We start from the raw sequence: 230,686 nt of genomic DNA on the forward strand, positions 1-230,686 counted from the left end.
GGGGGCACACCCGCTACGCCGGTCATCTGGCCGTCTTCATTCACCGCGAAAATTTCCCGGTTGGCCCACACGTCTACGCTGTCATAACTTATATAAAAAGGTATATCCCCGAACATCTGGATTCCACGGTTGTTGCAGTAAGTACGTAAGCGCTTCCATTGTTTGTTGAAGATGAACTGCACCCATTTGATTTTCTCCAGCGCGTCTGCGTTCTCCTGCGCCACCTGTTCAAGCGCTGTCTGGTCTCTTTGCTTGAGCTCCTGGGGCCATTGAAACCAGGCGCCTCCCCCCTGCTGTTCTTTTAGTACCACATATAGGGCAAAGTCATTCAACCAACTTGCTTCTACCCCCACATACTCTGTGAATTGCTGTTCCAGCGTAGGGAATTCACCTGACTTAAACGTCTGCCAGGCCTTCTCCAGCAAAGCCTCTTTTACGCGCAGGGCCTCTACATAATCAACGTTACCGGTTTGCGGTAAATGATACTGTTCCAATTCTTCTTCGGGCAGCAAGCCTTCCTTGGCCAATACCACCGGACTGATGAGCAAGGGGTTACCGGCCCGACTGGAGATAGAACTGTATGGCGAGTAGCCTTGGCCCGCCTCAATAGGGTTAAGCGGTAGCAATTGCCAGTATTTCTGGTTACTGGCCTGCAAGAAATCTGCGAATTTGCGGGCCTCGGGGCCCATGTCCCCAATCCCGAACGCCGAAGGCAACGAGGTGATGTGCAACAGAATTCCCGCGCCGCGCTCGTTCTGCGCCTGAAGTTTGAGCAGGGCCAGCGGGAAACTCCCGAACAGGTCGGCTACTTTAAGTTCATGCGCGTAATTTCCCGTGCTCCGGAGCAAGGCGTCTTGCCAGTCTTTGGGGGCGGCTTCAGGTATGATGACTTTGGTGTCTTTCCAGTCAATGTCCTGCACACTTCCCACGCCTTGTTTTTTGGCCAGGGCGGCCAGGTGCAACGGCACGGCCACAACGTACCAGGTGTGCAGGTGCTTCCGCACGAAGGCCAGCACGTGCTCCTTGCATTCGCCTTCCACTTCCAGGGGTAAATACTCGCCTTTGGCGAAAAGATCAGCGTTGTTTTTGCGTTCCGTGAAGAGCGAGCGGGTGAGCCAGAGTTTGATTCGGGCATCCTGCCGGTTTTCCCAGAGATTCTCCCAAAGGGCGTCCTGTTTATTTAGGTCATAGTCATTGAGCTCTTCCAGCCAGGCATGCCGCTTTTCATAATCCACTGGCCGACGGTTGTCTGGGTCTACCAGGCTCAAATCCCAGAGTTCGGTGCCCTGGTATACATCGGGTACGCCCGGGGCGGTGAATTTCAGGAGCACCTGGCTTAGGGCGTTGACCATGCCAAAGTCCAGCGTTTTAGCCCTGAATTTCTCAAAACTGCTCCAGAACGGCCGGTTTTTATCCAGCAATTTCACGGCGAAGGCTTTGGTAGCTTCTTCATAGCCCTCATGAGGCGTGGTCCAGTTGGAGTTGACTTTGGCCTCGCGGAGGGCCTTTTGCAAATACTCCTGCACCCGGTTCTCAAAGTCATCTTCGTCTTGACCCGGCATAGGAAACGCGCCCAGCAAGGTCTGGTAAATGAGGTATTCGTCGTTAGGGCTGGGAGCGTTGTTTTGTTTCAGGTCCTGATTTAGCTGGCGCCATTCCTGGACGGCGGCAGCCCATTCCTGGGGTAGCTCGGTGAGAACGTTGAGGTGGGCCCGCACGTCTTCGCCGCGTTTGGTGTCATGCGTAGAGGTGCCGTTCATGGCCAGAGGCCATTTCTGTTGTCTGTCCTGCATGGCCTGGTGGAACTCCTGGGCACTCATCCCGAAGGCTTCCGGGGCATCGCCTACCTCATTGTGTCCAATAAACCGGTTGTAGGTGTACATAAGCGTATCTTCCACCCCTTTGGCCATAAGCGGACCGGTGAACTGCATGAGGCGCTGGTAGAAATAGAGAGCCCGGTCCTGGTAAGTATCGTCTTCCCCTTCAGGCGCGGCAGCCAGAACAGCCTTTTCTAAAAGCTCCACTGCTCCTTCCAGCTCTGGGGTATTGTTTCTAATCTTATCAAAAATCTGTTGCAACGCCTCTGCTTCGGCACCGTCCAGCGGCATCTGGTTCCCATAATACCGGTAGACCGGGCATTGCACCAGGAACGCAGCAATAGCGGCTTTAAGGGTTTCTGGACCTACCACCGCCAGCATTTCTTCCTCTACCAAACGTTGCTTCAAAAACAGTTGATAGAGATTTTCCAGCTCGCCGCCCATATGCTGCTGCAGAATGAGGGTTTTCTTTTCCTGGATCTGTTCCCGCACCTCGGCGCCCTCGCCCACCAATTGTTGATAGAGTTGGTTAAATTCTTTCTCGGCGGGTTTATAGGTAAAGAGGTTATTGACCAAGGCCAGGAAATCATACCCGCTACTGCCCTCAATGGGCCAATGCTCTGGCAACTCCTCCCCGGGCTCCAGGATTTTTTCAACCACCAGATAGGCCTCTTCTCCGGTGAGCGTGCGCAATTGTTGCAGGTATCCGGCAGGGTCATACAAGCCGTCTACGTGGTCTACGCGCAGCCCCTGAAACACGCCTTCTTCCTGTAGTTGCTTAATGTATTGGTGGTAGGTGGAGAAGACCTCCGGATCTTGGATGTTCAGACAGATAAGTCCGTTCACGGTAAAGAACCGCCGGAAATTAATCTGGTAGTCGGTTTCCTGCCAATGACAGAGTTGGTACACCTGTTCCTGGGCAAGCTGAAGCAACCGCTCTTTTTGGGAATTCACTTCCTCTAAAACTGCTTCTACGGCCTTCTTTCCCTCGCCCTCTTTCATCAGGGAGGTCAACTGTTGCCTGAATTCGTCCCACTGCAACGCAAAGGCCTGTGGTTCTTCCTGATGATGCACCTGGTTCAGTTGTTTTAACATCAATGAAACCGGCTGGTTGTCTGGAGCCACCTCTTGCAGCAGGGTTTGATAACTCTTTGGACACAACGGATAGGCACTATCATAGTAGGTTAGCACCAGGCGTTGTTGCGTCTCATGGAAGGCCACCTTTACCTCACCATTCTGTACCGCTTCTTCCAATTTCGTCCCTAAGAAAGGAACCATGACACGCCCGTTGTACAGGTTGCTGGTCCAGGCGATGTCAAAGAATTTATAGTATTGGCTTACCGGTCCTTTCTCCAGCACGTCCATCAGCCAGGGGTTATTGGGATGGAAGGCCATGTGGTTGGGTACAATGTCTTGCAGCCAGCCAATCCCGTTTTCCTTTAAATTCCCGCTCAGGGTTCTCAATTCTTCTTCGGTGCCAATTTCTGGGTTTATTTGGTGCGGGTTAACCCCGTCATACCCGTGCGTGCTACCCGGGGTGGCTTCAAAAATAGGCGAGGCATAAATGGTGCTTACCCCCAGTTTCTGCAGATAAGGGATGATGCGTTCAAAGTCCTGGAAAGTGAAATGCTGGTGAAACTGTAAGCGGTAGGTGCTAACGGGATTATACATTTTATAAGGGAGGGTATAGTTAAAGAGAGGAAGGCTTCACGCTCTCTTAGCATCTTTAAAACATGAATTGAATTTTGCGTTTTAAGCCCGTTTTACGGAAAACAGGTCAAAAGCAGTTATATAGAGGCGTAAAAAACTGGAAGTAATTTTTGGCCTTTACCCTCTCTATTATTTGAACAGAAAAGACTTAGGAATAGAAAGCCCAAAACCCAAGGAGATAAAAATACAACCGGCTGTTTTAAGCCCGTTTTTCAAAAAACAGGCTTAAAACAGCCAGCCAGGAAAAGTCTATGATACACAGCGCTTTAAACTAGGAAGCTGGTGCCTGATACACTAAAAGACTTTCCGGATGTAGGGTAACTTTTGCCCCACCTGCCACTAACGCTTCAGCGGCCTGCTTTCCTCCCCATTCTGGGGACGCGGAATCCAGAACTAACTGCCATTCCTTGGCTCCAAGGGGAAGGAGGAGCGTTTGCTGGTCTGGAGAAAAATTCATGAGGCAAACCACTTGATTGTCTTCGTGCCAACGCCGGAGCACCAGCGTTTTATGCGCCTCGTTTTCCTCTACAGACACCTGTTCCCTATTTAAATGCTTTAAGGCTGGCAGTTCACGGCGCAGGCGCAGGAGCGTTTGGTAATACCTCAACATGGTTTGGTGCGGCTCCTGGTCCAGCAATTCCCATTGCAGTTTGGACTGTTGGAAGGTTTTCTCCGACATGGGATCCGGGGCTTCGCCCTGGGCATGGAAGGCGGCAAACTCTTCTTTGCGGCCTTTGCGCACCGCCTCTGCCAAGCCTGGGTCTGTATGGCTCACAAAATACTGGAACGGGTTAGCCTCACTGTACTCTTCGCCCATCCAAAGCATAGGTAGGAACGGACTGAAAATAACCGCCGCCGCTGCCAGCTTCTGCATCTCAAAGTTTACCAGATGGCCCAGGCGTTCGCCCAACATGCGGTTGCCCACCTGGTCATGGTTCTGATTGAAGACAATAAACTGCTGGCCTGGGTTGTGCTCTGCCTTTATCCCGAAACACTTTTTACGGTGCGGGGAATATTGCCCGTCATAGACGTAAGCATCTCGGTAGGCCTTGGCCAAATCACAGATACCGGTGAAGTCGGCATAATAACCGGTATTCTCGCCTGTCATGGTCACCCTGAGCGCATGGTGGAATTCATCTACCCACTGGGCATCCATTCCATAGCCTTGTTCCTGCAGCTGGTTAATAAAGCGGGTATCATTCAGGTCCAGTTCCACTATCATGTGGTGGGTGCGGCCGGTGCTTTCCATCAGGTGGTTTACCTGCTCCTTCATTTCCCTTAGAATGTGTACCGGGCTGAAGTCTTTGATGGCATGGACGGCGTCTAACCTAACGGCATCAATATGGAAATCCCGGAACCACATGAGCAGGTTTTCTATAAAGTACCGCCGCACGTCATCGCTCCAGGCATCATCAAAGTTGAGGGCCGGACCCCAGGGCGTGCTGTATTTGTCAGTGAAGTAATGCCCGTAAACGCCCAGGTAATTTCCCTCGGGGCCCAGGTGGTTGTAGACCACGTCCAGCACTACGGCCAGCCCTTTCTGGTGGCACACGTTCACCAGGTGCTGCAGCCCTTTGGGCCCGCCGTAAGAATCTTGCACGGCAAACGGGAACACACCGTCATAGCCCCAGTTGCGCTTACCGGGGAATTGCGCCACCGGCATGATCTCAATGGCCGTTACCCCTAAGTCCAACAGGTAATCCAGCTTTTTTTCCAGGCCGGCAAAGGTGCCTTCTGGGGTAAAGGTGCCTACGTGCAGTTCATATAGCACATAGTCTTTTAAAGGCAGGTTCTGCCAGGCGTCATCGTCCCACTGGAACTTCCTTACATCTATTGCCTGCGACGGACCATGCACCCCCACTGGCTGAGACCGCGAAGCTGGGTCTGGGTATTCCTGGTCTTCGTCTATCCGGAAGGTATAGGTATCATAGGGTTTAACCTGGTCTGTCACCTCGTGCCAATACCCCAATTCGCCTTTACGCAAGGGAATAGTGGTGTTGCCGTCATTGAGCATCAATTCCACCTGGTTGGCTTTGGGGGCCCACACCAAAACCTCCGCCTGGCCCCCAGAAGAAAAGCCGATCCCTAAAGGGCGTTTAGAAAAGTCAGTGTTACTCATCATGATTCATTTGAGCGCCGTGAACAAGATTCTTCAACACCAACACAGATCTACCTTCCACGTGAAAGGACTCACCGGCGGCATACGTGGTACTTTGGTCCCCTACCAGATTCCGGAAAGTATCTACCACCACTATCCATTGGGCGCCATATTTCTCTGGGGGCATCTGGAAAATAAGCGAGTCATGATAGGCATTGAAGATCACGTAAAACGAATCATCAATGATTACTTCGCCTTTAGGGCCCAGGGTATGCACGCCGCGGCCGTTCAGGTAAATGGCCAGTGATTTGGCATGGTCTTCGTCCCAGTGCTCTTCAGACATTTCTATGCCATTGGGCAAAAACCAGGCAATGTCTTCTAACCCTAACCCTTTAATAGGCCTCCCCTGGAACCAGCGCCGCCGCCTGAATACCGGGTGATTCTTGCGCAGATGGATCAGGTTTTTGCTGAACTCCATCAGGTCTTTGTCGGCCCCGGCCCAATTCACCCAAGAGATTTCATTGTCCTGGCAATAGGCGTTGTTGTTTCCTTGCTGGGTTCGGCTCATTTCATCACCGGCCACCAGCATGGGTACGCCTTGCGACAGAAAAAGCGTCACCAGGAAATTGCGTTTTTGCCGATTGCGTAAGTCTATGATCCACTGGTCCTCAGTGGGGCCCTCCGCCCCGCAGTTCCAGGAACGGTTGTGGTCATCGCCGTCATTATTGTCCTCGCCGTTGGCCAGGTTGTGCTTCTCATTATATGACACCAGGTCATGCAAGGTGAAGCCGTCATGGGCGGTTATAAAGTTAATGCTGGCCGTGGGCCGACGATAATCATCCATGTACAGGTCTGAGGAACCGGTGAACCGGTTGGCAAACTCCGCCAGCATGCTTTCCTCGCCGCGCCAGAAATCACGCATGCAGTCACGGTACTTGCCATTCCACTCGCTCCAGCCCGGAGGAAAATTTCCTACCTGGTAACCGCCGTCACCCACGTCCCAGGGCTCCGCGATCAGTTTGACCTGAGAGATTACAGGGTCTTGATAGATGATGTCAAAGAAGGCACTGAGGCGGTCCACGTCATGCAATTCCCGGGCCAGCGCAGAGGCCAGGTCAAACCGGAAACCGTCTACGTGCATCTCCAGAATCCAGTACCGGAGGCTGTCCATGATCAGGCGCAACACACTGGGCATATTGGCATGTAAAGTATTGCCGGTGCCGGTATAGTCCATGTAGTAGCGCTTGTCTTCTTCCATGAGCCGGTAATAAGAGGCGTTGTCTATGCCTTTAAAAGATAGCGTGGGTCCTTTCTCGTTGCCCTCGCCGGTATGGTTGTACACCACGTCCAGGATCACCTCAATGCCGGCCTTATGAAGCTCCTTCACCATTTCCTTGAACTCCTTCACCTGCTCTCCTAGCACCCCCGAACTGGAGTACCGCACGTCTGGGGCGAAGAACCCAATGGTGTTATAACCCCAGTAATTGGTTAGGCCTTTGTCTTGCAGCGTCCAGTCATTGATAAAGTGATGCACGGGCAACAACTCAATGGCCGTTACGCCCAAATCCTTTAAATATTGAATGGTGACCGGGTGCCCAATGGCCGCATATTTCCCTCTTATCTCCTCCGGGATTTCCGGGTGCAGCTGGGTAAAGCCTTTTACATGTGCCTCATAGATAATGGATTTGTAATAGGGAATCTTAGGGGCTTTGTCGCCTTCCCAGTCAAAGTGCGGGTCTATCACCACAGATTTAGGAATATAGGGCGCGCTATCCTGGGTATTGAAACTTAGGTCTTGCTCCGGATCATCAAAATTGTACGCATACAGCGAATCATGCCAATTCACCGTCCCTGAAATAGCTTTGGCGTAGGGGTCGATCAATAATTTGTGATGGTTAAACCGATGACCTTCTTTTGGTTCAAACGGACCATGTACCCTAAACCCGTACAGTTGCCCGGGCTTCAGTTCAGGAATGTAGGCGTGCCAGACCTCATAAGACCGTTCCCGCATTTTAATTAGGCTGGACTCCTGCGGTGCGTCCTGGGAATCAAAAAGGCACAGGTCCACGCCCGTGGCGTTTTGGGCGTATAAGGCGAAATTCACGCCATTGCCGTCCCAGGTGGCCCCTAAGGGAAAAGGACTTCCCGGATACGAAATAATGCTCATAGTATTGTTGTGTGGTATAGAAGGAGGCTTCAGGAAAAGGCTAGTCTTTTTCCTCGCGTACCGTGTACGCAATTTTACCGGGGAGGGCTATGGGAGAAGGAGGAGATTATGGAAAAAATATAGAAAAGAAAGGTTATTAGAAGGTCTTTTGCTTTTGAGAAGGCGTTTGCACTTTCTATCCAATGGATGTTACTTGTGCACGCCTTTCCGCCTGTTGCTGGCGTATTGTCAGTTGTCGCCTTAAGTCCTTATGCTTTCTTGTTTCATCTCTTCCCTCCGAGCGCTCACGGCCGCGGGGCCCCGTCTTTCCCCCTAGCACTGCCCTTGCGGCCGGGTTGCAGTTCTCCCTTAGTGAAGCCACTGCAGGGCCACAAGCGAGGCGCTCGAAGTAAAGACTGGAAGGGAGGGAATGCGTGGTGGGTATTTGTTGGAAAGCATTTTAGGCACGTTTTTCCAAAAACAGGCTCAAAACGTACTACTGCCCACTATACCCAGCACCACTTACTAAATGCAGACTCCCCCCTTGAGGGGGGCGACGGGGGTGTTTACACCAGAGTATCATCTTACCTGGTTCAAGTTTTCAACTTGGACCCACCATTTGGGAAGTTTCCAACTTCCCTGCCCGTTTTTCCTAAAACAGGCCAAAACACCTTTTCCTTCCTTTACATACTTACAAAAAAAGCCGGTGCAACCAAAGGCGCACCGGCTTTTAACACAACATTCCTTACTACTAGAAGATAAACTTAGTACTCAGGAAATTGGAGTTCCCGTCACTGACAATCTGGTTAAAGAGTTGCTTGTTGTTCTCATTGAACTTGGTTGCCACCAAAGACCTGATGGAGAACGCCCGAAGGGCATCTACCACAGATAAAGTCCCTTCGGCGCTGTCTTTGCGGCCCGTGAAAGGGAACACGTCTGGCCCGCGCTGGCATTGGCAATTGATGTTCACGCGGCTCACCTGGTTGACCAATGGGTCTATTAAAAGGGAGATTTCCTCATGGTCCTGGCTGAAGATGCTTACTTGCTGGCCGTGGGTAGAGTCAATCAGATATTGGATGGGTTCTTCCAGGTCATCAAAAGGAACCACAGGAATAACCGGCCCAAACTGCTCCTCGCGGTACAGTTTCATCTCTGAGGTAACTGGGTATACAATGGCTGGGTAAACAAACGACTCAAAGGAGGTTCCTCCCCCTTCATTTACCACGCTGGCGCCGTATTGGATGGCATCATCAATGCACTCCTTGAGGTAGGCGGGCTTGTGGGGTTCTGGCAAAGGTGTTAGGGCCACGCCTTTTTCCCAGGGCATGCCATATTTGAGTTTGCCCACGGCTTCAGTGAGTTGCTCTAAGAAGGCCTCCACTTTGCTGCGGTGCACAAAAATCACCTTTAGGGCCGTGCAACGCTGGCCATTGAAAGACAAGGCACCCAAAACCGTTTCCTCCACAGACAGTTTCAGGTCGGCGTTTTGGGTAATGATGGCGGCGTTCTTGGCGTCCAGTCCCAGAATGGCGCGCAGGCGGTTCACTTTGGGGTGCAGTTTCTTCAGTTCGTCGGCAACCTTGCTGGAGCCAATGAGGGTAAGCACGTTAATTTTGCCAGATTGCATGAGGGCCGGCACAATGGCATGACCTCTACCATAAATGGTATTCACCACACCCTCGGGGAAACTGTCTCTAAACGCCTCCAGTAATGGGTAGAACAACAGGGTACCATGCTTGGGTGGCTTGAAGAGGATGGTATTGCCCATGATCAGGGCCGGGATCAAGGTGGTGAAGGTCTCGTTCAACGGGTAATTGAAGGGACCCATGCACAACACCACCCCTAGCGGCGAACGGCGCACCTGCGCAATAATACCCTGTTCAATCTCAAATTTGGAAGACTGCCGATCAATGTTCTTGAGGGCGTCAATAGTAGCATAAATGTATTCAACGGTGCGGTCAAACTCTTTCACTGAATCTGCGAACGATTTCCCTATCTCCCACATAATCAGTTTCACCACAGTGTCTTTCTGCGCGATCATCTTGCGGGTGAAATTCTCCACGCATTTAATGCGAGCATCTACGCCCATGGTAGGCCAGGCGCCTCTACCGTTATTATAGGCCTCAGTGGCTGCCTCCAATGCCTCCAGGGCTTCCTTCTCGGTACAGACCGGGTAAGAGCCTATGAGCTTTCGTTGGAAGGAACCATCGGCTTGGCTCAACGCCACTGGAGAGTAGACGGAGTGGTTCGCCCCTTCCCAAACTTTCATAAATCCGTTGGAAAGGTATTCTTTCTGGTGGAGTTCCTGTGCCAAGGAATACTCTGCTGGAACCTGGTCTTCTGAGACAAATATTGCCTTCAGGGCCTCTTGCGTGACCGTTTTTGTTTCTTTTACTTCCATAGGTGATAGCTACTTATTAAATCATATTTTAAGCTGGAATAACCGCTTGCCTTCAAAGCGTTAGCGAGGTAGTAGCGCGTACTTTACTATAATTAACATAGTAGTATTGCGGCGGTAATTTATGCCAAAAAAATCTTAATAGCCTAATATTGTTAAGCATTTTTCAAGATTTTACTACTTATTTATTATTTTTAATAATATAAACTAATAATTGTTAGCAATAATAAAACAAGAATCTCCAAGGGAAATGGGTCTAAAACCTATACTCTCCTTTAAGGTTAAATAGGTTAAGGAAGTAAAACCTTTTGTAAATATGGGAGAGTTGGACAGTTGTTGATTCTCACCTATCACGTTAAAACACCTAATAGCATAAATGGACAAATTCAGGTTTTTAGCTCCCTCCCATTTTTTACAGTCCAAGCAAAATCCTCCAAGTCATTCTGGTTTATTCTCCAAAAATTAGGAGAAGATGATATAGAAACGGCGCTTGTCTGGTACGTCAATTATTAAGAAAGTACCGCCAAACAGGGGTCTTTAAAACAATACTTCTAACAATCCAGTAGAAAATAGGGCCTAAATGCGAAAAGAATGAAAAGCCCATAAAAAAAATATATTTGCCAACCTTTAACTGTTTATACGGTTTTCTTATTGGATTTTCACTGTTTGAGCGTAGAAACTACAATTTTCTTTTACCTATATCTTCATTTCTATAGATTACGCTTTTAACCGTATACTTTAGGAAACTTCTAATTATAAGTTGAAGGAGTTGGCGCTTTTCATTTTCATGGTCTTTTGGCTAACTTCGCCGCGAGGCGTCACAACCTAACTAACCACACCTAAATAAGTAGTATGTCTGAATTTGCTGAACTAATTCTGGAGGGCAAATCGTACCAGTTCCCAATTGTAACGGGCACTGAGAACGAGAAAGCCATTGATATTAATGCTCTACGCGCGCAAACCGGTTACATTACCCTTGATTCCGGCTACAAGAATACTGGTGCCACTGAAAGTGCCATCACGTTTCTGGACGGCGAAGAAGGTATCTTAAGGTACCGCGGATACCCTATTGAGCAATTAGCCGAAAAATCCAGCTTTATTGAGGTGGCTTATCTTTTAATCTACGGCAAATTACCCTCCCAGACAGAACTAGACAGCTTCGCCAACCAGATCAAGGTTCACACCCTGGTGAACGAAGACATGCGCAAGATTTTGGATGGTTTCCCATACACCGCGCACCCAATGGGTATTTTGTCGGCGCTGGTAAGCTCCCTTACCGCCTTCTACCCAGAGTCTTTGAACCCTAACCAGACCAAAGAGGAAGTAGACCTTTCTATTATCAGGTTAATGGCCAAGCTTTCTACCATTGCTGCCTGGTCTTACAAAAACTCGGTAGGTCACCCGGTGAACTACCCTAAAAACAAGCTGGACTATTGCTCTAACTTCCTGCACATGATGTTCGCGTTCCCCACTGAGGAATACGAACTGAACCCTGTAGTAGTAGATGCCCTGAATAAATTGCTGATCCTGCACGCTGACCACGAGCAAAACTGCTCTACTTCAACCGTGCGTCTGGTAGGTTCAGCTAATGCCAGCCTTTACTCTTCAGTATCTGCCGGTATCAGTGCCCTTTGGGGGCCGTTGCACGGTGGTGCCAACCAAGCGGTGATTGAAATGCTGGAAGCCATCAAAGCCGACGGCGGAGATTCCAAGAAATACATTGAGAAGGCAAAAGACAAAAACGATCCGTTCCGTCTGATGGGCTTCGGGCACCGTGTGTACAAGAACTTTGACCCACGCGCTACCATCATCAAGAAAACCGCCGATGAGGTCTTAACCGCCCTGGGTATCAATGATCCTATCCTGAACATTGCCATGGAACTGGAGGCCGCCGCCTTGACAGATCCTTACTTTGTGGAGCGTAAACTCTACCCTAACGTAGACTTCTACTCTGGTATCATCTACCGCGCCATTGGTATCCCTACTGAGATGTTCACGGTGATGTTTGCCTTAGGCCGTCTGCCAGGCTGGATTGCCCAGTGGAAAGAGATGCGCGAGGCGAAGGAGCCAATTGGTCGTCCGCGCCAAATCTATACCGGTGCCACTGAGCGGAACTATACTGCCATTAACGAGCGGTAAGATTCACCCTATTATGAGAAACAGAAAAGTCCGGCCTAGGTGCCGGACTTTTCTGTTTTAGGCCTGTTTTCTGAAAAGTAGCCTCAAAACGGAAACCGCTATTGGGTCTTTTCTTTTTTGGTTACTATGGGGTCCTTTGACAAGGCTTTACCTTTGTTAAAGGATTTCCAGCCGCGCCAGGTCCCCGTGGAGTCATAGTATTGCCAGTCGCCGTGCCATTGATATTTCAGGTACCCGTTTTCCTCAAAGAGATAGGCCGTTCCCTGGTGTGACACCTTCCCATTGGGGTGGTAAAAAGTGGTCAGGACTTTCTTTTTGGCGGGCTTGTAGCGTTCCATCCGTTCCAGTTTCCCATCCTGGGAATAGGTTTTCCAGGTACCCCGCTCCTTCCCGTGGCTAAAGCGGCCTACATACATGAGCTGCTCTGGTTTATGGGAATAATATTCCCGCCATTTTCCGTGCCGGTCTCCCTTTTTACCTACCTGGTTCCATTTCCAGGGCCATACCACGGCCATGCTCTGAAAAGACAGGAACACCATAACCAGCAGTAGCCCTGCCTTCAATACTCTTCTCATATATTTTTCTTTTAGAACTGGCGCTTCTTCCCAGAAGAGAATGCTTTCTCCAGGCTCTTTCTACTAGTTTAAGATATTGCCCTCCAGACCATAGTAAACGAGGGAAGAACCTAAATTTAAAAGACAAAGTCAAGGTGCCAAGTTATCAATTCATTCGTTAGATTAGGTTTAGAATCACTGCCCCAACCGCGTGAGTACAGGGCAGCCCACCACACCCTAAAACCATTCCGCGTGAAAACACCTGCCACCTCCCGTAAACGCACCGCCAAGCCAGCCGGTGCAGCTATAGCCAAATCCAGCAAGGCTTTTGTTTTGGATACGTCAGTCATCCTGTATGACCACAGCGCGGTAGAGCATTTTGGCGAACATGATGTGGCTATTCCTATTACGGTGCTGGAGGAGCTGGACAACTTTAAAAAAGGCAATGACATCAAGAACTTTGAGGCCCGCGAATTCATCAGGTTCATAGATAACCTATCCACCGAACACATGCTGCAGACCTGGATTCCCTTGCCCGGCAGCAACAAGGGAAGGTTTAAGGTTTTGATGGGCAACGGCGCGCCTTTGGATGCCGAGAAAATTTTCAATGATGACAAAGCCGATCACAAGATTCTGAATGCCACACTTTCGCTACAGCACGAAATGCCGGACCATAAAGTGGTTCTGGTCACCAAAGACATTAACCTACGCCTGAAAGCCCGGGCCCTGAACCTTGCCGCCGAAGACTATGAAACCGGCAAAATCCATAACGTTTCTAACCTGTACCGGGGCAATGACCTGGTGGAGGATATTCCGCAGACCGTTATCACGCAACTATATGACCAGGGCGTTTGCCCCGTAGACGAAGCCTTACCCAACCCGCCTTTAGACAACCATTACTTTATTCTGCGCAGCACAAAATCATCTGCCTTAGCCTATTATAACCCACAAGATAGAGCGCTGGAGCGGGTAGATAAGTTAACGGCCGTGGGCGTGAAACCCCGAAATGCAGAACAGACTTTCGCACTTCATGCCATCCTGCACCCAGACATTAAATTGGTTTCTATACAAGGCGTGGCCGGAACAGGAAAGACTTTGCTGGCTTTGGCCGGGGCCCTGGAACAGCGCGAGGTGTACCGGCAGATTTACCTTGCCCGCCCCATTGTTCCCTTAAGTAACCGCGACCTGGGCTTTCTGCCCGGCGATGCCAACTCCAAGATTGCGCCCTACATGGAGCCCCTTTGGGACAACCTTAAATTCATCCAGAACCAATACCCGGAGCACAGCCGCGAAAGCAACCGCATCAAGGAAATGGTAGACGATGAACGCTTGGTCATTACCCCGCTCGCCTACATAAGGGGACGAAGCCTTTCTAACATTATCTTTATTGTAGACGAGGCCCAGAACCTGACCCCGCACGAAATCAAAACCATAATTTCCCGGGCGGGTGAAAACACCAAAATCATTTTCACCGGGGATATTTACCAGATTGACACCCCTTACCTGGACTCCCAAAGCAATGGCCTCTCCTACTTGATTGACAAAGTTAAAAACCACCCGCTCTACGCCCACGTGACCCTCCAGCGCGGCGAACGCTCAGAACTTGCCAATCTGGCGAATGACCTTCTTTAATTGCTGATTGTTAATTGCTGATTGTTTTAAAGTTTAAATAAAGAAACCCGTTTTGAGCCTGTTTTTGGAAAAACAGGCTCAAAACGGGTTTCTTGTTTCCTGCCATTGGTAAGTGCTCCTTTGAAAAAGCAATCAACAATTAACAACCAACAATTAATTAAAGCTTTACCAGGTAACGCACTTTTAAGATGTTAAGGTGGTGGCGCTCATGGCCAGCAATAATAAAAGCGAGACTGGCCACGGTAACGGGTTGGCCGTTGGCGTTTCCCCGGCGGCTGAAGGCGGCTTCCGGGAGGGTTTCTAACAAGGAAATAGTGGCAGCCCTGATCGCCTGATGCTCTGCCAGAAGCCCGGCCAGGGTCCTTTCCTCAAAGTAGGCATTGCGCACGTAGTCATTTTCATCAAAACCGGGCAAAGGGGCTTGCTCGCCCCGGGCGATGCAGAGGGCACGGTAAGCCATAATGCGTTCCGTGTCGTTCATGTGGCCCAGCAATTGTTTAATGCTCCATTTACCGGGTTCATAGGAGAAATCGGCTTCATTGGCGCTGACGCGGCCAAAAAGCTGGTTCACCTCCTGTTGCTGTTTTTGAAGCAGGTCCAGCACTTCGGCCTGTTCAGGAATGGTCTGGATGTAAGACGTATAATATTCGGCGTAATCTCCGGGTAGGGGTCTTGGTATTATCACAGTAGCGGCTAGGGTTAAAGTTGGTGGAACAAGCGAATCAATTATTTTTATCTGCCTCCATACGCACAATTACTGCCCCTGGACGGTTTCAAAGATTTCTTTTACGTTTTCCTTCTCTTTTTTAACCGCTTCTTTTTTGGTTAAGATATCTCGCCGAAGCTTGTCCTGCTTTTCCAGGTAAGGACGTAACTGCTCACTGGGGGTAAACGTGATCTGTTGGACGGAAGAATTTTCATCGTCTAATTTTATGTCCTGAATATCGCAGCGCAACGCTTCCAGTTCCCGAAGAATGGCTTTGAACTTGCTGCGGGTGCCATTGAACCGGTAAGTGTATGTATCGGCTTCCCGCAACCCATACCGGGTATAGGCCCCGGCCAGAAAAGAGGCCTTTTCCTGCGGGGTCTTAAAGGCGTTGGTCTTCATGGTACCTACGTACACCTTCTGATTGGCCTCATTTACGTCTTTCTCCCATTTAAAGGAATAGGCATCGTTCACTTTATCGGCTAGCCGCTCTGAGTACATGAGTTTGAATTCATGGCAGTAAAAGCAATTCTTCTGCTCCCAGCTCTCTAAAGAGAGCAGAATCTTGTCATAAGTCTTTTTATTATAGGTGGTTACCAGAGAGTCTAGGTACAGGAGCAACTTGGCTTCAGTCTGATGGAATTTATCAATATAGATGGCCTCTTTGGGGTTGTCCTTCACCCATTGCCTTCCTTTAGAGTCTTCCACCAACCCAATTACGTAAGGTTCTATGAGAACTTTCTGGGCGTTGACCTGCAAAAAACCAAGGAGAAGAAACAATGAGAGTAAAATCCTTTTCATGCGCAACGGTTTCAGTCTAAGGTTTATAAATAGGCCGTTAAATATAGAAATTTATAATATTCTATCGGGCAGGATGCCTCCGTTTCTGGCCTGATTTTTAAAAACCAGGCAAAAACCAGCCAGAATTTATCCAGATGCGGCGCCTAACCGTATATGCAGCAAAAATCTTCTGACTTTAACGCTATCAATATGAGCTCACTTGCAGACAAAGGATTAAGCATTTCTAAAAACGCTTTTTTTAAATACATGCTTTCTAAGGCCACCGGCCTAATGGGGAAACCCGTGAAAATTGGCTTGCTGTTGACCACCGCGTATGAGAAACTGAAAGACTCTAACAGCAATGAAAGCGGCGTGGACCAGATCAAGGATATCATGTTCCGGTTCATACGTTTGGTAAAAGCCTATTTCAACGGCACCTATCGTGACATCAACACTAAGTCCATGCTGTTAGGTGTGGCGGTGCTGTTGTACGTGGCCACGCCCCTAGACCTTATCCCAGATTTTATTCCTATCCTGGGCTTCGCCGATGACCTGAGCCTGATGGCCTGGTTTATCTCAGCCTTCCAGGAAGAGCTGCAGAAGTTCCAGTTATGGGAAGACAGCACCGAGGCCGTGGGCCACTCCTAAATTTCTTCTAGTTTCCTAGCCAGAACGGGCGTCCTGTTTTGAGGTTGTTTTTGCAAAAACGGCCCCAAAACAGGACGCTTCTTTTATATCCATTACTACGGGTGCGTTTAAGTCTGCCCTACTCTCCCTTTCAATTAGTGTTCCTAGCGGCTGTTTACTATTTTTGAGCTGACTCAATTAACAACTAACGTATGTTCAATCGCAAGCAATTTTGCCTTTGGGTACTGTTAGCGCTGGGTTCTTTCACTGCCACTGCCGATGAAGGTATGTGGCTGCCTATGTTGCTCAAGCAACTCAACGAGGCAGACATGCAGAAGAGAGGAATGCGCCTAACTGCCGAAGACATTTACAGTATCAACAAATCAAGCCTGAAAGACGCCATTGTGCAGTTTGGCGGCGGCTGTACCGGAGAGATCATCTCTAACCAGGGACTTCTGCTTACCAACCACCACTGCGGCTACGGCCAGATTCAGTCACATAGCTCGGTAGAGAATGACTATCTTACCAACGGTTTCTGGGCCATGACCCGCGCCGAGGAAAAACCTAACCCGGGCCTCACCGCCACGTTCATTGTGCGCATGGAAGACGTGACCAAACAGATTCTGGGCGACGTTCCTGCCAACCTTCCCGAGGCAGAGCGTGAGAAACAAGTGCAGGCCAACATCAAGAAAGTACAGGCCGCCACAACGGCTGGTACGCACTATGATGCCATCATCCGGCCGTTCTTCTATGGCAAGGAGTACTACATGTATGTAACTGAAACTTTCAAAGACATTAGAATGGTGGGCGCTCCGCCCGAAAGCATTGGTAAATTTGGGGGCGACACAGATAACTGGATGTGGCCCCGCCATACCGGTGACTTCTCGCTGTTCCGGATTTACGCCGGTCCAGACAACAAGCCCGCCGAGTATTCGCCTAACAACAAGCCCTACACACCAAAACACCACTTGCCAATTTCCCTGTCAGGCATTAACCCGGGTGATTTTACCATGGTGTTCGGTTTCCCAGGCAGAACCACAGAATATCTCCCTTCCCAAGCAGTGCGGGAGATCATGGAAATTTCTGACCCGGCCAAGGTGAAAATCAGAACTATGAAACTGGGCCTTCTGGACCAGGACATGAAAGCTGATCCTAAGGTACGCATCCAGTACGCAGCCAAATATGCCAGCGTGAGCAATGCCCATAAGAAATGGATAGGTGAAATGCGCGGTTTGAAAAAGCTGGACGCCATCACCAAAAAACAGGAGCAGGAACGGCAGTTCGCCGCTTGGGTAGCCCAGGAAACCGGCCGGAAGGCTGAATACGGTCAGGTGCTGCCCCAGTTTGAGCAGAACTACGCCCAACTAGCCAAAGGACCCACCCTGGCCCGTGATTATTTCAATGAGGCCGTGTTAGGCGTGGAGTTACTAAATTATGCCCAAGCCTATGCCAACCTGTCTAATACCATCCAGAAGGCAGACCCGGCCTCTTTAGACGCCGCTACCTTTCAGAAAGAGGTAGACAAACTAAGCAAGGGAGCTACCGGTTTCTTCAAGAACTACAACCTGCCAACTGACCAAAAACTGTTTGTTAACCTGTTGCAGCTGTACGTGAAAGACCTGGATGCGCAATATGTACCTTCCATCCTGCAGACCGTAGCAAAAAACTATAAAGGAAACTGGGATGCGTACGCCAATTACGTGTATAGCGCGTCTAACCTTTCATCACTGGACAAAGTGCAGGACCTATTGAAACTTCCAGCAGGGAAACTACAGGCCAAATTACTGGCAGACCCCGCCGTGCAGTTGATCAATGCCTTCTCCAGCATCTACCGCACCAATGTCTTGCCTACGTACACCGCGTTAACAGACCAGAACACGCTCCTGAACCGTACGTACCTGCAAGGCCTGCGCGAGATGCAGAAAGACCGCAAGTTCTACCCAGATGCCAACTCCACCCTGCGCGTTTCTTTTGGCCAGGTGGATACTTACAAACCCGCCGATGGCGTGACGTATGACTATTACACTACCCTGGAAGGCATCATGGAGAAGGAAGACCCCACCATCCCGGACTATAAGGTACCAGCTAAACTGAAGGAACTGTACCTGAAAAAAGACTACGGTCCGTATGGTGTGAACGGGAAGATGCCAGTGGCTTTCATTGCCTCTAACCACACCACCGGCGGTAACTCAGGTTCACCGGTGATCAACTCCCGTGGGGAACTTATAGGAACCAACTTTGACCGTAACTGGGAAGGCACTATGTCTGACATTATGTATGACCCTGACCGGGTCCGCAACATCAGCCTGGATGCCCGTTACTTCCTGTTTATTGTTGACAAGTTTGCCGGTGCTGGTCACCTGGTAAAGGAAATGACCTTGGTGAACAATGGTCCGCAGCAACCTGCACCTTCAGACGTAACCGTTAAAACGGAAACCAAAGTGAAGAAGGACAAGAAGAAAACCAAGATCAAGGAGAAAGTTGACTAAGCTAGTTTAGCCCTCTTTTAGCAAAAATAGCCCGGAAACGCTCCGGGCTATTTTTATTTCTGCCAAAGGCCATTCTCTACGGCCGCTTTAAAATACTGCAACCTATTATTGATGTCTGCCTGCAAAAGCCACTTAAGAAATGGCTGAAAAACCCATCTTCCTACGGTACCAAATTTGGGCTGAAAATTATACCTGAAGTAAACCGTTGTATACCTGTCATCTACTTGTTTAAAACGCCAACTACCCGAAAACTTTTGAAAGACCCATGGTCCTTTGGTCATTTCCATAGCTACTTGTTTTGGAGGATGAAAGCTGATATACCGCACTGTCATTCCAATGCCTTTCCTGCTTTCACAATAGGCCTCTACTCCTTTTCCGGCTACAGTTTCTTCGTGTTCTAATCTGGCAACCCGCAGATATTTGTCCCATTGCAGACGCATATCATAATCCTGTGACCACCAGAATAATTGTACTGCCGGGGCCTGAATTACCACAGATCCTTCCAGGGTGGACATACTCTATTCTTTCTCTTTTTTGCCGCGCACCATCTGCTCAATGGTATCCCACATTTCCTGTGGTACTTGGTCCAGGTAATTGAACTCACCGCCACCGTAAAGCCACTCGCCCCCGTCAATGGTCACTACTTCCCCATTAATGTAGGCTGAATAATCTGAGATAAGGTACGCGGCCAGGTTAGCCAATTCCTGGTGTTGGCCGTAGCGCTTCACCGGTATCCGGTTCAAAGGATCTAGTTTTTTGGCCAGCGCCTCTGGGAACAAACGGCTCCAGGCGCCCTCCGTGGGGAATGGTCCTGGCGCAATGGCGTTAGACCGGATACCGTATTTGGCCCACTCAGCAGCCAGGGACCGGGTCATGGCCAGTACCCCCGCTTTGGCGGTTGCCGAGGGCACCACGTAGCCAGAGCCAGTCCAGGCGTAGGTAGTGACAATGTTAAGGATAGTGCCAGGCTGTTCGTTTTCAATCCAGTGCTTGCCCAGGGTAAGAGTACAGTTGTAGCTGCCTTTGAGCACAATGTCTACAATCACATCAAAAGCCTTAGGCGATAAGCGCTCTGTGGGGCTGATGAAATTGCCGGCCGCATTGTTCAACAAAGCATGTACGGCGCCGAACTTGTCTAGGGTGGCTTTGAGCATGGCCTCTACCTCCAGGGGCTTGCGCACGTCACAGGCCACGGGCAAAACCTGGCCACCGGTTTTCTCTTCCATTTCCCTTGCAGACTGCTCCAGCACATCCATTTTACGGCTAGTGATGACCAGGTTTGCGCCCAGAGCCAGAAAATACAGGCCCATAGATTTTCCCAGCCCGGTTCCACCGCCGGTAATAATGATTGTTTTCCCTTTCAGCGCATTGTCACGCAACATTGGTTCAGTATAGGAGGCCATAGTCAATTCAGTTAAGGAGAAGGAAAGTTAACAGTTCTGGATTAGGTTGTATGCTTTAGCGCAAAGTCTTTTACTGGATTTATCAGAAACAGGATCTAACAAAATTGAGCAAGGAATCCCCCCGTTAGAAATGGTCCCGCAAAAGCTTTTTAGCGGCAATTATCCCACTCAGACACACGCCGGGAATGCCCTGCCCCGGGTAGACGGTGTCACCGCAGAGGTAGGCTTTCTGACCATCTAAGCGGGCATCTTTCATTTGCCAGGGTTTTATGCGTTGGTACTGGGGGTAGCCGCCTACCTGGCCCCACTCCCTCCCGGTCCACTCTATCCAGGCCCCAGGGGTAGCGGCTTGCACAAAATGCACGGCTTCCTCCTTAAAAAATCCCTGCTCCGCCAGAAACCGCACCACCCATTTCTCCAACTCTCGTTTCTGCGAAATCCAGGTAGTGTGGGGATGGTGCACGTGCGTGCTCACGGCTGCCACGCATTTCCCCTTGGGGCCCCTAACCTCATCCTCTGGGTGGCTAAGGCTCACAAATATACTGTCGCTTCCTATAAACGGAACCCCTCCTGGTACATGCAATTGGTGGTGCAAAACTTCTGGCGTAGCGGGTGTTCTCTCAAAGACAATCCCCCAGGTTACCGCGCCATTCACCTCTTGTGCGGACAACAGATAGGACTTTAGTTTTTGCTGTATTTTCCAGTCCTGAAAAAGAGAATGCACATTGTTTAATGGTACGTTAAACAACACGTACTCCGCTTGTATTACCCCTTTATCAGTGGTGACTTCATATCCTCCTTGAGGCAACCGCCCTACTTTCTGCACTACTCTTCCGTACAACATTTGCCCTTGGCGTTGCTCCAGGTACTGCACTATGCTTTCCGCCAATTGTCTGAGCCCGCCGGGTAGGTAGTAGTTGCCATACAGGGTGTAACACAGGGCGGTGGCCCCGAACAAGACGTTTACTTCTGAATGGATATTCTGGGCCGTGATCAGCAGTTGCTGGTCCACAAACTGCACAAACCGTTCGTTTTCCAATAACCCATGCCGGGACAGCAAATCCCGCATGGTATTAAAAGCCAGTGGAACTAAACCAATCTGCTCCAACCGCACCGATTTGGCCGCCTCCCAGACATCAGAAACGTTACTAAACGGAAAACTCACTTGTTTCAGGGAGGTACGCCAGACTTTCCGGCTGATGGCGTAGCAGGTTTCCCAGAACGCCCTTTGGCCTTTTGGCCCGAAAACCCGTTCCGCCTCTGTGATCCAATTCTCCAGATCTGGATACCGGGTAATGACCGTCCCATCTGTCAGTCGTATCTGCATGGGGGTCTCTAACCGAAGGGCCGGGAGTTGGATGCCCGTTTGGTCCAGGAGATAACGCAGGGGCATGTCCGGGTCTAGTCCAACCAACGTGGTGGCGCCGGTTTCAAACCAATAGCCTTTGCGTTTGTAGGAAGAAGCGCAGCCGCCTGGGTATTTGTTCTGCTCTATAACGGCTACCTGCAGACCTTTTTGGGCCAAGAGCGCAGCCGCCGTAAGTCCGCCAAACCCAGCGCCAATAATAGCAACCTGTACCTTCTTTATCTCCATGTAAAAGCAGAAACCAATTCCGGCGGGTTTTGTTGCGTCGCTGCCCGCTAGCTGCGTTCTTTGTGCCATGGCAACAAAAACAATTAGCGTGATGGGCTGTGGCTGGCTGGGATTACCCTTAGCCGAAAAGCTGGTAAACATGGGCTACCAGGTGAAGGGCTCCACCACCACCACTCCCAGTAAAATAGCCGTACTCCAGGAAAAAGGCATCCAGCCGTTTTTGCTGTCTTTTCCGGAAAACATGCTCCAAACAGATTTGCAGGAGTTCTTAACCGCAGATGTCTTAGTTTTCAACCTTCCGCCCTCCAAATCTTCTTCAGGGGCAAACACTTATGAGGAGCTACTTACCACCGTGCTGGAAGCCCGGCCCGCTACTTTACAAGCCATTGTTTTCGTTTCCTCCACCTCAGTTTACCCAGACCTAAACCGCGAAGTCTATGAAAAGGACGCCGTGGCCTCACCGGAGGCTTCTTCCCTCATGCTGCGTTGCGAATATCGAGTGCAACATTCACCTGAGGTAAGTTCCACAATTATTCGCTTCGGCGGATTAATGGGCGGTTCCCGACACCCGGGCCGGTTTCTGGCAGGCAAAACCGAAGTACCCAATCCTACGGGGCCCGTGAACATGATTCACCTTACTGATTGCGTAAACCTATTATCTGACATTATCCGGCTAGAAAAATGGGGCTATATCTTTAACGCCAGCGCCCCGAAGCATCCCTCCAGAGAAGAATTTTATACCATGGCGGCCCACCAAGCAGGGTTGGTTCCCCCTGTTTTCTCCCATCAAGGAGAGAGTAGCTTCAAAATCATCAACAGCGATCTTCTCCAAAAAGAACTTAACTTCTCTTTCCAATTCCCAGACCCGATTCAGTGCCTGGCTTCTCCTGAGTTTTAAAGCGCGGTTAGCCTCACACCAAACCCGACTGCCATTTTTTGCCTATTTTTGTGCTGTAAAGGCTAAAATAGATGCAGGAAACAATAGTAGTGATTGGGGGCGGAGCGGCCGGATTTTTTGGGGCCATCACCTGCGCTGAAGCGAATCCTGCTTTGCGCGTAATATTGCTGGAGAAAACCACCAAGCTCCTTTCTAAAGTTAGGGTTTCGGGTGGCGGAAGATGCAATGTGACCCACGCCTGTTTCCAGCCTTCTGTTTTTGCACAACAATACCCCAGAGGCCAAAAAGTCCTCAAAAAGCTACTGCCCCTGTTTAGTGCCCAGGATACCGTCCATTGGTTTGAAAAGCGCGGTGTACAACTAAAAACCGAACCTGATGGCCGGATGTTCCCGCAGTCCAACACCTCAGAAACAATCGTGGACTGCCTCCTGCAGACGGCTCGTCAGGCGGGGGTAGACATTAGGACCGGCGTAGGCGTCAATGCCCTTCATGTAACTGAAAAGTCACCCAAATTCTCTCTGGACTTAAGCAGCGGAGAAACAGTTACGGCTTCCAAAGTATTAGTGGCCACCGGGGGAAATGCCAAACCCGAGAGCTACCAATGGCTCCAGCAACTGGGTCATACCATAGAAGCACCCTTACCCTCCCTTTTCACGCTGAACGTCCCCAATTCCCCCTTCAAAGATCTCATGGGCGTAGCCGTACCAAAGGCCAAAATCAAATTAACCGGCCAAAAACTTGAAACCGAAGGACCTTTGCTCATCACCCATTGGGGTTTAAGTGGCCCGGCGGTGTTACGCTTCTCTGCATGGGGCGCCAAACTTATGTACAGCCTGCATTACACCGGCTCAGCCCTGGTCAATTGGGTCCCAGATGAAACCGAGGACCAAGTCCGTGCCCAGCTTCTCCAACAACGGCAAGCTTCCCCCCGCAAGACTGTCTTCGCTAACCCTCTCTTCCAACTTCCTACCCGCCTTTGGCAGCGCCTCTGCGAACTAGCCGAAGTCCCGGAAACCGTCATTTGGGCAGACCTGCCCGGTAAAGCTCAAAACAAACTAATTGAACTGTTGGTTAGAACTCCCTTCGCGGTGAAAGGCAAGACTACTTTTAAGGAAGAGTTTGTCACCTGCGGCGGCATTAAACTGGAAGAATTGCACCTAGAGCGAATGGAAAGCCGCCTGCATCCCGGATTGTTTTTCGCCGGGGAAGTAGTGGACATTGACGGGATCACAGGAGGCTTTAATTTCCAGGCCGCCTGGACTGGGGGGTATTTGGCTGGGAAGGCCATGGCGGAAGGATGGTAATGCTAAGGGGTATTAACTTGCAGTTGGCTTAGACTTCCTATTTTTAAAATCCTTTTCCCGCCTGCTGCTGGCGTGGTGAGCGCTTTCGCCTTAAGTCCTTATACTGTAATGTTGCATGGTTTCCCTCCGAGCGCTCACGGCCGCGGGGCCCCGTCTTTCCCCCTCGCACTGCCCTTGCGGCCGAGTTGCCTTCTTCCCTTAGTATAGCTATTGCAGGGCCACAAGCGAGGCGCTCGAAGTAAAGACTGGAACTGGGAAATGCGTAACGACGGAGATTTGGGTAGAGGTTGATGGCGTTTGGGGCACGTTTTTGGAAAAACAGGCTCAAAACGCACTACTGCCCGACAATCCTTTATACCGCTTACTAATCGCTGACTCCCCCCTTGAGGATTGCCCAAACGAGAATTTGAGGCAGCGAGCGAAGCTCTGAAGAGGGGTGTTAACACAGGGGAGCACACATATTGATACAACTGGCACAGACACTCGTAGGAGCTGCGCGCACTACGAGGTCTTCTGAGCCACCGCCTCCCTAACTTAACCAGACTTTCTTCTTCCGCCCCCGGGCGATGCACGCCTTGCAACGGACCTACCAGCGATAGGACCATGTGCCCTAGACCTTGCGGAGGACCGCCACCGCGTAGCCCGAAGCATGGGCAGGGGCAAGCAATGACCTTGCAATTAGTAAAGGCCTCAGCTCCCTACGAAGCAGAAGGCTTTCACCCGGTGGTACCTTCCTGAAGCCCCGCCTGTCTGAGCGGCAGCGAGTTCGGGGCTTCTTGATTCTTTTGGTTAGGTTGAGCATCAAGGAGAAAAGTGACACACGCGGGCAGGACGCCACCTCCGCCTTGAGGCTTGGCAGGAAAGGAAATGGACATTAACAGCTAAATGTCAAATGGAAAGGCAGGCTGGATCGTTGGCCCCTGAGAACATCAACAACGGCGAATTTAAAACTTTACTTTCCTTGAGGTAGGTACAAAAAATAAACGCAGCATTCTTAGTGCTGCGTTTATTTTAAAACAGATACTAAACCCTTTATTAACTTTTAAGCTCTGTCCCTATCTTATACGGGGGCTTTAAAAGAGGGTTATCCTTTTTGAAAATATTTTAGTAATCTCTTCTTTTTCTCTCCCGGAAGCTTCCGCCGCCACCGCTGCTGCGGCCACCACGATCACCTCCGCCAAAGCGGCTTCCGCCAGTGCTGCCACCACGGTCACGGTCTCCACCGTAGCTACCGCCACGGTTTCCGCCGCCATAGCCGCCTCTGTCACCGCCACGGTCACGGTCTCCGCCGTAGCCGCCTCTGCTGCCACCACGATCACCGCCTCGGTCTCTGTCGCCACCGCGGTTATTGAACGGACCATCATAGAATTTCTTTCTAGGGCGGTCTTCCAGTTCCTGCAGTTCACGTCCACCTTCGGCAGGGTCCATGTTCTTCTTCTCAGCCTTCTGGAATTTCACGGTCATACCGTTGATTTCCGTTACAGAAAGGCGCTCCAAGATTTCAGGGGTATATTCGGTGGGTACTTCAATAAAGCTAAACCGGTCATATAAATCAATATCGCCTACCTTATTACCAGGAATGCTGGTGCTGTTGGTCAGGATATCAACTAAGTCTTTGGGGTGCAGGCGATCCTTCTTGCCTAAAGTCACGAACAGACGGTCAAAACCAGGTTTAGGGCCTCCTTTGGCCTCACCGGCCTCGGCGCTCTTCTCCTTGTTTTTAGTGTCTTTCATCACCATTTTCAGAAGGGCGGCGGCAATGTCCATAGTAGTCAAGTCCTGGTCAACCAGGCGCTCAATCTTGAGGATATGCTTGGCTAGTCCGCCTTTGGCGATGACTTCTTTCACCTGGTCTAAAACCAAAGTTGTACGCACCTCGGCTACATCTTCATAGGTAGGTACGTTCTGACGGATGATTTTGGCTTTGGTGAAGCGCTCAATGTCACGCAGTTTATAAAGGTCACGGCCAGCTACAAAAGAGAAAGCTTTACCAGACTTACCGGCACGACCAGTACGGCCAATACGGTGAACGTAGCTTTCGTCATCCTGCGGAAGGTCATAGTTGATCACCGCTTCTACGTTGTCAACGTCAATACCACGGGCTGCTACGTCGGTGGCCACCAGAATCTCCAGGGTACCGGCTTTGAACTTGCCCATCACGTTGTTACGCTGGTTCTGGTTCAAGTCACCGTGCAACCCGTCTGCGAAATAGCCGCGGGCCTGTAGGTGTCCTACCAGCTCGTCTACCATGCGTTTGGTGTTACAGAAGATGATCACCACCTTGAAGTTGTACATGTCAATCAGGCGGGTGGTCACCTCCATTTTACCGCCGCTACGTACCTCAAAGTACACCTGCTCTATGTTGGTCACGGTCAGCTGCTGCTGGGTCACCTTCACTATTTCAGGGTTGGTTTGGTACTTGCGTGTCAGCTCCATGATGGGCTTGCTCATAGTAGCGGAGAAGAATACCGTCTGGCGGTCTTCAGGCATATGGCTCAGGACAAACTCAATGTCTTCTCTGAAACCCATGTCCAACATCTCATCAGCCTCATCAAGGATAATGGTTTTGGTGGTTTCCAGTTTCAGGGTGCCTCTTTCAATGTGGTCCATTACGCGGCCGGGTGTCCCGATCACGATCTGTACCCCTTGTCTAAGGGCGCGTAACTGGCGCTCATAAGGCTGGCCGCCATAGATAGGCACTACGCTGATGCCTTTTTTGTATTTAACTAGTTTCTGTATCTCCTCTGATACCTGAATAGCCAACTCACGGGTTGGACAAAGGATAAGCGCCTGTACCTCGCGGTTGTTAGGATCAATCCCTTCAATGGTTGGGATTGAGAAGGCGGCGGTTTTACCTGTACCGGTTTGGGCTTGCCCGATAACGTCGCGGCCTTCCAACAAAACAGGAATGGCGGCAGTCTGGATAGGAGAAGCTTCTTCGTAACCTAAGTCCACGATAGCGCGCTGGATTTCTTCCGACAACGGAAGCTCCTGGAATTTAATTCTTTCCATTAATTTTTGATAGTGTTTTATAAATGCAATACACCTGCCCTAGGGTATTCGTCATTTATCAAGATTTCGTTGCGGGAACCCGCACAGAGGTTTGCTTGAGAAGTGCCTTATTGCCAAAAAATGAGACCAAACGGAGTCTCGGCGTGTATTGTGGGGCAAAGGTACGCAAATTTATAGCACGTTCCTAATATTCTCAGGATTTGCCGTTCTTACTGCTATAGGTAAGTGCCTAAACGGGAACTACTTTGCTAAAAAAATGGCTAATAGGGGCAAACGTTAATTAAATATTAAAACTGAGTCTAAGAACTGGGCTCCTCGTATAAACACGTATAGATAGAAGTAAACACGTATAAAACGATTGAATCAGACAGCAGAACAATCTCTTTCCCCTTCCCCCATGGGAATTTCCTTTTAGGGTCAGCCGGCTTTCCATTCCTGAGCGCTTAGTGCTGACAGGATCAAAGAATGGAAGGCATACGGGGAGACCCAGAGGCCTGATGCGGGTGTTGGCAGGATTTTTTTTTTGGTCTGATGATTCATTTTACCACCATTTCCAGAAACCAGCGTGATTTTAACCTTATTGCCATTGGATCGCTGGCCTTTAAAATGTATTCCCGGTTCTTATTGGATCGTTCGGTTCAAAATTGCACCCAGACAACGCTAAACGTGGTCTCCGTCTCTAAATTACCCGTGCAGGATCCGCATAAGAACAACTTTTACATCGCCTTGATTTCTGACCTGGATACTCCAGACCTGTACCCATTATGTGACTATTTAATGAAGGCCAGGATTAACTTCGGGTATACCGTGGGTGAGGTCATGGCCTTGAACGACTCCCCTACTTACCTTAAGCGAATTCATAAGCTCAGGAATTCCTTTGACGTACTTGTGGAACTGGAGAATTTTTTGGTAGTAGACGGCAAAGACTTAACCAACCAGGAAAAGCATGCCTTTTTAAGTACCAATTTCACCCTGCAATTGCTTTGCATGCTCAAGCAGGTTTGCCAAACTGAATTCTCCACCGGACCCAAAACCAGTACCATTGCCTCCCAGCCTTACCCCTTTGCACAAAGAACTTCCTATACCAGTAGATTGCCCTTTTTATAACCCGTACCAAATTACTGACTGCCCCTATTACTTAGGAAAACCTAAGGGCAAAGCGTTTTAAGCCTGTTTTGACAAAAACAGGCTTAAAACGCTTTATGGCTTCCTATGGCCTGCCAATGCAAAACATGTTCCTGCGGGAAATACCAATAGCCTAGGCTTTCTGTAGAGGAAGACGTAGTTTTTGCCTATTTTCGTAAAAACGCCTTTAAAAGAGCCTCCAAACAGAAGAAGCGTTTTAGTATTTCTTTGAACGGTTCCAGATTCCTAACTCCCAATTCTTAATTCTCCAAAGTGCCTGCGTCCTTTAAAATATACTCCTCCTCTGCCGGCTCCGGCAAAACTTACCAGCTCACCAAAGAATACCTGAAGCTGGCCCTGCAGACCGATGATGTTTCTTACTACAAGAACATTCTGGCCATCACCTTTACCAATGATGCCGCCCAGGAAATGAAAACCCGCATCTTGGGAGCCTTGCGTAGTTTCAATGACCCTAACCAGCCAGAGAAAGAGAAAGCCAAGAGTGACCAATTACTGCTTAACATATTAGAAGAGATTCAGGCAGAGTATGAACAACCCCATTTAACCGAGGCAACTCTACGCGGCCGGGCGGCGCGGGTGTTTGACCATCTGCTGTTCCATTACTCAGAGTTTGCCGTGAGCACCATTGACTCCTTCGTGAACAAGGTAGTGAGCGCCTTTACCACAGAGCTTAAACTGCCACATAACTTTGAGGTAGACATGGATGCCCAAACGCTGTTAAGTACGGCCGTGAGTTTGCTCCTGAATAAAGTAAACACCCAGGAAGACAACCGGCTGCTGGCCGAAACCCTACAGCAATACGCCCTGGAGAAAGCCGAAGAAGGCAAAAGCTGGAACAACCTACCCGAGGAGTTAGCCGAATTTGCCCGCCATCTGTTGAATGAGCAGACCTATGAACACCTGCTTGACATAGGCACCCTTACCCTCCAGGATTTCAAGAAGATACGGAGTGATTTATTTACCCAGAAACAGGGCATTGAAAAGCAGATTCAGGGGTTGGCCAAAGAGGCCTTTGACTTGATACAGACGCATAACATCCAGCCCGAGGAGATGTATTACGGAGACCGGGGCATCTATTCCTACTTTAGGAAATGGAACGCGGCTTTTGATATCACCACCTCAAATAGCAACGCCACCAAAACCGTAAACGAAGACAAATGGACCAGCGGCAAGGCCAGCACCGGCGCCAAAGTAAGCCTGGACCAGATCAAAGATAAACTGGCAGACCTCTACCGCGGGATTGAGGAACTGAAGGAGCGCGAGACCCAAAACCACATCCTTATCTCTTCCATGCTGCCCCACCTCTACAAGCTGAGCGTGCTGAGTGAGTTGGAGCGGTGCATTCAGGAAATAAAGCTGGACAAAAACCTGGTGCACATTTCTGAATTCAATAAGCGTATCACAGAGATTGTCTTGCAGGAGCCAATTCCCTTCATTTATGAGCGCCTGGGCGAACGCTACCAGCACATCTTGATAGACGAGTTCCAGGATACCTCGGTCCTGCAGTGGAACAATCTATTGCCCTTGGTGGAGAATGCTTTAAGTGGAGGGGGCTTTAACATGGTGGTAGGTGACGCCAAGCAAGCCATTTACGGCTGGCGCGGCGGCGAGATGGAGCAGATCCTGCACCTGCACCGCAGGCAGACGCACCATTTGTATGAAAACTCCCGCTTTGAGGAGAATGTAGCCCCGCGCTATGACACCCTTAAATGGACTATCTCCCCAGATAGGCTGGGCACCAACTACCGGAGTGCCCCCGAGATCATCACCTTTAACAATGAGCTGTTCTGGTTTGTAAGCCAGTCTAATCCGCAGTTTCCGCTTTTGCAAGCCATTTATGACGAAGGCTTTAAGCAGGAACTTCCCCCCGGTAAAAAGGCAGGGCAGGCGCATTTGCAGGTGCTCTTCACCAAAAATGAGGTACCGCCGGTGCAAATGGATTTAGAGGCCTGCCTACCCACCGAAGACATTTATGAAGGCTATTCCGCCGAGGACCTGCTCACCTACCAGGAGAGCACCCTGCAACTGGTTTTGCAGATGGTGAAACAGGCGGAAGCCGATGGCTACGCTCCCCGGGACATTGCCATCCTCAGCCGCACCAACCGCAACAGCAAGCTGGTCGCCAACTTCCTCAAGCAGAAGAAATATGACATCATCTCGCAGGACTCTTTGTCCCTGCAGTTTGCCGAGGTGATCAATTTAATTATCTCTTTCTTCCGGTTGCTAAACCAGCCCGGCAATGGGCTGGCCCGGTCGCAGGCGCTGTATCTGGTCTATAAGGTGGTGCACCAGGAATTGCCAGATAACATAACCACCAACAAAATTGCCTGGTTGGCCACCAACCCCAGCATTGACCCCTTCTTCCAGTTTCTGCAGGAACAGGGCTTTGACATTGCGTACCGCGATGCCGGTAACCTGTCTATTTATGAACTCACCGAGAAGCTGATCAGAGTTTTTGATTTGTTGGGCAAGAACAATGAGTGCGAGTACCTGTTCCGGTTTCTGGACCTGGTGCTGGAATACACGCTCAAGAACAGCAACAACCTCAACAACTTCCTGGAGTACTGGGACCTGCACAAAGAACACCTGAGCATAAACACGCCCAAAGACCGTAACGCCATTACCATAACCAGTATACATAAAGCCAAAGGCCTGGACTACCCCGTTGTGATTGTGCCCTTCTGTGACTGGAGCCTGGAACCGCAGACCTCTTCCCTCCTTTGGGGAACGCTCCCGGCTAGCGTGGCCGGCGACAGCAAACTGCGCACGGCCGTGGTCACACTCAATAAAAAGCTGGAACAGACTGCTTTACAAGATCAGTACGCCCAAAAGTTGGAAAAGACCTTCATAGAGAACCTGAACATGCTCTACGTGGCCCTCACACGGCCGGTAGACAGGCTTTACCTTATTGCCAAGGCCCAGGATTTTACTAAAGGCGGCAACCAGAAAAACGTAAGCTATTGGCTGCACAAATTCCTGCAAAGCAAAGACCTATGGCAAGACGGGCAGTCCTGCTACCAGCTTTCCAGGGGAGCCCAACAGGCAGTGCACCATGTTGCTATCTCAGAAGACGTGTATGTACTGGATAAATTCACCTCCGCTGACTGGGCCCAAAATCTGAAACTGAAACAGCACGCCAACAACGTCTTTGATTTTGAGACCCAGCAGGAACACCGCCGCTGGAACCGCAAATTGCATGTAGCGCTGGCTCTCATCACCTATGCAGACGAAGCCCCCAAAGCCCTTCGGCAACTAGTCCGCCAGGGCATTATCTCGCAGCGCGAGCTCCCTACCCTCACCCAAATGGTGGACCACGTGCTGCATCACCCCCAAATGCAACGCTACTTCAGCCGCACCATGACCGTGGAGAACGAGCGCGAAGTATTGGACGTACGCACCAACCGCTATAAACCAGACCGCATCGTGTTCGGAGAAACCGGCGACGTGACCTTGATTGACTATAAACTTCCCCCTTCCAAGCAGGAATACATAGACAACCTGAATTCTTATGCCGCCCTCTTCAGGGAATTGGTATTCAGTAAAATTACCTGCGTGGTCTATTATTTTGAAGAAGACCGCGTCGAGGAATGGGAGTATGTGGGGCAAGTGATAGAGTAAGATTGATTTAAATTAAATGGTTTTTTATTTAATAATGGATTTTAATAAAACTTAATTTTTAATGTATAAATACTTGTTTTTTAATTTTTACTTGTTCCATAAATTCCTAAATAAGTATATGGTTTTCAATAAAAGCCATCACGTCTTTACTGAAGTAATTTATTCTATAAGCTTTATAGAGTTAGTTAATATATGTGGAGTACTGCATACATTTAAAATATTTAGTTTAACAGGAAATAGTTACAGAGACTTTTTCCTCGGTTATATATTAATTCTTTTAGTAAATAATTTTTATTTTAAGTCAGGTAAAAGATTTGTAAGAATTATAAAAGATCTTGAGAATCAATCTCGAGGAGACCGTTATGAATTTATAGTCCTATTTGGTTCCTTTCTAACTTTAATATTTTGGACCATCTATTTCACACTTAACTAATAAGTTTTTATGATAATTTTTTTTGATGCAGAATTAAGCCTTTGATAAAACTGGCACATTCACCACTTTCACCCGCCCACAACACTTTCTTCCCCTTTCCTCGTACTCTATCTACCAACAAGAAAGAGACCATGGATAAAATAGTCACCAACCCCGATGTAGTGTTAATTGGGGCCGGCATCATGAGCGCCACCCTGGGCGTGATGCTGAAGCAGCTGCAACCAGACCTTACCATTGAAATATATGAACGCCTGGGCGAGGTAGCCTCAGAAAGCACCGATGCCTGGAACAATGCCGGTACGGGCCACTCGGCGTTCTGTGAACTCAACTACACCCCAGAGAAACCAGACGGTTCTATAGATATTTCCAAAGCCAACGTGATTGCCGAATGGTTTGAGCAGTCTCGTCAGTTCTGGTCCTTTCTGGTAGAACGCGGCATTATTGATGATCCAAGGGTCTTCATCAGAAGTGTGCCGCATATGAGTTTTGTCTGGGGCGAAAAAAACGTGGACTTCCTGCGCAAGCGATTCGAGGCCATGACCACTTCGCCCCTTTTCCAGGGTATGCAGTACTCAGAGGAAATAGCGCAGCTTACCCGCTGGATGCCCTTGATCATGCAAGGCCGTGATACCTCCCAGCCCATGGCGGCCACCCGCATGGAAGCCGGTACCGATGTCAATTTTGGCTGCCTGACCCGGCATATGTTCAAACACCTGAAGGAAATGGGGGGCGTTACCTTGTTTTTAAACCATGAGGTACGCTCCTTCCGGAGAAAAGAAGACGGCCTGTGGCGCGTACGCGTGAAAGACGTGAATACCAAGCAGAAACGCAGGGCCAGAACCAAGTTTGTGTTCATTGGCGCCGGCGGCGGCTCTTTGCCTCTACTTCTGGAATCTGGTATTCCGGAAGGCGAAGGCTTTGGGGGCTTCCCGGTGAGTGGGCAATGGCTGAAATGCACCAACCCAGACGTGATTGCCAAACACCAGGCCAAGGTGTACGGAAAGGCCGCAGTGGGCTCTCCACCCATGTCTGTGCCCCACTTAGATACCCGGGTGATCAACGGCAAAAGAGCCTTGCTTTTTGGCCCGTATGCCGGGTTTACCACCAAATTTCTAAAAAAAGGGTCCTTCTTTGATTTGCCCCTGTCTATAAAGGTCAATAACCTGAGGCCTATGTTGGCCGCGGGCTATACCAATATTCCTTTGACCAAGTATTTGATCAGTCAGGTGCTGCAGTCAGATGAAGACCGTATTGCGGCGCTCAGGGAATACGTGCCCACCGCGCGGCCCGAAGACTGGGAACTGGAGATTGCCGGCCAGCGCGTGCAGGTAATCAAGAAAGATGAAGAGAAAGGCGGGGTGCTGGAATTCGGGACGGAGGTGGTAAGCGCCTCTGACGGTTCCCTGGCTGCCCTTTTGGGAGCTTCGCCAGGGGCTTCCACGGCCGTATCCATTATGGTGGACCTTATTTTCAAATGCTTCCCGCAAAAGGCGAATTCCCCGGAATGGCAATCTAAAATCAAAGAAATGATTCCTACGTTTGGGCACTCCCTCAAAGACGAGCCCCAACTCACGGATGAAATGCGCACCTATACCAGCCGCGTATTACAGCTGGAGGAAGTTCATGCGCCGCAGGGCAAATAAACATTTCTAAAGCATAGGACCGCCCGCCGTTTTGGGCCTGTTTTCCAAAAAATAGGCCCAAAACGGCGGGCGGTCTTTTTTATTCTTTGTTAGGCACCACCACTAGTTCCAGAGAATCCAGGTCTAAAGCGGCCAAATGTCCAAACCTGCCCGTATACACGCAACCGGCATCAATAGAAAGAACTGTAAAGTCTGGGCTAGCCACTTTGGTCGCCATCTGGTCCAGGGAAACGGGGGTATGGCCGTGAATGATCTTGCGATTACCCAGCAGGGCTTTGTCTGGCTCAAAGGAACGGGTCCAGAGCATGGCCTCCGTATCTGCAAAGGGATCTGGCGCCTGGAAGTTGAACCCGGCATGCACCAGCAGGTAATCATCCAGGGCAATAAAGAACTTCAGGTCTTCCATCCAGGTAAAGTATTCTTCTGGCACCTGTTGGGGAGTTGTTACCTTAAAACTTTCCAGGGTTTCTTTGCCGCCATTAAAAAGCCAGGTAGAAAGGTAGGCCGGGTCTGTACGGGACTGCAACAGCATTTCCTCATGGTTACCCCGTAAGGCTTTTAAAGAAAAACCCTCTTTCTGAAGCTCCATAATGTAATCCAGCACGCCTTTTGAATCGGGCCCCCGGTCAATGTAGTCGCCTAGCAGGTACAGCGTGTCTGTAGGCTTTAGCTGAAGCTCTTTCTCCAATAGGTATTTAAAGGTCTTCAGGCACCCATGTATATCAGACACAGCGTAGCGGCTCATTTGGAAGGGTTAAAGTGGTAAGCTAAAATGTACGTACGGGATTGGCAGATTTGGGTCTTTCCAGCGCCGCCCTGTTTTGAGCCTCTTTTTGAAAAAACGGGCTTAAAACATATTTCACCAGCCAAGGGGTTAGGTTACGTGTTCCCGGCAGAATGCCGTAACTTGCTTCTTGATTCTTGTTCCCAGAAACGCTTCCCATGCAATCTTTCCTTCGGCAAGCCGCTGACCATATTTACCAAACCTACACAGACCAACTAAGCGAGTTGTGCATTGTGCTGCCTACCCGCCGGGCCACGCTCTATTTCAAGAACGCCTTGGCCGAGGCCGCGCCCACCGGTATCTGGTCGCCGCAGATTTACTCCATGGAGGAGTTTGTCTGCAACATGGCCAACGTGGAAGTATTGGAGCCTCTGCACCTGCAACTGGATTTGTATGACATCATGCTACAGTTTGACCCCAAGCTGGATTTTGATCAGTTTGTAGGCTGGAGCGCTACCCTGCTGGAAGATTTCTCGCGCATGGACATGGAGCTGGTAGACCCTTCCGCGGTGTTCGAGTACGTGAGTGAGGCCAAGGCTCTGGAGCGCTGGGACCCGGGCAAACCTGGCAGCAGCACCCCCACTGATAACGTCAAGCAATATTTCCAACTCTGGACCAATCTGGAGCGCACCTACCACGCCCTGCGCCAAAAACTGCAGAAAGACAAACAGGCTTACACGGGCATGGCCTTTAGAATGGTGTCTGAGCGCATTAAAGACATAGCCAAAAGTGAAAAAGGCTGTTTCCGGTACGTGTTCATTGGACTGAACGCCCTTTCCCGCGCCGAGCAGCACATTATCCAAACGTTATTATCAGCGGGCAAGGCCGAGGTCTTTTTTGATTCCGATGACTTCTATATGAGTCCCGATTCAGATAAACGGGCCGGCCACTTTCTTAAACGCTACAAAGCCAAATGGCCGCTTCCGGAGTGGAACTGGCAACAGAACCTGCTATTATCAGATACCAAAGAAATCAACGCCATTGGCGTGGCCAACGCCAGTATGCAAGGCAAGATAGCGGGCCAATTGCTGCGCGAGATCCGGGAGAAAGACCCCACGGCCGAGATTGCCATTGTGCTCCCGGACGAGACCCTGCTCCTGCCTGTTCTGCACTCCATCTCAGATGAGGTCTCTGATTATAACGTGACCATGGGGCTTTCCTTTAAAGGCACTCCCCTGTTCAACTTGATTGATTTACTTTTTGACGTGCACCTTACGGGCGTGGTTCAGCCCACCGATACTGGGTATCGCGTAAACCGCTACCATCACCTGGCCGTCACAAAATTGCTGCAGCATCCCTTCCTGCGGCGCTATGAGCAGTACCTGAACAGCCTGGCCGAGCGCGAGACTGACCTGGACCTTTTCCAGCACGTGTTGGACGAGATGGTGGCCCGTAACAGCGTGTTACTCACCGCCGAGGAAATCATACGGCTAGGCCGCGAGCACCCTATGTTCATTACCCTCTTCAGGACCTGGAATGACTGCACTGACCTTATTGACACCCTTTACCAACTGGTAGACGCCCTGGGCCGCATTTACCGGGTGGAAACCGAGAACCCCATTGAGACCGAGTACCTCTACATTCTCTACACCATTGTTAAGCGCCTGGACTCGCTCTTTGACTGCCGCGAACATAAAATCTCGGTGCGTAGTTTCAAGAAGTTCCTGTATGAACAAATAGGCAACACCAAGCTCCCCTTCAGCGGGGAACCTATCTCGCCTACCCAGGTCATGGGGATGCTGGAGACGCGCGCCCTGGACTTTGAGAATCTCATCATCCTGAGCGTAAATGAGAACGTTCTGCCTCAGCCCAAAAAGCAAAACTCGCTGTTTCCGTATGATGTATTGCGCACCTTCGGGCTGCCTACCTACGCTGAACAAGAAAGCATTACCTCTTATTACTTCTACCGTTTGTTGCAGCGCGCCAAGCGCGTAAACCTGCTCTACGTGCTTCCCTCAGACACCTACGGCTCGGGTGAGAAGTCAAGGTTTATTTTGCAGCTACAGCATGACCTGGCGCCCCGCAACCCCAACATCACCTTCAGGGAGCTGACGGCAGTAGTGGAGCAGTTGGACACCAAGGAATACGAACCAGACATCATTATCCAGAAGGACGAAGAGGTGCTGGGCAAGCTGAAAAATGAATTGCGGCGTGGCCTCTATCCCTCTCACTTGAACCAGTTTGTGAACTGCACCCTGCAGTATTATTTCAGTCGCATTGCCAAGCTGCAGGAGGTGGAAGAGATTGATGAACTGGTGGGCGCAGATACCTTCGGGACTATTGTGCACCAGGTGCTGGAAGACTATTTCAGGCCGTTTGCCGAAGAGGCGCGCCCCATTGAGAAAGCCGATGTAGACGTGATGCTAGCTGGCCTGGAAGAAAAGGTAAAGATGGAATTCAAGCGGGGCACCTTGGGTAATTTGCCCGAGCAAGGCATGAACCTGATTTTGTATAAAGTGGCTGTGCAACTGCTCACCCGCTACCTTGAAGGTCTCCAAAACTCAGAGGAGTTGCCCCTGTACATTCTCTCCCTGGAAGACACCTTGCAAACCGAACTGGAAGTAGTGCTCCCTTCCGGCGAAAAAGTACCCGTACAGATTTCCGGCAAAGCCGACCGCATTGACCTGAGTGGCCGTACCCTGCGGGTAATTGACTACAAAACCGGAAAAGTGGTAGCCGGCAACCTCAAAGTAAACCCCGAGGACCTGGAAACCACCCTCCTCCACGACCGGAACCTGGACAAGGTGCGCCAGCTCTGGTTGTACCGCTATATCCTAGCCAAGGAAATCCAGAAAGGCAGCCTACTGGAAAGCAAGGTCTTAAACCTGCCTAAGGCGCAGTATGAATATGAGGCAGGCATTATTTCCTTCCGGAACCTAAGCGCAGGCGTCCTTACCTCAGAACTGCCTTTTGTAGATGCCGCCGGTGAGCCCGCCGATTTCATGCAAACCACGGAAAAGTTGCTTAAGGAATTAGTCCTCCGCATGCTGGACCCCGCAGAACCCATCCGGAAAACCAATGACCTGGAAACCTGCCAATACTGCGCCTACAAAAGCATCTGCGCAAGAGGATAGGTTTTAGCTTCAGTGGGAAGTCACTAAAACATTAATACCATTGAATTAAAGGCATTGGAGATACAAGAATGAAACCAAGGTAAATTCTTTAGAGGACTGGTATCCCTGTTTTAAGCCTGTTTTTCGCAAAACAGCCTCAAAACACAACAGCGTGATTCCCTCTCCCTGGAGGGAGAGGGTTAGGGTGAGGGTGAGGGGGCTCCGTTTGCTATTCGCAAAGGCAAGCTGGTTTACTAAACCCTTCCCTCTAAGCCCACATACATAATAAACTTTGAATTTATCCCAACAAATAAGCACTTCCCTACCCATGTAGAAGAAGTGCTTATTTGTTTCTAAAACTGGAATCTCCAGCGGCTTGTTATCTATTTTACCACCAACACTCCATTAGCCACCAAGACAATGTCTTTTTTAGGTTGGGTAATGGCGGCTATTTCCTCTTTGCTTTTGTTTGCGTCTTGAGCCAGGTGCTTTAAATCTTCTACACTGGTCTCTTTCACTTTGGCGGTACCGTCAATTACCACCGTTTTTCCTACAATGTCTTGAGGCATAAAAAAGCCGTAATCTTTGAAGTTCACCATAATGGGCTCCCCGTTGGCGCGGGCCAATTTCATGAAACAACCTTTCTTTTTGCAGACCTCCACCACGGTTCCTTCCACTTTACCGGTAAAGACAGAATCGCTAGCCAACTTGGCGGTCATTTCAGTAAGCGGAATGGCTTTCTTGGCATTTACTTTTTTCCCGTAGGTAACTCCAGCCTTCGCCGCAGGAATATTGGTTTGCGCGTAGGAAAGGGAAATACAGAAAAAAGCTAGCAGAAGTAAAGAGAATCTTTTCATAAGGTTAATTCTTGTGGTACAGTTATTTCCAAGCCAGACATTAGTTCTAAAGGCTTAGGGAACGAAGATAGGTCGATTTTTTACGTAAAAGCAATTTTACTAAGGGTTTAACTTCCAGTTTATTGAAGCCAACCGATAAAACAGAAATCTCGTTTTCCTGTGTTTTTCAAAAAACAGGCTTAAAACGCTACACTGTTTGGTTGGAAGGCAAAACCCGGTGCAACACCTTTTTACTGGAGAAATAAAGCGCCAGCCCGAAGGGCACAAAACAGAGAAGCCAGGCCAGAATTCCCACTAAGTTAGCCACCCATACCTGTTGCAAAGCCAGAAGCCAATCTGCCTGAAACATTTGGGTGAGTTTGGTCAAGGAAAAGGGAATAGGCGTTACCGGGAAGATAAACTGCCCCAGGTCTACAAACGGCACGTAGAGCGCTAGTTGAAAAGGCTGCATCAGGTATCCCAATAAAATAGTGAAGGCCACATTCAGGCGTAATCTAAGCGCCCAGAAACTACACAAAATGGTGGTTAAGCCAATGAAAGGAATCAACCCGAAGCCAATGCCCAGGGATATAGTAAGGGCCAGTTGGTGTGGTGTAAAGCCTTGTTTGGCCATCGCCATGATGGGGTTCCATAGCTTTTGGCGTACAAATTTTCCTATCCTTCCATTTACTCGTAAAAAAACGTCCATTCCTATTCTAACTAATATTGGCACACTTTTGCCGTATGTTGGTAACGCAAAAAGCGGCCCATCTATCTCATTTGTGGCAAATAAATTCTGCTTTTCTTGCTGGCAGCCTCCTCCATTCTTAAAAGGCTGACTACCCTTAACATCTGGCTACTTAAGCGGCCAAATCTACTGGTTAATACCTGAATGGAGGGGAAGTAACCACCTGACTGGCTATTTAATTTCTTACCATCTACTCCCTATGCACTTACTAGACAGGCAACTCATTTGCTAACCCTATTACTAATGCGAATATTTTTAGACTTTAGGCACTTAATCCCTACCTTTAACTGTTGTCTGGGCTTAAACACCTCTTTGTCTTATGGAATTTACGCTTCCCCTCCTGTCCTTTTTAGTTGGTGCCATCCTGGTGTATTTCTTTCTGCTGGCAAAGGTGGCAGCCCTCAAGAATACCATGCAGCAGCAGGAAGTAGGAAAAGCCTTCGCTGAAAAACAGCAGGAAGCGGCCCAGGCCGAAGCGGCAAAACTACAAGAGCGCCTTCGGCAGGAAACGACCAAAGTAATGGAACTGCACGCAGAGGTGACCCGCGCCGAAAACGACATTTACCACTTAAAGCAAAAACTAACCGACGAGCGGGCCGAGCTTTCGCATCTGCGCGAAACCTTTATGCAGCAATTCACCCAGGTCTCCAATCAGGTACTTGTCAACAACGCCGAGCATTTCCGGAAAACCTCCGCTGAAAATCTGGAGCAGGTTCTTTCCCCCTTAAAGGAGCGCATTAAGGAGTTTGAGAACAAAGTGGAGCAGACCTATGAGAAAACCCTCAAAGATTCTACCTCTCTAAAAGAACAGATCACCTTCATGGCCGGCCTGAACCAGCAGATGAGCCAGGACGCGCTTAACCTTACCAAGGCCTTACGGGGCGAAAAGAAAGCCCAGGGCAATTGGGGCGAATATCTGTTGGAAAACCTGTTGGAAAAATCCGGTTTGGAAAAAGATGTGCATTACCGCCGCGAACAGGTCATGCAGCATGATGAGAATAAAATCTTTAGGCCAGACGTGATCATCGACCTCCCGGATAACAAACACCTCATCATTGACTCTAAGGTAAGTTTGGTGGCCTATGACGCCTACTGTAACTGCGAAGATGAAGCCCAGCAACTGTTGTACCTTAAAAGCCACGTGCAATCCCTCCGCACGCACTTTACAGATCTGGGCCGGAAAAATTACCAGCACCTACATGGGGTCAACTCCCCGGATTTCGTGCTCATGTACATTCCCATTGAACCGGCGTTTCACCTGGCCATTCAGGAGGACCGTGATTTGTTCTTAGAAGCCCTGGACCGCAACATTGTCTTTGTGACTACCTCTACCCTGCTGGCAACCCTGCGTACCGTGGCCAGCGTCTGGAAGCAGGAAAGCCAGAAACGCAACGTGCTGCGTATAGCCGAGGAAAGCGGGAAGCTCTATGACAAATTCGCCAATTTCCTGGAAGACCTGAAAGACATAGGCGTGAACCTGGACCGAAGCCAGCAGAAATACCGCGCCGCCATGAACAAACTCACTGAAGGCAACGGGAACCTGCTCAAAAGAGTGGAGTTACTTAAGAAGCTTGGGGCCCGCACCAGCAAAACCATGGAAACCCAGTGGCTTCACGTCACCCCCACTTTGCTTGAAGGCCAGGAAGAAAACCAGCCTCTCCCTCAAGAAACCTTGGAAGAAAAATAGCCCTTTTCTGTTTCGGGCCTGTTTTTCAGAAAACAGGCCCGAAACAGAAAAGGGCTCAGGGTATGCACTTTAATCTTTTTGGTTAGTCTACAGTATTTGCTCCTTTACATCTAACCTTTTAGGAAAAGCGAGTCTTTTTTTATTCTTCCTTACAGAAAGGAAACTCAATTTTACTGAAGGTCCTGGCTCTTCAGCTTTTCCAGGTTAGCCTGAATCATCTCCCATTCCTTCAGCTTTTCCTGGTCTGTGCTTTTGGGTGGCCGGGCCGTTTTATAGAAGCCCAGAATGTTCGCTTTAAGGGCCGGGCTTAGGGCTTCAAACTTTTTCTTTTCCAGCTTCTCCAGCAACTCTGCGTAGGTTTTGTCGGCTTTTTCGTAACTACCTTTCTCGGTGGGGTCGCCGGTGTCCAGGTCGGTATTTTTAAAGGGTTCAAGGTTGTTAGACAGGCTCCCTAATTGTTGGGAATATTTCTCAGAAGTAACGTTGAAACTCTCCATGAAAATCCTTTCGGCCTCTGGGGTGGGCGGCTTAAAGGCCAGGGCTTTGTTAGGTCCTATTTTGGGCAATACCCGTAAAAGCCAACTCAAAATCCGTTGGAAAAGATTGGGCTTATTATACTCCCGGCCCCACTTTTTATGGTATTCCGTATTGCTGATTTTGTATTGAAAGGCCCGCTTGGTGGCGCCCGGCTTGGCGGCTTTTATTTCTGAGGCCTTTAGGTTCCAGGCGGCTTTGGTCAGGCTGGGGATTAAATTGCTCACCGACCTTCTGAATGTGCCAATGGTCAACTCCAGGCTCACAAAGAGGCTCTTCAGTTCCAGGCCATAGGTTTTCTTAAAGGCCCGTTCCAACACCTCTTTGCTCACCTCAAACCCAATAAAATCATGGTAAGCCTCGGGGGCATAATTGCCGCGGGCCACTTGAAGCACGTCAAACCCGAACTCCATTTTCACGTGAGCGGCAGGGTTTTCCTCATAGGTCACTTCCGGCCCAAACTCAGCCTTAAGCTCTGGATATACCAAAGGAACCGCCCGGTTAGTACCAATGGGGTGCCCATAGTTATCGGCGTAGTAATGGGCCAGGGCTCCTAAGGCGAAGGCATATTCCTCTAATGTACCGGCTTCCTGCAGAAGTGAATTGATAAAGTCACCGCTCCGCACATAATGGGTAAGGTCAGTGAAAAAGGTATTCCCGAAAGGGTAATAGCCCATGTCCTGGATAATGGCGCCGCCATAGGCAAAGGCATGGGCTTTGGTGAGTTGCTCTTCCGTGGCTTGCGGAAATTTCCTTTTCAGGGCGGGCACCAAAGCCGGTTTCCAGCACACGTCTATAATAGCCTGGTGCGAAAGGACCCCATACCCTGTAACAGGACGAGAAAGTAACAAAAGAAAACCCAGTAATGGGGCCAGAAGAAAAACACGGGTTTTGTTCAACATAGAGTTTGGCAGCGGGTTGCTTGCAAATTGGGGGCTGGCATAATACCTAAAAAGAAGGGCGGACTACCTGGCCCGCCCTTCTTTTTAGGTATTAGTAATTGGCTTCTACGCCAGGTAAATCAATTAGAATAAAGGAACTGTCAGCTGAGGCTTTAATGCGCAGGGCATCTACATCCGCGGAGCGCACCTGGTCATTTTCCTGGACCTGAATTCCGTTAACAAACAGCTCCCCGGAGGTAAGGTAGATCAAGCCTTTTCTTATAGGAAACGTTTTGAAGTCAATTTCTTTTCCGTCTTTGAGGTTGCAGTAGTACACCGTGGAGTTAGAATTCATGTAGACCACGTCTTCCAGCACTTTCTGGCCGGTCACCAAAGGTATTAACTCATTTTTGCCGCCCAGGAAATCAACTGTTCTTTGCTCGTAACTTGGGGCCAGGCCTTTCTTATTAGGCAAGAACCAAAGCTGGTACAGATGAAGGTCTTTGTCTGAATTATTGCGTTCGGCATGCCGTACTCCGGTTCCCGTGGTCATGCGTTGCACCTCCCCGGCCTTGATCAAGGTATTATTACCCAGACTATCCGTATGCGTCACCTCTCCCTCCAGCACAATGGTGATGATTTCCATCTCATTGTGTGGATGCTCCGGAAAACCACTGTTCCCCTTGATATAGTCATCATTGAATACCCGCAGAGGGCCCCAATGTAGATTTTCCATATCATAATAATCGGCGAAGGAGAACAGAAAGTAAGAGTCTAACCAGCCATGGGAGGCCCGGTGTCTATCTGCGGCAGAAATAACTTTGATCATAGGAAAGGGATTGTTGTTCAAGGAATAGTACGTACTCCTGCCGCTGGGGTTTATACCGTCTTTCCTATATAGAAAGTCCGCCTGTTTTGGGCCTGTTTTTTAAAAAACAGGCCCAAAACAGGCGGACTGAAAAAGGGAATGGCTTCCTTAATTACTTTTCATCTTTTTCATTTCCTGCTGCAGGTCCAGCACCAGGGCCGTTAACTTGTCCAGGGAAATCTCAGCCATAGGAAACGTAGTACTGATATAGGCTTTCGCTTCCCACAGCTCCACAATGTCTTCAAAACCTACTTCATAGGGCTCATAACTTGGGTTATCTGAATGAAGGCGTAAAGACTCCTGTTTTTGCTGGTAAATGCGCTTGAACACAATCCCTTCCTGAAGGCTTACCACAATACATGGCGTCCCGTCTTTCACGTCTTGCCAGCGTTCTACGTACCGCCCCACAATCACAGTCCCGGAAGGAATAGGTAGCATGGAATCTCCCTTGATCTCAAAGGCCCGGTAGGTGCCTGGCGCCTGGATCATGGGTAGCCTGAACTTAGGCAACTCTTCCATAAATTCCGGATCGGCATACCCGTTAAGGTAACCCGCGCTGGCTTTATAAGGGACTAATTCAATATTTTCCCTGTCCTGGTTATCTACCGTAATAGACAACACTTTCACATTGGGCTGACGGTTTGCACCGCCGGCTTTCTGGGCATTGGGTAGGTTTGGGTTTATAAGCTCATCAACTGAAAGCCCGAAAACCTGGGCCATCTTCATAAGGGTAGCCAGTTTAGGCTCTGCTCTTCCCTCTTCATAGGCCCCAATGAGAGAGCGCTTTATCTCCAGCTTCTCCGCCAGCTGTACCTGGGTTAAATTCTGTTGTTTTCTTAAGTATTTAAGGTTAGTGCTAAGCATACTTGGGGTATTAGAAAATTCACTTAGTAAAAGTACTAATTATTTAGCAAATAACTAAATCTTTTGGCATTTCCCCTTTATTTAATATTTAAGGCCTTTTTTCCTCCCTTTCCCCAAATAGCACTCTGTTCCTCCTGAGAGCGTGAAACCGTCATTTTTATATATTTCAAGATTTCTATATAACAGTTTCTATATCAAAAAAATATATTTTTTAATATTTGCATGCGACTTGGATTTTTCTTTACATTTGGACAATTCTCTGTTGGGGCACTCCCAGGAAAATTGAACTTTACCTATCAAATTATACTTATGACCTTACTTTACTAACTTTAAGTATCTATGAAATCATCTACTTTCAAGAAAGCAGTATCGTTCTTTGCCTTGGCCTCAGCTTTCACTATGGCAGGTTGCCAGAAAGACGGAGTATTAGAGGAAACCGCCACTGCCCCGGTTACCCCAGCCTCCTCAGCCACCCTGGTGGAAGGCAAGTATATTGTTGTTCTGAAGAACGGTGGTCCCGAAGAATTAAGGGGACGGCTGCTGAAGAAACTAGGGATTAGCGGTGAGCGCATGAGCGACCTTGCGGGTGGCTTTACCGGCAAACTCTCCAGAGAAGAAGTTCAGCGCCTTCTGCGCGATGGAGACGTGGCCTTTGTGGAGCAGGAACAAGCCGTTATGTTGGGCAAGCCTACTAAGGCCCCTAAAGGTGGCGGATCTACAGATACCTCCACCGGCGGCACCACAGATACTTCTACTGGCGGTACTACCACAGATACCTCTACAGGTTCAACTACTACAGAAACTTCCTCTGGCACTACTACTACTGCCACCACTTCTTATCCTAACTCTACTCAGGTAATTCCCTGGAACATAGCCCGCGTAGGTTACGGTGATGGTACCGGTAAGACTGTTTGGGTAATTGATTCTGGCGTACAAACCAACCACCCAGACCTGAATGTAGATGTAGCGCGCAGCAAATCTTTCATTACCGGAGACGCTTCTATTGAAGATGGATATGGCCATGGAACCGCGGTAGCCGGTATAATTGGCGCCAAAAACAACGGCGAAGGCATTATTGGAGTAGCCGCAAACGCTTCTATCGTAGCCCTTCGGGTATTTGACAATACTGGTTACGGCACGCTTACCCGCATTTACTCTGCCTTGAACCACGTGTACCAATATGGCAAGCCTGGTGATGTAGTGAACATGAGCCTTGGGGTTTCTGCCTCTTCTATGCTGGATGACCTGGTGAAGAAAGTAGCCGCCCGTGGTATCTACGTAGCCGTAGCCGCCGGTAATAGCTCAGCTGACTGCTCTACTATTTCTCCTGCCCGTGTTATAGCGCCCAACGTGTATGTGGTGTCAAACATGACTTCCTTGTCAGCGTTCAGCCCTTATTCTAACTTCGGCCAGTCTGTAAACGTAGCTGCCCCTGGTACCGATGTGCAAATGACCTGGAAAGGAAGTGGCTACACCTATGGCAACGGTACTTCCTACGCTGCCCCGCACGTAGCTGGTATCCTGGCCCTTACCGGAAAAGTAAACAGCCAAGGTCTGGTGTCTGGTGACCCAGATGGCAAGCCAGATCCAATCGCTTTGAAATAACCTAAACAGGTTTAGTCATAATAAAAAGGCTCCCCTCAAATGAGGGGAGCCTTTTATGTTTTAAGGATATTTTAATTGCTGGAAGCTCCTACAACTTTCATTATTCCAACTTTTTGTTTCCAGGGTGTTTTTAAGAAAATAGGCTTAAACCACACTGCAGAATTCTACTTATAAATAGGATTATAATTAGCGGTATTTTAATTAGAGGCAGTCTCCTTATTGTACCTACCAATGGAAAGCCGAATCTTAAGGTAATCAATCTGGCCATCCAGAGTGTCATAGATAGGTTTCATGGCGGCCGTCTGCCCCGTTTTGAGAATGGCTTCCTTTACGCGCGCATATTCCCAGTCAGAAAGGTAGGGTTTCAGATCTACCTCATAGCCCTGCTGGTACAAGGTAGCTAGGTGCGAATAGATGGTGGCCAACTGCACCTGCCGGTTAACGGATATTTCTTCCGGAGACATTCCCTGCCGTAACATTTCATAGGTCACCAAATGCGTGGTGCCTTTCAACCTAACCTGTTGCTGGGTAGCTTGCTGGGAAAGGAAACCCAGGATGGAGTTGATAAAGATTTCGCCATACTGCTCATACTTTGCCTGCGCCACCCCAGAAATAGCCAGAAAGGCTGGCTTGTTGGTAGGTCTTAGCTCGGCAATTTCCTGGAGGGTATTGTCATTGAAAACTAGGTAAGGCGCAATATTCCTTTCGGTGGCCAGGTCTTTGCGGAGCTGGCGCAAATGGTCAAACAACGCCACGGCACCCGCACTGCGTGATTTCCCTTTGGCTCTTCTTTCTTTTTCCTCTTTGGGGTCAATTGCTTGGAATTTCACCAACTCCACGGTGCGCCCTTTGAACAACACTTCCTCGCTGGCATTGTTCAGTTTCAGGGCGCCGTGCTCGTCATAAGCCACTTCCAGGAAACCGCGGTTGATTAATTGGTGAATGTACCGCTGCCATTCCTGCGCCGGCACATCACGACCGGCACCAAAGGTCTTGAGTTTATCATACCCTCTGGACAGACTTTGCTGGTTCCTGGAACCGCGCAGAATATCCACCACCTGGGCAGAGGCAATGGTTTCTTTGGTACGCGCTACCGCCGATAATATTTTCTGGGCCAGTTCGGTTCCGTTGAAAGAAGTTGGCGGATTGTCACAGATATCGCAGCTGCCACAGTTGCCTGGGTATTCCTCCCCAAAATAGTGCATTAGGGTTTTGCGCCGGCAGCTGGTGCTTTCGGCGTATTGCTGCATGCGGTCCAGTTTGGCTAAAGACAAGGCCTGTTCCTTAGAGTTCTCGCCCTGCGTAATGATATCCCGTAGAGTCATCACATCTGCCAGGCTATGGAAAAGCAAGGCCTCGGCGGCGGCTCCATCGCGTCCTCCACGCCCTATTTCCTGGTAATAACTCTCCAGGTTTTTAGGCAGGTTGTAATGGATCACCCAGCGCACGTTAGATTTGTCAATCCCCATCCCGAAGGCAATGGTGGCGCACATAATCTGCACGTTATCCTGCAGAAAACGCTCTTGTACCCGGTCCCGGTCTTTCGCCGACAGGCCCGCATGGTAATAATCGGCGTTGTAGCCCTTTTCTTTCAGTTTGTTCGCCAGGGTCTCAGTGGCCTTGCGGCTTAGGCAATAGATTATCCCCGGCTGGAAAGGGCGTTCCTCAATAAAATCAAGGATAGCTTCCATGCGTTTCTGGCCGGGTTGCACCTGTAAGTAAATATTAGGCCGGTCAAAAGAGGAACTGAAGACCTTGGGGTCCTGCAGATACAGTTGGGTCAGGATATCGCGCTGGGTCAATTTATCGGCGGTAGCCGTAAGGGCAATTACCGGAACCTCTGGGAATTGAAGCTTCAGGTTTTTGAGTTGCAGGTATTCAGGCCTGAAATCATGGCCCCAGGCCGAGATACAGTGGGCCTCGTCAATGGCGAACAGGTTAATCTGCAGCCGCTTGAGAAAAGAGAAGAAGCCGGCAGAAAGCAATTTCTCAGGGGAGACATAGAGCATCTTTAACCGACCGTCAAAGCACTGCTGCTCAATTAACTGCTGCTCTTTGGTGGATTGGGAACTGTTGAGGTACCCGGCATTCACACCGTTCCCCAAAAGGGCTTCCACCTGGTCTTTCATCAAGGCAATAAGAGGAGACACTACCACGCTTAAGCCGGGCATTACAAGGCCAGGTACTTGATAGCAGATGGATTTTCCGCCCCCGGTAGGCATAAGCACCACCGTGTCACGCTTGGCTAATACGTTGGCAATGATATCTTCCTGACCGGGTCTGAACTGATCATACCCAAAATATAACTTCAGAACCTCCCTCGCTTCCCTTACTTCCATTTTTAAGCAGTTTTTACAAAAATACGCCAAAAACGCATCTTTTCCTTTCTATCCTATAAGCCTATAAACAAGAATAGCCCGGAAAAAGCTTCCGGGCTATTCTATTACGTTTACTTTGCTTGGTTATCCTACTACCGTGTCTATGATAGAGGTAACAATGGAAAGCACCAAGCTGAAAAGAATGGCTGTCAGAAGACCCGAGATCTCAAACCCATCCAATAAAAAGTCGGCGAGGTATAGAATGATGGCATTGATCACCAGTAAAAACAAACCCAGCGTTAAAAATGTGATAGGAATGGTGAGTAAAACCAGAATTGGCCGCACCACGGCATTTAACAAGGCCAGGACAAGGGCCAAAATAATAGCGGTGCCGATGCCATCCAGGTGAACCCCCGGAAAGAACTTGGCTAACCCAAAGGCTACTAGCCCCGTGATAATGATTTTAAGGATGAATCCCATAGTTTTAGGTGGTGTAGGTTACAAAGAAGCTTCTAATCTTTTCTGTGATACGGCCATCCAGTTACATAGTTTATAAAGCAACCGCGCCCCTACATTTCCATTCCACTCACTTTCACCGGGCGCTACTTCGCACAGGTCAAACCCAATGATTTCCCTCCCCGACTTAACTAAGGCTTTGATGAGGTAAACCGCTTCCTCAAACTCAAATCCACCTGGCACCGGCGTACCTGTTCCCGGGCAAAGTTTAGGGTCCAGACCATCTATGTCAAAGCTGATGTACACTTTCTGGGGCAGCTGCGCGATGATCTTCTTGCACTGCTTTTTCCAGGAAGCGCCTTCATACTGCTTAGTTTTGATCTTGCTGTCATAGAAGGTGGTGATTCTTCCGTTAGACTGGTCTACCAACTCGGCTTCTGCCTGGCACAGATCCCTGATACCCACTTGTACTAGTTTTTTCACCTGGGGTATCTTAAGGGCGTTAAACATAATAGACGCGTGTGAGTACGTGAAGCCTTCATAGGCGTCTCGAAGATCAGCGTGCGCATCTATCTGCAGAATACCGTATTCCTCATGTTTTTCCGCTAAGGCGTGCATAAAACCCAGCGGGGTGCTGTGGTCTCCGCCCAATACGCCTACTAGCTTTCCTTCCTCCAGGTATTTAAGAGTTTCCTTTTTAGACCATTGCAACAGTTCCTCTCCTTTTTTATTTACCTCCTGCAAAGTAGAAGCAAATTTATCTGTGGGTCCCTGGCTGCCTTGTTCCAACCAACCAATATATTCTTCGGTTTTGGCGCGCAGCCGTTGGCTTTCCTGGGCCCAATCGGCTGGAATAGTAGGCATGTGAATCCCCAAATGCCAGGCATCGGCTAATTCGGGGTCAAACAAGTCTAATTGTGGTGAGGCATCGCGTACGGCGGCGGGGCCTTCAGCGGTACCGGCATTATAAGAAACCGTTACTTCCCAGGGGATGGGGAAGATGACAATCTCAGATTCTTTCTCTGTGAAAGGAAGGCCAAACAAACCGCTTCCTAATTCCCCTACCCCGTTTTGGTCAAAGGCGGTAATCTTGGCGTGCTTAGAGTCGCACATGGTGGGCATGTTCATGTTCATAGTCTTAGGCGTTAGCAGAAAGCATTTCTTTTACAAAGTTAGGCAGGGCGAAGGCGGCCACATGCATGTCTTCATTATAGTAGCGCAACCCTTGGTTTTGGGAGAAGGATGCCGCTGCTTCCTGGTTGAAGTTTTTTGGGTGTACGTTTCCTTTGGAGCTGAAGGAGAAACTCCAGGTACCTGTAGGGTAGGTAGGGATGGCCGCCAGATAACAATGCACTTTCTCCTGCCCAAAAATAGATTTATACGTTTCGTAAATTTCCTTGAACACTTTAGCGTTGAACCTAGGCGATTCGCTTTGGGTGATCATAACGCCCTCAGAGGTGAGGCAACGGTGCACCTGGGCATAGAACTCAGCGGTAAAGAGTCCTTCGCCGGGACCCACCGGGTCAGCGGAATCTACAATAATGAGGTCAAAGGCCTCATCTGGGCAGTCCTGGATGTATTTGATTCCGTCTTCTACCAACAGGTTCAATTTAGGGTTCCCGAAGGCGCTGGCAATTTCAGGCAGGTGGAGTTTGCTAGCCTCAATCACCAGTTCATCTATTTCCACCAGTACCACTTCCTGGATACTTTCATGGCGCAGCAACTCGCGTACGGTGCCCCCGTCCCCACCGCCAATCACCAAGGCGCGCTTCACGTTGCCATGACTGAACACGGGCACGTGGGTGATCATCTCGTGGTACACGTACTCATCTTTCTGGGTACACATCACCATACCGTCCAGGGTGAGCATGTTGCCGTAGGCCAGAGTTTCAAACACCTCTACTTTCTGGTAAGGTGACTGCTTTTTGTAAAGTTGGTTTCCCGTGTGCTTTAAAGAAAGGGCAATGTTCTCGTCCCTTTCGGTGAACCAGACATCACGCGTGATAGTAGGCAAAGAGGCAACCGACTGGCCGGTATCCCGGGCTTCTACGGTAAAATCTGTGCGTAGCAACAGGCTTTGTTGTCCGCGCAGCAATTCCATAGAAGAGCCGTGACTGGCCTTAAAGGCTTCCTGAAGGTAGTTATAGGAAACCCAGGGGTTCACAGAATCTCCGCAGGTGAACAAATCTACCGCGGCATAGCCGTACTCTGGCCACGTGTGGATGGCCAGGTGGCTTTCCTGAATTACCACTACCCCGGAAACGCCATAAGGCGAAAAGTGATGGAAGGTGCTGTTGATCACCGTGGCCCCTGCCGTTTCTGCAGCCGCTACCATGCTGTTCTCAATGTGTACCACATCATTCATCAATTCTGGTGAACAGTTATAAAACTCTACCAGAATATGCCTTCCTAAAGCGTCCATAGGTAATTGGTTAGTTGTATCTTTTATTTCAGACGCGCAAAACAACAAAAAAGATACTGCAATGAAAAGGTATGCCGGATTTGCGTTTTAAGCCTGTTTTTCTGAAAACAGGCTTAAAACAGAAAAACGTGGGTTGGTGTTTTGGGGCAGTTTTTCTAAAAACAGGCTCAAAACGCCAGAATACCTATTTTTCTTAATGCAAAAGAGCCGCTTATTGCGGCTCTTTTGCATTAAGAAAAATCCTGATCAGGCTCTCCTTACTTTGTTAGAAAGTTATAAGACCTGATAATCTCCAGAATCTTTATAAAGGTATTGGTGTCAAAGAAAAGCAACAGCGGTAATTCTACCAATTGGTTGTAATTGTTGGTGAATTGGGTGATCACCGTGAATACCAGGGGCTGGAAAAGCGGGTGCTCTGTGAAAATCCCTTTCAAGGACTCTGCAATATCATGTTTAGGGGCCACAGGCGGAGAGCCGTAGATGTTGGCTTTTAAGATATTGGCCAGCTGGGTGACTAAGGCTCCGGTAATGATGTTGCTCACTTCCAACAACAGGGATTCCTGCATTTCAGAAAGCGGTTCATTGCCTTCTACCTTCATGCCCAGGCAAACATCAGAAAGCTGCTGCACATGTTTTTCTGAGAAAAGCATGAGCGTAGAGCCGTTCAGATCGCCTTTGATGTCTGACTGGATGATGGTATGTGAATTCTCATATGCCCGTACAATCTTCAGGAGTTCTTTGGCTTCCATTAACTGCAGATCAGGTACTTTCAGCAGTACCCGGTCTTTGGCAATGGCGGCAAACGAGTCTGCCGCACGGGCCAACCCAATGTTAAGGATCTCTTTAATGATATCCCGCTCTAGTTCGTTAACTTGAAGCTCCATGAATCAGGCATTAAAAATTAAATTTTCCATCTCCGCTTACTTTCTGGCAATAAAGTAACGGGTAATGGCGGCCACATCCAGCACCAGGCACACCTTGCCTGAACCCAGAAGGGTTACCCCCGCATAAATTTCAATCGTGTTCACCGGTTTGCTTAAGGTCTTGATCACAATGTCTTGCTGCCGTAACAGCTTATCAACAATGAGCCCCAGCTTGCGGTTGTTGTAAGTTACAATGATAATGTTTTGCTGGTACCCTTCCAGCTTAGATTTGTTACCCCTGTATTCACTTATATCAGAGTTGAACAGCTCTTTCAGGTACACCACCGTAATGGTTTCTCCATTAATATCGGCTACCAACAGGTCTCCCACCTCATGCAGCTCACTGGACGGAAGCGCGATAACAGAGTCTGTGTGCATAAGCGGAATGGCGTAGAAATTTTCTTCCACCTGGCACAGCAACGCTCCTTTTACCGCAATAGAAGTAGGCAAAAATAAAGTGAAGGTAGTGCCCTCGCCTTTCTTGGAGTCTACCTTTATCCGGCCGCCAATAGAGTCAATGGCATTTTTCACCACGTCCAGTCCCACGCCTCTGCCCGACACTTCAGTCACTTCTTTGGCCAGGGAAAAACCTGGTTCAAAGAGGTAAGATAAGACTTCCGTATCACGCAGGTCTTCTACGGCATCTGCCGATAAAAAACCTTTCTGGACAATGGCTTTTCTTACTTCCTGCTGGTCAATTCCTTTTCCATCATCGGTCAGTTTCAGGATAACCGTATCACGGTCGTTCTGCGCTGATAAGATAATATTTCCCTGCGGCGACTTTTTCTGCTTTTTTCTAACCTCAGCTTTTTCAATACCATGTGAAATGGCGTTGCGCATAAGGTGCAGCAAAGAGTCTGTGATAATCTGCAGGATATTACGGTCAATCTGAATATCCTGCCCAGAAATCTCCAGGTTTATTTCTTTTTTCTCGGCAACGGCTATGTCCCGCACAATCCTGGGGAACTTGTTGTATAGGGAACCCACGTTTACCAAACGGGCATCCATAACGCTGTATTGCAACTCCTCCGTAATGCGGTAGAGGTGCGCGCTTACATTTTTAAGATCGTCATGGTCCAGTTCCTTGCTGATAGAGAAAATACGGTCCCGGTCAATGATCAACTCTCCTACCAGGTTCAGCAAGTGATCCAGCTTCTTGATCTGGATATAAATCAGGTCTGAAAGCGAGAGGTTCTTAGTGGTATAATACTTCTGCACTTTGGAGAGCTCAGAAGTATTATCAGTCAGGGAGTTGACGATAATATCCAGGTTGCGCAGTAAAGCTGGACTTGGCTCTACTTCTTTGGTGCCGTCAATGTTGGTGATCATTTCCCCCAACATATCTATCCCGTCAAATAGCACCGTCACCACCTCGTCACTAAAGACCAGTTCCTTGTTCCGGATCATCCCAAACGCCGTCTCCAGCTTATGGGACACGTCTGCAATGGTTTCGTACCCAATGGCCTTGGCGTTGGCTTTCAGGTTATGCAACAACCTGAAAATCTCGGCCAAAACTTGTTCGTCTTCGGGGCTTTTTTCTAAGTCACTGATGTGCCGGCTAAGCGCATCATAGTATTCCAGTGCCTCTGCGATGAAGATCTCTTTGTACTCCTGTTCTCTTCCCTTCATCCTATGGCTATCCTTTGGAGCATATGGCTTCTGTGGCGATCAGCCACAAACCGGTTTATAATAGAATTAATTTGGCCAAGAGCAAATTCCCCGTTTACCGCGCCACTTTCCACGGCGGCCTTAGCCATGCCGTAAATAGAGGAAGTGGCCTCATCCTGGGCAATGACAATACCGCCCTGCCTGATAATTTCCTTGGCTCCCAAGGTTCCATCCTGGCCCATTCCGGTCATAATCACTCCTAGTACCTGTTCCCGAGCGCATTTAGCGGCAGAAATCATGAGTTCATTCACGGATGGCGAGTCTAAGGTTTCTGATTTTTCCACCTCCAGAGAAAGCAGATTCGGCCAGAAAGGATGAGGGATAACCCGCATATTGTTTCCGCCCGGGGCGATGACAATGGTTTGGGAAGCCAACACCTTTCCCTGAACACCCTCTTCCACCTTCCATTTGGTCAATTTCTGTAACCGCTGGGCAAGACGCTTGGTGAATTTTTCGGGCATATGTACCGCTACCAAAATAACGGCCGGCTGCTGGAGGGTTAAGTCTTTGATAAGGTATTCTATAGCTGTAGAGCCTCCGGTGGAAGCCCCCAACACGATTACGCTTAAAGGACCCTCCGGCACTAACCCAGAAATTAAATCACTGGCAGGTTGACGCCAAGAGTAGGATGCAGTTGCCTTACCACTAATTTCCTCAACGGGCTTGACCATGGTATGCAGGCCAGCCAATTCACGTAGCTTATTTAACAAACCTGTTTTACAAGCCTCCTTTGTTTGGAAAGCCTCCTTTTCTCCAGGCCCCTTTTGACGGAAAGATTGTATCCCTTCCGGATGGGAATAAATGGAACGGGTTATTTTGGGAGAACCCATCAATAACAAAGAGGATCCTTCTCCATATAAAGGCGTAAAAGCAGGCAACTTTCCGCTCATGGTTAACCCTGCCTGCGTCACAATTAAATCAGGGTAAGAAGCGACTGCTTTCAATAGCAGTTCTTCTTTAGTTTGGGCGGTCTCCACCACTTCCAGAAAAGGCACGGCATCTATCATGCCGGAAAGCACCAATCTGGAGCGCACGGAAGTGTCACCCACTAAAACCCTGATTTTATTTTGCTGCGTTTGCTGCACTTGTAACGATAGTCCGGTAGTGAGGGTACTTGATTAATCTTCTTTGAACGCCTGTTGTAAGGCTTCCAAAACTTTATCTTCTGAGAAAGGCTTGATAATATACTGCAGCGCCCCATACTCAGCGGCCTCGTTCATGATCACTTCCTGGCCAACGGCACTTACAATCACTACCTTAATATCGGGGTTATCTTGTTTGATACCTTTCAATACATCTAAACCGGTATTGTCTGGCAATATCACGTCTAAGGTAACCAGGTCCGGAATTTTCTCTTTCGCCATTTGAATAGCGGTTTTTCCGTCTGGGGCTTCGCCTACCACGTCATACCCCGCATCTAGCAGCATGTTTTTCAACATAGTGCGCATGTAGAAGGAATCATCTACAATCAGTATTCTTTTTTTATCTGTAATTTCCATAAGATATGTTTAGGCTATGAGCACTATGATTTTAATTCAAGCACTTCTTCTGAAGTAAGGATTTTATAGATGTCCAGTACAATGATCAGGCGTTCTTCATACTTGCCAATTCCTTCAATGAAGTTCTCATTGATGTTGACGTCCTGAATGAAAGAAGGCGCCTTATCTATGCTGGAGACCGGTAAGGAAAGTGATTGCGGCACCTCCCTTACAATGAATCCCATGGTATAGTCCTTGGCTTCAATGACCAGCGTATACGTATGCGCTTTGGCCGGGCCCTGGGCAGGAGCTATTCTAAAACGCTCCTCCAGGTCCATGATGGCTATAATATCCCCTCTAATATTAGAGACTCCTTTTATAAAGGATGGGGTTTTTGGCATGCGGGTGATTTCAGGGGTAATGGTTACCTCCTTCACCTGGTCAATGCGCACCCCGTACTCCTCGTTGCCTAGTTTAAAGACAATAAGGTGTACTTTAACCTCTAAAGCGGTCTCTTTCTTATCACGTATATTCTGTGATTCCATTACTCCTGACCTCTGGTTTTAGTATTCTTTTTCACGGTTGCCTTTTTGGTCTGGTCTTCTTCCGTGAAGTCATCACCGGTAAAGGCGCGTCTTCTGTTTTGAGGGACAGCTGTCAATTTACGGGCATTCCGGTTAGGAAATACAAGGTTGCCGTTCACAAGTTTAAAGGCAGAAATACTCACCTGCAGGTCATCGGCAATGTCATTCAGGCGCTGGCTGGAAGAGGTAAGCTCTTGCATGGAAGCCGACAGTTGCTTGGCGGTTCCTGCTACCTGCTGCGTACCAGAGGCTGTTTGCTCGGCAATGGCTACCACTTCTTCCACATACTTCACAACGTCACCAATGGAGGTTTTCTGCACTTCCGTAGACACCAATATATCCTGGGCACTCCGGAGCGTCTCACCACTGGAGGTAGCAATGTTCTTGAAGGCGCCGGATGCCTCAAACGTGGCATTCTTTCCTTTCAATACACGGCCTTCCATGGTCGCGATCGCCGCGGCGGCTGAGGAGGTATCTTTCTTTACATCATCTACCAGGGTAGCAATCTCACTCGCAGATTTCCGGGAGCCTTCGGCCAGTTTCCGGATTTCTTCGGCTACTACCGCAAACCCGCGGCCTGCCTCTCCTGCTCTGGCTGCCTCAATGGCCGCATTCAATGCAAGTAAGTTGGTTTGGGCGGCAATGTCAGTGATTACCCCGAGTGATTTGGAAATCTCCTGGCTGCGGGTGCTTAGTACTTCAATGGTTTTAGCGGTCAGGGCGGCAGAAGAAGAAATCTCCTCCATGTTGCGCACCACCTCGGCCACTGTTTTAAGACCCAACTGGGAAGTTTCCTCTCCCATTACCGCTGACCGGTTCACCACATCTGCTTTGTTAGCCGTTTCCTTGGTAGCCTTCATGATTTCTTCAATCAGTTTGAAGGCCTGGTCTGTTTTCAAAGCTTGGTTTTGGGCACCTTCTGCCATTTGTTGCATGGCCAAGGCTACATCTACCGTTACCCGGTTCATCTCCAACCCTTTAGCTGCCATCTCTTCAGATGAGCTACCTACAATCAGGGAAGAATCATTGATTTCACCAAGCAGGGCATTCAGGTTTTCAACGGCCAGGTTCAAAGCATTGGACATGGCCAAGATATCACCAGCAGTATGGATTTCCACTTTTTGAGTAAGATCACCCTCGGAGATGGAACGCACTACTCTAGATACTTCCAGTACCGGTGTTACAATAGACTCTAAGAGGTCATTCAAAGTATCAACCAGTTCTTTCCAGCTTCCAGACACACCATGCACGGTGGCACGCTCAGTCAGTTTTCCTTCCACCCCGGCTACTCTGGCCACCCGGCTAACTTCACCCGCTAAGCGGTTCAAGTCTTCCACCATGCTGTTGATGGTGTCTGCCAGGTCAGCTAATTCGCCTTTGGCTTGTAGGGTCAGTTTCTGGGTTAAGTCTCCTTTAGATACTGCGGTTACTACTTTCACAATACCACGTACCTGCGTGGTCAGGTTAGACGCCATTACGTTCACATTGTCCGTGAGATCTTTCCAAACCCCGGCTACGTTCGGCACTTTGGCTTGTCCGCCTAGTCTACCTTCAGTACCCACTTCTAACGCCACACGGGTAACCTCACCGGCGAAGATATTCAGTGAGTCCACCATCTGGTTCAGGTTGTCCTTCAACTCAGCCAGCTCACCGCGAACGTTCACCGTGATCTTCTGAGTCAAGTCACCTTTCGCCACCGCAGTCGCTACGTTGGCAATGTCCCGCACCTGCAGCGTCAGGTTAGACGCCATGGTGTTTACATTATCTGTCAATGCTTTCCAAACCCCGCCTACGTTAGGCACGGTGGCTTGGCCACCTAACTTACCTTCAGTACCCACTTCAAGGGCCACGCGGGTAACCTCACCAGCGAAGATGTTCAGGGAATCAACCATCTGGTTCAGGATGTCCTTCAATTGAAGAATCTCTCCTTTCACGTTTACGGTCATTTTCTGGCTCAAGTCCCCTTTCGCTACGGCCGTTGCTACGTTGGCAATATCCCGTACCTGAGAGGTAAGGTTAGAAGCCATGGAGTTCACATTGTCAGTCAATGCTTTCCAGGTTCCAGCAACGTTAGGCACAGAAGCCTGACCACCTAATTTTCCTTCGGTTCCCACTTCAAGGGCCACCCGGGTTACTTCCCCGGCGAAGATGTTGAGGGAGTCCACCATCTGGTTTAAGATGTTCTTCAGCTCCAGGAGTTCTCCTTTTACATCTACCGTGATCTTCTGGGTTAAATCACCTTTCGCTACCGCGGTCGCCACGTTTGCGATGTCCCGCACTTGCAGCGTCAGGTTAGACGCCATGGAGTTCACGTTGTCGGTCAATTCTTTCCAGGTACCGCGTACTTTTGGCACAGACGCTTGGCCGCCCAATTTACCTTCGGTTCCTACTTCCCTAGCCACACGGGTCACCTCATCTGCGAAGATGTTGAGGCTGTCCACCATCTGGTTCAGGTTATTCTTCAATTCGGCGAGTTCGCCTTTTACATCTACTGTGATCTTCTGGCTCAAGTCACCACGGGCAACCGCCGTGGCCACATTCGCGATATCACGCACCTGAGAGGTAAGGTTACCGGCCATGTAGTTCACATTCTCAGTCAGGTCTTTCCAAACCCCACCTACGTTAGGTACATTGGCCTGGCCACCTAAGATACCCTCGGTACCCACTTCACGGGCAACCCGGGTTACCTCACCAGCAAAGATGTTCAATGAATCCACCATTTGGTTGATGTTCTCTTTCAATTGGAGCATTTCTCCCCGAACATCTACCGTAATTTTCTGGCTTAGGTCACCACGGGCAACTGCCGTGGCTACGTTAGCGATATCCCTCACCTGGCTGGTCAAGTTACCGGCCATGTAGTTTACATTATCAGTTAAGGCTTTCCAGGTACCGGCCACGTTTGGCACAGAGGCCTGGCCGCCTAATTTACCTTCAGTACCTACCTCAAGAGCCACCCGGGTTACCTCACTAGCGAACGAGCTTAGCTGGTCAACCATGGTATTGATCACGTCCTTGATCTGCAGGATCTCTCCGCGCACATCCACGGTGATCTTTTGGGTCAAGTCGCCATTGGCGATAGCGGTCGCCACCTTTGACACGTCACGAAGCTGCACCGTCAGGTTGCCCGCCATCGCGTTCACGTTATCGGTCAGGTCTTTCCAGGTGCCGGCCACGCCTTTTACCTCGGCTTGGCCACCTAGTTTACCTTCGGTACCCACTTCACGGGCTACCCTGGTTACCTCGCTAGCGAACGAGCTCAGCTGGTCAACCATGGTATTGATCACGTCCTTGATTTGCAGGATCTCGCCCCGCACGTCAACCGTGATCTTCTGGGTCAGGTCACCGTTGGCAATGGCGGTCGCCACCTTTGACACGTCACGAAGCTGCACCGTCAGGTTGCCCGCCATCGCGTTCACGTTGTCGGTCAGGTCTTTCCAGGTGCCGGCCACGCCTTTTACTTCGGCTTGGCCGCCCAGTTTACCTTCGGTACCTACTTCCAAGGCCACCCTTGTTACCTCACCGGCGAATACGTTCAGGGAGTCCACCATTTGGTTGAGGTTGTCCTTCAACTCAGCAAGTTCTCCTTTTACATTCACCGTGATTTTCTGGCTCAGGTCACCCAAGGCCACCGCAGTGGCTACGTTGGCGATGTCCCGCACTTGCAGCGTCAGGTTTGACGCCATGTAGTTCACATTGTCCGTCAGGTCTTTCCAAACCCCGCCCACATTTGGTACGGATGCCTGGCCACCTAACTTACCTTCGGTTCCTACCTCTCTTGCCACCCGGGTTACCTCGCCGGCGAAGATATTGAGGCTGTCCACCATCTGGTTTAGGTTGTCCTTCAGTTGAAGGAGTTCCCCGTTAACATTTACTGTAATTTTCTGGCTTAAGTCGCCACGGGCAACGGCCGTAGCTACGTTAGCAATATCACGTACCTGGCTGGTCAAGTTACCGGCCATGTAGTTCACATTATCAGTCAGGTCTTTCCAAACCCCGCCTACATTCGGAACTGATGCTTGTCCGCCCAATTTCCCTTCGGTACCAACCTCCAACGCCACGCGGGTTACCTCCCCCGCGAAGATATTTAGGCTGTCCACCATTTGGTTCAGGTTGTCTTTCAACTGAAGGAGCTCGCCGTTCACGTTCACCGTGATCTTCTGGCTGAGGTCCCCTCTTGCCACGGCCGTGGCTACGTTGGCAATGTCCCGCACCTGCAGCGTCAGGTTAGACGCCATGGAGTTTACGTTATCAGTCAGTTCTTTCCAGATACCGGCTACCTTTGGCACGTTGGCCTGGCCACCCAGTAATCCTTCAGTTCCTACCTCACGTGCTACCCGGGTTACCTCATCTGCGAAGATGTTAAGGCTGTCCACCATCTGGTTGAGGTTGTCCTTCAGTTCGGCTAGCTCTCCTTTTACATTAACGGTGATCTTCTGGGTCAAATCGCCTTTCGCTACTGCGGTCGCCACATTGGCAATGTCACGGAGCTGAGAGGTCAAGTTAGAGGCCATGGTGTTCACGTTGTCCGTGAGGTCTTTCCATACCCCGCCTACGTTCGGCACTTTTGCCTGACCACCTAGTTTACCTTCGGTACCCACTTCACGGGCTACCCGGGTAACCTCATCCCCGAAGATGTTCAATGAGTCCACCATCTGGTTGATGTTTTCCTTCATCTGGAGCATCTCCCCTTTCAGGTCCACGGTTACTTTCTGGTCCAGGTTACCCTGGGCCACCGCGGTGGTTACTTTTGCAATGTCCCGTACTTGAGAAGTCAGGTTAGAGGCCATCGCGTTTACGTTATCGGTTAGTTCTTTCCAGATACCGGCTACGTTAGGTACAGAGGCCTGTCCGCCCAGTTTCCCTTCGGTACCCACTTCAAGGGCCACTCGGGTTACCTCACCGGCAAACAGGTTCAGGTTATCAATAGTACGGTTAATGGTTTCGGCCATGACCTTGAAGTCACCAGACACAGGAATCTGGAACGTCTCATCCAGGTTACCCCTAGAGATGTTCTTCAATACCTTGCCTACCTCCAATACCGGAACGGCGATGGAGTCTACCAGGCCGTTGATATTGTTGATCATGTCTTTCCAGAAACCAGAGGCGTTCTCGGCAGAGGCCCGGGCTTTCAGGTTCCCCTCTACCCCGGCTACTTTAGAGATACGGGACACCTCGCCACCTACCCCACCAATCATCTCCACCATGGAGTTGTAGGCTTCGGCTATCTCTGAGAAAATATCATTATTCTGTTTGGTCAGACGCACCGAGACGTCCCCTTTCTTAAAGGCGTCTAAGGCATATAACACCCGATTCAATTGCTCATTGATATAGTCAGAGCCCTGGATCAGGATGTTCTCGCGGGGGGTATTGCTTTTGCGTGCCTGGTCATTAGCGCCCACCACTAGCGTCTTCTCCCCGTTCTCGTCTGCTCTCACAAGTTCTTTCGCTACTCCTCTGGTTTTAGGTCCTGTGGCTTTCACCGCTATCTCTTTCCCATTTTCCATCGCCTCACTCTCAGGAGCCACCTCAACAGATTTCCGAACCGCCTCTGCTATCGTCGCAGAAACGGGCTGTTCCTCTGGCGCCGCCTCCGTAACTGGAGGGGTGGTGCTTGTTGGTTGCTCAGCAGGCGTCTCTGCCTCTGTTTTCCCAATCAGCTTATCCTTGTTGAGTTTTAAGTTTTTACCTAAAGCCATCTTATTCTTTGATTGAAGAGCGTTATTATATTTAAAAGCCTATATCTGGCCCAAATAGATTATTTCAAGGGTTTGCAAATCAAACCACCATGCAATTTACAAAAAAATACCCTATATATTCTAGCGTTCTGGCTACCCCAAGGAGATAAATTCTTTTGCCAGGGCCAAGTAGTCTTTAGCCCCATGGGAAGAGGCGTCATATTCTAAAACACTTTGCCCAAAAGACGGGGCCTCGGCCAATTTCACGTTTAACCTAACCCGCTGTTGGAAGATGTATTCCTCCAGGTTTTCCTTCAGATATTCCTCAATTTCCGTGCTCAGCTTCCGGCGTTTGTCATACATCACCACCACTATACCCTTTACTTTGAGAGCAGGGTTCCAAGTAGTCTTGATTTGCTGAACCGTGTTTAAGATTTGGCCTAGTCCCTGCAGGGTGAGCACTTCCATTTGCAGCGGAATAAGCACCTCTTGGGACGCTACCAGGGCGTTTACCGTTAACAGAGAAAGAGAAGGCGGGCAGTCTATCAGGATATAGTCAAAATCTGGCAGGTCTTCCATTAGACGTTTCAGAAACTGCTCCCGCTCCGGTTGGTTTACCAGGGAAATCTCTATATCCACCAATTCATTGGAACCAGGCGCCACAAAAAGGCCGTCTCGTTCCTGTATACAATCTCCCAATTTCTGGCTTCCGGAAAAGACATCGGCTAAGGTGGCGGCGGGTTCGGTAATCCCTAAAGAATAGGAAAGGTTGGCTTGCGGATCTAGATCAAGTAACAAAACGCGTTTACCCAGTTTTTGGAGGGCGCTTCCTAAATTTATGGTAGTGGTGGTTTTACCCGTGCCTCCTTTTTGATTGATCACCGATACGATGGTTGCTGCCATAGGTTACGTAAAATGGAATAAATATTTTGCTGGTTTCCAGCGCTGCTAAACTACACAATTTTTCACCGGTCTATTAGCTGTTTTAAGCCCGTTTTGCGGAAAATAGGCCTAAAACAGGAAAGGTCTATCCCTCAAAAGCCAGGTGCAGTTTGCAGGTACCAGCCCGCAGGCCCGACCAGGAAAAACCCGGAAAGTGCAGCCACATGAGATTTCCCTGTTGGAAAGATAGAGGGATATGGGTTAACTGGGATGCCAACGCACTAATGGACGGATTGTGGGCAATGACCAGTAAGGTGTCAACCTCTTCCTCCACTTGCTGAAGGAGGTGGTGGAGGTCTGTCTCAGAGTTATCATAGATGGCCCGCTCCAGTTGTATAGGTACCCGTTGCTCCAGGCTGCTCAGTACGGCCTGGGCCGTCATTTGTGTGCGGGTGGCGGTGCTGCAGAGTACCAGTTCCGGCACCAGGTGGTGGCGCTTGAGCCAGAGGCCGGCTTCTCCAGCCTGCCGTTCCCCAAACAGGGTTAGCTCCCGGTCATGGTCTAGTTGGCCCGGCGTTTTGTCTGCCGTGGAGGCATGCCGCATCAATAGAAGATTCTTCATTGGCTAATACTACAAAAAAAACCTTTTTATTCCCCTAAGGTATATCCATTTATGTGTATTGACCAACCAGCTTAGCAGGCAGCCGTTGCGTTGTCTCAAAAAATTATTTCATCTTTGAAAAATTTTCGGGCGCTGCCCTCCCACTTTCCAGTATGATAAAAAACTTAGTAATTGTGGAGTCACCGGCTAAGGCCAAGACCATTGAAGGGTACCTGGGGAAGGATTTTATTGTAAAGTCCAGCTTCGGGCACGTGCGTGATCTCCCCAAAGACAACAATGCCATAGATATACAAAATGGGTTCAAACCTACCTATGTTGTCAACGCCGACAAACGGGAGGTGGTGTCTCAATTGAAAAAACTGGCCAAGGAAGCGGAAGTGGTATGGCTGGCCTCTGATGAGGACCGGGAGGGAGAAGCTATTTCCTGGCACCTCGCTGAGGCCCTGAACCTGAATGAGGCCAAGACGCGCCGCATTGTGTTCAGGGAGATCACCAAGAACGCCATCTTGAATGCCATTGAGAACCCGCGCACCATTGATGTGAACCTGGTCAACGCCCAACAGGCCCGCCGCGTGCTGGACCGCCTGGTAGGCTTTGAGTTAAGCCCGGTGCTTTGGAAAAAAATAAAAACCGGCTTATCTGCCGGACGGGTACAATCTGTGGCTGTTCGCCTGGTTGTGGAGCGGGAACGCGAAATTGAACGCCATAAAGCTGTGGCCGCCTTTAAAATAGTGGCCCAGTTTGACGCCGGCGGAAAGCGCATGGAAGCCGAACTGAACACCCGGTTTAAAACCCAGGCCGAGGCCGAGGACTTTCTACAGCGTTGCATTGGCGCTGCTTTTGCCATTGAGAGCCTGGAGAAAAAACCTACCAAACGCAGTCCCGCGCCGCCCTTCACTACTTCTACCCTGCAACAGGAAGCCAGCCGCAAGCTCTCTTTCTCGGTGGCGCAGACCATGCAGGTAGCCCAACGGTTGTATGAGGCTGGTAAGATCTCCTATATGCGTACCGACTCTGTGAACCTTTCACAGGAAGCCCAAACCGCCGCAGCCACTGAGATTGCCCGCACCTTTGGAGACAACTTTGTAAAAACCAGACAATATAAAACCAAGTCTAAGCAAGCCCAGGAAGCCCACGAATCAATCAGGCCTACGGACTTTGCCGCTGTGCAGGTGAGCTCAGACCGCAATGAGCAGCGACTGTATGACCTGATCAGGAAACGGGCCATTGCCTCGCAGATGGCAGACGCTGAGATTGAGAAAACCACCGCCACTATTACCATCAGCGGGCAGCCGGAGCGTTTGGTCGCCACCGGCGAAGTAATCCGTTTTGAGGGCTTCCTGAAAGTGTACACCGAATCTACTGATGACGAGGAACTAGCCGATGATGACGTAAAAGGCATGTTGCCTCCATTGCAGGAAGGCCAGTCGCTCACCCTGCAGCGCATGCAGGCCACCGAGCGTTACAGCCGCCCCGCCCCGCGTTATACAGAAGCCAGTTTGGTAAAGAAACTGGAAGAGATGGGCATTGGTCGTCCTTCTACCTTTGCCCCTACTATTAGCACCATCCAGAAACGGGGCTACGTGGAAAAAGACAATCGAGAAGGAAAAGAGCGGGCCTACACAGTACTTACCCTGGAGAAAGACCAAATCTCTTCGCAGAAGAAAACTGAGATGGCCGGCGCCGAGAAAGCTAAGCTTTTTCCCACGGATATTGCCATGGTGGTGACCGACTTTCTGGTCTCGCATTTTGAAAGCGTGATTGACTATTCTTTCACCGCTAAAGTAGAGGAAGAATTTGACGAGATTGCCTCTGGTAAAAAGCAGTGGGACAAAATGTTAGACACCTTCTACGGAAGCTTTCATAAAACCATTGAAGACAGTGCCTCTGTAGAGCGCTCCACCGTTAGCGGTGCCCGCGAATTAGGTATTGACCCTGTCACCGGAAAGAAGGTAATTACCAAGCTCGGGCGTTTTGGTCCCTACGTGCAGTTGGGTGAGGAAGAGGAAGGCTCTGAGGTAAAACCAGCTTACGCCAGCCTACGCAAGGGTACCTTCATTGAGTCCATTACGCTAGAGCAGGCCTTGGAATTATTCAAGTTGCCCCGCGTGGTGGGAGAATATGAAGGCAAGGATATGAAAGCCGCCATTGGGCGGTTCGGGCCCTATATTCAACACAACAGCAAGTTCTATTCCCTGCCCAAAGACCTGGACCCACTGTTGGTCACTGATACCGAAGCCGTGGCACTCATTGAAGCCAAACGGAAAGCTGACGCCGAGAAACTGATTAAGTCTTTCCCGGAAGACCCGGAAGTGACGGTATTAAACGGACGCTTTGGCCCCTACATTTGCGTAGGGAAAAAGAACGTGAAAATCCCGAAAGGCCAGGAACCCGCCGAGTTGACTTTGGAACAATGCCTGGAACTGGCCGCCGCCACCCCAGACAAACCGGCCCGCGGAGGCTTCAAAAAGAAAGCCGCCACCTCAGCAGATGCCCCGGCTGCTAAAAAGGCACCCGCCAAAAAAGCAACGGCTAAAAAACCGGCTGCAAAGAAGGCAACTGGTACTACTACTAAGAAACCTGCCGCCAAGAAAAAGGCCAGCTAAGGAATTAGAGGTTAGATAGTAGTAGTTGACTTTGCTCACTAAGACTTATTTCTGGGAGTCCGTTTTAAGCCTGTTTTTTGAAAAATAGGCCTAAAACGGACTCTCTCCTTTTAGGTCTTTTTCTAAATCTCAAGGCTAACCATTGGTTGGAATCTCGCGTCTATCTTCTAAAATCAATCTACTAACGGCTAGTATCTAAAATCCATAAAATGAAACAGAAAATAGTGGTTTTAACCGGGGCGGGCATCAGTGCCGAAAGTGGGCTGGCTACTTTCAGGGACGCTAACGGGCTGTGGGAAGGGCATGATGTGATGGCCGTGGCCTCGCCGGAAGGCTGGGAAAAAGACCCGAAATTAGTGCTGGAATTCTACAACCAACGCCGCAAAAGTGCGCAAGGCGTAGAGCCTAATGCCGCGCACAAGGCCCTGGTAGCCCTGGAAGAAAAATTTGAGGTAATCATCATTACCCAGAACGTGGATGATCTGCATGAACGGGCCGGTTCCAGCCAGATTATGCACTTGCACGGAAAACTCTTTGAAAGCCGTAGCACCCAGGATGAATCGCTTATTTACCCCATGGAAGGTTGGGAACTGAACCTAGGCGACCTCTGTGAGAAAGGTTCTCAACTGCGGCCCAACATCGTGTGGTTTGGAGAGCCAGTGCCCTTAATAGAAAAAGCCGCTGAAGAAACTATGTCCGCAGATTACCTACTGGTTATTGGAACCTCGCTGCAAGTGTACCCAGCGGCTGGCCTTCTATCCTATGCCCCTCATGACACGCCGGTATATCTTATAGATCCTAATGCCCCCAGCGTGGCCTCAAGGCGTAACCTGAAAATCATTCAGGAAAAAGCCACCATAGGCGTACCTGCCCTGGTGAAAGAGCTATTGGAGAAGTAAACCCGTTTTGGGCCTGTTTTTAGAAAAACAGGCCCAAAACATACCCTATTACCCAGGTAATTCCCATTCAACATCCGGGTTATACCAAAGCTCCTCCCCTTTAATTTCCAGACCAGAGGCAATATTATTATGATACAACTGCCCGGTGCCCAACCCCTGCGGAAGCGGGTTTTGAAATTTCTGTGAAAACTGCGCAATGGCGTTCAAGCCAATATTAGACTCCAGCGCCGAAGTCAGCCACCACTCCATCCCCAAGCCTTCTGCCACCTGAATCCACTCCCTGGTTTCTTTCAAGCCTCCCACCAAGGTTGGTTTAATGATTATATAACGGGGCTGGAGGGTGGCCAGCATTTGCTGCTTTTCCTCCTTAGTCGCTACCCTGATCAATTCCTCATCCAGCGCAATGGCAATAGGTGACCTCTGGCAAAGGGCCGCCATTTCCTGCCATTGGTTTTGTTTAATGGGTTGCTCAATGGAATGGATGGTAAACCTGGCCAATTGGTCTAGTTTTTCTAGGGCCTGACTAGGCAAGAAAGCGCCGTTGGCATCCAACCGTAATTCCAGTTCCTGTGGGCTGGCCACTGCTCTTATCTCTTCCAGAATCTTCAGTTCTTGGGCAAAATCTAGTCCGCCAATTTTCATCTTGAGGCAGGTAAACCCCTGGTGCAGCTTTTTTTCAATCTGGTCCCGCATAAAGGCGCGGTCGCCCATCCAAATAAGGCCATTAATCTTGATCCCTTTTTCTCCTCGGCTAAAGGCCGAAGGAAACAATTCTCGCTGACCGCCCCTATTTAAATCCAGCCAGGCAGTTTCAAAGGCAAACCTGAGAGAAGGCCAGGGTGGTAACTGGACCAGGAATTGGTCATAGGTTTCCAGATCACCAGGTTCCAATTGCAGGGAATTAAACCGTTGGCAAACCTCCTCCACCGTGTTCTGGAAATTTGACGCATAGTCCAGGCTGAGGCCGGGCAAGGGCGAGGCTTCTCCCCAACCCTGTTGCAGCGGACGGTCAGTGAGGTGCAGGCGCAGGTAATGAGCCAGATGCGTTTGGATGGCTCCCCTGGACGTGCGGGCATCAAACCTGAACTGGAGTTGTCTGGAAAAGGGTGTCAGGACGAAGGGCATAAAAACAAGGTTTCTAGCAAGTGAAGGTACAACCTTTCAGGATGAATTTAGTTTAGAAGGTACAAATACCTGTATTCCTATGCCACAGGCTACCATGACCGGCCAACCAGATCTTCTAACCCGTTTTAAAAGTGTGAGGGCCCAAACAGAGCAGATCTGCGCGCCCCTTACTCCTGAAGATACCGTGATGCAACCCATGGTAGACGTGAGTCCGCCTAAGTGGCACCTGGGCCATACCACCTGGTTTTTTGAGACGTTTGTGCTTGTGCCGCACTGGCCCGGTTATACCGTTTACCATCCGCAGTACGCCTTCCTGTTCAATTCCTACTACAACAGCTTGGGCAGCCGGGTGGTCCGTTCAGAAAGGGGTACCTTGTCCAGGCCACCGCTGGAAGATATCCTGGCTTACCGCCGGCATGTGAACCACCATATGGAAGAAGCCCTGGCCACCCCCGGCTTCGCCGAAAACCCGACCCTGGCCCCTTTGCTGGAACTGGGCTTTCAGCATGAGCAGCAGCACCAGGAACTGTTAGTGTGTGACATCAAATATATCTTAAGCTGCAACCCCTTATTGCCCGCCTACCACGTTAAGCCTGTTTCCGTTTTAAGGCAGTTTTCTAAAAATCAGGCCCAAAACGAATGGTGCCCCGTGCCCGAAGGCCTGTATACCATTGGGCACCAGGGCAAAGGGTTTTGCTTTGACAATGAACTCCAGGCCCACCAGGTGTTCCTGGCTGGTTTTTCGGCGCGCCGCCATTTGGTGACCAATAAGGAGTTTCTGGGGTTTATAGAGGCCGGTGGTTACTCAGATTTCAGGTTTTGGCTGGACGAAGGCTGGCAACTGGCCCAACAGCAACATTGGCAGGCACCATTGTATTGGATGCAGCAAGACAGCGATTGGTGGCATTTTACCCTGCACGGGCTGGAGAAAATAGACCTGAACGCTCCTGTCACCCACATCAGTTTCTATGAGGCCCAGGCTTATGCCAATTGGTCGGGGCATCGGCTGCTTACGGAGTTTGAGTGGGAAGCCCTGGCCCAGCGCTATGCCAACCCTGCTGCCCAGGGTAACTTCCTGGAAAGCGGGCAATACCAACCTGTGCCGGATACGACGTCAGAGAACGCAGAAACTATTCCGCAATTGTTAGGCAATGCCTGGGAATGGACCTATAGCGGGTATTTCCCGTATCCTGGGTTTGAAACCGCGCCTGGGGCCCTGGGCGAATACAACGGCAAATTCATGGTGAACCAAATGGTGTTGCGCGGCGGTTCCTGCGCTACCCCGCAAAGCCACATCAGGCCAACTTACCGTAATTTCTTTCACGCAGACAAACGCTGGCAGTTCACGGGCATCCGACTGGCCAAAAAATAACGAACCCTACCATTTTCTATGATTCACCACCCTACCACCAGCCAGGTGCACAACCTGCTTCCCGTAAAACAGTCAGATGCAGACAGCCTGGCGCAGAATGTTGCCCAGGGCCTAAGCCAATCGCCTAAAGCGTTGTCCTCCAGGTTTTTCTATGACGCCAAAGGCAGTCAGCTTTTCCAGCAGATCATGGCCTTGCCCGAGTATTACCTCACCCAGCTGGAATACCAGATTTTCCAACAGCAACGCAAGGAAATCCTGTACGCCTTCGGGACCCAGACGCCTTTCCAGTTGATTGACCTGGGGGCCGGCGACGCCTATAAAACCAAACTGCTGCTCCAGGAATTAGTAGAACAGGAAGCCCGCTTCACTTTTATCCCCCTGGATATTTCCCAGGAACCACTCCACCAGCTAGTGGATGAATTGGGGCAGCTTTACCCCCACCTGCCCGTGACCGGCCTGGCTGCCGAATATTTCCAAGGCCTGCATTGGCTCAATGAGCATGGCAAAGACCGCAAGCTGGTGCTATTCCTGGGTTCTAACATTGGCAATTTCAGTCCGGTAGACGCAGAAAACTTTCTACTCAAACTTAGAAGCAGTCTGGGTCCCCAGGACCGCCTGCTGCTAGGCCTGGACCTACGCAAAGACCCCAGAAAAATACGGCAAGCGTATGATGACGCCTCTGGGGTGACGGCCGCCTTCAACCTGAACCTTCTCACCCGCATCAACCATGAGTTACAGGCCAATTTTGACGTAGACCAGTTTGAGCATTTCGCGGAGTATAATCCCATCACCGGCACCATGCGCAGTTACCTTGTGAGCCGCCAGAACCAGGAGGTGCACTTGAAGGCCCTTAACAAAACCTTTTACTTTGAGGCCTGGGAAGCCATTCACACAGAGAACTCCCAGAAATATTCCCTGCGTGAGATCCAGGAAATGGCCAGGCATTGCCACCTAGCCGTAGAGGACGTGTTCACAGATGCCAGCCATGGCTTCGCCGATGTGCTTTTACGGCCGATTGGGTAGTACAATGCTGTTTTGGGGCTGTTTTTTGAAAAACAGGCCCGAAACAGCGTAGGCTTTGTTTACCAATTTGTACCTTCAGGTCTGTTGTTTGTAGCCACTTAACCCAGCTAATTCCATGGACCTGATTCCGTTGCACTTGGGCGTGTCCCACTTTTCTTCTCCTGAGGTAGCCGTGGAGGCCCTGCAGGAGGCCATGAAACAGCAAAACACGTTTTACGGGCCTAATGAGGGAATACCTGAGTTGCGGAATGGCCTGTCCCAGCGCTATCTTGAAGATGAGGGTGTCCCGGTGCCGCCGGAACAGATTCTGATAACCCACGGCGCCAAACACGCCATTCATCTGTACCTGAAAAGCCTTCTGCATTTAGATGATGAGGTGGTGGCCCTGGCCCCCTATTGGTTTGCCTTTCCGGAACTGATTAGGCAGAGCGGCGGGAAACTGACCACCATTCCGGCCAATCCAGACCAAGGGTATGCCCTGGACATAGAGGTTCTCCGGAAAAAAATCACCCCCAATACCAAACTGCTCATCCTTACCAACCCCGGAAACCCCACCGGCAAAGTCTATTCCGCGCTGGAACAGGAAGAAGTAGCCGCGCTGCTGGAGGAGTTTCCCAACCTGCATTTGCTTTCAGATGAAATCTATGACGGACTGGTCTACACCGGAGACAACCAAAGTTTCTTACGCTTTGAGCATCTGCGCGATAGGGTTGCCGTGGTAAACGGTTTCTCTAAGTCCTTTGCCATGTCTGGCTGGCGTATTGGGTACCTGGTAGCGCCTTTCCCCGTGCTGCACACCGCCACTGATCTGCAGCTCAAATGGATATCTGGGGTCTCGCCCTTTACCCAGGCAGGGGCCGCCGCCGCCATCCAGCACCGCCATAGTATCTGGGAAAAATTCAGGGCCGAACTGGACCTCAAGCGGCAGTACGTGGTGAAAGAACTTGAGAAAATGCCGCGGCTAAAATTCTTCAACCCGGAGGCCGGCTACTATGTCACGTTACAGGTAGAGGGCTGCCTGGCGCCCCAAAATCCCGCCTCGCCGTTTAAATTGGCGGAGGAATGGGCTGCCGCGTTAAAAGACCAGGTAGGTCTGGAAGTGCTGCCTTCTACCAACATGGGCATGCCCGCCGCGGTAAGAATGTCCTTTGCCTTGCCTGACGAAGCCCTGGAATATGCCCTGCACCGGCTAAAGGCCTTCGTTTCTTGATAAAGTCAGTTTTACGTTTCAAGCCTGTTTTTTCAAAAACGGCCCTAAAACGCCAATTACACTCTTCTCTTTCTCCTTCTCTGGTTTAGGGAAATTAGCCGTACCTTTGCGGCCAATTCTTTAAAAACCGCCCTTGTGATTTTCTCCGCTGCTTACCGTGAACAATATAAAAGTACCTTTTGGCTGGCCTATCCGGTTGTCTTAAGCCAGTTAGGGCACATTTTGGTGAGCGTGGCAGATAGCGTCATGGCAGGCCGGTTGGGAACGCTACAGTTGGCAGCAGCTTCTTTGGGAAATAGCATCTTCACCATTATTCTGGTCTTTGGGTTAGGCATCTCCTTCAGCATCACGCCCCTGGTAGCCCGCGCTGATGGCCGGAAAAACCACACCCGTATTGCGCTTATTTTGCTCAATGGCCTTTTCATGAACACGGTTATAGGCGTTCTGCTGTTCCTCCTGTTCTATGGCATTGCCCCCTTCATCCAGCACCTCAACCAACCAGAAGAGGTAGTAACGTTGGCCTTGCCCTATGTAAAGATCCTGTTCCTTTCCATGGTGCCGCTCATGGTGTTCCAGGCGTTTAAGCAGTTTGCCGAAGGCTTGTCGCTTACCAAACAATCCATGTTCATCTCCATATTCGCTAACGTGCTCAATGTAGGGTTGAACTACCTGTTGATTTATGGCAAGCTGGGGTTCCCGGCGTTGGGCCTGAACGGGGCGGCTTGGGCAACGCTAATTTCAAGGGTGGTGATGGCACTCATGATGGCGGCCTTTATTTTTTATTCGCAGCGCTTTGCCCGCTACCGGCATTTCCTGCGGCGGCAGAGCTTGTCTCTCACCCACATGCTCAAGTTGTTTAAACTTGGTTTCCCCATTTCTCTCCAGATGATTTTTGAAATGGGGGCATTCGGTTTTTCAGCTATCATGATTGGGTGGTTGGGTGCCCGCGACTTGGCCGCGCACCAAATTGCCTTGAACGTGGCCTCTGTCACCTATATGATGGCCAGCGGTATTTCGGCGGCCGCCACCATCAGGGTGGGCCGGTTGCGCGGCGTGGGTGATCTGCAGGGCGTGCACCTGGCGGGGTACAGCAGCCTGATCATGGGTGCCCTTTTTATGGCGGCTTCCGCTACGCTGATCATCCTGGCCAAAGACCTTATTCCCTTATTCTACGTGCAGGACGTGGCGGTGCATAAATTGGCCGCCCAACTACTTATCATTGCGGCCATCTTCCAGTTGTCTGATGGGGTGCAGGTGGTGGGCTTGGGGGCTTTGCGGGGGCTGGAAGACGTGCGGGTGCCCAGCATGATCTCCCTATTCTCCTACTGGTTTATTGCCTTGCCTACCGGTTATGCGCTTGGCTTCTGGGCCGGATTAGGCGCCTTGGGTATTTGGCTAGGCCTTTTTACCGGCTTGACCATTGCGGCCCTCCTGCTGTTTTTCAGGTTTAAGAGATTCAGTCCGGCTTAAAAGTCAAAAATTAGGGGCTTCAGGAAACTACAACTCAACCCAGATGCGTTGGGGGAAAAGCTATGACATTTTCTTTTATCCCCCTCTGGATTGGTGCGCTGTTTTTGGCCTCTTTCCCAGACAATGCCCCTTCTGCCAATTCCCGTGCTACTGAGATTCCCTGGTCTCTGCAAAAACGGCTGTCGTGGAATGACTTTTCAGGAAGCCCCGCGGAGGACAACCCGCACCACGCCCTTACCTCTACCAACATGGAAATGAAGGTGAAGTGCGAAAACAACCAGCTTAAATTCAAGGTGGAGGCGGTGTTCAATACCAAAGATTCCTGGACCCGAAACAAAACTTCAGCTTTGCTGCTGGCGCATGAGCAACTGCATTTTGACCTGACCGAGCTTCATGCCCGCCAACTCAGGAAACGGCTTTCACAGCTTTCTAATGGCTGTGGAAGCGGGGCCGCTGAGATGAACAAATATGCCAGCGAAGCCTTCGATAATTGGCACAAAGAGCAGGATTTGTATGACAAGGAAAGCCGCCACGGCCTGGACAAAGACCAGCAAATGGAATGGATAGCCTCCGTAGAAACCAGACTCAAGGCTTTGGAGAGCTTCAAGTAAACTATCTTACCAGACGAGAATACTTCCTGTTTAATAAGCAATTATAATTTCTTCTCCCCCTCTGTTAAAAAAGAAGCGGGGAAGCGTTTTGGGCCTACTTTTTGAAAAGTAAGCCCAAAACGCTTCCCCGCTTTTCAGTTATAAAGTATTACAGTTTCTCTAAATCTGTAATGGCTGGCCCGGCAATCACCTTCCCGAAGGGGTCAAAGCGGGACCCGTGGCAAGGGCAGTCCCAGGAATTTTCTACGTGGTTCCAGTTTACAATACAGCCCAGGTGGGTGCAGACCGCAGAGCATTCATGGCGTTTGCCTTCAGAGTCACAGTACACGGCTACTTTGCTAACCCCTTTCTGCACCACTGTTCCCGAGCCAGGCGCCAGCGTAGTTTCTTCCTTATCACCAGGCTTGACATAATCTGCGTATTGGCCCGCCACGTTCAGGTTTTCTTTCAGGAACTCCTTGGCCGTATCAGTAGAGAAAGTTACCCGACTTGGGTCATAGAGTTTCTCCCAGGGGTTGGTACGCCCGCAAATAAGATCGGTGATGAGCATGCCAGCAATGGTGCCATGGGTCATGCCGTGGCCAGAATCGCCGGTGGCGATGTACACATTCTTCTCATCATTGGGGTTGCGGCCAATGTACCCCATATAATCTACCGGTTCCATGACTTGGCCAGACCACTGGAAAACCACGTCTTTCACGTCCGGGAATTTCTTGCGGGTCCATTCCTCCAGGCAGGTAAACCGTTCGGCTTCATTGCCCTGGCTCTGTCCGGTTTTATGGTCTTCGCCGCCCACTACCAATATCTCAGTGTCCAGCCCTTCTTCCCCGGCCACCGAGGCCAGGCGCACATAATGGTAGGGGTCTGAATCATCCCAATACAGCGCCGTGGGTATGTTTTCTTTGGGAATGCGCATGCCAATTACGTAGGTGCGGTAAGGCGCCTGTTTGGTGTGCATGGTCACAAAGTCATTGACGGGCGTATTGGTGCAGACTACCAGGTGGTTGGAGGTAACAGAGAAATTATCATTGGTAGTAACCCGGTTTACGGGACCCGTAGCAAATTCCTTTACGTGACTGTTGGTATAAATCTCGCCGCCTTTATCTAAAATATACCGGCTCAAAACGGCCAGGTACTTGGTTGGGTGAAACTGTCCCTGGTCGGGGAACATGAGACAAGGCCGGTCGCTTACGGAGGGCGCAGGCACCTGTTTTAACTTCACCACCTGGGTAATGCCTAAGGAATGGCAAGCCTCCAATTCTTCGTCTAACTGGTCTTCCGTGTCAGTAGCTCCTAAAAAGAGGTAGCCGGGCAACCGGGTGAAATCACATTTGATATGCTCGTCTTTGATGATCTGCTCTATTTTATTCAGGGCATCGCGGTGGCTTTCATAGGCCAGCTTGGCCTGGGCCTTGCCAAAGACTTTGATCAATTTAGAAAAGCGGTCATCCAGGGCCCAGGAAATATGGGCAGTGGTACGGCTGGTCTCGCCGCCACAGATCTCCCCGGCATCCAGTACCACCACCTTTTTGCCTTCCTTTGCCAGAAGGTAAGCCGTGGTGAGGCCGGCAATCCCGGCGCCCACCACGCAGACATCGGTGGTTACGTTGCTGGTCAGGCTGGAGGTGGCGGGCATGTCTATCCCTGATTGCCATATGGCCAAAGTTGTTCCTGTATTATTTTTCATAGTGTAACGGGTTGTAGGCGTGAAGGCAGCCTGGAAAATATGCTGCTTTAAGGGGTACGCGCCTACGGGCAGGAGGTTTCTGGCTACCCTTTTCGGCTTGCCCCACGTGGCTGAAACCCTTACCTTAGAAACCAAAAACGAATGGAAAACATCATCAGTTGGGACCAGTTCACGGCCGTAGACCTGCGGGTTGGCACCATCATACAGGCAGAACCATTCCCTGAAGCCCGTAAACCGGCCTATAAACTTTGGGTGGACCTGGGAGACCTGGGAATTAAAAAATCAAGCGCACAAATAACCCACCGCTATGCGTTAGAAGAACTGATAGGCCGGCAAGTGCTTTGCGTGGCCAACTTCGCGCCCAAGCAGATTGGCCCCTGGCGTTCAGAGGTGCTGGTGACCGGTTTTGAAGATGAGGAAGGAAATATTGTGCTGGCGCAGCCGCAGGCCAAAGTGCCCAACGGCAAAAGGCTTATTTAGCCTTGGCGGTGTCTGGGCGAACGGCCGTGGTAACTGGGGTGACCGCGGTAGAATCCAGGGACTCCTTTTGGGTAAGCTTGGCTTCCCGAAGGCTTAAGCTATCCAGCACATTGTCATATATCTTGTCTAACAGCGCGGGATGTACCAGGTAATAGTCATAACTGTGCTTAAAGGCACTGTCTGAAACCTGGTGGCGTTTTAGGATAAGGGAGTGGGCTTGTTTGTTAGCCACCCTGGACGAGTCAAAGTTTCTGATGGTACGCCCAATGCTGGCCTCCGTAAGGTGCACGTCTATCAGAATACGGGTCATCTTGTCTTCAGGCACCAGGTCTGCTGGTTTATTTTCCTCTTCAGTGGGGGTACAGGCCCAGAAAGCCAGGGGCAGAAAAAAGAGGCACAAACGTTTTTTCACGTGGTTGTTCGTAAGTTTCGGTAATTTTAAACGCTGCACAAACCCCAGGAAGGCATGAGAGACTTGGTGAAGAAGCTACGAAAATACGAAATACAGATAAGAAAGGCAATTGACGGCCAGATGCAGGGCGATTTCAAATCTGTTTTCAAAAGCTCTGGCCTGGAGTTTGATGACGTGCGTGCCTATCAGTACGGCGATGACGTGCGCTCCATTGACTGGAACGTAAGCGCCAAAGGCCATGGCACCTTTGTAAAAACTTACCGCGAAGAAAAAGAGCAGAACGTTTTCCTGCTGCTGGACGTGAGCGGATCACAGTGCCTGGGGCAGCCGGGCGCGCAGAAAATGGATCTGGGGAAAGAGATTGGCGGTATTCTGGCTTTATCGGCGTTGCAGCAAGGCAGCCAATTGGGCATGATCTGCTTTTCAGACGGCAAAGAGCAGTACCTGAAACCCGGTAAAGGCAACGTACACGCTTATTCCCTTATCAAAACGCTGTCTCGGCTAGAGCCCCAATCCACTAAGACCAATATTGGCGCGGGCATTAAGTTAGCCTTAAATGTGGTTAAGCGGAAGAGCATCATCATCCTGATCTCAGACTTCATAGACCTCCATTATGAACGGGAACTCATCATGCTGGCCAAAAAGCACGACCTTATTGTCTTACAGCTTATGGACAAACGCGAGACAGGTTTCCCAAAACTGGGCATCATTCCCTTATTAGATAAGGAGAGCGGCAAAACCATGTGGATCAATACTTCATCCCAGGCCTTCAGGGAACGATACCTTCTCCCCTACGCCCAGAACCAGGAGAAACTGATCAAGATCTGTCGGCAGTACCAGGCAGATTTCCTGCCTATCTATGTGGAGCAGGATTACGTGCCCCAATTGGTGAATCTGTTCAGGGCCCGAAATAAAAGCATGAAGCGTGGCGCCTAAAATGGCATATAGAAATCTTAGCGGTATTATCGTTTTGACCCCGTTTTTCTAAAAACAGGCTTAAAACAGAAAATTAAAATCTAGTTAACTACCCGCATTACTATAGGGTCTTTCGGGTGAAACCCATAGGGGAAAATAAAAAATCAGGATTTGATCAGGTTCATACAAAGAGGAGGAATACTTGCCTTGTGGTTTCTACCACTGCTTACCTGGGCACAGCTACCTTCTATTAAAGTGCAAGGATATTTTCTGCAGGACTCCGTGCAGTTAGGCCAGTCTGTGAAATACATTTTAGTGTCCCGGCATGCCCCGCAGGCCGAGGTCGTATTTCCTGACTCTACTTACACCTTTGCCCCCTTTGAACTGGTCCGGAAGGAGTTTTTCCCTACCCGCACGCAGCGCGGCCTCAGCATAGACAGTACCGTCTACACCTTGCGCACGTTCCATCTGCAACCCGTACAGCGCCTACAACTGCATGCACGCCTGTTTTTCAGGGAAGATACGCTGCAATTGAGCACCGCCTCAGATTCCATAGTTTTAATCCAGAACGTGACAGAAGTGCCAGATTCGTTGGCTTTGATGGCCAATACCCGGCTGGAACACGTCGCAGATAAATTCAATTACCTGTATTGGGGTCTTGGGCTTTTGGCCGGGTCAATTTTTATCGGGGGCATCTGGGGACTGTTCGGGAAAGGCATTCAAAGGCGCTACAACCTGTATGTACTGCGCAAAGCCCAGAGCCAGTTCCAGTACCGGTTCCAGACTTCCAAAGACCGTTTCCGGCGCATGAAAACCCTGGACCACCTGGAGCGTGCCATTACCCTCTGGAAAAACTACCTTACCAAGCTGGAAGACGAAGAAATCAGTTCTTTCACCACCAAAGAGATTACTACCTATTATGAGGAAGATGAACGGGTAGGAAACTCCCTAAAAATCTGTGACCGCGCCATTTACGGCAACATCCTCTCAGATGATGAGAATGAAGTGGCCAATGCCCTGACGCAGCTAGCTGAATTTGCGGCGCTGCGGTATGTTTCCATTAGAGATTCCCTGCGCCATGTGGCAAATACCCGCTGATTTTTCCTGGCTTAACCTGAGCTGGTTCTCCTGGCGCACCTGGCAGTCCTTTGACTGGGCCAACCAAGGCTTCCTGTACGCGCTGCTGGCCGTTCCACTGCTTTTCCTGCTGCGGTGGCTGTTGCACCTCCGATTCCGGAAAAAGTTTGACGTAGCCCTGTTTGAGGGCAACGCCACCTGGCACTGGTCCAGCCTGCTCAGGTACCTGCCAGATGTGGTGTTTAGCCTATTTTTTATGTTGGTGCTGGTGGCACTGGCCCGGCCCCAGAAAACCGATGAGACCGTAGAGCTTTCCGCCGAGGGCATAGACATTGTGCTGGTGATGGACGTGTCCGGGTCTATGGAACTCACTGACTTTAAGCCAAACCGCCTGGAGGCGGCCAAGGAGGTGGCCCTGCAGTTTGTCAACGGCCGGGTGCAGGACCGCATTGGCGTGGTGGTGTTCGCCGGGCAGGCGTTTTCCCTGGCGCCCCTCACCACTGACTACAATCTGGTGCGCGAAAGCATCAGGACCATCTCCCTGAACATGGTGCCCGAGGACGGCACCGCCATTGGCAGCGCGTTGGCAGTAGCCATAAACCGCCTGCGCGAGTCTACAACCAAGTCAAAGGTCTGCATCTTGATCAGCGACGGCGAGAACACGGCTGGTAGCCTGGACCCTGAACTGGCCGCGCAACTGGCGCACGCCTTCCAACTCAAGCTCTACACCATTGGCATTGGCAAGGAAGGCACCCTGCAGCTGGCCCCTGACTCTACGGGTAAGCCCGTGACGGTACAGACCGGCCTGGAGGAGAAGACCCTGCGGGAACTGGCCTCTCTGGCCGAGGGGCAGTTCTTTAGGGCCCAGGATGCGGGCGCCCTGGCCCAGATCTTCCAGCGGATAGACAAACTGGAGAAAACCGAGGTAAAAGAAACCCGCTACCGGGACACCAAGGACTATTACCAGGTATATTTGCGCTGGGCCATTCTGCTTTTCCTGGGATGGCTTTTGCTTAAAAACACCTTTTTCACCAACGCGTTAGAAGACTGATGGTATCTATAGAAGAAAGTATCCTGGATTTTAGGCAACGGTTGGGCGGCACCAATTGTCAGCTCATTGCTGTCTCCAAAACCCACCCCGTGGAACTGATCCAGGAGGCCTACGCCGCCGGGCAGCGGGCCTTTGGGGAAAATAAGGCCCAGGAAATGACGGCCAAACAGCCCCACCTGCCGGAAGACGTGCAGTGGCACATGATTGGCCATTTGCAAACTAACAAGGTAAAGTACATTGCCCCCTTCGTGCACCTGATCCAGTCCGTAGACAGCCTGCGCCTCCTGCAGGAAATTGACAAGCAGGCCCAAAAGCACGGCCGGGTCATAGATTGCCTGCTGCAGTTCTACATTGCCGAGGAAGACACCAAATTCGGGTTGGATTTAGAAGAGGCCAGGCAAATGCTACGGTCAGACATTTTCCAGAATCTGAAGAACGTCAGGATCTGCGGGGTAATGGGCGTGGCCACCTTTACGCAGGACGAGGAGCACCTGCAAAGAGAGTTCAGGCGCCTGAAAGGATATTTTGATGCGCTCAAGGAGGAGTTTTTCCGGGAGGCCCCTTTCTTTAAGGAGATCTCCATGGGTATGAGCTCAGACTACCAGCTGGCCATTGCCGAGGGCAGCACCATGATTCGGGTGGGGAGCGCCATCTTCGGGAATAGAAACTACCAGAACCAGTAAACCCATAAAGAGGCCTATACTTTTTTCAACCGTTTACATCAACCCTGTTTCCAATGACCATTAAAACTGTATTGATCCTGGGCGCGCTCCTAAGCGGCCTGGGCGTGATGATAGGGGCCTTCGGGGCCCACGGCCTGGCCAAGCTGCTGGCTGAGAACGGCCGCGCCGACACCTTCGAGACCGCCGTGAAATACCAGATGTACCACGCCCTGGGCCTTTTGCTGCTGGGCGTGCTCATGGCCCAGTTCCCCGGGGCCAGCGGCCTGGGCATTTCTGGCATCTGCTTTTTAGTGGGTATTTTGATCTTCTCGGGGTCTTTGTATGTGCTGTGCGTTACCGGCGTCACCTGGCTGGGAGCCATCACTCCCATTGGCGGCCTCTTTCTGATTGGAGGCTGGCTCAATATGGTCTGGGCCCTGGCCAAGCACCTGTAAGAGAAAACTGTTACCTATAAAATTAACCCATTCATGTTTTAAGCCTGTTTTGAGGAAAACAGGCCTAAAACAGATTGAATTCTTTATCACGCAAAACGCCTTTCCCGCTGAAGCAGGAAAGGCGTTTTGGTGTTGTTTTCAGAATATCGGGCGTAAAACGCTAGTTGCCGGTCACAATGTTAGTCACTATCATCACCTGGGTATTGCCCTGCTGGGCATTGGACTCCACGGTGATCACCTTGTTTTGCTGGCCACGCTTGCCGGCACTGTTAAAACGGGCCGTAATGGAGGCCGTCTCGCCGGGCATGACTGGGGCTTTGGGGAAATCAGTGGCCGTGCAACCGCAGGTAGTCTTCACGTTGGCAATGACCAAAGGCATTGTACCGTTGTTGGTGAACTTGAAGGTATGCGTGACCACGTCGCCGGGCTTGATGTCCCCGAAGTTAAATTTCTGCTCCTCAAACTGAATGGAGGGCCCTACCAAGGGAGCCGGAACCGTTATGGAATCCGTTGGTGCGGCGGGCGGCGGGGTGACCACAGTCTGGGCCAGTGTAGTCAGGCTGCCAAAAACCAGGAAGCAGAAGCCAAGCACAACTTTTCTCATGGGTGAATGGGGTAAAAGGTACAAATGCAAAATAAAGTAAATAAGTTAGTCTTCCACCCGCTCTGGCGCGTTCTCTAGTAATTTCTCATTGAAGTTCACTAGAAAAAGCTGCTCAGAGGCCCGGGTAGTAGCCGTGTAGAGCCACCGCGCGAACTCCTGGCTCACGAGGTCATCCTTCAGGAAACCATGGTCCACAAACACCGCCTGCCATTGCCCACCCTGGGCCTTGTGGCAAGTTAATGCATAGGCAAACTTGACCTGCAGGGCATTCAGGTACTTGTCCTGGCGCATTTCCTGGCTGCGGGCCCGCTTGCTGGCAATATGCTGGTAATCCAGCAGCACCTGCTGGTAGAGGGCCTTGTTCTTGTCTGCCGGCAGGGCCGGTGACTCAGCATATAAAGTATCCAGCATGATCTTGGTCTCCAGCTCGGGCTCATTGGGGTAATCCACGAACCGTATCTGCACGTCGGCAAAGCGCATGTCGTACATTTCCTCGTAGCGGATGATCTTGGTGATCTCCACAAAATCGCCGTTGGCCATGAACCCGATGGAGGAGTCCTTGGGCAGCCATGTGTAGTTATTGCGCACAATCATCAGGTAATCCCCTACCCCTATCTCATCCTCGGCAAAGAAGATCTGCCGCCGTATGTGCTGGTTGTAGAGGTTGGCCGTCTTGTTGGAGCGGCAGATCACGGTGGTGTTGTCCACTCCGAACTTGTCATAGGCATAGCGCAGACCGTCCTCCAGTTTGTCGCCGCGCATATGGAAAATATCCTTGAAGCCCTTGGTCCTGAAGGCCAGGGCCGGCTCCTGCTTCACCAGCTCGTTGCGCAGGCGCGTGGCGTTCATGAGAATTCCGCTTTCCTCGGCTTGCCGCATCACCTGGCGCATCTCCATCTCGTGCACGTGCAACTTGAAGTAGCGCTGCAGGTAGGTGGCGTCCAGAGAGGGGCTCAGGGTCTGGTTCACCGGCGGCAGCTGGGCGGTGTCGCCAATGAGAAGCAGCTTGTTGCTGGTGCTCTCAAAGACGTAGTTCACCAGGTCCTGCAGCAGGCCATTGTCCCCGAAGGCCTTATCATCTGAGATCATGGAGGCCTCATCCACAATGTAGACCACGCGCTCGTTTTTGTTGGGCTGCCGGGAAAAAGCCAGGCTATCTGAATACGGGTTGGCCGTCTGCTTATAAATTTTCTTGTGGATGGTGGAGGCCGGCTTGGCCGAATAGGTAGACATGACCTTGGCCGCCCGCCCCGTGGGCGCCAGCAGGACGTATTTATAGCCGAACTTGTTGAGCACCTTCACCAGCGCGCTCACCACGGTGGTTTTTCCGGTACCGGCAAAGCCCTTGAGCATGAACACCTCTTTAAGGCCGGTCTTGCGCAAAATGAACTGGTCCAGCTTCTGGAACAGCTCGGCCTGGTCAGGGGTGGGTTCAAACGGGAAATTCTGGCGTATCGCTTCAGCAGGGGTCATAACAGGAATCAGGATTGGGCGGTTTCGGGGGGCAAAACCGCCATGGTCGCGGAGGCTTTGGCGATCAGGTTTTTCTGGCCCAGCCCATCTATACTAAAGATTTCGGCCTCACAAAAGTTCAACTTCTTGCCTTGTTTCAACACCCAGCCTTTGGCCAAGAGGGCTTGCCCTACGCCGGGCCGCAGGTAGGAGATTTTCAGGTCGGCGGTGACTACGTGCTGGTTGGCGGGCAACAGCGTGACCACGGCAAAGCCCATGACAATGTCTGCCAGGGTGGCAATGACCCCGCCGTGGGCGAAGCCCTTGTTCTGCTTGTGCTTCTCCTCCAGCGCCAATTGGCCCTCCACCAGGCCTATTTCAACGGTTTCCAGCTCAAAACCCAGCAAATGCATGTAAAATTGCCGCTGAAGTTTCTCTTTGACCGTATCTTTAAACTTATCATTGTACGTTTTGAGCATACCGTAAAAGTACGGCCTCAAAAGGTGGTCTACAACCTATGGAGAACATACATCCGCTCGCAGCCCCCTATTCGGCCAAAACCAGGGTACGGGTCTGCGGTTTACTAATCCGGAACGGTAAGCTGTTGCTGGCCCGGCATACCGCCGCCTTCGGCGAAGGCGCGTTTTGGGTGCCGCCCGGCGGAGGGTTGGAGTACGGCGAGAAAATAAAGGACTGCCTGGTGCGGGAGTTTGCCGAGGAAACGGGCCTGCGCGTGGCCGTGGGCCGGTTCCTGTACCTGAACGAGTTCCTTAGGCCGCCCCTGCAAGCCATAGAGTTCTTTTTTGAGGTGAGGCTCCTGGACGGCGATCTGGCCCTGGGCACCGACCCCGAGCATGGCTCCCACGAGCAGCTCCTGGAAGAGGTGCGGTTCATGGCCATCAAAGACCTGAACCAACTCCGGCGCGAGGAGCTCCACCCTATCCTACACGCCCTGGTCAACTTGGACGACCTGTTCATTCCCCGCCATAACTTCCTGGATCCCTCTCTTTAGCCGCCTTTCCGGCCTGGGCAAAGGACAAGAAAAAAAACGCGTTTCGGGCCTGTTTTAAGGAAAACAGGCCCGAAACGCGTTTTTGGCTTTTCCGCTCTAGTGGAAGAATTAATAGGCGCTGGCCGTGTCCAGGGCCAGGATATCCTCCTGGCTTAAAGAAACTTGGGCCGCCTTCATTAAATCCTGCAGTTGAGGTAAACTGGTGGCGCTGGCAATGGGGGCCGTGATGCTGGGGCGGGCCATGAGCCAGGCCAGCGCTATCTGGGCGGGCGTGGCTTGGTGGCGTTCAGCCACGGCATCCAGGGCGGCCAGAATCCCCAGGCCGCGCTCATTAAGGTATTTCGTCATGCCGCCGCCCCGTGGGCTTTTGCCCAGGTCTGCGGCAGAGCGGTACTTGCCCGTCAGGAAGCCACTGGCCAGGCCGTAGTAGCTGATCACACCTATGCCCTGCTCCAGGCAAAGCGGCTCCAAATCCTGCTCAAAGGCCTGGCGGTTATAGAGGTTGTACTCGGGTTGCAGGGACTGGTAAACGGGCAGGCCGTGGCTTTTGCTGGTCTCCAGGGCCTGACGCAAGCGGGCCGCGGGTATGTTAGAGGCGCCAATGGCCCGTATCTTCCCTTCTTTGATCAGTTGGCTGTAGGCCTCCAGGGTTTCGGCAAAGGGCGTGGCCGTGTCATCCACATGGGATTGGTAGAGGTCCAGGTAATCGGTTTGGAGGCGGCGCAGCGACCCTTCCACTGATTGGATGATATAGTCTTTCTTCAGGCCTTTCCGTTCCGGGGTGATCTCCCAGCCAACCTTGGTGGCAATGACCACCTGGTCACGGGAGCCGCGGGCCTTGAGCCAGTTGCCAATGATGGTCTCAGATTCGCCCCCGCGGTTGCCCGGTACCCAGGCCGAATAGGAATCGGCGGTGTCAATCAGGTTGAAGCCCCCTTGGGTGAAGGCATCCAGCAGCTGGAAAGAGGTTTTCTCGTCTGTGGTCCACCCGAAGACGTTGCCCCCAAAGGCCAGCGGGGCCACTTCCAGGCCTGTTTTCCCTAACGCGCGCTTTTGCATAGATTCATTTTTAAATGCAGTTACTAAAAAAAGTACCCGTAGCCTGCCATAAAGGCCCGGCCCCGGGTACTTTCCTACTCTCTGGCTTATTTCTAAGTTACGCTATATTCAGGAAAAGCTTCTCAGCGGGTTTGCGCACTTTCTTGGCCTTGGCCAGAAAATCATTCTCCTCGTCGCGGTAGCCCAGGGCTAGGATAGACACGCTGCGGAGGCCTTTCTCTTTTAGCCCCAGCAATTCATCCAAGGCCGCCGGCTGGAAGCCCTCCATGGGGGTAGAATCTACCTTCACCGCCGAAGCGGCCACCAGGCCAGTACCCAGAGCAATGTAAGACTGTTTGGCCGCCCAATGGAAATTCTCTTCCGGCGTGCGGCTCTTGATGCCCCCTTTAAGGCTATCGCCGAAGCCCTGCAGGGTCTCTATCCCCACCCCTCTTTCTGAGGCGATGTTCTGGATGTACTCATCCACCTGCGCATCGGTCAAAGGATCCCAGGCGGCGAAGATGAGCAGATGAGAGGCTTCCACGATCTGGGGCTGGTTATAGGCCACGGCCTGAATCTGCTTGCGCAGTTGGGGCTCCTCAATCACTAGCACGTTATAAGGCTGGAACCCCATGGAAGAGGCCGACAGGCGGATAGCCTCTAAAATAGTGTCTAATTTCTCCTGCGGCACTTTGGCCCCCGTCATGCGCTTGGTGGCGTAGCGCCAGTTCAAATCCTGAAGTAAGTTCATCTGGTAAAATCGAATTTATTTGTAAGTACTATAGTTGTATAAACAAATTTAAGTACTTTTGGTTTCAAATAGATACTGGTTTACGTTTGTATACCGGTATCACCCATGAAATTACATTGATATGGAAGCTGTTATCGAAAAAGAAATTCTCGCCAATCCTGCGCGCAACCTCTGCATTACCCACATCCTCCCCATACGGGATGCCCTGGATATTCTTAGCGGCAAGTGGAAGATACCTATTATAGTGGCCCTTTGCGTGCACAAGAGGCGCTTCAAGGAACTGCACCGCGATGTGCAGGGCATCACCGCCAAAATGCTCTCCAAGGAACTAAAGGAGCTGGAGGTGAACAAGTTGGTGAAGCGCACCGTGCATGACACCTCGCCGGTCACGGTGGAATACTCCATCACCGAATACGGCCACAGCCTCACCCCGGTCATAAACGAGCTGCGCGACTGGGGCCTCAAGCACCGTGACAAGATCATCTACCACCCAGAGGAAGCCTGATTTCCGTTTCGGGCCTGTTTTCCGGAAAACAGGCCCGAAACGCATTTTACCCTAGCCAATGATTTTCTTGGCCCGCTCCAGGTCTATCTCTTTTTCCCATTTGGACACGAAGATGGTGGCCACGGCATTGCCGATGAGGTTGGTGAGGGCCCGGGCCTCGCTCATGAAGCGGTCAATGCCCAGGATTAGCGCCAGCCCGGCCACGGGAATGCCGCCCACGGCCGGCAAGGTGGCGGCCAGGGTAATAAAGCCGCTGCCGGTCACGCCGGCCGCCCCTTTGGAGGTAAGCATAAGCACCAACAGCAAAGTCACCTGCTGGCCCACGTCCAGGGGCGTGTCTGTGGCCTGCGCCACGAAGACGGCCGCCATGGTCAGGTAAATGGAGGTACCGTCCAGGTTAAAGGAATAGCCCGTTGGCACCACCAGTCCCACCACCGACTTGGAGCAGCCCACCCGTTCCAGCTTCTCAATCAGGTTCGGCAGGGCCGCCTCTGAAGACGAGGTACCCAGCACGATAAAAAGTTCTTCCCGGATGTAGCGCAGCAGCTTGAAAATGCTGAAGCCCATCAACTTCATTACCAGGCCCAGCACCAGCACAATAAACAGGACGCAGGTAAGGTAGAAGGCCCCCATCAGTTGCCCCAACGACCCCAAAGACCCCAGCCCGTACTTGCCGATGGTGTAGCCCATGGCGCCCAGCGCGCCCAGCGGCGCCACCTTCATGATGATGTGGATGATGGCGAACAAGGCATTGGAGAGGGATTGGATAAAGGTGTATACCGGTTTCCCCCGCTCCCCTATCTTAGATAGGCCAAACCCGAAAAGCACCGAGAAAAACAGGATCTGCAGCAGGTCACCCTTGGCCAGCGCGTCAATGATGTTCTCAGGGATGAGGTGCATGAAGAAAGCCAGTGCCCCGGAGTGCTCCGGCGCTTTGCCTGAGGTCATGGCCGACAAGGCCTGCGTGTCCAGGCTGGCGGCGTCTACGTGCATGCCCGCGCCGGGCTTTAATACATTCACCACCAGCAAACCCAGCAGCAGCGCCACCGTGGTAAGCACCTCAAAGTAGAGTAGCGCCTTCACGCCCACCCTCCCAATCTGTTTCATGTCCTGCATGCCGGCAATACCCGTCACAATGGTGCAGAACACCACCGGCCCAATCATCATCTTCACCAGCTTGATAAAGGCATCGCCCAGCGGTTTTAGCTGTACGGCTATCTCCGGCAGGAAATGACCTAGAGCAATACCAATAAGAATGGCGGTGATAACCTGAAAATAGAGGGTTTCATAAAGGGGCTTCTTCCGGACCATGGAGCATTGGGATGAGATCAAGCTTCAAGGATAGAGAGTTTTACGAAAAGGAGCAAATTAATAAAAGCAATTATTAATATTTTTTAATAAAAGACGGCAGCTAAGTAAAATTATTTTGGTTTAAAAATTTGGTCCTTTTGAGTAGCCATGGACCTTAGGGTTGCATTAGATAGAAGCTTAAGGCTCCAAGAGTACTCCTTTATTATAGAGATTTTTCTTTTTGCCGTATACGTCACCATCCCTAATCTAAAGTTGTAGAGACAGTTAAACCTAATTATAAGGTGAGAAATTTGACAATCATTTTCTTACTAAACTTGGAGTAAAGTATTTACAAGACAAGGTTTTTGTTTTAAGCTCGTTTTCCGAAAAACAGGCTTAAAACAGAATCCCTCCGCACTGGGTTGATCATCTTTGTTTAACGACTGTAAGAGGCGGCCACGTTTGCCTTAGAAACTTTTATGTTTAGCCAAAATGCAGTAGGGAAGGAATGATTTTTAATCTGTTCAATTAACCTGGGACCCAGCTGAAAATAAAAGTAGTTTTTTAAGGTGTCTGCTGGCAACTATTCAAAAAAAACTATCTTGTTTTAGGTAAGGTTTACCTTTAGTTAGGGGCAGTGTCAATATGAAACCAGTCAAAGGTGATTTAGTAAGGAAAGCATTGTAGAATGAATTCGACTTAATCATTTATGGTTGCAACTGCTAATGCGTTTTGGGCGCCGGCATAGCGAAGTCAATAAAAGCATAATTCCTGGAGCCGGACTTAGGAACTAAGAAAGGTGACAAATCTAAACCCGGGATAATCAGTAGCGCTGAAATAGGTTTAAATGGACAAAAGCTTACGAGGGTGAACGTCTACCCACATTTTGATCGGAAAGGAACCTGCGTAAAAGCGGAATAAGATGCGATTTGGTCTGCTTTCAAGAATATAAAAAAATTCCTTCAAAACAGCCAATCACCAGATTTCAGTCAACAATCAAGTATAGAATGCACTTCAAACCCAGCCCTTTCCCTCATGATGCAGGTTAGAGATTTGATGCTCGCAGAGGAAGTACTCCCCTGTTTTGACTACACCAGTTGTGCGCAGTCCACCGAACGCCTTCGTGCTATGCTGCTGGAGCCCCCGCCCACGGAAGCGGAGGCAATGGAAAGGCAGGCCATCACGAAAGGCTTCCTAAGCAATTGGTCGGTTCTGGAAAACTTCACTTACCGACGCCTTGACCTCATGGAGGTGCACGCGTTCTTTACGAGCATAGCGGCAACCGGCACCTCCTTAGAGAAGGGGATACACATAAGCGCCTTAAAGTTGAGGTTCTCTGAAAACGAGCGGAATAAGGTTCGTTCCCAGCTGGTACAGACGGTGTTGCTCCTAAAGGGAATATCTGGCCAATACCTGAACAGACTGGACAAGGAGGTCTTCCCGGAAAGCTATCGTTCAGAGCTGCAGCGCGCGCGGGCATTCCTGGGCAAACTCAATTTAGAGACCTCGGCAGGGCACATCCTGGAAGACCGCTTTACCGTTTCCAGAATGGTGGAGTTCAATCGCCTACTGCACACGCTGGACCCATCAGAAATACATGCCTTCTGGAATTTCTTCTTCTCCTTTGAAGCCTTCTGGTCCATTGCGAAAGGGACCCGGACCAATGACTTCACCTTCCCATCTTTTCATCCTGAGGCCATCCGGTTGGAGGGATTTTACCACCCCGTCCTCCGGCACCCCGTCAAAAACAACTTGACTATGGCGCTGGAAGAGAACGTGTTGGTGCTAACCGGCCCCAATATGTCCGGGAAATCAACCTTGCTCAAGGCCATAGGGCTTTGTGTATACCTGGCCCGCGCCGGATTGGCGGTACCGGCGAGTTTTTGTGCCTTGCCTTTCTTCAGCTCCATTGCTATCGCCATTAATATAAATGACAGCCTGGAAAATGGGTACAGTCACTTCCTCGCTGAGGTGCAGAACTTGAAAGCAGTAGTTGAGTCCAGCGCAGGGCAAGGGAAGTGCTTTGCCGTTTTTGACGAAATCTTCAAAGGAACCAATACAGAGGATGCCCTCCAAATCATTGAGGAGACTGTGAGCGGGTTAGCCCGCAGGAAAGGCTCCTTTTTCCTTATCTCCACACATATTCTGCAATTGAAGGAACAACTAAACAGGGAAGCAACCAAAAACGTTAAGCAGTATTATATTGAATGCAAGCTTGATGAACGCACCCCTTCCTTCTCCTACCGCCTGAAAGAGGGCTGGTCGCAGCTTAGGCTAGGGAAGATCCTGTTTGAGAAAGAGAGCTTGACGGAGCTGCTTTCCTCCAGGAACCATGAATGAGCGCATATACCCTGGCCTGTCACTGGTAGCCCCAGGACAAGCTCAAGCCTGGCCTGTTGCGCATTTTGCCTATATACATCACCTTAAACGCAGCAGCCATGACCATTCAAATCAATTCCCTGCAAGCCCTGATGGCAGCGCTCCAACATGCCGGCCCGGCCACCCTTGAACTGCAGACCTCTATCCTTTGCCCTTTCGCCATCACCCTGCCCCCTGGCTTCACCCTCTCGGGCACTGACCAGGAAAAAAGCATTTTAAGTTTCAGTAACAGTGACGGCATAGGGCTCACCGCCAACAATGAAGTTTCTTCCCTTACCATCCAAACCAACCCAAACCATAGGGCCATCTACCTGCTGAGTAACCAAGCAGACCTGGGAACCCTCACCTTGAAAAACCTTACCGTCACCGGCCAAATCCAGATCTTAACCAGGGCGGGAACCAGTAAGACCAAGCTGGTGGCCGACAACATTGATATTGTAGCCTGCGATGCCCGTCGCTACTCTGAGCAGCCCCAGAAATACGGCGTAAACGTATACCAGGGTGCGTTTACCGTCTATAATTACAACAGTGACAAGGGTAGCGTCCTGCAGGCATCCTTAACCAACATCAACCTGGGCCGCAAAGGGGCGCCTGTCATCGGTACGGGGCTCTTTGTGGGCGGCTTCAGCGATGAGGGCGGCTGGGTAATCGCTGACCAGATCACCACCGGAGACATCTATTCCAACGGTATGTTGCCCTACGGCCAGCCGGATATCATCACCGCTGGGGTCTTTATAATCAATGGAGCCAAGGTGAAAAACCTCACGCATACGGGTACCGTCACAACGTACGGCGTAAATGAAATGGTGCTGGATACCTGGGGACAGGTGGAGAAATGGACCGCCGAAAAACCCATCACCTCTTACGGGCCCAGCGGCATTGGCTTCGTGAATTTCGGGGTAGTGAAAGAGTTTGAGGCGAAGGAAAAGATTGAAACCTTTGGGTTAGGCGCGCGCGGATTTAATCAATATAACGGCACGGTTTCCAAGGCAACCTTCCATTCCTTGATTACGCACGGCGACGGCTCCATTGGCATGCAGGTGAGCAAACCCGTAGGAACCATAATTGTCAAAAACGGCATTGTCACCCATGGCGCCAAGGGCCATACTTTGGTGAAAGGCGTAATCATGGAACTGCCCGCAGACGGGGTGAGCGTTAAACCGGGAGGGGAAATCAAGCTACTCTCCATCTCCGGCGGAATCATCACGCACGGCGACGAGGTGCATTCCCTCAACGTAGAAGGCGGCGCTATCCAGCAAGTGGACCTTAAAGGCGCAGTGCAGGCCAATGGAAAAACCTCAGTAGCGGTGTCCGTCTCCGGGGATGGGCGCACGCCCCTGTCCCATGTGGTAGCCGTCTCAAAACAGGGCATTGCCGTGCTGATTGACAAAGGCGAAGTTACAGACCGGGAAGGGCTGGATGCGACTGGCGCGGCGGGGAATATTATTGAGAAGCACTAGTGATAAGGGCGTTACAATCTCCCCAAAGGCGAGAACTAAATTGACTGTAACCTTAGGCCGTGGCAAAAGCGGCCCAACCCTTTCTTCTATTTCCCTTAAGCCTTTTTATGGCATGCAAATCAACCCTCCGTTTTGGGCCGATTTTCAGAAAAACAGGCTTAAAACATCTTCCTCCCAATTTCCCGCGTATGCCTCGGAAATAATTCACGAACTTTAGCCGTTCGCACAGTAAACTAGACACGCATGCCTAAGATTCTAATCATAGACGATGAACGTAGCATCCGCTACACCCTTAAGGAAATCCTGGAATATGAGAGCTATACCGTAGACGAGGCCGAAGACGGGGAACGCGGCCTGGAGCTGCTGCAGAAAAGCAAGTATGACGTGGTGCTTTGTGATATCAAGATGCCCAAAATGGACGGCATGGAAGTATTAGAGCGCGCCACCATCCTGGCCCCGGACACGCCCTTTATCATGATCTCGGCGCACGGCACCATAGACACCGCCGTGGAGGCCACCAAGAAAGGCGCCTATGATTTCCTGGTGAAGCCCCCAGATCTCAACCGCCTGCTGGTATCAGTGAGAAACGCCCTGGACAAGGCCTCTCTGGTTACCGAGACCAAAACCCTTAAGAAGAAAATCTCCAAGACCTATGAGATGGTGGGCTCCTCCCCCGCACTGGGCAAGGTAAAATCTGCCATTGCCAAAGTAGCCCCAACAGAAGCCCGCGTCCTGATCACGGGACCAAATGGCGCCGGGAAAGAACTGGTGGCCCGGTCCCTGCATGAGCACAGCAGCCGGGCCCAAGGCCCGCTGGTAGAGGTCAACTGCGCCGCCATCCCCAGTGAGCTGATTGAAAGTGAGTTGTTCGGGCATGAGAAAGGCTCGTTCACCTCGGCGGTGAAGCAGCGCATAGGCAAGTTTGAGCAGGCCAACGGCGGCACCCTTTTCCTGGATGAGATAGGCGATATGAGCCTTTCGGCGCAGGCCAAGGTGCTGCGCGCCCTACAGGAACACAAAATCACCCGCGTGGGTGGCGACAAAGACATTACTGTAGACGTGCGCGTGGTGGCGGCCACCAACAAGAACCTGTTGGAGGAGATTGAAGCCAAGAACTTCCGGGAGGATTTGTACCACCGCCTGAGCGTGATCCTGATCCACGTGCCGCCCCTGAATGAGCGCCGTGAAGACATACCGGACCTGGTGGAGAAGTTCCTGGAAGACGTGGCCCGCGATTATGGCAACAAACCCAAGAAAATCACCCCCGAGGCCCTCACCTACCTGCAGGGGCTGGACTGGCGCGGGAACGTGCGCGAACTCCGCAACGTGGTGGAGCGCCTGGTGATCATGAGTGAGGAAACCATCACAGAGGAAGACGCCCGACTGTACGCCAAGTAAGGGACATATTAATTAAGGAAAGTAACGGCAGGGCCCTCAGTAGGGCCCTGTTACAGTTTTGGGCCTATTTTTGGAAAAACAGACCCAAAACGTTAGCCTACCAGCAGGTTACACCCCCTAATATCGGCGTTGTCAAAACGGCCCAAGATCTCAAAGGTGCCGTCTTCATACAGCCTGCCCAGGTCCTTGGTCTCCAGGAAGGCGCAGGAGTCTACATTGGCCAAGTCTATCACATTTACCCCACCTGAGCCGGCCTGATCAGTGACGTTAAAAGGATCATTGACTTCCCGCACCAGCACCCGCAAGGTGGCCGAAGGATGGAAGATTCCCTTCCCAGGGGAATAGGCCTGGGACAAAAGCTCCGTCATGCCGTACTCAGAGTGGATGGCCTCCACCCCGAAGGCCCGGGTTAAAAGCCCATGCAATTCTTCGCGCACCATCTCGCGGCGGCGGCCCTTCATGCCTCCTGTCTCAAAGATGGTCACTCCTTCAAATTCCGGGGCAGATAGTTCCTCGGCTAAATCCAATAGCGCATAAGTTACGCCGAAGAGAAAAACTTTTCTTCCTTCACTTTTAGCTTGACGCATGGCGTCAACCAACTCAGCATGGTTTCTCAAATAGAACCCCGGAACGGTCTGGCCGGTAGCTTTGATGAGGTGGTCCACCATCATCACCAAAGAGGAATCTCCCTGTTCCAGGTAAGAGGGCAACAGAGCCAGCACCACACTTCCTTTTAGCGGCCCGTAGGCCTTCTCAAATAATTGCTGCGCGTGCATCCGGTAAAATTGGGCATCTACTACCAAATGCTGGCTGCGTTGCTGCAAGGTGGTACCGCTACTTTTAAAGATTACCTTGGGCGTAAAATCATGGGAAACCACCGTATGGGTCTTGAAAAACTCAATGGGCAGGAAAGGAATGTCCGTGATTTTGTCAATACCTGAAGCTGCTTTTCCTAAGTGAGAAAGGTAAGCCTTATACACTGGGTTGTGCTGTGCCTGGAACTGGAACAAGGCCAAGGCAGCTGCCTCAAAGTCTTGTGGAGGCAGGCTTGACAGCTTTTTTTTAAAGTCATTGGTGAAACCCATGTGGCAACGGCTAAATAATATAACAAAGTAAACAGGTACGCGTTAGAATTTGTACCTTAGGTGCAGTTAATTACACCATGAAAAGAAACAGACTTATTTTAGGATTAGCCTTTCTGGCTGGATCAATGGGCCTAACGGCCTGTTACAACAAGCCTGATTTTGAATCTACCCCCAACCTTATTTTCCGGGGACTAGAGCAGCACACGCTGCGCACCTCTACCAATATTACCTATGACTCACTTATTCTGGTAGTACGGTTCCAGGATGGTGACGGGGACTTGGGCTTGTCTGAAACAGAGTTCCCGGATGATATAAAAGGCCAATTTGCCCCTGGCCAAGCCTATTTCCACAACATTTTTGTGAACGTTTACAAAAAGGTAAATGGAAAGTTTCTGCAGCTTCAGGTGAACGGGGTGCCGTATGCCTTACCTGGCCGTTTTCCCAGGGTATCTATTGATGGCCGTGATGAACCATTGGAAGGCGATATACGGTACAGCCTGGACCGGATCTATGAAAACCGGAATAGCCTAATACAACGGGGGGACACCTTGCGCTTTGAAACCAGGATTGTAGACCGGGCCTTACATGCAAGCCCAACCGTTACCTCCTCAGAAGTGATCGTGTTTGCCAAGCAGTAAAAATCTAAATCATATAAAAGGAAGCGGCCCGTTCAGTTGAACGGGCCGCTTCCTTTTATAGCTGAGGTACCTTAGAAAAGAGAAGGAAAAGCCTCAGGGTTTGATTCCCGCATCATGCCGTAGACGGTTTCAAACACGTCATCTGCATTTGGTTTGGAGAAATAATCGCCGTCTGTAGAGTACGATGGGCGGTGATCATGCGCTGACAGGGTAGCCGGCTTAGCATCCAGGAACCTCCAGGCCTCCTGCTCGTCAATCACACGCTGCATCATGAAGGCAGTAGCACCTCCAGAAACGTCTTCATCGGTGAAGAGCACGCGGTTGGTTTTACGCAGAGAATCGGCAATGGAATGGTTTAAGTCAAATGGCAGAAGTGTCTGCACATCAATCACTTCAGCAGAGATACCTGCTGTTTGCAACTGCTCTGCAGCCTCCATCACCACCCGGCACATAGAGCCGTAAGTGACAATGGTGATATCTGTTCCAGCTCTCAATATCTCCGGTTGCCCTAGAGGAACAGTGAATTCTCCAATGTTGGCCGGCATACGCTCTTTCAGGCGGTAGCCGTTCAGACATTCCACCACCAAGGCTGGCTCATCAGATTTCAGCAACAAGTTATAAAAGCCTGCCGCCTGGGTCATGTTACGGGGAACCAGCACGTGCATCCCTCTCAGGCTGTTTAGGATCATACCCATGGGGGAACCTGAATGCCATACGCCTTCCAGGCGGTGACCACGTGTACGCACAATCAATGGAGCTTTCTGGCCCCCTTTGGTGCGGTACTGCAGACTAGCAAGGTCATCACTCAGGATCTGGATGGCGTACAGCAGGTAGTCCAGGTACTGGATTTCAGCAATTGGTCGTAGGCCGCGCAAAGCGGCGCCAATGCCTTGGCCTATGATGGTACACTCTCTAATGCCAGTGTCGGTTACGCGTAACTCGCCGTATTTATCCTGCAAGCCGGCAAAGGCCTGGTTTACGTCGCCAATCTTACCAACGTCTTCGCCAATGGCGAAAAGGCGCGGTTCCCGGGCTAAGGCAGCATCAAAGCAGGCCTGCAGTACCTCACGGCCGTCTACTGAAGGGCTGTCTTCCTGATATTGGGCTGGTACTTCTTCTGCTACCAACGCCGATTCATCAGATTGGCTGTAAAGGAAGGAGTTATAACGTTCTGCGTTCTCGCCTTGTACGGTTTCCAGCCATTTAGAAAGATCGCGTTTAGCCGCACTTTTTTCATTACGGGCAATTCTGAGCGCTTTTCTAGCAGCCTTTAACGCATCTGACCTGAGTGGATTAATGGTTTTAGAAAGCTCCTCTCTGATGCTGGCAATGGCCGAGGCATTTTGGTCCATGCTCTCTGAAAGCTTTTCCAATAACACCAGGCATTGGTTATGGTCTTCCTCCATGCCTTGGGTAAAGGATTTCCAGGCGGCAGAGCGGGCTTCTTTCACCACCTCTTTGGCTTCGGCCTCTATCTGATTCAGGTCTGCGTGCGTGGCGTATTCGTTTTCAATCAACCAGCTGCGCATCTGCTTGATGCAGTCATATTCCTCTTCCCAGGCCAGGCGCTCCTTGGATTTATACCGCTCATGTGACCCTGAGGTAGAATGCCCTTGCGGCTGGGTCATTTCCTCAACGTGCACCAGCACCGGTACATGCTGCTCCCGGCACACCTGCGTGGCTATATTATATACCTCGCAAAGGGCGGCATAATCCCAGCCTTTCACCTTAAAGATCTCATAGCCTTGCTCGCCGGGGGCATTGCGCTGGAACCCGGCAAGGATTTCAGAGATGCTGCTTTTGGTGGTCTGGTATTTGGCTGGCACAGAAATACCGTATCCATCATCCCAAACGGAAACCAACATAGGCACCTGTAACACGCCGGCGGCATTGATGGCCTCAAAAAATACCCCTTCAGAAGTAGAGGCATTGCCAATAGTACCAAAGGCTATTTCATTTCCCTGGATAGAGAAATCAGTGAAGGCATGTAAATCCGGGTTCTCTCTGTAGAGTTTTGACGCGTAGGCCAATCCTACCAGGCGGGGCATTTGGGCGCCCGTAGGCGATATATCTGCGGTGGAGTTTTTGCTGGTGGTTTGGGGCTTCCATTTTCCTTCCTCATCCAAAAGGCGGGTGCCGAAGTGGCCCGTCATGCTGCGGCCGGCCGTTGAGGGTTCCTGTTCTACGTCTGTGTGGGCATATAGCTGCGCGAAGAACTGCTGCACGGTTAATTGGCCAATGGCCAGCATAAAGGTTTGGTCACGGTAATAGCCAGAACGGAAGTCGCCGGGTTTAAAAAAACGGGCCATGGCCAACTGGGCCACCTCTTTACCGTCTCCAAAAATACCGAACTTGGCCTTTCCCATGAATACCTCTTTCCGCCCTACCAAGCTGGCCTGCCGACTCTCACAGGCAATGCGATAGTCCTGCAACATCTCTTCTCTGGAAAGGGAAAGCTGATTAATCCGTTCAACGGTTTGCATGCGTTATGATATAAGTTCTGAAATGGCTTTTTAAAACCAAAACTAATCAAGTTTTAGCCCATTTTCAAATCTGCTTCTTTCGTATAGCAAGAATGGGTACTAATTCTATAGGCAGGAGAACTAATTTTACTTAATTTTGTTTTTACCCTTAATAGGGCTTTAAACGGGACTAAAACAGTATACTTACCTTAAAAATTATGAAAAAGATTTATCTATTTCTGGTGCTGGCGCTGGTGGTGCTAAGCCAAGGAGCTGCCTCAGCACAAGGCGTGCTGACCTTTGAAAAAGACACCCATGATTTCGGGAATATCCCGGAAGGCCCAGTGGCCGTGTATGAGTTTAAAGTAAAGAACACGGGAAACCAGCCAGTTATCATTTCACACGTGCAGGCCTCTTGCGGCTGTACTACTCCTGAGTGGACCAAGGAAGCCATTCTTCCTGGTAAAACTGGTTTTGTGAAGGCCGGCTACAACAGTACTGGTCGTCCGGGGGTGTTTACCAAATCTTTGGCCGTTACCTCTAATGGTACACCAGATTCCCAAACCCTATTTATTAAAGGAACCGTGGTAGACAAGGCTGCCGCTCCGGCCGCTTCCGCCCAGGAAATTGCCAGTTCCCCTAAAATTCAATTGACCAGCTCTTCCTATGATTTCGGTAAATTGGAAAAAGGACAGAAAGCCACGGCCAAGTTTACCCTTAAGAACACGGGCAAAAGTGACTTGAAGATCACCGGAATCCAGACTGCCTGTAACTGCGTAGCTTATAAGGCCAGCCCGGCTGTGGTAAAAGCAGGAAAATCAGCTAAGTTGGAACTTATTTATAGCCCTCAGGTGTTGCAGAATAGAATAGAGCAAGTAACTATTCTCTCTAATGACATAACCGGCTCATCTGCCACCCTTACTTTAAAGGCGAATGTGGTGGAAAGTTTAGCCAAACAAAATACCGTAAAGCTTCAAAAGGCCTCAGTGCCCTTTAAATAGATTTTTCATAGTTTTATTTTGTACTAATGGCAGTAACGCAGTTACTGCCTTTTTTTATGCCCATCCTGTTTTGGACCTGTTTTTCAAAAAACGGGCTCAAAACAGACACTTCCCAAACAAACGTTAATTTAATCAGCCATTTCTTTGCTAAAATACTAGCAGGTTGGTGTATATTTGGGCACTTTTTCACCATCTTATAAAAAGTACTGCCATGATTATTGGTCTTCCTAAGGAGATAAAAAACAATGAGAACCGCGTGGCCCTCACCCCAGGAGGCGTTGCGGAATTTGTAAAGAACGGCCACACCGTGTATGTACAGGCCACTGCCGGTGAGGGCAGCGGCTTTCCGGATGCGGAATACGCCAACGCCGGGGCTACTATCCTTCCTACTATTGAGGAAGTGTACGCCATTGCAGAAATGATTGTAAAAGTGAAAGAGCCCATTGAGCAGGAGTATGCGCTCATAAAAGAAGGCCAGCTCTTGTTCACTTATTTCCATTTTGCCTCTTATGAGCCGCTTACGCATGCCATGATTGAGCGCAAAGCCATTTGCCTTGCCTATGAGACCGTTGAATTAAAAGACCGTTCACTGCCTTTGCTTATTCCAATGAGCGAAGTGGCTGGCCGCATGGCTCCCCAGGAAGGTGCTAAATATTTAGAGAAGCCTTTGAAAGGCCGCGGTATATTACTAGGCGGCGTACCAGGTGTGAAACCTGCCAACGTATTGGTGCTTGGAGGCGGTATCGTAGGCACACAGGCTGCTAAAATCTCTGCCGGCTTTGGTGCCAATGTGACCATCATGGATATCAGCCTGAAGCGTCTGCGCGAACTGGATGATATTATGCCAGCCAACGTAAACACCCAGGTTTCCAATCATTACAATATCAAAGAAGCCATCAAAACCTCTGATCTGATCATTGGAGCCGTATTGATACCGGGTGCCAAAGCCCCTAACCTGATTACCCGCGAGATGTTGAAAGACATGCGCCCTGGTACGGTGTTAGTGGATGTGGCAGTTGACCAGGGCGGTTGCATTGAAACCTGCAAACCTACCACCCATGAGAACCCTACCTTCATCATTGATGACGTAGTTCACTACTGCGTGGCCAACATGCCAGGTGCCGTTCCTTACACCTCTACCCTGGCCCTTACCAATGCGACCCTTCCGTATGCCTTGCTTTTGGCCAACAAAGGCTGGAAACAAGCTTGCCAGGAGCGTGATGAATTAAGACTTGGATTGAACGTGGTAGACGGTAAAGTAGTGTACCCAGGCGTGGCCGAGGCCTTCAACCTACCTTTGACCAATGTAGCCGAAGTTCTGGCTTAATCTTAGTTACTTATATAATTAGCAAAGGCGTTTCCTGGTCTCAGGAAGCGCCTTTTTTTTATTGATAGATCAAAATCTAGATGTCTTTTATAAGGAAGGATGGCCCGTAACCTAAACTTCCGTTTTAGAGCCGATTTCCAAAAAAGAGGGCAAAACTGAAAGTGGGGTAACTTGAGTGGTGCCCGGTGCCACGTGCCAGCAGAAATGGTCGCGCCCGTTACTTACCATCAGATAGGGCGCGGCAATGGACTGGTTGTATACGGCCACCTGCTGCACGGTAGCCTGAGAGATGGGTACATGGGCCGCTTTGCATTCCACTAAAAGCAAGGGAACGCCTTCAGAGGAATACACCCGTAAATCGGTGCGCTTCTGCAGTTTGTTGTATTTGGTGCCCCGCTCCACGCTCATAAGCGATAAGGGATAATGCAAATGGGCGTGCAACAAATGGATGATGTGTTGCCGTACCCATTCCTCTGGGGTTAAGAGCACATATTTGCGGCGTACCTGGTCCAGGATATACGTATTCCCTCCAGAATCCTTAAGTTTGTAAGAATAAGAAGGCAAAGAAAGCGGCTCCATAGGCCAAAGGTACAAAGTTGCCCGCACAGCATCTGTTTATGCGCCGTTTTTCTTACATTAGAATGAATCCAAGACTATGAAAACAAAAAAAGAGATTGTAGAGAACTGGCTTCCCCGGTACACGGGCAGGCCTCTGAATGAGTTTGGCGAATATATCCTGCTCACTAACTTCATCAATTACGTGGTTATGTTCGCTGACCAGTTTGGGGTGGAAATAAAAGGTACCGATAAGCCTATGCAAACCGCTACCGCTGAGAACATTACCATCATTAACTTCGGGATGGGAAGCGCCATGGCAGCCACCGTAATGGACCTGTTGTCTGCGGTGAAACCAAAGGCGGCCCTTTTCCTGGGCAAGTGTGGCGGCTTGAAGAAATCCAAGCTGGGTGATTTGATTTTACCCATTGCGGCCATCAGGGGTGAAGGAACCTCAGATGATTACCTGCCACCTGAAATCCCAGCCCTTCCCTCCTTCCGTTTGCAGCGTGCGGTTTCGTCCATGATCAAAAAACATGAGATGGACTACTGGACGGGCACTGTTTACACCACCAACCGCCGGGTGTGGGAGCATGACGAAGATTTCAAGGAATACCTGCTTTCCATCAGGGCCCTGGGCGTGGACATGGAAACTGCCACCATCTTTGTGGTAGGTTTCATGAATGATATTCCGCACGGTGCCTTGCTGCTGGTCTCAGATAACCCAATGACCCCAGACGGTGTAAAAACCGCCGAAAGTGACTTGCGCATCACCGCAGATTACGTGACCAAGCACTTGCAGATTGGAATAGACTCTCTGCTGGAACTCCGTGACTCAGGGGAATCTGTGAAACACTTGCGCTATGATTAAAAGTATCGCTCCCCTGGGCGTATCTGCCCTGCTGTGCCTTTCTTTGTTTAGTGCCTGCCAGCAAGGTGAGAAGGCCGATCTTTTGGTGTACAATGCCACGGTCTATACCGTAAACGAAGGATTTGAAAAAGCCCAGGCCTTTGCCGTAAAAGAAGGAAAGATCCTGGAGGTGGGCTCTTCTGAGGACCTCCGGAAAAAATACCAGGCCACTGAAGAGGTAAACGCCCAAGGAAAACCAGTGTACCCCGGCCTGATTGACGCGCATGCGCATTTCTATGGCTATGCCATGGGCCTGCGCGAGGCAGATTTAACCGGGACCACCTCGTTTACCGAGGTAGTACAGCGGTTACAGGCCCATCAAAAAAACAATCCGCAGGTGGCTTGGCTAACCGGCCGGGGCTGGGACCAGAACGATTGGAAGGTAAAGCAATTCCCTAACAAGGATACCCTGGACAAGTTGTTCCCTGATTTACCGGTCATTCTGGAGCGCGTAGACGGTCATGCCTCCCTAGCCAACCAGAAAGCCCTGGATTTAGGGGGAGTTACCCCTCAAACCAAGGTGCAGGGCGGTAAAGTAGAGGTGAAAAAAGGAAAACTGACTGGCCTTCTGGTAGACAATGCAGCCAACCAGGTATACCAGAAAATGCCGGCTCCCACGGCGGCTGAGCTTACCCATGCTTTGAAAAAGGCGGAACAGAACATCTTTGCGGTGGGTCTTACCACAGTGGTAGACGCCGGGCTTTCCAAGAGCGCGGTCAACCTGATTGATTCCCTTCAGAAAAAGGGGGAACTGAACCTACGGGTATATGCCATGCTCACGCCCAGCCAGAAAAACAAGGACCACTATTTTAAGAGCGGCCCTTATACCACAGATAAACTCAACGTGCGCTCCTTTAAGGTATACGGAGACGGGGCTTTGGGCTCAAGAGGTGCTTGCCTTCTACACCCTTATACAGACCGACCCAATGAAACGGGTTTCCTTATCCAGTCTGTTCAGGAATACAAGGACCTAGCGGCCGAGCTTTACCAGCATAACTTCCAGATGAACACCCATGCTATTGGTGACTCAGCTAACCGAGTTATTTTAAAAATCTACGGTGATAACCTCAAAGGGAAAAATGACCGCCGGTGGCGCGTAGAGCATGCGCAGGTGGTAAACCCCGCTGATGTTCACCTGTTTGGGCAATACAGCATCCTGCCTTCGGTACAACCCACCCATGCCACCTCAGATATGTACTGGGCCGCAGACCGTTTAGGCTTGGATCGGGTCAAGCATGCGTATGCCTTCAAGGCGCTCATGCAGCAAAACAACATGATTCCGCTGGGGTCTGATTTCCCGGTAGAACATATCAACCCGTTGTATGGTTTCCACTCGGCGGTGGCAAGGCAAGACGCTAAGAACTACCCTACTGGAGGTTTTCAGATGGAGAATGCCTTGAGCCGTGAAGAGGCCTTGAAAGGCACCACCATTTGGGCCGCCTACGCAAACTTTGAGGAGAAACACAAAGGCAGCATTGAACCAGGAAAAATGGCTGACTTTGTTATTCTGGACCAGGATATCATGACCATTAAGCCAGAGGTGATCAGGAACGTGAAGGTACTTTCTACCTACTTGGGAGGAAAGAAAATGTATGGTGCTAATTAGCGTTTCGAGCCTGTTTTTAGAAAAACGGCCCTAAAACAGAAAGACTCCCGGTGTAACGCCGGGAGTCTTTCTGTTTTAAGTATCCTACGTTTAGGCCGCTTGCGCCACAGTGGGAGATAAAGAACGCGTCCGGATAGAAAAGAGGAGCACGAGGCCTATTACAAAAAACACCAGGAGCGTTAAGATGCTGTTGCGCATGGAGCCAAAAATCTGCTCGGTAATCCCGAAGGAGAGTGTACCCAGCGCTAAGCCCACTTTGTCACAGATATCATAGAAACTGAAGAAAGAGGCATGGTCTGTGGTTTCAGGCAACAACTTACTGTAGGTAGACCGTGATAAGGCCTGCACCCCTCCCATTACGGCGCCCACTACCACGGCCAGCATATAATATTGGTTTCCAGTCGTCACGAAGTAAGCCCCAATGGTAATGCCTACCCAGATCAAAACGGCCCAGACCAGCGCCATGGTGTTACCAACTTTTCCAGAGAACCAGGCAAAGAAATACGCCCCGGCAATGGCCACCGCCTGGATAATCAACAGCACCGTTATAAGGGCATTGTCTGGCAGCATCAGTTCCTTTGACCCAAACAGCGAGGCCACGTACATCACGGTCTGCACTCCCATGTTATAGAAGAAAAAAGCCATCAAGAACCGCTTGAGCAAGGGCAATTCCTTGAGCATACTAAAAACCTTTCCCAGCTCCTTAAACCCATTTAAGAGATAACTGCCTTCCGGTTTTTTGTGGTAAGGATTACTGGGCAGGTAGGCAAAGGAATATTGAGAAAACCCAAACCACCAGAGCCCGGTCATCAGAAAAGAGATTCTGGCAGGCAAAGAAGAGTCCTCAATTCCAAACCAATCGGCTTTCAACACCAGTACCAGGGAAATGATCAGGAGAATCATGCTGCCTATGTAGCCCAGGGAAAAACCACGGGCGCTCAGCTTGTCAAAATTCTCTTCAGAGGCAATCTCAGGCAAATAGGCGTTGTAAAACACAATGCTCCCGCTGTACCCAATGGCCGCTATCATAAACAACAGCACAGATAAAGAGAAAGTCTGCTCTGTAAAGAAGAACAGACCCATGCAGGCCAGGGAACCCATATAGCAGAAGAATCGCATAAAGGCCTTCTTATTGCCGCCGTAATCGGCGATGGCCGTTAAGATGGGACTAAGGAAGGCGATAGTGAGAAAGGCGCCTGTCAACGCATAACTGTACAAAACCGAGGCCGAGATGTCAAACCCGAAGAAACTTACCATATCCGTATCCCCCTTCCGGGTGAGGGCTACGTAATAGATAGGAAAAATAGCGGTGGTGATGACCAGGGAATAAACCGAATTGGCCCAGTCATAGAAACACCAGGCACGCATGACCTTAGGGTCATTTTTAGAAGCAGTTGAAGTCATAGAAGGGATTCTTGTACAGAAGGAGGCATTTTAGCGTCTAGTTAAGCAAAAAAACGCACAAGCACCTGTTTGGTTTTGATTTTAAGTAGGAATCTTAGGATGCCATTGCGGTTCTTTTATCTTTGCATATCTCTTAAATAGATTATTATGGGTACCTTTTTACCTACCCAGGATCAGGAACTGCAGCTTCTGCTTAAAACAAACCAGGCGCAGTTCATGGAAACCCTTTTCAGGCAGTACTATACACTGCTTTGCCGCACCGCCGTGCGGTTCACCAAAGACCCAGACGCGGCCGAGGACCTGGTGCAGGAAGTATTCTGTAAGATTTGGCAAAACCGGGAAACCCTAGAAATCAACTCCTCCTTTAAAGCCTACCTGGTGCGGTCGGTGACCAACCAGGCGCTTAATTTCCTGGATAAACAGAAAAGATTGGTACTATCTGAAGACACCTCGGCCTTTGAGGTCACCTTCTCTGCCAACACCACCATGCATATTATGGAAGGGAAAGAGATGGAAACCCGTATTCAGGCCGCTTTAGGGTCCTTACCCCCTCAGTGCCGCATTATCTTTGAAATGAGCCGATTTGAAGAACTAACCTACAAAGAAATAGCAGATTCCCTGGCCCTTTCCCCAAAAACGGTAGAAAACCAAATGGGCAAAGCCCTCAGGATTTTGCGGGAGCACCTCCTTTCCTTGCTCTTATGCAGCTCTCTTTCAATAGGTTTAGCTGCGGCTATTAAAACATATACCTTAATTTAACTATTTCTTTAGGTAGACATAGGGGTTACTCCTGCATTAACTGTCTAATAGACAACATGGCACAAACAATACAAGACACTCAGGAGAATCCGGAATGGGTTTTAATGGCCAAGGCATTACATGGCGAGCTGTCTGAAGAAGAACAGCAGCGGTTTTCTGCCTGGTTGAATGAAAGCGAATCCAACGCGCGGCATTGGGCCCAAACCCTGGAGGTGTGGGAACAAACAGGCTCAGAGCAGAATATTTCCTTTAGCCCAGACTTGGACCAGGCCTGGACTACCTTCTGCGCCAAAGCCGATTTCGTGGCTCCCGTCCAAATTTCTACTCAATTTTCAGAGGCCCCAGAAACAGAAGTACGTCCTTTGTTTGCCTGGAATACCCTGTATAAATATGCGGCGGCCTTGGTACTGGCAGCTGGCCTAGCCTGGCTTGCCTATCTCCAATTAAACACCTCTCCAGAATGGGTGCAGGTAGCCACGCTTTCCGGGGAAAGGAAGTTGGTTTATCTGCCAGACAGCAGTCAGGTAACCTTAAACTCCAATTCTACCCTGCGGTATCAAGCTGCCTTTGCAGCAGACGAGCGCCTGGTGGAACTAAAGGGTGAAGGTTTTTTTGAAGTGAAAAGAAACCCCACGCAACCTTTTGTGGTGCAGAGCGGTGATGCCCAGACCAAGGTATTGGGAACCTCCTTCAATATTCGCGCGTTGGCCAATGAGCCCGAGGTGAAAGTAGCCGTGGTAACTGGCAAGGTGGGTTTGTCTTCCTTGAAAACAAAAAAGCAAGTATTTCTTACGCCTGGTTATACCGGGGTGGTTTCCTCAAAAGGCCAGATTGCGAAAACAGAAACCAGCCCTGCTTCAGCACCCGCGTGGCGAGCCCTAGCTTTCAAGGCCAACACGCTAGCCCAGGTAGTAGTAAAGCTGGAAGAATATTTCAACGTGACCATAGAGGTACCTAACCAGAAACTGCAGCAATGCACCTTTACCGGTACCTTTGACCATCCTGAACTCTCTGAAATACTCCAGGTGGTAGCGGCTACCTTAGATTCTAAACTGATACAGAACAGTGCCAGAACCTTTACGCTGGAAGGCGCTGGGTGCCAGTAATACGGTCGGCCTGCAAGGGCCCTTCTTATTTTACCATGTATTTTAAACGATTACCTATCTTATTCCTGGCGCTAAGTCTGGCAGGGATCCTTCCCTCTTGTGACATTCTTGGCAACGGACCCTGCCTGAAGGGAAAAGGCGCCCAGAAAACAGAGACCCGGGACGTTCCTCTGTTTAAAGGAGTAGATATGCGCCTGCCCGGGCACGTGGTTATTACTGCCGGGCCCACGCAAGAAGTTTCCGTAAAAGGATTCTCTAACCTGTTACCAGAGATCATAACAGAAGTATCCGGGCAATCTTTGGTTATCCGGTCAGCTTCCTGCCTGGAATTCTCCAACAGTGAAACCCTTATTGAGGTCACCCTGCCCAACCTTGAATTGATAGAGTTGAAAAGCTCCGCTGATATAACGATTCAGGGTGTCCCGTCTATCCAAAAACTACGCCTCAGCGTCTCTGGCTCCGGAAACCTACAATATTCAGGTAACATAAAAAGGCTCAACTTGCTACATTCTGGCTCTGGAGATGTAATTCTGGAGGGCACCACCAACAACCTGGAAAGCACTATCACTGGAGCAGGTCGCGTGAAAGGTTATTTCATGCAAGCAGATACTGCTAAAACCCTGTTAACTAGCTCTGGGTACCAGCAAGTGTGGGTGAACCATTATCTGGATGCCACTACCACCGGAAAGGGCAATATTTATTATCGGGGGTATCCTACTACCCTTATTACATATGCCACCAGTTCTGGAAAAGTGGTAAACGATAATTAAATTTCCCTCCTCCTAAGGTTTCCATTTCCCCTTGCTCCTGCTTTTAATATTAATTGACTCTATTTTGCCCATAAAGGACGGCGTCCAACAAAGCCTGCCTTTATATCTAAAGACTAAGAGAAGGCTTCAATTTGCGTTTTAAGCCTCTTTTTCGAAAAGCACCCCTAAAACGCAAGCAGGGTAAGGATCACCTCAACCTAAGGCAACTTTAAGAAATACAGGACCCGCATAGGAAATTTATATAGATCGTTTTATAAACCCGTTTTGAGCCTGTTTTTACAAAAACAGGCTCAAAACGGGCAAGGCCGGTAAAAGCAAGAAGGCCTTAAAGGATTATTAATTTTGTCTAGGGCTTTGCTCTTTATCTCCACCTTTGGCAAGCCCAACATTTATTGCCTCCCCAATTTTTTTAATAGTCCTTAAATTCTGAACTTAGCAAAGTCTAAATTGCCTTTTGGTGGCAGTAAATTCTCATGTCTGGGGCTTTGCCAAAATTCATATATAGCTTTTTGTTCCTCTGCGCTTTGTGCTTCTTCCCCGGAAGTACCCAAGCCCAAACGTTCCAGACACGTTTAGAGGTAAGCTTTCACTACCAGAACCAAACGCTGGAGCAGGCACTCAAAGACCTAGAGAACAGATATTCCCTAAACTTTTCCTACAGCAACGCCCAAGTACAGGTTTCCAGGCCGGTCACTTGCCAGGCTTCAGCGCTCCCCTTAAGAAAAGCGTTGCAGGTACTTTGTGATTGCGCCGGCCTTTCTTATCAAATTATTGGGGAACAGGTGGTTCTGAAGCCTAAGGCTGATCCTGAGAAAGTTTCCTCCCCTACCCTTTACACGCAAACGCTTCGGGGCAAAGTGCTTAGTGCGGGCTTGAATAGCCCTTTGATTGGGGCAACGGTCATCCTCTCCTCCACTGAGCCTGAAAGAGCGCTTAGCACGGGCATAGACGGGTCTTTCGTCTTTGAGAAAGTGCCCATTGGCAGACATAAAATAAGGGCCCGGTATTTAGGCTATCATGAGAAAGAAACTGCCAATATCATGGTGGTATCAGGGAAAGAAACGATTATTCCAATTACCCTGGATGAAAACAACCAGGAGGAGGCCGAAGTGCTGGTCATAGCTGAGCGCGACAAAGACCTTCCGCAGAACCTGTTGATCTCCTCCAGCGTCCATACCCTGCGTACCGATGAAATAAATAGATTTGCCGGTTCCAGACAAGACCCCAGCCGCATGGCAGCCAATTACGCCGGCGTCTCCAGTGCCTCAGACCAACGTAATGATTTAATTGTGCGCGGTAATTCTCCTCTAGGGGTGCTTTGGCGACTGGAAGGCGTAGAGATACCCAACCCCAACCATTTTACCTTTACCCCAAATACCGGAGGTGCCTTCAGCCTGCTGAATAACAATCTCCTGGCCAATTCAGACTTTCTAACCGGGGCCTTCCCAGCTGAGTATGGCAACCGCATTGGGGCCGTCATGGACGTGAAAATGCGGGAAGGGAACAGCAAAAAAATGGAAAACACCCTTCAGTTAGGCTTAAACGGTCTGGAAATGGTCACTGAAGGTCCGCTGGTAAAAAAATGGGGAGGCTCTTTCCTGGGCAGCATCCGGCTTTTCACTTTTAGGCCTTTAGAAAAATTGGGGGTAGATATAGGGTATGAAGGGCTGCCCCGTTTCCAGGATGGCGCCTTTAAATTGGTGCTCCCCACGCCAAAAGCAGGCAAGTTTTCCGCCTGGGGTATTGCCGGAAGTAGCAATGTGACCATTTATGACGTGGACGAAGACACTACCACCTGGGGCAAGGTAAGGTACCGGTTGGAGCCTACGTTAAACAACCAGATGTATGCCTTTGGCCTGCACCATACCTTTTCCCTCTCTCCTAAAACAGTTACGGAGGCAATAGTCTCCACTTCTGGAAGCCAGGTGGAAGCCACCAGCAACGCCACCTTCCGGAACCTGGAAAAGCGGCTTTTCTATTACCTTAGGAATTATGAGCAGCAACTAATCACCAAATTCAGCCTAACCCATAAACCAACTCATCGCCTGTTATTCAAAACCGGACTCACCTGGCAGAAAATGTATTACAACAACCAGGAGATCATGTACCAGGACTTGCGGGACGTGTATGAGATACCTTTGGATGCGCAAGGTTCTGCCTCCTTATGGCAAGGGTATGTGTTAGGTAAATATTCCTTATCCCCTCGTTTTGATGTCCAGGCGGGCCTATACTCCCAAAGATTCTCCATTGGGAAAAGGATATCCATTGAACCCCGGCTTTCGCTAGAATTTTATCTTACAGATGCCCACAGGCTATTCCTTTCCGGAGGTTTGCAAAGCCAGACCCAGCCTTTGGTCTACTATGAATACCGGTTCTTCTCCCAGGAAACCTCAGAATTCAATCAGCCTTACAACAAGCTGGATTTTACGCGCAGCAAGCAAGTAGTTTTGGGCTACAACTATAAAATAAACCCAGACCTGCGGTTCAAGGCCGAAACCTATTTTCAGTACCACCACAAGGTACCGGTAAGTAAACGAGAAGGCGAAGAGGCCTTCTCTATGCTAAATCTGGGCACAGATTACACCTTTGTTACGGTAGACAGCGTGGTAAGCAAAGGAAAAGGCAAAAACTATGGCCTTGAATTAACGCTGGAACGGTTTCCTAAAAACGGTTTCTATGCCCTAGGCAACCTAACTCTTCTCCGGTCAAGATACACCGGAGGAGATGGTAAAATCCGCCCTACTACTTTTAGTGTAGGGTTTATTTCCAACTTATTGGTAGGTAAGGAAATTGAATTAGACCTTGAAAAACGGCACCACCTTTCCCTTGATTTAAGGGTGAATTATACCGGGGGTCGTAGAATAATTCCCATAGATGAAGAACGCACCATTAATGAATCTACGGACAAGATTTATTATGATGTAAAAAACGCCTATCTCCCTCAATTAAAGAATTACTTTAGGGCAGATATCAGGTTTTCTTATCAATTGAATACCCTTAAAACTACCCATTGGATTTACGCCGCCGCAGACAATTTCCTTAACAGCCGAAATGAGCTTTACTATGGCTGGGACCTGGAGGAAAATAAAGCTAAAAAATATTACCAGCTGGGCATTTATCCTTATTTAGGATATAGAATACAGTTTTAATCAACCAAAAAGGCATAGACTTAACATTTCCTCCCAAAGGGTCTTTCTTTCACCCTGGCTTAGACTCTGTGCTTCTTTAACTGGCTTTATCCCAAATCCACCAATCGTTATTTTTTAATTGATTTCCCGCTGTGGAGCCGCTGTAAAGCTAATTCCCATAAATGCTCATAAGGAATTATTTCAATTTCAGCATAAGCGTCTCCGGGGGGTATTGTGCGTTGTAGTTTCTGGTAAAGGTACAGTCCTTTTTTCTGCGTGACTACTGGGTCAAAATTAGCTCTAACCATTACCGTCAGCAGCTTAAAGAAGGCCCGGCTGCGCTCACTAAACGTATCTTTAAAGTGGTTTTGGGCATACTTTTTCAGAGATTCTACCCTATATTCCAACGCCTCATAGTCTGCAATATCTAAGTAATACATAACCTGAAGAATGAGGATAGCTACGTTGAAGCCCTCTTTATCCTTGCTATAGGTAGGGGCGTTCTGCACCAGGGTTTGCCATTTCAAAGGCTGCTCTGTTTGTGGGGCAACGTAATGGAGATAGGCTTCAAACAGAGACCATCTTTCCTGAGCCAGCCTGTTAATCTTTTTTATAAAAGGGTTATTCTGAACCTGATGCAAAAGAGAATGACCCGTCTGGTATTTTTTGGCATGGATAGCCAATAGGGTATAATTCTCCATAAATGCAAACCAGTTATTACTTGCCTGGTTAAAGGAAGCTAAATATGCACTGGCTAATTCAAGTCCTTCTTCCAGCCTTTTAGACCTTAAGTGTGCATAAACCTGTATAAATTGGTTGAATCTCTCATCAAACCTCCGTGATATAATTGGGTTTTCCTGGATTAATTGTTTGGATTGATTGGTAATGGAAACAATCTCGTTAAAGTTACCGGTTAATTCATGTAGCCAAATGGATAACCTGTAGTAGTTATTGAAAGTCTCAAAGGTCTGAGCTTTACGCCACACCTCTTCCATTTTACCCAACACTTCTTTTATTTTAAGCAGATAGTTTTTCCGGGCAGCTACAGAATGTCTCAATTCTATATTTGCTACCATAAACAGTATCTCTGACTCTTGGTCTGCTTCCAGTTTAACCGTTACCTCCTTTAATTGCTGTAATACTTTATAGAATAGAAGTCTCTCATTCAGGTTAACATAGGACTGCATTATGGACCTTAAACAAAGCGAAGCGATATAATTGAAATCGTATTCCAGGCATTTAGATAATACCTTTTTAAGGATTGGCAGGGCGATATCATTGGCACCGGAATCTATGAAAACCCTTGCTTGGTAAAACTTAGCTAGGCAGCTCTGTTCTACTGAGTGAGAGGGCATAGTACCGTTTACATTGTCATTTAAGAAAAAAAGCTGGTTCATCAGTTTTTTTCTTAAACGCGATTTTATCATTTTCAAGCCGCTTACATCCTCTCCCTTTGAATACAAGACAGCATATCCCGTTTTGTCATCTGTTATCCGGCCCGAAACAATTTCTTCATAGAGACGTTTTTCCTTAGACTTATTGGAAAATAATTGGGTAGGCTTGCCTGTTCTCTTCTCAATAATTTGAATAAGTTTTTTTAATTCATCCATTTTCTAAAAGAGAAATAAAAATTTATAAATTGGCCGTCCTAAAACCTAAAATCATGGGCCAGAAGCTAGGAACCAAGAATGTAAAATAAGGATTAGTTACTTATGATATAAATCTGGGTAAAAAAATCTCCCCCTAAAACGCTTACTTCTTTAAATATTTAAACTTTAAATTACTATAATTATAATTTATATTAATATAATTATAGTTACTTTTTACCCCAGTCTTTCCTTTTTTAGCGACCCAGTTGCGCAGACATTTGCAGTATACTTTAATCAACTAAGCCATGCTAGATTTACTTCTTTCTCTGCTCTTGCAACTTGCCCTTTTGAATGGTGGAACTGTACAACAAAAGGACCAAAAGGCATCTACAACTACCGCCACAACTTTCTCCACAACTTCCACTACGTCTACACAGACTACTGATGGCACCACTACTACCACAGATGGCGGTACTGGTACTGGCACCGGAGATTCAGTTTTTGGTGGTTCAGGTACTTGGGATACAAGAGACTAAGTAAATCCAATCCATAGGGAAGAATTATTAAGCTTCCTAAAAAATATTGTTGGCTAAGGCTAATTGAGGCAAGTTTCGTAATATTGAGCAGGGCGTTTGCCTAATCTTTCTGCTCCTTATGAAAAACTACTGCGCAAAGAGCCTTAGCCTTTTTTTTATTTGCCTCTTATCCTGTTCCACTCCTCCAAAGGAGGAAAGCATTAGGGTACGTTTCTCCCAGGATCCGGAGTCCTTGCATCCCTTAAGTTATGGGAATGCACCGGCCCTTCAAGTCCTGAACTTCATTTACCAGAGTCTTCTTACCATAAACCTGGAAGACAAATCCATTACGCCTTTATTGGCAGAAAGCCTTCCTGTTGTGCGCCGGGAAGATTCCCTTTCTTATTTTACCTTCAAAATTCGCCCTGAAGCTAAGTGGGATAATGGTGCAGCGGTTACCGCTGCAGATGTGGCCTTGTCGCTTAAATTATTGCACAGCCCTTTATTGGACAATGAGCGCTGGAGGGCCCAGTTTGACTTCATAAAAGATATTGTTTTTCTACCCGGTGATTCAACTTCATTTACCCTGATCTGCCGTGGGTACACTCCAGAAATGCGGTTAATGGCCGGTGACTTCTTTGTGGTGCCTGCGCATACTTTTGACCCTAAGGGAACACTCGCCAAGATTCCATTTAAAACTATAAGAGATAAATTTGATTCTTTGGCGGCTACTTCCACCTTTCAAACCTATGCAGCGTTCCTGAACCAGTCTTCCTTTGCCAGAGATACAGCCTTGGTGAGAGGAAGTGGCCCTTATAAGCTTAAATCCTGGCGAAACGGGCAGACCCTTGTCTTAGAAAAAAAGCCCAACTGGTGGGGAAATCAAGTAGCCAAAAATGCCCGGATTCTTCAGGCCAACCCACGTAAAATCAATTTCCAGGTAATACCAGACAATGCCGCAGCTATTATGGCGCTCAAAGCCGGCCAGTTGGATTTGCTGGATGATATGCCATTAGTGGCTTTCCAAGAAATGAAGCAGGATGAGAAATATAAAAAGACGTTCAAATTCTACTCTCCGCCTTCTTTTGATTTAGTTTTTTTGGGCATGAATGGCGCAAAACCCGCCCTTGAAGACAAACTCACCCGGCAAGCTATTGCGCACTTATTTAATGTCCCGGAAATAATCCAGACAGTACAAGGCAATTATGCCACCCCTACTGTTGGCTTGGTACATCCAGAGGAATCCCAGTTTTATAATAAAGATTTGGCTCCTATAAAATTCAACCCTAATACGGCTACCCACCTGTTAGGAAAAGCCGGCTGGAAAAAGTCTGCTGAAGGCTGGCATAAGACCATTGCCAATCAAAATCATAAGCTTCAACTGGAAGTGTTGCACAGGGCAGGCAATTCAGATTTTGAACACATGGCCATTCTATTCAAGCAAAATGCGCAGACCATTGGGGTTCCTGTTACCATTCAAGGTTTAGAGAGTAGCCAGATCAGGGAAAGGCTAGATAACAAACAGTTTGATCTTTTCTTCAGAACGCTTTCTGGCAACCCTTTCTCCTATAACCTTATTCCGTTGCTTCATTCCAAAAATGCAGTCCAAGGAGGATCTAACGTAACCAGTTTTGGCACCTCAGAAACAGACCAATTACTGGAGCAGATCGCAACTGAGGAACGAGTACAGCACAAGGCTATGTTACTGAAAAAACTTCAGCAAGAAATGCAGGAAGAGAGCAATTGGGTTTTCCTTTACTTCCTTCAAAATAAAATTGCCCTCTCAAGGAGAATAGACTCGGCGGTAATCTCCCCTTTAAAACCGGGCTATGACCTTACTAAATTTACGTTAAAGAAGTAAGACGAAATGCCTTTGATGCACCCTATCAGGCAGTTGTTTAAGCTGGCTTTTACCCTTTGGTTTACGGCTACATTAGTTTTTGCACTGAGTAGGATGTTGCCTTCCCTGCAAAAACCAAAAGGACTGCAAAACGCAGACATGGCTACGTATGGGTTGAGTGACGCCACAACGCTTTCAAAAGTAACTACAGACTACCAAAACAGGACCGGCCAGAACCTTCCCTTATTCTATGTGGAATTGGAATTAGCAGGAAGGCAGGAAGCTACCACCCTCCATGCTGAGCCACTAGACCAGCCATGGGTAGAGCGAGCTGTTCTCTGGAAAGGCGCAGCCGCCACCCGCACATTTTATGTCTCCTGGAGTGCCTGGAACCAATCTGCTGAAAAAACCCATAGGCAACAGGTAAGGCAGTTACTCATAGCCTGGTCTCTGAGCCAGAACGTATCTGAAAGAGAAGGGGAGCAGAAAAAAATATTGAATTTTCTTTCCGAGAGTAAAAAACCAGAAGCTATTGACCTATTAACTGCTTGGAAAACCCTGCAAGCGGGAGAAGCGCCTCTTTCCTACTATCTTCCTAAAGTAAAGTGGAACGGCGTAGAAAATACCTACCACCAATGGATCACAAGTTTCTTATCAGGAGACCTTGGGGTATCTTCCCAGGATTATGAACCGGTCTCAACCAAAATTGCACAGGCAGCCCTTGTTTCTTTTTCAATAGCCTCTTTAGGGCTTTTGGCAGGGCTCCTTCTTACCTATTACATAGGCATTTATTTTACACTACACCCAAAAGCCACTATTACCAGGGTTTCCCATTTGTTCTTATATTTTCTGGACAGCATACCTGCCTTTCTAATTGCCTTGGCCTTATATGGTTTTTGGCTTATTTGGGCTGGGCTTTCTTCCAGTTATTTATTTGATGAAAATTACGGCCAAGCCTCCCTTTTTCAACTTTGGAGCCAACCTTCCATCTTGCTGGGAGCAGTCTGTGTTGTTTTGTTGATACTCCCTTTTCTTTCGTTACAATTTTACCGAAGCCTGCAAGACCAGAATGGCCAGCTTTACCTCCGGACGGCATTAGCCAAAGGATTAGCCCCCAGAAAAGCCTTACAAACCCACGCCTTGCCTAACGCCCTGGTTCCTACTTTAACTATTGTAAGTGAGGTGATTATAGGGTTAATGTCTGGGGTGCTGGTCATAGAAATAACTTTTTCCTTACCAGGCCTGGGGAGCTTATTGACCAGATCCATCCTTTCCGCCGATTTTCCGGTCCTGATAGGGCTTACGCTTTTCTTTCTGATTTTTAGGGTGATTGTCATTTGGATGAAAGAGCTTATCATAGCCTTTATTGATCCCAGACTAAGTAGAGCGTAATAGAAATGAAGGTGGCCAGAGCATTCCCTTTATCTGTTCCAATTGCCTCAGCAAATTGGGCGATGATCTGGTTGTTGCTATTCACCGCCGCAGCCGGAGGCGCGTACCTTTACCTCACTTTGGGGGGACAGCTCTGGGCGAATCCTTCGCAAGCCTATTCCCCACCGTTCCAGAACCCGGCACACCCATTAGGTTCAGACCAACTTGGTAGAGATGTGCTAACCTACCTTTTTCTGAGTTGCCAAACAGCCTGGCTCTTGGTATTCCCTCCCCTGGTAATTGCAACCGTATTGGGGGTAACAGCAGGTACAATAGCCGCCTTGGTAGGTAATGAAAAAGGCAGGATTTCAGTTTCACTTTTGCTTTCCCTGGCTATTACAGTAGGGCTGGCCGTGCTTTTTTACCCTTTGTTCCAGAGGGGTTTATTTTCTAAAGGATTACCTTCCTGGTTAAATGAAGGGCATCCACCGGTCCTTTTTTTGTTTGCTTTGGCAATATGCTTTTGGGTTTCCTACCAAATACTTAAAAGGTTGGTTACGTCCACTAAAACCCTTAATGTTCCGGTAGATGGGGCCCTCCAAAAAATTATTGAGATTTGGTCTACTTTCCCTAAGCTCCTTCTGTTACTACTGCTCACTACTTTTACCCCATTTTCGGTGGTATCCTTAATGGCTTGGATTGGGGCTACTTATTGGGTCTTGCCTGCCCAGGTGGCAAGGGCTATTGTTTTGCAAATTAAGCAAGAGCCGTATTTTGAAGCCACCACTTCCTTAGGCATTCCCTTTCACCGGGTTCTTCTACACCACCTTTGGCCTTCTATGAAAGGGCCCATCATTACTAATTTCTGTTTTGCCGCCTCAGGGCTTTTGGGCATTGGATCTACCCTAGCGTACCTAGGCATAGGGCTACCGGCTGATGTGCCTTCCTGGGGTAAAATGCTGGCATCCGCCCGCCTTTCTCTGGAGGCTTGGTGGCTATTCGCTTTCCCGGCTTTGTTATTACTGCTCAGTATTTTCAGTTTACAGTCTTTAGGCAATAAATATTCCACCAAAAAAGCCCGATAAGCCGTTACTTTTTACCTATTTCTTTCCTTTTTTTTATCGCCTCGGATAATAAATTCTTCGCTTGGATGCTTTATTAGCACTTTGGTCTTTGTTTTTTAACATTTGCTATCTATTATATCTAAGTTATAGCTTAGCCAATTGTTTCCTGTTTTCTAAATACTTAACCCTTTATCATTGTATCATATTAAAAGGTATAAGATGATGAAAGTATCTGGAACGGGTTTAATTTCTGCAAAGGTTCAGCAGCAATTCCCTCAAGTTAGCTTTTCTTCAGTTTCAAAAAAACCTGGCGGACAAACTTCGCTTTTGGCTTTTGCGCCTCAGGAATTGGTAAACACTTCATCATCAGCCGGCAGGTTTGAATTCAAGTCTGCCCTGTCTGATGGTTTCATCTTAGACGGATATTATTTAGGCACTTTTGAATTTGATTCTCTAACTGGTCACCCAGGTATTAGATACTAGTTTTTTTTGTTGTCTTCCGTAGCCCCCCATGCGGAAGTTAGTTTTTTTGTTGTTTGTCTGTTTGCCTGCCGGCTTGTCACCGGCAGGCTTTTTTTTGCCCTATTCCTACCTTACCGTCCTATTATCAAGGTAATATAGAGGCTTCCGAAAAGCTTCATCAATAAATCACTTCTATCTTCAAAGCTGTTTTGAGCCTGTTTTTCAGAAAACAGGCTCAAAACGCAGACACTATTCTGATTTCATCTATAGAAGTGATTACAGAGTTGATGCGCAAATTATTGCCAGGACTAAAATGAACTAGAAAGAAAGGAAAGCAAAATTGGGTTTTGGCTTTGCACCTAGTCAAATTCACCTATAATGATAGAAAGAACGGAAAGGAAATTTATGTTGGCAAAGATCAATACCAAGAGAATGTATGGCTGGAGGTTGGGCTTACTAGTATTAACCATAGCATGGTATTATATTTTTATGCCACCCACTCCTACTACCCTATTTAAGAAAACCAGTAACCCTTTAAAATTCGGGAGTATTTTTTGGAATGATAGAAAGTCAACTTTATAGCGGCCCCTTCACTTTCTATTCCTATTATGTGCCTAACCAATAAAAGTAAATCTTTGAGAGACTCAAACTTGCGGTGTACGAAAACAAAAAGCCCCAATTATTGAAAACAATAATTGGGGCTTTAATTGTGCGGAGAGGGAGGGATTCGAACCCTCGATACCGTTACCAGTATACACACTTTCCAGGCGTGCTCGTTCGACCACTCTGACACCTCTCCGGGTCCTTAAATGGGAATGCAAAGTAAGTCAGAAGCATTTTCATATGCAAGTAACTTATGGCTTTTCCGCTTAGTTTCTATTGGTTAATTCGCCCCTAAGGTCACTTTCCAGGGCATGGGTAATCTCTTCTTTAGATAGGTTCTGGGCCAACACAAACATCAATTTAGTAACGGCTGCCTCTGTGCTAAGGTCAGAGCCGCCAATAACGCCCATGTCTTTCAGATATTTACTGGTTTCATATTGCCCCTGGTTCACCTCTCCTTCTTCACATTGGGATACGTTCAGGATAGTAATCCCTTTTTTTACCGCTTCGCGTAACAGTTTCAAAAACCAAGGGTAAGTGGGTGCGTTTCCGGCACCAAAAGTTTCCAATACCAACCCTTTCAGGCCTTTGGCGCTTAATATAGCTTTTACCACCGCTTCATTTATGCCAGGAAAAAGTTTCAGAACCGCCACCTGGCTTTCCAGGTCACCAAACACGCGTAATGGCCCGGCTGGCGGGTCCAGGATCACTGATTGATTGTATTCTATGTCAATGCCGGCCTTGGCCAGAGGAGCATACTTCCCCGAATGAAAGGCATTGAAGTGTCGGCTTTCAACTTTGGTAGACCTGTTTCCCCGCAGCAAAAGGGTATTGAAAAAGATGCAGACTTCTGGCACCAATGGCCTGCCCTTGCGGTGCGCTGAGGCAATTTCTAAAGCAGTAATCAAATTACGACGGGCGTCGGTCCGCATCCGGCCGATGGGTACCTGCGCGCCTGTGAAGATCACCGGCTTGCCCAGGTTTTCCAGTAGAAAGCTCAACGCCGAGGCGCTGTAAGCCATTGTATCAGTACCGTGCAGGATCACAAACCCATCATACTCCTGGTAATTCACCTGGATGACCTGCGCCAATTTAATCCAGTGCTCCACGCCAATATTGGAGGAGTCAATAGGCGGGTCAAGACTTAGAACCGTCAGGATTATCTTAAACTGACGCATTTCTGGCACCCGGTGTATCACCTCACTGAAATCAAACGGCACCAAGTGTTCATCCTGCTTGTCTGAGACCATGCCAATGGTACCCCCAGTGTAAATAAGCAAGATGGAAGCCTCTGGGTCACGGGGGGCCGCCGTATTGATATTTACCTTTAAAAACTTCATACTATCAGGAAAAGAGGCGTTGGGCATTGGCCGTTGTAGCCGCGGCAACCTCGTCTAAGGAAATACTTTTGATTTCAGCTATGCGCTGCGCCACGTACGGCAGGTAAGCAGGTTCATTTCGCTTCCCCCGTTTGGGAACGGGCGCAAGATACGGACTGTCGGTTTCCAATACCAGATGTTTTAAATCAATTGCCTGCAAAACCGGTTCAAGGCCTCCGTTTTTGAAGGTGCTCACTCCTCCTATGCCCAAAAGAAAATTCTGGTCTACCGCTGCTTGGGCTTCTTCTACAGTGCCGGAAAAGCAGTGGAAAATTCCGCGTAGCGACCCGTCCTGCTCTTCTTTGATAATCTGAAGCGTATCATGAAAAGCGTCTCTGGTATGCAAGACAATAGGGATGTGGTGCTCCTTGGCCCAACCGCATTGAATCCTGAGGGCTTCTTGCTGCTCAGAAACAAAGGTTTTGTCCCAGTAATAATCCAAGCCGGCTTCGCCTACGCCTTTAAAGTACCGTTTCTCAAACTGCTCTTCCAATTGGGCCAGCACCTGCCTGAAATCCTGGAAAACATGGCACGGATGAAGACCTAAAAGCGAGTGGCACCAGGGATGATCCTGCTCCAGTTGAAGCATGACTTCCAGGGAGGCAAGGTCAATATTGGGCATGAAGATTTGGGTCACCCCAGCGTCTTTGGCCCGCTGAAGCATCTCCTCCCTATCCTGGGTAAAGTCTGGCGAAAAAACGTGCGCGTGAGAATCTATGTAGGTCATGGGTAAGGATAAAGCGAAACTTCTGTTTTAAGCCTGTTTTCTGAAAAACAGGCTTAAAACGCAAAGGTAAAGAATTGAAAAAATACCGCCACGCGCTTTCTGGCAGCCTGGGCATTCTTTCCAAGTGAACTTAATACTGCCTACCCTTCCACCTTACCTTTAACGGCAAAAATAAAAGCACTAAAAGGATTACTGAGTTGAAAAGCAGATAGGCTTCCAACAGCAGCACATCTACCAAATTGGTTTTTCTTCCAGCATGCTTTGCACAGAGATGGACAAACACACTTTGGCAAATTACCTTCAATAGGAAAACCAGACCGGCTGCCGCCAGAGAGGATTGCAGAAAAAAAGGAATCCAGACGGGGTAATAGGCGGTGTAAATGGCTAACAGCAACCACATGTACCAAGGTAAATGAAAGGAGCCGCGCATCCAGCGGAGCCGCTGCTGGTACAGGGTAATTAGGTCTGGGGCCGGCGAGGAAAGTGCTAGTACGTTAGGGCTGTAGACATTGGCACTTTTAAAGCCCTTGGCTACTACCTGTCTGAACAGCTGCACATCTTCAGTGATGGAGAAGGGAATTCCGGCGTAGCCCCCTACCGCCTCATAGGCCTGCCGCGAAACCAGCATGTTATTTCCCATGGTAGAAACCGGCACGTTTCTGTCTGCTACTACTTGCATTAGGCCCAAGGCAAATAGCCAGTCTAAAGCCTGCAACCGGTCAAACAAGCGGGGCCCTTTGGTGGTGGTGATACCGGTTACTATTCCGGTTCCAGGGGTAAGAAAACCCAATAAGGTGTCTACCCAGTGTGGGGGTACCTCTATATCGGCGTCCGTGAAAAAGTAGAGGTCTGAAGTTGCTTTTTGGGCTAGTTGCGCCAACACATTGGGCTTGCCTTTGGTGCCGGGCAGGTCATGGGTAATGTTCAGGCAGGAAACATACGGGTGCTGTTGGGCAAATGCTTCTACCAAGGCCTGGGTCTGGTCTGTGGAACGGTCATTGCCCACCAGTACTTCTATTTTCTCTTTGGGGTAATCTAACCGGTCAATGGCCTCCAAACAGGTAAGGATATGATGTTCCTCGTTTCGCGCGGCAATTAAAATACTGATTCTTGGATAATATTGCGGCAAAGGAATCTCAGGCTTTTTCCGGCGCCACCACAGCCCCAGCAACAGCAGGAACAGGGTAAAATACAGCACAAAAAAGCCTATGGAAAACAGCATGCCTAAAGGGTTTGGAAACGATACCCCAGGTTGGAGAAATGGTCCAGCAGCCGGGGCAAAACATACCTGAGGTTGCGCTCGGCTTTCAGGCTGTCATGCAACACAACAACCGCCCCTGGCTGAATGGTGGCGATAGTGTTTTTAAGACAGGCCTCCGGCGAAAGGGTCTGGTCAAAATCATACGCCAGACTACTCCACATCACTACCTGGTATTCTGGTTGCAGCTTACGCAAATGCCGCCAGGTCAGTTGGCCATGGGGCGGCCTGAACAACTTGGTGGGGGCTCCTTTCTTCTCTAAGGTATTTAAAACATTCTGGCATTTGGTTACCTGCTCCAGATAGGCTTCTGGAGCAAGGGAAAAGGCTTTTACGTGCTGGTGGGTATGGTTACCCAGTACGTGTCCTTGTTGCACTGCCTGGGTGGCTATTTCGGGGTGGCGCTCCAGGTTTTCGCCTACGCAGAAAAAGGTAGCCTTGGCCTGAAAAGCCGCTAATTGCTCTAACACAAAGGGCGTAACCTGCGGAATGGGGCCGTCATCAAAGGTCAGAAATATGGTTTTCTCTTCCACCGCTTTTCGCCACCAAACCTTTGGAAACAGCCAGGGTAAAAAGAAGGGAGTTTTAAAGAACCGTATCACAAGGAGAGATAAGCCTGGGTGAACAAAAAATTAAGGGCAGCGCAAACCCGAAAACGTCCTTTACTCCAGCTTATTTAAACCGGCAGGAAAGCAGGGTAATGTCATCACTGAAGGAGTCATCACAGTTATAGGCGTTGATTTCTTTCAGGAGTTGTGAATGGATGTTACGGGAACTTACGTACCGACAATTTTGAAGCACCCGAATGGTGTTTTCCAACCCAAATTCGTCTTCGTCATGGTTAAACACCTCAGTAAGGCCATCTGTGTAGCAGAGCACAAATGACTGCGGTGGTATCTGCACCTTGGTCACAGATAAAAACGGAAGTTCGTCAAATATCCCCAGCATGGTGCAACCCTCCTCCAGCAATTTGTAGGTGTTGTTATCATACAGAAGAATGGAGGCGTTATGGCCCGCATTCACATAACTCAACTCCCGGGTTTGCCGGTTGTAAATACCCAGAAAGCAGGTAATGAACTTTTCAGCAATCGCGTTGCGATAAATCAAGTCATTCAGTTCACTTACAATGGTGCTGAGGTTGGTGGTCTGTCGCAGAATTGTCCGGATACCGGCCTGAAAGTTAGACATGAGCAGTGAGGCTGGAACGCCCTTGCCCGACACGTCTGCCACACAGAAGAGAAACTGGTCTTTGTCTATGGGCACATAATCATAGTAATCTCCCCCAATAGACGAGTGCGGGATATAGGTGGCGTGGATGGCCACGTCTTTGTTGTTGGGCAATGACTTAGGGAAGAGCATGTTCTGCACTTCGCGGGCAATTTCAATCTCCTTGCGCATGGCCTCCTGGGTAAGGCGGTGACGCTCCAGACGGCGGTTTTCCATGGCCACCAGAATGATATTGCTTAGCGTTTGCACAAAGCTTAATGCCCCCAGCGTAGTGTAATAGGCATGCACGTTCCCAATCATGACAAAAGCCAGAATGCGGTTGTTGTGCATGATGGGAATGACGGTCTCAAAGTCATGCCAGCGCTTGTCAATGTTGAGTTTGGCCAGCGAGGTAATTTCCCTTAAGTCAGTGACAGCCTGGGGCAGCTCAATATCCCTGAAGTTATGGTCAGTGCCGAAGCATACTTTGCATTCCCATTTCTCATCAATGAGGAAAAGGGCCAGCCGCCTGATGTTCAGTTGCGCCAGCAGCGTGAAATGGTAGATCTTATAGAGGGCTTCTTCGGGGAGGTTATTATTGATGGCCTTGGTAATTTCCAACAGGGCAGCCAATTCCAACTTCTTCAGGTTCAACTCCTGCTCTACTGTAGGAAACTTCAGTTCAGACATTTGCATTAAGACATTTAGGATTCATTCACAACCCATTAGCCGTACTAACCCAAAATAAGCATTTTAACTTATACTACCGGGAGACAAAAGGCAAAGAAACTAAAAATTACCGCGGCACAATCCATTTTTATGGAAAACCTTTTATCCGGCAATAATGTGGTTCTTTCAGCCTGCTGCTGGCTGGCCGTTTTGGGCCTGTTTTCTAAAAAACGTCCTCAAAACAGAAGTTACCTTTAAGAGGCTTTCAAGTTCAAAAAAGAAAGCTTTCCATGGACCTTACGTTACTGCAAAACCCTACTTGGAGTTATGCGCCAGCAGGCCTTCTTTGGTAGCCAGAAAAAAATAATGGTGCCCCTCTTTTTCAAAATGCGTTGGGTCAAAAGGCACCACCGTATCCTGGTCCGGGAAAAGGCATTTGACGTAATTGCTGCCAATTAAGTCTCTCAGGGCTTCGCGCAGCGCGGGTTCTGGCAATCCTATTCTGGATTGCAATTCCTCAAAAGAGGTGACGAAATAAAGCTCGTCTAAAATATCAAATTCCTGATCTGTCATGCGGTGGTTAATTGGCGGCCTTTCCAGGCGTAGTTCCCTTTCAGGCCAAACAAGGCGGTTAAAAGGATATACGGCCCGTACCCCATTTGTAAAACGATAAGGTGCCAAAGTAAGGTCTTTTTGCCAAAAAAGCCTAAAACATGGTACAGCAGCAGGCCGTCTGCCCCCAATTTCAGGAGTAGCCCCAAGGCGCCCCCCCACCAGGGCCAGAAACCCAAAACCGAGGCACCCACCCCACCCACCACGGCCAGGTTGGCAGCCAACACAAGTAAGGCCAGCAGCCTGGACGAAAGTGTTTCATAATGTTTCCATTTGCTGGCCCATCTAATGCGCTGGTGAAAGAACTGAGTGACCGTAGCCGCCGGGGGCGTTAGAACCACCGCTTCCCTGGCTTTGGCAAAGGCCACCTTGCCCGGAAACCGCTGGTGGATTTTATGCAGCAGGAATTCATCATCACCGGAGGGGATCTGTTCATTGCCAGCAAACCCGTTCACCGCATAAAAGGCTGCCTTCTCATACGCCAGGTTGGCGCCATTGCACATGGTGGGTTTCTGCAGACTAATAGAGGCTGCCCCTACCCCAATCAAGGCCGAAAATTCCAGGGCCTGGACCTGTTGCCAAATGGATTGGGTAGGCGCATATTGCACGGGACCACTGATGAATTTTGACTCTTGCTCCTGCCTGACCTGATTAAGGGTCAACAGCCAATTAGGGGAAACCCGACAATCGCCGTCGGTGCAGGCAATCCACTCCCCTTGGGCGGCTTGAATGCCTACCTCCACCGCCCCTTTTTTCTGTTTTTTACCAGGGAAAGAAGCCAGAGAAAGCAACGTAAGGGAAAGAGAAGATTGTGCCTGAAATTGGCGGACTAAAATGGGCGTTGCATCTTCAGAATGGTCATCTATCACCAACACCTCAAAGGCATTTTTAGGGTATTGCTGCCGCTCCAGGTCCTGCAGCAAGGCTGTGATGTTTGTAGCCTCATTTCGCACCGGTATGATGACCGAAAAAAACGCCGGCGGCGCAGATTCTGCCAAGGAAACCTTAGGAAGTTGATTCCAGGCCGCCAGGCATTTTAGCACCACAAATGCGTACAGACCCAGTACCAAATAAACCAGCAGCATAGAGATCACTTGGGGAGGGAAAGTTTTAAGGGCAAAACAAAGATCAACCCTACCAAGCTGGGCAAGGCAATGTTCAGAGCCCACAAAGAAAGGCTGGCCCCTAGTACCAGCAAAGGGTCCTGGCCCATCATACCGAAGAAGTGCATGGCAGACAGTTCACGCATGCCAATATCAGCTAATGCGTTAATAGAGGGCACCACCGATTTTAACAGGAAAGTTCCGGCCACACCCCATACATATTCCTCCGGCGAAAGGCGTACCCCGAAGGCCCACAACAACAAGGCAAACTGCCCAAGAAAGACCAAATATCGTATTCCAGAAATCCAGAGGACTTTTCTGAGCTCGGCCCCAGAGTATTGACCCACCACCGCAAAGTAATGAACCCACCGCTTGACTACCGGAATCCTCTCCAGAAACTGGATTGCCCCCCGCACGCTAAATAGCAGTGCCAGGGCCCATCCATTCATAAAAAGCAAGCCTACCCCTACTGATAGCCCCACCGGGGAGGCTAAAGGCACGTAAAATTTAAAGACGAAATAGGCAATGGCTCCCGAACCCAACAACACGGTCGCATATAGCTGGCACAACCGACCCAGTAGAATTGCGCCTATGGCATCTGAGCGGTTGTCCTGGTGCATGGTAAGGATACGACCTGCATAGTCCCCAACCCGGTTGGGAGTCACAAACCCCAGGGTGAGGCCCACCATTACCGCCCGGTAGGCTTTCAGAAAAGATATTTTCTCAATTTTCTTTGAAAGAAATTGCCATTTGGCGGCCTCTACGCCCCAGTTTGCCGGTAACAAAACGGCTGCCAAAAGAACGGCTGCCCAACTGTTTTGCCACACTTGCTGCAAGGTATGCACCGAAAAGGCACTGTTGGTTCTGGCCTCAGAAATAGCGTGGAAAAGGTAATAGGCGGTTAACGCAAAGACGGCCAGTTTCCCGAGCCAGCCCAAAAACCGACGGGATACCAGCAGATTGCCAGATTGTTTGTATTTTTGCACCTCATGATTCATTCTACCCCTGTCCTTCCCAATAATAAGTTAATCTTAGGCATTGACCCAGGCACCAACGTCATGGGCTATGGCCTCATAGAGGTGAACGGATCCAAGATTACCGTGCTCCAATACGGCGTACTGCAGCTTAAAAGCTATGCCAACCACGCCGTTAAACTGAAAAAGATTTTTGACGCCACCCTTCGGCTCATCACCGAATACCTGCCAGACGAGCTAGCCATTGAGGCCCCATTTTACGGCACCAACGTACAATCTATGCTTAAGTTAGGCCAGGCGCAGGGAGTGGCCATTGCCGCCGCCCTCTCCCGCGACATTCCGTACGTAGAATATGCCCCAAAGAAAGTAAAACAATCTGTGACTGGCAACGGAAACGCCTCTAAAGAGCAGGTAGCCTCAATGTTACTCCAAATCCTTAAGATAAAGGAGGCACCCAAATTCCTGGATGCTACCGATGCCCTGGCCGTGGCCCTTTGTCACCACTACCAGCAAGGCAATAACCAAAAAGCCGGCGGCAAATCCTGGAAAGCATTCCTGACTGAGAACCCAGACCGAATGTCTAAGTAATTAATTGTCAGTTATTAGGTCTTATAAAGCCATTCGGTCCGTTTTGGGCCTGTTTTCCGGAAAACAGGCCCAAAACGGACCGAATGGCTTTTACCTTATTTGAATGTCTTGATGTGGCAACCCAATAATCGGGTCAACAACAAGTAGCAATTAACAATCAGCAATTATATGGCCTGCCTGATCTTTTCTGCCACTTCCTCCATTTCCTCAGGTGTGAACTTTTGTTTGGGGTTACTGAAGTTCAGGTCAGACATTTGGTTCAAGGGCACCAGGTGAATATGGGCATGGGGAACTTCCAGGCCAATCACGGCCACCCCCACCCGTACGCAGGGCACAGCTTTCTTCAACGCCACCGCTACTTTCTGGGCAAATTTATGCAGGTCTCCCAGGGTGTCTGACTCCAGATCAAAAATGTAATCTACCGGTTCTTTGGGGATGACCAGCGTGTGGCCTTTCACCAGGGGAAACACATCTAAAAATGCCAGAAAACGGTCATCTTCCAGCACTTTGTACGCCTGAATTTCGCCTTTTACAATTTTAGAGAAAATGGTTTCCATGGCTTTTTGGTTTACCGGCTTATATCCAGGATCTCAAAACGCAGCTTACCGGCGGGTACCGTGATCTCGGCGATCTCGCCTACTGATTTGCCCAGTAAGCCTTTGCCAATGGGTGATTTCACAGAGATTTTCCCAGCACCCAAGTTAGCCTCTTCTTCGGCTACCAGGGTGTAGATCATCTCCATGTTGTTGTTCAGGTTTTTCAATTTAACCTTAGAAAGAATAAGGGCCTTTGACAGGTCCATGTTGGTCTCATCTATCAGGCGGGCGTTGCCCAGCACTTCCTCTAGTTTAGATATCTTCAACTCCAGGTGACCCTGGGCATCTTTGGCTGCATCATACTCTGCGTTCTCACTCAGGTCCCCTTTGTCACGCGCCTCTGCCAGTTGTCTGGCCACCTCAGAACGTCCTTTTGTCTTCAATTCATGTAACTCTTCCTTGAGCTTCTGTAATCCCTCTGGGGTGTAATAAGATACTGTTGCCATATCTGTAATGGGTTAGTACAATGTTTAAAAAAAAGAAGAACGGCCTTCCGCTTGGAGACCGTTCTAATGCTAAGGTAGCATATTTTTTTGAACTGTACGCAAATCAGGCAATATTTCACCTGCTTCCGGGGCCCCTTGAAAATCCTGGCAAACGCCAATTGTTTTTGTGTTCTTTTCTCATGGTTTTCTGAAAAACATACGTCCCATACCCTTACAATTTGAACAGCGGTATGTACTTTTGAAGGTACTTGTTTTTCATGCGTATGTCTTCATCCACAGAACCTCTTCTTAGATTAGCCGCCGTTGATATTGGCTCTAACGCGGTACGCTGCCAAATCTCTAATGTGTTCAAGTTTGAAGACCAGGTGCTCTTTAAACGCGTGGAATACATACGCTACCCAATGCGCCTGGGCGAAGACGTGTTTGCCTCTGGGGTCATCTCTAAACCCAAGAGCGAGAAATTCTTGAAACTGCTGCACGCCTTGCATCTGCTCATGGAGGTACACGAAGTGCATGACTACATGATCTGTGCCACCTCTGCCATGCGCTCTGCCACCAATGCCCACGAGATTCTCACGGAAGTGCAAAAGAAGCTGGGCCTGCACATACAGGTAATTGACGGCACCACCGAAGCAGATCTGATCAACCTAGTCATCAGGCAACAACTGGATGACAAAAACTACCTGCACATAGACGTGGGCGGCGGTAGTACTGAGTTCAACATCTATGTAAACCGCATGAAGGTAGCCTCCCGGTCCTTTGAGCAAGGCTCCATAAGGCACATGCAGGGCGAAGACTCCATGGAGATCTGGCACGCCATGCAGGACTGGGTCACCGAAAACGCCAAACTGCACCACGTATCAAGGGCTATTGGCACAGGGGGCAACATCAACAAGATCTATGACATGGCCCGTAAAACGGGAGGCAAGCCTATCTTCCGGAAGCAGATTGAAGAAGTGGTAGAGCACATAGCCAGTCTTACCATGGAAGAACGGGTAAAGGTGCTCTTGCTCAACGCAGACCGCGCCGATGTGATCGTGCCTGCCGCCGAGATTTACCTTTCGGCCATGAAATGGGCCCACCTGGAAAGTATGTTGGTGCCACAGGTAGGCCTGAAAGACGGCATTCTGCAAACCTTATATGAACGTCACCAGGGCGCCACGCACCATTATATCAAGCAAGACTTTTAAGCATCCTTAAACGTTTTTCTGTTTTAGGCCTGTTTTTCAGAAAACAGGCCCAAAACAGAGAAAGGCGCTTACATGCAAACCAACAGCCTACTAGAAAGCATTGATTCACCCTTTCATCACTTAGGAAAACCTTTATAGATTAAATAATCCTTAAGAAGTAAATGATTCGGGCCGGATTCTATTTTAAGGCTACACCCTGAGGGTTTTTGAAACCTTCTAAAAACAAAAACGCTTGCTATTTTCCTTTGCGGAAAATAGCAAGCGTTTCTGTTTTGGGCTTGTTTTTAGAAAAACAGGCCCAAAACAGCTGTCTTCCTAAAAGTAATCAATTGGACGACAAATCAATCCAAGCCAATGCGACTTCGGTCATCAGGCACCTAAAACAAACAGGCTTCTTCGGTCATTTCAGACGTAAGGTGGTAGAATTCACGGTGCATGTTGAAGGGCTTCTCCCCTTCGGCGGGCTGGCGTTTAATGTAGGAACCGTCTTCGCGCATGATGTAGCAGTTCTGGTTGTCCATGAGGTTGTAGCGCAGGATATGGATAGCCTGGCGTTTGAGGTCTTCGTGTACAATGTAGAAAAGTGCCTCAATACGTCTCTCAAAACTGCGCACCATTATATCTGCTGAGCCGCCCAGCACCAAAGGATCACCGTTGTTGTGGAAGTAGAACAGGCGGGCGTGTTCCAGGTACTCACCCACAATGGAACTTACCTGAATGTTCTCGCTCAACCCTTCACGGCCCGGGCGCAGGCAACAGATACCGCGTACAATCAACTTGATTTTTACCCCGGCCTGTGAGGCCACGTAGAACTCATCCATCACTTCCTTGTCTTCCAGGGAATTGATTTTGATGACAATACCTGCCGGAAGCCCCATCTCGGCGTTATGCGTTTCCTGCCGGATAAGTTTGATCAGCTGTTGGCGCATATCTTTGGGCGCCGTGATCAGGTACTCATAGTTCTCTGGGTAAGAGTGGCCTGTAATTACATTGAAGAACTCAGACACGTCATGGGCATAGACATCATCCGTGGTTAAAAGGCTGATGTCTGTATACATGCGGCTGGTTTGCTCATTGTAGTTCCCGGAGCCAATGTGCACGTACCGCGTTACCTTTTCGCCCTCCTTCCGGATGATCATCATCATCTTAGTGTGGGTCTTATATTTGCTGATGCCGTAGATCACGAAGCAGCCGGCCTTCTCCAGTTTCTCCCCTTCCTTGATGTTACGTTCCTCGTCAAAGCGCGCCTTCACCTCAAACAGCGCTGACACGTGTTTTCCGTTTTCGGCGGCCTTTAAAAGCGCCGCTGTCACCCGGGAGTTATCCGCTAGCCGATAGATGGTTTGTTTGATCCCCAGCACATAGGGGTCTTCGGCGGCTTTCTCCAGCAGCGTAACCACAGGGTCCATGCTGTTGTAAGGGTGGTGCAACAGCACGTCATGTTCCTTGAGGTATTCAAAGATATTGTCCATTGCCCCCGGCGGCAGGCTAGGCGAGGGCACCGGCGTCATGGGCCGCTGTACCTTAGAGGCGAACTGCGGGTGCTTAATAATCTGCCAGAGGCCCTTCAGGTCAAGGAGGCGGTCAATGGAGAAAACGTTGCCGTTATCTATGGTCCAGCGCTCCTTGAGCATTTTCATCATGTAAGACGAAGGCGCCCGCTCCACTTCCATGCGTACCACCCGGCCTTTCTTGCGGGTTTTCAGCTTTAGCTTTACCTCCTGCACAAAATCCTGGTCCATGTCATCGCTTTCCTCCAGCGTAAAATCACCGTTTCTGGTAATCCGGAACAGGTTCACTGAGTCAATCTCCACGTTCCGGAACAGCTTGGGCATGTTCCAGCGGATAATGTCTTCAATGGGTACGAAGATGATCTTGTTTTTACGGGTGATCTCAAAGAAGCGGGTGAGGTTACCCGGTATCTGCACAAAAGTGATACGGCTCTGCTGCTTGGCTTCTTCAGTGGTGCGGGTAACCACGCCAAAGATGAGCAGCTGGTTCATCATGAGCGGGAAACCGTGGTAGCTGTCATACACCATGGGTGTGAGCAGCGGGTACACCGTGTTCCGGAAATAGAAATCGGCTTTGGCCTGCTCACTCTCGGTAAGGTCCTCTACCCCACAGATGTTGAACCCCTGGCTTTCAAAGTCACGCCGAAGGTCATCATAGGCCTGGCACTGGTCAGCCACGAAGCGGTGGGCCAAATCCATGAGTTTTTTCCGGAATGGTTGTTCCCGCAACCCCGAGTAATCAATGCGCTCCTTACCGTAGTCAATGTAATTATATAAACTGCCTACCCTGATCATGAAGAACTCATCCAGGTTAGAGGCAGTAATAGCCAGAAACTTAAGCCGTTCAAACAGAGGTGTCTCTGGGTTTCGGGCCAAGTCCAGCACCCGGTAATTGAACCTGAGCCAGCTTAGGTCTCTACTGATGTAATTACTTTTCCGGATCTGCTCCGATGCCTTGATTGCACTCATAGTTTGAAATAGGTCCCTGGTACCAAGAAATTAGAAAAGGCTTGCCTCAATAGGCCGGAAAGTCGCCCGTAGGAAATGTATTTCCCAGCGATATGGCTTCGCTCCCCCTTCCTAAAAAGTCTGCTCAGGCTTCTTTTGCTAAGATAACAGGTTTTTACTGTGCCTTACAAAAGAAAAAGAAAAGCCTGCTGTTAGGCAGGCTTTTCCAGTAATTTATACGTCTACTCCTTGAAAAAGGACTCTTTCACGCTAAAATCATTTTCAGATTTCCTCCAAAAAGGGAGCCAAGCGGATCAGTACTTTTTACACGTCTACTTTAGCGTATTTGGCGTTGCGTTCAATAAAGTCACGACGCGGGGCCACTTCATCGCCCATCAACATAGAGAACAGGTGATCAGCCTCAGCCGCCGATTCTACGGAAACCTGCTTCAAACTGCGGGTATCTGGGCGCATGGTGGTTTCCCATAACTGCTCTGGGTTCATCTCTCCCAGACCTTTGTAGCGCTGCACGCCCACGCTGTCTTCTTTGCCTTTGCCCAATTCGGCAATGGCCTCCAGGCGGTCTTGCTCGGTCCAGCAGTAACGCTCTTCCTTGCCTTTTTTCACCAGGTAAAGGGGCGGCAAGGCAATGTACACGTAACCAGAGTCAATAAGGTCACGCATGTACCGGAAGAAGAACGTCAGGATCAAGGTTCTGATGTGAGAACCGTCCACGTCCGCATCGGTCATGATGATCACCTTGTGGTAACGCAGCTTATTCATGTTCAGAGCCTTGTCGTCCTCCGGTGTCCCGAAGCTCACGCCCAGGGCGGTGATCATGTTCTTGATCTCCTCGTTCTCATAGATGCGGTGCTCCTGGGCCTTCTCTACGTTCAGGATCTTACCGCGCAACGGCAGAATAGCCTGGAACTTACGGTCACGGCCTTGCTTGGCAGAACCACCCGCCGAGTCACCCTCCACCAAGTATAGTTCACAGTTTTCTGGGTTTGAGTCAGAGCAGTCGGCTAGTTTACCGGGTAAACCAGAACCACCCATCACGTTCTTACGCTGCACCATCTCACGGGCCTTGCGGGCGGCGAGACGAGCCTGCGCCGCCAAAATCACTTTCTGGATGATGATACGCGCCTCTTTGGGGTTTTCCTCCAGGAACTGGTTCAGGATCTCTCCTACTACCGTATCCACGGCGCCCATCACGTCTGAGTTTCCCAGCTTGGTCTTGGTCTGGCCTTCAAACTGCGGCTCCTGTACTTTCACAGAAATAACCGCGGTCAAGCCTTCCCTAAAGTCATCACCCTGAATCTCTACCTTGGCTTTCTCCAGCATACCAGATTTCTCGGCGTAGCTTTTTAAAGTACGGGTAAGGGCTCTTCTAAAGCCGGCCACATGGGTACCGCCTTCATGGGTATTGATGTTGTTTACGTAAGAGAAGATATTCTCTGTATAAGAGGTATTGTAATTAAGGGCAATCTCTACTGGAATACCGCCTTTCTCACTTTCCACATAAATGGGCGTAGGAATCAGGTTCACGCGGGTCTCTTCCAGGTAGGCCACAAATTCGCGCAGACCGCCCTCAGAGTAGAAAGAATCAGAGAGGTACTCCCCTTCTGAGATTTCCTCGCGGAGGTCAGTCAGGTTGATTCTAATGCCTTTGTTCAGGAAGGAAAGCTCGCGCAGACGGCTGGCTACCGTCTCATACTTATATTCCGTTACCGTAAAGATGCTGGCGTCCGGCTGAAAATGAACGGTGGTACCGGTTATTTCAGTAGGACCTATTTCGCGCACCGGGTAAGCGGGCACCCCAATATTGTAATGTTGTTCATACTGCCGGCCGTTGCGGTGCACGGTCACGTGCAAGTCTGTAGACAAGGCGTTCACGCAGGATACCCCCACGCCGTGCAAACCACCGGAAACTTTGTATGAGTCTTTGTCAAACTTACCACCGGCGTGCAACACCGTCATAACTACCTCCAGGGCAGAACGGCCTTCCTTCTGGTGAAAATCAACCGGAATACCCCGGCCGTTGTCTGACACCGAAATGGAGTTGTCTGTATGAATGGTGACACTGATCTCGTCACAGTGCCCGGCAAGGGCCTCATCTATGGAGTTGTCTACTACCTCCCAAACCAGGTGGTGCAAACCTTTGATCCCGATGTCACCGATGTACATGGCCGGCCGTTTCCGTACTGCCTCCAAGCCCTCAAGGACCTGAATACTGTCTGCGGAATAGGCGTTCATGTCTTTTTCTTCTTGGTCACTCATTGAATTATTCAGATGTTTTTTCACCTACAAAAATAGCGAATTTTATCGGTTTTTGCCAGCTTTTGGAGATCAAATATAGACTTTAGTTAATTATTTAGGTGGGCTGCCGGGGTCTTCGTTTCAAAACTCATAATCAGCTGAACATAGGCCTTGGTCGGGGCGGCAAGGCCCACGTTTTAAGCCTGTTTTTCTTAAAATAGGCTTAAAACAGAAAATTAGTTGGCAACCTTATTATCCGGAAAAGCTTAATCGGAGGGTAATGGGTAATCCATTCCGAATCCCATGTTTTTGGAGGCCTGGCTTAGCTAAAAATGCCACCATAGTGGACAACCACCCTGGAAAACCAAACAACGAGGCTAATTTTTTGGCAAAACGGGGGTTTCTTCTTAAGTTTCGGTCTCTTATTTTATGTAACGGTATAAGAGCTAATAATCTTGTACCCTTCCGCACCAATCTCTACAAACTCTCATGAAGGACGTAATTCTAGGCATTGACATCGGTGGTACCAACACCAAATTCGGGTTTCTGGACCGCGACGGCATTATCTTAACCCACGGTGAGCTCCCTACCACCGAAGGCGAAACCGTGCATGATTTCCTGCGCATTTTTTACCAGGAGGTTCAGACCAAGTTCAAAAAGATTGAAGACGAGGCCAACCTGATTGGCGTAGGTGTAGGCGCCCCCAATGGCAACTTCTACACCGGCACCATTGAGTACGCCCCCAACCTGAAATGGCATGGTACTGTGCCGTTGGTAGAACTGTTGCAAGGCTATTTCAAGGTTCCCGTATTCCTTACCAATGATGCCAACGCAGCGGCCATTGGCGAGATGATCTACGGCGGCGCCAAAAACATGAAGAATTTTGTAGTGGTCACCCTGGGCACCGGCCTGGGAAGCGGCATTGTGGTAAACGGCGAATTGGTATATGGCCATGACGGCAATGCCGGCGAATTGGGCCATACCCTTGTCAACGTGAAAGGCAGCGGCCGTGTATGCGGTTGCGGACGCCGTGGCTGCCTGGAAACCTACGTGTCTGCCACGGGCATCAAGCGCACCGTGTACAAGTTCTTAGCCGACTACACCGATTACAGTGAATTGCGCGGCGTGAGCTTCAATGACCTTACCGCTGAAATGATAACCCAAGCCGCCAAACGCGGTGATAAAATTGCCATTGACTGTTTTGAGTACACCGGTAAAATGCTGGGTATGAAATTAACAGATACCGTGGCCCACCTGAGCCCTGAAGCCATCTTCCTATTCGGAGGATTGGTAAGAGCCGAGGAGTTTTTATTTGACCCGGTTCGCTACCACATGGAGAAGAACCTGCTAAGTATTTTCAAAAACAAGGTGAAAATATTGCCGTCAGGCCTGGGCCTGAACAATACGGCTGTCATGGGCGCCGCCGCCCTGGCCTGGAAAGAACTAGAGCGAATGCCTGTCTCTTAACTAAAGGAGACATTCTAATAAAAAAAGCCTGAGGATTTCTCTTCAGGCTTTTTTTATTTTATAATATACACTAGTAAATGTGCCCTATCAATACAACCTGCATTTTATACAGAATATCTAAACTTCACTAAAATAAGTAAAGATTTTATCAAACAGTAAATAATATTTAAAAATTCTTTTTATCGGGCAATTAACACTTATTAAGCACATAAAAGAAATATTTAATTCCCATACCTTTCAATAATTTAACACAATACGGTTCTATTTTCAGATAATTAAATCTCTATTTTCCTTTTACCTACTAGAAAGAAAATCTTTTGATTAACTATTATAATCAAACCACTTCCATTCTTACAACTACCTTATTATCTTTTATATAAAACCCACCAGCAAAAGCATCGCCTAAACTAGCTATCACAAAGACATTTTAGTTTTATTTTTTAAGGTCGATCAAATTTTGCTTCAAGATAATTTAAAGCCAGCAGCTACTCATTATTTGCATTAGATAGCTATTTTATATATCCACTTTAACTATATTTTAAAAGTATATTACCAAATTATAGGTAATGAATAAATCTATAATTTAACATTTTCCAAAGAATATTGCCCGTATAAAACAATACCTATTACCTATATTAAAAGCTACTTCCCTTCCCATCTACGCTACTCCAAAGCGGCACCCTCCCTTTAATACAAACAATATTTCAAGGCCATTTAACTGCAACGGTCATGATCAGAATTATACCTATAACTTTAGTAATGCTGCTGTGGGCGTTCTGCTCCTGGGCGCAAACCATACTGGTGCCTTTTGGTGCAAACTGGAAGTACCTGGACAACGGCACTAACCAAGGAGCCGCCTGGCGCGAAAGTTCCTTTGCAGATGCTTCCTGGCCGTCTGGAGCCGGAAAGTTTGGGTACGGCATTAGTGATGCTAAGACGGTTCTGAGTTATGGAACCAATGCCAAGAAAAAATATATTACCACCTATTTCAGGACTAGCGTTTTGGTGACAGATGCTACCGGGTATGCTTCCTTTTCCGGCAAAATAAAAAGAGATGACGGCGTAGTGCTGTACGTGAACGGGCAAGAGGTGTACCGGAATAATATGCCAACAGGAGCAGTCACTTATACTACTCTGGCTTCTGAGGCCCTCGACAACGGTTCCGTATCCCAAAGTTTTACGCTAGACCCATCGGCTTTTATAAATGGGACCAACGTAATTGCGGTAGAGATTCACCAGCAACGGGCCAACACCCCAGACATGGCATTTGATTTGGAACTATCGGGGGTGACGGCACCTCTTGACGTTATTGCGCCCACCGTTTCCAGCATTAACCGCCAAATCCCTACCGCAGAGTCAACTACCTTATCTACCGTTACCTTTAGGGCAATTTTCTCAGAAGCTGTTACACAGGTAGACGCGGCAGACTTTGATTTGGCCACCACTGGAACTGTATCCGGCAGAATAGAATCACTCACTCCGGTAAACGCCTATACATATGATGTATCTGTTAACTCCCTTTCCGGGGAAGGCACCTTACGGCTTGATCTAAAAGGTACCAACACTGGAATTCAGGACTTAAAAAATTACCAAATCCAAGGTGGTTTTACTAGTGGGCAGACCTATTCGATTTCGCCGCCAGTGGTAGATTCCACACCCCCTACTGTAGTGAGTATCACACGACAAAATCCAGCCATAGAAACCACCAGTGCGGCCACCCTTACGTTTAGGGTTACCTTTTCTGAGGGTTGCACAGGAATAGACGCTTCTGATTTTAGCATAGCTGCCACAGTCACCGGAACTCTAAACGGTTTAACAGCTTCTAGCAATGCTATTTATGACGTGGTGGTCGCCAATGTTTCAGGGGAAGGCACGTTACGTTTGGATCTTAACGGCGGGGCAACAGGAATACAAGACCTCGCAGGCAATGCCCTAACTTCCGGCTTCAATTCAGGGCAAACCTATACGCATATAATGGTGCAGACCACTGATACAGATTTGTTTGGGTTTAATTCCGCTTGGCGTTACCTGGATAACGGCACTAACCAGGGTACAGGTTGGCGGTCCCTGGGCTTTGAAGACAGCGGCTGGAGTACCGGAAACGGAAAATTCGGGTATGGTATTCCGGATGCTAGCACGGTAGTGGGGTATGGACCATCGGCCACCAATAAATTCATTACCACCTATTTCAGGAAAACGGTAACCCTTTCCACCCCGGCTGCTTATGGCAATTTAACGATAAATATCAAAATGGATGATGGAGCAGTGGTTTACGTAAATGGCACCGAGGTGTATAGGTACAACATGCCTAAAGGGACCATTAGCGGCACCACGTTGGCCTCTGTTAGCTCCAGCGGTGATGGCTCCAAAATACAGACGTTCACCCTCCCTTATACTTATTTCCAGGCGGGCGCTAATGTGATTGGGGTAGAAATACACCAACAAAAAGCCAGTAGCAGTGACCTAGCCTTTGACATGGAATTCACCTCTTCCCTTAAGGAGCCCACCATAATGTACCATGAAAACTTTGAGACGGGGACCGGTTTTGCAGGCCTCCATATGCAATCCAGCACCACCTATGGCTTTAAAGTAGTAAGAGATACTACCTACAGTGGCTCCTGGGCAGGTCGCTGGGAATTAAGGGCCGGAGACCCACCTGCCGCTGATGGCACGCGAACCGAGGTTCTATTCTCGGAGAACTTCGCCCAGGAGGAAACCTGGCACTCCTTTGCGGGATACTTTCCGTCCGCTAATTACCTTCTAGATTCAGATGATGAGGCGTTCAACCAATGGCACCAGGGAGGGGAATTTGGCTCTCCCATGATCACGCTTCGTACCCAGGACGGCCGGTTTGAGGTTCGGCGGCGAACAGCAGACGGCCAAAGTATTATCTTCCATGTGCTTGGTCCCATCATCTATGACAAATGGCTGGAGGTAGTCATCCATATCAAGCAACACCGCACAGATGGTTTTATGCAAGTCTGGATTGACGGAGAGCTCAAGCTTGACATAAAAGGCGTGCCCACCATGTATGATGGTCCCTATGGTAAATGGAAAATGGGGATTTATAAAAGCGACTGGAACAATGGTGGGGTGACGCAATCCCAGAAAAGAGTCTGGTTTGTGGACGAAGTGAAAATTGGCAACGCCGCCTGTTCCATTGCTTTTATGAAACCAACAACAGATCACTTATCAAACCCAACTGCTTCAGAAAACAACCTGCTCATACACGGTTCGGCCCTTACCAAGACCGCTGCCAATACGCTAGAAGTGTACCCTAGCCCTGCCAAGCGGGGAACTACCCTAACCCTGAAAAGTAACCAACCTGGGCCTATGACTATTAGGTTAGTTGACAACCAAGGGCGGGTGCGGCAAACTACCACATTTACTGGTACTACCACCCTGCAGACCAATCCCTTGGATTCTGGGCTCTATCTCATTCAGACCCCTGGCAATCAAAAATCAAAGGGTCATAAATTTCTCATCACTGATTAAGTTTTAACTGGCTAAAAACAATAAATCCCCGGGGCCGCTAGTCTGTTAACTAGCTGCCCCGAGGATTTATTACAAGTGGCTTTCCTGTGAAGTCTGTTTCCCAATGAATAGCTTCTGGCCAATAGAACTTCCTTTGAATTTTTTTGGAAGGCCTATTTCCTAAACAGCCATGCAAAAACCCCAGGGAACTCACGCCGCCAGAAACCTTCCTTGTGCTCCCCATCGGCGTGGACGGCATATTTTAAGTTTTTAGAAGGTATACCCTTCTTTATCAGCAGATCTCGCATCCTGGCCATGTCAGGCACCATCTGTTCCCCTTCTTTGGCTCCGGCTACCAGGTAAATTTTCACATCTTTGGAAGGTTTGTTAGAACCCACGAAGTCAAAAAATTCGGGAGACACCCAAAATGCTGGCGAGAAAACTCCTGCCTTGCCAAAGACATTGGGGTATTTTAATGTTGCGTACAAAGAGATAAGGCCGCCCATTGAACTTCCGGCTATGCCCGTGTTAGCCTTGTCTGAGAGGGTGCGGTAATGGGTGTCAATATAAGGCTTTAAGGTCTGGGCCAGAAAGTCAACGTAGGCATCTCCTTTCCCCCCGCCATATTTAGCGTTTTTCCAGGGGGTGTATTCATTCATGCGCTCCTCCCCTCCATTGTCAACTCCTATCACAATCACTTCAGGGCCCTGTTTTTTGGCTAATGAATCAAGTGCCTCATCTACGCCCCACTCACCGCTATAACTATAATAGGCATCAAAAACATTTTGCCCATCATGCATATACAGCACCGGGTATTTCTTACGGGAAGAATCATAGCCAGCTGGTAAGTAGATCCATACCCGACGATTCTTTTGCAATTGCGGCATGTAGAAAACATTGCTCACTACCTGCACGGAGGGAGAAGCGGTGTGTGCTTTGGCTGCCTTAGCAAAATTGTCCTCCCAGCTCTCTATTTCTAGCTTGACCGTGTCTGCCTTACCCGATGACGTATACGCCCGGTTTGTACGAGGGGCACCGCTGGCTAAGGCCTCCCCTTTGGCCCAACTACCCCGGGTCACCTTGTACTCCAAAACCCCATTCCCAGCAGGCAATGTCAGGTACAGGTGGTTTTTGGGGCCTTTTTGAAAGGCCAATGTTTTGTCAGAAGGGTTCCAGTTGTTCAGGTTCCCTGTCAGAAATAAGGTGTCTTTAGCAGGAGTGTTGGCCGGAAACTTGGTTACCTCAAAAGTAACCTGAGCCTGTTGGGCCTGAGCACCAAAAACTCCCAGCAAAAGGATAAAAGTACCAAGCCCCTTCTTTTTAAATAGGTTTTTCATAATTTGGCATTTTATAAATCAGGAAATCGATTTCTTAATTAAATAAGTGTAGATTTACCTCAATGATTTTACAATATTAACAATAGTTTTCGCTTTCTAGGAAACAACCACTTGAGAACGGGTAGAAATAATAAGGTTGGTAGGCACAACTTACCTGGAAGTGGATAAAATACTTGGATTAAAACAGGGAAAGTAGATCTATTAAGGTAAAATAAGCCTGCTGGAGGATGCAAGAATTAATATGATTAGCGGCTCCTACAACGATTTCCCTGCAATTAGTAGCCCCGAGATATCTACCCTGCAAAACCAGATTTCCAGCCCCAGAAATTGGGAAGGATGAAAAGACTAAAACCAAAGGCTGCCACCATGCAGAAACAGAAATATGGAAAAGTTTAAAAAAATACCATTCGGTCTTGCCACTCTGAATAGAACCCTCTTTTTGCTCACCCTGGTACTGTGGTCCTTTTCCGCCCAGGCCCAGAAAAACCGGTCTTCCATTACCCGCATTGACCCTACTTTTTGGTGGGTGGGCATGAAAGACCAGAACCTGCAATTGCTGGTGTATGGACCTCAGGCCGGTACTTATACTTATTCTATCAATTACCCGGGGGTAACCTTGGTAAAGGCCCATACAGTAGAAAACCCTAATTACGCCTTCCTGGACCTGACTATTGCTCCAAGCACAAAACCCGGTTCTTTCAAGATTACCGGCGAAAAAGGTAACCAGAAACTTTCCCGTTCCTATGAATTAAAAGCCCGCACCCAGGATCCCAAAGGCCAGGGGATTTCTTCCGCTGATTTTGTGTATTTGGTCCTGCCCGACCGTTTCGCCAACGGCGACCTCAAGAATGACAAATTCAAGGATATGGCAGATACCCAGGCCGACCGTAACAACCCTTTCCTGCGCCATGGCGGTGACATACAGGGTATCCAGAATCACCTTAACTACTTTGAGGAGATGGGTGTTACGGCCCTTTGGCTCAACCCCGTCATTGAAAACAACCAACCCCTGACAGATGAAGGCGGCCAAATGCGTAGCGCCTATCACGGCTACGCCTTCACCGACCATTACCAGGTAGATAAGCGCTTTGGCGGCAATGAAGCCTATAAGAGGTTAGTGCAGACCGCCCATGCCAAAGGCATGAAAGTAGTGCAGGACGCCGTCTATAACCACGTGGGCATTAACCATTGGTTTATCAAAGACCTGCCTTCTAAAGACTGGGTGCACCAATTCCCTACCTATACCAACACTTCGCATAAATTCCAGCCAATCATTGATCCGTATGGCTCCAAGGCAGATTGGTCCATTATGATGAATGGCTGGTTTGTGCCCCACATGCCAGACCTGAACCATGACAACCCCTTGGTGGCCAATTACCTCATTCAGCATGCCCTCTGGACCGTGGAGAACTTTGGCGTGGATGCCTGGCGCATTGACACCTATATGTACAATGAGGACCAGTTCATGAACCGTTGCAACCAGGCCCTTATGGACGAGTACCCCAACATCCACATCTTCGGGGAATCATGGGTGAACAACGTCATTGCCCAGTCTCGGTTTACCAGAAACAAGATTGCCTTCCCCTTCAAAAGCAACCAACCTGGCACCCTGGATTTTGTACTCTGGACCGCCATGAATGATGCCTTGAACCAGAAATTTGGCTGGGACGAAGGCGTGAGCAAAGTACACCAGGTGCTGGCCCAGGACGTGGTGTATGAAGACCCCACGAAACTGGTCACTTTCCTGGACAACCATGACATGAACCGCTATTTCTCGGTGGTGGGCGAAGATTTTGACAAATACAAAATGGGGATCACCTGGCTGATGACCACGCGCGGTATCCCTTCATTGTACTACGGCACGGAGATTCTGATGAAGAATTTCAAAGACCCGTCAGATGCTGAGGTGCGCAAGGATTTTCCGGGCGGCTTTGCCGGTGACAAGGAAAACAAGTTCACTGCCGCCGGCCGCAACGTCCGCGAGAACGAAGCCTTCAACTTTGTAAAGACCCTGGCCAATTACCGCAAAATCACCCCGGCCCTTCATTCTGGCAAACTCATGCAGTTTGTGCCACAAGAAGGCACCTATGTGTACTTCCGGTATGATAACCAGAAAACCATTATGGTGGCCACCAACTCCACAGATAAAGAAGTTGACCTAAAAACTGAGAGGTTTGCTGAACGCATGCAAGGCTTTACCAAGGCTCAGGACATCCTGCAAAACCAACGCCTCACTAGCCTTGTAAGCATTAAGATTCCGGCCAAAACCGCCCTGGTGCTGGAACTTCAGAAATAACCCCTTAAAGACTTTCCGTTTTAGGCCTGTTTTTCTGAAAACAGGCTTAAAACGGAAAGTCTTTGAAAGCTTCTGGTCATAGCGCGTATTGGAATACTTCAGGATACCGGTTAAGGCCCACCATTGAAATAGTAACTAAATAGCAGCACAAGAATACCCTTTTATATGAGCACCATCAAAGCTTGCCTTTTTGATTTAGACGGAGTTCTGGTAGACACCGCCATCTACCATTTTAAAGCCTGGCGCCAGTTGGCCCAAAGCCTTGGCATTGATTTTACTGAGCATGACAACGAGCGCCTGAAAGGCGTGAGCCGCGTACGCTCCCTGGAGATTATCCTGGAAATTGGTGGCCAGACCTTGCCACAAGAACAAATGCTGGCCCTATGCGAGCAGAAAAACACCGAATACCTTCAGGACGTCTCCAAAATGACCCCAGCCGAAATTCTACCCGGCGTGGAAGATTTCCTGAAGGCCTTGAAGGCCGAAGGCATCAAGATCGCCCTGGGCTCAGCCAGCAAAAACGCGCAGCTTATTCTGGAGCGCACTAACCTACTCCCCTACTTTGACGCCATCATAGACGGCCGTCACGTGGTCAACGGGAAGCCTGATCCAGAGGTGTTCCTAAAAGGTGCCGAAGCCCTGGGGGTAAAACCGGAGGAGTGTGTGGTATTTGAAGATGCCGTGGCGGGGGTAGAATCAGCTAAGAATGCGGGTATGCGGTGCGTAGGCGTAGGCCAGCCAGAGGTTTTAACCCTGGCAGACATTGTGGTGAAAGATATGACTGAAATGACCATTGAACGGTTGCATGCTTTATAGTATAGAGCGTAATACCGCTGGGGCAAAGCAAGCACAACCTATGTACTATTTAGTGGCTCCAAAAACTTTAACCCGTTTACAGCCCGTTTTTCCGAAAACAGGGCCAAACCAGATACTATAAAACTCAAAAAGAAGTCTTGATACCTGTGTCTTGATACTTGATTCCAATTTTTATGAAGCAATACCTTACCGTAGATGAGTGGTCCATTATAGAAGAAGGATTCCACGCCCATTATAACCAAATCACGGAAAGCGTTTTCAGTTTGGGCAATGGCCGGATGGGCCAGCGCGCTAACTTTGAAGAAGCCTTTACCGGCGAGACCCTGCAGGGCAATTACGTGGCAGGAGTGTATTACCCAGACAAAACCCGCGTGGGCTGGTGGAAGAACGGCTACCCCGAGTATTTCGCCAAGGTACTCAACGCCGCCAACTGGATAGGCATTGACGTGCAGCTAGACGGTGAAACCTTGGACCTGCACCTTTGCCAGGTAACCGATTTCCGGCGCGAGCTGAACATGCGCGAAGGCTGGCTGGACCGCCGGTTCACCGCCATGTTGTCCTCGGGTAAGCAGGTGCGCGTAGAAGCCCGGCGCTTTACCAGTATTGTGGAAGATGAAGTAGGCGCCATCCGCTATAGCCTCACTCCGCTAAACTTCAGCGGTACGCTCACCTTTACCCCTTACCTTGACGCCGACATTAAGAACGCCGACTCTAACTATGACGAGAAGTTCTGGAACGAGATTCTGCAGGAAGCCCAGCCCACCGAAGGCTATGTGATTGCCGAGACCAAGAAAACGTTCTTCCATGTATGCACCGGCCAGAAATTTGTGGTTACCCAAAACGGGCAGGAAGTAAACGTGCAGGCTTCGCCGGTTGAGCGCTCCAAATTCATTGCCTCAACCTTTGATATTGCCGTGGAGCAAGGCCAGGAGACGGTACTTTACAAGTACGCGGCTAACCTTTCCTCAGAAAACCACCCCAAAGAAGACTTGTTGGCCAACACCAAAAAAGTGATTGCCGCTGCCACTGCCAAAGGGTTTGAGCAACTTCTAAAAGAGCAGGCCGCCGCTTGGGCCGCTAAGTGGGAAGAAAGCGACATCGTGATTGAAGGCGATGCCACTGCCCAGCAAGGCATCCGGTTTAACATCTTCCAGCTTAACCAGACCTACACCGGCGAGGATGAGCGTCTGAACATTGGCCCCAAAGGCTTCACCGGCGAGAAATACGGCGGAACCACCTATTGGGACACCGAAGCCTACTGCCTTCCCTTCTACCTGGCCACCGCAGATCCGCAGATTGCCCGCAACCTGCTCATTTACCGCTACAAACACCTGCCAAAAGCCATTGAGAACGCAGAGAAACTAGGCTTCACTGGTGGCGCAGCCTTGTACCCCATGGTAACCATGAATGGTGAGGAATGCCATAATGAGTGGGAAATCACCTTTGAGGAAATCCATAGGAACGGCGCCATCGCGCACGCCATTCATGACTACATCCGGTACACCGGAGATGATTCCTATCTGGCCGAATATGGCGTGGAGGTGTTGGTAGGCATTTCGCGGTTCTGGGCGCAGCGCGTGAACTGGTCACAGGCCAAAAACAAGTACGTGATGCTGGGCGTGACCGGCCCCAATGAATACGAGAACAACGTCAATAATAACTGGTACACCAGCACCATTGCCACCTGGACCTTGGAATACACCCTCAAGGCCCTGCAGCACGTGCAACAAACCAACCCGGCCCGTTACCAGGAACTGGTGAGCAAGCTGAACCTGAACGTTGAAAAGGAAACCAGCCAGTGGCAGCACGTAATTGACCATATGTTCTACGCCGAAGACCAAGGATTGGGCATCTTCCTGCAGCAGGACGGCTTCCTGGACAAGGAGCAGACCCTGGTAAAAGACCTGCCCGCCGAGGACCGCCCGTTGAACCAAAAATGGTCCTGGGACAGAATCCTGCGCTCGGTGTTTATTAAGCAAGCCGATGTGCTCCAGGGCATCTACCTGTTTGAGGACCGCTATGACCTGGAGACTATTAGAAGAAACTATGACTTCTATGAGCCGCGCACGGTGCATGAATCATCGCTCTCACCCTGCGTGCACTCGATTCTGGCTGCCAAGTTAGGTGATGAGGAACGCGCCTATGAGTTCTACCTGCGGACCGCCCGCCTGGACCTGGACGACTATAACAATGACACCGAGGACGGTTGCCACATCACTAGTATGGCCGGCACCTGGATGAGCGTGGTCCAAGGCTTTGGAGGCATGCGCGTGCGTGATAACCAACTGTTCTTCAATCCGTTCATCCCTTCTGGCTGGAGTTCTTATTCCTTTAAAATCAGGTTCAGAGGCCACTTGTTAACCATTAAAGTGACCCGCGAGCAGGTGCAGATTGAGAACCATGCTGATAAGGCGATTACCTTGAATGTGTTTGACCAACCGCAAACCATAGAGGCCAATGCCAAAACCTCTCTGAACCACCAGAGAGCTTAAAGCTACCGTTTCCGTTTCAGGCCTGTTTTCCATAAAACAGCCCTGAAACGGAAGCCAAAAATCAATTAGGTTCAAATGGTTCATTTACTGCAGGAAGTAAACCTTGAATCATGGTACCTGATTACTTGATACAACCCTATGAAACATTCTCAGCGTTCCTTCTTGTCTTTGGCCATGCTGGCATGGCTGGCGGTAGGTTGCAAATCCACCACGCCCACTTCTTCTACCTTACCAGAAAAAGAAACCCAAGAAAACCGAATGACTACTTCTGAAGGTGCCACCCAAACGCCAAACCCTTTTACCACCAATGAAGAGGTATCGGACCAGAAACTGGTGATTTACCAGATGATGACCCGTCTGTTTGGCAACAAAAAAACGCTGAACAAAACCTATGGCACCCTGCATGAAAATGGTGTGGGCAAGTTCAATGACATCACAGATAAGGCCCTGCAGGAAATCAAGAAACTGGGCGCTACTCACGTTTGGTATACCGGCGTATTGGAGCACGCGCTCATGACCGATTATACTAAGTTCGGGATACCGCTGGATGACGCAGATGTGATCAAAGGCCGCGCGGGCTCGCCCTACGCCATCAAGGATTATTATGACGTGAACCCAGATTTGGCCGTAGACGTGCGCAAGCGCATGGTGGAGTTTGAAGCGCTGGTAAAACGCACCCATGGCAACGGCCTTAAAGTGATCATTGACTTTGTGCCCAACCACGTGGCCCGTAAGTACCAGTCAGATGCCAAGCCTGCGGGCGTGGAAGATTTTGGGGCGAAAGATGACGTGACCGTTGGCTTCAAACCCAGCAATAATTTCTATTATCTGCCGGGCCAGCCATTGCAGGTGCCATCTGGATATAATGCCTTGAGCGCTTCTTTCAATGGTCCGCAAGAGGAAGGAAAGTTTGCGGAGAATCCGGCGAAAGCATCAGGGAATGACGTTTTCAGCGCTACGCCCAGCGTAGATGATTGGTTTGAGACGGTAAAGCTGAATTATGGCATAGATTACCAGAACAACCGTACCAAGCATTTCTCGCCTACCCCAGACACGTGGCTTAAGATGCGGGACATTTTGCTGTACTGGGCAGGCAAAAACGTAGACGGATTCAGATGCGACATGGCCGAAATGGTGCCCGTGGAGTTCTGGGCCTGGGTGATTCCACAGGTGAAAGCCAAATACCCAGACATTACCTTCATAGCCGAGATCTACAATCCCAAGGAATACCGCAACTATATTAAAACTGGTGGCTTTGACTATCTGTATGACAAAGTAGGCTTGTATGACGGCGTGCGGCGGTTAATGGAGAACAAAGGCCAAGGCAACACTCATGACATCACCAAAGTTTGGCAAGAAGAAAGCAACGGCATCTCCAGCCATATGCTGCGTTTCCTAGAAAATCATGATGAGCAACGCATTGCCTCCCCAGACTTTGCGGGCACGCCCTGGGCGGCCGTACCGGCCATGACCGTAAGCGCCACCCTGGGCAGCGGCCCGGTATTGGTGTATTTTGGACAGGAAGTAGGCGAGCCCGGGAAAGGACATGAAGGCTTTCAGGGCGAAGACGGCCGTACTACTATCTTTGATTATTGGGGCGTACCCACGCACCAGGCCTGGATGAACAGCGGCAAATTTGATGGCGGTAAACTCTCTGAAGACCAGCAGCGCCTTCGGGAGTTTTATTCCAAATTGCTCAACCTAAGCACTAGCCGCGAAGCCATTAGAAAAGGCAAGTTCTATGCGTTGACCACTCAGGAAGGCACTGCTCCTGCTGGGGTATATGCCTACCTGCGCCACACCGCCCAAGAACGAATACTGGTGTTGGTGAACTTCAACCGGCAGCCTTCAGATTACGGCATGGCAATTTCTACGGCCGCCTTCAATGCCTTGGGCTTAGACGAGAAAGGAACGTTCATTCTACAGGATCTTCTGTTTGACACGCCCCCCTTGTTCTTCCAGCCGGAGGTGAAAACTAACATTACTTTAGCCCCCATGAGCGCGCATGTGTTCCTTCTGCAGCAGAAGTAAATTTTTATAGACCTGGATACAAGACATAATTAAACTGGAGTCATAGATGAATCTTGTGTCTTGTATCCTGTGTGTTAAATCCTTCTAGTGTTTTAAGCTCGTTTTTCCGAAATTAAAGCAAAAACAACTTTACCAAACCCAACCAAACAAACCTTTTACAATCTGCCCATGGCACAAACAATATCGGCGCAAGCCAAGCCTCGCCTGAGCTTCTGGCAAATCTGGAACATGAGTTTCGGGTTTCTGGGAATTCAATTTGGATTCGCGTTGCAGAACGCCAACGTGAGCCGCATTTTTGAGACCTTGGGTGGTACGGAGATAGCCTTGTATTGGCTGGCCGCACCAGTAACCGGCCTGCTAGTACAGCCTATCATTGGCTACCTGAGTGACCGTACCTGGAGTCCCCGGTTTGGCCGCCGTAAGCCTTTCTTTATGGTGGGCGCCATTCTGGCCTCTATCTCCCTATTTCTGATGCCTAATTCCTCGGTGCTCTGGATGGCGGTGGGCATGCTCTGGATACTGGATTCATCCATCAATATCTCTATGGAACCCTTCAGGGCTTTGGTGGGTGATTTACTGCCTTCTGAGCAACGTACTAGCGGTTTCGCAGCCCAGACTTTCTTTATTGGCATTGGGGCGGTAGTAGCCTCGCTCCTGCCCTGGATTTTCAATAACTGGGTGGGTTTACCTAATACCGCTCCGGCCGGAGAAATTCCGCCTTCAGTGAAATGGGCATTTTATTCTGGAGGGGTTGTCTTCTTTCTGGCAGTGCTTTGGACAGTGCTTAAAACCAAGGAATATCCCCCGGAAGATCTGGAGGAGTTTGAGCGGGAGAAGCGAGATACTACTTTCTGGGAAGGCGTAAAGGAAACCTTCCTGGGAATTTTTAAAATGCCTAAGACCATGTTGCAGTTGGCCTTTGTGCAGTTCTTTACCTGGTTTGCGCTGTTTGCCATGTGGATTTTCACCACCCCGGCCCTTACCAGCCACGTGTACGGCACCACCGATACCACCTCCAAACTCTACAATGAGGGCGCCGACTGGGTAGGCGTTTGCTTTGCGGTCTATAATGGGGTTTCAGCCATTTTTGCGCTGCTACTTCCGGCTCTGGCTAAGAAAACCAGCCGCCGCATGACCCACTTGATCTGCCTTACCATTGGCGGGTTGGGCTTAATCTCCGTTTACTTTATCTCTGACCCTAAACTTTTGCTGGTGTCAATGGTAGGAGTTGGTATTGCTTGGGCAAGTATCCTTTCAATGCCTTACGCCATTCTGGCGGGTTCATTGCCGGCCAAACGCATGGGTTACTACATGGGAGTTTTCAACTTCTTCATCGTGATTCCGCAAATTGTAGCCGGCACCCTCCTGGATTTCATCAATAAGCACATCTTTGACGGCCAGTCTATCTATGTGTTGGTGCTGGGTGGCTGCTCTATGATTCTGGCCGGATTTATGACTTTACTGGTAAAAGACGTAGATGAGCAGGTAGCTTAGTATTCTTTTTTATAAACAGAAGAGCCCGGGACCTAATCCTGGGCTCTTCTGTTTCAGGCCTGTTTTTGGAAAATCAGGCTTAAAATAGCTAATCTATAAAAAGCTCATTTTTTCTATCCAGGCATTTAATTTAATAGATAAGAGGTAATGACCTTTTGCCAGATGGCATAGCCTTCAGGTTGCATGTGCAGGCGGTCTTTTACGTAGAGTTCCTCCCGCATATTCCCATTGGGGTCAAGCATGGGTTTGTAGACATCAATAAAATCGGTGTTTTTCTGCTTTTTCAGGAAGCGTTTGATGTCTTTGTTGGCGGCTTTCACCTTCTCTTGGATAGAGGCACGGCTGGGGCTGGGTTTGATGCTCACAAAACTAATCCTTGTGGCGGGGAGATTCGTTCTTATCATGCCAAACAGTGTCTTGAATCTCTGCACGGCTTCTTCTGCCGTGATACTGTCAGCTGAGGCCAAGTCATTCTCGCCGCAATAAATGACCACCTGTTTAGGTTGGTAGGGCAAGATAATATCATAGGTGTATTTGATTACGTCTACCAGCGTAGAGCCGCCAAACCCTCTATTCACCACCGGGTACCCCGGAAAACTTTCTTGCAGGTTTTTCCACCTGGTAAAGGACGAACTCCCCACAAACAAGATTGGGTTGGAAGGCGGCGTTTGGATGGCATCCTGTTTTTTAAAACCGATAATGTCTGCCCAAAAGGGAGGCGCAGTTTGAGCATAAGCCCCCCTCAGACCCATCATCAGGAACAGGAGCAAGAATAAACTTTTCTTCATAGCACTACTTAATTTATTTATTAACCAAGACCACTACATCCATCCCGTTAACTTTTACTTCTTTTATGGATGTGTTGGAAAAGGCATTTTTATAGGACTGCTTGCTCAACTTGGAATGGGTAAAAGTCACCGGCTGAGTACCTCGGTTGACTACCACAAGGACTTCCTCCTGACCCAACTTCCGGCTGAAGGCGTACAGCTGCCGGGCGTCGTCGGTGGCCAGGGTGGTATATTCCCCAAGTTTAAGGGCTTTGTACCGTTGTCGCAACCCTATGAACTTTTGGTACCACGCAAACAAATCCTGGTTAAATGCCACCTGATCTGGATCATGTTTGCTCTGGTCTGGGTTATAGGTTTCTGGCTGATAGGTTTTGTCTTTCCAGACCATGGGTTTGCGGCAGTCTGGATCGTTGCCACCCCACATGCCCACCTCGTCTCCGTAGTAGATCATGGGGGACCCCAGGTAAAGAAGCTGGAAGGCGGCTATCAGTTTTTGTTTCTTGAGCTGTTCTGCGGTGGGTTTGCGCGCATTGTAACTTTTGTTGTTGCTTTTCTGGCTCCAGTTGAAATACTTGCCCCAGTCCCCAAATTTTAAGCCGTCCGGGTTGGCCACGGCACTTCCTAACCGGGTGGCATCGTGGCTATCCATAAGGTTTTGCATGTTATAGGCCACACCTTCGCCAAAGGCTTCCCGCAGTTCTTTCAAGCGGGTGTCAAACTGGGTAACAGTAATGGCTTTTTTCTCCTGCACAAAGTAATCATGCACAATGAACGCGAAGTTGTAGTTCATGGTAGCATCAAACTCATCTCCGCTGAGATAAGGACGGGTCTCCTCAATGGAAAAGACCAGTTCTGCGGTCATGTAGGCATTTGGGTTTAGGCTCCGCACATACGTGCGCCAGTCTTTCCAGAAAGGGTGCCCTACATCATAGGCCACATCCAGACGCCAGCCATCAATCCCTTTGGCGGCCCCTTTGCCCATGGGGTTCATCCATCGTTTGATGGCATTGAAGATGTATTGTTTGGGGCCGGCTACTATGCCCGTACTGTCTTCTTTGAATTCTGGCAGGGTTTTCACGCCAAACCACCCTTTGTACTCAAAGGGAATTCCCTTGGCGGAATCGCGCCAGCTCTTTACCATAAACCAGTCACGATAAGGAGAGGCTTGCTGGTTTTTAGCCACATCTTTAAACGCGAAGCTGTTGACGCCTATGTGGTTGAAGACTCCGTCAAAGATGATGTACATCTTTCGCTTGTGCACTTCCTCAATGAGTTTCAAGGCTAGCTTGTCTGCGCTGGTCCACACCCAAGAGGCCGGGTCTAACGGGTTTTCCTTTGCTATCATTCGCTTGTCTCCCTCTGGGTCTGGCCCAAAGGTGGGGTCTACGTGGTGATAGGTTAAGGCATCATATTTATGGGAAGAAGGCGCCCAGAAAATTGGGTTCAGGTAAATGGCATTCACGCCCAACGATTGCAGGTAGTCCAATTTGTCAATTACTCCCTGTAAATCGCCGCCGTACCTGCGGCGCTGCAGGTTGTAATAAATATCTTTGCCATTTTTCTGCTCATAGGGCTGCAACTGGTACCAATCGCTGGTCCAGGGGTGGATCTGGAAAGCAGAAGAATCATCAAAGGGGTAGGCTCCGGATTGGTCGGTTACCTTGGGGTCATTGCTGGGGTCACCGTTATAAAACCTGTCCGGGAAAATCTGGTACCACACCACGCCTTTGCTCCAGTCTGGCGTGAATTCCTTCTTCCCCTGCGCATGTATTTCAGAATAGCCCCCTAAAATACTTAGAAGGGCCAAAAACGGAATTAATAACTTTTTCATAGGAAACGTTTTAGAAACCATTCTTTCTATTTTAAGCCTGTTTTTTGAAAAACGGGCCTAAAACAGAAAGGAAACAAAAACTTATTTTTCTAATACGAGGCTGCTATACGCGGGCAATGTAACGGTTCCTTTGCTGATTTTGGCGCCGTTGTATTTAAAATAGGTGTTGGTGTACCCACTGGCGGCTGAAGGAAGGGCTACCGTTACCTCAGCGTTTGACAAGTTGTGCAACACCAGCAGTGATTGGTTTTCATGAGTGCGCAGAAAGGCGCTTACTGCCGGTTCATTCAAAGAAACTGGCTCTATGTTTCCGTAAGTAAGGGCCTGGCTGCGGTTCCGAAGACTGATGAAGGCTTTATAATGGTTATACAAAGAGTTTTTGTCTTTGATTTGGGCTGCGGCTGGGGCTACGGTTTTTTCCGTACTAAACACGGGCTTCATCCATTTAGTGCGGCTTTTGTCTTTGCTAGCCGCATCCCATAAAAATGGCTCCCTAATATTTGGATCTGGCTTTTTACCGGTCATGCCTAATTCCTCCCCATAATATAGGTAAGGCGACCCCGGCAAGGTCAGCAATAAAGCGGCAGCAATTTTGGCTTTGCTTTTATCTCCGCCCAATTCGCTCATGATGCGGTTTTGGTCATGGTTGCTCAGGATAGTGGCATCTATGAAGGCTGAGTTCACGGAATGATAGAAGTTGGTGATCTTGGCATGTTTATTGGCCAAAGAATCTCCCTTTCCTTGGTTCAGGGCCTTTAAAATATCCCAGCTCATCTCAAAGTTGAATAGGGCCGGCAAGCCTTTAATGTAGGGGGCCACAATATCAGTAGGTGCCCACACCTCCCCCACCAGGTATGCGTCTTTTTTGGCTTTTACCATCTCGCTCCTGAAGTACTCCCACCACCGGTGGTTATCAAAGGGGCGCTCATCTGGGAATATATGGCGGGCTGCATCTAATCTGAAGCCGTCTACGCCCATCTCTGTCAGCCAAAACCTGCCAATCTTGAAAATCTCGTCCCGCAGTTTCGGGCTGTCGAAATTAAGGTCGGGCATGCCTTCATAGAAATAGCCATAGTACAGGTAGTCGCTTCCTTCTACTTTGTGCCAATGGCGGGTGTTATCTGAATCTGCGCCGGTAGGCCTTCCTTCGTGCTGCGTCTGGGGATCGCTTTTGTGGGTCCAGACATAATAATCACTGTAAGGGCTGTTAGGATTTTTGAGGGCTTCTTTAAACCAGGGGTGCTGGCTGGAGGAATGGTTGATCACCAAGTCCATAACCACTTTGATGTTCCGTTTATGTGCTTCTTGCAGGAAAACCTTGAAGTCGGCCAGCGTCCCGTAATCCGGGTGAATACCGTAATAGTCGGTGACATCATATTTATGGTAAGACGGCGATGGGTTAATGGGCATGAGCCACACGCCTTCCACGCCCAGCTCTTTCAGGTAATCCAATTTAGAAGTCATGCCTTTGATGTCGCCAATTCCGTCTCCGTTAGAATCGGCGAAAGACTGCACGAAAATTTCATAGGTGATACCACGGGGCCATTGGCTGGCCTTCTTGGATTGGTTTTGAGCCGAAGCACCTGAAACCAGGAAAGCCGAGCTAATCAAAAATGAGAACAGAAGGCGAAGAAAATGTTTTTTCATAGGAATGAGGTTAAGGGAAAATTCTGCTACCCACCCATATGTCTGGAAAAGGTAGCAGGCACTGGATAAAATTCTATTAATGGGTAACCACTAAACGTTGCATGGAAATAGAGGCCCCGGTCTGCAGTTTCACAAAATAAATTCCACTGGGCAGGCCAGCCGTGTTCAACTGGTATTTCTGGCCTTTGAAGGTGGCGGAAAATTGAGGTTTTCCAGTGACATCCAAAACCGTTATCTTTTTTTCCTGACCTAGATGCTGGGTGGTCTCTACCTGCACCAGATCGTTGGCTGGGTTTGGGTACACTTTAAAACCACCTTCATCCATATTCTTAGATAGCCCGGTGAGGTTTGATGCCGTAAGTTTCAAAACCCAGGTTTGATCTGCCGCCAAAGATGCACTGCCAATGGACCAAGTGGTGAAGTTTCCCTGGTCATTTACCATCACAGATCCAACCTTCTGATTCGTGGTAAGATCGGTGAGGGAATAGCTACCTGGAAGAAGCGTTGAAACAGGTAAGGAAACAATAGGTGCTACCACGGCCACCGCCCCAAAATTTGACACCACCACAACTGCTTCCTGCGCAAAGACTCGGGCATAGGCTAACACCGAAGGGTTTGAAGTAGACATTTCCTGGTAATAACCTTTGCGCAAGGCAGGCTGGGCGTTTCTTACCTGAATAAGTTTCTTGTAGTGGTTTAACAAAGACCCTGGGTCTCCGGCCATGGCCTGCACACTGAATTGTGCAAAATTTGAATTGAGGTTCCGCCAGGGGGTTCCGGTGGTAAAACCGCCGTTACTGGCGGTTGACCACTGCATAGGTTTCCGCTTGTCTTCATCTACCCCTGACCCTGACATGCCCACCTCTTCACCATAATACAGGAAAGGAACGCCTGGCATAGTCAGGTACAATGAAGCCGCTTGTTTTATGTGGGCGAGATTGGCTCCCAACTCGTCAAAGACCCGGTTCTGATCGTGATTAGTTAAGAAGGTTGCGTACTGCAGACGTGGGTACAGCCGGTTCACGGTATTTAACTGGCTCTTTAAACCCACCGGATTATTTCCCTTCACGGCGTTCAGGATAGCAAAGGATAAGTCAAACTCAAAGCTGACGTCTAGCCTGTTGTTCTGCACATAAGGAACCACCTTTGGTGTAGCCGACCAGACTTCTCCCACGGTAAAAGCGTTAGGGTTGGCGGCCTTGGCCACCTGATGGTATTCCTGCAGAAGTTGAAACGTTTCTGGGGTATTTTCAAGAGTGGCTCCGTCTTCGTCCAGGTGCTTTACGGCATCAATGCGGTAGCCGTCCACGCCTTTGTTCAGCCAGAAGCGGGTAACATCCCACATAGAGCTTTTGAGTTGGGCATTGCTCCAGTTCAAATCTGGCATGCCGCTGTAAAAAATGCCGTAATAGTACTTACCATTTTTGGCATGCCAAACCGTTTGGCCAGAAGGCCCCGTAATGCCCGGGTTTGTGTCTGACCAGTTGTACCAGTTGCGGAACGTGCTGGTAGTGCTAGCCGCCGATTGCTGAAACCATGGATGCTGGTCTGAGGAGTGGTTCATGACAAAGTCAATGATTACTTTAATACCCCGGGCATGGGCTGCCGCCAAAAAGGCTTCAAAATCTGCCATGGTGCCGTAATCTGGCTCTGTGGCGTAATAGTTAGTCACGTCATAGCCATGGTAGCTAGGCGATTCCATCATGGGCATGAGCCAAATACCGGTAATACCTAAATCTGTGGTAGTAGCCGGGTCTCCATCATTGAGGTAATCCAGTTTCTGAATCAAGCCTCTAAAGTCTCCCTTGCCATCTCCATTGCTGTCATAGAAACTCCTGACAAACACTTCATAGAAAACCGCGTCATTCCACCAGTGGGTGGCGTAATCAGTAGTTGGAATTTGGACGTCTTTGGTTTCACAGGCCCCAAAAAAATAGGCAGGCGTAGTAGAAACGGAAGCCGTGGCGTCTATGATTCGGTTGAAGTTTCCAGCCCCGTCATTCAATCCGCAGGCGGCAGGCACAATCTCGGCGCCGGCCCAACTGTTTCCATTGATGAACTTGTACTGGAACAAGCCCCCGGTTGGTAGCGTTACCTGCACCTCATAAATCCCATTTCTATCGGGGTCGGTGAGGGCCAGTGAGGCAGGATTCCAGTCTGCTCCTCCCCCGGCCAAAGCCTGAAAATTACCTGCCACGTGGACACCGCTGGGGGCTACCGTTTGCTGGCTCATGTCTACCTTGAAGATAAGCTGTACCTGCTGGGCTGCCAACCCGCCTAAGGTAGAAAAGAAGACGATAAGGAAAGTGATGAATGACCTCATGAAGAAATTGTAAAAGAAACGGAGGAAATAAAGTGTAGCAGCGGTACAAAACCTATGCGCCATATAGCCAGTCTTCCTGGTTTAGAACACAGTTGGGTCCCTGAAATATTGGCTCGTGGTTTAGGCCTGTTTTCTAAAAAACGGCTTTAAAACGAAAACTCCACTGAAAGCCGTTTTGGAATGGTTCAGTTAGGTAAAATAGAAAAGAGGTTATTCCAATGACCATTGAAATAACCTCTTTTCTACACTATGGAAAGGACTGCTTAAACTTTGGTTAGTTTATACGTTCCGGTTCCAGTGGTAAAATCCACATCAATTTTATAAGTACCGGCAGCTAGACCTTTAGTAGAAAAGTTAGGGCCACTTCCTTGTGCATCAAAGGTACCTGCGGAAGGTGTTCCTGAGCCAAAGGCCCACTTGTCATCCCATTGGTTGTACTCTGGCAGCAACAGGTATTCGCTGTCTGCTTTCAAGGCAATGGTAATAGAATATTTCCCCTCACCCGTTTTTGTAAAGTTCTGACCAGAAGAAGCGCCCCAGTCACCTGGAGTGGCACCACCCACAATCACAATCTTGTTGCCTAAGGCAAATCCGGCTTGGCCGAAAGTGCCTACCGTTACTTGTACCGGGTTTGTTTTACCATCCCAAACGGCTGACTGTAAAAAGCCATATCTGTTTTTACCAGTAGCAGCGGCATTTCCTTTTACCACCACATATTCTACACCTGGTTTTTTGGCCACAGCGGCAGCCACTTTATTAGCACCCTCAAAGGCGACCATCTTAACCCCAGAATTGATGTTAGTGGCTCCTTTTTCAACTACATAATAGTCACCAGATTTAGCATCAAGACCAGTGGCTAAAGTAGCCACAAAGGTTAACATGCCAGATTTAACAGCCTCTGCAGGCACGTTCAGGATCTCACCTGCTGGTGAGGTAGGCGCTACAGTAGGCCGGTCTTTCCAGTTAAATGCAGTGGCCGAGAAAGCAGACTCTCCATTATACGTAAAATCTGAGTACTCTGCACCGGTTGCAGTGGTCATCTGCTTGTCCCAGTTACCGCGGGTGATTTTGAATTTGTCACCGTTTTCAAGGTGCATGGCAATCTCATAGCAGGTAGGGCTCAATTGGGTGAATTTGTGAGGTCCTCCCCCGCCATCCCAGTCGCTGCCGCCTTCTCTTGAACCAAAGCTACCTGTCAGGTAAACCGTTCTGTCATTGGCTGGAAGGGTGGCTCCGTTGGGCACATATAACCTGATCCAAACGGTCTTGCCAGAAGGAAGCGCATTGGTGTAGGTACAAAACACCGGGGACATGTTGTTTATGATATTGATATCATAAGAACCCACGTTCTGCTCACCAGCTTTGCTGATCATCTTGTAATTCACCGTGTAGATACCGGAAGGCGCTTTGTCATTGCTCTGGAAAGGCACATTCAGGGAAACTCTGTTAAGTGAGTTAGCCTTAATGTTGCTTAAGGTATTGGAACCCACCACAGTAGTAGAACCTTGTTTGGTAATTTCTACTATCACCTTTTCCAAATCTGTTCCGGCAGCGGTAAAGGAAACCGGTACGCTGGTGCTGGCATCAGAAACTACCACCAGGTCATACGACTGGTTGCGAAGCTCCTGAAACATCGGATCCACATCATCCTCCCCGCAGCCCCAGAAGGTGAAGCTCAGCAGGAAGCTGAAGAACAATAAAGGATTTTTAAAATTTCTCATATACGGTCTGATTTAAAGCTTAGTAACCTGGATTCTGTACCAATGTTGGGTTGTTAGAAATAGCTTCCGCCGGAATTGGGAACAGCTTGTATTTATCACTGCTGGCGGCTTTGAAGGTGCGGGCCGCGGTGAAAGTACCAAAACGGATCATGTCCTGACGACGGTGTCCTTCCCAAACCAATTCCCTTCCGCGTTCGTCGTAGATTTCTGTTAAGGTCAAGGTGCCGGTAAGGCTAGGCAAGCCGGCACGGTTCCGTACCTGGTTCACCAAGCTTCTGGCCGCAGCGGCGTCGCCGTTGTTTCTCAACAAAGCTTCTGCCTTGGTCAACAACACGTCTGCATACCGGTAAACCGGGAAGTCATTAGAAGCACTGTTGCTGCCATCAAAAGGAGGAACCGGGAAGAATTTTGCGTTTCTGGCCCCGTCCGTGATTCCTGCATTGTCTAGTGAGGCGATGTTGAGGTTATAGGTCACACCACCTGGTTGAGGACCTACCAACCATTGCTTTTTACGTTTGTCGGCGGCATCATACTTGTTAACAAAGTCTTGATGCACGGTAGCTCCATTCCATCCGCTGAATCCAAAAAGGGCGCTGGAGTGTGGGCCATGCAGAGAACGGATACCGATGATATTACGAGGTGCCGTCAAAGCATCTACATACACAGATAGGATCACTTCCTGGTCAGGCATTCTATCACCGAAAACCGCCTGGGTGCCGGCATTGTCATACAGGTTCTGTACCAGAGAGAAACCACCGTCATTGATTACTTTATCTGAGGCCGCGATGGCATCCGCCCAACGGGCGGTACCGGTGTACACCTGGGCATTCAGGTAAAGTTTGCCTAAAAGAGCGTATCCTGCCCATTTGTTGAATCTGCCGTAGAACTGGCCTCCTTTATTGGTAGGTAGTAAGTCTACGTTGTTTTTCAACTCAGTCTCAATGAATTTGAAAACCTCGGCACGAGGGGTTTGTGGGATCTTGTCAACTGTTAAGTTGTTTTCAGTGTAGAAAGGGATATTTCCCCATCCATCCATCAACATGTAATAGAAGTAAGCCCTTAAAACTTTGGCCTCCGCAATTCTGGCTGGGTCAGCGTTCGCTTTGGTTAATAGTTCTACTGCCAAGTTGGCCTTGAAAATGCTTCTGTATAACCAGTTCCAGGTGTTGCCAATGAACTCCTGAGAACCCGTCCAGGTGTGGGTATACATGGCGCGCCAGATACCGTTGTCATCCCAGGCGCCATCAGAGCGTCTTGGAATCATCATCTCATCGGTAGAGGATTCGTTCAGGTCATACCAGCCTCTGTCTGCGCCGGCAATTCCTTTTCCGTTCCAGTCGCCCCGCACCTCATTGTAGATGTTGGCTAAGGCAGCGTTCACCCCGGCATCCGTGGCGTAGAATTCATCAGCCACTTGCTGGCCGTATACTCCCTCTTCCAAATCAGTACAACCCACATAGGTCACTGACGCCAGAATCAAGAATGAATAAACTATCTTTTTCATATCAAGAAATTAAATCGTGGAAGAACTCCGTCCCTGCCTTGAAAGTACCGGCAGGGACATTTGGTTCAATTATTTAGAATGTTGCGTTAAGGCCTACCGCGAAGCTGCGCGTGCGTGGGTAAATACCGTAGTCAATACCAAAGCCAGCGCCACCGCCAGTGCTTAATTCTGGGTCAATACCAGAGTAGTCTGTGATCACAAACAGGTTGGTAGCAGTTAAAGAAAGACGCAGGTTTTTAATGGTACCCAGTTTGCTGGCATTGAAGTTATACCCAACAGAAAGGTTCTCCATCCGCACGAAATCACCGTCTTCCAACCAGTAATCAGTAGCATAAGTAAGGCTGTTGATATTATCCTTCAAAGCGCTACGCAATACGTTGCTCTGGCCAAAGCCTTGCAGCGCACTTAAAGTGGCTCTTCTGGCATTGAAAATCTTATGGCCGTGCGCTCCTCTGATCACCATGTTCAAATCAAAGTTCTTGTATCTGGCAGAAGGAGTGAATGCCCAGTTGAATTTAGGCAAAGCCTGACCGGCCACGTAGCGGTCTGGATTTTCTCTGTTACCATCTGAGATCATGCCATCACCGTTAAGGTCATCAATGATCTGGTTGCCGTTGGCATCTACCCCTGCATGTTTGAACAAATAGAAGGTTCCTAAGGTTTGGCCGATGATCAAGTGAGAAATAGCGTTGTTGGTAGAAGCTACCCCGGTGGTTCCACCAGAACCCCAAACCACGTAGTTGGTTTCCAATGGCAGGCCATTTAAAGAACCGCTCAGTTCTTTGATCTCAGTTTTGTTGGTACTTACGTTACCAGACAAGGTTACGCCCACGTCTTCTCTGTCTAACAAGATATAGCTTAAGCTGGCTTCAAGACCTTTGTTTACGATCTCACCAATGTTGGCTTTGATGGTACCAAAAGGATAAGGAGGCTGGGGCACGCTATAGTCAAACAAGAGATCGCTAGTCAAGCCGTAGTACCCGTCTAAGGCACCGGAAAGTTTGCCCTGGAACAAACCGAAGTCTACACCACCGTTGAACATTTTCTTCACTTCCCAACGCAAGTCTCTGTTTTCATTCTGTATGATAGAGAAGTTAGAAATCACTGAACCACCAAAGAACACAGTCCCGTCATTGTTTACCAGGCGAACAGAGTTCAATGGTCCTAGGCCTTGTTGGTTACCAGTCTCACCGTATCCTACTCTCAGTTTCAGGTCACTGAAAACATCTAAGCCTGACATAAAGGCTTCTTCTGAAACTCTCCAGGCACCAGACAAGGCGTAGAAGTTGGCCCATTTGTTATTGGCACCAAATACGGAAGAACCATCACGTCTGAAGCTGGCGCTTAGCAGGTACTTATCTTTAAAGGAGTAGTTTACCCTTCCTAAGAAAGAGGCCAGGGTTCTGTCTGTCTTGTAAGAAGTAATGTTGCCCTGCTGGAAAAGCGTAGGGTCTGAAGATTGCAAGGCATTCAGGTTTTGCTTGGAGTCTACCAAAAAGCCTCTGGACGAAGCTCTGTAGCCATCATACACTTGCTGTTGCCACTCATTTACCCCAATAATATCAAAACTATGGTCTCCAATCTCTTTCTTGTAGTTCAAGATAAAGTTGAAAAGTTTTTCATCTGACGAATTGGTTTCTCTAGCAGCAATACCATCAGGGAGGTTTTGGATAAAGGCTCTTCTTTCTTCGCCGGTTAAAGCGGCTGGCACCACGCCCAAGTTTCTGGCATTCTCTACCGTGGTTCTGGCAGAAATGTAGTTTTCATAGGCACGGTCTGTTTTACGCCAAGAGCCAAAAGCGGTAGCGGTTAACCCATTCAAGATGGTGTATTCCGCCCGAAGGCTTCCGAAGAGGTTGTTTGTTCTATCTCCATCTTCAATCTCATTGGTACGGGCTACCGGGTTCAGGTAGTTAAAACCGTTAGGGTCAATGAAGTAGTTTCCTGCGTCTTTGAACAAAGGCTCATTAACATAGATAGGGTCTGTTGGTCTGCGGTTAATGGCTTCCCCAATTCTGCCCCCATTGTTATAGTCATTGGTAAGCACTGAGGTGTTTAGGTTGAACGTTAACGCCAATTTGTCTTTGAACGCGTTCTGCGTTCCCTGGAAACGGGCAATGTAGTTCTCAGAGTTTGACTTCTTAATAATCCCTTGCTGTAAGATACCAGTTAAGGAAGTTCTGTAGTTGAAGTTCTCGGTTCCGCCAGAAACGGCCAGGTTATGGGTAGTAGTGTAGCCCTTGCGGGTAACTTCTTTCAACCAGTCTGTGTTACCGCCAAAATCATAGCTGTTGGCAATGCCTCTGGCTGCGGCAGCTTCTCTGTATTCAGTGGCATTCAGTAAGTCATATGACTTAGAGATAGTTTCTATAGAAGCCAGACCGCTGTACTCTACTGTGGTTAAACCGGCTTTACCTTTTTTGGTAGTCACCAATACAACCCCGGCTGCGCCTCTTGAACCATAAATAGCGGTGGCAGAAGCATCTTTCAGAATCTCAATGGAGTTGATCTCACTTGGCGGAATCTGCTTTAACAGGTTCAAATCACCTTGAATACCATCTACTACCACTAAAGGGTCATTTCCACCAATCAAAGAAGTTATCCCTCTAATCCGGATGTTGGGCGCCTGGCCCGGCTCGTTCCCTACCTGGTTAATGGTAACACCTGCCGCTCTACCGTTAATTTGCTGCAACGGGCTGGTGATAGGTCCGGCGTTAAAGTCTTCCTCCCCTAAAGAAGTAACGGAACCAGTAAGGTCTCTTTTATTCTGAGTACCATACCCAACCACTACCACCTCATCCAGAGCTCTGGCATCTTGCGCCAAAGTCACGTTAATAGTAGACTGTGCACCTACCGGAATTTCCTGGGTCACATACCCAATAAAGGTGAACTGCAAAACAGCAGCATTGCCGGTTACCGGAATAGAATAACGGCCACTAAGATCTGTAGAGGCGCCGGTGGAAGTGCCTTTCACCACTACGCTTACGCCCACCATTGGGCCAGCCGCATCAGAAACAGTACCGGTAACGGTTCTTTGCTGCGCAGAAGCCTGCCCCATGCTCAAAGCCAGGAAGGCCACGATCAGCACCAGAAGGGAAGAAATCTTCCCGCCTTGCCGAAGCGAAAGCCAACTGCCTGAGTTCAGTTGATTTTTTGGTAATAAGTTTGACATGTATAAAGGATTTTAGGTGGGTAATGTTTTTTTTGGCTGAAATAGATAAACTAATAATTAAACAAGATTCTCATAGTCAAGGTTTTACAACTTTCCCTTCCCTTTGGAAATCGATTTCCTTACCGATTTAGCAACTTTTATCAGCATTTCAAATAGGTAAGCCCTCAAAAAAAATATTTCTTTTAACGTTTTACCAAAATTAGGAACAAAAAACTTAAGATTTGTTGAGATTTTAGATTTTAGGGACCCTCATATTATCATATGTTTAATTAGCTTTGCAACAATAGGCTGCCTAAGGTCTTCTTCTGCCTTTAAGGGCTTTGCCCCTTTTTTTACGAAATCGATAACACGCCATGAGTAGAACTACCATTCATGATATAGCCAAAGAGCTTAATACAAGCCCATCTACTGTGTCTAAAGCCTTGAACGACCACCCTTCTATTAGTGCCGCCACTAAGAAGATGATCAAGGAAACGGCCATAAACCTAAATTATAGGCAAAACAGGCTAGCAAGCTCTTTACGGTCCGGCAGAACCAACATCATTGGTATCCTCATCCCCAGTTCAGATATCGGTTTCTTTGGGGCGGTGGTGCACGGTATTGAGAAGGTGGCCCGGGCCAACGGCTATAATATTCTCCTGTTTCAGTCTAATGAAACCGGCGAGTATGAGGTGGAAGGGGTAGAAACGCTTTTGCAGACCAGCGTAGACGGCATTATTGCCTCCATTGCCAAGGACACGCCTAACCTGGACCACTTCTATGACGTGAAAAAACGTAAGGTGCCCCTGGTTTTGTTTGACCGGATTAAAGATGAGTTGGGAGCCCCCTCTGTGGTGGTAGATGATTACAAAGGGGCTTTCATGGCAACCGAACACCTCATCCAACAAGGGTATTCCCGCATAGCGCATATATCAGGACCGCAGCACATCAAGATCTTCAATGACCGTTTGTGCGGGTACGTAGATGCCCTCAAGATGAACAACATGGAGGTAGACGAGGACCTGATCCAATACGGAAGAAACTCCATTGAATCTGGGCGGTTCAGTGCCGAGCGCCTTCTTTCCAGAAACAAGCAAATGGATGCTATTTTTGCGGTAGAGGATTTCACGGCCCTGGGTGCCTTGCAATACTTTAAACAGCAAGGTAAGAGAATGCCGGGTGAAATTGGCATGATCGGCTTCGGGAATGAGTCTTTCAGTCCCTATGTTACGCCTAGCCTATCCACTATTGACCAGCAACCGGCCCGCATGGGGGAAGAAGCCTTTACCCTTTTCTTGGAGGCCATGGCCAAAAAAGCCGCCGGCACAGAAGAAGCTGCCGTTATAACTGAACCCAAGAAGATTATTCTGGACCCCGTCCTGATTGTGAGAGAATCTTCGGTGATGACCGTTATGGCTTAAGGCCACAAGATTTCATTGACTAAGTGTGTAAACCTGTTTTGAGGCTGTTTTCTGAAAAACAGCCTCAAACAGGGTAAGCCATTCATTCTATTTTGGGCAGTAAATTAAAAATTGAGAAAAATAAAGAAAGGCCATTCTCTTCCCCCTTCCTCTACTAGAAGTTTCCCTTCAAACATTGATTGCAGAAAATAAGAACGCCTAGGAAACGCCTTAAAGGCCCTCGCAAATACTTCCTTACCTGCTAGGATTGGGTGTTATCCCCTCATTAATTTAGAAAAATATAGCTGCTTGGCTATAGGGAATGATGCTGCATCATTTTAGAAAGGTCATGACCTATAGAGTAGGTTCTTAAATTCTGTTTTAAGCCTATTTTTCAAAAAACAGGCTTAAAACAGGAAAGCGGGATTAGATGACATTTTTAGGCTTAGCCGGAAGGATGGAGAACCAACCTCATTTTTATATACTCCAATCCATCCCGGTTAAAATTCGCTCCTTCAGGGTGCATTCCCATTCTCTGATAGAACCCCTGCGCCGAGGACCTAGCATGGCACCAAACGGAGGATACGTTCTGGTTGGCCGCAGCAATGGCAAATACGTGTTTCAAAAGCGCCCGTCCGTAGCCCCGGCCTTGGAATTCTTGTAGGGTAGCGAATTTTCTGAATTGCGCCTGGCCGCCCTCTGTGAACAGTGAGACCACGGACACTACCCGGTGGTTTAGCAGGGCACCAAAGTGCAGCCCCTGCTCGTCATTGGGCAACTGCACAAAGGAAAGCGGGTGCGTGGGCCACATAACGGCCTGCCGTATAAGCCAGGTTTGATCGGCGGAAATGGTTTGGATGTCTATTTTACCGGGCATACTTGCGCTTCCGGAGCCAGAATTTCACAACTCCAAACAGGGCTAGTAACACCAATGGAATGCCAAGGTTTATAGCCTGCCATTTGGTTCTTTCTTCCCGCAGTTTCAGTTTGTCCAGCGGTCTAAGCTTTATTTCCTTTCCCCGCAATTCAATCAGGCCCTTTTCATTAAGCAGGTAGTCCACCACGTTTTTCAGGAGCTCTTTGTTGGCGAAACGCGTGCGGGTGAACCGGTCATAGCCTAGCTCCATAGGCCGCCCTGACCGTGGGTCTACTTCATTGGCAGCCAGATCACCGTCTGAGAAAACCACAAGTTGAGAAGCTTTGCTTTCCGGCAGAAAAGGAATAGAAGCCCCCTCCGGCACCGGCCGGTTTTTAAACACCGACTGGAACTTGCCTTCCAGCAAATAACCCACAGGAATGGCCCCTTGGTTAAACAACTTAGGGTCACGGTCTACGCGTGGGTCATTCAAGGAGATGGAAACCGGTGAATCGCGCTTCCGCGAGTATTGGGAGGTCCACATAAGCGGAGACTTTTTGATGCCTACGGCTTTCACGGTATCCAGGGAACTCACGAACTTGGTCTTCACGGCATCTAAGTTACGGGTAACCGGCAACTCACTGAAGCTGTTGATCAAAGGGTAATAGCGCCAAGGTACCAACTGGGTCTGCGGCTGATTGCCCATGTAACCGGTGACCATAGGAATGAAGCTGGAATTCAGGTCCTGTAGCAGGTCTGGGTTCACGCGAACCCCGTATTTGAATAGCATGTCCTGCAGGTTGAGGTCATACGGGAACGCAAGGGCCCCTTCCTCTCTGATGCTGTCCAGCGAAGCCCTTACGCCGTCCAGCATGAATAGCAGCTTGCCGCCCCTAATCAGGAACTGGTCCATTTTATATTTATCCTGCTCAGAGAAAGGCTGAGTAGGTTTCATGAGCACCACCAGATTGAAGTTGTTCAGGTTGGGTACTTGGCTCAGGTTCACGCGGTTCACGGTGTAGTATTCAGACAAGGTACCCAGAAAATCTGCTGCCTGCGGTAACCAGATCTCTCCGTGACCCTGAAGAATGCCTATGCGCCCGGCACTGGTGGACGCTACTTTTTGAATACCCGTGGCCAACTCATATTCCAACCCTTCAATAGATTGGTTTAGGCGTTCCTCGGGCGGAGCCGTTTGGCTACCTTTTAATAAGGTAGCGGCAGTTTCTTTGCTACCCGCGGAAATAAGGGCACCCGGAAAGACGATCTTCTCTACTTTCTTGTCACCTTCCTGCGCAAACAAATTGGTAGGCTGCAGGCCTTTTTGGGCCAGTTGCGTGTAGAACTGATTGCGGGCCTCTTCATTTGTATTGGCGTTGGGGTCTATAAACTGGTACTGCACCCGCCCATCTGAATACAGCCTAAATTCTTCCAGCATCTCGCGGGTGCTGTTCTGAAGACGCCGGAACCCCGCCGGGAATTCCCCTTCCAGGTACACGGTAATGTTCACCGGCTCCTTGAGGTTAGCCAGCAGTGTTTTGGTCTGGTCTGAGATGGAATACCGTTTGTCCTCGGTGAGGTCTAGCCGGAAGAAGTAGCGGTTAGCCACAAAATTAAGGATCAGCAGCAGCCCTACGGCTACCAGAAAAAAGGTCCAGTCTTGCCGGCGGCGGCTTTCCACCACGGGTTTCTGCGCATTGGGTTGGGTCTGCTCTACCATTTTCTGCTCTCCAATACAAGTTTAGTGGCCAACAGCATAATAGTAATCACGCTCAGGAAATACAGTACATCACGGGAATCTATCAACCCCTTACTGATGGCGTTATAGTGGTAAGATATACCCAGCTGCGCAATATAATAAGAGAAGGTGCCCCACGCATCTATAGAGGCCAGCAGGTCAAAACCGGTATACACCAGGTAACACAGAAACACGGCCAGGATAAAGGCTACAATCTGGTTCTCGGTGAGGGAGGAGGCAAAAACACCCATGGCTACAAATACCGCCGCCAGAAACACCAGCCCCAGGTAAGAACCCGCCACGGCCGCAGAGTCAATGTTGCCAACCGGGTCACCCAGTTGGTACACGCTTAGGTAGTACAGCAACGAAGGCAACAGCGCAAACAGAACCAGCAATAGACAGGCAAAGTACTTGCCCAGTAACAGCTGCGTGTCTGACAAAGGCTTGGTGAGCAGCAGTTCCATGGTACCGCCTTTGCGCTCCTCGGCAAAGGTGCGCATGGTAATGGCTGGGATCAGAAAGAGGAATAGCCAGGGTGCTAGCAGAAACACGCTTTGCAGATCGGCGTAGCCGTAGTCCAGCACGCTGCTATCTGGGAAAACCCACATGAACAGCCCTGTAGCCACCAGAAACACCCCAATGACAATATAGCCGATAAGGGAGTTAAGGTAGGAATTGAATTCTTTGGAAAGGATGGCGAACATATTTTTTAGATACCAGATATTTGACGCTAGTATCAAGTTTGGGTATGCTTTGGATATAAGTTCTCTATTTCCTGTTTTAGGTCCGTTTTCTAAAAAACAGGCCCAAAACAGCTTTTATAAAAATGGATTTTGATTAAGCCTTGGTCAGTTCCTGGAACAGTTTCTCCAGGGAGTTTTCTTCCTGCTGAAGTCCTACCAAAGGCCACCCCTGTTCCCCAGCCATCCGGAAGATAGCAGATCGTAAGTCTGCCTGAGAACCTGCTACTATGCGGTATTTCAATGGGCCGGCGGGCTCTACGCGCTCTACCCCGGGCAAGGAAAGCAGGGCGGATTCCGGATGCACTTCTGATTCAAACTCAGCCAGGATCCTGGTTTCCTGGCGACCCATATTTTTGAGTTCAGCCACCGGGCTGTCTGCTACCAGTTTGCCTTGGTTAATGATGAGCACGCGGTCACAAAGAGCGCTTACTTCCTGCATAATGTGAGTGGAAAACAGCACCGTTTTGGATTGCCCGACTTCTTTGATCAGTTGTCTGATCTCTACAATTTGATTAGGGTCCAGGCCCGTGGTGGGTTCATCTAAAATGAGTACCTGCGGGTCATGGATGAGGGCCTGTGCTAAACCTACCCGCTGCCGATAGCCTTTAGACAAAGCGCCAATCTTTTTATGGCTTTCGCGGGTGAGGCCACATAAGTTGACCATTTCATCGGTGCGGTTTTTTACCTGATTGTTGCCCAAGCCGTGAAGTTTCCCAACAAAATGGAGGTACTCGCGCACATACATGTCCAGGTAAAGCGGGTTGTGCTCGGGCAGGTAGCCTACCTGGCGCCGTACTTCTTTGGGCTGTTCCAACACGTCAAACCCGTTCACCAGCACCGTTCCGCTGGAAGGCGGCAGGTAGCAGGTGGCAATTTTCATGGTAGTGGATTTTCCGGCCCCGTTGGGTCCCAGAAAACCTACAATCTCCCCGGTACCCACCGTAAACGACACATGGTCAACGGCGGCCTGGGTGCCATACAGTTTGGTAAGGTCTTTTATTTCAATTCCCATGTAGGCAGCTTAGGCTTTCTTTGGCTCAGGCCTTCCTTTAGGCATAAGCGGGCGCACCTCAATGTCTACGTGGTGGTAGTTGGGCGGCGACTGCAGCACATGCAGAATGGTGGAGGCGATATCCTCGGGTTGCATCATGTTTTCAGGGGCGGTGCCGGTGCCTTCAAAACCATCAAAAAACGAGGTGGCGGTAGAGCCCGGGTAAATACAGGTGACCTTTACGCCAAAGGGACGCACCTCTTTGAACAAGGCTTGAGAAATGCCGCGTACCGCGAACTTGGTGGCGCAGTAGCCACTCATGTTCTCAATACCGGTAAGGCCGGCAATGGAAGAGATGTTGATGATATGGCCTTCCAACTGCTTCTTCATTTGAGGCAAAACCAAGCGCGTGCAATAGAAAATGCCGTTCACGTTGGTGTCCATCATAGTATGCCAGTCTTTGGGGCTCATAGTGTCCATAGCGCCCTGAATACCTAACCCTGCATTATTAATGAGAACAGATATATTCTGCCGAAGCCGCTCTACGGTCTGTTCAAAGGCTGTCCAGACAGATTGCTCGTGGCGCACATCGCACTCAAAGAAATAGAAATCTGGGTGTGAAATTTTAGGGCGGGAACGGCTCCAGCTTACCACGGTGGCGCCTTGCTCTAACAGTAACTTGGCGGCAGCCAGGCCTATTCCGCTGCTGGCCCCGGTAATTACTACTACTTTTCCTTCTAATTCCATATACGGCTTAGGCTAGTAAATTCAAATCCTTTCAAAATTAGTCAAAAGCGGTTATAGTATATAGTTGTTCGTGCTTAGTTGTCCATTTTAAGTGCTAGGAGCAGGCTTACAGAGGAAGGTTAAGATCTAAATGAATAGGCCATACCTTTTTAAACCCTTTTCCGTTTTGGGCCTGTTTTCTAGAAAATGGCTTCAAAACGCCTTTTGACCCTCTACAAGATTATCCCTATTTTCCCTGACAACTAAAAACGAACACCTAAATATCTCCTAACTGCGGCCGTAGCAACAACTCCTCTATCACGGTGTTTCTAGACAGAGTGTGGGCGGTAAAAATGGCCTGGGCTACGTCTTCGGGTTTCATGAACCGGTCTTTGGGTAGGTCCACCCCTTCCCAACTGGCGGTGAAGGTAGCGCCTGGCAATACAGCGGTCACGCGTATGTTATGCTCCTTCAGTTCTTCGCGCAGTACGCGGGTCATGCCGTAGAGGGCATGTTTGGCAATGCAGTAAGACCCGCCGTTGGTGTAGGCTGTCACGCTGGCCGTAGAGCAGATGGTAAAAATATGGCCATCGCGGCGCTTGATCATGTCGCCTACCAGCCCCTTGGTGAGGTCATAGGCACTGTAGAGGTTGGTGTTGATCATCTCGCGTAGCACGGTATCACTCTCCTCATGGATCATGCCCGGTATAAAAAAGCCAGCATTGTTAACCAACACGTCTATCTTTACTTTCAGGGTTTTGATATACTCCAGAAAACGCTTAACCTCCCCTTCCTGCCCAACGTCAACGGCCTGGTAGTATACTTTTGAGAAAGTGAAATCACGTTCAATCTCCAGTTTCAGTTTCTTGAGGTCCTGTTCATGGCGGGCGCAGGTGATAATATGGAACCCTTCGGCCGCGAACCGGTCTACAATGGCCCGCCCAATGCCTTTGGTGCCGCCCGTCACCACTATATATTTTTGCATGAGATGGATGTTTTTTCTTTTTTCAACGTAATATAGGTATTTGAAACATAGAATGGCTTAGTGGCCTGCTTTTGCGGCTTTGCCGCAAACCCATTTTCTTACCCGCTGCATGAAAACCTTCGGTGCCTTTTTACTCTTCCTTTCCACCTTGGTAAAACGGGGAGAGTCTTTTAAAATTCTCTTTAACAGAGTAATAGATGAAGCCATTCTGATTGGGATTGACTCCATTTTTATTGTGGGGGTGGTGTCTTCTTTCATTGGGGCGGTAACCTGCGTGCAGATTTCCTACAACCTCACCAATGCCCTTATTCCCAATTCCACCATCGGGTTTATGGTGCGGGAAATGACCATTCTGGAACTGGCCCCTACCATTACCTCCATTGTACTGGCCGGCAAGGTAGGCTCCAACATGGCCAGCGGCTTGGGCACCATGCGCATTACGGAGCAGATCGACGCCCTTGAAGTGATGGGGATCAACTCTGCCTCTTACCTGGTGTTGCCTAAAATCATTGCCTCCTTGCTAGTCTTTCCTATGCTGGTGATTATTTCCATGTTTCTGTCTATTTTGGGCGGCTACCTGGCCGGCACGCTTTCTGGGGCCTTGTCCGGACAGGAATATATAGTTGGTTTACGCACCTCCTTTATCCCGTATAACATCACCTTTGCCCTGATCAAATCATTTGTGTTTGCCTTCCTGATTTCTACTATCTCCTCTTACCAAGGGTATTTTACCTCTGGCGGGGCGCTGGAAGTAGGCCGGGCCAGTACCAATGCAGTAACCAGCAGCGTCATAGCCGTGCTCATCGCTGACTACGTATGCGCGCAGGTACTGCTGTAAGCTGTTTCCAGGCACAGGGCAACCCTATTCAGACTTTATCCCCATGATTGAGATACATAACATTCAAAAGAGCTTTAACGGCAAAAAAGTGCTGAAAGGCATAAGTGGCGTCTTTGAGTCTGGAAAAATGAACATGCTGCTGGGGGCCAGCGGAACCGGAAAAAGCGTACTTCTGAAGTGCATTGTGGGCCTGGTAAAACCCGACGTAGGCAGCATCACCTATGATGGCCGCATTTTTGCCAATAACAAACTGGACATAAAGCAGGAGATACGCCGGAAAATAGGCATGCTTTTCCAGGGGAGCGCTCTATTTGACTCCATGAACGTGAACGAGAACGTGGAATTCCCCCTGATTATGCTCACGGACATGGGCCGGGCCGAACGCAAAGAGCGGGTGGAGTTTTGCCTCAAACGCGTGGGCCTGGAGAAGTCTGGCAACCTGATGCCCTCTGAACTCAGCGGCGGAATGAAAAAGCGCGTGGGCATTGCCAGGGCCATTGCCCCGCACTGTACCTACCTCTTCTGCGATGAGCCCAACTCCGGACTTGACCCCTTAACAGCCATCAAGATTGACGAACTCATCAAGGAGATAACCGAGGAGTACAACATCACCACCATTGTGGTAACCCATGACATGAACTCTGTGCTAGAATACGGCGACAACGTGATGTTCATGTACGAAGGCAAGAAACTATGGGAAGGCCATAGCAGCACTATCATGGATACCCATGTGAAAGAACTGAATGACTTTATCTTCTCTAACCGCCTTATGCGGGACGCCAAAAAGATTGAGCAGATTGAGGAAGAAGAGCAAAATAAAATAGACGAGGAAGAGCAAAACAGGGAATAACTCAAAAATTATTCTAGAAACGATGCTCCCTGTTTTTTGGCAATACTACTTCAGCTAGCCTATCAATGCATTTAGGAACCTGAACGATTGTATGTTCTTTCTTCTCTTCTCTTCTCTTCTCTTCGTTCTCTTGTTCGTCCAGGAATTGTACGACTGCGCTTCTTTGAAGCCTTTCTCCCCTCTCTGTCATCCTGAAAGGACCTTGTGGGCGAACTAGAAAAGCCTTTACCCATAGAGAAGGAAAAGCATTGAAAGGATAACAAGACAATTCTTCGCATCTATTTGAACCGCCACTCCCTTAACCACAAAACAAAAACCCCGGCCTCCGAAAGAAATCAGAAGCCGGGGTTTTTGCTGTAAAAGGATGGTCGTTTATTACAATTCAAATAAGATACCAGCAATAGTAGCGGTCATCATACAAGCAATAGAAGCGCCTAATAACGCCCGTAATCCAAGCTTAGAAAGGTTGCCCTGTTGGTTAGGGGCCATACCGCCAATACCGCCAATCTGGATGGCAATGGAGCTGAAATTTGAGAACCCGCAAAGGGCGTAAGTGGCCAGAATCACTGACTTTGGTGCAATGGTGCCTTCAGCTTTCATCTTGGCCAGGTCTAAGTAGGCCACAAACTCATTGACAGCCGTTTTCTGCCCTAAAAGGCTACCAACCTGCAAAGAATCTTGCCATGGGCTTCCCATTAAAAAGGCAAACACCCTGAAAATCTGACCAAGAATATACTGGAAGTTAAGCCCTTCAAAACGGCCATCAGTAGAACTTACGATCATTTCATTCAGGCCTGAGAAAGAACCCAGGCTCATTAAAATGGAATTCAAAAGGGCAATCACCGCAATAAAGGCCAGCAACATACCTCCCACGTTCAAAGCCAGTTTCAGGCCATCGGCGGCGCCGGTAGACATGGCATCAATGATGTTCACGCCCAAAGACTCTTTGTTTACTTCCAGTTCGGTGTTGATTTTATCTCCTTCGGTTTCTGGCACCAGTATTTTGGCCATCACAATACCTGCAGGGGCATTCATAATGGAAGCAGTTAACAAGTGAGCGGCAAAAATAGCCTGCTGCACTGGGTCTCCACCCCCCAAAAACGCTACGTAGGCAGCCAGAACCCCACCGGCCAATGTAGCCATACCGCCCGTCATCAAGCACATAAGCTCAGACTTAGTCATGTTCTGGATGAAAGGGCGCACCAAAAGCGGGGCCTCGGTCTGGCCTAAAAAGATGTTTCCGGCCGCAGAAAGGCTTTCAGCCCCAGAAAGGCGCATGCCCTTAGACATTACCCATGCAATCCCGAACACTATTTTCTGCAGCACTCCCATGTAATACAGGCCGGCTGTTACAGTAGAAAAGAAAATAATGGTGGGTAAAACGTTGAAAGCGAAGATAAAGCCAATTCCGGTTTTTGAACCCGGGTTGGCCAGTTCGCCAAACAAAAAGGAAGAACCAGCGCTGGAAAAGCTTAACAGTTTCACAAAGCCTTCACTAACGGCCTCAAAACCAGCTTTTATAAACCCAACCTCCGTTACCAGCACCCCAAAAATAATTTGGATGAGGATACCTACTCCCACTAGTTTCCAGCTGATGGCCTTGCGGTTGGTGGAGAATAAAATGGCAATACCAATAAGAACAAAATAGCCGATGGCTCCCTGAAGAACAGATAACATAGAGGTCAAATATCGCCAAAAATAAGTCAAATTATGGTCATAAAAAAAAGTCCTGAGCTAGGCCCAGGACTTTTTCTTTCTATGTTACCAAATAGCTAATTCCGCTTGTTCAATTCATCACGGATCTTGGCAGCTTTTTCATAATCCTCTTTCTCCAGAGCCTCGTTCAGCATTTTATTGAGCTCCTCTACAGAAACCTCAGTAATGTTGCTTTTTCCGGTGGAGGAAGTTGAAGCGCTGGGCGTTGAGCTAGCGGAAGTCGGGATTTCGTCGGTTTCCTCTTCTTCCTCCTCGTCCATGTCGCTCAGGATAATGCCTGCTTCAGACAGAACAGATTCAACAGTATAGATAGGAACCCCAAAACGCAGACCTATGGCAATGGCGTCTGAGGGACGGGCGTCCAGCTCAAACTCCTTCTCACCGTCCGTGCAGACAATCTTGGAGAAAAACACCCCTTCCTTCAGGTCTGAGATCATAATCTCCTGCACGCTCACGTCCATTTGCTGGGCGAATGACTTGAAAAGGTCATGGGTAAGCGGCCGGGTGGGGTTTATTTTCTCAATCTGAATGGCAATGGATTGTGCCTCAAACATCCCAATAATGATGGGTAAACGGCGCGTGCCGTCCTTCTCCCCTAGTACCAGGGCAAAAGAACCGGATTGCGACTGGCTTGATGACAAACCCAATATCTCTAGCTCAATTTTCTTCACAGTTTCTCTCGTCTTTGTCTATAAAGCCTTTGCAGCTTCTATCAATTTTGGAACAACCTCCAGCGCATCTCCTACAATACCGTAATCTGCGGCTTTAAAGAAGGGTGCCTCCGGATCTTTATTGATAACGACAATTACTTTAGAAGAGTTAACCCCGGCCAGGTGTTGGATGGCTCCTGAGATACCCACGGCAATGTACAGGTTAGGGCTCACGGTGATACCGGTTTGGCCAACGTGCTCATGGTGAGGTCTCCAGCCCACGTCTGCCACTGGCTTAGAGCAAGCGGTGGCTGCCCCTAAAGTTTTGGCCAATTCTTCAATCAGGTGCCAGTTCTCAGGCCCTTTCAAGCCTCTACCGCCAGACACTACCACTTCAGCCTCGGTTAACAGGATGTCACCAGATTGCTTAATGGTTTCTTTGGGGGCAGCAGCGAAATCAGCATCTGAAAGATCGGCTGAGAAATTTTCTACTGTGGCAGTAGCGCCCGCATTGGCTTCAAACTCCAGCGCGTTTTTCTTAACCGCAATAATTTTTTTGTCTGAAGTCAATTCTACCTCAGAGAATGCCTTTCCAGAGAATACCCCGCGGCGCACCGTAAAGGCAGACCCGTTGATCTGGGGCAGGGATACCACATTGGTGGCCAGGCTGGCGTTTAACTTAACGGCCAGGCGGCTGCCAATGGCGGCACCAATGTTGGAGTTAGACAGCACAATCACGCTGGAGTTTTCCTGCTCAGCGGCTTTCGCAATCACCTTTACATAGGCGGCACCCACAAAATCATGCAGGCGTTTGTCATTGTCTAACAACACTTTGGTAATACCTTGCTCACCTAAGCCTTGAAGGGCATCTGGCTGCACATCACCTATGGCTACGGCTGTGGCCGAGGTACCTAGCGCGGCGGCTACTTTGCTCCCGTACGAAGCGGCTTCCAAGGAAGATTTTTTCACTTCGCCGTTCGCGCATTCTATCACAACTAATACAGACATGCTTATAGAACTTTAGCTTCGTTACGTAATAATTTAATCAACTCACCGGCATTCTCGGCGGGAATCATTTTCACCCCAGACTTGGCCGGCGGCAATTCATACTTCTGAACCGTGGTTTTGGCGTCCTGGTTAACGGGCTCCACTACCTGCAAAGGCTTGGTGCGGGCGGTCATAATACCACGCATGTTAGGGATGCGCGGCTCAGACATAGGCTGCTGGGCACTGGCCACCAGAGGCAATGCCACCTCAATGATTTCCTTGCCGCCCTCAATCTCGCGCTCCAACGTAGCGGTTGAACCGTTCACATCCAGTTTCATGGCCGGCGCAATGGTAGGAATTCCCATTAGTTCACCTACCATACCATGTACCTGGAAGCCGTTGTAGTCAATAGACTCGCGGCCCATAAGTATAAGGTCATAGCCACCTTCTTTGGCGTAGTGCGCAATCTGCTGCGCCACTAAGAAGGCATCAGTGGGTTTCAGGTTCACGCGAATGGCGTCATCGGCACCAATGGCCAATGCTTTTCTGATGTTTGGCTCCGTATCTGCCTCCCCCACGTTCAATACCGTCACCGTGCCGCCCTGGGCTTCTTTCAGCTCAATGGCGCGGGTTAAGGCATACTCGTCATACGGATTTATCACAAACTGTACCCCGGCCGTGTTAAACGCTTTGCCATCTGGCGAAAATGTTATTTTGGTGGTGGTATCAGGAACGTTGCTAATGCAAACTAAGATCTTCATTTAACTTAGGGTTAGCGGATTTAAGTTAATTTTGTGGGCAATTTAAAGAATAATTCATCAAATGGAAACGACTAACAGCAGATTGACCCAACTCCTGGCCTTCTATGAGCAAGATCCTTCTGATCCGTTCACCCTCTACGCCATAGCCACGGAGTACCGCCCTACCAACGTAGAAAAAGCCCGGTTTTTCTATGAAAAACTGTTAGCCGAACACCCTGACTATGTAGGTACCTACTACCACGCGGCCAGCCTCTACCTGCAGCTAGAAGAACCGGAACTTGCGCAGAAAGCCTACCAGAAAGGCATGCAGGTGAGCCGGCAACAAGGCCAGCTCCACGCCTTCTCTGAATTGCAGCAGGCCTACAACAAGATGATGGGTTTAGACTACGAAGATGACTAAAATTTAGTTGGCATGCATACTATTTTTGCCTCCAACGCATATTTTTTCTTTTGCTGTCACTAATAATAGAATGGCTAGTCCGAAATAGGTATGCCTTTGTTTAAGCACTGTATTTTGTAGGTAAGGGATTATCCATTTATTATGCCACGTCGTCAGCGGCAATAGGCAAAAGCCAACTTTCGTAAACTATTTTTTAGATAAGCCTAAACTTTTGTTTAGACTTACCTGTAAGATAGAAAAACGAAACTGTTGGTGCCTATGAAATCCCTTTCTCTTTGTTTATTGGTTTGGCTTCCGTTGCCGGTGTTGGCGCAGTTACCGCCAGATAGCACTCAAAAAACGTCCGTACCTTTTGTTTCAGACAGGCCAGATAGAACGGAGTCTGCCACCGTGCAGGCCCTTGGTACGCTGCAAATTGAAAGTGGCTTTTCAAGGCAAATTTCCCGCATGGAGGGCCAGAAATACACGGAGGTGCTATACCCTACCACTTTGGTGCGGTGGGGCGTATTGGACCAGTTGGAAGTGCGTTTGGCCACTGATTACCTAAGAACCACCATCCAAGAGGAAAAAGGACCGGTCACGGCCAAAGGGCTGACCGCTTTTTCCATAGGAACCAAGATTAAAGTGACTGAAGAAAATGGCCTTTTGCCCAGTATTGCTTTCTTAGCTCATCTTACGGTGCCGTCAGGTTCCTCAGAGTTCAGGCCTGCACACGTGGCCCCAGATTTCGCGTTCTCCCTCTCCCACACCCTGTCAAATAGATTCTCCTTGGGATACAACCTGGGTTACGCCTGGGACGGGGATTCTCCGGAAGGCACAGGATTTTACACGCTTTCAATTTGTTCAGCCCTAAGTGACCGTTGGGGCGGTTTCGCCGAGGTGTACGGGGAAAAACCGGAGCAAGGAAAATGGGGCCACTCCACTGATATGGGGCTTACTTTTTTACTGCGTCCCAACCTTCAATTAGATGCCTCGGCAGGAATTGGCATAACCAGCAATGCTCCAGATTACTTCCTCAGCACGGGGTTCTGCGTCAGGATTCCTAGGTAAGAAAATGCGTTTTAGGCCCTTTTTTCAGAAAACACCTTTAAAACAACTCGTCGGTTCTTTTGCATCACTAATTTCTTATTACCCAATGGTCTTAAAAGGCCAGGTTATTCATGGTAAAGCCTTGCTGAGGACTCAGGAAAAGTTGTGGCTACCTGGAAGGTGAATTTACCTTATCTTTCGGGCAGAATGGCTGAAGGCGCTTTGCTTATTGCCAGCGAATAAAAGGAATTTTACGTTCACCTTCCGGCCACTTAAAAGAACCCAGCTGGCAGTAATTGGCTGGTTGCGTAGGATCAAAGCAGGCCTTACAAAAGGCTGAAACTTATATGAAAGAATATTCCCCTGAGCTAAGAACCGTCCACGTGACCCGGTACGTCACTCCCCTGCGGGAGGGTGGTTCCTTGCCGGCCATTGTAGAGGCAGATGATGATTTCCTGTATGTGCTCAAGTTCAGAGGCGCCGGGCAAGGCATCAAAGCCCTCATTGCCGAACTGATTGCCGGGGAACTGGCCCGCGCATTGGGTCTACGGGTACCTGAGATCGTATTCGCCCATCTGTCAGAGGCTTTCGGGCGGACCGAGCCAGACGAGGAGATCCAGGACCTGCTCCGGTTTAGCGAAGGCCTTAACCTGGGGCTTCATTTCCTGTCTGGTGCCATCACCTATGATGCCCTGGTGACAACGGTGGACCCCACGCTGGCCTCCCAGATTGTATGGTTGGACTGCCTGATCACCAACGTAGACCGCACAACCCGCAACACCAACATGCTCATGTGGCACAAGGAACTCTGGCTCATAGACCATGGCGCGGCCTTTTACTTCCACCATAACTGGCCCAACATTGAAGAGCAGGCCAAACGGCCCTTCACCCAAATAAAAGACCACGTTCTCTTGCCGCGGGCTTCAGAGTTGGAGGCTGTAGACGCCGCCTTTAAGCCAGTCCTTACGCCGAACTTGCTCCAACAGATAGTTGCCTTGATCCCGGATGATTGGTTGGTGCTGGACTCCCCTTTCGCCACCGCCCAGGAACACCGGCAAGCCTACGTCCAGTTTTTAGAGACGCGCCTGGCCCATTCAGAAGTTTTTGTCAAAGAAGCACAGCATGCAAGAAAAGGACTTGTTTGAGTACGCCGTCTTACGGGTAGTACCTAGGGTAGAACGGGAAGAGTTTCTGAATGTAGGCGTGGTGTTGTTTTGCGCAGCCCAAGGCTTTCTGCAAGTAAAAACCACCCTCAATGAGGAGCGCCTGAAAGCGTTTTCCGCGGAGGATATCTGTGACGAGGTACGGCTACGCCTTAGGGCGTTTGAACAGATCTGCGCCGGCCGCAAAGAGGGAGGCGCCATTGGCCAGTTTGCCACCGCCTCAAGGTTTAGGTGGTTGACCTCCACCCGCAGCACAGTACTTCAGATCTCGGCGGTACACCCGGGCCTGTGCACCAACCCCGCCGAAACGCTGGAGCGCCTGCACGCCCAATTGGTCCTTTAAAAGATCGTTTTCCCTTTTATAATTAGAAGAGTACTTCTTTGTATTTCCTGTTTTGGGCCTGATTTTCTGAAAACAGCCCCAAAACAGGAAACCCTTGCTAGTGGGTGATTTTGGTCAGTGGAATTTCTGGTAAATAAGGCTAGCTTTGCCGAAAACAGTTAAAGGTCACCTCAGTTAAGCATCACCATGGAAGTTAAAGACAGCAACGGCACCCTTCTACAGGAAGGAGATTCCGTAACGGTTATTAAAGATTTGAAAGTGAAAGGTTCTTCGTCGGTCATTAAAAGGGGAACGATTGTCAAGAAAATACGCCTAACCGATGACGAGGAAGAAATTGAAGGCAAAGTAGAGAAGACTACCATGGTTTTGAAAACCATGTTTTTGAAGAAGGTATAAGTTTACTTGAAGAACTCCCTCCTTACCTCATAAAAAGAAGCCTCCCGTTTTGGGCCTGTTTTTAGAAAAACAGGCCCAAAACGGGAGGCTTCTTCCTTCAGGCAATATTTATTAAATAGAGCCTTACTTCCCGAAAAGCTTATAGCCAATACTTACAATCACTTGGTTGTTTTTAATATCTGCGGAGCCAGAGGTTTCATCCTGGTAGGATCGTTTCAAACTTTCATAGCGCACATCGGCGGTGAACCTTGAAATATCTATTCCGCCGCCCACCTGATAGCCCCATTCTGATTTCTCCAGGTACTGATCAATTTTATCGTCGCCAATATCGCCATCCAATAACACAGAGGCCACGGGTCCGCCGTAGGCCCGGAAGAAGGCCATTTTGTAGCCTACCAGTAAAGGCACGTCTAAGTGGGTAAAGCCTAACTTCTCCACCACGGTGCCTTGCTGGGTATCATCGTACTTGAGCTCACCCCCAGATTTGGAGAGCAATACCTCAGGCTGCAGCAAAAAGCCCAGCACATTGGCCCTCACGAAAATACCGGCATGGTACCCATTGATTTGGTCGCCTTCTTTAAATCGCTGAAAAGATCCCTGCGGATCTTTTATGTCTATCTTAGAGGAACTTATCCCTCCTTTAATGCCCAAATTGACTTGCGCCTGCGCCAGAAAACCGGTAAAAAGAAACAAAGCCGAAAATAAGACGATCTTCTTCATAAAGAAATGAGTTACGCTAATTGAATATAGGTGATTGCTGAAGCCGGAGGAACTCCAATATTAATTCCGATAATCCATAAATCATATTACAGATTATTTTATTACCACATTAACCTTAAAAACTAGGTGATTATTGCTCCTTGATCCGTGATATTTTTTTGGAAAGGACCTATGCAAATTATCGGCCAAAAAAGACAAAACGTTGGTTAAGATCCATTCAAAAAAGGAAAGCAGGCCTAAAGCTGGCTCCAATATCTTTAACCCCTAGTTATTAAAATTGGAAGGCTGTACCTGTTTCCCTTTCTTGCCTTTTCATTCGCTGGTCAACCATTTTCTATGAAAACTTTCCTTGGAATTCTTTTGGTGTCACTCTTCTTGGTTTCGAGCTGTATCACCCAACAGGGAAAGGCCTGGCAGAAAGGCCCGGCCCGGGTGCTGGTCTTTTATAAGACGGCTGGGTTTTACCACAACTCCATTCCGGCTGGTTTGGCTGCCATACAGAAGTTGGGAAAAGAAAATGGCTTTGGCGTAGACACTACCAACAATGCCTTGGTCTTCACCCCGACCAGGTTGGCTACTTACCAGGCCATTGTTTTCCTAAGCACCACCCAAGACGTACTAAGCCCAACTCAGGAAAAAGCCATGGAGGGTTATATAAAGGCCGGGGGCGGATTTGTTGGCATTCATGCGGCCACAGACACCGAATATGACTGGCCCTGGTACAACCAGTTGGTGGGCGCCCAGTTCGCAGATCACCCCAAGGTGCAGCAAGCCACGGTACAAGTTCAGGATAAAAGCCACCCCTCTACCTCGTTTCTGCCTACCCGCTGGGACCGGACCGATGAATGGTACAACTTCAAAAACATATACCCCGCAATTAAGGTATTGGCTACGCTAGACGAGACCACCTATACAGGTGGCAAAAACGGAAACCAACACCCCATTGCCTGGTACCATGAATTTGACGGCGGAAGAGCCTTTTATACCGCAGGCGGCCACACCAAGGAAAGCTTCCAGGAGCCCCTTTTTCTGCGGCACCTCTTAGGCGGCATCCAGTACGCCATAGTAAAGAAGTAAATGCCAAGGTTCCTTAACCCAATGGATTTCAGCAAAAAGAGGAATTTCTGGCCTAAATATGCCTAAAGAAGAGGAGCCGTTTTAAGCCTGTTTTTGGTAAAACGGGCTTAAAACAGCTCCTCTTTTAAATTCCTGGCTAGGTTCTTTCTAAGGAATTGCCGGTGCGCGGTTACTGAATAACGATTTGAAGGGTTCGGGCAGTACCACCGGTAATAATTTTGCAGAGGTAAAGGCCCGGTGCCAACGCCCGGCCATTGCCCCCTTTCAATGGTTGGGTCACGGTTTGGGTTCCTGCTCCCTGGCGACCCATAGAGCGCTGCATCACCTGCCGGCCCAGTTGGTCAAAGAGTTGCAGGCTCACCTCACTGGAAGAAACCAAATGGTAGCGAATGGTTACCTCGCCAGCCCCTGCCGGGTTAGGGAACGCTATCGCTCTTTCTACCAATGGAGACTCTTCTCTGGTTTTGGTCAGGATGCTGCTGCTGGACAGGCGCTTGGTGGTGTAAATCCGGTACTCGCCGGGCTGTAGGGTAATGCTTTGGTTGACGTTAGAAACTGTATAGCTCTGGCCCGTTACATAGTCATACCAGGTTCCGGTTTTCTGAAATTTGGGATCTATGCTGCCGGAAGTCACTCCAAAGTTACCCAATACCGCCACGCTCATGTCTGTATGGTTAATATGGATAGTCTTCATGGCATTGGCCAGGTTCAGGGTAAAATCACTAGACTCAAAGGCAGGTTCATTGATTTTGAGTTTGATGAGCGCGGTATACACGTTGTAGAGTTTTTTGCGCTCAGCCTCCTGGTAATAATTCCAGAGGATGGGTTTGTCGCCGGTACGGCCGTTTTGGTTTATGGAAATATCATAGCCCAGCTCTCCAAACTGCCAGATCATTTTAGGGCCCGGAATGGTGAAGAAGAAGGCACTGTTCAACTGCATGCGCTGCAAGGCGGTGGTTGGGTCCTGGATGCTGTAGGTCCCGGAAATATTCCCGTAGGCTATGGCATCTACCATCAGGCGTTCCTCATCATGGCTTTCCATGTAGCCCACCACGTGGGGACTGGTCCAGTTACGTTGCTTGTAAGAGATCCAATTGAAGTTGGAGTTCTCAGTATACCCCAACGCCGCTTGTTTATAGTTTCCGTGCAGGTTGCCCCACAACATCATGCCATAGCTGGAAAGGACCATCTCCTCATCATTATCCGCGAAATGCTCCAGAATCACATAGGCCGTGTTATCTACCGTCCATAAATGGTCTGCCATGCGTTTCAGCAAGGCAATGCGGCTTGCGTCATACTGGCCCCAGGCACTTACGCTACCCAGGGTCTGCTTCTGGGTGAAACCTTTTGACAGGTCAAAGCGATAGCCGTCTACCTTGAATTCGCGCAGCCAATATTCTGTTACGCGGTCCACAAAATACTTGGTGGCCTCACTTTCATGGTTAAAGTCATGCCCCACATTATAATCGTGTTTGGGATCTGGGTTAAACCAGGGGTTATCTGCGGTGGTTTTACCGGTGGAAGGGTTGTAATACAGCTGCACCATAGGCGATTGCCCAAACGAGTGGTTCAAGGCAATATCCAGGATCACGGCTATGCCCCGGGCGTGCGCCTCGTCTATAAAGCGCTTCAGCATTTCCTTAGGGCCATAGTATTTGTCTGGCGCAAAGTAGTATACTGAGTTGTAGCCCCAGCTCAGGTTCCCTTCAAATTCCTGGATAGGCATCAATTCAATGGCATTCACGCCCAGGCGGGTCAGGTAATCAAGGGTATCGGTGAGGGTTTTGTAATCATGCTTGGCAATGAAATCCCGCACCAGCAATTCATAAATAACCAGGTCCGTTTTCTTGGGTTTGGCAAAGTTGGTCACTTTCCAGGAATAAGCCGTTTGGTTGGTTTGGAACACCGACACCATACCTGTGGCCTTGCCCACGGGGTACGGCTTTAAATTAGGATAGGTCTCCGCCGGAATGTAGCGGTCTTCATACGGGTCCAGTGTTTTCTGGGTGTAAGGGTCTCCTACGCGCAGGTTTTCATCCACCAGGTACTGGTAAGCATATTCCTGTCCGGCGACCAGGTTGTCAATTTGTACCCAGAAACGTGACCCGTCGGGGGTTTTGTTCATGGGGGTTGCGCCCACTTGCCAATTGTTGAAATCACCTAGGGCGTACACGCTTTGCTTGCCGGGCGCATACAAATTCAAAAGCACGCTGGTAGCGCTCAAATAGGTAACCCCATCTTTGGCATTGGCGGGCAGGGCCTGGCTGTTGGCTGCCGTCCGGACTACGTAGGTAAAGGAGTCAACGGCCGTGGTGGTGCCATTCTGGGCGACCAACTTTACTTTGTTCACTCCCGCCTGTGAGGCGGTGAGCTGGGTTTGGATAGAGCCGGCGTTAGCCTCTTCTTTCACTTTGGTGCCGTTCACAAAAAGCTGCAAGGTGGCGTTGGGAGAAGACGTAGCCGAAACCGGAATAGTGGCGCCTTGGTTTACAAAAATCCCGTTCATGGTCACCGTAGGCTGAGTAAAGGCAATGTTTATGGCCCCGGCCGTGTAGATAGGTACTTTTATATCTTTGGCCCCGGTGTCTTTGCCTTCCTTGGTGCCGGTGCCGTTCCGGAACACAAACATGATGGCCTTGATCTCCTCAGAAGCCGGCACATTGTAGTAGGTTCTGGGCGTGATGGTGATCCGGTAAAGATTGTTTCCCAAGGAAGTCATAAGCGCCGCCGGGGTATTTACTTTCCAGTCGGCCTTTACATATTTCCAGTCTGAGTCTGTGGTGCTGAGGTTAGTGAGGACTCCCGTATGGGCATAGATGGGCTCATTGAGGTTGGCCAATCCGCCGGTGCCTTTGGTGGCGTCAAACGTGATGGTCACCGGTTCATTGTGCGTGGGGTAGGCAGGTGACCAGGTCACCACCTGCGCCTGGGCCGCGTGCACCAGAAGAAAAACCAGCAACAAGCCAAGCAAACGGAACGTAGTTTTCATGCGATAGGCCATTTGTATTTTGAATAAGTAAGAATTTAAACGAGTGAACCGATAACGAAATCGATTTCCTTGCGAATTTATTAAATTATTATGGGTAAACCGCGGCCCTATTATCAACTTTCCATGGGTTTTATCAATTCTTGATCATGGGTTGCTCCTTACCCGTATGAGATGTACCTTTTGCCCCATCCAAACCTGATTTTATGCCTAAGGCTTCTTCCCTCCTCCCTTTAATACAAACCGATAGCTGGCTAGCCCCCTATGCGCCACAGTTGAATGAGAGACAGGCCCGCTTTAACCAGACCCTTGCTGCCATTACCCAGGAAACCGGCTCTTTGCCAGAATACGCCACTTGGCACCGGCAAATGGGCCTTCACTTTGAACAGGAGAACAACGGGTGGCGGTACCGCGAGTGGGCCCCAGCCGCCCAGGTCCTTTCCCTGATCGGGGACTTCAACTTCTGGGACCGGTCCAGGCACCCGCTGCAACGACAGGAAAACGGTATTTGGGAAATCTTTATCCCTGCCGGTGAAACCCAATTAACCCATGGCCAACGGTACAAAGTGCATGTGGTGGATGCCACCGGGGTGGGCAAGGACCGCATTTCGCCGTTTGCCTTCCGGGCTATTCAGGACCCAGACACCTATGACTTTTCGGGGCAGATCTGGCAACCCGAAAAACCCTTTAAGTGGAGTGACGGCGCCTTTAAGCCCAAAAAAATCACCCAACCCTTAATCTATGAATGCCACGTGGGCATGGCCCAGGAAACCCATGGCGTGGGCACTTACCGCGAGTTTGCAGACAAGATCCTACCTTACATAGCGGAGACCGGCTATAATTGCCTGCAACTGATGGCCTTGATGGAGCACCCCTACTATGGGTCATTTGGCTACCATGTGTCTAATTTCTTTGCCCCTACCTCCCGTTTTGGCACGCCAGAGGATTTAAAGTATCTGGTCAACGAGGCGCACCGCCGGGGCATAGCCGTGATTATGGACCTGATCCATGCGCACGCCGTGAAAAATGAGGCAGAAGGGTTGGTGAACTTTGATGGCTCCGGTCATCAGTTTTTCCATGAAGGTCTTCGGGGCACGCACCAGGGCTGGGATTCCAAACTCTTTAACTATGGCGTGCCCGAAGTACGCCGGTTCCTGTTGTCCAATGTGCGCTACTGGTTGGAGGAGTTTCACCTGGACGGCTTCCGGTTTGACGGGGTCACCTCCATGCTCTACCACCACCATGGCGAGGGCGTGGCCTTTGGGCACTATGACCGCTATTTTGATGAAGGTGTAGACCAGGACGCCATTCTGTATCTGCAGCTGGCTTCCCAATTATCTCATTCCTTGAAAGCCGGCTCTATTCTCATTGCCGAAGACATGAGCGGCATGCCCGGCCTTTGCCGTCCGGTAAAAGAAGGCGGCATTGGATTTGACTACCGGCTGGGCATGGGAATCCCGGATTACTGGATCAAGACCCTGAAGCACAAACGCGACGAAGACTGGAACCTGGATGAGATCTGGCATGAATTAACCAACCGTCGCCCCGGCGAAAAAACCGTGGCTTACGCAGAGTCCCATGACCAATCACTGGTTGGCGATAAAACCCTGGCCTTCTGGCTCATGGACAAGGAAATGTACTTCCACATGCAGACCAGTGACCAGCACCCGGTTATTGACCGGGGCATTGCCCTGCACAAAATGATCAGGTTGATTACCCTTTCCCTGGGCGGAGAAGCCTTCCTTACTTTTATGGGTAATGAATTTGGGCACCCAGAGTGGGTGGACTTCCCGAGGCTAGGCAATAACTGGAGTTACCAATATGCCCGCCGGCAATGGTCGTTGGTGGAAAACGAAAACCTCAGGTACCGGCATCTATGGCACTTTGAAAAGGAAATGCTGGCCATGGCACAGCAATACCAGTTGATGGAGCAAGGTCCTGCCCTTAAGCTACACCAGGACAATCACAACAACGTGCTTATTTTTGAGCGGGGCGGCCTGGTGTTCCTGTTTAATTTCTCTCCCCAGAATTCGGTGCCAGATTACCGGTTCCCGGTGCAGGAAGCCGGCAGCTATTCAGTGCTCCTTTCCACGGATAGCCCTGAAACCGGAGGGCATGACCGGGTGGACACGTCTTTGCGCTATTTTACCCAACCCACTAAATATGGGCCCAGAATGAGTATTTACTTACCCAACCGCACGGCGCTAGTATTAAAGAAGGAAGATTAGCGATGGATGAAAGCGACTTTTAAGTGATGCCGCTTTCATTCCTTTTAAACAAAGAGGCCTCCGCAGGATTTCTGCGGAGGCCTCTTTGCTTTCGTTAGTTTCCTTCAGAAGTAATTAACCTTAGCCTTGAAAGATTTGAGGCGGTTTTAGGGCTGTTTTCCTAAAAACGGGCTTGAAATGCTTTTGCAAGCTTCTCCTTTTAGTATGTTCTACCCTATAGTTTGGGTGCTACAACATTTTGGAGCACTTCATTCACTTTGTCGGCGGTGGCATCCCAGGTAAGATGCTGCAGTGCTCTTTGGTTAGCTTCCACTTGTTTTTTACGGAGGCCTTTGTCCTGCAAGAGAGTGACAATGTGTTTGGCCAGACCAGCCAGGTCATTGCAATCGGCTACGTTTGCCTGGGGCAACACTTCGGCGGCGCCTGTTTGCATGGACAAGACCACCGGCAAACCTACCTGCGTTGCCTCCAGGGCAGCCAGGCCAAAAGGCTCAGATAAAGCGGGCAGACAGAAAACAGAAGAGGTGCGCAGAAGATTCTCTGCCTGGGCCGGCGATAAAAAGCCAGTGAAGGTCACGGCCTCTTTGATGTCCAATTTCTCCACCAAGGCTTTGGCTTCCTCTAACTGCGGCCCATGCCCAGCCATAACAAAATGGGCAGCGGGTTCTTGTTGCAGCACCAATTTGGCTACCTTCAAAAATTGCAGCGGCCCCTTCTGTGCCACCAAACGCCCTAAAAAGGTCACTTGTTTGCGTTTGCTGGAAGCTACTGGAACTGCGGTAAAACTATCGGCCCCATTATAGACCACTTTCACTTTTTTAGCTGAAACCCCGTAGCGCTTCACGATCATGTGCGCCGTGCGTTCGCTTACGGCCAAAATCACGTCTGCGGCCTGCAGGGCTTTTGTCTCCAATTCATACACCCAGCCTAAGGGCTCTCCTACCTGACGGTCAAAAGACAGGCTATGCACGTGCAGTACCAAAGGAATCTTGCGTTGAATCTTTATTTCCACCCCGGCCAGGTACGTCATCCAGTCATGGGCATACACCACGTCTATCTCCTGGTGAGAAGCCAAACGGGCGGCATAGCGGGCAAACTGGATTACCTCAAAATTGATAGTTCCCCTGGCACCGGTTGCCACTGAAATCTGGGGTTGCCCTACTTTAGTGCCTGGTGCAGTAGTTTTTTGAACCGGGGAAGTGTCAACTAAAACTGCGGCAGGGTTCGGTAATTGCTCCAGGGGCTCTGGCAAGGAGGGATAAGAGATGCTTTCTTCGGGGTCTTCATAGGGGAAGAGGTTGGCAGCCACCCGGTGGGTGGTAGCGAAGCGGTCAAAGGACTTGGCCACCGGCGCCTGCTGAATCTCCTCCAGGTCAAGGGCGTCCAGGCCTACCACCTGGGCATGCTGTTCCAGCGCCAAATGATCTGCCTGGGGCACAATCATGGTTAGTTCTACTTCTTTGGCAAGCGCTTCTGCCAAATGAAAACAGGCTTTGCCTACTCCTCCGTTTAGAACGGGCTGGTCTTCCCATCCTAACATTAATACGCGTAGTCTTTTCATTATAGGCTTATTTCCTTCGTGTTTTTAGGCGGCGTGGTTGACTTGTAAAGTTAACCAACCAAGGCGCTATAGCAAACCACCCGGCTGGATTTTTTAATTTCAGGATTTTATTAAAGAAAGATCTAAAAAACATTCCGTAATTATGCAGTTTAATTGAAGTATAAGTACGCTGCTTTCGCTTCAATCCATTCCTTCGGTCCTTCTTTTATGCAAGATTCTATTCAGGATACCAATTACATGATCAATGACCTGGTCACCCAGCGGGAGGAATTCTTCGCGGGGACTGTCCAGCGCGTTGAATTTACTGACCGTTCTGTGCTCCTGGTGTGTGACAACCGCGTGAGTTTATTAGTTGAAGCTGTTTCCCAGAATATATTAAAGTTCAGGTATGCCACGGAAGGCACCTTTGGGCGTGACTTTTCCTATGCCCTTTGCCCTACCCGGCCCCACCATGAGGTACGCTTAAAGGTGAAGGAGTTACCAGACCACGTAAGGCTAACCACAAAGTACCTTATCTGCACCATCTCCAAAGAGGGCCTGATTACCCGCATCATGGACCGGTCCGGGAACGTGCTGAATGAAGATGAAAAGGGTTTCCATTGGGAAGAGCACAAAGAGCACGGCGGCAACATTGTGAAGATGAGCAAGGTCAACCAACCGCATGAATTCTTCTACGGTCTGGGAGACAAAGCCAATAACATGAACTTGCAGGGCAAGCGCGTAGAGAACTGGGGATCAGACACCTATGGCTACGTAAAAGGCACCGACCCGCTTTATAAAAACATCAATTTTTACACAGGCCTCCACCGTCGCCAGGCCTACGGAATTTTCTTTGACAACACGTTCAGAACCTTTTTTGATTTTGGTGCTGAGCGCAAAGAGGTGACCAGTTTCTGGGCCCAGGGCGGCACCATGGACTATTATTTCATCTATGGACCCAGCCTTACGGAGGTAGTCCAGAACTACACGGAACTGACCGGACCACCCGAGTTACCGCCGCTGTGGGCTTTGGGTTACCACCAATGCAAGTGGAGCTATTATCCAGAGTCTGTGGTGAAAAACCTGGCCCAGGGATTTAGGGAGCGTCGCATTCCCTGCGATGCCCTGTACCTGGACATTGACTACATGGAAGGGTTCCGGTGCTTTACCTGGAGCAAAAGCCATTTCCCGGAGCCTAAGCGCATGGTGCAGGAATTGTTGGAAGATGGTTTTAAAACCGTGGTGATCATTGACCCCGGCATCAAGATTGACCCTGACTACTGGGTGTACCAGGAAGCCATGGCCAATGACTTTTTTTGCCGCCGCGCCGATGGCCCGCTGTATAAAGGCACTGTTTGGCCTGGCCTTTGCCATTTCCCAGATTTTACCCGCGAAGACGTTCGTACCTGGTGGGCCACCCTTTTCCAGGGGTTAGTCGCTGATATTGGGGTGAAAGGGGTCTGGAATGACATGAATGAGCCGGCCGTTTTTGAGATTGGCACTTTCCCCAATGACGTGCGCCATTACTTTGACGGGGAGCCCTGTAGCCATCGCAAGGCCCACAACATCTATGGCATGCAAATGGCCCGCGCCACCTATGACGGCGTAAAGAACCACGCTTTCCCTAACCGTCCATTCACCATTACCCGGTCTGGCTATGCCGGGGTACAGCGCTACGCCTCCGGCTGGACCGGTGACAACATCGCTTCCTGGGATCACCTGTGGCTGGCCAACATCCAGTGCCAGCGCCTGAGCATTTCCGGGATGTCTTTTATTGGCTCAGACATTGGTGGTTTTATTGAGACCCCAGACGGGGAACTTTACATCCGGTGGCTACAGCTGGGTATTTTCCACCCCTTCTGCCGCACTCATTCCTCAGGAGACCACGGCGACCAGGAACCTTGGTCCTTCGGGGAACCTTATACCACCCTGGCCCGCAAGTTCATAGAATTGCGTTACCAACTGTTGCCATATTTGTATACCACCTTCTGGCAATACACCTCCCGAGGCACGCCCATGCTAAGGCCGCTCTCCTTCCTGGACCAAACCGATCCAGAATGCTACCACCGCATGGCCGAATTCACCCTGGGAGACCATGTGTTGGTGTGCCCAATCACGCAGCCCAAGGTAGAAGGCCGGATTCTTTATTTGCCCAAAGGCAACTGGTATAATTTCTGGACCGATGAGTTAGTGGCAGGCAAAGGGGAAGTTTGGGCAGATGCTCCGCTAGACAAAGTCCCCATGTTCATTAGAGCCGGAGCCATGATACCGTTTTACCCGGTGCAGCAGTACGTGGGCGAACTGGAAAAGCCTCCTGTCACCTTGCATGTGTACTACGGCACCACCCTTTGCGCGAGCGAGTTATATGAAGACGGTGGCGAAGGATATGCCTACGCCAATGGTGGTTTCCTACACAGAACCTTCCAAACGGGCACCTCTTCGGGGACCTTTAGAGTAAGCCAACAGATAAATGGCGCCGGAACCAGCCCCAACACCTTCTTTTCCCTGGTGGTGCACGGGTTACCATCTCCTACCGCCCAGGTTTTAGTAGACGGGCAACCGATGGCCTGGGAAGCCACCGCTGAGGTGAATTTGCTGCACGTGACCGTTCCCGCTGGCTTTACCGAGATTGAATTCCAACCGGTTCTATAGTGGTGTAACCTGAGAGGCCAACCTACCTAAAGTAAAATAAACAGCCCCTTGCGTTTTGAGCCTGTTTTTCAAAAAACAGGCTCAAAACGCAAGGGGCTGTTCTGTAAAATGGCTCTACTCCTGGGTGATGCTTAGGGCTAGTTGGTAAGCACGTTCATAGTGCACCAGCAGCTTTTTCCAGTCAAACATCTCAGACAGACTTTCTACTTTATTGCGTTGGGTAATACGCTCCCGGCGGCTCATTTCCACGTAATCAAACAGGTGCTCGGTGAGTTGCTCAGCAGATTCATCAAACCCAACCTCATGGCGGTTGATCACATAAATACCTTTCTCTGAGTACTTTTTCACGTGTTTCTTCACGTAATCCCCGAAGCCGGACAAATCACTGGTAACGGCCGGAATACCGCTAGCCACACATTCCAACGGGGTATAGCCCCAAGGCTCATAATAGCTGGGGAACACACCCAAATGGCAACCCCGCACAAACTGTCCGTACTCAAGACCAAACAACGGGTTAATGGGAGAAATGAAATCAGGGTGGTACACCACCTTCACCCGGTCATCAGCGTTGTTGATGAGGTTAGAGGTGCGCAGAAAATGCAGGATCTCATCTGTCTGGTCATTGACCAGGTTATGGGTAACTACTGGCGGCAACTGGTGCGTTTTCCATGATTGTATAGTACGGCGGTAGCGCAGTTTCCAGTAATCGTCAACGTAGTCATTCAACGACGGCAATTTGTAGTCTGTACTGGCGGCCGCGTCGTAAAAAAGCCTTTCCCCTACCTGGTCTTCAATGGCCCGGCAGGTTTCCTGAATTTCCTCCATGAGGGCCTTACTGTGCAATACCCCTGGGTTAATGGAATGGAACGGCTGCTTGGTCACAAAGAACATCACCACCGTCATGTCGCTTTTAGCCTCTTTCATGCGATGGTTCAGACGAGCCAGGGCCTCCAAAGTCAGGTCAAAGCCTTTGTTGCGGTATTCAAACCTACCGGAGGTAAAGAAGTACAGGGTTTTATCCAGGTTGAAGGGGAAGCTCTGAAAGAAGTGCCCCATTACAAACTGGTGGATTTTCTTTTTATAGGTCAAGTGCAGGTTCTGGAACTCATGCATGGCCGTAAAACGCCGAATGTTCAACCCATTGGGCAAGACCGTATCCGGGATTCTGTCCAGCAGGTAGATGCACTCGCGTACCGTTACCTCACTTACTGTGGTGAACACATGCGCCCCGTGGGCAGCCGCCCGCTCTATAGACACTGCCGGCTCAATATTAAAGTGCTTGGCCTCTTTCTGCCAGTCTACGGCCGTAAGCTGGTCATAAAAGTTAGGGTCGTTCATGGCCAGGTACCGGCCCAGCAAGGTGGCGTGGGTAGTGAACACAATCTTGACCGGCACCTGCTCCCGGCGTAAATCCGGAATGGCAGAACCCACCATCCACTCATGGAAATGGGCTACCACTTGTGCTTTTTCGGCTACAATGGCCAAAAACTGCTTTACCTGGTGCCCAAAAGCCAGCACCTGGTGCAACAAATCTTCATTAGAGGTAGGGATTCTGTGATTTTCCCAGAGAAGGTATTTTATCTCGCCCAGCTGCCCAAAAGCGCTGTACGGATTGATCAACACAATTTTAGGCCTGCCGGTTACCAGCCAGGTACCATAATAGCATTCTACACCCTGTGCCCTAAGCTCCAGCACCGCTTTCCCAAACACATCAGAGTAATCTTCAGAAGGCTCAAACTCATTGGCGGCTTGCTGCGGAAAGTAAGGACCCACCAGGCAATACTGGTCTCCCCAGTATTCAATCATGGCAGAAACCTTGGAACGAATTACCGTATAGATGCCACCTACTTGGTTACATGCTTCCCAGGCAATTTCCACTAAATGTGGAGAAGCAGTAGTTGTTTGTCTCATTGGGTACTGGTTTTAGGGCTATTTTACTCAAAATAGGTTAAAACAGATGTAGAAAAAACCTTTTATTTGATTTCTTCTCCAGCCTCTTGCTGGCTTCCGTTTCCTGTTTCCCCATAATCTCCTTAGTGTCAATCTGCTACCTCACGTTGGGTAATCACAAACAGTTAACCATTGGCGCCAGGATTGGCACAAATCACATTTTTCTTTTCTTCAAACCACCAAAACAAGCGTTTGGTGGCTTTTTATGGGCTAAAGGCCTTTCTAAAACTTTTATATCTTTTCCAGCAAGGCAACTTCTCTTAAATTTTCCCGCTATGTTAACCTGGCAAGAAAAAGACTTCAACCATTAACTTGTATTCCGTAATTTCCTAGGAGCGGCGATAAGCTATCTCCTACTAACGACATTCAAATTAATCTATGAGTATAGTATATGAAGGGCACGTGATCTGGGCCCAGGTAGACGCTAATATGCACCTTCGTCATTCGGCATACGCCGATTTTGCCGCCCAAGCCCGTATTGCCATGATGGCCACCCTGGGTCTGGATTTTAAGGCTTTTCAGAAATTGCACCTGGGGCCTATCCTGTTCCGGGAAGAACTGCAGTACCTGCGGGAGGTAGGCATTAATGATACCATTAAGATAGAGTCTGTCTTAACCAAAGTGCGGTCAGATGGGTCACGGTGGAGCATAAGGCATGATCTGTACCGGGGCGATGGCACCAAGGCTGCCATAATCAAGGTGGAAGGCGCCTGGATTGACGTGCTCAAAAGGAAACTGGTTCCTTTACCAGAAGATCTGGCGGCTACTTTCCTAACTTTGCCCAAAGCTGAGGACTTTGAGTTAGAAGGTTCCGGTCAGGAATAAGCCTTAAACAGAGAGGAAGCCAACATTGGCTCCCTCTCTGTTTAAGGCTTATTCTGTCACGCTGGTTTCTTTCTCTTTCCGGCTGCCACTATACAGTTCATATTTGAATAGCCTGGATTCTATAGGGCCGTTATACAATGGGATTCGGCGCGATGGCTTTAGCCCTATCCTTTTGGCGGCTTCCAGGTTACCTGTGAAAATACACGCGTCCCAGTTCTGGAAATTTGCTTTAAGGGTATCCCCTATCAACTTATACAGCTCATCCATATCAGTGTCGCGGCCAATGCGTTCACCGTAAGGTGGGTTCATCACTAGCAGGCCTTTCTCGGTGGGCTTGGTAGCCTGGGCGAAGTCCTTTACCTGCAAGGGCTCTACGTACTGGTCAATCTCCGCGAAGGCCAGGTTGTTCTGGGCGGCTTCCACAAAGTCTGGGTCAATATCTGACCCGTAAATCTTCACCTCATTTTTGGTGTCTTCCAGCGCCAGAGCGTCCTGGTACACGCGGTTGTAAAGGTTGGCGTCATAATCGGGCCAACGCATAAAGCCATAGTCGCGCCGGTACATTCCGGGGGCAATGTTGTGGGCCAAAAGCGCCGCCTCCGTGAGGAACGTGCCCGAGCCGCACATGGGGTCATACAACGTGGTTTTCTTGTCCCAACCACTCAACAAGAGGATGCCAGCGGCGAGCACTTCGTTTAAAGGGGCTACGTTGGTTTGCTGGCGGTAACCGCGGCGGTGCAGAGAATCCCCGGAAGAATCTAGAGCCAAGGAAACAATGTTCTCATGCATGTGCAGGTTGATTCTGATGTCGGGGGTGGCCACGTCTATGCTGGGGCGTTGCCCGGTGGCATCTCTGAACTGGTCTACAATGGCATCTTTGGTGAGCTGCGACACATATAAGGAGTGCTCAAACGTGGAGCGGGAAACCACCGCGTTAATAGCGAAGGTATCATTCACGCCCATAAACTGGCTCCAGTCCTGCTCCCGCACTTTCAGGTAGAGTTCTTTTTCGTCACGGGTTTTGAACTGCGCGAAGGGCTTTAGAATTCTAATGGCCGTCCGGCACCAGAGGTTAGCCTGGTACAGCAAATACTGGTTCCCGGAGAAAGTGACGGCCCGCACGCCAACCTTCACGTACTTGGCCCCCAGGTCTGTCAATTCCTGGGCAAGTACTTCTTCTAACCCCGCCATGGTGGTGGCGGTCATGTTGAAATTCTGTGATGCTTTGGGTGCGGCCATATGAATAATAAGGAAGGTTAGCGTGCCAGGCCCTGATGGTGCAGAACCCGTTGAGGCGGCAATTTCGGAAAAAATGCGCGCATGCCCTGCACCCTTATTCTCTAATAGAGCAGAATATGGCCTATCATAGCTCTAACCAAGACCGAAAGACCACTTATTAAAATAATTTACTAGAATTTGAGGCCTGGAATCACCTAAAACCAAGAATTTTCCCGCATATTTGATTTTACGCCAAACCTTTCAAACTCAAATATGTCAAACGTAGTTACTCCTCAGCCTTCGGGGAATGCGCTGGCCCCCAAGACCGATTACACCCGGTCCATGGCCATCATCGGGGCCCTGTTCTTTGTCTTCGGTTTCGTGACCTGGCTCAACTCGGTCTTGATCCCCTACCTCAAGATCGCCTGCGAGCTCAACAACTTCGAGTCCTACCTGGTGGCCTTCGCCTTTTACATCGCTTACCTGGTCATGGGCGTGCCCTCGGCCTGGCTGCTGAAAAGGACCGGCTACAAGAAAGGCATGTCGGTGGGCCTGCTCATCATCGCCGTGGGTGCCTTACTGTTCATTCCGGCGGCCCTCTCCCGTACCTACGGGCTATTCCTGCTGGGTCTTTTCGTGCAGGGAACGGGCTTAACGGTTTTACAGGCCGCTTCCAACCCCTACATCTCCATCATTGGGCCCGCCGAGAGTGCGGCCAAGCGGATCAGCATCATGGGGATCTGCAATAAGATCGCGGGTTCCGCGGCCCCCTTCATCCTGGGCAGCATCGTGCTGGCTGGCGCCGATGACCTGGTGGCCCGCCTTTCCTCCATGGACCTGGCCCAGAAGGCCGCCGAGTTGGACGTGCTGGCCCACCGCGTGATCATGCCTTACCTGGTGATCATGGCCGTACTTCTGGTGCTGGCCGTTTTGACCTATTTCTCGGGTCTTCCGGAAGTGGACACTGAGCAAGAGGACGAAGCCGTAGCCGCCGCCAACACCCACAAAACCAGCGTGTTCCAATTCCCGCACTTAGTGATTGGGGTGTTCAGTTTGTTTTTATATGTGGGCGTAGAGGTAATGGCCGGCGACACTGTGATCAGTTACGCCTCCAGCCAGGGCATTCCGTTAGATGAGGCCACGCGCTTCACCACGTTTACCCTCTGGGCCATGATCGCCGGTTACATCTTGGGTATTATTACTATCCCCAAGTATCTGAGCCAACAGAAGGCGCTGCAGATCTGCGCCGCCCTGGGCGTGGTCTTCACCTTATCCGCCATCTTCACCGAGGGCTACGTTTCCGTGCTGAGCATCTCCCTGCTGGGTCTGGCCAACTCCCTCATGTGGCCAGCTATTTTCCCGCTGGCCATCGCCGACCTGGGCCGTTTCACCAAGATGGGCTCCTCGCTGCTCATCATGGGCATCGCCGGGGGCGCCCTGCTCCCGCTCCTGTACGGGTACCTGGCCGACGTGGTGAACCCGCAACAGGCCTACTGGATGATGGTGCCCTGCTACCTGTTCATCCTGTACTTCGCGGCGGCCGGTTATAAAATCAGGACCCGCTAGGATTTTCCGTTTCAGGCCTATTTTTCCAAAAACGGGCCCAAAACAGCGCCCTCTCCTGCTTCTGGAGAGGGCGCTGTTTTTATAAAGAAGGAGGACGGGCGGTATTCTCCTTTCTCTGTGTATTTCTGTACTTTTGCACTATCATCCATTTAACGGCCATGAACCTTCAAAGAAACGCTTCCCTCCAGCCATACAACACCTTCGGCATAGACGCAAAGGCCAGCCTTCTGGCTAGCTTTTCTTCAGTGAAGGAGCTTAGGGAACTGTTGGCGCACCCAGAGGTGCAGGCGCTGCCTAAATTGGTATTAGGAGGCGGCAGCAACGTGCTTTTCACCCAACATGTAGAGGGCGCTGTGCTCCTGAACCGTATAAAAGGCATTACCCAGCAGGAAGAGGCAGACCAGCAACACGTATTGGTGACCGCCGGTAGCGGCGAGACCTGGCATGACTTGGTGCTATATACGCTGGAGCATGACCTGGGCGGGATAGAAAACCTCTCTTTGATCCCGGGCACGGTGGGGGCAGCTCCCTTGCAGAATATTGGTGCGTATGGCGTAGAGTTGAAAGACTCCTTTGTGTCTCTGGAAGCCCTGGAGAAAGCCACGGGCAACCTGGTTACCTTTACCAAGGACCAATGTGGCTTTGGGTACCGCGAAAGCATATTCAAAAAAGAGGCCAAAGGCAGGTTCATTGTTACCTCGGTAACCCTGCGGTTAACCAAAGACCACCGCTACAATACCTCTTATGGCGCCATTCAAGATACGCTGGCCGAAAACAAGGTAAAGGAACTGAGCCTGCGGGCCATTAGTGAAGCCGTTTGCCAGATCAGGAGAAGCAAATTGCCAGACCCGGCCAAGATTGGCAATGCCGGTTCTTTTTTCAAGAATCCAGAGATCCCAATTGCTTTATACGAACAACTGAAACACTCCTACCCTAACATGCCTGGCTACCCGGTAAGCGAGCAAACCGTGAAAATTCCGGCCGGCTGGCTGATTGAGCAATGCGGCTGGAAAGGCAAGGTTCTGGGTAAGCATGGGGTGCACAAAGACCAGGCCCTGGTGCTGGTAAATTACGGCGGGGCAACGGGCAACGAGGTAAAGGAACTGGCCTACGAGATCATAAAATCGGTGCAGGAGAAATTCGGCATTAGCCTTTCCCCGGAAGTGAACATTATCTAAGGTCTTATTCCGGTGAACACCCAGGAGATCATCACCCTTTTGCAGGAGGGAAAACCTAACAGAAAGGGCCTTGCCGATGAAGTGGCCTCTCACGTTTTGGCGCAGGGAGAAGTGGCTTTGGGAAACCTCTGGCCTGCGCTCTACCATGCGCAGCCAGGCGTAAGGCACCGGGCCGCGCATGCGGTGGAAGCCGTGGCTAAAAAGCAACCCAGGTGGCTAGAACCATACCAATCGGAAATCCTGGCTCAAATAGCCCATCCCGAACTTGATCCAGCCTTTAATTTCTTTATCCCATCTTTGTTGGGGCTGCTCACCTGGCCGCAGGAACAAATGGCAGCTGTGGTGGAACGCCTGGAATACTGGCTGCAGCACCTGGACCATCAATTTGTGAAAGTGTTCTGCCTGCAGTCGCTCACCGACCTGGCCGTGCAACAGCCTTGGCTGAAGCATGAGGTGGAAGAACTGGTGCACCAACATATGGCCAAAGGCGGGAAAGCCATTAATGCCCGGGGCAGGATGCTCTTGAAAACCCTCTCCTCTTTGAAAGAAGATTCTACTACGCTTTTGTAATAATACAAAAAAAGGCCTGCTCATGAGCAGGCCTTTTTGATTTACGTTTTGAGCCTGTTTTTAGAAAAACATGCTCAAAACACATTTACTTTAGAACAATCATAGACACGCCGTCGCCGCCTCGCTCCACGTGCTCATCAGCCACGCTGGCCACTTCACGGAGCGACCGCACATAATCCCGGATGACCTGCTTCAGGATACCGTTGCCGCGTCCATGGATAATTTTTACCTCGGGCATGCCCAGCATAATGGCATCATCCATGAAGTTCATGACGGTGGTGAGGGCTTCCTCGGCGCGCTGGCCGCGCACGTCCAGGGTATACTGGAAATCAGCCATGCGCTGGGTCACGTCCAGGCCTCTGGAAGGAGCTACCGCGGCGGCCGCCTCTTTCTCCTTCTTGGCCTTTTCGCGCACCACATTCGGGTCTGGGCGTTCCAGTTTCTCCAACTTCACAATGGTCTTAAGGCCGCCAAAGCTTACTTCGGCGGTCTTGCCTTTGATGGCCAGCAGTTCGCCCACCGAATCCTGCCCAATGAGAGCCACCCGCTCACCGGGCTGCAAAGGCCCTGACGGCGCAGAACCAGCGCGCCTGATTATTGGTTTGGGTTCTGGGGTGAGTTTCTCCTTGAACGTGTCCAGTTGCTGACGTGCTACCTTGGTCTGCTCCTTGTCTGCGTTACTGCGTTTGATGAGCTCAATGGTGCTTTCAATCTGCTGGTTGGCATCCTTTAAAAGCAGTTTGGCTTGGCCTTTGGCCGTCCGGATGATATCCTGCTTGCTTTCCTCCAAGTGCTGCTTGAGGGCGGTATATTCCTCCACGGCCTTCTGCATCTTGCGTTCCTGTTTGGCGGCGGCGGCATTCAACCGTTCCAGATCAGTCTTCTCCTGCTCCAGTTGCTCCAGCAACTTGTCATACCTTATCTTCTCTTTACCCACCAGCGTACCGGCCTTCTCCAGGATGTGCTTGGGCAGACCAATCTTGCGGGCAATCTCCAGGGCAAACGAAGAGCCCGGCTTGCCTATCTCCAGTTGGTAGAGCGGCTGCAGCTCAGCAGGGTTGTAGCGCATGGCACCGTTCACAATACCAGGGGTTTTCTCAGCGTAGTTCTTCAGGTTGGTGTAGTGGGTGGTGATCACGCCAAATACCTTCTGCTTGTGTAAAGAGTCCAGTACGGCCTCGGCAATGGCGCCGCCCACCGCGGGCTCCGTCCCGGTCCCGAACTCATCAATGAGTACCAATGATTTCTTGTCTGCGAACAGCACAAATTGCTTCATGTTCTGCAGGTGAGAACTGTACGTACTCAGGTCATTCTCAATGGATTGCTCATCACCCATATCCAGGAAGATATCCTGAAACAATCCGGCCTCCGAATTCTCGGCCACCGGAATCAACAACCCGCACTGCAGCATGTACTGCAACAGGCCTGCCGTTTTCATCGCCACCGATTTACCCCCGGCGTTGGGCCCAGAAATCAACAGAATGCGCTGCTCCTGATCCAGTTCCAATGAAAGCGGCACGGCTTGTTTGCCATGAGCCTGCAGCGTGAGGTGCAGAATGGGGTGACGGGCGTTTTTCCATTTCATGACCGGCGCCTTGTGCAGCACTGGCATGAGCGCCCCTATTCTATTGGCAAGAATAGCCTTGGCCCTGATAAAGTCCAGCAAAGAAAGGAACTGGTACGCCTTTCTGAGGCCCGGCAAATGGTGCCGCAGCTGATTGGTGACCGCCGTCAAAAGCCTGATCAGCTCGCGGTGGTAGGCGTTCTCCAGGTCCTTGATATCATTGTTGAGCTCAAACACGCTTTCCGGCTCCAGGTAAACGGTCTGGCCGGTGGCCGATTCATCGTGGATAAGGCCTTTGATACGCCGCTTGTATTCAGCGATGACCGGAATCACCAGACGGCCGCCCCTAATGGTGGGTTCGGCGTCGGCGGGGGTCCAGCCTTCGTTTTTGGCGTGGCGCATAATGCTGGCAATCTGCTTCCGCAGTTGGGTCTGCTGGCCAATAAGGTCGCGCTTCACGCGTTGCAGCTCTGGCGAGGCATCTTCTTTTACATTGCCGCTGTCATCTACCAGCTTTTCCAGGGCCGCCACCAATTGGCGGTCCACCTCCACGCCTTGGGTGAGAGCTTTCAAGGCAGGATATTCGCCTTCCTCAGACTCCACAAAAAAGCCCAGCGCCTGCCGGATGGCCCGCAGTGACATCTTCACCTCGTACACACCGCGCACCTCCAGGAACGCTCCCTCCAGAGAGGCACGGTTCAGGTGTTCGGTCACGTCAAAATAGTATTGCGAAGGGAAGTCTTCGCCGGCACGCAGGATATGGGCAAATTCCTCGGCTTGCTGCAGCAGGCGCTGCACCAGGTCAAAGCGGTCCAGAAAGTGGAGGCGCTCCACAAAGCGGCGGCCCAGCGGGCTAAGACAAGCCTCAGATAACATTTCCCGGATTTGGGTAAACCCGATTTTCTGTTCGAAATTAGATGGGTATATCAATTAGTTTCTCTTTTCTAAATGGTTGGTTTGCGTTTTAAGCCCGTTTTTACAAAAGTAGGCGAAAAACGGCATTGGCTAGCATTCCAGAACATGGTTCCTAGGGTCAATGTTCCAGGCAGGGAAAGATTTTTGATAACATTTTGTTGCCGATACATTTTTAGCTGAAGCCTTCCACTATTGAAGCTTTTGGTTCTTTGACAGATATAGTGCTTGTGGGTGAGAATACCAACAAGGGCGGGAGTCTTAAAGGTTAGGTTACTTATGGTTGGTTGACTCCCCTCCTGGTTAATTCACTCACCTCAAAACTTTTCTTCTATACCCAAACCAAACAGGGCGTAATCATATTTAACGGGGTCTGCAGGGTCAAACTGCCGCAGATGCTGGGTTAATTCTTCGGCCATGGCCCAGTCTGATTGGGTTCGCTCAATGAGGCCCAATTTGCGGGCCACCCGCTGCACGTGCACATCACAGGGGCAAACAAGATCTGCGGGTGACAGGCGGTTCCAGATTCCGAAGTCTACCCCTTTATCATCTTTCCTCACCATCCAACGCAGGTACATGTTAATGCGCTTGCACGCAGATTTCTTGGCTGGAGTGGAGATGTGCTTGCGGGTGCGGTGGGGCGCCTCGGGGAGGGAAAACACCAGGTTATAGAAGTATTCCAGCCGGGCCTCCTGGGTAGTGAGTGGAGCATTAGGCGGCCCTAGGAAAGCTTCTTCCAGAGAGTCATGCTGCTGGTAGAACCATTGGAAGAAATAGACCAGGTACAGAAGGTCCGTGTCATTAAAAGTGCGGTGCTTAAAGCCAAGCAGTTGTTTTAGATCTTCGTCCTGGTGTTGGGTGATGAATTGGTAGGGGGCATTGTCCATGCGGGTTAGCAGCTCCCGGCATTTATTGATGATGGTTTTGCGTTGCCCCCAGGCCAGGATAGACCCAAAGAAGCCGGCAATTTCAATGTCTTGCTTCCGCTGGAACAGATGCGGAATGGAAACCGGGTCATGCGGGATAAAGGCCGGGGTGTTGTATTTCTGGTATCTGTCTTCCAGCAACGCCTGCACTTGGGCAGCGGTAAATGCCATAGGTAAGGTTGAATTGGGTGCCAATGGTAAAACGCGGGACAAACGGAAACGTTTATGTTCCAAACTTTCAGCGTTACGCAAATTACCAGCGGGTTTTGAAATTAATGTTTGCCGTGGGGTGAACCAGAATTAAAAAACAGGCCCAAAACGGTTACCTGTTGGTTTTCCGTTTTGGGCCTGTTTTTCTCAAAACAGCCGTAAACTGGGCTTAGGGCATATAAGAGACTTCTACCCGGAAGCGCTTGTCTACCGCCCCAATTTGCTGACAGGCCTTTTTGGAAAGTTTCACGACCAGTTTATCGTTTTCGCCAGTGGCAGGTAATTTGCCAATCACGCGCACGTACACGGTCTGGTCATTCATAGGGTTTTTCACGGCCATGATTGTGCCAACGGCCGCTGTTTTATGAAGCGCCAGGAATTTATTGGCATCCCCGCGCTGCTCAATCTGTTCGGCCATGCCGCTCTCATTCACCCGGGCTACATACTCAGAGGTTTTGGAAGATGATTTTTCCTCTTCTGCCTCGGTTTTCTCTGGGGATGGGGTATTCTTTCTCACGCTAGAGGCCGCAGCCGGCGCTGGCGTGGAAACAGGGGCGGTTGAGGCCGTCACCGTGGCAGGCTGTTGCTTAGGAGTGGAGATCACATCATCGTTCTCCGGCACATATACCTTAGAGGCGGTGGTGGTCTGGGCAGGCACTTTGGCGCCCACGCCTACAATCAGGTTTTGGCCTATCTCTACTGTGGCGTTGGAAAGCTTGTTCCATTTTTTAATATCCTCTACAGACACATTGTGCTGCCGAGAAATGGAATACAGCGTTTGCCGGGCCTGTACCGTGTGCATTTTATTCCCCTGGGCATCTACTACGTAGGTGCGGTTGGCGGCAGGGCTAGCAGCGGTTTCAGAAAGGGTTACTTTGGCGGCGGCGGTGCTTTCCTGCTTTACCGGAATAAGCACCAGTTGGCCCACTACCAATGATTTTTCTACGTTTTTATTGGCTTCCACAATTTTTGCCACCGGAACGCCGTATTTGCGGGAAAGGGCATACAGGGTTTCGCCAGGTTTTACTTTGTGGGTGATATAAGGTTTTCCGTTCTGGGTTTTCACCCCAATGGAGTCACGGGCAAAAAGCGTCTCCGCGGAAGCGGCACCGTAAGAAACCATGAAACAACCCAGAACAAACACAAACTTCTTTAACATGGATGCTACTTCTTTAATCAATTATATGCTGGGCGGGAAACGATAACTAACCAGTTTTGATTTTTCCAGCAGGGCAAAAAGCTTGCCGCCCAACGTGAAAAAACCAGATTCCCCGGGGGCATCGGTTTCCTGGGAAAGACATAGTTTTCCTAAGGGCCCGCCGCCGAGGGTGTAAGTTACCAAAAAATTCATAAACCTATCGTTTTCCTTCTGAAGGTGATAGCCTATACAAAAAAAAGTTTCGGTCTCCAGATACGCGATTTCCTGTCCGGTGTGGTGGCCTTCCCGTTCCAGGATAAATTCGGCTAAGCCTTCAAAATAAGGACTCAACGGAGTATGGACTTCGGGCCTTTTCCAAAGGTTTGTACCTCTTTCTGGGTCACTTGCCATTTGGTCTTTCCTTGGGGCGTCTTTAGTCAAAAGCACCCCAGTTCTGGGATGCACCAAATGATGAACGCCTTCCGAATCTGCCAGCACCACCTCATTTTGCTGGCTTTTTACCCAGTGCAGTTGGGGCTGCGTAAACAACACCTCCTGTTTTCTGATATCAATGGCCGTTACCCCTTTGGGTAGCCCCAGGTGCTGGACTTTCTCAAACCCCTGCAGATACAAAACCTGGTTTTTCAGCGCTACTAGGCTTACCCACCAGGGATCTTTTCCCTTGAAATGGTCTAATATAACTTGGCTTGTGCGGGTGTCTATTACAGAGAAAGAAACCTGCAAGGTTTCGGCGTTCCTTACTTCCAGAGCCAGATGGCCCGCCTCACCGTCTACCTCCAGGCGCCAGATGGTCCCCTGAAAGGTATAATCCAAGGCAAGCTCAAGGGAATGCATTTGCTGTTTTGGGCATGTTTTTTGAAAATCAGGCTAAAAGTAAGAAATACCAGGGAGTTCGCCGTTGGAAAAAGTAAGGTCCCTAGTACTAGAACCACCGGAAATGTCTTCGACCTTGCTATCTTTGAAACCGGCTGGTTTGCCACTTGACCTTAAAGCACTTCTTACCCTTCTTCTATGAAAGCTGTTGGAATAATTCCTGCCCGTTTTGCCTCTACCCGTTACCCGGGTAAGCCCCTGGTTATGCTAGACGGAAGATCCATGATTCAGCGGGTATATGAGCAGGCTTCGCAAGCGCAATTGCAGGCCGTAGTAGTGGCGACCGACGATACCCAAATCCGGCAACATGTAGAAGACTTTGGGGGAAAAGTAGTGATGACCTCTCCAGACCATCAAAGCGGCACCGACCGTTGTCAGGAGGCCTACAGCCAGTTGGGTGAAATCTTTGACGTTGTAGTGAACATACAGGGAGATGAGCCTTTCATCCAGCCCGAGCAGATTAACCGGGTGCTTGGTTGTTTTGCGATGGAAGAAGCCCAGATTGCCACCCTTATCAAACCTGTGCAACACCAGGAAGAGTTAGAATCACCTAACAGCCCCAAGGTAGTAGTGGGTGCCCAGGGCCAGGCCCTGTATTTCAGTCGGCACCCTATACCCTATCTGCGGGGCGTAGAACAGGCAAATTGGCTTACCCACCACGTTTTCTATAAACACATTGGCATTTACGGGTACCGTACCCAGGTGCTGGCACAACTAACCCAATTGCAGCCTTCCCCCTTAGAGAAAGCCGAATCTCTGGAACAGCTTAGGTGGCTGGAACACGGTTTTAAGATCATCACTGCCATCACCCAGGCAGAAACTATTGGCATTGATACTCCTTCTGACCTAGAGAAAGCGCTGGAATACCTTAAAAAGAGTTCTGAGTCCTGAGTTCAGAACCTCAAAACTCAGGACTCAGAACTACAACCTTTAGGTTGTTTAGCCTCCCGCTTTTTTGGCTTTGTATTTCAGGTCCAGGAGCAGTTGCAACACCTTGTCTCTGAAATCTCCCTGAATGGTTATTTCGCCGTCTTTGGCGCTGCCGCCTACCCCACATTTTGTTTTCAGGGTTTTGCCCAGAACCTGGAGGTCCTCGTCCAGACCAATGAAGCCGGTAATAAGCGTCACCTGTTTTCCGCCCCGGCTTTTCTTGTCTAACTGCACGCGCAGGTTCTGCTGCTGCGGAGGCAAGGTCTGGGCTGCGTCTTCCTGCTGGTACTCGTACTCAAAATCTGGGTTGGTGGAGAAGACCACCCCTTCGCGGTTTTTCTTGTTCTTGCTCATACTGCTTTCACATGGGCGCCCAAAGACGCTACTACTTCTAAAGATTCTGGAAAAAGTTGCACCGTAAACTCGGTGGCGGTGCCCATAAACTCACCATCGGCGTGGAAATGCTGCGGCTGGGGGCATTTCACCTCTACCATGGAACAGGTATGAAACTCGGCCAGGCCGGAAGTGGCAATCTGTTTGGTCATAAGCCCATATCCCAACTGAATGGCCTCCGCTACTCCCACATGCCGTATCAGACACACATCTAAAAACCCATCCTGGATATCGGCCATGGGGGCAATGTAGGCGTTGTTGCCGTATTGAGAGGCATTGGCAAAGGCCACTACAAAAAACTCTGAGCTTACTTCCCTCCCATTCAGTTGCACCGTTGCCTGCTGCGCCTGAAAGGTCCTGAATTCCTTTACCACCAAGGCAATGTAACTGCTCAGCCCCCGCTTGGTGCTTTGGGCGAAGGCGGAACTGATTAACCCGTCAAACCCAATGCCGGCGGTACAGAAAAACGGGTGGTTATTAATTGCGCAGGAGTCAATGCGGTGAAAAACGGGGCTATTTAATAAATCCAGCGCCAAGGGTAAATTCAAAGGAATACCCAAATGCCGGGCCAGCCCGTTGCCCGACCCCTTAGGGAGAATTCCCAAGGCCGAGGAGGTGTTGAGGAGGCCTCTGGCTACTTCATTCACGGTGCCATCCCCGCCCACGGCCACCACCAAACGGGCCCCACGGGCCGCAGCCTGCTGAGCCAACTCCGTAGCGTGGCCCGCCCGTTCCGTAAACACCACTTCTGGGTTCCAGCGGGAAGTGTCCAGGTGTTGCTCAATCAGGTCGGGCACCGAAACGGAGCTCCGGACCCCAGATTTCGGGTTAAGGATAAAACAGGCTTTTTCCGGGCCAGGGGTTGTGGTCATACGCGTCAGTCTTTCCTATCAATGCAAGCCTATTTTCTTCCTTCTGGTAAGCCTTAGGAAACTCTGTTTTACGGGGCTTCCTGTTTCAAGGCTGTTTTGGTAAAAATACACAAAAAAAGTGGCGCCGCCCTGAGGCAACACCACTTCTAAAAAGCAATAATCGTTTGAACCTAGGCTCCTATGCGCTCCATTAAGTCAGCAGCACGGTTAGAATAGCCAGTCTCGTTGTCATACCAGCCCACCACTTTCACCAAGGTGCCGCTGGCTGAAGTCAGTTCAGCGTCAAAGATGCAAGAGTGACGGTTGCCTACAATATCAATAGACACAATAGGATCTTCAGTGTATTCCAAAATGCCTTTCATAGAGCCTTCAGCCGCTTTTTTCATGGCAGCGTTGATCTCTTCTTTGGTCACTTCCTTTTTCAGGATAACGGTAAGGTCAGTCAAAGAGCCATCTGGAATAGGCACGCGCATGGCCACGCCGTCCAATTTACCGTTCAGGTGAGGCAATACCAAGCCAACGGCTTTGGCGGCACCAGTAGACGTAGGCACAATAGAATAAGCCGCGGCACGGGCACGACGTAAGTCAGCGTGAGGGGCATCTTGCAGGTTCTGGTCTGCGGTGTAGGCGTGCACGGTAGTGATATAGCCTTTTTCAATGCCGAAGGCCTCATCCAATACCTTGGCCATTGGGGCCAGGCAGTTGGTGGTGCAGGAAGCATTGGAAACGATGGTTTCTGAACCGGTCAGGATATCTTCGTTCACGCCTAATACCACGGTTGGGATATTTCCTTTGGCTGGGGCTGAGATTACCACTTTTTTGGCACCTGCTTCCAGGTGACCGCCAGCGCCTTTCTCATCTACGAAACGGCCGGTAGATTCCAGAACCACGTCAACATTTAGTTTTCCCCAAGGCAAGTTCTTCGGCTCGCGCTCAGCAAAAACCTCAATGCGGTTTCCATTTACAGTGATGCTGTTCTCGTCAGCGGTAACGGTTCCGTTGAAACGGCCGTGCACGGAGTCATATTTCAAAAGGTGCGCCAGGGTAGCGTTGTCCGTCAGGTCATTGATGGCCACTACTTCTACATTCTCACGCTCCAATAGGGTCTTAAAGGTAAGACGGCCAATCCGGCCGAAGCCATTAATGGCTACTCTTATTTTATTAGACATCTTTTTAAATTTTTGGTGATAGTATTTGAATAACAGCGGCAAGTTACATGTTACTGCAGGCAAAACAAACTAAAAATTTTGCCGCTCATTTTGAGCCATTTACCTTAAAAGGGGCTTTATTTTGCTGTAGGGTGTTGTCAGATTAAAATACGCCTTCTATATTTGCACCATCAAAACCGAAAGATGGTCCGTTCGTCTAGGGGTTAGGACACCAGATTTTCATTCTGGTAACAGGGGTTCGATTCCCCTACGGACTACTTAAAAACATAAAGGCCTGTAAGAACTTATCTTACAGGCCTTTATGTTTTTGTACGGGTTAAACCCAACTTGGGATAGACCAATGTTGGAGCGTAGTGATCCGGTAAAAGACCTCTCTTTTATTCCTGTTTCAATTCCTAGAAATAACAACTAACCGCCATTAAAGAATTCCTATCCTGTTTTAAGCCTGTTTTTGTAAAAACAGGCTTAAAACAGATCGGCCCTGAGGTAAATTACCACAGGGCCGATCTGTTACATACTAATCAGGTAATGCCTAGTTCATTTTAGAAAGCTTCGCTTTGGTGGCTTCCATGGTTTGGCTCATGATTTCCATTTCCTGCTTGGCTACTTCCTGCCGGATAAGAATCTTCTGTAACCGTTTGTCTAGGTCATTCAATTCTCTGGTTTTTGCAGCCAATGCTGTTTCCTGACGCTTAAGGCCAGTATGTGGAGTCTCCTCCGTACCATCTTCCTCTTGGGCTGCCGCAGCTAGTTCAGCTTCCAGTTTATCTTTCGCTTCCTGGCTTTTGGAGATCTTGGCTTTCAACTTGCTAGCCGATACTTCCATGCGTTTTGCCTCCTCCATAGAGTACAGCACAACATCCTCAGCATATTCTACTTCAGACTGAATGTTTTCCAGGTAAACATTTTTGGCGAATTGCTGCAATAATCCAGCGCTACGGCTCCACTCCTGCGGCGTTTCTATTTGGCTCAGGTGCTTGCCACCCATTTCCAAGGACCACCATAAGGTAGTGTTGTCTGAGTCGCCCTCTACTTTGGAGACAATGTTAATGGGCTGGCTGCTTACGGACTCTATCTCCCCTTCTTCAATGGAATAGATGCCTTTAGGCGCCTTTGGTTTAGCAAATGACCAGAAGGATTCCCCGTTAACCGGACTGCCCGTTTGATTTTTAAGATACGTTTTCCAGGCGCGCTCCACCACCTCACGTTCCACCTGAAGGGTAATGCGTTGCCCTTTGTGGCTAACGCCATTGATAACCATATCAGCTTCGGCAACGCCAGGACTCTGCGCCCACGCAGAGGATGACATTCCCCAAAACACCAATGATAAAGACACTGCCACTAGTCGAGTAGAAGTTTTTCCCATATATTGATTTTCCTTTGTTGTAGAGTTCAAATCTAGCAATTATATCAACATACCAGCATCTAAACTAATATTTATTGATTCAGTTTTTTGGACTATATCAACATGCAAATACTTAATTGTATTTAATTTCGTTTCTTCCTATCCAAAATCTTCATGGCGGCCAACTAGATACTATTTTCTCGCCCTGCTCCTTCCCTCTTTTTATGAACTTTAACAATCTATAAGGAGGCCACCAATTGTAGGAATTACGCTGTTCCCTTTTCGCTAATACCCAGCAAGATAGATTCAAGTGAGCTCTATGGTTCAGATGGATACCTACGCCATTAAACCATGAATTTAACCTAATAGAAAAGGTGATCGTTACTTTCTATACCTCATCATAATTGAAAACGAGAAGAAACCTGTAGGATTAAAGTTCTATGCGGTTACTATTTCTTTTGTTAAAGATTCCTGGTTATAGATGCCTGGAAAAAGAGACGGAAGATTGGATTTTCTATACCTTGCCTTTACCAAAAAAAGCCCCTCACAATTGGAGGGGCTTTTTTTTTGGTAAAGTATCCTTTTCAAAGAGGAGAAATTTTTACTATCCTTTGTGCCTTCTGTTTTGGCCCCTAGAATAAAATTAACCACCTTAAGCCGTCAAGGTCAACCAGAAAATACATCTTTAAGGGTTCCGCTTAGTCCGTATCTGTCCGGAAAGGCGAAGCAGGAAGGCCCTCTTTGTTGTAGAGGTTAGCCCCATCCGGATTATCTGCCCAGGCGTACCGCACATATTTTGGGACAGGCACTTCTTCGCTCCACACCACTACTTTATTGCCTTCAATTCTGGCTTTGGCCCACACAAATTTCTTATCCTGGCCGGCAATGGCAAACCAGCTAAGATCTTCCCCGTCATGAGATACCAGCCCACTCCCGGTGTTGGAAAAACTCAGGATGATGTTTGAACCGTCAAAAGAGGCTTCCTGGAAAATAGGGCCCGAGGATACCAGGTTCTTTTCGCCATAAATTAGTTTCTGCGCTGCCAAGGCTAACCGCTCTCCCACGTCTTTTTTATTGTCGGGGTGTATATCATTCCATTCGCCCAGGTCCAGGGTAACGGCCATGGCAGTATTGGGCACAGAAAGGGTTTGCAGAGCGGCCTCCCGCATGAGCGCCCAATTGCTTTCGCCGGGCAGGTAGTTCACTTCCATGAAATTAGGGAGTTGAACAAAAAGGAACGGTAGGTTGCCTTGTTGCCATTTGGTGCGCCAGTCCTTTATGAGGGTGGGCAGCAGTTTTTTATACTCCTGCGGGTTACCGGCATTGCTTTCCCCCTGGTACCAAAGAATGCCTTTTAAAGCATACTTGACGGTTGGGGCTACCATGGCGTTATATAAGGCCGCCGGCTGGTTTTGCTCGTTTATTCCTGCCACTTGACCCGTCAGGGGTTTATAAACATCCCCAACTTTATAGTGCCACTCGCCCATTAGGTCAACTTTGGTATTGTTGGCTTCCATATAATAGGGTTTGTCTGGTACAAAGCCCCCTTTACCGTTGGTATTGGTAACCCGTATCACAAAAAGGTTTTTCCCTGGTTTCAGGATGCCGGCCGGAAGGCTATACCTGCGTTGTGGGTATTGGTAGGTGGTTTTGCCTACCTCTTTTCCGTTCACATATAAAACATCTGCGTCCACAATTCTTCCCAGAAATACTTTGGCAGGAACCCCTGTCATAGACGCCGGGACTTCTACCTCCCGCCGGTACCACACCACCCCATTCAGGTCTTTAATGCCCTGGTCCTCCCAATACCCGGGCACATGGATAGTTCGCCAGTTTTTGGGTTGGTAAGAAGTATCAAACCATTTGATTTTGCCTGTTAAGCCTTTATCCAGCTCTGTTTTTGGCCGATTGTCCGCGGACGCAACTAAGGCTTGGCGCTTTAGACCGTTCACATAGCTGGTGTCTTGGTTTTTATGAAGATTAGCTAATACTTCAGGAAACGCCTTAAGGCCATCCTCACTCATCCAGGCCTCAATGGGGGTTCCGCCTACGCTGGCGTTAATCAAACCCACCGGGATTTTATATTGTTCGTAAAGTTTCCGGGCGAAAAAATATGCGACCGCGGAAAAATTATTCACATCCTGAGGGTTAGCCCCTTTCCAGGAGGCCCCTGCCGGCAACTCTTTGGCGGGGCCTTGCAAATTGGTAGCCGTCGGGATCCAGAAATGGCGAATCTGGGGATAGTTGGCGGAGGCAATGTCCTGGGCATAGGTGATGTTATGCAAGGCCATCTGGTGCACCATGTTAGACTGCCCAGATACCAGATAAACATCCCCCACCAAAATATCCTTCAGTACCAGGTGGTTACTTCCTTTAATGTCCATGGTGAAGGGCCCTCCCTCTTTCATGGGAGATAGGGTTACAGCCCAATTCCCTTCCTGGTTGGCGGTAGTTTTATAGGATTTCCCTTTAAAGCTCACCGCCACCTTTTCACCGGGCGCTGCCCAGCCCCAAACCTTGGTTTTAGCGTCCCGCTGCAGCACCATGCCATCACTAATCAGCGCCGGAAGTTTAACCTGGCTTTTAGCTATGAAAGCCGAAAAGCAAAATAACAGGGTTAAGAAAATGGAGGCTTTTTTAAAGTGAGTCATGGAACGCCAAGGGATAGTAACTGGAAGGGGAAGTTACAACTTGTCTATCATGTCACCAAGATTACTTACCCCAAATGTAAATAAGACAATTATTACCCCTAAAAAAATCTTAATAAGGGCTGGCATGGTAAATCCCAGCTTTTGCTTGAAAAGCACGTTGGTTGGAGGGAAATACAAACAAGCCAGAAAAAAATAGGCAATAGCCGGTACAGGGTGTACCAGAAACAGATTCAAAACGCCAATTGTAAACACAAAGGCTCCAAATACCCAACCTACAAGGTTAGATGATACTATTTTAGCTTCCATCATATTATCTTTTAATTCTTTTATAGGAAATGGGCCATCCATCCCCTTTGCCTCTTTTGTCTTTTACAATACCTACTACCTGACCATAGTCCGTATTGGATGGACTAGCTCCTTCGTCTAGAAACTATTGAGCATAAGGTCAACCTTATCAAATAACTCCCCTACCCCCAACGCTGCCCACAAGATAAAAAAGCCAACCAGCCATTTGGCTAGTACAGGAATGGTGAACCCGGTCACCCTTTTCAGCATGCCAGTTACCGGCGGAAAAAACACCAAAGAAAGCAGCATGATAAATAGGCCAAAAACAGGGTCGTTTCCCCAGAAAGTATTTACTACTCCAATAGCCAGAAACAGGAAACCAAAAAACCAGCCAACCAGGCTAAAGACAGTGGTAACTACAGGTGCTGTAGAATTCATATTAGTACTGATTAATTCTTAAGGTAAAGTGGGTTATCGTCAATTTTACACAGCCTGTTTGGCAACTTTATGAAACAGACCTCCGGAAGGCAAACTCTTAAATTGTTGGAAATTGCTTCCCTTATTAGGGTGTTACGGCAGCCTCTTTGGGTGCCTTATCATATTGGGCCACACACTTGTTGAGCGGTTGGCAGTTTTGATGGGTACAGTCACAGAAATCATAACAGGCAGAGGGCTTCTCACTTTCTGCGCATTGCGCCCTGCAGTCCCGGAGGGTGTTACGGGGCATGAGCTCACAGCCGGTCATAATGAAAAGCCCCGCCACGAAGCCTATAAATAGTTTATTCATTTGGTGGTCCTGGAGTTGAGTTTAAGGGATGCTCGCTAAGAATGGGCTGACTATAGTCTTTCGCTTCTCTTCTAGAGGGTTGGCTTGTTTGGTTTAGGTTACATACACCTGCCGGTGCTCCCAAGGGAAAATGAATTTCACCTTATGGTAATCCCAACAGAGCAGATACAAGTTGGCTAGCACCATAAGCGGCGATGTAAGGAAAGACCCTTCAAAACGCACCGCCCAGGAGAGAATCCAAATGTTTAGGATGATAGGGAAGTAAAGAACTGCCCCCAAAGTGGCAGTGCGCGGAATCAGCAGAAAAACGGCCGCTGTCATTTGCATGATCCCAATGGAGGTATAATAGAAACCGGTGCGGTGCAAGGCTTCCAGGTAATGCCCCATGGGGTGGCAGACAGACAAACTTGTGAACCGTTCCCCATTCACCTTCACAAAACCAGAAGGAAGGAAACCCATAGCCAGCACAATGCGGTTAAAAATGGCAAAAGTGCGGAGCCACCTGTTTTGCCTGGCTTTAAAATGAATCGAGCTTAGCGTGGACGAAAACGACATAGTACTTTATTTAAACCCGAAAAGAACAGGGAAAAGAAACGTCACTAGAAGGGTCCAGATAAAGTAGATGGGCAAGAAATAGGCGATTGATTTACCTACCCCGTCCAGTTCGGCCTTTTTCGTAACCACCTTAAAGAGTTGCACCGTCACCAAAATCAGGTTCACCAGAATGAGGAGGTTACCGCCTAAAACGGCCAATCGGTTAGGCGTAATACCCCATTCAGAAATTCGGAAGAGAATAGCCAAAAGGGCAATGCCGTTCACCAGAATGGTGACCACCGACAGCAGGAAAAGAATCCAGGTCTCTGCCTGGCTCCTTCCAGCTTTATAGGATTCTGCCACCGAAAAGAAGATAATAGCCATCACCCCAATAAGCAAGGCGTTGAACATCAAGAGGAATTCCCGGTCATTGAAAGGGTCCTTGCCTGAGTATACCATGGCAACCAGGTAAACCACCAGCATGACCAGTACCAGCGGACTGAATATCCTGGCAATGACCGGCGACACTTTGCCAACCAATTGCGGGTTAGTTTGGGTAAGGTAGGTGCCCACGATAGGAACCGCCGCAAGGCCCATAATGACGACATACTCAAAATAAAACTTCTCAATTTGGAAGCCTATCAAAGAGAAAAGGCCCAGGGTAAGCCCCGTCATGATTCCCCCGGAAATAAGGAAAAGTGCCATAATGACTGCCAAGTCACCGTTGTACCTTAAGAAACCAAGCCGGCGGCGGGGATCCTGCAGTTGATTACCCACAAACGCAGACCCTAACAACACCCAAAGCAGTAAGGGCAAATGGATGCAGGCCAAAATAAGGGTATCACTGTTTTCAGGAGAGCCGGGGAGCCAATTGATATAAAAGACGGATACCACCGTAATGCCAACTAGTAAGGCAATCCGCCCGAGATTTAGCTTATTTTTCCAGGCAAAATAGGCCGTAAGCAGGGGTAGGAAAATAAAGCCTATGTTTCTGGGGTAGAAATACTCTGTATCTAGGGAGAAAATGGCGGGTATCTTAGCAATCAGGCCCGCCAATAGAGCGGCTAGCCCTATCCCCAACAACTCTTTGCCGCTGCCCCAATACAGGTCATCTGTCTCAAAGGCGAGCCTTTCGTTCCAGCCGTCAGCTAGGAGGTTGCCTTTCAGGCTAGGGTAAATCAAACTGAATTCCCGCTTAAAAAGGCCTTTGTTGCCGCGGTACAATCTTTCCAGTTGCCCAGGGTCCTCTAAATGGGAAAGGATTTGGTCTTTCATGGGTGTAGTCATTAAATGTTATGTCTTTGCCTCCGCTAAACTAGTTCCACATGGTGCCGGCCAACCCCAGCACTGTGCCCAGCCACAAACCAATCAGGTACACCACTAAACCCAGCAGAATAGCCACTGTTTTGTTAAAACCACGGCTGCTCTGGTAGTTCATGAACGCGAAGAAAGCCCCGCCCATGGCACCGGCCAAGGGTGTAATGATGAGAGGTCTAATCCTCCAGAAGCTTCCCCATTCGGGATTTGGGTGGTCTACCCCAAAGACAAAATAGGAAATAACAAGAAGCGCTATAGCCGCTCCCACTAACACAGGTTTTAAAAACCACCCTGAATTCAGGGACTTCTCAGGTAATTGGATTTGCTTGGTCATGATCTTGTGATTTAAATGGTTATACGATTAATTTTTATTTAATAAAGTACTTTGACATTCAAAGTAATGGGGCAAAAAAAATATTTTTACTTTCCGATCTCGTGTTTTCCCTTTTGGGCGGATCCCTTTGATCAATCTTGGCTCAGAACAAATAAATTCTTCTTCACCCCTCCTTCCCTGGCTAGGCTCAGGATTTTACCTCCATTGCTCTCGCCCTCCTTCTCAGAATTTGAAGGTAAGCGCTCTCTCCTATTACCAAAAGAAGCCTTCGCTTAGGAAGAGGCCCCTTTTATCAGTTTCTCTAAGGCGGTTAAATGGTCATTAAAAGCCTTTCGCCCTTGTGCAGTAACCGCGTAGGTGGTATTGGGCTTGCGGCCTACAAAAGTCTTTTCCACCTTTATAAACTCTTCTTTTTCTAGGGCCTTCAAATGGCTGGCCAGGTTACCATCTGTCACGGCCAGATATTCCTTCAGGGCGTTGAAGTCAAGCATATCATTCACGGCCAGCGCTGACATAATGCCCAGCCTGATCCTACTCTCAAATGCCTTATGTAACCCATTAAGTGATATTTTCACCTTTCGTATTTGTAATGCATATAAATTCCATAAAGAATATGGACTACCCCAAAGCCGATGGCCCATAGAATCAACCCATATCCCACAAAATAGGAGCCTATCAGGCCTAACCCTATCTCAATAAGCCCCAGGCTTCTCATTTCACCATAGGTGAACTTGCTGGCATTATATAAAGCCAGGCCATAGAAAAGAAGGGTAAAAGGCGCTACAAAGCCTATCAATCCTTTAGAGATCATGATAAGAATTAGCAGACCGCCCACGGTTAACGGAACCGCCATGTTAATCACTACCCGGCGGGCAGTGGCGTTCCAGAGCTTTTCTCCGCGCTTCTCTGCCTTTTTAGAGGAAAGATAAATGGCGGTGCCCACGGCCATTGCCAGAATGAAAATAGCCAGTAATATAACGTTGAGCAGCCGGGCAGAAAGGCCATCTCCGGGCAAATAAGGATCAGTGGTACGGCCTGGGTTAAAGCCCAGCACCGCATAAGCTATGTAAGCTCCAGCCAACGCGTAAATACCCGCCATTATGCCCGCCCAACCAGAAAGCGACAAAAATTTGGAGGAACGCTCCATCATGGAACGGATCTCAGCTAGATCGCGGCTATAATCCTTTTCTTGTTTCATCTAAAAGTGCTTTGCATTTCAAAGTAAGAGGAAATAATTATGACTTACAAGTTTTTGCCGATTTATGTTTTTGGGTAATGCTACAGAAGAAATTGGTTTGGCGGGACGGAAGGTCCTATATCCCCTTTTACGTAATGGGGTGAATTATTTTCCGTTTTAAGTCCGTTTTTTTAAAAAGAGTCTTAAACCAGAAGTCTTGGAAACGGTGCCACATTTCCGTTTTGAGCCTGTTTTACGAAAAACGGGCTCAAAACGGAAAACATCTGTGAACCTGGTTATAATAAGGTTTCTTCTGCCGAAATTCCGCTTCTCTCACCTGAAGTTAAACCAAAATGTTATCAACTTTTTACGTACTGAATCCTCTTTCACCCTCTGTCTATTTTAACCCCGTAATGGCGTGGTTAAAGATTAATTCTATACTTTAAATGCTTTAAACTTTATCGCCCCTACTCAAATAGATCCCTCTACACCATGAAAGACGTTCTCTTCCCCCTAGATTTCACCTTTAAGGTTACCACCCTCTCCAATGATTTTACGGTGCAAGATGCCAGCGGCCTTACCGTGAGCTATGTCAAACAGAAACTCTTCAAGTTAGTGGAGGAAGTAAAAGTCTTTCAGGATGAGTCGCAGGCGGAACTGTTGTATGCCATCAACGCCAATAAATGGATTGATTTTTCGGCGGCCTACACCTTCACTGACAAAGGGGGGCAGGAATTAGGAAGGGTTGCCCGCAAAGGCTGGGCCTCTATGTGGAAATCGCATTATGAGGTATTTGACCAACACCAGCAGCAGGACTTTATCATAAGAGAGGAAAATGCCTGGATTCGCGTGGGCGACGCATTGCTTGGGCAATTACCGGTGGTCAGTCTATTAACAGGCTATTTCTTTAACCCCTCTTATAAAGTGACCCGCCCAGACGGCACCACGGTAGCCAAACTAAAAAAGGAACGATCTTTCTTTGGCCGCAGATTCACCGTAACCCAGGAAGGCGACTTCCGGCCCGAGGAGGCCGAAAGAATTACCCTTAGTCTGATGATGATGATTTTGCTGGAGAGACGGCGAGGATAAGCCTTCATTCCAAAACCTACTTTAAAATCCCTAAAAAAGCCTGCCCCATACCTTGGGGCAGGCTTTTTAGTTAACCTTGGTTACTGGGAAGATTTTCATACCCTCTGGCCCGAGACTTTTAAATTACTAACCGCACTCCTCCCAACTCTTGCAGTCCATATGGGAACTGGTCACCAGGAGAGCCTATGAACATGAAGTTCTTAGGAATATTCCACTTATCAGAAAGCTCCTGAATGAGTTGGGGTCCGAATTGGCCTCTTATGATCACAAAATCTACCTCCAATTCTGGGTAAGCTAAGTCCAGGACCTCTATTTCATGCATTAATTTCTTGGGTGGCTGCTCGCCTTGCCGCAGCACATTTACCACTTTTATGCGGTTGGTGTGCTCATTCTCTACTATGTAGCGCATGACCTTGTTAATGTTGGCTATGTTATCTCCCTTGGTGAAAAAGACAAACTCCTGTGACTTGATTTTGAGGACCAGCCGCATCATGTGGTAGGTATTAATAGGCAGAATTTTTGCCAGAGGATGCCAGATATTCTGTAATAAATAAGTGAATAAGAGCAATAGCTCTATGCGATAAAGCATGATGAACACCACAGCAACCGTGGGAATAAAATATTTTAGGAAAACCCATACGTAGGCAGGGTTAAGGATGGCGTTGCCTACTAAAGCCGCCACTACGGCAGAGATGGCCACAAACAAAGCCAGTCCAGTGGCCCGCACTGGCCGCGGAAGTCGGTTGCGCCGCAATTTCAAAAGGATGTTCCCTACTCCAAAAAGGGTCATCACAGAAAGAAACGAAATGGTGTATACCCCGGCCAGAGCCGCAATATCCCCCTTGGTAATGAGTAGAATGGAAACACACAGCAAGAAAAAGGTAATCATGATCAGGTAGGCAGATCCCTTTTTGTTGGTAATGAGCAGGAACTGGGGCAGGCAACGGTCAAGGGTCATGCGTTGCACCAACCCCGTCACCCCCACGTAAGAGGTCAGGACAGCTCCACTCAGCACCAATGCGGCATTGATAGAAACCAGGGTAGCCAACCACTGTCCTCCTGCTACCTCTCCCATATAGGCCAGCAAGGCAGTTGAATTCTGGGCCACAGCGGCCATGGGAATAAGGGCAATGGCCAGAAAAGCCGTAAGCGGGTTAAATATCGTAACCGCGAGCCACATATTCCGCAGCGTCTTAGGGAAAACACCCTGGGCCTGCTCTTCCACAAAATTTGCCGAACTCTCAAAACCAGAAATACCTAACATAGCGGCCGCAAAGCCAAAATAAAGCGCTTTCCAGATGCTGCCTTGTATGGGTTGGCTGTAATTGAGGGCCAGCGTGTCAAAACCGTTCGCAAACAAATACCCAAACCCTACCACCACCAACAAGGTAAGCGTAGAAATGTGGGTAATAAAGATGATGACCGCTACAATAGAAGACTCTCCTATACCCATTATGGTCATGCCCATGAAAAACGCCAGCAACACTATGGTAGCTATTAAAATAGGAAGCCCTTCCCACAGGTGGTGCACATAATGCATGGCCTCATTGGCAGAGATAACCGCGGTGGCCATATAAGAGAGCAAGGTCAGGCAGGCGGCCAGAGAAGCGGTACTTTTGCTGGTGGTGTTCAGCAAGGCATTATAGGCTCCTCCGTTCAACGGAAGGGCTCCAACTACCTCGCCGTAAATACTTCTGAAAAGGAACAATACCCCGCCTACCATGAGCAAGGCCACCCAGGCATATTGCCCTGAGTAAATAATGGCCAACGCCGACACATACAGGCAGGAGGAAGTGATGTCATTCCCGCAAATGGCTGTGGCTGCCAGTTCCTTTAATTTATGGCCATGCGCTTTTGTCTCAGGCGCAGGGGTAACGCAGATAGCTGCCTCGTTTTCCATTGGTCTTGTGGCTAAGTAACCGTATGGGTGAATAATAAGCAGTATACGGGTTGCTTTTAATTAGTTGTGCTGGTTTTTACAGTATATTCTTGCTGAGCTCCTCTCTCCTTTTCTGGTGTCCCCTGGCCTCGTTTTGCAATTTTCTGCACCGTTTGTTCTTTCTAAAAGTACACCCTCCATAAAAGGCTTTTTTTCAGCCTATAAACCTGGAAAAGAGATTTAATAATGCAGGTCCCAAGCTCCTACCTTCTTCCTCTTTTGGAAGTAAGTAAGAAGCCATTTTCTATTTTGCGGCAACTCTCCTTTTACCACCAGTACGGTCTTTTCGCGCAGCATTTTTGCCAGGGCCAAAGAGTCTTCTGCCTGGGTGCATTGCAGATAGTGGTTCCGCCATTTTTGGTTGGTTTCAAACTGGGTCTCGCGAACCATCCCCTGGTTTGTATCATGCACAGAAATGAAATTACGATTCTGCTCAAAGGCCAGGGACGGCAATAATCTATCATATACCACCACTTGTCGGTGCGCCAACTCTTTTTCCTGTAGGGCATAAGCTAAGGGTCGGCTACCGGGCAACATAGGCGCATTAAAGGCCAGCAAGTACGTGGAGAACGGAATCAGGAGGAGAATAAAACCCAAAGCGCTTACCAAAAGCCGTTGGGTGCTTTCCCGTTGACTCTGCCCTACGCCAATAATTATTAGGAGCATGCCTAGGGGGAAAAGGAAAGACGCCCAAGGCAAGGTAATACCAAATGGCAAAAAGGGCCCTACTAAGAAGGCCAGGGCCAGGCCCACGTAAAATAAGACCCCAATGGTGGCAGATCTGCGGGCCTGGAACTCCTCTAATGTATCCAATAGCCACGCGATAAGTAAGCTCAGGCCAGCAAAAAGAGGCAAGATGTATAAAATGAGTTTTGACCCGGAAAAAGAAAAAAACAAAAGGGGAACCGCTATCCAGAGCGCAAAAAGTCTAATATACGCCTTGCTCAATTCCTTTAGCTTTTGGAGGTTGACCACGAGAATAAGCGACCAGGGCAAGCTGAGCAAGGGCGCTAATACCAGGTAATACCACCAGGGTTGCGACCGGTTAAAAGCTTCTGGGTTGGCAAACCGCTCTACGGTTTGGTGCCAGAAAAAATAGTCTACCAACCGGTGGTCCTGCAGCATAAGATAAAGATACCAGGAACTACCCAAGCCCAGAAAAACCAACAGGCCCAGGACCAAGTAGGCTGTATTCACGGTACCATCCCCCCAACCTATCAGGGCTATGGCCACTAAAACAGGAAAAAGCAACCCCACCGGACCTTTCGTGAGGAAAGCCAGGGCTAGCGCCACAAAAAACAAGATCAGAAACCCAGGCTTCCCTTGCACTTTATATTTTACCCAGGCCCAAATTGCCAACAACTCAAACGTAGCCAGGAAGGAATCAGTGGTCAGGTTTCTGGCTGAAATAAGGACCGCGGGCAGGGTGGCATAGATGATAAAGGCGGTCACCGCTATTTTTCTGCTTTTGAAAAGCAGACAAGCCAGGGCATACACCAACCCCGCCTGAAGCACAAAGGATACCTGCAGGAAGAACCGCGCCCCAAATCCATTTATCCCAAACAGCCCCATCCCTGCGGCCGTGATCAGGTAAGTGACGGGGGGCTTGTGAAAATGCAGAATGCCCAGCAAACGTGGGTGCACCCAGTCCCCGGATACCAACATTTCCCTGCTAATTTCCGCGTACCGGGCTTCGCTGGTTTCCAGCACCCCCCAGGCCCCCAACTGAAAGAGCAGGACCGCAAAGAGCACCAGTAATATCAGCCAGACGGCGTGGCGGCTGTAAAGCCAGTTTGTTTGGAGCATAAACGATATTCTAACGGGCCATTACCTCCTGCGACTTCTGCTGGCGCAGGCCCAGCATCAAGTTCCGGCTATAAGCTACCAACCCAAACAACTGACCTATGAAAAGAACGGGGTCCATTCTGAAGACGGCGTACAAAATGATCATGAGGCAACCCACCAAACTGATGACCCAGAAACCATTAGGCAATACCGAAACCTGCACCTTTTCTGAGTAATACCATTGGTAGACAAACCGGAGGGTAAAAATGGCCTGCCCTACTCCACCCCAGGCCACCAATGCGCCAGAAATACTGCTGTGCTGCCAGATATAAGAAAGGCTGTACGTATCGCCAAAGAGCAACCAAAGGGTAGCCACCCCCGGAAAGACCATGGAAGGCCACCGCACCCACCAGGGCAGCCCTTGCCAGACATTCTTAAAGCGGAGGTTACGAAGGTAAATGAAATAAGAAACCACTTGTCCGCCCAGGATCACAAGGTCATTCCTTAAAATGCCATATATCATGAGCAGCACAGAGGCCAGCAAGCTGAAGGTCCAGAAAGAGGTGGGAGAAAGAACTTTTCCGGCCCGTTCGGACTGAATCCATTGCACCAGAATACGCGAGGAGAAAAGAACCTGCGCCAACAGCCCCAGGCCATAGATGAACATATCAGACCTGTTCATGGTATTCCAGCGGAAAAGGCGTTTCCTGTTTGATGAACTGGTAGGAAATATAGCGTTTCCGCATCCAACGGAAGGCAAAGGTATCATTCAAGGGTCCCCAGAGCCGGTTAAGCAGGTGGTACTTGGCGGTGCCGGCATAGCGTTCAAAGTGTTGCACGGGCAGTTGCTTTACTTTGCCTTTCTGTAACTGGATGAGGGCCGGCAAAAACCGGTGCATGCCATCAAAGAAAGGGACCCGTCGGGCGTATTGCGCATCCATAATCTTTAAAGGGCAACAGGTATCCTCAATGCCATCATTGATCATTAACCGCCTAAATTTATTGGCCACTTTAGACGAGATCTTTTTCACTAGAGTGTCTTTGCGCTTGGCCCTAATGCCATTCACCATTTGATAGGCGGGCAGAAACTCAAAAAACAGCAGGAAATCCAGGGGGGAAGTTTGAAGGTCTGAGTCTATGTACCCAATATAGGTACTGTCGGCGTGGTCTATGCCGGCTTTGATGGCCGTGCTCAATCCATAGTTTTTATCAAAGGAAAGAAAGGTATAGGAAGGGTTGCCCTGGCAGATCTGCTTAATCATATTCAGGCTCCCGTCTGAAGAACCGTCGTCTACAAATAGCACCTGGGTAGGCATAGGTGATTGCCTTAAAAACGCCTCCATTGACTCATTGAAACGAGGCAGGCATTCTATTTCATTGTACACGGGCACAATGATGGTTAAGGACGGCGATTCCATATATAGACGTTTGCTTACTTATCCAATGGTAAAAAAGGCACTTACTACTCGTTTCCCGGTTTCTGGGCTTATGGCCAAACAATAGCTTTAACCCGTTCATTTATTAGTAAGGGTAGGTCCGGAAAAAAATATGCCTTATCAGCAAAATGGCCGCGCCTCCGGCAAAAATCTTTCCTTTTTTAAGCACTAGACCGGCTGGGCTATTTCCAAAGATTTCTCCCCAGGTTTTCTATCAGACATACCTTTAACATATACAACCCAAAATTTCTTTGGTTGTACTATTAGAGTTATTTATTAAATTTTATACCTATTCTAAAGAAGCCGTTCCAGCCTACATTTATTTGCCCCTACAAATTCTATATCCAGGCCCAAGGAAAGCCACTGAAAGTTTTTAGAGATGCCTTTTTTTATTTCAGTTCCCTGAAAAAAAAGGTAAAAAGGTAATGCGAAGATCAGGTTTTACACTACTTATTCATGACAGATAATTTCTTTCCGCTCCTACCTCTAAGTTTCTGATCATTACCTGGCCAACTGAAAAACGTAGAAAGAAGAAAGCAAGAAAACTTGGTACCCCTTGGAGCATAAGTGAAAGCTAGAAAGGAAACAGGCTAATTTCAGATAATACCTGGGCTTCCTGTTTCAAAGTATAGGTTTTAACCAGGTTTGAGCTACAACTTTGTCATGGTTTTAAGAACTCAGCAAGCGGCATAATGGAGACTTTCCCCGTAACGGTGCGCCGGTCCATAGAATTTATGGGGCTGTTCTTTTTAGGTTGGTTGCTGGTGATTGGCAACGGCATTCTCGCGCCCCTTCTTGTAGCCTTTTTTTTCAGCATCATGCTGCTTCCGGTGTACCGGTTTCTGGTGCAAAAGAAGGCGCCGGAGGTGCTGGCCATTACGTTGTGCATATTATTATTAATAGTCGTATTTGGGCTGATTCTCTGGTTTTTTTCCTCCCAGGTAAGAAACCTGTTAGATGATTTGCCAGTCATCCGGGAAAACATCAATTCCCACCTGGCGGCGTTGAGTGGCTGGATAAACAGAAAAACCCATTTCTCTCCAGATGAACAACTCAATTTCATAAACGAGCAAAGCAACCGGCTGCTCAGCTATGCTGGCAAGGTACTGGGCGGCGCCGCGGGGTCTTTTACCTCAGTGGTGGTATTTATTGGGTTGTTGCCTATTTATGTCTTCCTCATTTTGTTCTATAAGAACATCTTGCTGCGCTTCATCTTTTTGTGGTTTCCCAAAAAAAGCCACACCCGGGTACGTGATGCGCTAAGCGAAACAGAGGCAATTATTAAAAATTACCTGCTGGGCCTTCTGATCCAGATCAGTTATATGACGGTACTAGTGGGCGGGACACTGTTTCTCCTGGGCATCAAGCATGCCCTACTCATCGGGATTATTTTCGCGTTCCTTAACCTCATACCGTATGTGGGGGCCTTGATTGGCAATATTCTGGGAGTACTGCTCACCTTGGCCTCTTCGCAGGAAATCCTGCCTATTTTCATGGTATTGGGTACCATAGCCGTAGCGCAGCTGTTGGATAATCATATTTTAATGCCCCGCATTGTAGGCGCCAAGGTAAAGATCAATGCCCTGGCCACTATTGTGGGGGTACTGGTGGCCGGTAAAATGGCTGGCATTGCGGGCATGTTCCTTTCCCTGCCCCTTATTGCGGTACTTAAAATCATCTTTGACCGCACCGACAGCCTGAAACAATGGGGCGTGCTGCTAGGCGATGAAAGACCCACCGACACTCCCATGAAAGTGCCCGAACTCAGGATTCAAAACGAAAAGGTTAAAGCCACCCTGGAAGAGGAAAACGAGATTGAACCGCCTAAAGAGTAAAATCCGCTCCTCCTTTGCTGCAGGCAGCCAACGGCTATTTTAAGCCTGTTTTGGCCAAAACAGGCTTAAAACAGCTTACCCTCTTTAATTGCCTTCATTTCAGGTCAAAACCAGATCTAAGGTATGAACTACTCTGCATCCTAGCCTCGCCTATAATTTCTTACTTTTGCGGTTTCCCTTTAGACAGACTATGGAGCTGGAGATTATATTTGAAGACGCGCATTATGTGGCCATCAATAAACCTAATGGGTTATTGGTGCACCGCACGCGGATTGCCGAAGAGAAAAAGGAATTTGCTTTACAGCTCCTCCGCGACCAACTGGGCCTGCGCGTGCACGCGGTTCACCGGTTGGACAGGGGCACTTCTGGGGTTCTCCTGTTTGCCAAATCGCCGGAGGCCACGGTCCCGCTGGTGAAGGCTTTCGCGGAGCGCCAACCAGATAAAACCTATTATGCCATTGTGCGCGGGTATGCCCCAGAGAACGGAACCATTGACAGTCCCATCAGGCCAGACAAAGACCACCAGCACAAAGAGGCGCAGGACGCGGTGACACACTTCAGCCGGCTGGCTACCGTTGAGTTACCCATAGCGGTAGGCCGCTACCAGACGGCCCGGTATAGCCTGGTGAAAATAAAGCCTGAAACGGGCCGTATGCACCAGATCAGGAAACACTTTGCGCACCTAAGGCACTACATCATTGGTGATAAAAAGCACGGCGACTGGCGCCATAACCTTATGTTCCTGGAACAGCTGGAAAGCCCGTTTTTGTTGCTGCACGCCGCCTCGCTAAAATTTGAGCACCCCTTTACAGGCCAAACCCTTGAACTGAAAGCTCCCTTGCCAGACAACACCCTGCGGCTCTGCCAACAATTTGGCTGGGGCCAGGCGCTTGCTGAACAACAGGAACTGCCCCAGCCTATCTCCTTTCCTGAGCAAACCTAGATTGCCCTTTAATTAGCCAAGGCTAAGACATTTAACTCCTTCAATATAAACGTGTCTCAGTAAAAGCATAGATAGGAAAACAATTAGAGAGCGGTTAAACACCAAAGGCGTTTTGAGGCCGTTTTACCAAAAACATCCTCAAAACGCCTTTATAAATTAAACTTCTTAGCTAGGATTTTAGGTCCTATAGGTTACCTTCCCAAGGCCTGTAAACCCTTCTTTATTTTTCCTCAGCAGGCTTTGGCGCTACCATTGGCCTCACCCGGCCGTTTCCAGGATAAGCGTCCGGAATCTGGTCTCCCAGTAATTTCCCCCAGGGTTTGAGTTCTTCAATGCGGTCAAAGATGATCTTCATCACGGCCATAAACGGAATAGACAAAAACATACCAGATACGCCCCACAAAGCACCGCCCAGCAACACCGCCAAAATAGAAACCAAGGCATTCAGCTGCACCTTGCTGGAGACAATACGGGGCACCAACACGTTGTTGTCAATAAACTGGATAACGGCATAGGCCCCAATAATAGCCAATTGGGTAGTGTAGCCTTCCTGGGTAACGGTAGCCATTAAAACCGGTAACAGAATGGCCACCAAGCCGCCAATGTACGGAATCATGTTCAGGATGGCCCCAATCACGCCTAGCAGAATGGCATAGGGAACCCCTAATAAATAAAGCGCCACAGAGTTCATGACCGCCACAATAGACGCCTCAATCAAAAGGCCCACAATGTAGCTCTGTACCGCAGATTTTGTTTCATGCAGGATCTCTGCCACGTAGCGGGTATTCTTGTTGGAGAAAACCTCAAATAGGAAATTGAGGATGAGCGGTTTGTAAAGCAGGAACAGGAAAATGTACACCGGAATCAAAAACAGCAAGCTAAAGATGCCCAGCACGCTGCTCACCGTTTTACCCACCAGGGCCTTCCCACTGCTTACCGTATCTTTCAGGAATTGCGTTTGCTTCTGAATACTAACCCCAAAGGTAGTCTCTGTATAATGCTGCGCATCAGTGAGTATCTGGCTGAACTTCTGTTTCAAGGCCGGCACCATCTCCCCAAATTGGATAATCTGCGTGGATAGGAAATAAAGGATGACGCCCAGCACCAGCAGCGCCACCAGCAAGGTGAGTAAAATAGCTACTACCTTAGGCATGCCCAGGCGCAGAAGCCGGTTGTTCAAGGGATTCAACAGAATAGCCAACAGAAGGGAGAACGCCACCGGCACCAGAATATCTGCCATAATAAACAGCACATACACTAGTAGGATGATCCCGAGCAGAATTATGGTGGACTTTTTGTAGAAAGGCTCAGTGTTTGTCATGCAGCGTTTTACTAGTTAGCCAACAGAATGTTTCCGGGCGAAGAAGAATATTACCATCGCCTCCCTTAACCCGCTTTAGCCTTTGCCCAAATGCCCCTCGCCCCTTTCGATTTTCCCTTCACGTACCGTTTAACGGCAGGTTGTTTTTGCAATATTACCTCACTCTGCAAACAGACATTCTGCTTTCTAAATGCCCAAAGCTTGAAAGTGGAGGGCTTTCCGTTTTAAGCCTGTTTTTGGTAAAACGGCCCTAAAATGGGAAGCCCTGCGAAGGGTGGATCCAAGTAGGCCCTTAAAAAGATCAACTCCACTGCCACAGCCTCGTAAGCATAAAAGCTTTTTGCTCAACAGGCAAGCCTATTTTGTCTTTCCTGAGTGACGGCAGGACCGATCTAATTTTTTTTACCCAAAGCCGATCCTAAAAAACTCCTCACCGAAACTAACATAACGCATACATGGAAAGAAATGAAGGAGCCAATGCTGGCCATACGTTGCAGGAACTAGGTGACAGCCCCTATCAGGTTGCCAAAGGGGAACATGACATCAGGGGTTGGAAAATCTTTGACGGACAAGGCAACAGAATAGGCGACGTGAAAGAACTCCTCTGCGATGCCCAGAACATGAAAGTCAGGTACTTGATAGTAGACCTGGAAGGGAACCTGCTCGACCTGGAGCCCAGAGATATTGTGGTTCCCATAAGCATGACGGAACTTCATGGACCCGAAAACGCGGTGGTAATACCGCAGGTGACCTTGCCGAAACTACAGGCCCTGCCCGCCTATGACCGTTCCCATTTCTCGCCTGACCAGGAGACCTTGGTGCAGCGTATTTTTGTGGGTGACTTTGTTTTCCGGCCAGGCACCGCCCAGGTACCAGGCGTCTCAAGCGCAGAAGTCACTCCCCGGGAAGTTAAAACTCAGGTCCGCGCCCAAAGCAGCCAGCGGGTGCAGCATGTCATAGGGTTGTTCACTACCCCAGCAGAAGTAGACCAAAAGGTGCAGGCGCTTTCTGCCAACGGAATCCCGCAGAATCACGTGCAAGTTGCCCAGCGGCAATCTATTGCGCCACATAACGGGCTATCCCCCCAAGACTTTGAAACCTATTTCCGGCAACTGTTCTCCACCAAAGAAGAGGCGAACCAAAACTTTGAGAAATTCAGGCAGTGCAACGCCCTGGTGGTGGTGCGCGCCCATACTCCCGAAGAAGCCCAACTTGCCGCCCGCCTGTTAGACACCTCCCGCACTCCTGACCTTGATATCATGGTAGAGCCTAGTAGAAGACAGGGATCAGAGACTACTTTCTCCAGGGAAGAAAACCCTATAGGTGCCTCTCCAGACAACCAAACGCCTCCGCAGGAAGAAAATCTGGAGATAAATGTTACCCAACAACCATCCTCTACCCAACCATTTCCGCAAGAAGGAGAAAGAGCGCCCCGGCAAGAGCGAGGCTTTATAGAAGAAAACTCAGAGGCACGCTCCAGGGCTAGTTCTGAGTTTGGGAGTTTCCAGGAAGGCTCTATTATATTAACCGAGTTTGCTGAGATTCCAATAGTGTCTAAAGAACCCCATGTGGTGGAAGAAATCAACATCGGCAAGGAGGTAGAGGTACGCGAAGAAACCGTGCGCGATTCTGTTATCAGAACGGAGATTGATATTGAGGAAATCAGGAAAGACCCACCGTCTCCGTCAATACCTCCCTCCTCTTTTTAATACATTTTCGATGCTCCGTTTGGTCACTGGCTCAGGTGACTTACTGGAGTTTTGACCCTGCTTCAACTTATATCCGTTTTAGGCCTGTTTTTCGAAAAACAGGCCTAAAACACCCAAGCTTTCCTCTCTGCCTTTAGATGGGAAATTTGGGAATAGCAAAAGCCATATTTGCCCAATGACTACCCAAGAGGCCTGGACCCGTTCTACCCATTGGTAGAGACTTATTCCTATCAAGCTTAAATAGGAAGGCTCATTCGGCCTTTCTATCGCCGTAAAGACCACAACAGGCCTGCCAAATAACTACTCCTTAATATATTTATATCATAGAATATGAATCAATTTTTATCGAGAGAGCTTCATATTTTACATTTACCTTATTATCAATTTTTTACAAAATTTAAACACCTTCTTCTAGGCTTCTAACGCAAATTTTCAAATTTCCTATTTTAGGTTTTTTCATATTTTTATACAAATACTCAGCAACCTCTGGTTAAAGGACGCGTTAAGTATTCCAAAGAAATAATGATATGAATCAGAGATCAGACCTAAACCAGCCGCCAGCGCAGGGTGGCACCCCTGCCCCTTCAGAGGACGCCAACCGCCAAGGTAATTTTTCTCAAACCATTCCGGTTATTGAGGAGAAAGTAAACCTTGACAAAGAGGTAGTGGAGAAAGGTAGCGTGCGCATAACCAAGGTGGTAAGCGAGCAGGAAGTACCCGTTAATATTGCGCTTCTCCAGGAGGAGCATGATGTCCAGCGAGTGCCGGTTAACCAATATGTTGAAACGCCTCCGCCGCCCCTTCGCTATGAAGGCGACACCATGATCATTCCTATTCTGCAAGAGGTGCTGGTGGTGGAAAAACGGCTACTAGTGGTAGAGGAATTGCGCATTACCAAACACCAGGTGCAGACCCAGGAAACCCAGCACATAAACCTTCGCAAAGAAGAAATAAAGGTGGAACGGGTCTCCCCTAACGCAGGAGACAGCAGTAACCCCGAGTAAGGCCTTTGGTTTATATCACTCCGTTTCTTTTCATCCTTATCCTATAACCATTCAACAAGTAAAACTATGGCACAAACAGTAATTGGTATTTTCGACAATTCAGCAGAAGCACAGAAAGCCGTACAGGAATTAAAAAGCCTGGGTATAAGCCAAGATAGAATAGATATTTCCAGCGGGAGACCAGGGTCTTCTAGTTCCCATACCGGTACTTCCACTTCCCAGACAGGTACCTCTAATTCCCATTTAGGAGATTCGCCTAATGAATCGTTGGCCCATGACGCCACAGACAATGACGGAATCTCTGGGTTCTTTAAATCGTTGTTTTCAGATGATGACTATTCCGCCAGAGCCTACTCCAACGTGGCGCGCACCAGTGAGTGCGTGGTAACGGTGCATGCCCAGTCGCAGGACGAAGCCCAGCGGGCCTCCCGTATCCTGGACCAATATGGTTCTGTAGACCTGGACGAGCGTGCCAGTGAATACGGTTTCTCCCGTGACAATACTACCGGTGCCCAGTCTATTCCGGTTATAGAGGAAAACCTGCAGGTAGGCAAACGCGAGGTAGAAACCGGCGGGGCCCGTCTGCGCAGCAGAATTGTGGAGCGCCCGGTAGAAGAGCATTTACGCCTAAGGTCTGAGCACGTGCGGGTTGAACGCAACGCCGTTAACCGCCCAGCCACCGACGCCGACTTCAACCGCTTTAAAGAAGGCGATATTGAATTGACCGAGCGTACCGAAGTGCCTGTGGTTAACAAAGAAGCCCGCGTGGTAGAAGAAGTGTCTCTTGGCAAAAAAGTAGAGGAACGCGATGAAGTGATCAGAGACACTGTGCGCTCTACCGAGGTTGATGTAGAGAACCTCAACAAAGACACCAACCGTACCCGTCTGGACGGTGACCGTACTACAGACCTGGACAATGACCGTTCTACTTCTGTATAACAAGTTATAAAAACCAAAAAAGCGACCTCGTCTCCCGGGGTCGCTTTTTTACGCTTATCCTGTTCTGGTAAGAGCAGGAATTACCACCTTAACCTTATACAAAATAAAACTATGGCTGATTTAGATGTACAACCAAAAAGCAGCAGGCCCTGGTGGCTGTGGCTTTTGCTAGCCCTTGTGGCTCTTGCCTTACTATTCTTCTTAATGCGCGGCTGTGACCGCGATGACCAGGATGTGGACAGAACCACAACCACAGAGACCACCACTGAAACCACCACCGGCGCGGCAATGGCCACCGATGATGACGCCACTGACAATGACTCTGATGACTGGAACAACCTGAACCTGGATGCCCCCGCTGCCACCTATGACGAGATCACGGATAAAGACATAGATGTGCGCGGTACAGACAATTACGCCGTGTACAGCCTGGACGAGACCGTTCTCTTCGGGAGTGACAAAAGCACCATCCAGCCCCAAGCAGCTGACAAGCTGAAACAGGTAGCGGCCTCTTTGAACAAACGCTTTAACGGTGGCCAGGTACGCATTTACGGGTATACAGACGCCCAGGGCAGTGCCAATTACAACAAAGAATTGGCTGAGGAGCGCGCCCAGGCAGTACAGAACTGGTTAACCCAAAACGGAAACGTGTCCAAAGACAATGTTTCTATGCACCCCGTGGGAGAAGCCCAACCGGTAGCGTCTAATGAAACCGCCGCCGGACGCCAGCAAAACCGCAGGGTTCAGATTGTAGCCCGCAAGTCAAAATAAGGCGGGGCCTATTTGCCTTACATTTTTTCATTTACCAAAACCGGTGTTGCCCGCAATACCCTAACCATATAAAACCATGGAAAGAGACCAAAATTACAATGCCTCTAACCGCCTGCAGGAATTGGGCGGCAGTGACTTTGAGATAGTAGACAACCAACCTAACATCAAAGGCTGGACAGTTAAAAACCAGCAGGGCCAAACCATTGGCGAAGTAGAGGAACTTATCTTTGACGCCCAAGCCCGCAAGGTGCGGTACATGGTGGTAGACATAGAAGGAAGCGTTCTGGACCTGGAACCACGTGATGTGCTTATCCCTATTGGGGTGGCCCAGTTGCATGAAGCCGATGATGACGTGATCCTGCCCAACGTAACCGTAGAGCAACTCAGAGCCCTGCCTACCTATGAATCAGGAAACCTGGGCCGTGAGGTAGAGTCTGCCGTCTGCTCCGTATTCGGGAGCGTGGGAGCCGCAGCCGCTGGTGCGGGAGCCGCCCTTACCGGATCTAACCGGACCGGTGACGCAGATGACTTTTACAGCCAGAGCGTATTCTCAGACCAGTCTTACCGGAACCGTGGCACGGCCAATGATTATACCACAGATACCAATACTACCCGTAAAGACGGTGACACCGTTATTCCTATTATAGAGGAAAACCTGGAAATAGGGAAACGTGAAGTGGAAACCGGTGGTGTACACGTAAGCAGCAGAATGGTAGAGCAACCGGTGGAGGAGCATGTGCGCCTGCGCGAAGAGCGTGTGTTTGTAGAGCGCAATACCGTTGACCGCCCTGCCTCTGAAGCCGACCTCAACGCCTTCAAAGAAGGGGAAGTGGAATTGACAGAACGCGCCGAGGTGCCCGTAGTGAACAAAGAAGCCCGTGTGGTGGAAGAAATCACCCTGGACAAAGAGGTGGAGGAACGTGATGAGGTAATCAGAGACACCGTACGTTCCACTGAGGTAGAAGTTGATAACCTCAACAAGGACCGCACCCGCCTGGACAATGATATCACCACAGACCCAGACAATGACCGCGACAGACGCGACCTGGACAACGACCGGACCACCAGAATCTAATCTGTATTGCGTTTACTAAAAGAAAAGGCGGCCCTAATCCTGGGCCGCCTTTTCTTTTTCTATTTTAGATAAATTCACCCAAAGACATGCTTAGGTTTCCAATTTACGTTTCGGGCCTGTTTTTTGAAAAACAGGCCCGAAACAGGATTAGACATTTTTAATTGAGATGAAAAGGAAATCCACCCCATCCTGCAGATGCCAATAAGAATTGGAAACCAAAAATGGCTTCCGCTTTCTTCGTCTTATTTTTTCCCGTGTTTCTCCCCTGGATGATAGGTGGCCTCGGCGCGTTTCTCCACGTCCTCGCGGTAGTAGGCAGCGTCCTTGAACTGCACGTTGGCGTAGCGCTGGGCCTGGTCATTGAAATGCGGTGATTTCGGGTCACCGCTTTGGCCGCCGGCCAGCATGGTCTTGGCCTTTACCTTGTCGCCAAACTCTACTACCGCCACAAAGCTGTTGCCCAGCGTGCCGTACAATTTCTTAGTGTTGTAGGCGCTGGACCCAAAGGAGGCCAGGGCGCCCCAATTGCCTGAGGCCATGCCAACGGGTAGGCTGGGCTGGGCATCATTGAAAGGTTGCTTGATGTCACCGGTGAGGCGCTGGAACCGGTTGATCTCGCCCCAGGGCATGTTCCATTGGCCAAAATCCTTCTCCAGCTGTTCTATGCTTTGGCTGAAGAGCGATAGCCGCTCCTTCTCAGGGGCTATGTTGGCGTAGTAGTTCACGCGGTCCATCAAGGCCAGGCTCTTAGGAGCGCTGCCGTTTTTGAAGGCGTTTGTGGCGTAGAAATGGGCCAAAGACATAGCCACCGATTCTTTGGATACCGCGTAGTCCCAACGGCGCATCACCTCTATGGCTTCCTTCAGTTTGGGGTCTGTAGGTTTCTGTGCGTCATAGGCTTTCACCAGGCCCGGAATGAGCACCTCAAAGGCCGGCAGATACGGGTCATAGGCCAGGGAGATGAGTTTATCCAGGGTCAGGTTATTCGCTTTCTTCAGCAGTCTTATGGCGTGCACACCCCGGAAGTTCTCGGGGGCCGGGGCCATGTAGGCGGGGTAGTCTTCTTTTTTGGGGCTGTACTCACCCGCGCCCGTAAAGGGCGTGGAGTTGCAGTTCTGGATCCAGCCATTGGGTGGGTTTTTGATGATGATGGTTTCTTCCAGCGGGTGCAGGCCTTGCCAGTCGGTTTTGGGGTTGCTGCCGTCCACGGGTTTGGTGTAGTCAAAGGACGTGTCGCGGCGGGGGAAGAAGTTGCCGTGGTAGTAGGCGATGTTGCCGTCCGCATCGGCGTACACCGTTCCGTTGGAGGAGTTGGTGCGCATTTGCATCATCTGGTCAAAGCCCTTCAGGTTGCTTTGCTTGGTCCTCACAAAGGATTGGGAAAGGGCCTCCACCGGTTTCCACATTAGGGCGGTGGCCACCCACTTGTCGCCATTCTGGTGGGTGATGGGCCCGTGGTGCGTGCGGTAGGTGGTAAAAGTCTTCTGCTTCAGGGCATCGCCGGCCTTGTAGGCCAGGGTCACGCTGGAGGTGGTGACCGGGCGTTTCTCCTGGCCATACTGGTAATACAGTTTCCCGTTTTCCTTGACAATGGTTTCCTCAAACTCATCTATCACGTCGGTATACGCCGAGGTGTGCATCCAGCCGGTTTTCTCGTTGAAGCCCTGGTAGATGAAGAACTGGCCCCAGGTAACGGCCCCGTAGGCGTTGAGCCCCTCTTCGCTGACCGCGTGCACCTCGCCCCGGAAAAAGAACGACGTGTGCGGGTTGATCAATAGCATGGCCTTGCCCGAGGCGGTATGCTTGCCCGAGATGGTGAACCCGTTGGAGCCCTGGGGCTCCTGCAAAACGCCCGGGCGCACCAGGCCACTTTGGCCCCGGTGGTACCCTAGGGGGTTCTTGCTGCCGTAGAAGGCCTTGATCCTCTCAGTAGACACGCTTTCAATGTCGCCGCCAATAGAGCCTTCACTGAAGTACATGGGCATCCAGGGCTCAAAATGGGTGAGCAGTTTGGGCTTCACCTCGGGGTGCGTGTGCAAGTAATAGTTAATGCCATCGGCGAAGGACTGACAAAGAGCCTTAAGCCATTCGGGGCTTTTCTCATACTGCTGCACGGCCTCTTCCTTGCTCATATAGAGCCGGGCCCTAAGATCGCTGTAAAGCATCTCCTCCCCTTCCACCTCGGCCAGCCGGCCGATGGCCCACAGGTAATTGCGTTCCACCCGGTTGAAGTCATCCTCGCACTGGGCGTAAAGGAGCCCGAACACGGCGTCGGCGTCGGTTTTGCCGTACACGTGCGGCACGCCAA

178 protein-coding genes and 2 tRNA genes (2 of these 180 cut by a window edge) are annotated in these 230,686 nt (G+C 49.5%); 78 read left to right on the forward strand and 102 right to left on the reverse strand.

The features are described from left to right. The 4 genes from treY to ACYVJQ_RS10100 form a co-directional block, all read right to left on the reverse strand. A protein-coding gene (treY, locus tag ACYVJQ_RS10085; protein WP_460892948.1) for a malto-oligosyltrehalose synthase crosses the window boundary here: on the reverse strand, positions 1-3,488 show its 5' portion. It extends 745 nt beyond the left edge of the window; 3,488 of the gene's 4,233 nt are visible here — the first part of the coding sequence; the start codon lies at positions 3,486-3,488; its stop codon lies off the left edge, out of view. A gap of 310 nt (positions 3,489-3,798) precedes the next feature. Then, positions 3,799-5,649 carry a malto-oligosyltrehalose trehalohydrolase gene (gene treZ / locus ACYVJQ_RS10090; RefSeq protein WP_460892949.1) on the reverse strand — a complete coding sequence of 617 codons (1,851 nt, stop codon included), beginning with the start codon at positions 5,647-5,649 and terminating at the stop codon, positions 3,799-3,801. After that, the gene (gene glgX, locus ACYVJQ_RS10095; protein WP_460892950.1) at positions 5,639-7,792 is read right to left on the reverse strand and encodes a glycogen debranching protein GlgX; all 2,154 of its coding nucleotides are present in this window, start codon (positions 7,790-7,792) and stop codon (positions 5,639-5,641) included. Before glgX ends, treZ begins: the two co-directional genes overlap by 11 nt. Positions 7,793-8,522: 730 nt before the next feature. Beyond that, complete coding sequence (locus ACYVJQ_RS10100) at positions 8,523-10,172, reverse strand: NADP-dependent glyceraldehyde-3-phosphate dehydrogenase (RefSeq protein ID WP_460892951.1); 1,650 nt, start codon at positions 10,170-10,172, stop codon at positions 8,523-8,525. Positions 10,173-11,021: 849 nt separating this feature from the next. Between ACYVJQ_RS10100 and ACYVJQ_RS10105 the strand changes: the two genes are divergently transcribed. After that, complete coding sequence (locus ACYVJQ_RS10105) at positions 11,022-12,308, forward strand: citrate synthase (RefSeq protein WP_460892952.1); 1,287 nt, start codon at positions 11,022-11,024, stop codon at positions 12,306-12,308. 98 nt (positions 12,309-12,406) lie between these two features. On the opposite strand, the gene ACYVJQ_RS10110 is transcribed toward ACYVJQ_RS10105, so the two are convergent. Then, positions 12,407-12,883 (reverse strand): toxin-antitoxin system YwqK family antitoxin, encoded by a 477-nt coding sequence (locus tag ACYVJQ_RS10110; RefSeq protein WP_460892953.1) that lies wholly within the window; start codon positions 12,881-12,883, stop codon positions 12,407-12,409. A gap of 285 nt (positions 12,884-13,168) precedes the next feature. Between ACYVJQ_RS10110 and ACYVJQ_RS10115 the strand changes: the two genes are divergently transcribed. Next, the gene (locus ACYVJQ_RS10115) at positions 13,169-14,494 is read left to right on the forward strand and encodes a PhoH family protein (protein ID WP_460893592.1); all 1,326 of its coding nucleotides are present in this window, start codon (positions 13,169-13,171) and stop codon (positions 14,492-14,494) included. A 157-nt stretch (positions 14,495-14,651) separates the two neighbouring features. On the opposite strand, the gene ACYVJQ_RS10120 is transcribed toward ACYVJQ_RS10115, so the two are convergent. Together ACYVJQ_RS10120 and ACYVJQ_RS10125 are read right to left on the reverse strand one after the other, a co-directional pair. Further along, positions 14,652-15,179 carry a DinB family protein gene (locus ACYVJQ_RS10120; protein WP_460892954.1) on the reverse strand — a complete coding sequence of 176 codons (528 nt, stop codon included), beginning with the start codon at positions 15,177-15,179 and terminating at the stop codon, positions 14,652-14,654. A gap of 69 nt (positions 15,180-15,248) precedes the next feature. Then, positions 15,249-16,001 (reverse strand): hypothetical protein, encoded by a 753-nt coding sequence (locus ACYVJQ_RS10125; protein ID WP_460892955.1) that lies wholly within the window; start codon positions 15,999-16,001, stop codon positions 15,249-15,251. Between the two features lie 189 nt (positions 16,002-16,190). On the opposite strand from ACYVJQ_RS10125, the gene ACYVJQ_RS10130 reads away from it, so the two are divergent. Both ACYVJQ_RS10130 and ACYVJQ_RS10135 read left to right on the forward strand, forming a co-directional pair. Further along, positions 16,191-16,628: a YkvA family protein gene (locus ACYVJQ_RS10130; protein WP_460892956.1), complete on the forward strand. Its 438-nt coding sequence runs from the start codon at positions 16,191-16,193 to the stop codon at positions 16,626-16,628. Positions 16,629-16,819: 191 nt separating this feature from the next. After that, positions 16,820-19,096, forward strand: a complete 2,277-nt coding sequence (locus ACYVJQ_RS10135; protein ID WP_460892957.1) for a S46 family peptidase — start codon at positions 16,820-16,822, stop codon at positions 19,094-19,096. Between the two features lie 53 nt (positions 19,097-19,149). Here the strand turns inward: ACYVJQ_RS10135 and ACYVJQ_RS10140 are convergent, their stop codons facing one another. The 3 genes from ACYVJQ_RS10140 to ACYVJQ_RS10150 form a co-directional block, all read right to left on the reverse strand. Next, positions 19,150-19,611, reverse strand: a complete 462-nt coding sequence (locus ACYVJQ_RS10140; protein WP_460892958.1) for a type II toxin-antitoxin system RatA family toxin — start codon at positions 19,609-19,611, stop codon at positions 19,150-19,152. Between the two features lie 3 nt (positions 19,612-19,614). Next, positions 19,615-20,499 carry an SDR family oxidoreductase gene (locus ACYVJQ_RS10145; protein ID WP_460892959.1) on the reverse strand — a complete coding sequence of 295 codons (885 nt, stop codon included), beginning with the start codon at positions 20,497-20,499 and terminating at the stop codon, positions 19,615-19,617. A gap of 124 nt (positions 20,500-20,623) precedes the next feature. Then, positions 20,624-22,162 carry a phytoene desaturase family protein gene (locus tag ACYVJQ_RS10150; protein WP_460892960.1) on the reverse strand — a complete coding sequence of 513 codons (1,539 nt, stop codon included), beginning with the start codon at positions 22,160-22,162 and terminating at the stop codon, positions 20,624-20,626. Between ACYVJQ_RS10150 and ACYVJQ_RS10155 the strand changes: the two genes are divergently transcribed. After that, positions 22,161-22,991 (forward strand): SDR family oxidoreductase, encoded by an 831-nt coding sequence (locus tag ACYVJQ_RS10155; RefSeq protein WP_460892961.1) that lies wholly within the window; start codon positions 22,161-22,163, stop codon positions 22,989-22,991. The two genes, ACYVJQ_RS10150 and ACYVJQ_RS10155, sit on opposite strands and share 2 nt — an antisense overlap. Before the next feature lie 71 nt (positions 22,992-23,062). Continuing rightward, complete coding sequence (locus ACYVJQ_RS10160) at positions 23,063-24,295, forward strand: BaiN/RdsA family NAD(P)/FAD-dependent oxidoreductase (RefSeq protein ID WP_460892962.1); 1,233 nt, start codon at positions 23,063-23,065, stop codon at positions 24,293-24,295. A 1,104-nt stretch (positions 24,296-25,399) separates the two neighbouring features. On the opposite strand, the gene ACYVJQ_RS10165 is transcribed toward ACYVJQ_RS10160, so the two are convergent. After that, positions 25,400-27,307 (reverse strand): DEAD/DEAH box helicase, encoded by a 1,908-nt coding sequence (locus ACYVJQ_RS10165; RefSeq protein WP_460892963.1) that lies wholly within the window; start codon positions 27,305-27,307, stop codon positions 25,400-25,402. A 531-nt stretch (positions 27,308-27,838) separates the two neighbouring features. On the opposite strand from ACYVJQ_RS10165, the gene ACYVJQ_RS10170 reads away from it, so the two are divergent. The 3 genes from ACYVJQ_RS10170 (at position 27,839) to ACYVJQ_RS10180 (ending at position 34,147) form a co-directional block, all read left to right on the forward strand. Continuing rightward, on the forward strand, positions 27,839-28,414 hold the full coding sequence (locus ACYVJQ_RS10170) for a hypothetical protein (RefSeq protein ID WP_460892964.1): 576 nt from the start codon (positions 27,839-27,841) through the stop codon (positions 28,412-28,414). 291 nt (positions 28,415-28,705) lie between these two features. Beyond that, entirely contained in the window at positions 28,706-32,071 is a 3,366-nt protein-coding gene (locus tag ACYVJQ_RS10175) for a UvrD-helicase domain-containing protein (RefSeq protein ID WP_460892965.1), read from the forward strand. A 564-nt stretch (positions 32,072-32,635) separates the two neighbouring features. After that, a complete protein-coding gene (locus tag ACYVJQ_RS10180; RefSeq protein WP_460892966.1) occupies positions 32,636-34,147 on the forward strand; it encodes a malate:quinone oxidoreductase in 1,512 nt (503 codons plus the stop codon). Positions 34,148-34,226: 79 nt separating this feature from the next. Here the strand turns inward: ACYVJQ_RS10180 and ACYVJQ_RS10185 are convergent, their stop codons facing one another. Then, complete coding sequence (locus ACYVJQ_RS10185) at positions 34,227-34,892, reverse strand: metallophosphoesterase family protein (protein WP_460892967.1); 666 nt, start codon at positions 34,890-34,892, stop codon at positions 34,227-34,229. A 197-nt stretch (positions 34,893-35,089) separates the two neighbouring features. Between ACYVJQ_RS10185 and ACYVJQ_RS10190 the strand changes: the two genes are divergently transcribed. Beyond that, positions 35,090-38,005: a PD-(D/E)XK nuclease family protein gene (locus ACYVJQ_RS10190; protein WP_460892968.1), complete on the forward strand. Its 2,916-nt coding sequence runs from the start codon at positions 35,090-35,092 to the stop codon at positions 38,003-38,005. Between the two features lie 362 nt (positions 38,006-38,367). On the opposite strand, the gene ACYVJQ_RS10195 is transcribed toward ACYVJQ_RS10190, so the two are convergent. After that, positions 38,368-38,841, reverse strand: a complete 474-nt coding sequence (locus ACYVJQ_RS10195; protein ID WP_460892969.1) for a DUF4920 domain-containing protein — start codon at positions 38,839-38,841, stop codon at positions 38,368-38,370. Between the two features lie 187 nt (positions 38,842-39,028). Then, entirely contained in the window at positions 39,029-39,460 is a 432-nt protein-coding gene (locus tag ACYVJQ_RS10200) for a DUF2062 domain-containing protein (protein WP_460892970.1), read from the reverse strand. A 427-nt stretch (positions 39,461-39,887) separates the two neighbouring features. Here ACYVJQ_RS10200 and ACYVJQ_RS10205 point away from each other — a divergent pair, with 427 nt between their 5' ends. Then, positions 39,888-41,255: a DNA recombination protein RmuC gene (locus tag ACYVJQ_RS10205; protein ID WP_460892971.1), complete on the forward strand. Its 1,368-nt coding sequence runs from the start codon at positions 39,888-39,890 to the stop codon at positions 41,253-41,255. 170 nt (positions 41,256-41,425) lie between these two features. Here ACYVJQ_RS10205 and ACYVJQ_RS10210 read toward each other — a convergent pair whose 3' ends face one another. The 3 genes from ACYVJQ_RS10210 to ACYVJQ_RS10220 form a co-directional block, all read right to left on the reverse strand. Next, the gene (locus ACYVJQ_RS10210) at positions 41,426-42,691 is read right to left on the reverse strand and encodes a zinc dependent phospholipase C family protein (RefSeq protein ID WP_460892972.1); all 1,266 of its coding nucleotides are present in this window, start codon (positions 42,689-42,691) and stop codon (positions 41,426-41,428) included. A gap of 91 nt (positions 42,692-42,782) precedes the next feature. After that, complete coding sequence (locus ACYVJQ_RS10215; protein WP_460892973.1) at positions 42,783-43,499, reverse strand: pirin family protein; 717 nt, start codon at positions 43,497-43,499, stop codon at positions 42,783-42,785. A gap of 147 nt (positions 43,500-43,646) precedes the next feature. Next, the gene (locus ACYVJQ_RS10220; protein WP_460892974.1) at positions 43,647-44,402 is read right to left on the reverse strand and encodes a helix-turn-helix domain-containing protein; all 756 of its coding nucleotides are present in this window, start codon (positions 44,400-44,402) and stop codon (positions 43,647-43,649) included. A gap of 339 nt (positions 44,403-44,741) precedes the next feature. On the opposite strand from ACYVJQ_RS10220, the gene ACYVJQ_RS10225 reads away from it, so the two are divergent. Continuing rightward, positions 44,742-46,007 carry a S8 family peptidase gene (locus ACYVJQ_RS10225; protein WP_460892975.1) on the forward strand — a complete coding sequence of 422 codons (1,266 nt, stop codon included), beginning with the start codon at positions 44,742-44,744 and terminating at the stop codon, positions 46,005-46,007. Between the two features lie 197 nt (positions 46,008-46,204). Here the strand turns inward: ACYVJQ_RS10225 and recQ are convergent, their stop codons facing one another. From recQ to ACYVJQ_RS10285, 12 genes are all read right to left on the reverse strand, one after another. Next, positions 46,205-48,346, reverse strand: coding sequence for a DNA helicase RecQ (gene recQ / locus ACYVJQ_RS10230; RefSeq protein WP_460892976.1), 2,142 nt, complete (start codon positions 48,344-48,346; stop codon positions 46,205-46,207). A 123-nt stretch (positions 48,347-48,469) separates the two neighbouring features. Then, positions 48,470-48,805, reverse strand: coding sequence for a phage holin family protein (locus tag ACYVJQ_RS10235; RefSeq protein WP_460892977.1), 336 nt, complete (start codon positions 48,803-48,805; stop codon positions 48,470-48,472). Positions 48,806-48,823: 18 nt separating this feature from the next. Then, positions 48,824-49,915, reverse strand: coding sequence for an agmatinase family protein (locus tag ACYVJQ_RS10240; protein ID WP_460892978.1), 1,092 nt, complete (start codon positions 49,913-49,915; stop codon positions 48,824-48,826). Between the two features lie 4 nt (positions 49,916-49,919). Next, a complete protein-coding gene (gene speE / locus ACYVJQ_RS10245) occupies positions 49,920-51,203 on the reverse strand; it encodes a polyamine aminopropyltransferase (RefSeq protein WP_460892979.1) in 1,284 nt (427 codons plus the stop codon). 257 nt (positions 51,204-51,460) lie between these two features. Next, the gene (locus ACYVJQ_RS10250) at positions 51,461-52,087 is read right to left on the reverse strand and encodes a chemotaxis protein CheC (RefSeq protein ID WP_460892980.1); all 627 of its coding nucleotides are present in this window, start codon (positions 52,085-52,087) and stop codon (positions 51,461-51,463) included. Positions 52,088-52,123: 36 nt separating this feature from the next. Continuing rightward, positions 52,124-53,755, reverse strand: a complete 1,632-nt coding sequence (locus ACYVJQ_RS10255) for a chemotaxis protein CheA (protein WP_460892981.1) — start codon at positions 53,753-53,755, stop codon at positions 52,124-52,126. Further along, the gene (locus ACYVJQ_RS10260) at positions 53,752-54,879 is read right to left on the reverse strand and encodes a chemotaxis protein CheB (RefSeq protein ID WP_460892982.1); all 1,128 of its coding nucleotides are present in this window, start codon (positions 54,877-54,879) and stop codon (positions 53,752-53,754) included. Before ACYVJQ_RS10260 ends, ACYVJQ_RS10255 begins: the two co-directional genes overlap by 4 nt. A 33-nt stretch (positions 54,880-54,912) precedes the next feature. Further along, complete coding sequence (locus tag ACYVJQ_RS10265) at positions 54,913-55,293, reverse strand: response regulator (protein ID WP_460892983.1); 381 nt, start codon at positions 55,291-55,293, stop codon at positions 54,913-54,915. A gap of 23 nt (positions 55,294-55,316) precedes the next feature. Further along, positions 55,317-55,817 carry a chemotaxis protein CheW gene (locus tag ACYVJQ_RS10270; RefSeq protein ID WP_460892984.1) on the reverse strand — a complete coding sequence of 167 codons (501 nt, stop codon included), beginning with the start codon at positions 55,815-55,817 and terminating at the stop codon, positions 55,317-55,319. Continuing rightward, the gene (locus ACYVJQ_RS10275; RefSeq protein ID WP_460892985.1) at positions 55,817-61,552 is read right to left on the reverse strand and encodes a HAMP domain-containing protein; all 5,736 of its coding nucleotides are present in this window, start codon (positions 61,550-61,552) and stop codon (positions 55,817-55,819) included. The genes ACYVJQ_RS10270 and ACYVJQ_RS10275 overlap by 1 nt, the downstream gene beginning before the upstream one ends. Before the next feature lie 132 nt (positions 61,553-61,684). Further along, positions 61,685-62,434, reverse strand: coding sequence for a ParA family protein (locus ACYVJQ_RS10280; protein ID WP_460892986.1), 750 nt, complete (start codon positions 62,432-62,434; stop codon positions 61,685-61,687). 124 nt (positions 62,435-62,558) lie between these two features. Beyond that, on the reverse strand, positions 62,559-63,035 hold the full coding sequence (locus ACYVJQ_RS10285) for a SixA phosphatase family protein (protein ID WP_460892987.1): 477 nt from the start codon (positions 63,033-63,035) through the stop codon (positions 62,559-62,561). Positions 63,036-63,187: 152 nt separating this feature from the next. Between ACYVJQ_RS10285 and topA the strand changes: the two genes are divergently transcribed. Continuing rightward, on the forward strand, positions 63,188-65,641 hold the full coding sequence (gene topA / locus ACYVJQ_RS10290; protein ID WP_460892988.1) for a type I DNA topoisomerase: 2,454 nt from the start codon (positions 63,188-63,190) through the stop codon (positions 65,639-65,641). 209 nt (positions 65,642-65,850) lie between these two features. Continuing rightward, positions 65,851-66,540 (forward strand): SIR2 family NAD-dependent protein deacylase, encoded by a 690-nt coding sequence (locus tag ACYVJQ_RS10295; protein ID WP_460892989.1) that lies wholly within the window; start codon positions 65,851-65,853, stop codon positions 66,538-66,540. Between the two features lie 48 nt (positions 66,541-66,588). On the opposite strand, the gene menC is transcribed toward ACYVJQ_RS10295, so the two are convergent. Beyond that, entirely contained in the window at positions 66,589-67,665 is a 1,077-nt protein-coding gene (menC, locus tag ACYVJQ_RS10300) for an o-succinylbenzoate synthase (RefSeq protein ID WP_460892990.1), read from the reverse strand. A gap of 79 nt (positions 67,666-67,744) precedes the next feature. Here menC and egtB point away from each other — a divergent pair, with 79 nt between their 5' ends. The 5 genes from egtB to ACYVJQ_RS10325 all read left to right on the forward strand — a co-directional run bounded on the left by egtB (position 67,745) and on the right by ACYVJQ_RS10325 (position 73,351). Beyond that, complete coding sequence (egtB, locus tag ACYVJQ_RS10305) at positions 67,745-69,037, forward strand: ergothioneine biosynthesis protein EgtB (RefSeq protein ID WP_460892991.1); 1,293 nt, start codon at positions 67,745-67,747, stop codon at positions 69,035-69,037. An 18-nt stretch (positions 69,038-69,055) separates the two neighbouring features. After that, positions 69,056-70,060, forward strand: coding sequence for an L-histidine N(alpha)-methyltransferase (gene egtD / locus ACYVJQ_RS10310; protein WP_460892992.1), 1,005 nt, complete (start codon positions 69,056-69,058; stop codon positions 70,058-70,060). A gap of 115 nt (positions 70,061-70,175) precedes the next feature. Further along, complete coding sequence (locus ACYVJQ_RS10315) at positions 70,176-71,270, forward strand: pyridoxal phosphate-dependent aminotransferase (RefSeq protein WP_460892993.1); 1,095 nt, start codon at positions 70,176-70,178, stop codon at positions 71,268-71,270. Positions 71,271-71,405: 135 nt separating this feature from the next. After that, positions 71,406-72,740: an MATE family efflux transporter gene (locus tag ACYVJQ_RS10320; protein WP_460892994.1), complete on the forward strand. Its 1,335-nt coding sequence runs from the start codon at positions 71,406-71,408 to the stop codon at positions 72,738-72,740. A 62-nt stretch (positions 72,741-72,802) separates the two neighbouring features. Next, positions 72,803-73,351: a DUF922 domain-containing protein gene (locus tag ACYVJQ_RS10325; protein ID WP_460892995.1), complete on the forward strand. Its 549-nt coding sequence runs from the start codon at positions 72,803-72,805 to the stop codon at positions 73,349-73,351. Between the two features lie 148 nt (positions 73,352-73,499). Here ACYVJQ_RS10325 and ACYVJQ_RS10330 read toward each other — a convergent pair whose 3' ends face one another. Further along, a complete protein-coding gene (locus tag ACYVJQ_RS10330; protein WP_460892996.1) occupies positions 73,500-75,038 on the reverse strand; it encodes an FAD-dependent oxidoreductase in 1,539 nt (512 codons plus the stop codon). A gap of 141 nt (positions 75,039-75,179) precedes the next feature. On the opposite strand from ACYVJQ_RS10330, the gene ACYVJQ_RS10335 reads away from it, so the two are divergent. Then, positions 75,180-75,518 (forward strand): tRNA-binding protein, encoded by a 339-nt coding sequence (locus ACYVJQ_RS10335; protein ID WP_460892997.1) that lies wholly within the window; start codon positions 75,180-75,182, stop codon positions 75,516-75,518. Here the strand turns inward: ACYVJQ_RS10335 and ACYVJQ_RS10340 are convergent. After that, positions 75,511-75,930, reverse strand: coding sequence for a DUF4296 domain-containing protein (locus tag ACYVJQ_RS10340; RefSeq protein ID WP_460892998.1), 420 nt, complete (start codon positions 75,928-75,930; stop codon positions 75,511-75,513). The two genes, ACYVJQ_RS10335 and ACYVJQ_RS10340, sit on opposite strands and share 8 nt — an antisense overlap. A 54-nt stretch (positions 75,931-75,984) precedes the next feature. Between ACYVJQ_RS10340 and ACYVJQ_RS10345 the strand changes: the two genes are divergently transcribed. The 5 genes from ACYVJQ_RS10345 (at position 75,985) to ACYVJQ_RS10365 (ending at position 80,090) form a co-directional block, all read left to right on the forward strand. Then, positions 75,985-76,866, forward strand: a complete 882-nt coding sequence (locus ACYVJQ_RS10345) for a DUF58 domain-containing protein (RefSeq protein ID WP_460892999.1) — start codon at positions 75,985-75,987, stop codon at positions 76,864-76,866. Between the two features lie 234 nt (positions 76,867-77,100). Then, positions 77,101-77,943: a hypothetical protein gene (locus ACYVJQ_RS10350; RefSeq protein WP_460893000.1), complete on the forward strand. Its 843-nt coding sequence runs from the start codon at positions 77,101-77,103 to the stop codon at positions 77,941-77,943. Next, positions 77,897-78,973 carry a VWA domain-containing protein gene (locus ACYVJQ_RS10355; protein WP_460893001.1) on the forward strand — a complete coding sequence of 359 codons (1,077 nt, stop codon included), beginning with the start codon at positions 77,897-77,899 and terminating at the stop codon, positions 78,971-78,973. Before ACYVJQ_RS10350 ends, ACYVJQ_RS10355 begins: the two co-directional genes overlap by 47 nt. Then, positions 78,973-79,656, forward strand: coding sequence for a YggS family pyridoxal phosphate-dependent enzyme (locus tag ACYVJQ_RS10360; protein WP_460893002.1), 684 nt, complete (start codon positions 78,973-78,975; stop codon positions 79,654-79,656). The genes ACYVJQ_RS10355 and ACYVJQ_RS10360 overlap by 1 nt, the downstream gene beginning before the upstream one ends. 53 nt (positions 79,657-79,709) lie before the next feature. Next, positions 79,710-80,090 (forward strand): DUF423 domain-containing protein, encoded by a 381-nt coding sequence (locus tag ACYVJQ_RS10365; RefSeq protein ID WP_460893003.1) that lies wholly within the window; start codon positions 79,710-79,712, stop codon positions 80,088-80,090. 160 nt (positions 80,091-80,250) lie between these two features. Here the strand turns inward: ACYVJQ_RS10365 and ACYVJQ_RS10370 are convergent, their stop codons facing one another. From ACYVJQ_RS10370 to ACYVJQ_RS10380, 3 genes are read right to left on the reverse strand one after another with little or no spacing between them, the layout of a single operon-like run. After that, entirely contained in the window at positions 80,251-80,694 is a 444-nt protein-coding gene (locus ACYVJQ_RS10370) for a DUF1573 domain-containing protein (RefSeq protein WP_460893004.1), read from the reverse strand. 45 nt (positions 80,695-80,739) lie between these two features. Next, a complete protein-coding gene (locus tag ACYVJQ_RS10375; RefSeq protein WP_460893005.1) occupies positions 80,740-82,167 on the reverse strand; it encodes an ATP-dependent DNA helicase in 1,428 nt (475 codons plus the stop codon). 8 nt (positions 82,168-82,175) lie between these two features. After that, on the reverse strand, positions 82,176-82,625 hold the full coding sequence (locus ACYVJQ_RS10380) for a PaaI family thioesterase (protein ID WP_460893006.1): 450 nt from the start codon (positions 82,623-82,625) through the stop codon (positions 82,176-82,178). A gap of 38 nt (positions 82,626-82,663) precedes the next feature. On the opposite strand from ACYVJQ_RS10380, the gene ACYVJQ_RS10385 reads away from it, so the two are divergent. Next, positions 82,664-83,158 (forward strand): NUDIX domain-containing protein, encoded by a 495-nt coding sequence (locus ACYVJQ_RS10385; protein WP_460893007.1) that lies wholly within the window; start codon positions 82,664-82,666, stop codon positions 83,156-83,158. A gap of 108 nt (positions 83,159-83,266) precedes the next feature. Here ACYVJQ_RS10385 and ACYVJQ_RS10390 read toward each other — a convergent pair whose 3' ends face one another. Further along, complete coding sequence (locus ACYVJQ_RS10390; protein WP_460893008.1) at positions 83,267-84,217, reverse strand: aldo/keto reductase; 951 nt, start codon at positions 84,215-84,217, stop codon at positions 83,267-83,269. Between the two features lie 97 nt (positions 84,218-84,314). Beyond that, on the reverse strand, positions 84,315-84,947 hold the full coding sequence (locus ACYVJQ_RS10395) for an NAD(P)H-dependent oxidoreductase (protein ID WP_460893009.1): 633 nt from the start codon (positions 84,945-84,947) through the stop codon (positions 84,315-84,317). Between the two features lie 121 nt (positions 84,948-85,068). Here ACYVJQ_RS10395 and ACYVJQ_RS10400 point away from each other — a divergent pair, with 121 nt between their 5' ends. After that, positions 85,069-85,452, forward strand: a complete 384-nt coding sequence (locus ACYVJQ_RS10400) for a winged helix-turn-helix transcriptional regulator (protein ID WP_460893010.1) — start codon at positions 85,069-85,071, stop codon at positions 85,450-85,452. Between the two features lie 51 nt (positions 85,453-85,503). Here ACYVJQ_RS10400 and ACYVJQ_RS10405 read toward each other — a convergent pair whose 3' ends face one another. Continuing rightward, positions 85,504-86,784 (reverse strand): dicarboxylate/amino acid:cation symporter, encoded by a 1,281-nt coding sequence (locus tag ACYVJQ_RS10405; RefSeq protein WP_460893011.1) that lies wholly within the window; start codon positions 86,782-86,784, stop codon positions 85,504-85,506. Between the two features lie 993 nt (positions 86,785-87,777). Here ACYVJQ_RS10405 and ACYVJQ_RS10410 point away from each other — a divergent pair. The 3 genes from ACYVJQ_RS10410 (at position 87,778) to ACYVJQ_RS10420 (ending at position 91,979) form a co-directional block, all read left to right on the forward strand. After that, the gene (locus tag ACYVJQ_RS10410; RefSeq protein ID WP_460893012.1) at positions 87,778-89,082 is read left to right on the forward strand and encodes a MutS-related protein; all 1,305 of its coding nucleotides are present in this window, start codon (positions 87,778-87,780) and stop codon (positions 89,080-89,082) included. Positions 89,083-89,180: 98 nt separating this feature from the next. Continuing rightward, positions 89,181-90,581, forward strand: coding sequence for a hypothetical protein (locus ACYVJQ_RS10415; protein WP_460893013.1), 1,401 nt, complete (start codon positions 89,181-89,183; stop codon positions 90,579-90,581). A gap of 243 nt (positions 90,582-90,824) precedes the next feature. Next, on the forward strand, positions 90,825-91,979 hold the full coding sequence (locus ACYVJQ_RS10420; RefSeq protein ID WP_460893014.1) for a sigma-54-dependent transcriptional regulator: 1,155 nt from the start codon (positions 90,825-90,827) through the stop codon (positions 91,977-91,979). Between the two features lie 92 nt (positions 91,980-92,071). On the opposite strand, the gene ACYVJQ_RS10425 is transcribed toward ACYVJQ_RS10420, so the two are convergent. After that, the gene (locus ACYVJQ_RS10425; protein WP_460893015.1) at positions 92,072-93,064 is read right to left on the reverse strand and encodes an acyl transferase; all 993 of its coding nucleotides are present in this window, start codon (positions 93,062-93,064) and stop codon (positions 92,072-92,074) included. Between the two features lie 77 nt (positions 93,065-93,141). Here ACYVJQ_RS10425 and ACYVJQ_RS10430 point away from each other — a divergent pair, with 77 nt between their 5' ends. Then, positions 93,142-93,702 carry a hypothetical protein gene (locus ACYVJQ_RS10430; RefSeq protein WP_460893016.1) on the forward strand — a complete coding sequence of 187 codons (561 nt, stop codon included), beginning with the start codon at positions 93,142-93,144 and terminating at the stop codon, positions 93,700-93,702. 71 nt (positions 93,703-93,773) lie between these two features. Here the strand turns inward: ACYVJQ_RS10430 and ACYVJQ_RS10435 are convergent, their stop codons facing one another. Next, positions 93,774-96,185 carry an alpha-ketoacid dehydrogenase subunit alpha/beta gene (locus ACYVJQ_RS10435; RefSeq protein WP_460893017.1) on the reverse strand — a complete coding sequence of 804 codons (2,412 nt, stop codon included), beginning with the start codon at positions 96,183-96,185 and terminating at the stop codon, positions 93,774-93,776. A 197-nt stretch (positions 96,186-96,382) separates the two neighbouring features. On the opposite strand from ACYVJQ_RS10435, the gene ACYVJQ_RS10440 reads away from it, so the two are divergent. Then, a complete protein-coding gene (locus tag ACYVJQ_RS10440; RefSeq protein ID WP_460893018.1) occupies positions 96,383-97,165 on the forward strand; it encodes a DUF1573 domain-containing protein in 783 nt (260 codons plus the stop codon). Positions 97,166-97,376: 211 nt separating this feature from the next. Next, positions 97,377-98,492, forward strand: a complete 1,116-nt coding sequence (ald, locus tag ACYVJQ_RS10445; RefSeq protein ID WP_460893019.1) for an alanine dehydrogenase — start codon at positions 97,377-97,379, stop codon at positions 98,490-98,492. 111 nt (positions 98,493-98,603) lie between these two features. Here the strand turns inward: ald and ACYVJQ_RS10450 are convergent, their stop codons facing one another. Beyond that, positions 98,604-99,071 carry a type I restriction enzyme HsdR N-terminal domain-containing protein gene (locus tag ACYVJQ_RS10450; RefSeq protein WP_460893020.1) on the reverse strand — a complete coding sequence of 156 codons (468 nt, stop codon included), beginning with the start codon at positions 99,069-99,071 and terminating at the stop codon, positions 98,604-98,606. A 76-nt stretch (positions 99,072-99,147) separates the two neighbouring features. Here ACYVJQ_RS10450 and ACYVJQ_RS10455 point away from each other — a divergent pair, with 76 nt between their 5' ends. Then, the gene (locus tag ACYVJQ_RS10455) at positions 99,148-99,918 is read left to right on the forward strand and encodes an AMP nucleosidase (protein WP_460893021.1); all 771 of its coding nucleotides are present in this window, start codon (positions 99,148-99,150) and stop codon (positions 99,916-99,918) included. After that, positions 99,911-101,563: an amidohydrolase gene (locus tag ACYVJQ_RS10460; protein WP_460893022.1), complete on the forward strand. Its 1,653-nt coding sequence runs from the start codon at positions 99,911-99,913 to the stop codon at positions 101,561-101,563. Before ACYVJQ_RS10455 ends, ACYVJQ_RS10460 begins: the two co-directional genes overlap by 8 nt. A 90-nt stretch (positions 101,564-101,653) precedes the next feature. On the opposite strand, the gene ACYVJQ_RS10465 is transcribed toward ACYVJQ_RS10460, so the two are convergent. Further along, positions 101,654-102,967, reverse strand: coding sequence for an MFS transporter (locus ACYVJQ_RS10465; protein WP_460893023.1), 1,314 nt, complete (start codon positions 102,965-102,967; stop codon positions 101,654-101,656). Between the two features lie 147 nt (positions 102,968-103,114). On the opposite strand from ACYVJQ_RS10465, the gene ACYVJQ_RS10470 reads away from it, so the two are divergent. The 4 genes from ACYVJQ_RS10470 (at position 103,115) to ACYVJQ_RS10485 (ending at position 108,751) form a co-directional block, all read left to right on the forward strand. Next, positions 103,115-103,726, forward strand: coding sequence for an RNA polymerase sigma-70 factor (locus ACYVJQ_RS10470; RefSeq protein ID WP_460893024.1), 612 nt, complete (start codon positions 103,115-103,117; stop codon positions 103,724-103,726). A gap of 56 nt (positions 103,727-103,782) precedes the next feature. Further along, positions 103,783-104,832 (forward strand): FecR family protein, encoded by a 1,050-nt coding sequence (locus ACYVJQ_RS10475; RefSeq protein ID WP_460893025.1) that lies wholly within the window; start codon positions 103,783-103,785, stop codon positions 104,830-104,832. Positions 104,833-104,867: 35 nt separating this feature from the next. Then, positions 104,868-105,602, forward strand: coding sequence for a head GIN domain-containing protein (locus ACYVJQ_RS10480; protein WP_460893026.1), 735 nt, complete (start codon positions 104,868-104,870; stop codon positions 105,600-105,602). A 524-nt stretch (positions 105,603-106,126) separates the two neighbouring features. Continuing rightward, positions 106,127-108,751, forward strand: a complete 2,625-nt coding sequence (locus ACYVJQ_RS10485) for a carboxypeptidase regulatory-like domain-containing protein (RefSeq protein ID WP_460893027.1) — start codon at positions 106,127-106,129, stop codon at positions 108,749-108,751. Between the two features lie 107 nt (positions 108,752-108,858). Here ACYVJQ_RS10485 and ACYVJQ_RS10490 read toward each other — a convergent pair whose 3' ends face one another. Then, positions 108,859-110,340 carry a hypothetical protein gene (locus ACYVJQ_RS10490; RefSeq protein ID WP_460893028.1) on the reverse strand — a complete coding sequence of 494 codons (1,482 nt, stop codon included), beginning with the start codon at positions 110,338-110,340 and terminating at the stop codon, positions 108,859-108,861. 284 nt (positions 110,341-110,624) lie between these two features. Between ACYVJQ_RS10490 and ACYVJQ_RS10495 the strand changes: the two genes are divergently transcribed. The 5 genes from ACYVJQ_RS10495 to ACYVJQ_RS10515 all read left to right on the forward strand — a co-directional run bounded on the left by ACYVJQ_RS10495 (position 110,625) and on the right by ACYVJQ_RS10515 (position 115,592). Further along, on the forward strand, positions 110,625-110,855 hold the full coding sequence (locus ACYVJQ_RS10495) for a hypothetical protein (RefSeq protein WP_460893029.1): 231 nt from the start codon (positions 110,625-110,627) through the stop codon (positions 110,853-110,855). Positions 110,856-110,973: 118 nt separating this feature from the next. Next, positions 110,974-112,695: an ABC transporter substrate-binding protein gene (locus ACYVJQ_RS10500; RefSeq protein ID WP_460893030.1), complete on the forward strand. Its 1,722-nt coding sequence runs from the start codon at positions 110,974-110,976 to the stop codon at positions 112,693-112,695. A 138-nt stretch (positions 112,696-112,833) separates the two neighbouring features. Next, a complete protein-coding gene (locus ACYVJQ_RS10505; protein WP_460893593.1) occupies positions 112,834-114,066 on the forward strand; it encodes an ABC transporter permease in 1,233 nt (410 codons plus the stop codon). Between the two features lie 530 nt (positions 114,067-114,596). After that, positions 114,597-115,130 (forward strand): ABC transporter permease subunit, encoded by a 534-nt coding sequence (locus tag ACYVJQ_RS10510; protein WP_460893031.1) that lies wholly within the window; start codon positions 114,597-114,599, stop codon positions 115,128-115,130. 198 nt (positions 115,131-115,328) lie between these two features. Beyond that, positions 115,329-115,592: a hypothetical protein gene (locus ACYVJQ_RS10515; RefSeq protein WP_460893032.1), complete on the forward strand. Its 264-nt coding sequence runs from the start codon at positions 115,329-115,331 to the stop codon at positions 115,590-115,592. A 691-nt stretch (positions 115,593-116,283) separates the two neighbouring features. Here ACYVJQ_RS10515 and ACYVJQ_RS10520 read toward each other — a convergent pair. From ACYVJQ_RS10520 to ACYVJQ_RS10560, 9 genes are all read right to left on the reverse strand, one after another. Further along, positions 116,284-116,370, reverse strand: a tRNA-Ser gene (locus tag ACYVJQ_RS10520). A gap of 70 nt (positions 116,371-116,440) precedes the next feature. Beyond that, positions 116,441-117,514 (reverse strand): asparaginase, encoded by a 1,074-nt coding sequence (locus ACYVJQ_RS10525; RefSeq protein WP_460893033.1) that lies wholly within the window; start codon positions 117,512-117,514, stop codon positions 116,441-116,443. Positions 117,515-117,518: 4 nt separating this feature from the next. Further along, positions 117,519-118,280 carry a TatD family hydrolase gene (locus ACYVJQ_RS10530; protein WP_460893034.1) on the reverse strand — a complete coding sequence of 254 codons (762 nt, stop codon included), beginning with the start codon at positions 118,278-118,280 and terminating at the stop codon, positions 117,519-117,521. Between the two features lie 130 nt (positions 118,281-118,410). Continuing rightward, the gene (locus tag ACYVJQ_RS10535; RefSeq protein ID WP_460893035.1) at positions 118,411-119,502 is read right to left on the reverse strand and encodes a glycosyltransferase; all 1,092 of its coding nucleotides are present in this window, start codon (positions 119,500-119,502) and stop codon (positions 118,411-118,413) included. A 2-nt stretch (positions 119,503-119,504) separates the two neighbouring features. Further along, positions 119,505-120,071, reverse strand: coding sequence for a polysaccharide deacetylase family protein (locus ACYVJQ_RS10540; RefSeq protein WP_460893036.1), 567 nt, complete (start codon positions 120,069-120,071; stop codon positions 119,505-119,507). Between the two features lie 139 nt (positions 120,072-120,210). After that, a complete protein-coding gene (locus ACYVJQ_RS10545) occupies positions 120,211-121,434 on the reverse strand; it encodes a PP2C family protein-serine/threonine phosphatase (RefSeq protein WP_460893037.1) in 1,224 nt (407 codons plus the stop codon). Positions 121,435-121,728: 294 nt separating this feature from the next. Continuing rightward, positions 121,729-121,986 carry a hypothetical protein gene (locus ACYVJQ_RS10550; protein ID WP_460893038.1) on the reverse strand — a complete coding sequence of 86 codons (258 nt, stop codon included), beginning with the start codon at positions 121,984-121,986 and terminating at the stop codon, positions 121,729-121,731. Then, positions 121,983-123,110, reverse strand: coding sequence for a glycosyltransferase (locus ACYVJQ_RS10555; protein ID WP_460893039.1), 1,128 nt, complete (start codon positions 123,108-123,110; stop codon positions 121,983-121,985). The genes ACYVJQ_RS10550 and ACYVJQ_RS10555 overlap by 4 nt, the downstream gene beginning before the upstream one ends. 5 nt (positions 123,111-123,115) lie before the next feature. Beyond that, entirely contained in the window at positions 123,116-124,126 is a 1,011-nt protein-coding gene (locus ACYVJQ_RS10560) for a lysylphosphatidylglycerol synthase domain-containing protein (protein WP_460893040.1), read from the reverse strand. Between ACYVJQ_RS10560 and ruvC the strand changes: the two genes are divergently transcribed. Then, the gene (ruvC, locus tag ACYVJQ_RS10565; RefSeq protein WP_460893041.1) at positions 124,118-124,690 is read left to right on the forward strand and encodes a crossover junction endodeoxyribonuclease RuvC; all 573 of its coding nucleotides are present in this window, start codon (positions 124,118-124,120) and stop codon (positions 124,688-124,690) included. The two genes, ACYVJQ_RS10560 and ruvC, sit on opposite strands and share 9 nt — an antisense overlap. Positions 124,691-124,854: 164 nt before the next feature. Here the strand turns inward: ruvC and ACYVJQ_RS10570 are convergent, their stop codons facing one another. Together ACYVJQ_RS10570 and greA are read right to left on the reverse strand one after the other, a co-directional pair. Then, positions 124,855-125,247 carry an HIT family protein gene (locus ACYVJQ_RS10570; RefSeq protein ID WP_460893042.1) on the reverse strand — a complete coding sequence of 131 codons (393 nt, stop codon included), beginning with the start codon at positions 125,245-125,247 and terminating at the stop codon, positions 124,855-124,857. An 11-nt stretch (positions 125,248-125,258) separates the two neighbouring features. After that, the gene (gene greA, locus ACYVJQ_RS10575; RefSeq protein WP_460893043.1) at positions 125,259-125,732 is read right to left on the reverse strand and encodes a transcription elongation factor GreA; all 474 of its coding nucleotides are present in this window, start codon (positions 125,730-125,732) and stop codon (positions 125,259-125,261) included. Positions 125,733-125,995: 263 nt separating this feature from the next. On the opposite strand from greA, the gene ACYVJQ_RS10580 reads away from it, so the two are divergent. Further along, positions 125,996-126,922 carry a Ppx/GppA phosphatase family protein gene (locus ACYVJQ_RS10580; RefSeq protein ID WP_460893044.1) on the forward strand — a complete coding sequence of 309 codons (927 nt, stop codon included), beginning with the start codon at positions 125,996-125,998 and terminating at the stop codon, positions 126,920-126,922. Between the two features lie 377 nt (positions 126,923-127,299). On the opposite strand, the gene ppk1 is transcribed toward ACYVJQ_RS10580, so the two are convergent. Next, entirely contained in the window at positions 127,300-129,402 is a 2,103-nt protein-coding gene (gene ppk1 / locus ACYVJQ_RS10585) for a polyphosphate kinase 1 (RefSeq protein WP_460893045.1), read from the reverse strand. Positions 129,403-129,705: 303 nt separating this feature from the next. Then, entirely contained in the window at positions 129,706-131,661 is a 1,956-nt protein-coding gene (gyrB, locus tag ACYVJQ_RS10590) for a DNA topoisomerase (ATP-hydrolyzing) subunit B (protein WP_460893046.1), read from the reverse strand. A gap of 468 nt (positions 131,662-132,129) precedes the next feature. On the opposite strand from gyrB, the gene ACYVJQ_RS10595 reads away from it, so the two are divergent. Together ACYVJQ_RS10595 and ACYVJQ_RS10600 are read left to right on the forward strand one after the other, a co-directional pair. Continuing rightward, the gene (locus ACYVJQ_RS10595) at positions 132,130-133,107 is read left to right on the forward strand and encodes an ROK family protein (protein WP_460893047.1); all 978 of its coding nucleotides are present in this window, start codon (positions 132,130-132,132) and stop codon (positions 133,105-133,107) included. A 729-nt stretch (positions 133,108-133,836) separates the two neighbouring features. Continuing rightward, positions 133,837-136,602, forward strand: a complete 2,766-nt coding sequence (locus ACYVJQ_RS10600) for a heparin lyase I family protein (protein WP_460893048.1) — start codon at positions 133,837-133,839, stop codon at positions 136,600-136,602. 152 nt (positions 136,603-136,754) lie between these two features. Here the strand turns inward: ACYVJQ_RS10600 and ACYVJQ_RS10605 are convergent, their stop codons facing one another. After that, positions 136,755-137,918 carry an alpha/beta hydrolase gene (locus ACYVJQ_RS10605; protein WP_460893049.1) on the reverse strand — a complete coding sequence of 388 codons (1,164 nt, stop codon included), beginning with the start codon at positions 137,916-137,918 and terminating at the stop codon, positions 136,755-136,757. 382 nt (positions 137,919-138,300) lie between these two features. On the opposite strand from ACYVJQ_RS10605, the gene ACYVJQ_RS10610 reads away from it, so the two are divergent. The 5 genes from ACYVJQ_RS10610 to ACYVJQ_RS10630 all read left to right on the forward strand — a co-directional run bounded on the left by ACYVJQ_RS10610 (position 138,301) and on the right by ACYVJQ_RS10630 (position 147,047). Continuing rightward, positions 138,301-140,214 carry a glycoside hydrolase family 13 protein gene (locus ACYVJQ_RS10610; protein ID WP_460893050.1) on the forward strand — a complete coding sequence of 638 codons (1,914 nt, stop codon included), beginning with the start codon at positions 138,301-138,303 and terminating at the stop codon, positions 140,212-140,214. A 165-nt stretch (positions 140,215-140,379) separates the two neighbouring features. Then, entirely contained in the window at positions 140,380-141,030 is a 651-nt protein-coding gene (gene pgmB / locus ACYVJQ_RS10615; protein ID WP_460893051.1) for a beta-phosphoglucomutase, read from the forward strand. 173 nt (positions 141,031-141,203) lie between these two features. Then, complete coding sequence (locus ACYVJQ_RS10620) at positions 141,204-143,522, forward strand: glycoside hydrolase family 65 protein (protein ID WP_460893052.1); 2,319 nt, start codon at positions 141,204-141,206, stop codon at positions 143,520-143,522. A gap of 345 nt (positions 143,523-143,867) precedes the next feature. Then, on the forward strand, positions 143,868-145,553 hold the full coding sequence (locus ACYVJQ_RS10625) for an alpha-amylase family protein (RefSeq protein WP_460893594.1): 1,686 nt from the start codon (positions 143,868-143,870) through the stop codon (positions 145,551-145,553). Between the two features lie 168 nt (positions 145,554-145,721). Further along, on the forward strand, positions 145,722-147,047 hold the full coding sequence (locus ACYVJQ_RS10630; protein WP_460893053.1) for an MFS transporter: 1,326 nt from the start codon (positions 145,722-145,724) through the stop codon (positions 147,045-147,047). A 125-nt stretch (positions 147,048-147,172) separates the two neighbouring features. Here the strand turns inward: ACYVJQ_RS10630 and ACYVJQ_RS10635 are convergent, their stop codons facing one another. The 7 genes from ACYVJQ_RS10635 to ACYVJQ_RS10665 all read right to left on the reverse strand — a co-directional run bounded on the left by ACYVJQ_RS10635 (position 147,173) and on the right by ACYVJQ_RS10665 (position 160,033). Next, a complete protein-coding gene (locus ACYVJQ_RS10635) occupies positions 147,173-147,835 on the reverse strand; it encodes a GDSL-type esterase/lipase family protein (protein WP_460893054.1) in 663 nt (220 codons plus the stop codon). A 13-nt stretch (positions 147,836-147,848) separates the two neighbouring features. Further along, the gene (locus ACYVJQ_RS10640; RefSeq protein WP_460893055.1) at positions 147,849-149,666 is read right to left on the reverse strand and encodes a glycoside hydrolase family 13 protein; all 1,818 of its coding nucleotides are present in this window, start codon (positions 149,664-149,666) and stop codon (positions 147,849-147,851) included. A gap of 81 nt (positions 149,667-149,747) precedes the next feature. Further along, the gene (locus ACYVJQ_RS10645; protein ID WP_460893056.1) at positions 149,748-151,313 is read right to left on the reverse strand and encodes an alpha-amylase family glycosyl hydrolase; all 1,566 of its coding nucleotides are present in this window, start codon (positions 151,311-151,313) and stop codon (positions 149,748-149,750) included. A 76-nt stretch (positions 151,314-151,389) separates the two neighbouring features. Next, positions 151,390-153,636, reverse strand: coding sequence for an alpha-amylase family glycosyl hydrolase (locus ACYVJQ_RS10650; protein WP_460893057.1), 2,247 nt, complete (start codon positions 153,634-153,636; stop codon positions 151,390-151,392). A gap of 263 nt (positions 153,637-153,899) precedes the next feature. Then, positions 153,900-155,357, reverse strand: coding sequence for a cadherin repeat domain-containing protein (locus ACYVJQ_RS10655; protein ID WP_460893058.1), 1,458 nt, complete (start codon positions 155,355-155,357; stop codon positions 153,900-153,902). Positions 155,358-155,376: 19 nt separating this feature from the next. After that, positions 155,377-156,861 carry a RagB/SusD family nutrient uptake outer membrane protein gene (locus ACYVJQ_RS10660; protein WP_460893059.1) on the reverse strand — a complete coding sequence of 495 codons (1,485 nt, stop codon included), beginning with the start codon at positions 156,859-156,861 and terminating at the stop codon, positions 155,377-155,379. Between the two features lie 73 nt (positions 156,862-156,934). Continuing rightward, complete coding sequence (locus ACYVJQ_RS10665; protein WP_460893060.1) at positions 156,935-160,033, reverse strand: SusC/RagA family TonB-linked outer membrane protein; 3,099 nt, start codon at positions 160,031-160,033, stop codon at positions 156,935-156,937. A 353-nt stretch (positions 160,034-160,386) separates the two neighbouring features. On the opposite strand from ACYVJQ_RS10665, the gene ACYVJQ_RS10670 reads away from it, so the two are divergent. Continuing rightward, positions 160,387-161,433 carry a LacI family DNA-binding transcriptional regulator gene (locus ACYVJQ_RS10670; RefSeq protein ID WP_460893061.1) on the forward strand — a complete coding sequence of 349 codons (1,047 nt, stop codon included), beginning with the start codon at positions 160,387-160,389 and terminating at the stop codon, positions 161,431-161,433. A gap of 424 nt (positions 161,434-161,857) precedes the next feature. Here ACYVJQ_RS10670 and ACYVJQ_RS10675 read toward each other — a convergent pair whose 3' ends face one another. The 6 genes from ACYVJQ_RS10675 to ACYVJQ_RS10700 form a co-directional block, all read right to left on the reverse strand. After that, a complete protein-coding gene (locus ACYVJQ_RS10675) occupies positions 161,858-162,289 on the reverse strand; it encodes a GNAT family N-acetyltransferase (RefSeq protein ID WP_460893062.1) in 432 nt (143 codons plus the stop codon). Continuing rightward, positions 162,279-163,988 (reverse strand): gliding motility-associated ABC transporter substrate-binding protein GldG, encoded by a 1,710-nt coding sequence (gldG, locus tag ACYVJQ_RS10680; RefSeq protein ID WP_460893063.1) that lies wholly within the window; start codon positions 163,986-163,988, stop codon positions 162,279-162,281. The genes ACYVJQ_RS10675 and gldG overlap by 11 nt, the downstream gene beginning before the upstream one ends. After that, positions 163,982-164,710, reverse strand: coding sequence for a gliding motility-associated ABC transporter permease subunit GldF (gene gldF / locus ACYVJQ_RS10685; protein WP_460893064.1), 729 nt, complete (start codon positions 164,708-164,710; stop codon positions 163,982-163,984). Before gldF ends, gldG begins: the two co-directional genes overlap by 7 nt. A gap of 133 nt (positions 164,711-164,843) precedes the next feature. After that, positions 164,844-165,761 carry a gliding motility-associated ABC transporter ATP-binding subunit GldA gene (gene gldA, locus ACYVJQ_RS10690; RefSeq protein WP_460893065.1) on the reverse strand — a complete coding sequence of 306 codons (918 nt, stop codon included), beginning with the start codon at positions 165,759-165,761 and terminating at the stop codon, positions 164,844-164,846. A gap of 9 nt (positions 165,762-165,770) precedes the next feature. Continuing rightward, positions 165,771-166,487, reverse strand: coding sequence for an SDR family oxidoreductase (locus ACYVJQ_RS10695; protein ID WP_460893066.1), 717 nt, complete (start codon positions 166,485-166,487; stop codon positions 165,771-165,773). A 256-nt stretch (positions 166,488-166,743) separates the two neighbouring features. Further along, complete coding sequence (locus ACYVJQ_RS10700) at positions 166,744-167,451, reverse strand: SDR family oxidoreductase (protein WP_460893067.1); 708 nt, start codon at positions 167,449-167,451, stop codon at positions 166,744-166,746. A 109-nt stretch (positions 167,452-167,560) separates the two neighbouring features. Here ACYVJQ_RS10700 and ACYVJQ_RS10705 point away from each other — a divergent pair, with 109 nt between their 5' ends. Together ACYVJQ_RS10705 and ACYVJQ_RS10710 are read left to right on the forward strand one after the other, a co-directional pair. Next, on the forward strand, positions 167,561-168,289 hold the full coding sequence (locus tag ACYVJQ_RS10705; protein ID WP_460893068.1) for an MlaE family ABC transporter permease: 729 nt from the start codon (positions 167,561-167,563) through the stop codon (positions 168,287-168,289). Positions 168,290-168,332: 43 nt separating this feature from the next. Continuing rightward, on the forward strand, positions 168,333-169,139 hold the full coding sequence (locus tag ACYVJQ_RS10710; protein WP_460893069.1) for an ABC transporter ATP-binding protein: 807 nt from the start codon (positions 168,333-168,335) through the stop codon (positions 169,137-169,139). Positions 169,140-169,514: 375 nt separating this feature from the next. Here ACYVJQ_RS10710 and ACYVJQ_RS10715 read toward each other — a convergent pair whose 3' ends face one another. The 4 genes from ACYVJQ_RS10715 to ACYVJQ_RS10730 all read right to left on the reverse strand — a co-directional run bounded on the left by ACYVJQ_RS10715 (position 169,515) and on the right by ACYVJQ_RS10730 (position 173,253). Beyond that, positions 169,515-170,816, reverse strand: coding sequence for a NupC/NupG family nucleoside CNT transporter (locus ACYVJQ_RS10715; protein ID WP_460893070.1), 1,302 nt, complete (start codon positions 170,814-170,816; stop codon positions 169,515-169,517). A gap of 95 nt (positions 170,817-170,911) precedes the next feature. Further along, a complete protein-coding gene (locus ACYVJQ_RS10720) occupies positions 170,912-171,526 on the reverse strand; it encodes a bifunctional nuclease family protein (RefSeq protein WP_460893071.1) in 615 nt (204 codons plus the stop codon). An 18-nt stretch (positions 171,527-171,544) separates the two neighbouring features. Continuing rightward, on the reverse strand, positions 171,545-172,513 hold the full coding sequence (locus ACYVJQ_RS10725; protein ID WP_460893072.1) for an electron transfer flavoprotein subunit alpha/FixB family protein: 969 nt from the start codon (positions 172,511-172,513) through the stop codon (positions 171,545-171,547). Positions 172,514-172,515: 2 nt separating this feature from the next. Further along, positions 172,516-173,253 carry an electron transfer flavoprotein subunit beta/FixA family protein gene (locus ACYVJQ_RS10730; RefSeq protein ID WP_460893073.1) on the reverse strand — a complete coding sequence of 246 codons (738 nt, stop codon included), beginning with the start codon at positions 173,251-173,253 and terminating at the stop codon, positions 172,516-172,518. Positions 173,254-173,314: 61 nt separating this feature from the next. Between ACYVJQ_RS10730 and ACYVJQ_RS10735 the strand changes: the two genes are divergently transcribed. From ACYVJQ_RS10735 to ACYVJQ_RS10755, 5 genes are all read left to right on the forward strand, one after another. Next, positions 173,315-173,653: a tetratricopeptide repeat protein gene (locus ACYVJQ_RS10735; protein ID WP_460893074.1), complete on the forward strand. Its 339-nt coding sequence runs from the start codon at positions 173,315-173,317 to the stop codon at positions 173,651-173,653. Positions 173,654-173,911: 258 nt separating this feature from the next. Next, a complete protein-coding gene (locus ACYVJQ_RS10740) occupies positions 173,912-174,703 on the forward strand; it encodes a transporter (RefSeq protein WP_460893075.1) in 792 nt (263 codons plus the stop codon). A 326-nt stretch (positions 174,704-175,029) separates the two neighbouring features. After that, a complete protein-coding gene (locus ACYVJQ_RS10745) occupies positions 175,030-175,827 on the forward strand; it encodes a HipA family kinase (RefSeq protein ID WP_460893076.1) in 798 nt (265 codons plus the stop codon). Then, on the forward strand, positions 175,805-176,188 hold the full coding sequence (locus ACYVJQ_RS10750; RefSeq protein WP_460893077.1) for a DUF3037 domain-containing protein: 384 nt from the start codon (positions 175,805-175,807) through the stop codon (positions 176,186-176,188). The genes ACYVJQ_RS10745 and ACYVJQ_RS10750 overlap by 23 nt, the downstream gene beginning before the upstream one ends. 186 nt (positions 176,189-176,374) lie before the next feature. Further along, positions 176,375-176,584, forward strand: coding sequence for an alkylphosphonate utilization protein (locus ACYVJQ_RS10755; RefSeq protein ID WP_460893078.1), 210 nt, complete (start codon positions 176,375-176,377; stop codon positions 176,582-176,584). Positions 176,585-176,707: 123 nt separating this feature from the next. On the opposite strand, the gene ACYVJQ_RS10760 is transcribed toward ACYVJQ_RS10755, so the two are convergent. Continuing rightward, a complete protein-coding gene (locus ACYVJQ_RS10760) occupies positions 176,708-177,304 on the reverse strand; it encodes a porin family protein (RefSeq protein WP_460893079.1) in 597 nt (198 codons plus the stop codon). Positions 177,305-177,640: 336 nt separating this feature from the next. Here ACYVJQ_RS10760 and ACYVJQ_RS10765 point away from each other — a divergent pair, with 336 nt between their 5' ends. After that, a complete protein-coding gene (locus ACYVJQ_RS10765) occupies positions 177,641-178,381 on the forward strand; it encodes a ThuA domain-containing protein (protein WP_460893080.1) in 741 nt (246 codons plus the stop codon). Positions 178,382-178,550: 169 nt separating this feature from the next. On the opposite strand, the gene ACYVJQ_RS10770 is transcribed toward ACYVJQ_RS10765, so the two are convergent. Beyond that, complete coding sequence (locus ACYVJQ_RS10770; protein ID WP_460893081.1) at positions 178,551-181,370, reverse strand: DUF4961 domain-containing protein; 2,820 nt, start codon at positions 181,368-181,370, stop codon at positions 178,551-178,553. A gap of 203 nt (positions 181,371-181,573) precedes the next feature. Between ACYVJQ_RS10770 and ACYVJQ_RS10775 the strand changes: the two genes are divergently transcribed. Further along, positions 181,574-183,595, forward strand: a complete 2,022-nt coding sequence (locus ACYVJQ_RS10775; protein WP_460893082.1) for an alpha amylase C-terminal domain-containing protein — start codon at positions 181,574-181,576, stop codon at positions 183,593-183,595. Between the two features lie 214 nt (positions 183,596-183,809). On the opposite strand, the gene ACYVJQ_RS10780 is transcribed toward ACYVJQ_RS10775, so the two are convergent. Beyond that, on the reverse strand, positions 183,810-185,075 hold the full coding sequence (locus ACYVJQ_RS10780) for a glycosyltransferase family 4 protein (RefSeq protein ID WP_460893083.1): 1,266 nt from the start codon (positions 185,073-185,075) through the stop codon (positions 183,810-183,812). Positions 185,076-185,363: 288 nt separating this feature from the next. Here ACYVJQ_RS10780 and ACYVJQ_RS10785 point away from each other — a divergent pair, with 288 nt between their 5' ends. After that, on the forward strand, positions 185,364-187,787 hold the full coding sequence (locus ACYVJQ_RS10785) for a glycoside hydrolase family 31 protein (RefSeq protein WP_460893084.1): 2,424 nt from the start codon (positions 185,364-185,366) through the stop codon (positions 187,785-187,787). 114 nt (positions 187,788-187,901) lie between these two features. Here ACYVJQ_RS10785 and ACYVJQ_RS10790 read toward each other — a convergent pair whose 3' ends face one another. Continuing rightward, positions 187,902-189,698 (reverse strand): glycosyltransferase, encoded by a 1,797-nt coding sequence (locus ACYVJQ_RS10790; protein WP_460893085.1) that lies wholly within the window; start codon positions 189,696-189,698, stop codon positions 187,902-187,904. A 417-nt stretch (positions 189,699-190,115) separates the two neighbouring features. Here ACYVJQ_RS10790 and ACYVJQ_RS10795 point away from each other — a divergent pair, with 417 nt between their 5' ends. Then, positions 190,116-190,562 (forward strand): acyl-CoA thioesterase, encoded by a 447-nt coding sequence (locus ACYVJQ_RS10795; protein ID WP_460893086.1) that lies wholly within the window; start codon positions 190,116-190,118, stop codon positions 190,560-190,562. A 48-nt stretch (positions 190,563-190,610) separates the two neighbouring features. Here the strand turns inward: ACYVJQ_RS10795 and ACYVJQ_RS10800 are convergent, their stop codons facing one another. Continuing rightward, entirely contained in the window at positions 190,611-191,801 is a 1,191-nt protein-coding gene (locus ACYVJQ_RS10800; RefSeq protein WP_460893087.1) for a THUMP domain-containing class I SAM-dependent RNA methyltransferase, read from the reverse strand. A gap of 252 nt (positions 191,802-192,053) precedes the next feature. Between ACYVJQ_RS10800 and ACYVJQ_RS10805 the strand changes: the two genes are divergently transcribed. The 3 genes from ACYVJQ_RS10805 (at position 192,054) to ACYVJQ_RS10815 (ending at position 195,094) form a co-directional block, all read left to right on the forward strand. Beyond that, the gene (locus tag ACYVJQ_RS10805) at positions 192,054-193,346 is read left to right on the forward strand and encodes a sugar MFS transporter (RefSeq protein ID WP_460893088.1); all 1,293 of its coding nucleotides are present in this window, start codon (positions 192,054-192,056) and stop codon (positions 193,344-193,346) included. 158 nt (positions 193,347-193,504) lie between these two features. Further along, positions 193,505-194,524, forward strand: a complete 1,020-nt coding sequence (gene murB, locus ACYVJQ_RS10810; protein ID WP_460893089.1) for a UDP-N-acetylmuramate dehydrogenase — start codon at positions 193,505-193,507, stop codon at positions 194,522-194,524. A gap of 12 nt (positions 194,525-194,536) precedes the next feature. Then, the gene (locus ACYVJQ_RS10815) at positions 194,537-195,094 is read left to right on the forward strand and encodes a hypothetical protein (RefSeq protein WP_460893090.1); all 558 of its coding nucleotides are present in this window, start codon (positions 194,537-194,539) and stop codon (positions 195,092-195,094) included. 85 nt (positions 195,095-195,179) lie between these two features. Here the strand turns inward: ACYVJQ_RS10815 and ACYVJQ_RS10820 are convergent, their stop codons facing one another. The 4 genes from ACYVJQ_RS10820 to ACYVJQ_RS10835 all read right to left on the reverse strand — a co-directional run bounded on the left by ACYVJQ_RS10820 (position 195,180) and on the right by ACYVJQ_RS10835 (position 200,699). Continuing rightward, positions 195,180-197,588, reverse strand: a complete 2,409-nt coding sequence (locus ACYVJQ_RS10820) for an endonuclease MutS2 (protein ID WP_460893091.1) — start codon at positions 197,586-197,588, stop codon at positions 195,180-195,182. A 299-nt stretch (positions 197,589-197,887) separates the two neighbouring features. After that, positions 197,888-198,667, reverse strand: a complete 780-nt coding sequence (locus ACYVJQ_RS10825) for a TIGR02757 family protein (protein ID WP_460893092.1) — start codon at positions 198,665-198,667, stop codon at positions 197,888-197,890. A 208-nt stretch (positions 198,668-198,875) separates the two neighbouring features. Beyond that, positions 198,876-199,865, reverse strand: a complete 990-nt coding sequence (locus ACYVJQ_RS10830) for a LysM peptidoglycan-binding domain-containing protein (RefSeq protein WP_460893093.1) — start codon at positions 199,863-199,865, stop codon at positions 198,876-198,878. A 21-nt stretch (positions 199,866-199,886) separates the two neighbouring features. Further along, entirely contained in the window at positions 199,887-200,699 is an 813-nt protein-coding gene (locus ACYVJQ_RS10835) for a DUF4905 domain-containing protein (protein ID WP_460893094.1), read from the reverse strand. Positions 200,700-200,876: 177 nt separating this feature from the next. Between ACYVJQ_RS10835 and kdsB the strand changes: the two genes are divergently transcribed. Further along, positions 200,877-201,629 carry a 3-deoxy-manno-octulosonate cytidylyltransferase gene (gene kdsB, locus ACYVJQ_RS10840; RefSeq protein WP_460893095.1) on the forward strand — a complete coding sequence of 251 codons (753 nt, stop codon included), beginning with the start codon at positions 200,877-200,879 and terminating at the stop codon, positions 201,627-201,629. 48 nt (positions 201,630-201,677) lie between these two features. Here the strand turns inward: kdsB and ACYVJQ_RS10845 are convergent, their stop codons facing one another. The 3 genes from ACYVJQ_RS10845 to gap form a co-directional block, all read right to left on the reverse strand. Next, the gene (locus ACYVJQ_RS10845; protein WP_460893096.1) at positions 201,678-202,022 is read right to left on the reverse strand and encodes a translation initiation factor; all 345 of its coding nucleotides are present in this window, start codon (positions 202,020-202,022) and stop codon (positions 201,678-201,680) included. Further along, positions 202,019-202,933, reverse strand: coding sequence for a diacylglycerol/lipid kinase family protein (locus tag ACYVJQ_RS10850; RefSeq protein WP_460893097.1), 915 nt, complete (start codon positions 202,931-202,933; stop codon positions 202,019-202,021). Before ACYVJQ_RS10850 ends, ACYVJQ_RS10845 begins: the two co-directional genes overlap by 4 nt. A gap of 170 nt (positions 202,934-203,103) precedes the next feature. Next, positions 203,104-204,102: a type I glyceraldehyde-3-phosphate dehydrogenase gene (gene gap / locus ACYVJQ_RS10855; RefSeq protein WP_460893098.1), complete on the reverse strand. Its 999-nt coding sequence runs from the start codon at positions 204,100-204,102 to the stop codon at positions 203,104-203,106. Between the two features lie 185 nt (positions 204,103-204,287). Here gap and ACYVJQ_RS10860 point away from each other — a divergent pair. Continuing rightward, positions 204,288-204,359, forward strand: a tRNA-Glu gene (locus ACYVJQ_RS10860). A gap of 275 nt (positions 204,360-204,634) precedes the next feature. On the opposite strand, the gene ACYVJQ_RS10865 is transcribed toward ACYVJQ_RS10860, so the two are convergent. From ACYVJQ_RS10865 to ACYVJQ_RS10910, 10 genes are all read right to left on the reverse strand, one after another. Beyond that, entirely contained in the window at positions 204,635-205,411 is a 777-nt protein-coding gene (locus tag ACYVJQ_RS10865) for a hypothetical protein (protein ID WP_460893099.1), read from the reverse strand. 734 nt (positions 205,412-206,145) lie between these two features. Next, positions 206,146-208,098 (reverse strand): sialate O-acetylesterase, encoded by a 1,953-nt coding sequence (locus ACYVJQ_RS10870; protein ID WP_460893100.1) that lies wholly within the window; start codon positions 208,096-208,098, stop codon positions 206,146-206,148. 33 nt (positions 208,099-208,131) lie between these two features. Further along, positions 208,132-208,446: a hypothetical protein gene (locus tag ACYVJQ_RS10875; protein WP_460893101.1), complete on the reverse strand. Its 315-nt coding sequence runs from the start codon at positions 208,444-208,446 to the stop codon at positions 208,132-208,134. Between the two features lie 75 nt (positions 208,447-208,521). Next, complete coding sequence (locus ACYVJQ_RS10880) at positions 208,522-208,821, reverse strand: hypothetical protein (RefSeq protein ID WP_460893102.1); 300 nt, start codon at positions 208,819-208,821, stop codon at positions 208,522-208,524. Between the two features lie 124 nt (positions 208,822-208,945). Then, positions 208,946-209,170, reverse strand: a complete 225-nt coding sequence (locus ACYVJQ_RS10885) for a hypothetical protein (protein ID WP_460893103.1) — start codon at positions 209,168-209,170, stop codon at positions 208,946-208,948. A 93-nt stretch (positions 209,171-209,263) separates the two neighbouring features. Continuing rightward, positions 209,264-209,629: a hypothetical protein gene (locus tag ACYVJQ_RS10890; RefSeq protein ID WP_460893104.1), complete on the reverse strand. Its 366-nt coding sequence runs from the start codon at positions 209,627-209,629 to the stop codon at positions 209,264-209,266. A gap of 102 nt (positions 209,630-209,731) precedes the next feature. Then, complete coding sequence (locus tag ACYVJQ_RS10895) at positions 209,732-210,979, reverse strand: hypothetical protein (protein ID WP_460893105.1); 1,248 nt, start codon at positions 210,977-210,979, stop codon at positions 209,732-209,734. Between the two features lie 40 nt (positions 210,980-211,019). Then, positions 211,020-211,355 (reverse strand): potassium transporter KefB, encoded by a 336-nt coding sequence (locus ACYVJQ_RS10900; protein WP_460893106.1) that lies wholly within the window; start codon positions 211,353-211,355, stop codon positions 211,020-211,022. Between the two features lie 272 nt (positions 211,356-211,627). Next, positions 211,628-211,930 (reverse strand): winged helix-turn-helix domain-containing protein, encoded by a 303-nt coding sequence (locus tag ACYVJQ_RS10905; RefSeq protein ID WP_460893107.1) that lies wholly within the window; start codon positions 211,928-211,930, stop codon positions 211,628-211,630. Then, positions 211,927-212,553, reverse strand: coding sequence for a hypothetical protein (locus tag ACYVJQ_RS10910; protein WP_460893108.1), 627 nt, complete (start codon positions 212,551-212,553; stop codon positions 211,927-211,929). The genes ACYVJQ_RS10905 and ACYVJQ_RS10910 overlap by 4 nt, the downstream gene beginning before the upstream one ends. Before the next feature lie 471 nt (positions 212,554-213,024). Here ACYVJQ_RS10910 and ACYVJQ_RS10915 point away from each other — a divergent pair, with 471 nt between their 5' ends. Then, entirely contained in the window at positions 213,025-213,621 is a 597-nt protein-coding gene (locus ACYVJQ_RS10915; protein ID WP_460893109.1) for an LURP-one-related/scramblase family protein, read from the forward strand. 118 nt (positions 213,622-213,739) lie between these two features. Here the strand turns inward: ACYVJQ_RS10915 and ACYVJQ_RS10920 are convergent, their stop codons facing one another. The 4 genes from ACYVJQ_RS10920 to ACYVJQ_RS10935 all read right to left on the reverse strand — a co-directional run bounded on the left by ACYVJQ_RS10920 (position 213,740) and on the right by ACYVJQ_RS10935 (position 218,763). Then, positions 213,740-215,521 (reverse strand): APC family permease, encoded by a 1,782-nt coding sequence (locus tag ACYVJQ_RS10920; RefSeq protein ID WP_460893110.1) that lies wholly within the window; start codon positions 215,519-215,521, stop codon positions 213,740-213,742. Between the two features lie 219 nt (positions 215,522-215,740). Then, on the reverse strand, positions 215,741-217,366 hold the full coding sequence (locus ACYVJQ_RS10925; RefSeq protein WP_460893111.1) for a phospholipid carrier-dependent glycosyltransferase: 1,626 nt from the start codon (positions 217,364-217,366) through the stop codon (positions 215,741-215,743). Positions 217,367-217,376: 10 nt separating this feature from the next. Then, the gene (locus ACYVJQ_RS10930) at positions 217,377-218,027 is read right to left on the reverse strand and encodes a lipid-A-disaccharide synthase N-terminal domain-containing protein (protein WP_460893112.1); all 651 of its coding nucleotides are present in this window, start codon (positions 218,025-218,027) and stop codon (positions 217,377-217,379) included. Then, complete coding sequence (locus ACYVJQ_RS10935; protein ID WP_460893113.1) at positions 218,014-218,763, reverse strand: glycosyltransferase; 750 nt, start codon at positions 218,761-218,763, stop codon at positions 218,014-218,016. The genes ACYVJQ_RS10930 and ACYVJQ_RS10935 overlap by 14 nt, the downstream gene beginning before the upstream one ends. Before the next feature lie 710 nt (positions 218,764-219,473). Between ACYVJQ_RS10935 and ACYVJQ_RS10940 the strand changes: the two genes are divergently transcribed. Together ACYVJQ_RS10940 and ACYVJQ_RS10945 are read left to right on the forward strand one after the other, a co-directional pair. Beyond that, the gene (locus ACYVJQ_RS10940) at positions 219,474-220,616 is read left to right on the forward strand and encodes an AI-2E family transporter (RefSeq protein ID WP_460893114.1); all 1,143 of its coding nucleotides are present in this window, start codon (positions 219,474-219,476) and stop codon (positions 220,614-220,616) included. Between the two features lie 190 nt (positions 220,617-220,806). Then, the gene (locus ACYVJQ_RS10945; RefSeq protein ID WP_460893115.1) at positions 220,807-221,559 is read left to right on the forward strand and encodes a pseudouridine synthase; all 753 of its coding nucleotides are present in this window, start codon (positions 220,807-220,809) and stop codon (positions 221,557-221,559) included. Between the two features lie 220 nt (positions 221,560-221,779). Here ACYVJQ_RS10945 and ACYVJQ_RS10950 read toward each other — a convergent pair whose 3' ends face one another. Continuing rightward, entirely contained in the window at positions 221,780-222,880 is a 1,101-nt protein-coding gene (locus tag ACYVJQ_RS10950) for an AI-2E family transporter (protein ID WP_460893116.1), read from the reverse strand. A gap of 455 nt (positions 222,881-223,335) precedes the next feature. Here ACYVJQ_RS10950 and ACYVJQ_RS10955 point away from each other — a divergent pair, with 455 nt between their 5' ends. The 5 genes from ACYVJQ_RS10955 to ACYVJQ_RS10975 all read left to right on the forward strand — a co-directional run bounded on the left by ACYVJQ_RS10955 (position 223,336) and on the right by ACYVJQ_RS10975 (position 228,378). Further along, entirely contained in the window at positions 223,336-224,589 is a 1,254-nt protein-coding gene (locus ACYVJQ_RS10955; RefSeq protein ID WP_460893117.1) for a PRC-barrel domain-containing protein, read from the forward strand. 527 nt (positions 224,590-225,116) lie between these two features. Then, positions 225,117-225,593, forward strand: a complete 477-nt coding sequence (locus tag ACYVJQ_RS10960) for a YsnF/AvaK domain-containing protein (protein ID WP_460893118.1) — start codon at positions 225,117-225,119, stop codon at positions 225,591-225,593. Positions 225,594-225,659: 66 nt separating this feature from the next. Beyond that, complete coding sequence (locus ACYVJQ_RS10965) at positions 225,660-226,532, forward strand: YsnF/AvaK domain-containing protein (RefSeq protein ID WP_460893119.1); 873 nt, start codon at positions 225,660-225,662, stop codon at positions 226,530-226,532. A gap of 111 nt (positions 226,533-226,643) precedes the next feature. Beyond that, positions 226,644-227,303, forward strand: coding sequence for an OmpA family protein (locus ACYVJQ_RS10970; protein ID WP_460893120.1), 660 nt, complete (start codon positions 226,644-226,646; stop codon positions 227,301-227,303). A gap of 76 nt (positions 227,304-227,379) precedes the next feature. Beyond that, positions 227,380-228,378, forward strand: coding sequence for a DUF2382 domain-containing protein (locus ACYVJQ_RS10975; protein ID WP_460893121.1), 999 nt, complete (start codon positions 227,380-227,382; stop codon positions 228,376-228,378). 242 nt (positions 228,379-228,620) lie between these two features. Here the strand turns inward: ACYVJQ_RS10975 and ACYVJQ_RS10980 are convergent, their stop codons facing one another. Further along, a protein-coding gene (locus ACYVJQ_RS10980; RefSeq protein ID WP_460893122.1) for an acylase crosses the window boundary here: on the reverse strand, positions 228,621-230,686 show its 3' portion. The gene runs 148 nt beyond the window's last position; only the last 2,066 of its 2,214 coding nucleotides appear in the window; its start codon lies off the right edge, out of view — the gene reads right to left on this strand; the stop codon is at positions 228,621-228,623.

The organism is Rufibacter soli (assembly GCF_054781795.1).

Excerpts from the sequence above, each read along its gene's own strand:
- ACYVJQ_RS10490 (WP_460893028.1), bottom strand. The coding sequence starts at position 110,340 with ATGGATGAATTAAAAAAACTTATTCAAATTATTGAGAAGAGAACAGGC.
- ACYVJQ_RS10505 (WP_460893593.1), top strand. The coding sequence starts at position 112,834 with ATGGCTACGTATGGGTTGAGTGACGCCACAACGCTTTCAAAAGTAACT.
- ACYVJQ_RS10330 (WP_460892996.1), bottom strand. The coding sequence starts at position 75,038 with ATGAAAAATAATACAGGAACAACTTTGGCCATATGGCAATCAGGGATA.
- ACYVJQ_RS10210 (WP_460892972.1), bottom strand. The coding sequence starts at position 42,691 with ATGTTGAACAAAACCCGTGTTTTTCTTCTGGCCCCATTACTGGGTTTT.
- ACYVJQ_RS10295 (WP_460892989.1), top strand. The coding sequence starts at position 65,851 with ATGAAACAGAAAATAGTGGTTTTAACCGGGGCGGGCATCAGTGCCGAA.
- ACYVJQ_RS10345 (WP_460892999.1), top strand. The coding sequence starts at position 75,985 with ATGAGAGACTTGGTGAAGAAGCTACGAAAATACGAAATACAGATAAGA.
- ACYVJQ_RS10880 (WP_460893102.1), bottom strand. The coding sequence starts at position 208,821 with ATGAATTCTACAGCACCTGTAGTTACCACTGTCTTTAGCCTGGTTGGC.
- ACYVJQ_RS10430 (WP_460893016.1), top strand. The coding sequence starts at position 93,142 with ATGAAAAGAAACAGACTTATTTTAGGATTAGCCTTTCTGGCTGGATCA.
- ACYVJQ_RS10415 (WP_460893013.1), top strand. The coding sequence starts at position 89,181 with ATGACCATTCAAATCAATTCCCTGCAAGCCCTGATGGCAGCGCTCCAA.
- gldF (WP_460893064.1), bottom strand. The coding sequence starts at position 164,710 with ATGTTCGCCATCCTTTCCAAAGAATTCAATTCCTACCTTAACTCCCTT.
- menC (WP_460892990.1), bottom strand. The coding sequence starts at position 67,665 with ATGCCCTTCGTCCTGACACCCTTTTCCAGACAACTCCAGTTCAGGTTT.
- ACYVJQ_RS10545 (WP_460893037.1), bottom strand. The coding sequence starts at position 121,434 with ATGTCTGAACTGAAGTTTCCTACAGTAGAGCAGGAGTTGAACCTGAAG.
- ACYVJQ_RS10325 (WP_460892995.1), top strand. The coding sequence starts at position 72,803 with ATGACATTTTCTTTTATCCCCCTCTGGATTGGTGCGCTGTTTTTGGCC.
- ACYVJQ_RS10845 (WP_460893096.1), bottom strand. The coding sequence starts at position 202,022 with ATGAGCAAGAACAAGAAAAACCGCGAAGGGGTGGTCTTCTCCACCAAC.
- ACYVJQ_RS10765 (WP_460893080.1), top strand. The coding sequence starts at position 177,641 with ATGAAAACTTTCCTTGGAATTCTTTTGGTGTCACTCTTCTTGGTTTCG.
- ACYVJQ_RS10945 (WP_460893115.1), top strand. The coding sequence starts at position 220,807 with ATGGAGCTGGAGATTATATTTGAAGACGCGCATTATGTGGCCATCAAT.
- ACYVJQ_RS10165 (WP_460892963.1), bottom strand. The coding sequence starts at position 27,307 with ATGGAAAGAATTAAATTCCAGGAGCTTCCGTTGTCGGAAGAAATCCAG.
- ACYVJQ_RS10390 (WP_460893008.1), bottom strand. The coding sequence starts at position 84,217 with ATGCAAAAGCGCGCGTTAGGGAAAACAGGCCTGGAAGTGGCCCCGCTG.
- ACYVJQ_RS10645 (WP_460893056.1), bottom strand. The coding sequence starts at position 151,313 with ATGAAAAAACATTTTCTTCGCCTTCTGTTCTCATTTTTGATTAGCTCG.
- ruvC (WP_460893041.1), top strand. The coding sequence starts at position 124,118 with ATGATTCATTCTACCCCTGTCCTTCCCAATAATAAGTTAATCTTAGGC.
- ACYVJQ_RS10935 (WP_460893113.1), bottom strand. The coding sequence starts at position 218,763 with ATGGAATCGCCGTCCTTAACCATCATTGTGCCCGTGTACAATGAAATA.
- ACYVJQ_RS10200 (WP_460892970.1), bottom strand. The coding sequence starts at position 39,460 with ATGGCGATGGCCAAACAAGGCTTTACACCACACCAACTGGCCCTTACT.
- ACYVJQ_RS10910 (WP_460893108.1), bottom strand. The coding sequence starts at position 212,553 with ATGAAACAAGAAAAGGATTATAGCCGCGATCTAGCTGAGATCCGTTCC.
- ACYVJQ_RS10240 (WP_460892978.1), bottom strand. The coding sequence starts at position 49,915 with ATGAACATGAACATGCCCACCATGTGCGACTCTAAGCACGCCAAGATT.
- ACYVJQ_RS10715 (WP_460893070.1), bottom strand. The coding sequence starts at position 170,816 with ATGTTATCTGTTCTTCAGGGAGCCATCGGCTATTTTGTTCTTATTGGT.
- ACYVJQ_RS10335 (WP_460892997.1), top strand. The coding sequence starts at position 75,180 with ATGGAAAACATCATCAGTTGGGACCAGTTCACGGCCGTAGACCTGCGG.
- ACYVJQ_RS10865 (WP_460893099.1), bottom strand. The coding sequence starts at position 205,411 with ATGTCATCCTCTGCGTGGGCGCAGAGTCCTGGCGTTGCCGAAGCTGAT.
- ACYVJQ_RS10435 (WP_460893017.1), bottom strand. The coding sequence starts at position 96,185 with ATGCAAACCGTTGAACGGATTAATCAGCTTTCCCTTTCCAGAGAAGAG.
- gap (WP_460893098.1), bottom strand. The coding sequence starts at position 204,102 with ATGTCTAATAAAATAAGAGTAGCCATTAATGGCTTCGGCCGGATTGGC.
- ACYVJQ_RS10250 (WP_460892980.1), bottom strand. The coding sequence starts at position 52,087 with ATGGAGCTTCAAGTTAACGAACTAGAGCGGGATATCATTAAAGAGATC.
- ACYVJQ_RS10830 (WP_460893093.1), bottom strand. The coding sequence starts at position 199,865 with ATGTTAAAGAAGTTTGTGTTTGTTCTGGGTTGTTTCATGGTTTCTTAC.
- ACYVJQ_RS10400 (WP_460893010.1), top strand. The coding sequence starts at position 85,069 with ATGGAAGCTGTTATCGAAAAAGAAATTCTCGCCAATCCTGCGCGCAAC.
- ACYVJQ_RS10890 (WP_460893104.1), bottom strand. The coding sequence starts at position 209,629 with ATGGGTTTCCTTCCTTCTGGTTTTGTGAAGGTGAATGGGGAACGGTTC.
- ACYVJQ_RS10665 (WP_460893060.1), bottom strand. The coding sequence starts at position 160,033 with ATGTCAAACTTATTACCAAAAAATCAACTGAACTCAGGCAGTTGGCTT.
- ACYVJQ_RS10930 (WP_460893112.1), bottom strand. The coding sequence starts at position 218,027 with ATGAACAGGTCTGATATGTTCATCTATGGCCTGGGGCTGTTGGCGCAG.
- gldA (WP_460893065.1), bottom strand. The coding sequence starts at position 165,761 with ATGGGAATTGAAATAAAAGACCTTACCAAACTGTATGGCACCCAGGCC.
- ACYVJQ_RS10850 (WP_460893097.1), bottom strand. The coding sequence starts at position 202,933 with ATGACCACAACCCCTGGCCCGGAAAAAGCCTGTTTTATCCTTAACCCG.
- ACYVJQ_RS10630 (WP_460893053.1), top strand. The coding sequence starts at position 145,722 with ATGGCACAAACAATATCGGCGCAAGCCAAGCCTCGCCTGAGCTTCTGG.
- ACYVJQ_RS10870 (WP_460893100.1), bottom strand. The coding sequence starts at position 208,098 with ATGACTCACTTTAAAAAAGCCTCCATTTTCTTAACCCTGTTATTTTGC.
- ACYVJQ_RS10360 (WP_460893002.1), top strand. The coding sequence starts at position 78,973 with ATGGTATCTATAGAAGAAAGTATCCTGGATTTTAGGCAACGGTTGGGC.
- ACYVJQ_RS10640 (WP_460893055.1), bottom strand. The coding sequence starts at position 149,666 with ATGAAAAAGTTATTAATTCCGTTTTTGGCCCTTCTAAGTATTTTAGGG.
- ACYVJQ_RS10695 (WP_460893066.1), bottom strand. The coding sequence starts at position 166,487 with ATGGAATTAGAAGGAAAAGTAGTAGTAATTACCGGGGCCAGCAGCGGA.
- ACYVJQ_RS10385 (WP_460893007.1), top strand. The coding sequence starts at position 82,664 with ATGGAGAACATACATCCGCTCGCAGCCCCCTATTCGGCCAAAACCAGG.
- ACYVJQ_RS10725 (WP_460893072.1), bottom strand. The coding sequence starts at position 172,513 with ATGTCTGTATTAGTTGTGATAGAATGCGCGAACGGCGAAGTGAAAAAA.
- ACYVJQ_RS10825 (WP_460893092.1), bottom strand. The coding sequence starts at position 198,667 with ATGGCATTTACCGCTGCCCAAGTGCAGGCGTTGCTGGAAGACAGATAC.
- ACYVJQ_RS10315 (WP_460892993.1), top strand. The coding sequence starts at position 70,176 with ATGGACCTGATTCCGTTGCACTTGGGCGTGTCCCACTTTTCTTCTCCT.
- ACYVJQ_RS10960 (WP_460893118.1), top strand. The coding sequence starts at position 225,117 with ATGAATCAGAGATCAGACCTAAACCAGCCGCCAGCGCAGGGTGGCACC.
- ACYVJQ_RS10270 (WP_460892984.1), bottom strand. The coding sequence starts at position 55,817 with ATGGAATCACAGAATATACGTGATAAGAAAGAGACCGCTTTAGAGGTT.
- ACYVJQ_RS10660 (WP_460893059.1), bottom strand. The coding sequence starts at position 156,861 with ATGAAAAAGATAGTTTATTCATTCTTGATTCTGGCGTCAGTGACCTAT.
- gyrB (WP_460893046.1), bottom strand. The coding sequence starts at position 131,661 with ATGAGTGACCAAGAAGAAAAAGACATGAACGCCTATTCCGCAGACAGT.
- ACYVJQ_RS10635 (WP_460893054.1), bottom strand. The coding sequence starts at position 147,835 with ATGAAGAAAAGTTTATTCTTGCTCCTGTTCCTGATGATGGGTCTGAGG.
- ACYVJQ_RS10735 (WP_460893074.1), top strand. The coding sequence starts at position 173,315 with ATGGAAACGACTAACAGCAGATTGACCCAACTCCTGGCCTTCTATGAG.
- ACYVJQ_RS10755 (WP_460893078.1), top strand. The coding sequence starts at position 176,375 with ATGGAAGTTAAAGACAGCAACGGCACCCTTCTACAGGAAGGAGATTCC.
- ACYVJQ_RS10355 (WP_460893001.1), top strand. The coding sequence starts at position 77,897 with ATGTTTCCATTAGAGATTCCCTGCGCCATGTGGCAAATACCCGCTGAT.
- ACYVJQ_RS10710 (WP_460893069.1), top strand. The coding sequence starts at position 168,333 with ATGATTGAGATACATAACATTCAAAAGAGCTTTAACGGCAAAAAAGTG.
- ACYVJQ_RS10675 (WP_460893062.1), bottom strand. The coding sequence starts at position 162,289 with ATGCCCGGTAAAATAGACATCCAAACCATTTCCGCCGATCAAACCTGG.
- ACYVJQ_RS10785 (WP_460893084.1), top strand. The coding sequence starts at position 185,364 with ATGCAAGATTCTATTCAGGATACCAATTACATGATCAATGACCTGGTC.
- ppk1 (WP_460893045.1), bottom strand. The coding sequence starts at position 129,402 with ATGAGTGCAATCAAGGCATCGGAGCAGATCCGGAAAAGTAATTACATC.
- ACYVJQ_RS10135 (WP_460892957.1), top strand. The coding sequence starts at position 16,820 with ATGTTCAATCGCAAGCAATTTTGCCTTTGGGTACTGTTAGCGCTGGGT.
- ald (WP_460893019.1), top strand. The coding sequence starts at position 97,377 with ATGATTATTGGTCTTCCTAAGGAGATAAAAAACAATGAGAACCGCGTG.
- ACYVJQ_RS10495 (WP_460893029.1), top strand. The coding sequence starts at position 110,625 with ATGCTAGATTTACTTCTTTCTCTGCTCTTGCAACTTGCCCTTTTGAAT.
- ACYVJQ_RS10605 (WP_460893049.1), bottom strand. The coding sequence starts at position 137,918 with ATGAAAAACCTATTTAAAAAGAAGGGGCTTGGTACTTTTATCCTTTTG.
- pgmB (WP_460893051.1), top strand. The coding sequence starts at position 140,380 with ATGAGCACCATCAAAGCTTGCCTTTTTGATTTAGACGGAGTTCTGGTA.
- ACYVJQ_RS10555 (WP_460893039.1), bottom strand. The coding sequence starts at position 123,110 with ATGCTGCTGGTTTATTTGGTACTGGGTCTGTACGCATTTGTGGTGCTA.
- ACYVJQ_RS10195 (WP_460892969.1), bottom strand. The coding sequence starts at position 38,841 with ATGAAAAGATTCTCTTTACTTCTGCTAGCTTTTTTCTGTATTTCCCTT.
- ACYVJQ_RS10580 (WP_460893044.1), top strand. The coding sequence starts at position 125,996 with ATGTCTTCATCCACAGAACCTCTTCTTAGATTAGCCGCCGTTGATATT.
- ACYVJQ_RS10750 (WP_460893077.1), top strand. The coding sequence starts at position 175,805 with ATGCAAGAAAAGGACTTGTTTGAGTACGCCGTCTTACGGGTAGTACCT.
- ACYVJQ_RS10105 (WP_460892952.1), top strand. The coding sequence starts at position 11,022 with ATGTCTGAATTTGCTGAACTAATTCTGGAGGGCAAATCGTACCAGTTC.
- ACYVJQ_RS10950 (WP_460893116.1), bottom strand. The coding sequence starts at position 222,880 with ATGACAAACACTGAGCCTTTCTACAAAAAGTCCACCATAATTCTGCTC.
- ACYVJQ_RS10420 (WP_460893014.1), top strand. The coding sequence starts at position 90,825 with ATGCCTAAGATTCTAATCATAGACGATGAACGTAGCATCCGCTACACC.
- ACYVJQ_RS10225 (WP_460892975.1), top strand. The coding sequence starts at position 44,742 with ATGAAATCATCTACTTTCAAGAAAGCAGTATCGTTCTTTGCCTTGGCC.
- ACYVJQ_RS10500 (WP_460893030.1), top strand. The coding sequence starts at position 110,974 with ATGAAAAACTACTGCGCAAAGAGCCTTAGCCTTTTTTTTATTTGCCTC.
- ACYVJQ_RS10940 (WP_460893114.1), top strand. The coding sequence starts at position 219,474 with ATGGAGACTTTCCCCGTAACGGTGCGCCGGTCCATAGAATTTATGGGG.
- ACYVJQ_RS10760 (WP_460893079.1), bottom strand. The coding sequence starts at position 177,304 with ATGAAGAAGATCGTCTTATTTTCGGCTTTGTTTCTTTTTACCGGTTTT.
- ACYVJQ_RS10460 (WP_460893022.1), top strand. The coding sequence starts at position 99,911 with ATGATTAAAAGTATCGCTCCCCTGGGCGTATCTGCCCTGCTGTGCCTT.
- ACYVJQ_RS10895 (WP_460893105.1), bottom strand. The coding sequence starts at position 210,979 with ATGAAAGACCAAATCCTTTCCCATTTAGAGGACCCTGGGCAACTGGAA.
- egtD (WP_460892992.1), top strand. The coding sequence starts at position 69,056 with ATGATTCACCACCCTACCACCAGCCAGGTGCACAACCTGCTTCCCGTA.
- ACYVJQ_RS10535 (WP_460893035.1), bottom strand. The coding sequence starts at position 119,502 with ATGCTGTTTTCCATAGGCTTTTTTGTGCTGTATTTTACCCTGTTCCTG.
- ACYVJQ_RS10920 (WP_460893110.1), bottom strand. The coding sequence starts at position 215,521 with ATGGAAAACGAGGCAGCTATCTGCGTTACCCCTGCGCCTGAGACAAAA.
- ACYVJQ_RS10805 (WP_460893088.1), top strand. The coding sequence starts at position 192,054 with ATGTCAAACGTAGTTACTCCTCAGCCTTCGGGGAATGCGCTGGCCCCC.
- ACYVJQ_RS10265 (WP_460892983.1), bottom strand. The coding sequence starts at position 55,293 with ATGGAAATTACAGATAAAAAAAGAATACTGATTGTAGATGATTCCTTC.
- ACYVJQ_RS10705 (WP_460893068.1), top strand. The coding sequence starts at position 167,561 with ATGAAAACCTTCGGTGCCTTTTTACTCTTCCTTTCCACCTTGGTAAAA.
- ACYVJQ_RS10625 (WP_460893594.1), top strand. The coding sequence starts at position 143,868 with ATGATGACCCGTCTGTTTGGCAACAAAAAAACGCTGAACAAAACCTAT.
- ACYVJQ_RS10515 (WP_460893032.1), top strand. The coding sequence starts at position 115,329 with ATGATGAAAGTATCTGGAACGGGTTTAATTTCTGCAAAGGTTCAGCAG.
- ACYVJQ_RS10700 (WP_460893067.1), bottom strand. The coding sequence starts at position 167,451 with ATGCAAAAATATATAGTGGTGACGGGCGGCACCAAAGGCATTGGGCGG.
- ACYVJQ_RS10470 (WP_460893024.1), top strand. The coding sequence starts at position 103,115 with ATGGGTACCTTTTTACCTACCCAGGATCAGGAACTGCAGCTTCTGCTT.
- ACYVJQ_RS10915 (WP_460893109.1), top strand. The coding sequence starts at position 213,025 with ATGAAAGACGTTCTCTTCCCCCTAGATTTCACCTTTAAGGTTACCACC.
- ACYVJQ_RS10365 (WP_460893003.1), top strand. The coding sequence starts at position 79,710 with ATGACCATTAAAACTGTATTGATCCTGGGCGCGCTCCTAAGCGGCCTG.
- speE (WP_460892979.1), bottom strand. The coding sequence starts at position 51,203 with ATGGACGCTTTAGGAAGGCATATTCTGGTAGAGTTTTATAACTGTTCA.
- ACYVJQ_RS10595 (WP_460893047.1), top strand. The coding sequence starts at position 132,130 with ATGAAGGACGTAATTCTAGGCATTGACATCGGTGGTACCAACACCAAA.
- ACYVJQ_RS10620 (WP_460893052.1), top strand. The coding sequence starts at position 141,204 with ATGAAGCAATACCTTACCGTAGATGAGTGGTCCATTATAGAAGAAGGA.
- ACYVJQ_RS10655 (WP_460893058.1), bottom strand. The coding sequence starts at position 155,357 with ATGAGAAATTTTAAAAATCCTTTATTGTTCTTCAGCTTCCTGCTGAGC.
- ACYVJQ_RS10155 (WP_460892961.1), top strand. The coding sequence starts at position 22,161 with ATGGCAACAAAAACAATTAGCGTGATGGGCTGTGGCTGGCTGGGATTA.
- ACYVJQ_RS10140 (WP_460892958.1), bottom strand. The coding sequence starts at position 19,611 with ATGTCCACCCTGGAAGGATCTGTGGTAATTCAGGCCCCGGCAGTACAA.
- greA (WP_460893043.1), bottom strand. The coding sequence starts at position 125,732 with ATGGCAACAGTATCTTATTACACCCCAGAGGGATTACAGAAGCTCAAG.
- ACYVJQ_RS10380 (WP_460893006.1), bottom strand. The coding sequence starts at position 82,625 with ATGCTCAAAACGTACAATGATAAGTTTAAAGATACGGTCAAAGAGAAA.
- murB (WP_460893089.1), top strand. The coding sequence starts at position 193,505 with ATGAACCTTCAAAGAAACGCTTCCCTCCAGCCATACAACACCTTCGGC.
- ACYVJQ_RS10110 (WP_460892953.1), bottom strand. The coding sequence starts at position 12,883 with ATGAGAAGAGTATTGAAGGCAGGGCTACTGCTGGTTATGGTGTTCCTG.
- ACYVJQ_RS10885 (WP_460893103.1), bottom strand. The coding sequence starts at position 209,170 with ATGAATAAACTATTTATAGGCTTCGTGGCGGGGCTTTTCATTATGACC.
- ACYVJQ_RS10455 (WP_460893021.1), top strand. The coding sequence starts at position 99,148 with ATGAAAACAAAAAAAGAGATTGTAGAGAACTGGCTTCCCCGGTACACG.
- ACYVJQ_RS10975 (WP_460893121.1), top strand. The coding sequence starts at position 227,380 with ATGGAAAGAGACCAAAATTACAATGCCTCTAACCGCCTGCAGGAATTG.
- ACYVJQ_RS10150 (WP_460892960.1), bottom strand. The coding sequence starts at position 22,162 with ATGGCACAAAGAACGCAGCTAGCGGGCAGCGACGCAACAAAACCCGCC.
- ACYVJQ_RS10370 (WP_460893004.1), bottom strand. The coding sequence starts at position 80,694 with ATGAGAAAAGTTGTGCTTGGCTTCTGCTTCCTGGTTTTTGGCAGCCTG.
- ACYVJQ_RS10800 (WP_460893087.1), bottom strand. The coding sequence starts at position 191,801 with ATGGCCGCACCCAAAGCATCACAGAATTTCAACATGACCGCCACCACC.
- ACYVJQ_RS10835 (WP_460893094.1), bottom strand. The coding sequence starts at position 200,699 with ATGCATTCCCTTGAGCTTGCCTTGGATTATACCTTTCAGGGGACCATC.
- ACYVJQ_RS10100 (WP_460892951.1), bottom strand. The coding sequence starts at position 10,172 with ATGGAAGTAAAAGAAACAAAAACGGTCACGCAAGAGGCCCTGAAGGCA.
- ACYVJQ_RS10770 (WP_460893081.1), bottom strand. The coding sequence starts at position 181,370 with ATGAAAACTACGTTCCGTTTGCTTGGCTTGTTGCTGGTTTTTCTTCTG.
- ACYVJQ_RS10280 (WP_460892986.1), bottom strand. The coding sequence starts at position 62,434 with ATGGCAGCAACCATCGTATCGGTGATCAATCAAAAAGGAGGCACGGGT.
- ACYVJQ_RS10190 (WP_460892968.1), top strand. The coding sequence starts at position 35,090 with ATGCAATCTTTCCTTCGGCAAGCCGCTGACCATATTTACCAAACCTAC.
- ACYVJQ_RS10125 (WP_460892955.1), bottom strand. The coding sequence starts at position 16,001 with ATGAAAAGGATTTTACTCTCATTGTTTCTTCTCCTTGGTTTTTTGCAG.
- ACYVJQ_RS10275 (WP_460892985.1), bottom strand. The coding sequence starts at position 61,552 with ATGGCTTTAGGTAAAAACTTAAAACTCAACAAGGATAAGCTGATTGGG.
- ACYVJQ_RS10235 (WP_460892977.1), bottom strand. The coding sequence starts at position 48,805 with ATGGGATTCATCCTTAAAATCATTATCACGGGGCTAGTAGCCTTTGGG.
- ACYVJQ_RS10900 (WP_460893106.1), bottom strand. The coding sequence starts at position 211,355 with ATGACCAAGCAAATCCAATTACCTGAGAAGTCCCTGAATTCAGGGTGG.
- ACYVJQ_RS10670 (WP_460893061.1), top strand. The coding sequence starts at position 160,387 with ATGAGTAGAACTACCATTCATGATATAGCCAAAGAGCTTAATACAAGC.
- ACYVJQ_RS10965 (WP_460893119.1), top strand. The coding sequence starts at position 225,660 with ATGGCACAAACAGTAATTGGTATTTTCGACAATTCAGCAGAAGCACAG.
- ACYVJQ_RS10160 (WP_460892962.1), top strand. The coding sequence starts at position 23,063 with ATGCAGGAAACAATAGTAGTGATTGGGGGCGGAGCGGCCGGATTTTTT.
- ACYVJQ_RS10170 (WP_460892964.1), top strand. The coding sequence starts at position 27,839 with ATGATTCATTTTACCACCATTTCCAGAAACCAGCGTGATTTTAACCTT.
- ACYVJQ_RS10440 (WP_460893018.1), top strand. The coding sequence starts at position 96,383 with ATGAAAAAGATTTATCTATTTCTGGTGCTGGCGCTGGTGGTGCTAAGC.
- glgX (WP_460892950.1), bottom strand. The coding sequence starts at position 7,792 with ATGAGCATTATTTCGTATCCGGGAAGTCCTTTTCCCTTAGGGGCCACC.
- ACYVJQ_RS10185 (WP_460892967.1), bottom strand. The coding sequence starts at position 34,892 with ATGAGCCGCTACGCTGTGTCTGATATACATGGGTGCCTGAAGACCTTT.
- ACYVJQ_RS10925 (WP_460893111.1), bottom strand. The coding sequence starts at position 217,366 with ATGCTCCAAACAAACTGGCTTTACAGCCGCCACGCCGTCTGGCTGATA.
- ACYVJQ_RS10450 (WP_460893020.1), bottom strand. The coding sequence starts at position 99,071 with ATGGAGCCGCTTTCTTTGCCTTCTTATTCTTACAAACTTAAGGATTCT.
- kdsB (WP_460893095.1), top strand. The coding sequence starts at position 200,877 with ATGAAAGCTGTTGGAATAATTCCTGCCCGTTTTGCCTCTACCCGTTAC.
- ACYVJQ_RS10775 (WP_460893082.1), top strand. The coding sequence starts at position 181,574 with ATGCCTAAGGCTTCTTCCCTCCTCCCTTTAATACAAACCGATAGCTGG.
- ACYVJQ_RS10285 (WP_460892987.1), bottom strand. The coding sequence starts at position 63,035 with ATGAAGAATCTTCTATTGATGCGGCATGCCTCCACGGCAGACAAAACG.
- recQ (WP_460892976.1), bottom strand. The coding sequence starts at position 48,346 with ATGGAAGTAAGGGAAGCGAGGGAGGTTCTGAAGTTATATTTTGGGTAT.
- ACYVJQ_RS10610 (WP_460893050.1), top strand. The coding sequence starts at position 138,301 with ATGGAAAAGTTTAAAAAAATACCATTCGGTCTTGCCACTCTGAATAGA.
- ACYVJQ_RS10745 (WP_460893076.1), top strand. The coding sequence starts at position 175,030 with ATGAAAGAATATTCCCCTGAGCTAAGAACCGTCCACGTGACCCGGTAC.
- ACYVJQ_RS10465 (WP_460893023.1), bottom strand. The coding sequence starts at position 102,967 with ATGACTTCAACTGCTTCTAAAAATGACCCTAAGGTCATGCGTGCCTGG.
- treZ (WP_460892949.1), bottom strand. The coding sequence starts at position 5,649 with ATGATGAGTAACACTGACTTTTCTAAACGCCCTTTAGGGATCGGCTTT.
- ACYVJQ_RS10480 (WP_460893026.1), top strand. The coding sequence starts at position 104,868 with ATGTATTTTAAACGATTACCTATCTTATTCCTGGCGCTAAGTCTGGCA.
- egtB (WP_460892991.1), top strand. The coding sequence starts at position 67,745 with ATGCCACAGGCTACCATGACCGGCCAACCAGATCTTCTAACCCGTTTT.
- ACYVJQ_RS10130 (WP_460892956.1), top strand. The coding sequence starts at position 16,191 with ATGAGCTCACTTGCAGACAAAGGATTAAGCATTTCTAAAAACGCTTTT.
- ACYVJQ_RS10395 (WP_460893009.1), bottom strand. The coding sequence starts at position 84,947 with ATGAACTTACTTCAGGATTTGAACTGGCGCTACGCCACCAAGCGCATG.
- ACYVJQ_RS10600 (WP_460893048.1), top strand. The coding sequence starts at position 133,837 with ATGATCAGAATTATACCTATAACTTTAGTAATGCTGCTGTGGGCGTTC.
- ACYVJQ_RS10425 (WP_460893015.1), bottom strand. The coding sequence starts at position 93,064 with ATGGGTTTCACCAATGACTTTAAAAAAAAGCTGTCAAGCCTGCCTCCA.
- ACYVJQ_RS10730 (WP_460893073.1), bottom strand. The coding sequence starts at position 173,253 with ATGAAGATCTTAGTTTGCATTAGCAACGTTCCTGATACCACCACCAAA.
- ACYVJQ_RS10525 (WP_460893033.1), bottom strand. The coding sequence starts at position 117,514 with ATGAAGTTTTTAAAGGTAAATATCAATACGGCGGCCCCCCGTGACCCA.
- ACYVJQ_RS10875 (WP_460893101.1), bottom strand. The coding sequence starts at position 208,446 with ATGGATGGCCCATTTCCTATAAAAGAATTAAAAGATAATATGATGGAA.
- ACYVJQ_RS10970 (WP_460893120.1), top strand. The coding sequence starts at position 226,644 with ATGGCTGATTTAGATGTACAACCAAAAAGCAGCAGGCCCTGGTGGCTG.
- gldG (WP_460893063.1), bottom strand. The coding sequence starts at position 163,988 with ATGGTAGAGCAGACCCAACCCAATGCGCAGAAACCCGTGGTGGAAAGC.
- ACYVJQ_RS10795 (WP_460893086.1), top strand. The coding sequence starts at position 190,116 with ATGAGTATAGTATATGAAGGGCACGTGATCTGGGCCCAGGTAGACGCT.
- ACYVJQ_RS10410 (WP_460893012.1), top strand. The coding sequence starts at position 87,778 with ATGATGCAGGTTAGAGATTTGATGCTCGCAGAGGAAGTACTCCCCTGT.
- topA (WP_460892988.1), top strand. The coding sequence starts at position 63,188 with ATGATAAAAAACTTAGTAATTGTGGAGTCACCGGCTAAGGCCAAGACC.
- ACYVJQ_RS10215 (WP_460892973.1), bottom strand. The coding sequence starts at position 43,499 with ATGATCAAAGTTATTTCTGCCGCAGATAGACACCGGGCCTCCCATGGC.
- ACYVJQ_RS10550 (WP_460893038.1), bottom strand. The coding sequence starts at position 121,986 with ATGACAGATCAGGAATTTGATATTTTAGACGAGCTTTATTTCGTCACC.
- ACYVJQ_RS10790 (WP_460893085.1), bottom strand. The coding sequence starts at position 189,698 with ATGAGACAAACAACTACTGCTTCTCCACATTTAGTGGAAATTGCCTGG.
- ACYVJQ_RS10955 (WP_460893117.1), top strand. The coding sequence starts at position 223,336 with ATGGAAAGAAATGAAGGAGCCAATGCTGGCCATACGTTGCAGGAACTA.
- ACYVJQ_RS10145 (WP_460892959.1), bottom strand. The coding sequence starts at position 20,499 with ATGGCCTCCTATACTGAACCAATGTTGCGTGACAATGCGCTGAAAGGG.
- ACYVJQ_RS10530 (WP_460893034.1), bottom strand. The coding sequence starts at position 118,280 with ATGACCTACATAGATTCTCACGCGCACGTTTTTTCGCCAGACTTTACC.
- ACYVJQ_RS10570 (WP_460893042.1), bottom strand. The coding sequence starts at position 125,247 with ATGGAAACCATTTTCTCTAAAATTGTAAAAGGCGAAATTCAGGCGTAC.
- ACYVJQ_RS10475 (WP_460893025.1), top strand. The coding sequence starts at position 103,783 with ATGGCACAAACAATACAAGACACTCAGGAGAATCCGGAATGGGTTTTA.
- ACYVJQ_RS10740 (WP_460893075.1), top strand. The coding sequence starts at position 173,912 with ATGAAATCCCTTTCTCTTTGTTTATTGGTTTGGCTTCCGTTGCCGGTG.
- ACYVJQ_RS10220 (WP_460892974.1), bottom strand. The coding sequence starts at position 44,402 with ATGCTTAGCACTAACCTTAAATACTTAAGAAAACAACAGAATTTAACC.
- ACYVJQ_RS10560 (WP_460893040.1), bottom strand. The coding sequence starts at position 124,126 with ATGAATCATGAGGTGCAAAAATACAAACAATCTGGCAATCTGCTGGTA.
- ACYVJQ_RS10255 (WP_460892981.1), bottom strand. The coding sequence starts at position 53,755 with ATGAAGGGAAGAGAACAGGAGTACAAAGAGATCTTCATCGCAGAGGCA.
- ACYVJQ_RS10375 (WP_460893005.1), bottom strand. The coding sequence starts at position 82,167 with ATGACCCCTGCTGAAGCGATACGCCAGAATTTCCCGTTTGAACCCACC.
- ACYVJQ_RS10650 (WP_460893057.1), bottom strand. The coding sequence starts at position 153,636 with ATGAGGTCATTCATCACTTTCCTTATCGTCTTCTTTTCTACCTTAGGC.
- ACYVJQ_RS10180 (WP_460892966.1), top strand. The coding sequence starts at position 32,636 with ATGGATAAAATAGTCACCAACCCCGATGTAGTGTTAATTGGGGCCGGC.
- ACYVJQ_RS10205 (WP_460892971.1), top strand. The coding sequence starts at position 39,888 with ATGGAATTTACGCTTCCCCTCCTGTCCTTTTTAGTTGGTGCCATCCTG.